The organism is Paraburkholderia sp. A1RI_3L, from assembly GCF_048957895.1.
Taxonomy (GTDB): domain Bacteria; phylum Pseudomonadota; class Gammaproteobacteria; order Burkholderiales; family Burkholderiaceae; genus Paraburkholderia; species Paraburkholderia kururiensis.
The window spans coordinates 623,079-853,764 of the sequence record NZ_JARCHA010000001.1; the positions used below are offsets into that span (position 1 = coordinate 623,079).

The 230,686-nt window shown below is 64.4% G+C and carries 197 protein-coding genes, 1 tRNA gene and 2 pseudogenes (1 of these 200 running past the window's edge); 95 read left to right on the forward strand and 105 right to left on the reverse strand.

Going from position 1 to position 230,686, the window contains the following annotated elements; genetic code table 11:
* The 4 genes from queE to PXJ20_RS03020 form a co-directional block, all read left to right on the forward strand.
* On the forward strand, nt 1-67 hold the 3' portion of the coding sequence (gene queE, locus PXJ20_RS03005; RefSeq protein WP_421030149.1) for a 7-carboxy-7-deazaguanine synthase. It extends 566 nt beyond the left edge of the window; only the last 67 of its 633 coding nucleotides appear in the window; its start codon lies beyond the left edge, outside the window; the stop codon is at nt 65-67.
* A 9-nt stretch (nt 68-76) separates the two neighbouring features.
* Nucleotides 77-520, forward strand: a complete 444-nt coding sequence (gene queD, locus PXJ20_RS03010; RefSeq protein ID WP_026120959.1) for a 6-carboxytetrahydropterin synthase QueD — start codon at nt 77-79, stop codon at nt 518-520.
* A 244-nt stretch (nt 521-764) separates the two neighbouring features.
* Nucleotides 765-1,547 carry an HpcH/HpaI aldolase family protein gene (locus PXJ20_RS03015; RefSeq protein ID WP_126878595.1) on the forward strand — a complete coding sequence of 261 codons (783 nt, stop codon included), beginning with the start codon at nt 765-767 and terminating at the stop codon, nt 1,545-1,547.
* The gene (locus PXJ20_RS03020) at nt 1,544-2,239 is read left to right on the forward strand and encodes a tetratricopeptide repeat protein (RefSeq protein ID WP_017772375.1); all 696 of its coding nucleotides are present in this window, start codon (nt 1,544-1,546) and stop codon (nt 2,237-2,239) included. The genes PXJ20_RS03015 and PXJ20_RS03020 overlap by 4 nt, the downstream gene beginning before the upstream one ends.
* A gap of 59 nt (nt 2,240-2,298) precedes the next feature.
* On the opposite strand, the gene rodA is transcribed toward PXJ20_RS03020, so the two are convergent.
* From rodA to PXJ20_RS03045, 5 genes are all read right to left on the reverse strand, one after another.
* The gene (rodA, locus tag PXJ20_RS03025; protein WP_026120960.1) at nt 2,299-3,447 is read right to left on the reverse strand and encodes a rod shape-determining protein RodA; all 1,149 of its coding nucleotides are present in this window, start codon (nt 3,445-3,447) and stop codon (nt 2,299-2,301) included.
* A 19-nt stretch (nt 3,448-3,466) separates the two neighbouring features.
* Complete coding sequence (mrdA, locus tag PXJ20_RS03030; protein WP_421030150.1) at nt 3,467-5,938, reverse strand: penicillin-binding protein 2; 2,472 nt, start codon at nt 5,936-5,938, stop codon at nt 3,467-3,469.
* Between the two features lie 58 nt (nt 5,939-5,996).
* The gene (gene mreD / locus PXJ20_RS03035) at nt 5,997-6,509 is read right to left on the reverse strand and encodes a rod shape-determining protein MreD (protein WP_017772377.1); all 513 of its coding nucleotides are present in this window, start codon (nt 6,507-6,509) and stop codon (nt 5,997-5,999) included.
* Nucleotides 6,506-7,627 carry a rod shape-determining protein MreC gene (gene mreC, locus PXJ20_RS03040; protein ID WP_413212844.1) on the reverse strand — a complete coding sequence of 374 codons (1,122 nt, stop codon included), beginning with the start codon at nt 7,625-7,627 and terminating at the stop codon, nt 6,506-6,508. The genes mreD and mreC overlap by 4 nt, the downstream gene beginning before the upstream one ends.
* Before the next feature lie 120 nt (nt 7,628-7,747).
* Entirely contained in the window at nt 7,748-8,791 is a 1,044-nt protein-coding gene (locus PXJ20_RS03045; RefSeq protein WP_017772379.1) for a rod shape-determining protein, read from the reverse strand.
* A 376-nt stretch (nt 8,792-9,167) separates the two neighbouring features.
* Between PXJ20_RS03045 and gatC the strand changes: the two genes are divergently transcribed.
* The 5 genes from gatC to PXJ20_RS03070 all read left to right on the forward strand — a co-directional run bounded on the left by gatC (nt 9,168) and on the right by PXJ20_RS03070 (nt 14,482).
* Nucleotides 9,168-9,467, forward strand: coding sequence for an Asp-tRNA(Asn)/Glu-tRNA(Gln) amidotransferase subunit GatC (gene gatC, locus PXJ20_RS03050; protein WP_017772380.1), 300 nt, complete (start codon nt 9,168-9,170; stop codon nt 9,465-9,467).
* A gap of 200 nt (nt 9,468-9,667) precedes the next feature.
* Nucleotides 9,668-11,170: an Asp-tRNA(Asn)/Glu-tRNA(Gln) amidotransferase subunit GatA gene (gatA, locus tag PXJ20_RS03055; protein ID WP_017772381.1), complete on the forward strand. Its 1,503-nt coding sequence runs from the start codon at nt 9,668-9,670 to the stop codon at nt 11,168-11,170.
* Between the two features lies 1 nt (nt 11,171).
* Nucleotides 11,172-12,656 (forward strand): Asp-tRNA(Asn)/Glu-tRNA(Gln) amidotransferase subunit GatB, encoded by a 1,485-nt coding sequence (gene gatB, locus PXJ20_RS03060; RefSeq protein ID WP_421030151.1) that lies wholly within the window; start codon nt 11,172-11,174, stop codon nt 12,654-12,656.
* A gap of 134 nt (nt 12,657-12,790) precedes the next feature.
* Nucleotides 12,791-13,630 carry a PPK2 family polyphosphate kinase gene (locus PXJ20_RS03065; RefSeq protein ID WP_017772383.1) on the forward strand — a complete coding sequence of 280 codons (840 nt, stop codon included), beginning with the start codon at nt 12,791-12,793 and terminating at the stop codon, nt 13,628-13,630.
* Nucleotides 13,631-13,696: 66 nt separating this feature from the next.
* Complete coding sequence (locus PXJ20_RS03070; RefSeq protein WP_199543016.1) at nt 13,697-14,482, forward strand: exodeoxyribonuclease III; 786 nt, start codon at nt 13,697-13,699, stop codon at nt 14,480-14,482.
* Here PXJ20_RS03070 and PXJ20_RS03075 read toward each other — a convergent pair.
* From PXJ20_RS03075 to argB, 7 genes are all read right to left on the reverse strand, one after another.
* Nucleotides 14,479-15,663: a M48 family metallopeptidase gene (locus PXJ20_RS03075; RefSeq protein WP_421030962.1), complete on the reverse strand. Its 1,185-nt coding sequence runs from the start codon at nt 15,661-15,663 to the stop codon at nt 14,479-14,481. The two genes, PXJ20_RS03070 and PXJ20_RS03075, sit on opposite strands and share 4 nt — an antisense overlap.
* Nucleotides 15,645-17,039, reverse strand: a complete 1,395-nt coding sequence (locus PXJ20_RS03080; RefSeq protein WP_413212847.1) for an AmpG family muropeptide MFS transporter — start codon at nt 17,037-17,039, stop codon at nt 15,645-15,647. Before PXJ20_RS03080 ends, PXJ20_RS03075 begins: the two co-directional genes overlap by 19 nt.
* A 75-nt stretch (nt 17,040-17,114) precedes the next feature.
* A complete protein-coding gene (gene metW / locus PXJ20_RS03085) occupies nt 17,115-17,723 on the reverse strand; it encodes a methionine biosynthesis protein MetW (RefSeq protein WP_277597141.1) in 609 nt (202 codons plus the stop codon).
* On the reverse strand, nt 17,720-18,865 hold the full coding sequence (gene metX / locus PXJ20_RS03090; protein ID WP_017772388.1) for a homoserine O-succinyltransferase MetX: 1,146 nt from the start codon (nt 18,863-18,865) through the stop codon (nt 17,720-17,722). Before metX ends, metW begins: the two co-directional genes overlap by 4 nt.
* Before the next feature lie 291 nt (nt 18,866-19,156).
* On the reverse strand, nt 19,157-19,933 hold the full coding sequence (slmA, locus tag PXJ20_RS03095) for a nucleoid occlusion factor SlmA (protein ID WP_421030152.1): 777 nt from the start codon (nt 19,931-19,933) through the stop codon (nt 19,157-19,159).
* Nucleotides 19,900-20,682, reverse strand: a complete 783-nt coding sequence (locus tag PXJ20_RS03100; RefSeq protein ID WP_421030963.1) for a pyrimidine 5'-nucleotidase — start codon at nt 20,680-20,682, stop codon at nt 19,900-19,902. The genes slmA and PXJ20_RS03100 overlap by 34 nt, the downstream gene beginning before the upstream one ends.
* A 29-nt stretch (nt 20,683-20,711) precedes the next feature.
* Complete coding sequence (argB, locus tag PXJ20_RS03105) at nt 20,712-21,611, reverse strand: acetylglutamate kinase (RefSeq protein ID WP_017772391.1); 900 nt, start codon at nt 21,609-21,611, stop codon at nt 20,712-20,714.
* Between the two features lie 341 nt (nt 21,612-21,952).
* Here argB and PXJ20_RS03110 point away from each other — a divergent pair, with 341 nt between their 5' ends.
* The 3 genes from PXJ20_RS03110 to PXJ20_RS03120 all read left to right on the forward strand — a co-directional run bounded on the left by PXJ20_RS03110 (nt 21,953) and on the right by PXJ20_RS03120 (nt 24,365).
* A complete protein-coding gene (locus PXJ20_RS03110) occupies nt 21,953-22,195 on the forward strand; it encodes a cysteine-rich CWC family protein (RefSeq protein ID WP_017772392.1) in 243 nt (80 codons plus the stop codon).
* Between the two features lie 108 nt (nt 22,196-22,303).
* Complete coding sequence (locus tag PXJ20_RS03115) at nt 22,304-23,662, forward strand: ATP-binding protein (protein WP_277597145.1); 1,359 nt, start codon at nt 22,304-22,306, stop codon at nt 23,660-23,662.
* A 160-nt stretch (nt 23,663-23,822) separates the two neighbouring features.
* Nucleotides 23,823-24,365, forward strand: coding sequence for a response regulator transcription factor (locus PXJ20_RS03120; protein ID WP_017772394.1), 543 nt, complete (start codon nt 23,823-23,825; stop codon nt 24,363-24,365).
* Between the two features lie 98 nt (nt 24,366-24,463).
* On the opposite strand, the gene hslU is transcribed toward PXJ20_RS03120, so the two are convergent.
* The 9 genes from hslU to PXJ20_RS03165 all read right to left on the reverse strand — a co-directional run bounded on the left by hslU (nt 24,464) and on the right by PXJ20_RS03165 (nt 34,140).
* Nucleotides 24,464-25,813, reverse strand: coding sequence for an ATP-dependent protease ATPase subunit HslU (hslU, locus tag PXJ20_RS03125; protein WP_017772395.1), 1,350 nt, complete (start codon nt 25,811-25,813; stop codon nt 24,464-24,466).
* Nucleotides 25,814-25,856: 43 nt separating this feature from the next.
* Nucleotides 25,857-26,393, reverse strand: coding sequence for an ATP-dependent protease subunit HslV (hslV, locus tag PXJ20_RS03130; protein ID WP_017772396.1), 537 nt, complete (start codon nt 26,391-26,393; stop codon nt 25,857-25,859).
* 386 nt (nt 26,394-26,779) lie between these two features.
* Nucleotides 26,780-27,199 (reverse strand): RNA polymerase-binding protein DksA, encoded by a 420-nt coding sequence (dksA, locus tag PXJ20_RS03135; protein ID WP_017772397.1) that lies wholly within the window; start codon nt 27,197-27,199, stop codon nt 26,780-26,782.
* A gap of 649 nt (nt 27,200-27,848) precedes the next feature.
* Complete coding sequence (locus tag PXJ20_RS03140) at nt 27,849-28,925, reverse strand: CobW family GTP-binding protein (RefSeq protein WP_017772398.1); 1,077 nt, start codon at nt 28,923-28,925, stop codon at nt 27,849-27,851.
* A 176-nt stretch (nt 28,926-29,101) separates the two neighbouring features.
* Nucleotides 29,102-30,304, reverse strand: a complete 1,203-nt coding sequence (locus PXJ20_RS03145) for a class I SAM-dependent rRNA methyltransferase (RefSeq protein ID WP_126878583.1) — start codon at nt 30,302-30,304, stop codon at nt 29,102-29,104.
* Nucleotides 30,305-30,449: 145 nt separating this feature from the next.
* Complete coding sequence (xerC, locus tag PXJ20_RS03150) at nt 30,450-31,373, reverse strand: tyrosine recombinase XerC (RefSeq protein WP_421030153.1); 924 nt, start codon at nt 31,371-31,373, stop codon at nt 30,450-30,452.
* 30 nt (nt 31,374-31,403) lie between these two features.
* Complete coding sequence (locus PXJ20_RS03155; protein WP_421030154.1) at nt 31,404-32,207, reverse strand: DUF484 family protein; 804 nt, start codon at nt 32,205-32,207, stop codon at nt 31,404-31,406.
* Nucleotides 32,208-32,339: 132 nt separating this feature from the next.
* Nucleotides 32,340-33,215 carry a diaminopimelate epimerase gene (gene dapF, locus PXJ20_RS03160; RefSeq protein ID WP_017772402.1) on the reverse strand — a complete coding sequence of 292 codons (876 nt, stop codon included), beginning with the start codon at nt 33,213-33,215 and terminating at the stop codon, nt 32,340-32,342.
* 40 nt (nt 33,216-33,255) lie between these two features.
* Complete coding sequence (locus PXJ20_RS03165; RefSeq protein ID WP_277597148.1) at nt 33,256-34,140, reverse strand: lipid A biosynthesis lauroyl acyltransferase; 885 nt, start codon at nt 34,138-34,140, stop codon at nt 33,256-33,258.
* 272 nt (nt 34,141-34,412) lie between these two features.
* On the opposite strand from PXJ20_RS03165, the gene metK reads away from it, so the two are divergent.
* Nucleotides 34,413-35,600 (forward strand): methionine adenosyltransferase, encoded by a 1,188-nt coding sequence (gene metK / locus PXJ20_RS03170; protein ID WP_017772404.1) that lies wholly within the window; start codon nt 34,413-34,415, stop codon nt 35,598-35,600.
* A gap of 149 nt (nt 35,601-35,749) precedes the next feature.
* Here metK and PXJ20_RS03175 read toward each other — a convergent pair whose 3' ends face one another.
* Nucleotides 35,750-36,127, reverse strand: a complete 378-nt coding sequence (locus PXJ20_RS03175) for a hypothetical protein (protein ID WP_126878578.1) — start codon at nt 36,125-36,127, stop codon at nt 35,750-35,752.
* Nucleotides 36,128-36,646: 519 nt separating this feature from the next.
* Here PXJ20_RS03175 and PXJ20_RS03180 point away from each other — a divergent pair.
* Complete coding sequence (locus PXJ20_RS03180) at nt 36,647-37,408, forward strand: phytanoyl-CoA dioxygenase family protein (protein WP_017772406.1); 762 nt, start codon at nt 36,647-36,649, stop codon at nt 37,406-37,408.
* 135 nt (nt 37,409-37,543) lie between these two features.
* On the opposite strand, the gene PXJ20_RS03185 is transcribed toward PXJ20_RS03180, so the two are convergent.
* Entirely contained in the window at nt 37,544-37,750 is a 207-nt protein-coding gene (locus tag PXJ20_RS03185) for a DUF3185 family protein (RefSeq protein ID WP_026120964.1), read from the reverse strand.
* A 179-nt stretch (nt 37,751-37,929) separates the two neighbouring features.
* Between PXJ20_RS03185 and mgrA the strand changes: the two genes are divergently transcribed.
* Entirely contained in the window at nt 37,930-38,973 is a 1,044-nt protein-coding gene (mgrA, locus tag PXJ20_RS03190) for an L-glyceraldehyde 3-phosphate reductase (RefSeq protein WP_421030155.1), read from the forward strand.
* Between the two features lie 259 nt (nt 38,974-39,232).
* Nucleotides 39,233-40,357, forward strand: coding sequence for a fatty acid desaturase family protein (locus PXJ20_RS03195; RefSeq protein WP_421030156.1), 1,125 nt, complete (start codon nt 39,233-39,235; stop codon nt 40,355-40,357).
* 140 nt (nt 40,358-40,497) lie between these two features.
* On the opposite strand, the gene PXJ20_RS03200 is transcribed toward PXJ20_RS03195, so the two are convergent.
* From PXJ20_RS03200 to PXJ20_RS03220, 5 genes are all read right to left on the reverse strand, one after another.
* Complete coding sequence (locus tag PXJ20_RS03200; protein WP_042299277.1) at nt 40,498-40,683, reverse strand: hypothetical protein; 186 nt, start codon at nt 40,681-40,683, stop codon at nt 40,498-40,500.
* Between the two features lie 343 nt (nt 40,684-41,026).
* A complete protein-coding gene (locus PXJ20_RS03205; RefSeq protein ID WP_421030157.1) occupies nt 41,027-42,343 on the reverse strand; it encodes an MFS transporter in 1,317 nt (438 codons plus the stop codon).
* A gap of 110 nt (nt 42,344-42,453) precedes the next feature.
* Complete coding sequence (locus PXJ20_RS03210; RefSeq protein ID WP_421030158.1) at nt 42,454-44,025, reverse strand: efflux transporter outer membrane subunit; 1,572 nt, start codon at nt 44,023-44,025, stop codon at nt 42,454-42,456.
* Complete coding sequence (locus tag PXJ20_RS03215) at nt 44,022-45,224, reverse strand: efflux RND transporter periplasmic adaptor subunit (RefSeq protein ID WP_421030159.1); 1,203 nt, start codon at nt 45,222-45,224, stop codon at nt 44,022-44,024. Before PXJ20_RS03215 ends, PXJ20_RS03210 begins: the two co-directional genes overlap by 4 nt.
* Nucleotides 45,225-45,261: 37 nt before the next feature.
* The gene (locus tag PXJ20_RS03220; RefSeq protein ID WP_421030160.1) at nt 45,262-48,444 is read right to left on the reverse strand and encodes an efflux RND transporter permease subunit; all 3,183 of its coding nucleotides are present in this window, start codon (nt 48,442-48,444) and stop codon (nt 45,262-45,264) included.
* Nucleotides 48,445-48,867: 423 nt separating this feature from the next.
* Here PXJ20_RS03220 and PXJ20_RS03225 point away from each other — a divergent pair, with 423 nt between their 5' ends.
* From PXJ20_RS03225 to PXJ20_RS03235, 3 genes are all read left to right on the forward strand, one after another.
* On the forward strand, nt 48,868-49,080 hold the full coding sequence (locus PXJ20_RS03225) for a hypothetical protein (protein WP_017772415.1): 213 nt from the start codon (nt 48,868-48,870) through the stop codon (nt 49,078-49,080).
* A gap of 88 nt (nt 49,081-49,168) precedes the next feature.
* The gene (locus tag PXJ20_RS03230; protein WP_421030161.1) at nt 49,169-50,197 is read left to right on the forward strand and encodes a serine/threonine protein kinase; all 1,029 of its coding nucleotides are present in this window, start codon (nt 49,169-49,171) and stop codon (nt 50,195-50,197) included.
* 419 nt (nt 50,198-50,616) lie between these two features.
* The gene (locus PXJ20_RS03235; protein ID WP_421030162.1) at nt 50,617-51,375 is read left to right on the forward strand and encodes a PepSY-associated TM helix domain-containing protein; all 759 of its coding nucleotides are present in this window, start codon (nt 50,617-50,619) and stop codon (nt 51,373-51,375) included.
* Between the two features lie 20 nt (nt 51,376-51,395).
* On the opposite strand, the gene PXJ20_RS03240 is transcribed toward PXJ20_RS03235, so the two are convergent.
* The 14 genes from PXJ20_RS03240 to PXJ20_RS03305 all read right to left on the reverse strand — a co-directional run bounded on the left by PXJ20_RS03240 (nt 51,396) and on the right by PXJ20_RS03305 (nt 66,351).
* Nucleotides 51,396-52,418 carry an XdhC family protein gene (locus PXJ20_RS03240; RefSeq protein WP_421030163.1) on the reverse strand — a complete coding sequence of 341 codons (1,023 nt, stop codon included), beginning with the start codon at nt 52,416-52,418 and terminating at the stop codon, nt 51,396-51,398.
* Entirely contained in the window at nt 52,391-53,017 is a 627-nt protein-coding gene (locus PXJ20_RS03245) for a CoxG family protein (protein WP_017772419.1), read from the reverse strand. The genes PXJ20_RS03240 and PXJ20_RS03245 overlap by 28 nt, the downstream gene beginning before the upstream one ends.
* Complete coding sequence (locus tag PXJ20_RS03250) at nt 53,008-54,237, reverse strand: vWA domain-containing protein (RefSeq protein WP_421030964.1); 1,230 nt, start codon at nt 54,235-54,237, stop codon at nt 53,008-53,010. The genes PXJ20_RS03245 and PXJ20_RS03250 overlap by 10 nt, the downstream gene beginning before the upstream one ends.
* 5 nt (nt 54,238-54,242) lie before the next feature.
* The gene (locus tag PXJ20_RS03255) at nt 54,243-55,130 is read right to left on the reverse strand and encodes an AAA family ATPase (RefSeq protein WP_126878568.1); all 888 of its coding nucleotides are present in this window, start codon (nt 55,128-55,130) and stop codon (nt 54,243-54,245) included.
* A 77-nt stretch (nt 55,131-55,207) separates the two neighbouring features.
* Entirely contained in the window at nt 55,208-56,011 is an 804-nt protein-coding gene (locus PXJ20_RS03260; protein ID WP_421030164.1) for an FAD binding domain-containing protein, read from the reverse strand.
* Nucleotides 56,012-56,024: 13 nt separating this feature from the next.
* Nucleotides 56,025-58,418 (reverse strand): xanthine dehydrogenase family protein molybdopterin-binding subunit, encoded by a 2,394-nt coding sequence (locus PXJ20_RS03265; RefSeq protein WP_421030165.1) that lies wholly within the window; start codon nt 58,416-58,418, stop codon nt 56,025-56,027.
* An 11-nt stretch (nt 58,419-58,429) separates the two neighbouring features.
* Complete coding sequence (locus PXJ20_RS03270; RefSeq protein ID WP_017772424.1) at nt 58,430-58,915, reverse strand: (2Fe-2S)-binding protein; 486 nt, start codon at nt 58,913-58,915, stop codon at nt 58,430-58,432.
* 443 nt (nt 58,916-59,358) lie between these two features.
* Nucleotides 59,359-60,762: an amino acid permease gene (locus PXJ20_RS03275; RefSeq protein ID WP_026120965.1), complete on the reverse strand. Its 1,404-nt coding sequence runs from the start codon at nt 60,760-60,762 to the stop codon at nt 59,359-59,361.
* 331 nt (nt 60,763-61,093) lie between these two features.
* Nucleotides 61,094-61,750 (reverse strand): response regulator transcription factor RqpR, encoded by a 657-nt coding sequence (gene rqpR / locus PXJ20_RS03280; RefSeq protein ID WP_017772426.1) that lies wholly within the window; start codon nt 61,748-61,750, stop codon nt 61,094-61,096.
* The gene (locus PXJ20_RS03285; protein ID WP_421030166.1) at nt 61,747-62,778 is read right to left on the reverse strand and encodes a sensor histidine kinase; all 1,032 of its coding nucleotides are present in this window, start codon (nt 62,776-62,778) and stop codon (nt 61,747-61,749) included. The genes rqpR and PXJ20_RS03285 overlap by 4 nt, the downstream gene beginning before the upstream one ends.
* A 472-nt stretch (nt 62,779-63,250) precedes the next feature.
* Complete coding sequence (locus PXJ20_RS03290) at nt 63,251-64,021, reverse strand: ferredoxin--NADP reductase (RefSeq protein ID WP_017772428.1); 771 nt, start codon at nt 64,019-64,021, stop codon at nt 63,251-63,253.
* A gap of 302 nt (nt 64,022-64,323) precedes the next feature.
* Entirely contained in the window at nt 64,324-64,968 is a 645-nt protein-coding gene (locus tag PXJ20_RS03295; RefSeq protein ID WP_199542929.1) for a LysE family translocator, read from the reverse strand.
* A gap of 67 nt (nt 64,969-65,035) precedes the next feature.
* Nucleotides 65,036-65,830: an endonuclease/exonuclease/phosphatase family protein gene (locus PXJ20_RS03300; protein ID WP_017772430.1), complete on the reverse strand. Its 795-nt coding sequence runs from the start codon at nt 65,828-65,830 to the stop codon at nt 65,036-65,038.
* Between the two features lie 32 nt (nt 65,831-65,862).
* Nucleotides 65,863-66,351 (reverse strand): hypothetical protein, encoded by a 489-nt coding sequence (locus PXJ20_RS03305; RefSeq protein WP_017772431.1) that lies wholly within the window; start codon nt 66,349-66,351, stop codon nt 65,863-65,865.
* Between the two features lie 380 nt (nt 66,352-66,731).
* Here PXJ20_RS03305 and PXJ20_RS03310 point away from each other — a divergent pair, with 380 nt between their 5' ends.
* The 4 genes from PXJ20_RS03310 to PXJ20_RS03325 all read left to right on the forward strand — a co-directional run bounded on the left by PXJ20_RS03310 (nt 66,732) and on the right by PXJ20_RS03325 (nt 71,362).
* A complete protein-coding gene (locus PXJ20_RS03310) occupies nt 66,732-67,715 on the forward strand; it encodes an AAA family ATPase (RefSeq protein WP_421030167.1) in 984 nt (327 codons plus the stop codon).
* A 471-nt stretch (nt 67,716-68,186) separates the two neighbouring features.
* The gene (locus PXJ20_RS03315; protein ID WP_042299697.1) at nt 68,187-69,293 is read left to right on the forward strand and encodes an NAD(P)/FAD-dependent oxidoreductase; all 1,107 of its coding nucleotides are present in this window, start codon (nt 68,187-68,189) and stop codon (nt 69,291-69,293) included.
* Between the two features lie 168 nt (nt 69,294-69,461).
* Nucleotides 69,462-69,773 (forward strand): high-potential iron-sulfur protein, encoded by a 312-nt coding sequence (locus PXJ20_RS03320; RefSeq protein ID WP_026120968.1) that lies wholly within the window; start codon nt 69,462-69,464, stop codon nt 69,771-69,773.
* 296 nt (nt 69,774-70,069) lie between these two features.
* Nucleotides 70,070-71,362, forward strand: a complete 1,293-nt coding sequence (locus PXJ20_RS03325) for an MFS transporter (protein WP_421030168.1) — start codon at nt 70,070-70,072, stop codon at nt 71,360-71,362.
* A 57-nt stretch (nt 71,363-71,419) separates the two neighbouring features.
* Here PXJ20_RS03325 and PXJ20_RS03330 read toward each other — a convergent pair whose 3' ends face one another.
* Together PXJ20_RS03330 and PXJ20_RS03335 are read right to left on the reverse strand one after the other, a co-directional pair.
* The gene (locus PXJ20_RS03330; protein ID WP_421030169.1) at nt 71,420-72,916 is read right to left on the reverse strand and encodes an amidase; all 1,497 of its coding nucleotides are present in this window, start codon (nt 72,914-72,916) and stop codon (nt 71,420-71,422) included.
* Nucleotides 72,917-72,958: 42 nt separating this feature from the next.
* Nucleotides 72,959-73,657 (reverse strand): dienelactone hydrolase family protein, encoded by a 699-nt coding sequence (locus PXJ20_RS03335; RefSeq protein ID WP_277597165.1) that lies wholly within the window; start codon nt 73,655-73,657, stop codon nt 72,959-72,961.
* A gap of 715 nt (nt 73,658-74,372) precedes the next feature.
* Between PXJ20_RS03335 and PXJ20_RS03340 the strand changes: the two genes are divergently transcribed.
* Both PXJ20_RS03340 and PXJ20_RS03345 read left to right on the forward strand, forming a co-directional pair.
* Entirely contained in the window at nt 74,373-75,518 is a 1,146-nt protein-coding gene (locus tag PXJ20_RS03340; RefSeq protein ID WP_017772438.1) for a branched-chain amino acid ABC transporter substrate-binding protein, read from the forward strand.
* A 160-nt stretch (nt 75,519-75,678) separates the two neighbouring features.
* A complete protein-coding gene (locus PXJ20_RS03345; protein WP_421030170.1) occupies nt 75,679-76,725 on the forward strand; it encodes a cupin-like domain-containing protein in 1,047 nt (348 codons plus the stop codon).
* Between the two features lie 99 nt (nt 76,726-76,824).
* Here the strand turns inward: PXJ20_RS03345 and PXJ20_RS03350 are convergent, their stop codons facing one another.
* The gene (locus tag PXJ20_RS03350; protein WP_421030171.1) at nt 76,825-78,270 is read right to left on the reverse strand and encodes a collagen-like triple helix repeat-containing protein; all 1,446 of its coding nucleotides are present in this window, start codon (nt 78,268-78,270) and stop codon (nt 76,825-76,827) included.
* Between the two features lie 330 nt (nt 78,271-78,600).
* Nucleotides 78,601-79,812: an MFS transporter gene (locus PXJ20_RS03355; protein ID WP_126878554.1), complete on the reverse strand. Its 1,212-nt coding sequence runs from the start codon at nt 79,810-79,812 to the stop codon at nt 78,601-78,603.
* A 209-nt stretch (nt 79,813-80,021) separates the two neighbouring features.
* Between PXJ20_RS03355 and PXJ20_RS03360 the strand changes: the two genes are divergently transcribed.
* A complete protein-coding gene (locus PXJ20_RS03360) occupies nt 80,022-80,687 on the forward strand; it encodes a HugZ family protein (protein WP_421030172.1) in 666 nt (221 codons plus the stop codon).
* Nucleotides 80,688-80,803: 116 nt separating this feature from the next.
* Here the strand turns inward: PXJ20_RS03360 and PXJ20_RS03365 are convergent, their stop codons facing one another.
* The gene (locus PXJ20_RS03365) at nt 80,804-81,055 is read right to left on the reverse strand and encodes a hypothetical protein (protein WP_152494924.1); all 252 of its coding nucleotides are present in this window, start codon (nt 81,053-81,055) and stop codon (nt 80,804-80,806) included.
* A 23-nt stretch (nt 81,056-81,078) separates the two neighbouring features.
* Between PXJ20_RS03365 and PXJ20_RS03370 the strand changes: the two genes are divergently transcribed.
* Nucleotides 81,079-81,375: an H-NS family nucleoid-associated regulatory protein gene (locus tag PXJ20_RS03370; RefSeq protein ID WP_017772444.1), complete on the forward strand. Its 297-nt coding sequence runs from the start codon at nt 81,079-81,081 to the stop codon at nt 81,373-81,375.
* 268 nt (nt 81,376-81,643) lie between these two features.
* On the forward strand, nt 81,644-82,924 hold the full coding sequence (locus PXJ20_RS03375) for a cation diffusion facilitator family transporter (RefSeq protein ID WP_277597169.1): 1,281 nt from the start codon (nt 81,644-81,646) through the stop codon (nt 82,922-82,924).
* 12 nt (nt 82,925-82,936) lie between these two features.
* Here the strand turns inward: PXJ20_RS03375 and PXJ20_RS03380 are convergent, their stop codons facing one another.
* The 3 genes from PXJ20_RS03380 to PXJ20_RS03390 all read right to left on the reverse strand — a co-directional run bounded on the left by PXJ20_RS03380 (nt 82,937) and on the right by PXJ20_RS03390 (nt 84,823).
* Entirely contained in the window at nt 82,937-83,395 is a 459-nt protein-coding gene (locus tag PXJ20_RS03380; RefSeq protein WP_006050474.1) for an Lrp/AsnC family transcriptional regulator, read from the reverse strand.
* Nucleotides 83,396-83,513: 118 nt separating this feature from the next.
* Nucleotides 83,514-84,170, reverse strand: coding sequence for an exonuclease (locus PXJ20_RS03385; RefSeq protein ID WP_421030173.1), 657 nt, complete (start codon nt 84,168-84,170; stop codon nt 83,514-83,516).
* A complete protein-coding gene (locus tag PXJ20_RS03390) occupies nt 84,167-84,823 on the reverse strand; it encodes an MBL fold metallo-hydrolase (protein ID WP_421030174.1) in 657 nt (218 codons plus the stop codon). Before PXJ20_RS03390 ends, PXJ20_RS03385 begins: the two co-directional genes overlap by 4 nt.
* 819 nt (nt 84,824-85,642) lie before the next feature.
* Between PXJ20_RS03390 and PXJ20_RS03395 the strand changes: the two genes are divergently transcribed.
* Nucleotides 85,643-86,251 (forward strand): septal ring lytic transglycosylase RlpA family protein, encoded by a 609-nt coding sequence (locus PXJ20_RS03395; RefSeq protein ID WP_026120972.1) that lies wholly within the window; start codon nt 85,643-85,645, stop codon nt 86,249-86,251.
* Nucleotides 86,252-86,447: 196 nt separating this feature from the next.
* Here PXJ20_RS03395 and rsmI read toward each other — a convergent pair whose 3' ends face one another.
* Complete coding sequence (gene rsmI, locus PXJ20_RS03400) at nt 86,448-87,323, reverse strand: 16S rRNA (cytidine(1402)-2'-O)-methyltransferase (RefSeq protein ID WP_421030175.1); 876 nt, start codon at nt 87,321-87,323, stop codon at nt 86,448-86,450.
* Nucleotides 87,324-87,360: 37 nt separating this feature from the next.
* On the opposite strand from rsmI, the gene PXJ20_RS03405 reads away from it, so the two are divergent.
* The 5 genes from PXJ20_RS03405 to PXJ20_RS03425 all read left to right on the forward strand — a co-directional run bounded on the left by PXJ20_RS03405 (nt 87,361) and on the right by PXJ20_RS03425 (nt 89,872).
* Nucleotides 87,361-87,795 carry a YraN family protein gene (locus tag PXJ20_RS03405; protein ID WP_421030965.1) on the forward strand — a complete coding sequence of 145 codons (435 nt, stop codon included), beginning with the start codon at nt 87,361-87,363 and terminating at the stop codon, nt 87,793-87,795.
* A 93-nt stretch (nt 87,796-87,888) separates the two neighbouring features.
* Nucleotides 87,889-88,476: an SIS domain-containing protein gene (locus tag PXJ20_RS03410; RefSeq protein ID WP_277597173.1), complete on the forward strand. Its 588-nt coding sequence runs from the start codon at nt 87,889-87,891 to the stop codon at nt 88,474-88,476.
* Nucleotides 88,477-88,496: 20 nt separating this feature from the next.
* A complete protein-coding gene (locus PXJ20_RS03415; RefSeq protein WP_026120974.1) occupies nt 88,497-89,303 on the forward strand; it encodes a BON domain-containing protein in 807 nt (268 codons plus the stop codon).
* A gap of 74 nt (nt 89,304-89,377) precedes the next feature.
* Nucleotides 89,378-89,671, forward strand: coding sequence for a c-type cytochrome (locus PXJ20_RS03420; RefSeq protein WP_421030966.1), 294 nt, complete (start codon nt 89,378-89,380; stop codon nt 89,669-89,671).
* A gap of 125 nt (nt 89,672-89,796) precedes the next feature.
* Nucleotides 89,797-89,872 (forward strand) — tRNA-Ala (locus tag PXJ20_RS03425).
* 203 nt (nt 89,873-90,075) lie between these two features.
* Here the strand turns inward: PXJ20_RS03425 and PXJ20_RS03430 are convergent.
* A complete protein-coding gene (locus PXJ20_RS03430) occupies nt 90,076-91,083 on the reverse strand; it encodes a LacI family DNA-binding transcriptional regulator (RefSeq protein WP_421030176.1) in 1,008 nt (335 codons plus the stop codon).
* A 219-nt stretch (nt 91,084-91,302) separates the two neighbouring features.
* On the opposite strand from PXJ20_RS03430, the gene ptsP reads away from it, so the two are divergent.
* The 7 genes from ptsP to PXJ20_RS03465 all read left to right on the forward strand — a co-directional run bounded on the left by ptsP (nt 91,303) and on the right by PXJ20_RS03465 (nt 103,131).
* Nucleotides 91,303-93,831 carry a phosphoenolpyruvate--protein phosphotransferase gene (ptsP, locus tag PXJ20_RS03435; protein ID WP_421030177.1) on the forward strand — a complete coding sequence of 843 codons (2,529 nt, stop codon included), beginning with the start codon at nt 91,303-91,305 and terminating at the stop codon, nt 93,829-93,831.
* Entirely contained in the window at nt 93,828-94,916 is a 1,089-nt protein-coding gene (locus PXJ20_RS03440; RefSeq protein WP_421030178.1) for a 1-phosphofructokinase family hexose kinase, read from the forward strand. Before ptsP ends, PXJ20_RS03440 begins: the two co-directional genes overlap by 4 nt.
* A 23-nt stretch (nt 94,917-94,939) precedes the next feature.
* A complete protein-coding gene (locus tag PXJ20_RS03445; RefSeq protein WP_421030179.1) occupies nt 94,940-96,769 on the forward strand; it encodes a PTS fructose-like transporter subunit IIB in 1,830 nt (609 codons plus the stop codon).
* Between the two features lie 123 nt (nt 96,770-96,892).
* Nucleotides 96,893-98,908, forward strand: coding sequence for an AI-2E family transporter (locus tag PXJ20_RS03450; RefSeq protein WP_421030180.1), 2,016 nt, complete (start codon nt 96,893-96,895; stop codon nt 98,906-98,908).
* A 256-nt stretch (nt 98,909-99,164) separates the two neighbouring features.
* Nucleotides 99,165-100,769 carry a sensor domain-containing diguanylate cyclase gene (locus PXJ20_RS03455; protein ID WP_017772499.1) on the forward strand — a complete coding sequence of 535 codons (1,605 nt, stop codon included), beginning with the start codon at nt 99,165-99,167 and terminating at the stop codon, nt 100,767-100,769.
* Nucleotides 100,770-100,937: 168 nt separating this feature from the next.
* Entirely contained in the window at nt 100,938-101,645 is a 708-nt protein-coding gene (locus PXJ20_RS03460) for a DUF2239 family protein (protein WP_421030181.1), read from the forward strand.
* Nucleotides 101,646-101,826: 181 nt separating this feature from the next.
* Entirely contained in the window at nt 101,827-103,131 is a 1,305-nt protein-coding gene (locus PXJ20_RS03465; protein ID WP_017772500.1) for a solute carrier family 23 protein, read from the forward strand.
* 143 nt (nt 103,132-103,274) lie between these two features.
* On the opposite strand, the gene PXJ20_RS03470 is transcribed toward PXJ20_RS03465, so the two are convergent.
* Nucleotides 103,275-104,945 (reverse strand): Na+/H+ antiporter, encoded by a 1,671-nt coding sequence (locus PXJ20_RS03470; RefSeq protein WP_026120981.1) that lies wholly within the window; start codon nt 104,943-104,945, stop codon nt 103,275-103,277.
* Between the two features lie 393 nt (nt 104,946-105,338).
* Between PXJ20_RS03470 and PXJ20_RS03475 the strand changes: the two genes are divergently transcribed.
* Nucleotides 105,339-106,613 (forward strand): sensor domain-containing phosphodiesterase, encoded by a 1,275-nt coding sequence (locus tag PXJ20_RS03475; protein WP_421030967.1) that lies wholly within the window; start codon nt 105,339-105,341, stop codon nt 106,611-106,613.
* Nucleotides 106,614-106,702: 89 nt separating this feature from the next.
* Here PXJ20_RS03475 and PXJ20_RS03480 read toward each other — a convergent pair whose 3' ends face one another.
* The 9 genes from PXJ20_RS03480 to PXJ20_RS03520 form a co-directional block, all read right to left on the reverse strand.
* Nucleotides 106,703-110,338, reverse strand: coding sequence for an indolepyruvate ferredoxin oxidoreductase family protein (locus PXJ20_RS03480; RefSeq protein ID WP_421030182.1), 3,636 nt, complete (start codon nt 110,336-110,338; stop codon nt 106,703-106,705).
* Nucleotides 110,339-110,615: 277 nt separating this feature from the next.
* Nucleotides 110,616-111,695: an ion channel gene (locus PXJ20_RS03485; protein ID WP_421030183.1), complete on the reverse strand. Its 1,080-nt coding sequence runs from the start codon at nt 111,693-111,695 to the stop codon at nt 110,616-110,618.
* A 133-nt stretch (nt 111,696-111,828) separates the two neighbouring features.
* On the reverse strand, nt 111,829-112,074 hold the full coding sequence (locus PXJ20_RS03490) for a hypothetical protein (RefSeq protein ID WP_017772505.1): 246 nt from the start codon (nt 112,072-112,074) through the stop codon (nt 111,829-111,831).
* Between the two features lie 157 nt (nt 112,075-112,231).
* Nucleotides 112,232-112,453: a hypothetical protein gene (locus PXJ20_RS03495; RefSeq protein WP_017772506.1), complete on the reverse strand. Its 222-nt coding sequence runs from the start codon at nt 112,451-112,453 to the stop codon at nt 112,232-112,234.
* Between the two features lie 140 nt (nt 112,454-112,593).
* Nucleotides 112,594-113,577 (reverse strand): carbohydrate kinase family protein, encoded by a 984-nt coding sequence (locus PXJ20_RS03500; RefSeq protein WP_421030184.1) that lies wholly within the window; start codon nt 113,575-113,577, stop codon nt 112,594-112,596.
* Nucleotides 113,574-115,226 carry an AGE family epimerase/isomerase gene (locus tag PXJ20_RS03505; protein WP_421030185.1) on the reverse strand — a complete coding sequence of 551 codons (1,653 nt, stop codon included), beginning with the start codon at nt 115,224-115,226 and terminating at the stop codon, nt 113,574-113,576. Before PXJ20_RS03505 ends, PXJ20_RS03500 begins: the two co-directional genes overlap by 4 nt.
* Nucleotides 115,223-116,212 carry a LacI family DNA-binding transcriptional regulator gene (locus tag PXJ20_RS03510; protein ID WP_199542872.1) on the reverse strand — a complete coding sequence of 330 codons (990 nt, stop codon included), beginning with the start codon at nt 116,210-116,212 and terminating at the stop codon, nt 115,223-115,225. The genes PXJ20_RS03505 and PXJ20_RS03510 overlap by 4 nt, the downstream gene beginning before the upstream one ends.
* Before the next feature lie 541 nt (nt 116,213-116,753).
* Nucleotides 116,754-118,685: a GGDEF domain-containing protein gene (locus PXJ20_RS03515; RefSeq protein WP_126879235.1), complete on the reverse strand. Its 1,932-nt coding sequence runs from the start codon at nt 118,683-118,685 to the stop codon at nt 116,754-116,756.
* A gap of 337 nt (nt 118,686-119,022) precedes the next feature.
* A complete protein-coding gene (locus PXJ20_RS03520; RefSeq protein WP_126879234.1) occupies nt 119,023-120,084 on the reverse strand; it encodes a bile acid:sodium symporter family protein in 1,062 nt (353 codons plus the stop codon).
* Between the two features lie 526 nt (nt 120,085-120,610).
* Here PXJ20_RS03520 and PXJ20_RS03525 point away from each other — a divergent pair.
* The 4 genes from PXJ20_RS03525 (at nt 120,611) to icmF (ending at nt 127,716) form a co-directional block, all read left to right on the forward strand.
* Nucleotides 120,611-121,069, forward strand: coding sequence for a hypothetical protein (locus PXJ20_RS03525; RefSeq protein ID WP_421030186.1), 459 nt, complete (start codon nt 120,611-120,613; stop codon nt 121,067-121,069).
* Between the two features lie 488 nt (nt 121,070-121,557).
* Nucleotides 121,558-122,634 (forward strand): porin, encoded by a 1,077-nt coding sequence (locus PXJ20_RS03530; protein WP_421030187.1) that lies wholly within the window; start codon nt 121,558-121,560, stop codon nt 122,632-122,634.
* 375 nt (nt 122,635-123,009) lie between these two features.
* Entirely contained in the window at nt 123,010-123,948 is a 939-nt protein-coding gene (locus PXJ20_RS03535) for a LysR family transcriptional regulator (protein WP_017772514.1), read from the forward strand.
* Nucleotides 123,949-124,302: 354 nt separating this feature from the next.
* Nucleotides 124,303-127,716, forward strand: a complete 3,414-nt coding sequence (gene icmF / locus PXJ20_RS03540) for a fused isobutyryl-CoA mutase/GTPase IcmF (RefSeq protein WP_421030188.1) — start codon at nt 124,303-124,305, stop codon at nt 127,714-127,716.
* A 69-nt stretch (nt 127,717-127,785) separates the two neighbouring features.
* Here the strand turns inward: icmF and PXJ20_RS03545 are convergent, their stop codons facing one another.
* Complete coding sequence (locus PXJ20_RS03545; RefSeq protein WP_421030189.1) at nt 127,786-128,745, reverse strand: NAD(P)H-dependent flavin oxidoreductase; 960 nt, start codon at nt 128,743-128,745, stop codon at nt 127,786-127,788.
* Nucleotides 128,746-129,027: 282 nt separating this feature from the next.
* Here PXJ20_RS03545 and PXJ20_RS03550 point away from each other — a divergent pair, with 282 nt between their 5' ends.
* Nucleotides 129,028-129,924, forward strand: coding sequence for an alpha/beta fold hydrolase (locus tag PXJ20_RS03550; RefSeq protein ID WP_017772517.1), 897 nt, complete (start codon nt 129,028-129,030; stop codon nt 129,922-129,924).
* A gap of 70 nt (nt 129,925-129,994) precedes the next feature.
* Here the strand turns inward: PXJ20_RS03550 and PXJ20_RS03555 are convergent, their stop codons facing one another.
* Nucleotides 129,995-130,477, reverse strand: coding sequence for an Lrp/AsnC family transcriptional regulator (locus PXJ20_RS03555; RefSeq protein ID WP_421030190.1), 483 nt, complete (start codon nt 130,475-130,477; stop codon nt 129,995-129,997).
* 120 nt (nt 130,478-130,597) lie between these two features.
* On the opposite strand from PXJ20_RS03555, the gene PXJ20_RS03560 reads away from it, so the two are divergent.
* Complete coding sequence (locus PXJ20_RS03560) at nt 130,598-131,539, forward strand: DMT family transporter (protein ID WP_421030191.1); 942 nt, start codon at nt 130,598-130,600, stop codon at nt 131,537-131,539.
* 277 nt (nt 131,540-131,816) lie between these two features.
* Here PXJ20_RS03560 and PXJ20_RS03565 read toward each other — a convergent pair whose 3' ends face one another.
* From PXJ20_RS03565 to PXJ20_RS03590, 6 genes are read right to left on the reverse strand one after another with little or no spacing between them, the layout of a single operon-like run.
* Nucleotides 131,817-132,743, reverse strand: coding sequence for an MBL fold metallo-hydrolase (locus tag PXJ20_RS03565; RefSeq protein WP_421030968.1), 927 nt, complete (start codon nt 132,741-132,743; stop codon nt 131,817-131,819).
* Nucleotides 132,744-132,783: 40 nt separating this feature from the next.
* Nucleotides 132,784-133,248, reverse strand: a complete 465-nt coding sequence (locus PXJ20_RS03570) for a MaoC family dehydratase (RefSeq protein WP_413212922.1) — start codon at nt 133,246-133,248, stop codon at nt 132,784-132,786.
* Nucleotides 133,245-133,472, reverse strand: a complete 228-nt coding sequence (locus PXJ20_RS03575; RefSeq protein WP_126879226.1) for a DUF1289 domain-containing protein — start codon at nt 133,470-133,472, stop codon at nt 133,245-133,247. The genes PXJ20_RS03570 and PXJ20_RS03575 overlap by 4 nt, the downstream gene beginning before the upstream one ends.
* Nucleotides 133,472-134,005, reverse strand: coding sequence for a YbaK/EbsC family protein (locus PXJ20_RS03580; RefSeq protein ID WP_026120985.1), 534 nt, complete (start codon nt 134,003-134,005; stop codon nt 133,472-133,474). The genes PXJ20_RS03575 and PXJ20_RS03580 overlap by 1 nt, the downstream gene beginning before the upstream one ends.
* Nucleotides 134,006-134,058: 53 nt before the next feature.
* Complete coding sequence (locus PXJ20_RS03585) at nt 134,059-134,985, reverse strand: hydroxymethylglutaryl-CoA lyase (protein WP_199542848.1); 927 nt, start codon at nt 134,983-134,985, stop codon at nt 134,059-134,061.
* Nucleotides 134,986-135,038: 53 nt separating this feature from the next.
* Nucleotides 135,039-136,004 carry a 2-hydroxyacid dehydrogenase gene (locus PXJ20_RS03590; RefSeq protein ID WP_421030192.1) on the reverse strand — a complete coding sequence of 322 codons (966 nt, stop codon included), beginning with the start codon at nt 136,002-136,004 and terminating at the stop codon, nt 135,039-135,041.
* A gap of 244 nt (nt 136,005-136,248) precedes the next feature.
* Here PXJ20_RS03590 and PXJ20_RS03595 point away from each other — a divergent pair, with 244 nt between their 5' ends.
* Nucleotides 136,249-136,887 (forward strand): RBBP9/YdeN family alpha/beta hydrolase, encoded by a 639-nt coding sequence (locus PXJ20_RS03595; protein ID WP_421030193.1) that lies wholly within the window; start codon nt 136,249-136,251, stop codon nt 136,885-136,887.
* A 39-nt stretch (nt 136,888-136,926) separates the two neighbouring features.
* Here the strand turns inward: PXJ20_RS03595 and bioB are convergent, their stop codons facing one another.
* From bioB to PXJ20_RS03655, 12 genes are all read right to left on the reverse strand, one after another.
* The gene (gene bioB, locus PXJ20_RS03600; protein WP_421030194.1) at nt 136,927-138,000 is read right to left on the reverse strand and encodes a biotin synthase BioB; all 1,074 of its coding nucleotides are present in this window, start codon (nt 137,998-138,000) and stop codon (nt 136,927-136,929) included.
* Between the two features lie 40 nt (nt 138,001-138,040).
* Nucleotides 138,041-138,787, reverse strand: coding sequence for a dethiobiotin synthase (gene bioD, locus PXJ20_RS03605; protein ID WP_421030969.1), 747 nt, complete (start codon nt 138,785-138,787; stop codon nt 138,041-138,043).
* A 17-nt stretch (nt 138,788-138,804) separates the two neighbouring features.
* On the reverse strand, nt 138,805-139,995 hold the full coding sequence (gene bioF / locus PXJ20_RS03610) for an 8-amino-7-oxononanoate synthase (protein WP_421030195.1): 1,191 nt from the start codon (nt 139,993-139,995) through the stop codon (nt 138,805-138,807).
* Complete coding sequence (gene bioA / locus PXJ20_RS03615; protein WP_421030196.1) at nt 139,995-141,341, reverse strand: adenosylmethionine--8-amino-7-oxononanoate transaminase; 1,347 nt, start codon at nt 141,339-141,341, stop codon at nt 139,995-139,997. Before bioA ends, bioF begins: the two co-directional genes overlap by 1 nt.
* A gap of 761 nt (nt 141,342-142,102) precedes the next feature.
* On the reverse strand, nt 142,103-143,500 hold the full coding sequence (locus PXJ20_RS03620; RefSeq protein ID WP_421030197.1) for a dienelactone hydrolase family protein: 1,398 nt from the start codon (nt 143,498-143,500) through the stop codon (nt 142,103-142,105).
* Nucleotides 143,501-144,083: 583 nt separating this feature from the next.
* Nucleotides 144,084-144,536: a YchJ family protein gene (locus PXJ20_RS03625; protein ID WP_421030198.1), complete on the reverse strand. Its 453-nt coding sequence runs from the start codon at nt 144,534-144,536 to the stop codon at nt 144,084-144,086.
* 31 nt (nt 144,537-144,567) lie between these two features.
* Nucleotides 144,568-145,698 carry an acyl-CoA dehydrogenase family protein gene (locus PXJ20_RS03630; protein WP_421030199.1) on the reverse strand — a complete coding sequence of 377 codons (1,131 nt, stop codon included), beginning with the start codon at nt 145,696-145,698 and terminating at the stop codon, nt 144,568-144,570.
* Nucleotides 145,699-145,749: 51 nt separating this feature from the next.
* Nucleotides 145,750-146,427, reverse strand: a complete 678-nt coding sequence (locus PXJ20_RS03635) for an SDR family oxidoreductase (protein WP_277597211.1) — start codon at nt 146,425-146,427, stop codon at nt 145,750-145,752.
* A gap of 38 nt (nt 146,428-146,465) precedes the next feature.
* On the reverse strand, nt 146,466-147,668 hold the full coding sequence (locus PXJ20_RS03640) for an acetyl-CoA C-acetyltransferase (protein ID WP_017772535.1): 1,203 nt from the start codon (nt 147,666-147,668) through the stop codon (nt 146,466-146,468).
* A complete protein-coding gene (can, locus tag PXJ20_RS03645; protein ID WP_277597213.1) occupies nt 147,661-148,431 on the reverse strand; it encodes a carbonate dehydratase in 771 nt (256 codons plus the stop codon). Before can ends, PXJ20_RS03640 begins: the two co-directional genes overlap by 8 nt.
* Before the next feature lie 85 nt (nt 148,432-148,516).
* On the reverse strand, nt 148,517-150,385 hold the full coding sequence (gene aceK, locus PXJ20_RS03650) for a bifunctional isocitrate dehydrogenase kinase/phosphatase (protein WP_277597214.1): 1,869 nt from the start codon (nt 150,383-150,385) through the stop codon (nt 148,517-148,519).
* Nucleotides 150,386-150,793: 408 nt separating this feature from the next.
* Nucleotides 150,794-151,231: a MerR family transcriptional regulator gene (locus PXJ20_RS03655; protein ID WP_413212932.1), complete on the reverse strand. Its 438-nt coding sequence runs from the start codon at nt 151,229-151,231 to the stop codon at nt 150,794-150,796.
* 265 nt (nt 151,232-151,496) lie between these two features.
* On the opposite strand from PXJ20_RS03655, the gene PXJ20_RS03660 reads away from it, so the two are divergent.
* Nucleotides 151,497-152,567 (forward strand): MBL fold metallo-hydrolase, encoded by a 1,071-nt coding sequence (locus tag PXJ20_RS03660; protein WP_199542808.1) that lies wholly within the window; start codon nt 151,497-151,499, stop codon nt 152,565-152,567.
* 140 nt (nt 152,568-152,707) lie between these two features.
* Here the strand turns inward: PXJ20_RS03660 and PXJ20_RS03665 are convergent, their stop codons facing one another.
* The 6 genes from PXJ20_RS03665 to argS form a co-directional block, all read right to left on the reverse strand.
* Nucleotides 152,708-154,300 carry an ABC transporter substrate-binding protein gene (locus PXJ20_RS03665; RefSeq protein ID WP_277597215.1) on the reverse strand — a complete coding sequence of 531 codons (1,593 nt, stop codon included), beginning with the start codon at nt 154,298-154,300 and terminating at the stop codon, nt 152,708-152,710.
* Nucleotides 154,301-154,612: 312 nt separating this feature from the next.
* Nucleotides 154,613-155,437 carry a helical backbone metal receptor gene (locus tag PXJ20_RS03670; protein ID WP_421030200.1) on the reverse strand — a complete coding sequence of 275 codons (825 nt, stop codon included), beginning with the start codon at nt 155,435-155,437 and terminating at the stop codon, nt 154,613-154,615.
* 55 nt (nt 155,438-155,492) lie between these two features.
* Complete coding sequence (locus PXJ20_RS03675; RefSeq protein ID WP_421030201.1) at nt 155,493-156,272, reverse strand: SDR family oxidoreductase; 780 nt, start codon at nt 156,270-156,272, stop codon at nt 155,493-155,495.
* A 16-nt stretch (nt 156,273-156,288) separates the two neighbouring features.
* Nucleotides 156,289-156,927 carry a thiol:disulfide interchange protein DsbA/DsbL gene (locus PXJ20_RS03680; RefSeq protein ID WP_421030202.1) on the reverse strand — a complete coding sequence of 213 codons (639 nt, stop codon included), beginning with the start codon at nt 156,925-156,927 and terminating at the stop codon, nt 156,289-156,291.
* A gap of 140 nt (nt 156,928-157,067) precedes the next feature.
* Nucleotides 157,068-157,862, reverse strand: a complete 795-nt coding sequence (locus tag PXJ20_RS03685; protein ID WP_026120987.1) for an SPOR domain-containing protein — start codon at nt 157,860-157,862, stop codon at nt 157,068-157,070.
* Nucleotides 157,863-157,951: 89 nt separating this feature from the next.
* Nucleotides 157,952-159,736, reverse strand: coding sequence for an arginine--tRNA ligase (argS, locus tag PXJ20_RS03690; RefSeq protein WP_199542788.1), 1,785 nt, complete (start codon nt 159,734-159,736; stop codon nt 157,952-157,954).
* A 464-nt stretch (nt 159,737-160,200) separates the two neighbouring features.
* Between argS and PXJ20_RS03695 the strand changes: the two genes are divergently transcribed.
* Nucleotides 160,201-160,527 (forward strand): DUF1840 domain-containing protein, encoded by a 327-nt coding sequence (locus tag PXJ20_RS03695; protein WP_017772547.1) that lies wholly within the window; start codon nt 160,201-160,203, stop codon nt 160,525-160,527.
* Nucleotides 160,528-160,635: 108 nt separating this feature from the next.
* Here PXJ20_RS03695 and PXJ20_RS03700 read toward each other — a convergent pair whose 3' ends face one another.
* The 7 genes from PXJ20_RS03700 to PXJ20_RS03730 all read right to left on the reverse strand — a co-directional run bounded on the left by PXJ20_RS03700 (nt 160,636) and on the right by PXJ20_RS03730 (nt 169,195).
* Complete coding sequence (locus tag PXJ20_RS03700) at nt 160,636-160,851, reverse strand: hypothetical protein (protein ID WP_017772548.1); 216 nt, start codon at nt 160,849-160,851, stop codon at nt 160,636-160,638.
* A gap of 178 nt (nt 160,852-161,029) precedes the next feature.
* Complete coding sequence (metH, locus tag PXJ20_RS03705) at nt 161,030-163,747, reverse strand: methionine synthase (RefSeq protein WP_277597218.1); 2,718 nt, start codon at nt 163,745-163,747, stop codon at nt 161,030-161,032.
* Nucleotides 163,748-163,795: 48 nt separating this feature from the next.
* The gene (locus tag PXJ20_RS03710) at nt 163,796-164,902 is read right to left on the reverse strand and encodes a homocysteine S-methyltransferase family protein (RefSeq protein WP_017772550.1); all 1,107 of its coding nucleotides are present in this window, start codon (nt 164,900-164,902) and stop codon (nt 163,796-163,798) included.
* A 222-nt stretch (nt 164,903-165,124) separates the two neighbouring features.
* Nucleotides 165,125-165,382 (reverse strand): DUF3567 domain-containing protein, encoded by a 258-nt coding sequence (locus tag PXJ20_RS03715; protein WP_421030203.1) that lies wholly within the window; start codon nt 165,380-165,382, stop codon nt 165,125-165,127.
* Between the two features lie 117 nt (nt 165,383-165,499).
* Complete coding sequence (locus tag PXJ20_RS03720) at nt 165,500-166,288, reverse strand: alpha/beta fold hydrolase (protein WP_421030204.1); 789 nt, start codon at nt 166,286-166,288, stop codon at nt 165,500-165,502.
* Between the two features lie 261 nt (nt 166,289-166,549).
* Nucleotides 166,550-167,962, reverse strand: a complete 1,413-nt coding sequence (locus tag PXJ20_RS03725; protein ID WP_421030205.1) for a DUF3108 domain-containing protein — start codon at nt 167,960-167,962, stop codon at nt 166,550-166,552.
* A gap of 312 nt (nt 167,963-168,274) precedes the next feature.
* The gene (locus tag PXJ20_RS03730; protein WP_277597220.1) at nt 168,275-169,195 is read right to left on the reverse strand and encodes an IclR family transcriptional regulator; all 921 of its coding nucleotides are present in this window, start codon (nt 169,193-169,195) and stop codon (nt 168,275-168,277) included.
* Between the two features lie 94 nt (nt 169,196-169,289).
* Here PXJ20_RS03730 and PXJ20_RS03735 point away from each other — a divergent pair, with 94 nt between their 5' ends.
* The 5 genes from PXJ20_RS03735 to rfaE2 all read left to right on the forward strand — a co-directional run bounded on the left by PXJ20_RS03735 (nt 169,290) and on the right by rfaE2 (nt 174,119).
* Nucleotides 169,290-170,282, forward strand: coding sequence for a fumarylacetoacetate hydrolase family protein (locus PXJ20_RS03735; RefSeq protein ID WP_126879208.1), 993 nt, complete (start codon nt 169,290-169,292; stop codon nt 170,280-170,282).
* 98 nt (nt 170,283-170,380) lie between these two features.
* Nucleotides 170,381-171,205, forward strand: a complete 825-nt coding sequence (locus tag PXJ20_RS03740; protein ID WP_421030206.1) for an enoyl-CoA hydratase/isomerase family protein — start codon at nt 170,381-170,383, stop codon at nt 171,203-171,205.
* A 171-nt stretch (nt 171,206-171,376) separates the two neighbouring features.
* Nucleotides 171,377-172,129: a PhaM family polyhydroxyalkanoate granule multifunctional regulatory protein gene (locus tag PXJ20_RS03745; RefSeq protein WP_421030207.1), complete on the forward strand. Its 753-nt coding sequence runs from the start codon at nt 171,377-171,379 to the stop codon at nt 172,127-172,129.
* A 583-nt stretch (nt 172,130-172,712) separates the two neighbouring features.
* Nucleotides 172,713-173,597 carry a ferritin-like domain-containing protein gene (locus PXJ20_RS03750; RefSeq protein WP_199542780.1) on the forward strand — a complete coding sequence of 295 codons (885 nt, stop codon included), beginning with the start codon at nt 172,713-172,715 and terminating at the stop codon, nt 173,595-173,597.
* A 39-nt stretch (nt 173,598-173,636) separates the two neighbouring features.
* Entirely contained in the window at nt 173,637-174,119 is a 483-nt protein-coding gene (gene rfaE2 / locus PXJ20_RS03755; RefSeq protein ID WP_017772560.1) for a D-glycero-beta-D-manno-heptose 1-phosphate adenylyltransferase, read from the forward strand.
* A gap of 83 nt (nt 174,120-174,202) precedes the next feature.
* Here rfaE2 and PXJ20_RS03760 read toward each other — a convergent pair whose 3' ends face one another.
* From PXJ20_RS03760 to PXJ20_RS03770, 3 genes are all read right to left on the reverse strand, one after another.
* Nucleotides 174,203-174,442, reverse strand: coding sequence for a hypothetical protein (locus tag PXJ20_RS03760; protein WP_017772561.1), 240 nt, complete (start codon nt 174,440-174,442; stop codon nt 174,203-174,205).
* A 158-nt stretch (nt 174,443-174,600) separates the two neighbouring features.
* Nucleotides 174,601-175,371, reverse strand: coding sequence for a type III pantothenate kinase (locus PXJ20_RS03765; RefSeq protein WP_421030208.1), 771 nt, complete (start codon nt 175,369-175,371; stop codon nt 174,601-174,603).
* Nucleotides 175,368-176,273 (reverse strand): biotin--[acetyl-CoA-carboxylase] ligase, encoded by a 906-nt coding sequence (locus tag PXJ20_RS03770; RefSeq protein WP_421030209.1) that lies wholly within the window; start codon nt 176,271-176,273, stop codon nt 175,368-175,370. Before PXJ20_RS03770 ends, PXJ20_RS03765 begins: the two co-directional genes overlap by 4 nt.
* Nucleotides 176,274-176,376: 103 nt before the next feature.
* Between PXJ20_RS03770 and PXJ20_RS03775 the strand changes: the two genes are divergently transcribed.
* From PXJ20_RS03775 to PXJ20_RS03810, 8 genes are all read left to right on the forward strand, one after another.
* Complete coding sequence (locus tag PXJ20_RS03775) at nt 176,377-177,510, forward strand: MlaE family ABC transporter permease (RefSeq protein ID WP_126879204.1); 1,134 nt, start codon at nt 176,377-176,379, stop codon at nt 177,508-177,510.
* Complete coding sequence (locus PXJ20_RS03780; protein WP_017772565.1) at nt 177,507-178,385, forward strand: ABC transporter ATP-binding protein; 879 nt, start codon at nt 177,507-177,509, stop codon at nt 178,383-178,385. The genes PXJ20_RS03775 and PXJ20_RS03780 overlap by 4 nt, the downstream gene beginning before the upstream one ends.
* A 70-nt stretch (nt 178,386-178,455) precedes the next feature.
* Nucleotides 178,456-179,421, forward strand: coding sequence for an MlaD family protein (locus PXJ20_RS03785; protein ID WP_017772566.1), 966 nt, complete (start codon nt 178,456-178,458; stop codon nt 179,419-179,421).
* A 167-nt stretch (nt 179,422-179,588) separates the two neighbouring features.
* On the forward strand, nt 179,589-180,158 hold the full coding sequence (locus PXJ20_RS03790; protein ID WP_051061928.1) for an ABC-type transport auxiliary lipoprotein family protein: 570 nt from the start codon (nt 179,589-179,591) through the stop codon (nt 180,156-180,158).
* Between the two features lie 226 nt (nt 180,159-180,384).
* Nucleotides 180,385-180,702 (forward strand): (2Fe-2S) ferredoxin domain-containing protein, encoded by a 318-nt coding sequence (locus PXJ20_RS03795; protein ID WP_017772568.1) that lies wholly within the window; start codon nt 180,385-180,387, stop codon nt 180,700-180,702.
* Nucleotides 180,699-181,343: an alpha/beta hydrolase gene (locus PXJ20_RS03800; RefSeq protein ID WP_421030210.1), complete on the forward strand. Its 645-nt coding sequence runs from the start codon at nt 180,699-180,701 to the stop codon at nt 181,341-181,343. The genes PXJ20_RS03795 and PXJ20_RS03800 overlap by 4 nt, the downstream gene beginning before the upstream one ends.
* A 464-nt stretch (nt 181,344-181,807) precedes the next feature.
* Nucleotides 181,808-183,037, forward strand: a complete 1,230-nt coding sequence (locus tag PXJ20_RS03805) for a D-alanyl-D-alanine carboxypeptidase family protein (RefSeq protein WP_026120994.1) — start codon at nt 181,808-181,810, stop codon at nt 183,035-183,037.
* A 162-nt stretch (nt 183,038-183,199) separates the two neighbouring features.
* Nucleotides 183,200-183,469 carry a DUF493 family protein gene (locus PXJ20_RS03810; protein WP_026120995.1) on the forward strand — a complete coding sequence of 90 codons (270 nt, stop codon included), beginning with the start codon at nt 183,200-183,202 and terminating at the stop codon, nt 183,467-183,469.
* 20 nt (nt 183,470-183,489) lie between these two features.
* On the opposite strand, the gene PXJ20_RS03815 is transcribed toward PXJ20_RS03810, so the two are convergent.
* Nucleotides 183,490-184,449 (reverse strand): transcriptional regulator GcvA, encoded by a 960-nt coding sequence (locus tag PXJ20_RS03815; protein ID WP_017772572.1) that lies wholly within the window; start codon nt 184,447-184,449, stop codon nt 183,490-183,492.
* A 100-nt stretch (nt 184,450-184,549) separates the two neighbouring features.
* On the opposite strand from PXJ20_RS03815, the gene PXJ20_RS03820 reads away from it, so the two are divergent.
* The 6 genes from PXJ20_RS03820 (at nt 184,550) to PXJ20_RS03845 (ending at nt 192,090) form a co-directional block, all read left to right on the forward strand.
* A complete protein-coding gene (locus tag PXJ20_RS03820) occupies nt 184,550-184,876 on the forward strand; it encodes a DUF2917 domain-containing protein (protein ID WP_017772573.1) in 327 nt (108 codons plus the stop codon).
* A 56-nt stretch (nt 184,877-184,932) separates the two neighbouring features.
* On the forward strand, nt 184,933-185,709 hold the full coding sequence (lipB, locus tag PXJ20_RS03825; protein ID WP_421030211.1) for a lipoyl(octanoyl) transferase LipB: 777 nt from the start codon (nt 184,933-184,935) through the stop codon (nt 185,707-185,709).
* Between the two features lie 13 nt (nt 185,710-185,722).
* Nucleotides 185,723-186,724, forward strand: coding sequence for a lipoyl synthase (lipA, locus tag PXJ20_RS03830; RefSeq protein WP_017772575.1), 1,002 nt, complete (start codon nt 185,723-185,725; stop codon nt 186,722-186,724).
* Between the two features lie 650 nt (nt 186,725-187,374).
* Nucleotides 187,375-188,658 (forward strand): dicarboxylate/amino acid:cation symporter, encoded by a 1,284-nt coding sequence (locus PXJ20_RS03835; protein ID WP_026120997.1) that lies wholly within the window; start codon nt 187,375-187,377, stop codon nt 188,656-188,658.
* A 4-nt stretch (nt 188,659-188,662) separates the two neighbouring features.
* On the forward strand, nt 188,663-190,714 hold the full coding sequence (locus PXJ20_RS03840; protein ID WP_421030212.1) for a sensor histidine kinase: 2,052 nt from the start codon (nt 188,663-188,665) through the stop codon (nt 190,712-190,714).
* Nucleotides 190,715-190,734: 20 nt separating this feature from the next.
* Complete coding sequence (locus tag PXJ20_RS03845) at nt 190,735-192,090, forward strand: sigma-54-dependent transcriptional regulator (RefSeq protein WP_026120998.1); 1,356 nt, start codon at nt 190,735-190,737, stop codon at nt 192,088-192,090.
* Between the two features lie 117 nt (nt 192,091-192,207).
* Here the strand turns inward: PXJ20_RS03845 and PXJ20_RS03850 are convergent, their stop codons facing one another.
* On the reverse strand, nt 192,208-192,732 hold the full coding sequence (locus PXJ20_RS03850) for a TlpA disulfide reductase family protein (RefSeq protein ID WP_421030213.1): 525 nt from the start codon (nt 192,730-192,732) through the stop codon (nt 192,208-192,210).
* Between the two features lie 138 nt (nt 192,733-192,870).
* On the opposite strand from PXJ20_RS03850, the gene PXJ20_RS03855 reads away from it, so the two are divergent.
* The gene (locus tag PXJ20_RS03855; protein WP_421030214.1) at nt 192,871-193,548 is read left to right on the forward strand and encodes a hypothetical protein; all 678 of its coding nucleotides are present in this window, start codon (nt 192,871-192,873) and stop codon (nt 193,546-193,548) included.
* A 341-nt stretch (nt 193,549-193,889) separates the two neighbouring features.
* Here the strand turns inward: PXJ20_RS03855 and PXJ20_RS03860 are convergent.
* Nucleotides 193,890-194,498, reverse strand: a pseudogene (locus PXJ20_RS03860) (ATP-binding protein); the annotation flags it as partial.
* A 74-nt stretch (nt 194,499-194,572) separates the two neighbouring features.
* On the opposite strand from PXJ20_RS03860, the gene PXJ20_RS03865 reads away from it, so the two are divergent.
* From PXJ20_RS03865 to PXJ20_RS03880, 4 genes are read left to right on the forward strand one after another with little or no spacing between them, the layout of a single operon-like run.
* On the forward strand, nt 194,573-195,757 hold the full coding sequence (locus PXJ20_RS03865) for a tyrosine-type recombinase/integrase (RefSeq protein WP_199542751.1): 1,185 nt from the start codon (nt 194,573-194,575) through the stop codon (nt 195,755-195,757).
* Nucleotides 195,757-197,475, forward strand: a complete 1,719-nt coding sequence (locus PXJ20_RS03870) for a hypothetical protein (RefSeq protein WP_421030215.1) — start codon at nt 195,757-195,759, stop codon at nt 197,473-197,475. The genes PXJ20_RS03865 and PXJ20_RS03870 overlap by 1 nt, the downstream gene beginning before the upstream one ends.
* 5 nt (nt 197,476-197,480) lie before the next feature.
* Entirely contained in the window at nt 197,481-199,301 is a 1,821-nt protein-coding gene (locus PXJ20_RS03875) for a hypothetical protein (RefSeq protein WP_421030216.1), read from the forward strand.
* Nucleotides 199,298-199,684, forward strand: coding sequence for a hypothetical protein (locus PXJ20_RS03880; RefSeq protein ID WP_199545412.1), 387 nt, complete (start codon nt 199,298-199,300; stop codon nt 199,682-199,684). Before PXJ20_RS03875 ends, PXJ20_RS03880 begins: the two co-directional genes overlap by 4 nt.
* Before the next feature lie 427 nt (nt 199,685-200,111).
* Here the strand turns inward: PXJ20_RS03880 and PXJ20_RS03885 are convergent, their stop codons facing one another.
* Nucleotides 200,112-200,399 carry a helix-turn-helix domain-containing protein gene (locus tag PXJ20_RS03885; RefSeq protein ID WP_199545411.1) on the reverse strand — a complete coding sequence of 96 codons (288 nt, stop codon included), beginning with the start codon at nt 200,397-200,399 and terminating at the stop codon, nt 200,112-200,114.
* A 239-nt stretch (nt 200,400-200,638) separates the two neighbouring features.
* On the opposite strand from PXJ20_RS03885, the gene PXJ20_RS03890 reads away from it, so the two are divergent.
* The 3 genes from PXJ20_RS03890 (at nt 200,639) to PXJ20_RS03900 (ending at nt 202,294) form a co-directional block, all read left to right on the forward strand.
* Nucleotides 200,639-201,100 (forward strand): hypothetical protein, encoded by a 462-nt coding sequence (locus PXJ20_RS03890; protein WP_199545212.1) that lies wholly within the window; start codon nt 200,639-200,641, stop codon nt 201,098-201,100.
* Nucleotides 201,101-201,235: 135 nt separating this feature from the next.
* Nucleotides 201,236-201,628, forward strand: coding sequence for a hypothetical protein (locus PXJ20_RS03895; RefSeq protein WP_199545211.1), 393 nt, complete (start codon nt 201,236-201,238; stop codon nt 201,626-201,628).
* A gap of 42 nt (nt 201,629-201,670) precedes the next feature.
* The gene (locus PXJ20_RS03900; protein WP_233411939.1) at nt 201,671-202,294 is read left to right on the forward strand and encodes a hypothetical protein; all 624 of its coding nucleotides are present in this window, start codon (nt 201,671-201,673) and stop codon (nt 202,292-202,294) included.
* Between the two features lie 668 nt (nt 202,295-202,962).
* On the opposite strand, the gene PXJ20_RS03905 is transcribed toward PXJ20_RS03900, so the two are convergent.
* A complete protein-coding gene (locus tag PXJ20_RS03905; protein ID WP_199545208.1) occupies nt 202,963-203,898 on the reverse strand; it encodes a LysR family transcriptional regulator in 936 nt (311 codons plus the stop codon).
* A gap of 104 nt (nt 203,899-204,002) precedes the next feature.
* Here PXJ20_RS03905 and lysA point away from each other — a divergent pair, with 104 nt between their 5' ends.
* The 10 genes and pseudogenes from lysA (at nt 204,003) to PXJ20_RS03955 (ending at nt 217,172) form a co-directional block, all read left to right on the forward strand.
* Nucleotides 204,003-205,241 carry a diaminopimelate decarboxylase gene (lysA, locus tag PXJ20_RS03910; protein ID WP_199545207.1) on the forward strand — a complete coding sequence of 413 codons (1,239 nt, stop codon included), beginning with the start codon at nt 204,003-204,005 and terminating at the stop codon, nt 205,239-205,241.
* A 138-nt stretch (nt 205,242-205,379) separates the two neighbouring features.
* A complete protein-coding gene (locus PXJ20_RS03915) occupies nt 205,380-208,340 on the forward strand; it encodes an AMP-binding protein (RefSeq protein ID WP_421030970.1) in 2,961 nt (986 codons plus the stop codon).
* 19 nt (nt 208,341-208,359) lie between these two features.
* Nucleotides 208,360-209,655 carry an aspartate aminotransferase family protein gene (locus tag PXJ20_RS03920; protein ID WP_199545205.1) on the forward strand — a complete coding sequence of 432 codons (1,296 nt, stop codon included), beginning with the start codon at nt 208,360-208,362 and terminating at the stop codon, nt 209,653-209,655.
* Nucleotides 209,656-209,683: 28 nt separating this feature from the next.
* Entirely contained in the window at nt 209,684-210,718 is a 1,035-nt protein-coding gene (locus PXJ20_RS03925) for an iron-containing redox enzyme family protein (protein WP_421030217.1), read from the forward strand.
* 50 nt (nt 210,719-210,768) lie between these two features.
* Entirely contained in the window at nt 210,769-212,052 is a 1,284-nt protein-coding gene (locus PXJ20_RS03930; protein ID WP_199545203.1) for an ATP-grasp domain-containing protein, read from the forward strand.
* 31 nt (nt 212,053-212,083) lie between these two features.
* Nucleotides 212,084-213,226, forward strand: a complete 1,143-nt coding sequence (locus tag PXJ20_RS03935) for an MFS transporter (protein WP_199545201.1) — start codon at nt 212,084-212,086, stop codon at nt 213,224-213,226.
* 110 nt (nt 213,227-213,336) lie between these two features.
* Complete coding sequence (locus tag PXJ20_RS03940; protein WP_421030218.1) at nt 213,337-213,798, forward strand: flavin reductase family protein; 462 nt, start codon at nt 213,337-213,339, stop codon at nt 213,796-213,798.
* 149 nt (nt 213,799-213,947) lie between these two features.
* A complete protein-coding gene (locus PXJ20_RS03945) occupies nt 213,948-214,715 on the forward strand; it encodes a class II aldolase/adducin family protein (protein ID WP_421057409.1) in 768 nt (255 codons plus the stop codon).
* A gap of 35 nt (nt 214,716-214,750) precedes the next feature.
* A complete protein-coding gene (locus PXJ20_RS03950; protein ID WP_199545198.1) occupies nt 214,751-216,079 on the forward strand; it encodes an LLM class flavin-dependent oxidoreductase in 1,329 nt (442 codons plus the stop codon).
* Between the two features lie 275 nt (nt 216,080-216,354).
* A pseudogene (locus tag PXJ20_RS03955) lies at nt 216,355-217,172 on the forward strand (IS5 family transposase).
* 173 nt (nt 217,173-217,345) lie between these two features.
* Here the strand turns inward: PXJ20_RS03955 and PXJ20_RS03960 are convergent.
* Both PXJ20_RS03960 and PXJ20_RS03965 read right to left on the reverse strand, forming a co-directional pair.
* Nucleotides 217,346-220,477 (reverse strand): AAA family ATPase, encoded by a 3,132-nt coding sequence (locus PXJ20_RS03960; protein ID WP_421030219.1) that lies wholly within the window; start codon nt 220,475-220,477, stop codon nt 217,346-217,348.
* The gene (locus PXJ20_RS03965; protein WP_199545310.1) at nt 220,474-222,339 is read right to left on the reverse strand and encodes a hypothetical protein; all 1,866 of its coding nucleotides are present in this window, start codon (nt 222,337-222,339) and stop codon (nt 220,474-220,476) included. The genes PXJ20_RS03960 and PXJ20_RS03965 overlap by 4 nt, the downstream gene beginning before the upstream one ends.
* A gap of 363 nt (nt 222,340-222,702) precedes the next feature.
* Here PXJ20_RS03965 and PXJ20_RS03970 point away from each other — a divergent pair, with 363 nt between their 5' ends.
* The 7 genes from PXJ20_RS03970 (at nt 222,703) to PXJ20_RS04000 (ending at nt 230,502) form a co-directional block, all read left to right on the forward strand.
* On the forward strand, nt 222,703-224,190 hold the full coding sequence (locus tag PXJ20_RS03970) for a hypothetical protein (protein ID WP_199545311.1): 1,488 nt from the start codon (nt 222,703-222,705) through the stop codon (nt 224,188-224,190).
* A gap of 308 nt (nt 224,191-224,498) precedes the next feature.
* Nucleotides 224,499-225,923 (forward strand): Shedu immune nuclease family protein, encoded by a 1,425-nt coding sequence (locus PXJ20_RS03975; RefSeq protein ID WP_199545312.1) that lies wholly within the window; start codon nt 224,499-224,501, stop codon nt 225,921-225,923.
* Nucleotides 225,924-226,168: 245 nt separating this feature from the next.
* Nucleotides 226,169-226,381, forward strand: coding sequence for a hypothetical protein (locus PXJ20_RS03980; RefSeq protein WP_199545315.1), 213 nt, complete (start codon nt 226,169-226,171; stop codon nt 226,379-226,381).
* A 423-nt stretch (nt 226,382-226,804) separates the two neighbouring features.
* Nucleotides 226,805-227,413: a hypothetical protein gene (locus PXJ20_RS03985; RefSeq protein ID WP_199545314.1), complete on the forward strand. Its 609-nt coding sequence runs from the start codon at nt 226,805-226,807 to the stop codon at nt 227,411-227,413.
* A 145-nt stretch (nt 227,414-227,558) separates the two neighbouring features.
* A complete protein-coding gene (locus PXJ20_RS03990; RefSeq protein WP_421030220.1) occupies nt 227,559-229,004 on the forward strand; it encodes an IS1182 family transposase in 1,446 nt (481 codons plus the stop codon).
* 263 nt (nt 229,005-229,267) lie between these two features.
* Nucleotides 229,268-229,717 (forward strand): GNAT family N-acetyltransferase, encoded by a 450-nt coding sequence (locus tag PXJ20_RS03995; RefSeq protein ID WP_421030221.1) that lies wholly within the window; start codon nt 229,268-229,270, stop codon nt 229,715-229,717.
* 251 nt (nt 229,718-229,968) lie between these two features.
* Nucleotides 229,969-230,502, forward strand: a complete 534-nt coding sequence (locus PXJ20_RS04000) for an RDD family protein (RefSeq protein WP_199545375.1) — start codon at nt 229,969-229,971, stop codon at nt 230,500-230,502.
* The last annotated feature ends 184 nt before the right edge of the window (nt 230,503-230,686 follow it).

Below are 230,686 nucleotides of genomic sequence, written 5' to 3' on the forward strand. Positions count from 1 at the left end.
CTGGTGCAAGCGGCATCCGCGCTGGCGGCTGTCCATGCAGACTCACAAGTACCTGAACATTCCCTGATCCGCCGTGCTGACGATTACCCGAAAACTCGAATTCGATGCGGGCCACCGCATTCCCGACCACCGCAGCCAGTGCCGCAATCTGCACGGCCATCGCTATGTGCTCGAAATCACGCTGCAGGGCGATCTGGTGGAAACGGAAGGCGCGCCGGATCGCGGCATGGTGATGGACTTCGCGGACGTGAAGGCGCTCGCGAACCAGCATCTGGTGGACCGCTGGGACCATGCATTCCTCGTCTTCGAGGGCGACACGCAGGTGCGCGGTTTCCTCGACTCGCTGCCCGGCCACAAGACCGTGGTGCTGGACCGCATTCCCACGGTCGAAAACCTCGCGGCCATCGCGTTCGACATCCTGTCGAACGTCTACGACGCCCACTACGGCGTGAATCTGCGTCTGGCGCGCGTGCGTCTCTACGAAACGCCGAATTGCTGGGCGGAAGTGACCCGCGACTAGTCAGCGCCGGCGAGCGAGGCCCACGATTCGGGCCTCCGGCGGGAGCTGACCCGCCCCGACGCGTGCCCGTTATTGTCACGGTATGATCGCTCCACAATCACATGGAGCGAGACGTGCCGGCCGCAATTTCCCAAGGCGTTCAGCCACACGCGCACACGCGCGACACGCGTCCATGCGGCGCGCGCAGCCTGGCTGAACGGCATCCGCCAGCCGGCGCCGTCGCTCTTTCGCAAGGAGCGCGGCGATGAGCACCTTCACGAATCCCCTCAAAGAGCGGCTCAAGGAGGCCGGGCCGTTGTACGGTCTGTGGCTTTCCATGGGCAGTGAAACGGCAGCCGAGGCGCTCGCGCACGCGGGCTTCGACTGGCTGCTGATCGACATGGAACACACGCCCAACGACAGCGTCGACGTGACCGCCCAGCTGCGGGCGATTGCCGCGGCACATCTGCCGAGCGAACCGGTGGTGCGCCTGCCGGCCAACGAGCCGTGGCTCGTCAAGCGCGTACTGGATGTCGGCGCGCGCACCGTGATGTTCCCGAACGTCGAATCGGCCGACCAGGCGGCGCATGCCGTTCGGCTCACGCAATATCCGTCGCAGAGCACGCCCGATGGTCTGCGCGGTGTGGCTGGCGTCGTGCGCGCGGCGGCCTATGGCATGCGGCGCGACTATCTTCAGACGGCCAACGCGCAGATCGCGACCATCGTGCAGATCGAGTCGGCGCAGGGCTTGCAAGAGGTGGAACGCATTGCGGCCACGCCGGGCGTGGACTGCGTGTTCGTCGGACCGGCGGATCTGGCTGCGAGCCTTGGCCATCTGGGCGACTCGAAGCATCCCGATGTGCAGGCCGCCATGGCGAAGGTGGTTGCGGCGGCGCGTGCCGCGGGTATCGCGGCGGGCATTTTTGCACTGGACGTGGCCAGTGCGCGTCAGTACCGCGAAGCGGGCTTCAACTTCATCGCGCTCGCTGCGGACGTCATGTGGATGTTGCGGGCAACGCGCCAGGCGTTGCAGGAGGTACGGTCATGAAAACGCGTCGGCTAATCGCTGCGCTCGCGGCGGCGGGCGGGCTCTTTATGGGTGGCCCAGCCTTGGCGCTCGCGCAGCAGCAAGGTGGCGGCAAGAGCGATCCCCAGACTGAATCGGCGGTGGCCGACTACAACGCCGGAAACGTCGGCGCGGCGCTTGCGGAATTCCGTCAGGCGGCGCAGCGCGGCAACCGGCTCGCCGAATTCAATTACGCGATGATGCTGCTCAACGGCGAGGGCACGGCCGCCAACGTCGACGAGGGCAAGAAGTGGCTGCGCAAGGCCGCGGACGCCAACATGTCGCACGCGCAGTATGTCTACGGGAAGATGTACGACGACGGCGACTTCGTCGGCCGCGATCCGGCTGAGGCGCATCAGTGGTTTCTGAAGGCGGCGCAACAGGGCCATGTGCAGGCGGAACTCGCACTCGCCAATCAGTTCCTGGACGGTCGCGGCACATCGCGCGACAACCGCCAGGCGTTCTACTGGTACAAGAAGGCCGCCGAGGGCGGCGACATGACCGCGCAATACGTGGCCGGCTCCTTTTACGAGCGCGGCGGCGACGGCGTGGCAAAGAACCTGAACGTGGCGCGCGCCTATTACGCGGCGGCTGCGGCGCAGGGCGATCCGGCGGCGCGCCTCAAGTACCAGCAGTTGAGTGCGCAGATTCAGAAGGCCGCGCCGACGCAATAAGAAATCAGCCGTGCGCTGCGTTGCGGCACCGCGCGATGGCCGCAACCGCGCAGCGCTACCTAGCTCTGCATCAGCCGTTTTTGCCGCGCGACGCTCATGATGAGTCCGATCGCGATGCCGAGTGTCGTGAGCGCGGTGCCGCCGTAGCTCATGAAGGGCAGCGGCACGCCGACCACCGGCAAGATGCCGCTCACCATGCCGATGTTGACGAACGCGTAGGTGAAGAACGCCATCGTCAGCGACCCCGCCAGCAGCCGCCCGAACAGCGTCGCGCCGTTCGCGGCGATGTAGAGCCCGCGCGCAATGAGCGCCATGTAGAGCGTGAGCAGCACGATGCCGCCCATCAGCCCGAATTCCTCGGAAAAGACGGCGAAGATGAAGTCGGTGTGCTTTTCGGGGATGAACTCCAGATGCGCCTGCGTGCCCTTGAGCCAGCCCTTGCCGAGCGGTCCGCCCGAGCCGATCGCGATCACCGCCTGAATAGTGTGAAAGCCTTTACCGAGCGGGTCTGACGTGGGATCGAGCAGCGTGCAGATGCGGTGCTTCTGGTAGTCGTGCATCAAGGGCCAGTTGACCTCGGGCTGGCAGATGCGATCCTGGAAGACCGCAATCGACCCCACAGCGATCACGCCCGCAATCAGCACGGGCACGATCAGCTTGAAGCTGAGCCCCGCGAAATAGATCACGAAAAAGCCCGCGGCGAACACGAGCACGGCGGTGCCCAGATCAGGCTGCTTGGCGATCAGCGCGACCGGCAGCCCCAGAATCACGAAGCCCACCACGTAGTCGTACCAGCGGATCACGCCCTCGCGACGCTGGAAGTACCAGGCCAGCATGAGCGGGACGGCGATCTTGAGGATCTCCGACGGCTGAATCACCACGCCGACGTTGATCCAGCGCTTCGCGCCCTTGCGCGTGAGACCGAACATCGCCACCCCGACCAGCAGCGCGATGCCCACGGTGTAAAGCGGCACGGCGAAGCGCATCAGCGTAGTGGGGGGCACATTGGCGAGCGCCCACATCAGCACGAAGGTCAACAGGATGTTGCGAAGCTGGTCTTCCACGCGGCCCGGCACGTCCAGACTCGCGCTGTACAGCGTGACGATGCCCACGCACAGCAGCAGGAAGACAGTAAGCGCGAGCGGACGGTCGAAGCCCGCGAACATCCGCTTGATGCGGTCGAGCACGGCGTGCTTGTCGATTTGCATGAACTGCATGCTGCTCTCCTTACTCGTCGATGCCGCCGGTGGCGGGCGCGGGTGGCACGACGGTGTGGTCTGCTGCGTCGCCGCCGGTCTCGCGGCCAGGCGGCGGTGCGAGTACGGCGGAGGCGGTGTCGCCTGCGCCGCGGCGCGAGGGGCGCGGTCCGGTGCGGCGCGGTGCTTCGGCCCGGGTGGCCGGGGCCTGCGTGTCTTGCGCCGACGCCGCGCCCGGGGTACTCGCCTCGCGAGGTACAACTGGGCGGGCGGTGGGCATGGCTGTCCCCGCGCGCGGCACGGCACCTGGCGACGCTGTAGCGGGTGAGGAAATAGCGGGCGACGCAACTGACGCCGTGCCGGAAGCTGTAGCCGAAGATGCGCCCAAAGCAGCGGACGACGCACCGACCGCCCCCGACGCGCCCAGCGCCTCAGACGCCGCTTTTTCCTGCGCCGTCACCGGCATCGGCAGCGCCTTGAAGCCGGGCGCGATAGCGATGGGCCCAACGGCGCCCACCGCCGACGTCGCCGTATCCCCAATCGCGGGTGCCGAGCTTTCCTGTGCCGCGGACGCCGCCGCGGCCACCTCGGCGGCTTGCATGCCGGGTTTCTTGCGGTCCACCAGGTAGTAGTCCATGACGCGGCGGGCAATCGGCGCGGCCGATTCCGCGCCCCAGCCGCCGTTTTCCACGATCAGCGCGAGCGCGATCTTCGGATGGTCCACCGGCGCGAACGCGATGAAGAGCGCGTGGTCGCGCAGCTTTTCGGAAAGCCCGTGCGCCCGGTAGTTGCTGCCCTGGAGCGAGAACACCTGCGCCGTGCCGGTCTTGCCCGCTGACTCGTACGGCGCGTTCGCGAAGACTTTGTACGCCGTGCCGGACGGATTCATCATCACGTTTTCCATGCCGCGCTTCACGACGTCGATGTCCGACTGCTTCACGTCGATGCGCCCGCTTTCGTGCGGCACGGTGAGATGCGTGTCGTGCGTGATGGGGTTTTCGATTTCCTTCACGAGGTGGGGCTTCATTACCACGCCGTTGTCGGCGAGCGTGGCGACCGCGTGCGCGAGTTGCAGGATCGTGAACGAGTTGTAGCCCTGCCCGATGCCGAGGCTGATCGTTTCACCCTCGTACCAGCGCTGCATTTCCGGCTTGCGGTACGCCTTTCTCTTCCACTCGGTGGAGGGCAGGATGCCGCGCGCTTCGCCCGGAATATCGATGCCCGTGATCTGGCCGAAGCCCCACGGCTTCATGAAGTCGGCGATCGCGTTGACCCCCAGGTCGTGCGCGACCATGTAGAAATAGGTGTCGTTCGACACCATGATCGCGCGGTTCATGTCCACCCAGCCCTGGCCGCTGCGCACGTCGTTGCGGAACGTGTGGTTGCCGAACGTGTAGTAGCCGGGATCCTGGAAGCCCCACTGCGGCGTGCGTTTGTGCAGCGTGAGCGCGGCGAGCGCCATGAACGGCTTGTACGTGGAGCCCGGCGGATAGGTGCCGTGCAGCGGACGGTTCAGGAGCGGGTGGTCCGGCGAGTTGTTGAGTTCGTCCCAGGTCTGCTGGTCGATGCCGTCCACGAAAGAGTTCGGATCGAAGCTCGGCGCCGAGACGAACGCGAGCACATCACCCGTGGAAGGCTCGATGGCCACCAGCGCGCCGCGTTTGCCCGCGAACGCTTGCTCGGCCACTTCCTGCAGCCCGATGTCGAGCGAGAGCACGAGGTTGTTGCCAGGCGTCGCCTGCGTGCGCGAGAGCGTGCGCACGGGCCGCCCGCCCGCCGTCACCTCGACTTCCTCGAAGCCTGTCAGCCCATGCAGTTCGGTTTCGTAGCTCTCTTCGACGCCGATCTTGCCGATGTAGTCCGTGCCCTTGTAGTTGTTCGCGTCAAGGCGCGGGTCGTAGTGCTCGGGGTCGCTGTTGTTCTGCTCGCTCTGGTCGTCGATGCGCTCCTGGTCGCGCTGCGAGATCCGGCCGATGTAGCCGATCACGTGCGCCGCCGTGGGGCCGAGCGGATATTGGCGGAACAGGCGCGCGCGCACTTCGACGCCCGGAAAGCGGAAGCGCTGCGCGGTGAAGCGCGCCACTTCCTCGTCGGTGAGGCGGGTGCGGATGGGCAGGCTTTCGAAGTGCTTCGAGTCTTCCAGCAGCTTCTTGAAGCGGCGCCGGTCGCGCGCGTCGATCGTGATGACGGTGGAGAGCTGGTCGATCACGTTGTCCAGCGTGTCGTTGAGCTTGGACGGTGTGATTTCGAGCGTGTACGCCGAGTAGTTCTTCGCGAGCACCACGCCGTTGCGGTCGGTGATGATGCCGCGGTTCGGCACGATGGGCGCAACCGAAATGCGGTTCTCGTCGGCCTGCAGCGAATACTTGCTGTGGTGCCAGACCTGCAGGTACAGGAACCGCAGCACGATGAGCCCGAAACAGACGAACACGAACAGGCCCGCCGCCGTCACGCGCAGGCGGAACCTGAAGAGTTGCTGCTGGGTGTCCTTGAATTCGGTCATGCGTAAACCAAAGGGCCGCGCGGGAAGAGATCGCGACCCAGAAAGCGGTGTGGCCTGCCTAGATGGGCCGCGTGTCGTCCGGGTCTACCGGACGGCGCTGCGGCATCAGCAGCAGGATGCTGGCGAGCGGCCACAGCGCGGCTTCCACGAAGCCGTCGATCAAATAGCCCCAGCCGGGAAAGGCCGCGCCCATCAACAGGCGAATGATGAATGGCACCACCTGCGCGCCAACGAGGAGCGGCATCACGGCGAGCATCTGCCAGAGCGGCGAGACCCACAGCACGCGGCGATGAATCGTGATCGCGCCGTACGAGAGCAACGTGTAGGCGAGCGCGTGCTCGCCGAGCAGGCTCGCATTGTGCACGTCCATGAGCAGGCCGAGCAGGAATGCGGTGCCCATGCCCACCTTGCGGGGCTGGTGCACGTTCCAGAACAGCAGCACGAGCGCGACGAAGTCGGGCACGCCGATCAGCTTGCCCCACGGCATCAGGTTCAGCAGGAACGCCGCGGCGAGGCTGAAGACGATGAAGTACGGATTGACCGGCTGCAGGATGTATTGGGGGCGGTTCATGGCTTGCTCCCCTGCGCCGCGCGCGGCTGGCTGGCCGCACGGGCCGTGGCCGGCTTGCCGGCGGCCGGGGCGGGTGCTTTTGCTTCGGCGGCTTTCGGTTTCGTTTCGGCAGGCGGTGCTTTTGCGTCTGCTGCCTTGCCCGTGGTGGCGGCTTTGCTGTCCGGCTTTTCGGCGCCCTTATCGGCGCCCTTGGACGCGCCCTTATCGGTACCCTTGGCGCCTTTCTTCGCCTTCGCATCTTTTGCCGCAGATGCCGGCTCGGGTTCCGCGGGACGTGGCGGCGCGTCGGTCTGATAGCGCAGCACGAGCATCTGGCGCGCGCCGCGCACGGCGGCCACCGGCACGCAGATCACGCGGGCAAACGCGGTGTCGGCCTGCTTGTCCACGCGGATCACCTTGGCGACCGGCAGCCCTGGCGGATAGACGCCGTCGAGCCCGCTCGTCACGAGTTCGTCGCCGACCACCACGTCTGCGCTGATGGGCACGAAACGCAGGTCGAGCGCGTCGCCCTTCGGCGTGCCGTAGATCACGCTGCGCAGGCCGGTGCGCAGCACCTGCACGGGCACGGCCTGGTCCTTGTCGGTGAGCAGCGAGACTTCGGATTGCAGCGGGAATACGCGGGTCACCTGGCCCACCACGCCGTCTTCGCTGACGACGGGTGCGCCGTTGTGAATGCCTTGCTGCGAGCCGCTGCCGATCACGATCTTCTGCGTGAACGGATCGGCGGTGTCGTACTGGATTTCGACCGGGATCGACTGCGTGCTGGCGTGCTGCGAAAGCTGTAGCAGCGCGCGCAGGTGCGCGTTTTCCACGCTGAGCGAGGCGGCAAGATTGGCCTCTTGCGCGAGCTTCAGATTCTTCGCGTGGAGCTGGGTGTTTTCGCTGCGTAATTGCGAACTGGTGACGGCGAGATCCGCCGCGCCCATGAAGAGGTCGCGCGGCACGAGCGCTGCGCGCTGCAGCGGATAAAGGCCCGCACCAAGAATGCCGCGCACGATTTCCAGCGTGTTGAACCGCGCGTCGGAGACGAGCAGCACGAGCGAAAGTACGACGAAAAAGATCAGCCGTACGAGAGCCGACGGGCCTTGCTTGAAGAGGGGCGGCGGACTGTATTCCATGGTCGGCGCCGGGGGCGTGAGCGGTTGGGCGTAACAGCGGCGCTGAAGTGCGCCATCAGCGGGCGGCGGCCCGGGGAACCCGGACGAGCCGCGCCGCTGGCATCAGACAGGAGCCCCGCTTCACTCGTACGAGAAGATGCTGCCGAGCTTGTCCATGCGCTCGAGGGCCATGCCCGAGCCGCGCACCACGCAGGTGAGCGGGTCTTCGGCCACGAGCACCGGCAGGCCGGTTTCTTCGGCGAGCAGCCGGTCCAGGTCGCGCAGCAGGGCGCCGCCGCCCGTCAGCATCATGCCGCGCTCGGCGATGTCCGCGCCCAGTTCGGGCGGCGTCTGTTCGAGCGCGATCTTCACCGACGACACGATCTGGTTCAGCGGATCGGTGAGCGCCTCGAGAATTTCGTTGCTGGAGATGGTGAAGCTGCGCGGAATGCCTTCCGAGAGGTTGCGGCCCTTCACTTCCATTTCCTTGACTTCGGAGCCGGGGAAGGCCGAGCCGATTTCCTTCTTGATGGCTTCGGCGGTCTGTTCGCCGATCAGCATGCCGTAGTTGCGGCGGATGTAGTTGACGATGGCTTCGTCGAACTTGTCGCCGCCCACGCGCACGGAGCCCTTGTAGACGATGCCGCCCAGCGAGATGACGCCCACTTCCGTGGTGCCGCCGCCGATGTCCACGACCATCGAGCCCGTGGCTTCCGACACCGGCAGGCCCGCGCCGATGGCAGCCGCCATCGGTTCTTCGATCAGGTAGACCTGCGAGGCGCCTGCGCCGTGAGCCGCTTCCTTGATGGCGCGGCGTTCCACCTGGGTGGAACCGCACGGCACGCAGATGATGATGCGCGGCGACGGCGAGAACATGCGCGATTCGTGGGCCGTCTTGATGAACTGCTTGATCATCTGCTCGGTCACGGTGAAGTCGGCGATCACGCCGTCTTTCATCGGCCGAATGGCTTCGATGTTGCCCGGCACCTTGCCGAGCATCTGCTTGGCTTCGCGGCCCACTGCCTGGATGGTTTTCTTGCCGTTAGGACCGCCTTCCTGGCGGATGGAGACGACCGAGGGTTCGTCGAGGACGATTCCTTTACCACGCATGTAGATGAGCGTGTTGGCAGTGCCGAGGTCAATCGCCAGATCGTTGGAGAAGTAGCTGCGCAAAAAACCGAACATTCAAAATCCTGTCTCGCTGGGGCCGTGCCTCGCATCGCAAGGGTGGAGGGCGGCAGCGGATAATTAAACAGCTTCGTGTCGGCGGATGCGCCGCCATGGGGAGCACGAAGCTGCGGGGATGTCTACCGGAGGCTTGCCCGGCTTCCTGCGATCCCGCTGCGGTGTGACGCAGGTCGTTCGGGAAAGGGCGCAGGGCGGTCCGGGTTTGGGTCGAACGCGTAATGATACCTTATAATTTTGCCTGTTTTGCAGGATAAGGACGGTACTTTTTGCTGTCGCCGGCACGTCCTTTCGGGGCCGGTTCCTGCGTCGTAAGCCACTGTCGCGGCACCATTTTTTGCGCGCGGCGACCCACTGAATCTCTTCCGGTGACCGCATGTCCCTGACCCTCAACGATGTGAAGCGTATTGCGCACCTGGCGCGGCTCGAATTACCCGATGCCGACGCCGAGCACACGCTTGCCCAGCTCAACGAATTCTTCGGCCTCGTCGAGCAGATGCAGGCGGTGGACACCACAGGCATTGCGCCGCTTGCGCACCCGATCGAGCAGATCGAAGACGTTGCGCTGCGTCTGCGCGACGACGCCGTGACCGAGACCGTGCAGCGCGACGAGTACCAGCGCGTGGCCCCGGCGGTGCAGGACGGGCTCTACCTCGTGCCGAAGGTGCTCGAGTAACCGCAAAGGCCGCGGGGCGATACCGCGGCCTTGAGCCGCAGGCACTGCGGCGCATGTGGCGACCTTGTGATCGCGTTCCGCCCGATCCGTCGCTCCGCCTCTTTGGCCTTTTTGCATTCGGGACGCAACCTGCCGGCGGGCAGGCCAGCACCCCACCGGCAGCGCCTTGATGCGCTGCCGCGCTCTCCAGGAACCACGCAATGCATGAAAAAAGCTTGACCGAACTGCGCGCCGCGCTCGCCGCGAAGGAATGTTCCGCGGTGGAGCTGGCGCAGCTGTATCTGAAGCGGATCGAAGCGCAGCAGGGCCTGAACGCCTTCGTGCAGGTCGATCCGGACCTCACGCTCGCGCAAGCGAAAGCCGCCGACGCCCGCCTTGCCGCCGGCGACGCCGGTCCGCTCACGGGTGTGCCGGTTGCCCACAAGGACGTGTTCGTGACGCGCGGCTGGCGCTCCACCGCGGGCTCGAAGATGCTCGCGAACTACGTGAGCCCGTTCGACGCCACGGTCGTGGCGCGGCTGGAACGCGCGGGCATGGTCTGCGTCGGCAAGACCAACATGGACGAGTTCGCGATGGGCTCGTCCAACGAAAACTCCGCGTTCGGTGCCGTGCACAACCCGTGGGACGTGAAGGCCGTGCCGGGCGGTTCGTCGGGCGGCTCGGCAGCGGCGGTGGCCGCGCGTCTCGCGCCGGCTGCCACCGCGACGGACACGGGCGGCTCCATCCGTCAGCCCGCGTCGTTCTCGGGCGTGACGGGCATCAAGCCGACGTATGGCCGCGTGTCGCGCTACGGCATGATCGCGTTCGCTTCGTCGCTGGACCAGGCTGGCCCGATGGCGCGCAGCGCCGCCGATTGCGCCACGCTGCTCAACGCCATGGCCGGCTTCGACGAGCGCGATTCGACGAGCCTCGTGCGCGACGACGAAGACTACACGCGCTACCTCGGCAAGGCGTGGTCTGCCGACGCCGCCGACAATGCCGCTGCGAACAAGCCGCTTACCGGCCTGCGCATCGGCCTGCCGAAGGAGTACTTCGGCGCGGGTCTTGCCGAAGACGTGCGCGCATCCGTGGACGCCGCGCTGCGCCAGTACGAGGCGCTCGGCGCAACGCTCGTGGAAGTGTCGCTGCCCAAGACCGAGCTTTCGATTCCCGTCTACTACGTGATCGCGCCGGCCGAGGCCTCCTCGAACCTGTCGCGTTTCGACGGCGTGCGCTACGGCCACCGCGCGGCCGAGTATCGCGATCTGCTCGACATGTACAAGAAGTCGCGCGCCGAAGGGTTCGGCCCCGAGGTGAAGCGCCGCATCCTCGTGGGCACCTACGTGCTCTCGCACGGCTACTACGACGCCTACTACCTCCAGGCGCAGAAGATCCGCCGCATCATCGCGCAGGACTTCCAGGAAGCGTTCCGCCAGTGCGATGTCATCATGGGGCCGGTGGCGCCTTCGGTGGCGTGGGACATCGGCGCGAAGGGCGACGACCCCGTGCAGATGTACCTCGCGGACATCTACACGCTTTCGGTGAGCCTCGCGGGCCTGCCCGGCATGAGCGTGCCCTGCGGCTTCGGCGCGGGCGCGAACGGCCAGCGTCCGGTGGGCTTGCAGATCATCGGCAACTATTTCAACGAAGCCCGGATGCTGCAGGTCGCGGACGCGTTCCAGCGCGTGACCGACTGGCATCGCAAGGCACCGGGAGGAATCTGACATGCAGTGGGAAGTGGTGATCGGCCTCGAGACGCACGCGCAGCTCTCGACCGCCTCGAAGATTTTCTCCGGCGCATCCACGCAGTTCGGCGCAGCGCCGAACACGCAGGCGTGCCCCGTCGACCTCGCGTTGCCCGGCGTGCTGCCGGTCATGAACCGCGGCGCCGTGGAACGCGCCATCCGCTTCGGTCTCGCCATCGGCGCGACGGTGGCGCCGCGCAGCATTTTCGCGCGCAAGAACTACTTTTACCCGGATCTCCCGAAGGGCTATCAGATCAGCCAGTACGAGATTCCTGTCGTGCAGGGCGGCACCGTCACGATTCAGGTGCCCGCCAACGAGAAGACCGGCGCGGCCGCTTACGAGAAGACCATCAACCTCACGCGCGCTCACCTCGAAGAGGACGCCGGCAAGTCGCTGCACGAGGACTTCGCGGGCATGACCGGCATTGACCTGAACCGCGCCGGCACGCCGCTGCTCGAAATCGTCACCGAGCCGGAAATGCGCAGCGCCGTCGAGGCCGTCGCCTACGCGAAGGCGCTGCACGCGCTCGTGATGTGGCTCGGCATCTGCGACGGCAACATGCAGGAAGGGTCGTTCCGCTGCGACGCGAACGTGTCGGTGCGGCCGGTGGGTCAGAAGGAATTCGGCACGCGCGCCGAGATCAAGAACCTCAACTCGTTCCGCTTCCTCGAAGACGCCATCAACTACGAAGTGCGCCGCCAGATCGAGCTCATCGAAGACGGCGGCACCGTGGTGCAGGAAACACGGCTCTACGACCCGGACCGGCGCGAGACGCGCTCCATGCGCAGCAAGGAAGACGCGCACGATTACCGCTATTTCCCCGACCCCGACCTGATGCCGCTCGTGATCGACGCGGCCTGGGTGGAGCGCGTGAAGGGCGAGATGCCGGAGCTGCCGGCCGGCATGCAGCGGCGCTTCGTCGAACAGTACGGCGTGACGCCGTACGACGCGGGCGTGCTCACGTCGAGCAAGGCGATGGCTGGGTACTTCGAGGCGGTGGTGGCGAAGGCGGGCGCTGGTCAGGACAAAACGCAGTCAAAGGTCGCGGCTAACTGGCTGATGGGCGAAGTGTCGTCGCAGTTGAACCGCGAAGGGCTCGATATCGGGCAGAGTCCCGTCTCCGCGGCGCAACTCGCGCTGCTGCTGCAACGCATCGCGGACGGCACGATCTCCAACAAGATCGCCAAGGAAGTGTTCCTCGCCATGTGGGACGAGAAGGCCACGGACGAAGGCGCCGCGGACCGCATCATCGAGGCGAAGGGTCTCAAGCAGATCTCGGATTCCGGCGCGCTGGAAGCGATCATCGACGAAGTGCTGGCCGCCAACCAGAAGTCGGTGGACGAGTACCGCGCGGGCAAGGACAAGGCGTTCAACGCGCTGATCGGCCAGGCGATGAAGGCGACCAAGGGCAAGGCGAATCCGCAGCAGGTCAACGAATTGCTAAAGAAGAAGCTATCCTCGTAAGCCGGCCGGCGGCGCGCCTCAACGTGCCGCAATTCGCGTCATCGCGCGCCCACGCGCATGAACCGAACGGGGCGAACCAGCGGGTTTGCCCCGGCAGGCGCGCCGCAATGCGTTTGTCTTGAGTGGAGCACTGGATGGCGAAAGCACCCGACCTCGACGATTTCCGCGTGCCGTTCTTCAGCGAAAGCAAGAAGGCGAAGAAGTTCGCGCTCGCAGATTTCGACCCGGCCGTGAAGCCGTTCTCGCGCGGATCGAAAGACGCCGACCGCGAGCGCCTCACCGAAGTCACGATGAAGCTCGACTCGCAGCAAGACCGGCTCTACGCGCAGCGTTACCAGCGCGTGCTGCTCGTGCTGCAAGGCATGGACACGAGCGGCAAAGACGGCACGATCCGCGCCGTGTTCCACGAGGTCGACCCGCTCGGCATTCGCATCGTGCCGTTCAAGGCGCCCACGCCCATCGAATCGGCGCACGACTTCCTCTGGCGCGTGCACGTCCACGCGCCCGCCGCGGGCGAGCTGGCCATCTTCAATCGCAGCCACTACGAAGACGTGCTCGTGCCCTACGTGCTGGGCCAGATCGACGACGTGGAGCGCGAACGTCGCTTTCGCCACATCCGCCAGTTCGAGTCGCTGCTGGCCGAGAGCGGCACCGCGATCATCAAATGCCTGCTGCACATTTCGAAGGAAGAGCAGCGCAAGCGCATCCAGGCGCGCATCGACGACCCCACCAAGCACTGGAAATTCGACGTCTCCGATCTCGCGGCCCGCAAGCTTTGGGACCCGTATCAGACCGCCTATGGCGAGGCGCTCGCGGCCACGTCCACCGAGATCGCGCCGTGGTACGTGATTCCCGCCGACTCGAAGACGCACCGCAACCTCATGGTGGCGGAACTGTTGCTGCGTCTGCTCGAATCGATGAACCTCGAATACCCGGCGGCGAAGGAATCGCTGAAGGGCCTGCAGGTGGAATAGGCACGATCCGCGCGCGCCGGCGCATGAGCGCGGCGCCGCGGCAACCCACTACAAAAAAGGAAAGACATGTTGCGTGTGATCACCGCCAACCTCAACGGCATTCGTTCCGCGGCGAAAAAAGGCTTCTTCGACTGGTTCGGCACCCAGGGCGCCGACGTGCTCTGCGTGCAGGAAATCAAGTGCTCGCAGGACGACATGACGCCCGAGTTCCTCGCGCCGCACGACTTCACGGGCTACTTCCAGCACGCGGTGAAAAAGGGCTACAGCGGCGCGGGGCTCTATACGCGGCATGAGCCGGACGAAGTCGTGATCGGCTTCGGCAGCAAGGAGTTCGACCCGGAAGGCCGCTACGTGGAAGCGCGCTTCGGCAAGCTCTCCATCGTGTCCGTGTACGTGCCCTCGGGTTCGAGCGGCGACGAGCGCCAGCAGGCCAAGTACCGCTTCATGGACGAGTTCATGCCGCACCTCGCGGCGCTGCGTGCGGAGCGCGAGGTGATCGTGTGCGGCGACGTGAACATCGTCCACAAGGAAATCGACATCAAGAACTGGAAGAGCAACCAGAAGAATTCGGGCTGCCTGCCTGAAGAACGCGCGTGGCTCACGAAGCTCTTCGACGACGTGGGTTACGTGGACGTGTTCCGCACGCTCGACCAGCGGCCCGAGCAGTACACGTGGTGGAGCAATCGCGGTCAGGCGTATGCGAAGAACGTGGGGTGGCGCATCGACTATCAGATCGCGACGCCCGGCATTGCCGGCAAGGCGAAGCGCACCTCGATCTTTCGCGACATCAAGTTCAGCGACCACGCACCGCTCACGGTCGACTACGACCACAAGCTCAAGGCGAAGGCTTAACGCCGCTGTTCAGCGGGCGCGCGCGGCGTGCCAGCGTAGTCGGGCAGCGCGTCCACCGTGCTGCCCACCGCTTTGGCGTAGAGCGGCAGCATATCGGTGAGCCGCTTCATGATGTCCTTGCGGCGCGCAGTCGTGTACGGATGCACGTAGATGAACCCCTGCTCGCGGTCGGCGCGCGTCGCGACAGCGAGCTTGTCCCATAGCGTGACGGCGGCGCGCGGATCGTAGCCCGCGCGCGAGGCGATGTCGGCGCCGATCACGTCGGCTTCTGTTTCGTCGGCGCTTTCGTACTTCATTTCGAGCAACTGTGTACCGATGCCGAGCGGCGCCGCGCCGAGGTCGGCAAGGCCAAACAGCTGCGGAATGCTGCCCGAGCCAAGTTGCGCGGCTTGCTGTTCGCCGAGGCGCTCGCGCGCATGTTCGCGCAGCGCGTGCGCGATCTCATGGGCCGTGAGCACGCCCAGTTCGTCGTCGTTCAGCCGCACGCGGTCCAGCATGCCGCCGTACACCACGACCTTGCCGCCCGGCAGACAGTACATGCGGACCGCCGGCGACTGGATCACCGCAACGTCCCACTTCCAGCCCTTCACGCGGTCGTTCCACTTCGAGGAGTAGGACGCGAGCCGCTCCACGATGGCGCGCACGCGCTTCACGCGCGCATCGGTGTCCGGGTACAGGCGGTTCTGGTGCTGCGCGCCGTAGACGATCTGCTGAAACTCTGCTGCAGCCTGCGCGTCGAGCATCGACGACGGAATCAGGTTGCGGAACGTGGCCATGTTCGGGCCGTAGCGCACCTCGCCCGAAGGGCTGAAGGGCGTCCCGCCTGGCGTGGAACTGGCGCTCGCGGCCGTTGCGGAAGCCGGGTTCAGCGCCGGCGCGCCGTGTGCCGTCGTGGACGCGGCGGAAGCCGGCGTAGCCGCAGGCGGATGGCCTGCTGTGTTCGATGCGGGCGCCGTAGCAGGGAGCGCGCTAGTCGCCGCGCTGGTGCCGCCGGTCGCTGTGCCGGTGCCGCTCGTGCCACCCGCGGACGCGTCGGCGGCGCGTGCTGCGGGCAATAGCCCCGTGGCCGCCAGCGCCCCCACAATCAGCAACGCGCTCAGCCGGGACGATGCCGGCGACGACGCGCCGCGTGCGCAGTCCGTTGCCACAGTGGCTCGCGGCTTCACGAGCGCAGCCTCCAGGGCGCGATGCGCACGAGCAGCAGCATGCCCGGCAGCGCAAGCGCGGTGCACGCAAGGAAGTAATCGAACCAGCCGATTTGCGCGACCACATAACCGCTCGCGGCCGACGCCAGCGTGCGCGGCACCGAGGCGAGGCTCGTGAAAAGCGCGAACTGCGTGGCCGTGTAACGCGGGTCCGTGGTGCTCGCGATATAGGCGGTGAACGCGGCCATCGTGAGGCCCGTTGCGAAGGTCTCCAGACCGAACACGAGCGCAAGCGCGACGGACCGCGGATCGAGCTGCATCTGCGAACTCGCGCCGAACACGGAGAAGAGCTTGCCCGTGAGATGACTCGCGCCCACCGTGAAGTCGTAGAGCGCAGCGAGCACGGGCGAGCCGGGGCCCACCTGGGCGAGCCAGGCGAAGCCGAGCGTGGAGACCATCTGCAACGCGCCGAAGATCCAGAGCCCGCGCCCGATGCCGATCTTCACCAGCCACACGCCGCCGATAATGCCGCCCGCAAGGCTCGCGCCGAACGCCGTGGTTTTCGCGATCACGCCGATCTGCGTGCGCGAGAAGCCGATGTCGAGAAAGAACGACGTCGAGAGCGTGGTCGCCATCGTGTCGCCGAGCTTGTAGAGAAAGATGAACGCGAGCACAAAGAGCGCGCCGCGCCAGCCGTCGCGTTCAACGAACTCGCGAAACGGCAGGATGATGGCGTCGCGCAGGTTCCTGGGCGGCGTGCCGTGCACTTCGGGCTCGCGCACCACGAGCGTCATCACCATGCCGGGCAGCATGAACGCGGCGGTGACGGCGAACACCGTGGTCCACGGCAGATGGTCGGAGAGAATCAGCGCGAGCGAGCCCGGAATCAGCGCCGCGATCTTGTACGCGTTGACGTGCACCGCGTTGCCGAGGCCCTGCTGCGTGTCAGAGAGCAACTCGCGGCGGTAGGCGTCGATCACGATGTCCTGGCTCGCGCCGAAGAACGCGACGAGCGCGGTGAGCGCGGCCACGGTCCAGATCGAATCGCGCGGCGAGACGAAGCCGAGCGCCGCAATGGCGCCCGCCACGAGAATCTGCGTGAGCAGCATCCAGCCGCGCCGACGGCCCGGCCGCCAGCCTGGTAGACGCGGCACGTAGCGGTCCATGAGCGGCGCCCACACGAACTTCCACGTGTAGGGAAACTGGATCAGCGCGAAGAGGCCGATTTCCTTGAGGTTCACGCCTTCGGAACGCAGCCACGCCTGCACGAGGTAGACCAGCGTGAAGAGCGGCAAGCCCGACGTGAAGCCGAGAAACACGCAGATCAGCATGTGCGTGTTCAGATACGCACGCCACCCGGGATGTTCTTCGTGGGCAGTGAGTGCGGGTACCTCGTGCAGCGGATTCGGCATGTGGCAGCGGTGTGGAGCGTGGGTCAGCGGATGGAGCTGGATTCGCGCCGACCGGCCCCCGTCGCGGCGGTCCGGTCAGCTTTTCCTGACGCGATAGACCGCAAGACTACCACGCCAGTTCGCGCCCCAACGCACCGTCTGGCCGCCGTGCAGCACCACGCGGTCGAGAATTTCGATGCCCACTTCCGGCGCGAGCGCCTCGAAGTCCTTGATCGTGAGCACGCGCACGTTCGGCGTGTTGTGCCACTGGTACGGCAGCGATTTCGACACCGGCATGCGGCCGCGCAGCACCGAAAGCCGGTGCGGCCAGTAGCCGAAGTTCGGGAACGACACGATGCACTCTTTGCCCACGCGCACCGTCTCGCGCAGGATCGCGGCGGTCTGGTGGATGGTCTGCAGCGTCTGCGAGAGGATCGCGAAGTCGAAGCTGGCGTCTTCGAAGAGCCGCAGGCCGTCTTCCAGGTTCTGCTGGATCACGTTGATGCCGTTCTTCGTGGAGGCGAGCACGCCGGCGTCGTTGATCTCGATGCCGTAGCCGAACACCTCGAGTTCTTCGGTGAGCAGCGAGAGCAGCGACCCGTCGCCGCAGCCGAGATCGAGCACCGTCGAGCGCGGTTCCACCCAGCGCGCGATGGCGCGGAAGTCCTCGCGCGTGGCGAGATTGTTGAATGCGGTCTGGTTCATACGCCAACCTCGGCGGCAATGCGTTCGTAATAGGCGCGCATCAGGTTGTGGTAGCGCGCGTCGTCGAGCAGGAAGGCGTCGTGGCCGTGCGGCGCGTCGATTTCGGCATACGTGACCCGGCGCTTGTGATCGAGCAGCGCCTTCACGATTTCGCGCGAGCGCGCGGGGGCGAAACGCCAGTCGGTCGTGAAGCTCGCGATGAAGTACTTTGCCTTCGTATGGGCGAGCGCAGCGGTGAGATCGCCGTCGTAGGCCTTGGCGGGGTCGAAGTAGTCGAGCGCGCGCGTAATCAGCAGGTAGGTGTTCGCGTCGAAGTATTCGGCGAACTTGTCGCCCTGGTAGCGCAGGTACGACTCCACTTCGAACTCCACGTCGAAGCTGAAGTTGTAGGCGTCGTGGGCACCTTCGGCGCGGCGCAGCGCGCGGCCGAATTTGGCGGCCATGTCGTCGTCGGAGAGGTACGTGATGTGGCCGATCATGCGTGCCACGCGCAGGCCGCGCTTGGGCTTCACGCCGTGCGCGTAGTAGTCGCCGCCGTGGAAGTCGGGGTCCGAGAGAATCGCGGAGCGCGCCACCTCGTTGAACGCGATGTTCTGCGCCGAGAGCTTGGGCGTGGACGCGACCACGATGCAATGGCCCACGCGGTCCGGGTACATCGTGCTCCACGCAAGCGCCTGCATGCCGCCGAGGCTCCCACCCATCACGGCCGCGAATTTTTCGATACCGAACGAGTCCGCCACGCGCACCTGCGCGTTGACCCAGTCTTCGACGGTGACGACAGGAAAGCGCGCCCCATACGGCCGGCCCGTGCCCGGGTCGATGCTCATGGGCCCCGTGGAGCCGAAGCACGAACCCAGGTTGTTCACGCCAATCACGAAGAAGCGGTTGGTGTCGAGCGGCTTGCCGGGGCCCACCATGTTGTCCCACCAGCCGACGTTCTTGGGGTCGTCGGCGTAGACGCCCGCGACGTGGTGGGACGCGTTGAGCGCGTGGCAGACGAGCACGGCATTGCTGCGCTCGGCGTTGAGGGTGCCGTAGGTCTCGACCATGAGGTCGTAACCGGCCAGCGAGCTACCGTTCTGCAGACGCAGCGGCTCGGCAAAATGCAGTTTTTGTGGAGCGACGATCCCGATGGATTCCATTCATTCCGCCTAGATGACAGGGCGGCTAAATGGTGTCTGCGGTGCGCGGGAGGAAGGAGAGTGCGCGGCTGACGACCTCTTTAGCCGCATTTATAGTGAACCGCTGGGACTGGCCCGGCTGGTTCGCGCGCCCGCAATCGAGTCAGCAAATCGGCGCGTGTTGGTGATGCCTTGGTGAACGCAGAGTATAGCGGAAAATGCGCGGCGGCCGGATGAAGCGCTCCGGTTGAACGCGAGGGTTCGGCGGTGCTTAGGCCTTTTGTCCATGGCCACTCACGGCCGCCCTCGACGCTACTGCAGGATGAGCCGCAACTGGGCGTCGGCCTGTTCGCCGGGCTCGCGCGCAAAGCCGCTCTTGGCGTAGCGGTGCCAGCGGCCGATCACGTAGCTCACGAGTAGACTCGCGCGCACCACCGGGTCGTAATCGGGCGGCAGCGGCACGGCGGCTGCCGCTGCCGCTGTGTTGGCGTTGCCGTCAGCCGACGCTGCGGACGTGCCGGCGTCCGTCAGCCCCACCCGCAGGCATTGCTTCACCGATGCCTCGATGCGCTCGGTCATCTGGTTCACGCGCTCGGTGAGCCGTTCGTGCTCGCCCACCAGCGCCTCGCCTGTCAGAACGCGCGTCATGCCGGGATTCTTCGCGGCGAAGTTGAGCAACATGAGCCCGATGGCACGTGCCTGGAGCACGCCGTTCGGCTCTTTCGCGACGATCTGGTTGATGAGTCCGAAGATGGTCTGCTCGATGAACTCGATCAGGCCTTCGAACATCTGGGCCTTGCTCGCGAAATGGCGATACAGCGCCGCTTCCGATACACCAATGCGCGCCGCGAGTGCCGCGGTGGTGATCTTTTCGCTCTTGGGCGACTCGAGCATGGTGGCGAGCGTTTGCAGAATGTGCACGCGACGCTCGCCGGGTTTCGGACGGCTCGCCCGCTGGGGCGCCGACGGGGCGCCTGGGTTTGCGTTGCCGTCCGCGGTTGCCGCTGAGGGTGTGAGCGGCGCGGCGGGACGCTCGACGTCGAACGGGTCTTCGTCTACGGCTGCGTCAGGTCTGGCGTTTGGCTGCATGAGTGTCGCCCCTTGAATCGCGCCCGGCCGGCGCCGGTGTGCAACGATTTTAACGAACGAATGCAGCGGTCGACATAATGCGGACGGCCAGTGCCGGGTAGCCGGGCCGGCACGCCGGGTGCGCGCGGCAGGACGGGCAGGTGCCCCGTGATCCAGACCGTGCGGATGCCGAGGCGCCGGTAGCGCTTCAAGTGGCCGCGCGTGTCTTCGACGAGCGTCGCGTCGCGCAGCGGCACGTGGGCGTCGCGCATGGCTCGCCGCAGCATGGTGGCGTCGGGCTTGGCGCGCCAGCCGTGGCGGTCGCGCATGTGTTCGATGGCAATGACGCGCTCGAAGAGCCGCTCGATGCCGAGTTCCGCAAGCACGGCGCGCGCGTAGGCTTCGGGCGCGTTGGTGAGCACCATCTTGCGCCCCGGCAGCGCGGCGACGAGGCGAGCGAGGCCGCGCTCCGCGCGCAGCATCGAACGCAGGTCCGGGAACGTGTGAACGACCTTGAGGAAATGGTGCGGATCGACCGGATGGTGGCGCGTGAGGCCGAGCAGCGTGGCGCCGTACCGCTGCGTGTAGCTCGTGCGCAGCTGGTTCGCCTCGTCATGGGTGACTTCGAGCACGTCCACGATGTACTGCGTCATCGCCCGGTTGATGGCCGGAAACACCGCATGCGAGGCCGCATGCAGCGTGTTGTCCAGATCGAAGAGCCACACCGGCGCGCCGCGCTGCGCACGAGGCCGCCGGCGTGGCGCGCGCACGAACGTGGGCACGCTTTTTCCGTGGCTGCTCAATGCGAGCGGATCATCGTGCCGAAGGGCTGCTCGGTGAGAATTTCGAGCAGCACCGAGTGCTCGATGCGGCCATCGATGATGTGCACCGAATGCACGCCGCTCTTGGCGGCATCCAGCGCGGAGGCGATCTTCGGCAGCATGCCGCCCGAAATCGTGCCGTCGGCGAAGAGGGCGTCGATCTCGCGGGCGGAGAGGTCGGTGAGCAGATTGCCGGCCTTGTCCATGACGCCCGGGATGTTGGTCATCATCACGAGCTTCTCGGCGTTCAGCACCACGGCCAGCTTGCCGGCCACGAGGTCGGCGTTGATGTTGTACGAGAGGCCGTCTTCGCCGAAGCCGATGGGCGAGATCACGGGAATGAACGCGTCGTCCTGCAGCGCCTTCACCACGGCTGGGTTGATGGCTTCCACCTCGCCTACCTGGCCGATATCGACGTACTGACCCGGATTGTCGCGGTCCGGCATCATCAGCTTGCGGGCGTGGATGAGACCGCCGTCCTTACCCGTCAGGCCCACCGCGTGGCCGCCGAAGTGGTTGATGAGCGTAACGATGTCCTGCTGCACTTCGCCGCCCAGCACCCATTCGACAACTTCCATCGTCTCTTCGTCCGTGACGCGCATGCCTTGGATGAAGGTGCCTTGCTTGCCGATCTTCTTGAGCGCCTGGTCGATCTGCGGGCCGCCGCCGTGCACGATGACCGGATTGATGCCCACCAACTTCAGCAGGATCACGTCGCGCGCGAAGCCCTGCTTGAGTCGCTCTTCCGTCATGGCGTTGCCGCCGTATTTGATGACCACGGTCTTGCCGTGATACTGGCGAATGTAGGGCAGCGCCTCGGCCAGGATTTCGGCCTTGAGAGTGGGCGGAATCTGCGAGAGGTCGGCAGGTTCGGACATGGCAGCGGGCTCGGCGTGAAACGGTGAAAGAATCGACGGCGGTGGGAGAATCAACCGCGAATTGTACAGGACTGGCGCGCTGCAGCAGGCATTTCCAGGCCGGCATTCGGGGGCTGCCGAATGGGCAGCGCTGGGCGTAACACGAGGTTTTGCCCGGGTTTTAGTGGCGCGCTTGCGCGGTGCGCAAAAGATGTCCTGGCGGCGTGCGGATGCCTGCCCGGCGGCAGCAACGGGAAGGTGCCGCATGTTGCCGGGGACGGTTGCGCACAGTCGGGCGGCGCGACTCGTGGCATCATTTCCGAACCTTCCCTTTCGACCGCCTTCTTCCACGGGAAATCGCAATGAGCCAGTCCGCATCCACCTCCAGGGAGCCGGCGAGCGTGCGGTGCCCGCGCTGCGGCCGGGCGTTCGACTGCGGCCGCCACACCGACCCGTTCGACTGCTGGTGCCGGGCCATGCCGGCTGTGCAGGCCGACCGGCTTGTCCGAGGCATGCCGTGCCTGTGCCCCGAATGCCTCGCCGACGACCTCGCCAGCGCCGAGGCGAGGCGGCCCCACGATCCGCCCGGCCCCGCGGGCGCGTGAGACACCTCCGCAAGAACGGCCGCTCGCCTGCGCCGACAATGCACAGGTATTGACGTGGACGAAATAACCAGTCCGCGCCGCCGTGCTGCTAGCGGTTAAACTCCCCGGATGCATCGAATCACCATGACCGGCCGCGTCAATCTCGGCCATCTGTTCTGGCTGCGCAGTCTCGCCATCATCGGGCAACTCTGCACGATCGCGGCCGTGCAGGTCTTCTTCGGCGTGCACCTGCCCATTCCGGCCATGCTGCTCGTGATCGGGCTCGAGGTCATTTTCAACGGGCTCACCTGGCTGCGCGTCTCGCAGGAGCGCCCGGAATCCAATCTCGAACTGTTCGGCCAGATCTGGGTGGACCTGGGCGCGCTCTCGGCGCTGCTGTTCCTCTCCGGGGGCACCACGAATCCGTTCGTCTCGCTCTATCTGCCGTCGCTTGCCATTGCCGCCGCCGTGCTGCCCTGGCACCTGATGCTGTGGCTCGCCGCGTTCGCCGTGTCCTGCTACGCGGTGCTCGGGTTCGACTCCGTGCCGCTCAACATGGACAACCCCGCGAACCTGTTCGACTACTACCGCGCGGGCATGTGGGTCAACTTCATGGTGAGCGTGGGGCTGATCGCGTGGTTCGTGGCGCGTATGTCGGGCGCGCTGCGCCAGCGCGACGCGGCGCTGGGCGACGCCCAGCAAAGGCTGTTGCGTGACGAGCGGGCTGTGGCGCTCGGCGTGCAGGCTGCCACCGTCGCGCACGAGATCGGCACGCCGCTCTCTACGATCGCCATGCTCACCGAGGAATTGCGCGACGCCGCCCGCACCGATCAAGGCCTTGCGCCCTACGCGGCCGACCTCGAACTGCTCGAAAAGCAGATGACGCTGTGCACCTCGGCGCTGGCCCGGTTGCGCAGCCGGGCGTCGTCGGGCGGCAGCCGCCAGGCGGTGAGCGAGTGGATGGGCCCGTTTGCGGAGCAGTGGCGGCTGCGCCATCCGCACGTGAAATTCGAGTTGATGGGCGAGCCGCCCGCCAGCCTCGCCGTGGACGACACGGTGGCCGTCGGCCAGATTCTGACCATCCTGCTCGACAACGCCGCGCGCGTGAGCCGCGATCACGTGACGCTGACCGCGCGCCCTGCCGGGCACGAAGATCTGGTCGAATTCGAGGTTTGTGACGCGGGCCCAGGCATCCCGCCGTCGTTGCGGGCGTCGCTCGGCACGGTGCCGGTGGATAGCACGCAGGGCGGTCACGGCGTGGGCCTGTATCTCGCGTTTTCGGCGGCGGCGCGGCTGGGCGGCTCGATCGAGCTGGCCGATGTCGCTCCCGCGGCCGCCTCGACTTCGTCGTCGGCGGCGGCTGCCGCGAGCGGCCGGGCGCCACGCGGTACGCGGGCGCTGTTGCGACTGCCCGCCACACACATCGTGGTTCCTACCCCGACCGGCGCGGACGCGGCCGGCGGCGTCGCCGGTTCTGCGGCGACATGATCCAGGTCATTTCATCGCGGCATGAAAGGCGCAGGATCAGGAACTGACCAGGCGCGGTGGCTGGTAAAGGACAAACGGCAAGGGCACCCGGCAAAGAGCAAAGAGCCGGAAAGGACCGAAGGGCCGGGCGGCCGCACCGCATAACACGGAGAAAAGACCAATGAGCGACATGAATTTCCTGGTGATCGACGACGACGAGGTGTTCTCGGGCATTCTGGCCCGCGGCCTCGCCCGGCGCGGCTTTACGGTGCAGCAGGCACACGACGGGGACGAGGCGATCCGGTTGGCGAATCAGCAGAAATTCGGCCAGATCACGGTGGACCTGCATCTCGGCAACGACTCCGGCTTGAGCCTCGTGGCGCCGCTGCGCGAGCTTCAGCCGGACGCGCGCATCCTCGTGCTGACGGGTTACGCGAGCATCGCCACCGCCGTTCAGGCAGTGAAGGACGGCGCGGACAACTACCTCGCCAAGCCGGCGAACGTGGAGACGATTCTCTCTGCGCTGCAGAGCGACGCGAGCGCGGTCCAGGCCGAAGAGGCGCTGGAACACCCCATGCCGCTTTCGGTGGCGCGGCTCGAATGGGAACACATTCAGCGCGTGCTGGCCGAGAACGGCGGCAATATCTCCGCGACGGCGCGGGCGCTCAACATGCATCGGCGCACGCTGCAGCGCAAGCTCGCGAAGCGTCCGGTGAAGCAGTGAGCGTTGGTGGCTCGAAGGCGATTGCAGAAACAAAAACGCCCGGCGCGTCAGGCGCCGGGCGTCTTCGTTTTGCTTAGGGCGCCTTGCAGGCGGCCTGGTTAGAGCACGTAGCGCGAGAGGTCTTCGTCCTGCGAGACTTCGTTCAATGCGCGGTCCACGTAAGCGGCGTCGATGGTCACGCTGGTACCCGCGTGGTTGCCGGCAGCAAACGAGATTTCCTCCAGCAGCTTTTCGATCACCGTATAGAGCCGGCGTGCACCGATGTTCTCGGTCTTCTCGTTCACGGCGTAGGCAATCTCGGCGAGGCGCCGGATGCCGTCTTCGGCGAAATCGAGTTGCACGTCTTCGGTGGCGAGGAGCGCCTGGTATTGCTTGACGAGGCTCGCGTCGGTGGCCACCAGAATGGCCTCGAAGTCCTTCACGGAAAGCGAGTCCAGCTCGACGCGAATCGGGAAGCGCCCCTGCAGTTCGGGAATCAGGTCGCTCGGCTTGGCCAGATGGAACGCGCCGCTCGCGATGAACAGGATGTGATCGGTCTTCACCATCCCGTACTTCGTGTTGATGGTGGTGCCTTCCACGAGCGGCAGCAGATCGCGCTGTACGCCCTGGCGCGACACTTCGCCGGCACCGGCTTCGTTGCGCGAGGTGATCTTGTCGATTTCGTCGAGGAACACGATGCCGTTCTGCTCGACGTTCTGCACGGCCTTCGTCTTCACCTCTTCTTCGTTGAGCATCTTGCCGGCTTCTTCGTCGGTCAGCACTTTCAGCGCCTCGCTCACCTTCAGCTTGCGGCGCGTTTTCTTGCCGCCGCCCAGGTTCGCGAACATCGAACGAATCTGCTCGGTCATGTCTTCCATGCCCGGCGGCCCCATGATGTCCATGCCGACCTGCGGCAGCTCCACGTCGAGTTCGATTTCCTTGTCGTCGAGCTGGCCTTCGCGCAGGCGCTTGCGGAAGGTCTGGCGCGTGGTGCTGTCCGAGTCGCCGTGGCTGCTGTCACTCGTGGCGCCCGAGCCGAAGCCCACGGGCCGTGCCGGCGGCAACAGAATGTCGAGGATGCGGTCTTCGGCGAGATCTTGCGCCTTCGTGCGGACCTTGCGCATTTCCGCTTCGCGCGTCTGCTTGACGGAGATTTCGATCAGGTCGCGCACGATGCTGTCGACGTCGCGGCCCACGTAGCCCACTTCGGTGAACTTCGTGGCTTCGATCTTGATGAACGGTGCGTCTGCCAGCTTCGCGAGACGGCGCGCAATTTCGGTTTTACCGACGCCGGTCGGTCCGATCATCAAAATGTTCTTGGGCGTGATTTCCTGACGCAGCGGTTCGGCTACCTGCTGCCGGCGCCAGCGATTACGCAGTGCGACGGCGACGGCTTTCTTCGCGCGCGCCTGGCCGATGATGTGCTTGTCGAGTTCCGAGACGATCTCGGCAGGGGTCATGGTGCTCATCGTGGATCTGTCCTTGGCTCGTCCGTTATGTCCGTTACGTCCGTTACTCGATGGTTTCGATGACGCGATTGTGGTTCGTGTAGATGCACATGTCGCCGGCAATCTCCAGCGACTTCTCGACGATCTCGCGCGGCGACAGGTCGGTGTTGTCCACCAGCGCACGCGCGGCCGCCTGGGCGTAGGCGCCGCCCGAGCCGATGGCGCAGATGCCGCCTTCGGGGTCCAGCACGTCGCCGTTGCCGGTGATGACGAGCGTGGTCTGCGAATCCGCAGCGATCAGCATGGCTTCGAGGCGGCGCAGCATGCGGTCGGTACGCCAGTCTTTGGCGAGTTCCACCGCAGCGCGGGTGAGATTGCCCTGATGCTTTTCGAGCTTGGCTTCGAAGCGGTCGAGCAGCGAGAACGCGTCGGCGGTGCCGCCGGCGAAGCCGACCATCACCTTGCCGTTGTAGATGCGCCGGACCTTCTTTGCCCCGCCTTTCATGACGATGTTGCCGAGGGTGACCTGGCCGTCGCCGCCAAGCGCGACCTTGTCGCCGCGCCGCACGGAAACGATCGTCGTACCGTGAAATTGCTCCATGTGCGTTCCTTGTTGCAAAAACGGGTGGAGGCGGCAGCGGCAAGCGCTGCCGCCGGAATCCGGAAGCGGACGGCGCGCATGCAGCGGCGCGCCGGTACACGCGTATTCGGTCTATTTTAGGGCGCGCCCGCGCATATCAAGGGTAGGCGAGGCGGGATGCCTGGCTTGCATCACGCGACGCCTCGGGTCGGCTATTAAGTGCCATATGCCAGGACGGGGCGGCAGTGGGGCAGGTCGGCGTCAGCGAAGGAGCGTGCGGGAGACAAGTGCTCGACGCGAGAGATAAGCGGCACCCCAAAGAAAAAGGCGCACGGCAAGCCGTGCGCCTCGTCATGAAGCTCATCTCTGCGCGCGGGTCTGACTGAGGCCAGGCCGCGCCGCAGCAATCAATCGCCGAACAGCTTCTGGCGCAGCTCGCGCCGCTCCTGCGCTTCGAGCGAGAGCGTGGCCGTGGGCCGTGCGAGCAGACGCGGAATGCCGATCGGCTCGCCGGTTTCTTCGCACCAGCCGTATTCGCCGGATTCGATACGCGCAAGCGACTGCTGCACCTTCTTCAGCAGCTTGCGTTCGCGGTCGCGCGTGCGCAGCTCCAGCGCATGCTCTTCTTCGATGGTCGCGCGGTCGGCCGGGTCCGGCACGATCACGGTTTCGCGAAGATTCTCGGTTGTCTGGCCCGCATTGCGGAGAATTTCCGCCTGCAGCTGTTCAAGCCGGTTCTTGAAGAAAGCGAGCTGATCGTCGTTCATGTAATCCTTGTCGCTCATCTTCAGGATTTCGGCTTCGGTCAAGAGTCGTTTCGTCGTCATCTGGCTTGCTTCTTCAATGTGAGGCAAAACTGTTACACATGTTGCCCGCACTTTCGTGTTACCCGCAATGGCTTTCATGGCGCTCAACGAGTGCCGGCGAACACGGACGACAGGCTCTTTGTCGTGACGCCGAAGCGCCGATGCGGGGCCGAACTCCTCTGGAAACCGATCTACAGATGCTCCTGAGGCATTTTTCGTACCGGCGAGCGCCCTTTAGCGCCATTCGCCGGCTGGCCATCGGCATGCTCCGGATAAGGTTTCCCGGTGCCGTACTTGCCGTTTCTTACCCGTTGCTGCGCACGGTTGCGCGTCGTTGCGTCTACCGTCGAGGTGTTTGCCTCGCTTGCTCCTCGGGTACCTCTTCAGGCACCCACCTTCGGCGCACGCTTCACAACCGGGCCAAGGTTCTCATTCTCTAGTGGGCACGTATTGTAACTGAATCACAATCTGCCGCTGCAAGCAGGGAAACCCGCGTAGCCGCACCCGCAATCCCGAAAATATAACCCGGCAACTGCGAAAAAGCGACGATTCGCGTTTGTGCTTCCATAACGGAGTCGGCCCGCATTTCTGAATGCGGGCCGACCCTTACTGGACCCCTACGCAAGGCCTCGCGGCCCACGCGAATCCACTGCTGCTCTCTGGCTGGCGCTCAGGCGAGACAGGCGTCGAGGCCGTCGGTAATCAGGTCTTGCGGCAGCTCGATACCGATGAACACCATCTTGTTCGTCTTCTTCTCCGCCGGCAGCCACTTCGAGGCGAGGTCGCTGCCCATCATCTGGTGCACGCCCTGGAACACGACCTTGCGGTCTACGCCCTTCATGTACAACACGCCCTTGTAGCGCAGCAGACGTTCGCCGTAGATCTGCAGGATGCCGCCGAGGAAGTCTTCCAGTCGGTTCGGATCGAACGGCCGGTCGCTACGGTAGACGAACGACTTGATCTTGTCGTCGTGATGCGCGTGATGGTGGTGATGGCCGTGGTCGTGGCCTTCGTGATTGCAGTGGCCGTGATCGTGGTCGCAATCGGCGTGGTCATGATCGTGGTGCTCGTGGTCATGAGCATGATCGTGCTCGTCTTCGGCGAGGAAGTCCGGATCGATCTCGAGCTTCGCGTTCAGGTTGAAGCCGCGCAGGTCGAACACTTCCTTGATGTCCGCTTCGCCGAAATTGACGACACGAATGGACGCCTTCGGATTCATGTGGACGAGCCGGTGGCGCAGGTCAGTCAGCGCGTTTTCGTCGACGAGGTCGGACTTCGTGATGAAAAGGCGATCGGCGAAACCCACCTGACGCTGCACGACTTCGTGTTCGTCGAGCTGGTGGTTCGCGTGCTTCGCGTCCACGAGCGTGATGATGGCGTCGAGCAGAAATTCGTCGGCGATCTCGTTATCCATGAAGAACGTCTGCGCCACGGGGCCTGGATTGGCGAGGCCCGTGGTCTCGATCACGACGCGGTCGAAGTCGAGCTTGCCGTCGCGCTTCTTCGCCGCCAGATCGCCCAGCACGCGCGCGAGGTCGCCGCGAATCGTGCAGCAGATGCAGCCGTTGCTCATCTGGATGATCTGCTCGTTCGAGTCCTGCACGAGGATGTCGTTGTCGATGTTCTCCTCGCCGAACTCGTTTTCCACCACGGCGATCTTCATGCCGTGCTTCTCGTTCAGGATGCGCTTGAGCAGCGTGGTTTTGCCGCTGCCCAGAAAGCCGGTGAGGATGGTAACGGGAATCATGCTGGTCGCCTGTCAATGCGTGAATCGTGAATTAGGGTGGCCCGGGCGCCGTGGCACGGGCAATCGAATTGGCTATTGAAACATATCTGCCTCCCAACCGCTTGCGGCGACCGGGCGCGTTGGCCGTACGGACGAGGCCGCCGCCAGCGCAAAAACAGCCTCCTAAATGGGGCCGCTCAGGCGATTTGCAACAGCAGTCCCTTCAGGTACTCGCCTTCCGGAAAGGCCGTGAGCAGCGGGTGATCGACGCCCGCGCCGAGCCGCTTGAGGATGCGCGCGTCCACGCGCGCGTCGGCGGCCGCGCCGGCAACGATCTTCTGGAACAGTTCCGAGTCGATTGCGCCCGAGCACGAGTAGGTGAACAGCAGGCCGCCCGGCCGCAGCAGCTTGAAGCCGCTGAGGTTGATGTCCTTGTACGCGCGTGCCGCCCGATCGACGTGCTCGCGCGACGGCGCGAACTTCGGCGGATCGAGCACGATCAGGTCGAAGCGCTGGCCGTCGTCGTAGAGGCTGCGCAGCGTGCGGAACGCGTCGGCATCGAGCCACGTGGCGCGCGCCGCGTCGAAGCCGTTCGCCGTGACGTTCTGCTGGGCAAGCGCGAGCGCTTCGCCCGACGAATCGATGGACACCACGCGCGCCGCGCCGCCCTTGAGCGCCGCGAGCGAAAAGCCGCCCGTGTAGCAGAAGCAGTTCAGCACGTCGCGGCCTTGCGCGAAGGTCTGCACGAGCGCGCGGTTGTCGCGCTGGTCGATGTAGAAGCCGGTCTTGTGGCCGTTGCGCACATCCACGTGGTAGCGCACGCCGTTTTCGGTGACGACGAGCGTCTCGGGCGGTGCGTCGCCCGCCAGCACGCCGGTTGTCTGCTCGAGCCCTTCCTTCTCGCGGATCGACACGTCCGAGCGCTCGTAGACGTTCGGGCAACCGGTCGCGCCCACGAGCGCCGCCACGATCGCGTCCTTCCAGGCTTCGACGCCCGCCGCCATGAACTGGCAGACGAGCTGGCCGCGCGCCTCGGCGTCGTCGGCGGTGTAGTAGTCGACGATCAGGCCGGGCAGGCCGTCCGCTTCGCCGAAGATCAGGCGCACCGCGCCCGTGTCGCGCACCATCTGCTGGCGGTGCGCCAGCGCGCGCTGCACGCGGCGCTTGAAGAAGGCGTGATCGATGGGTTCGGCTTCGTCGAAGCTCCACACGCGGGCGCGGATCTGCGACTGCGCGCTCCAGGCGGCGCGCGCGAGGAACCGGCCATCGTGCGCTCGCACGATGACGGTGGCGCCGGAAGCCGGCTTGCCGTCGACCCGGTCGATCGCATTCGCGTAGACCCACGGGTGGCGGCGCAGCAGCGACTTCTCTTTCGACGGTTTGAGCGTAACGGTATTCATGACGGATTCGGTTGGGTGATACAGGAGGCGCTAAAGGGCGGCAATAGGCGGCAATAGCGCGGTTACGCGAAGCGGCGGCGACGCACAGCGTGGGCATCGCGCCGCTGACACGGCGGCAGCGCAGCGATGCCGAGGGCCTCAGGCGTCAGTCGCGTTTCTTTGCCCGCGGATGGGCCTGATCGTAGACGCGCGCGAGATGCTGGAAATCGAGCGACGTATAGACCTGGGTGGCGGTGATGCTCGCGTGTCCCAGCAGTTCCTGGACCGCGCGCAGATCGCCGCTCGACTGGAGCACGTGCGTGGCGAACGAGTGGCGCAGCACGTGCGGATGCACGTTGGCCGGAATGCCCGCGGCAATGGCGGCGCGCTTCACGCGCTCGCGCACCACGTTGGGCGACATCCGGTGGCCGCGCACCGAGAGGAACAGCGGCTGCGGGTCGGCCTTCACGAATTCGTGACGCACGGCGAGCCAGGCGTTGAGCGCGTCGAGCGCCTTGCGGCCCACGGGCACCACGCGACGCCGGTTGCCCTTGCCGAGCACTTCCACTTCGGCGGCGTCGAGCTTGAGCCAGCCTGCGGATTCGTGGCCGTCCGCCTTCGCGTACGTCACGTCGAGACCCACCAGCTCCGCGAGCCGCAACCCCGACGAGTAGAACAGTTCGAGCATGGCGTGGTCGCGCAGGCCTTCGGCAGTGCCGGGCGACGGCGCGTCCATCAGCGCGTTGGCGTCGTCGACGGAAAGCGCCTTCGGCAAGGTCTTCGCCCGCTTCGGCGCGCGCACCGTGGCGACCGGATTGGCGGGCAGTTCCACGTGCCCCGCGTACCAGCGGTAGAACGCGCGCCAGGCCGAAAGCCGGTGCGCGATGGAGCGCGCCGACAAGCCGCCCGCATGGGCGCGGGCCACGGCGCCGCGGATGTCCGTGGCCGTCAGGCTTTCCAGCGGCCGGCCGTTCGCCAGCCTCTTCAGTTCGTCGAGTTCGTGCGTGTAGCCGCGCAGCGTGTGCGCCGACAGCCGCCGCTCGTGCTCGAGGCTCGACAGGTAGGTGGCGGTGGGGTCGGTGGCGTTCACGTGACTGGAGGAAGCTGGATCAGATTGGGTTCAGCGCGGCAGCAGGCGCGTCAGCGCGGCGCTCGCGAGGGCCCCGATCTGCGAAAGGAAGTCCGTCGCCATGCCTTCGTGGAAGCGGCGCGGATCGGGCGAGCCCATCACGAGCAAGCCGAACGCCGGCGCCGCGGCGTCGGCCTGCGGGTCGCGCAGCGCGAGAATGGCGATCGATTCGATGCCGGTGCTGGTGCCGGTGCCCGATGACGCGGCCACGGCCGCATCGTTGCCGGCCGCTTCGGCGTGCGCCGAGCCGGCATTGGTCAAAGGCGAAGCCGTCACTGAAGCGGAGCCGGACGCAGCCGCCGCCGTGGACGCCGCCGACGCCGCGAGCCACTGCGCCGCCTCGAAACCGGTGTTCGCGCCGCAGTACGGCGCCGCGAGGCTGTTGGCGAAGATCCGCACTTCCTCGCCGGTGTGGCGGGCGAAATCGGCCTGTGCGTACTGCTCGGCGACGTCCCACACGCGCAGCGCGGCCTGCGGCACGTCGAACACGTCGCGCAGATTGTCGGCGATGGTGCGCGGCAGCGCGTACGGGTCGCGCTCCGAAATCACGCGCGTGGTCCAGCGGTGGAACTTCGCGGCGATGCTGTCGTTCTCGTGGCCGTAGCGCAGCAGCTCGGCAAGGCGCCGTTCGAGCAGCTTGTTCTTGTCGCGCAGCATTTCCATCTGCCGCTCCTGCAGCGACACCGCGGCTTTGCCGTGCGGATTGCCGAGCCGGATCGTGGCCAGCAGTTCGGCGTGCTCGGTGAAGAAATCGGGATTGGCGAGCAGATAGTCGGCGACTTCGCGATCGTTCATGGTCTGGGCTTGGGAGAGGCGCGGCGGGCCGCGCGTCGGTCAATCGGTTGAATGAGTGGTTCGGATGCCGCCGCGCTTGCGCGCGGCGCCTGTCGTCTGCTTGCCGCCGGCATTTGCACCTTGCACGGCAGCTTATTCGGGCAGCGTGTCCAGGTCCAGTTCGCCTTCGAAAACGGTCGTCGCCGGTCCGGCCATGAAGAGCGGCGCGGTTTCGTCACGCGCGCCGTCCCACGAAATCGTCAGCACGCCGCCGTGTGTGTGCACCGTCACCGGCGTGTCGAGCAGCCCGCGCCGGATGCCGGCTGCCACCGCCGCGCAGGCCCCCGTGCCGCAGGCGAGCGTTTCGCCGGCGCCGCGCTCGTAGACGCGCAGGCGAATCTCGCGGCGCGACACGATCTGCATGAAGCCTGCGTTCACTTTCTGCGCGAAGCGCGCGTGCCGCTCGATTACGGGGCCGTCTTCGCCAACCGGGAACGCTTCGACGTCGTCCACCACCTGCACGGCATGCGGATTGCCCATCGACACCGCCGACACCCACCGCACCGTACCGTTCACCTCGAGTGGCCAGAGCGTGTCGTGGCCTTCGCGGCGGCCGTCCAGCCCGTTCGTGTCGAACGGCAGGCGGGCGGGCTCGAACACGGGCGTGCCCATGTCCACGACCACTTCGCCGTTTTCCTGCACGGTGAGGGCGATCACGCCGTTCTGCACCTGGACGCGGATGCTGGTTGCGTCCGTGAGCTTGCGTTCGCGCACGAAGCGCACGAAGCAGCGCGCGCCGTTGCCGCAATGCTCGACCTCGCCGCCGTCGCAATTGAAGATGCGGTATCTGAAATCGACGCCTTCGATCGTGGGTTTTTCCACCAACAGCAGCTGGTCGGCGCCTACGCCGAAGTGCCGGTCGGCGAGCGCGCGCACGCGCGCCGGGCTCAGCGAGAGCGGCTGCGTGTAGCCGTCCAGCACGACGAAGTCGTTGCCTGCGCCGTGCATTTTGGTGAATTTCAGTTTCATCCCGCTATTGTAAGCGACGTGCCGGGCCGCCCCACGCCGCTCAATACACGCTCGGCTCGCCCGGCGGCCGCGTCTTGAAGCGCTTGTGAACCCAGTAGTACTGCTCGGGAATGCGCGGAATCTGCTCTTCGAGGAACGCGTTCATGCGGCGCGCGTCCGCGTCGTCGTCGCCGGTGGGGTAGTGGTCCCACGGCTTGAAGATCTTGAGCTTGTAGCCCTTGTAGTGGGGTAGCACTTCGCCGATGAACGGCACCACCTGCGCGTGTCCCACCTTGGCAAGGCGGCCCACTGCCGTGAGCGTGCAGGTGGGCACGCCGAAGAACGGCACGAACGTCGAGTTGCGCGCGCCGTAGTCCATGTCGGCGCCGAGCATCACGGGTTTGCGCTCGCGCAGCCAGCGCAGCACGATGCGCGCGCTGTCGGCGCGGCTCGCCATGTCGGCGTCGAAACGGGCGCGCGCGGCCTTCGCCACTTCTTCGAGCAGCGGGTTCGACATGGGCTGATAGAGTGACCCGCAGCGCCGGTGCAGCGAATAGTTCAGGAAGATCGAACCCGCTTCGATACCGACGAAGTGGAAGCCAAGAAAGAGCGTGGGCGGCAGGTCGGGGTCGCTCAGGTCCACTTCGCTTTCCACCTGAATGAGCTTTTCGAGCTTCTTCGCCGAGCCGAACCACTGGACGCTGCGTTCCAGATAGCTGCGAATGGCATGCCGAAAATGCTTGCCCGCCACTTCCTCACGACGCTCGTCGCTCCATTCGGGAAAGCAGAGCTTGAGGTTGATGTGGACGATGCGCTTGCGGCGGCTGGGAATCTGGTAGAGGAGCCAGCCGAGGCCGTCGCCCAGACGCGCGACGAAACCGTATGGCAGGATCGCGAACAGCTTGAGGAGGCCGATGCCGAAATGGGTGCCGAGGCGGCCTAGCATGCGCGGGCTCCGGGCCGCGCCTCGAACCCGGCGCACTTCAGAAAGACGGAGAAAAGGTCGTAATACAGCACGCGTGGTTACTCAGCGACAAATCAGGGAAGCCGCTATAATACGGGCTTCGCCGAGTTAATAGACAACTTGCGGGGCGAAACAGGCACGCGCGACAAACGCCGCGCCTGGCAGCAAATCCGCTAAAGCGTCGCCGCTTCAGGCTCCCGAAGCTGGCTACGTGAAGATCAACCGTAACCAAGGAATTACAAGGAGTCTGCAACGTGTCAAACGACTTCCTCTTTACGTCTGAATCCGTTTCCGAAGGTCACCCGGACAAGGTCGCTGACCAGATCTCGGACGCCATTCTCGACGCCATCCTGACGCAGGACAAATATTCGCGGGTTGCAGCGGAAACGCTGTGCAACACGGGCCTCGTGGTGCTCGCCGGTGAAATCACCACGACGGCGAACGTCGATTACATCCAGATTGCGCGCGACACCATCAAGCGCATCGGCTACGACAACACCGACTACGGCATCGACTACCGCGGCTGCGCGGTGCTCGTCGCCTACGACAAGCAGTCGCCGGACATCGCCCAGGGCGTGGACCGCGCGCACGACAACAACCTCGACCAGGGCGCTGGCGACCAGGGCCTGATGTTCGGCTACGCGTGCGACGAAACGCCCGAACTGATGCCGCTGCCCATCCACCTGTCGCACCGCCTCGTGGAGCGCCAGGCCAACCTGCGCCGCGACGGCCGCCTGCCCTGGCTGCGTCCGGACGCGAAGTCGCAGGTCACGGTTCGCTACGTCGACAACAAGCCGTATGCGATCGACACCGTCGTGCTTTCCACGCAGCATGCGCCGGATATCGAACTGTCCACGCTGCGTGAGGCGGTGATCGAAGAGGTCATCAAGCCCACGCTGCCGGCCGACCTCGTGAAGGGCGACATCAAGTTCCTCGTGAACCCGACTGGCCGCTTCGTGATTGGCGGCCCGCAGGGCGACTGCGGTCTCACCGGCCGCAAGATCATCGTCGATACGTACGGCGGCGCAGCGCCCCACGGCGGCGGCGCGTTCTCGGGCAAAGACCCGTCGAAGGTGGACCGCTCGGCCGCGTACGCGGGTCGCTACGTTGCGAAGAACATCGTTGCCGCAGGCCTCGCATCGCGCTGCCTGATCCAGGTGTCGTACGCGATCGGCGTGGCGCAGCCCACCTCGGTGATGGTGAACACGTTCGGCACGGGCCGCGTGTCGGATGCAACCATCACGCAGCTCGTGCGCGAGCATTTCGACCTGCGTCCGAAGGGCATCATCCAGATGCTCGACCTGCTGCGTCCGGTCTATGAGAAGACGGCTGCGTATGGCCACTTCGGTCGCGAAGAGCCGGAGTTCTCGTGGGAGGCAACGGACAAGGCGCTGGCGCTCGCCGAAGCAGCGGGCACGGAGCCGGCTGTCGCGACCGCTTGAGCGGATAAAACCGCGTGGCGAAAGCCGCGTGGTGCATGAAGCAGTGAAGAGCCCCGTCCGGCGTCGAGCCGGGCGGGGTTTTTTCTTTGGGCCTTTGTCTTGCGGTGCCGGTTTTAACGGCTTCGTTTTTTCACGGAGCGCAGTGGCCGCTATCGCGCTGCAAAGGCGAACCAGCCGTCGCTCGCGGCGGCCATGCGGCGCGGGCGACGGCTGTAACTACCGCTCGCGGCGTGTTGGGACGACGAGTGCGACGGACGCGGTGCGCTCAGCGAGCGCAGCGGCGTGTCCGGTCGATAGAGCAGCGTGCGCAGCGAGAAGTGGCGAGCGCCGGTGCGTACGCGCAGCACGGAAAAGAACGAATTGAACCAGGCGCGCATGCTGTCCACGGGACGCGTTTCGCGCAGTTGTCCCGCGAGGGCCCGGGTGCGCGCGGAGTGGTGTCGCAGGGCGCGCATCACGTGACGGCGTGCGGGACGCGCGGCCTTCAGGGCCGCACGTTTGATGCGAGTGCTTAAGAAGGTATGCATGGTTTCAGCAAAATCGGACTTCGAAGTGCGCATCGCACGGTGCCGCGAAACGAGCAGCAAGCATGCCAATGAAAGCGCCGGTCGCGGCGCAGCACGATTCGAATAAACGGGGAAAGGTCCGCAGGCGCGGAACGCAGAGCGTGTAGTGAGCGCGGGCGGTCCACGGGACGCGGCGCAGGCGAATGAACGGTACGGCGGCAACGACTGACATGCGCGCAGGCTACACGCGAATCATGACCGTCGAAAGTCGGTGTTATCCCGGTTTGGACCGCACGTCGCACAGCGAGCGTGCGCGTTTTTGACGCAGACGATCGCGCCCTTTGCGGCCTGCCGGTGCGCCGGCCGCCCTGGTGCTGTGCGGCGCGCCACGCAGCAGTGGCGCGCGTCGGCTAGACCTCGGTCCGGCCCCTTGCGTACGTTTTACAATCGCGACATGACTCGTTGCCGCGGCGTTGCTCACTGAGTCGCTGCAACGGGCGCGTCGAGTCGAACCCAATAAACCGAAACAGCGGAAGTCCCATGTCAGCCCATTCGAAGAAGGAACAGGTGCAAGTGCTGCGCGAGCGCGGCTTCGTCGTAGTTCCGGGTCTCGTTTCGCCTGAACGTTGCGCGGAACTGAAGAGCATTGCGGAACAGCAGTTGATCGAAGCGGCCGCGCCGCTCGAATTCGAGGCCGACCTGCGCTACCCCGGCGCGCCGGACTCGCGCGAATCGCCCGGTGGTCACACCGTGCGGCGTCTGCTCGACGCGTACGGACGTCATCCGCGTTTTGCCGAGTGGGCCACGGCGCCCGAAATTCGCGGCTGGATGGAGCTTTACTTCGGCGAAGAGCCGGTGCTGTCCCGTGCGCATCACAACTGCATGATGACGAAGCACCCGGCCTACGGCAGCCTGACCGGCTGGCATCGCGACGTGCGCTACTGGTCGTTCGAGCGCGACGATCTGGTGTCGGTGTGGCTCGCGCTCGGGCAAGAGACGGTCGACAACGGCGGGCTCTGGTTCGTGCCCGGTTCGCACAGCGCGACGTTCACGTCCGATCGCTTCGACGAGGCGAAATTCTTCCGCTCGGACCTGCCCGAGAACCAGGCGTTGATCCAGACCGCGATCTCGCCGCCGCTCTCGGCGGGCGACGTCGTGTTTTTCCACTGCAACACGCTGCACTCGGCGGGCAAGAATCTCACGGACCGGGTGAAGTTTTCGCTCGTCTTCACCTATCACGGCGCGAGCAACGTGCCGTTGCCGGGCACGCGTTCGGCGTCGAAGCCCGAAGTGCCGTTCTGATGTTTCGTTGCGGTTTTTCGGTGTGAAGTGCGGGGCGGATAGCGCCGCTCCTCGCGAGGCCGTACCGGTAGACATGCGCCGCGCAAGACCTCCGCGCGGCGCTTCCCTAGGCGCTTGCCGGTAGCGCCCGCCCGCCTAGCGCTTCCTGCCCGACGAAGCCAGGCCCGTCAGTCCGGCCAGCAGCGCCACGGCGCCGCCTGCAATCAGAAAGATCGTCTTGTTGGTCGGCGCACCCGTAAAGAGGCGCGACATGTCGTTGCTCAGTGAGTGAAACGACTGTCCCCCGAAATACAGCAGCACGACGCCGCCGACGATTAACGCGATCGAAATCGCTTTTGCCATATGGGATCCCTCGATGGTGAACGCGTGATGAATGCACGATGAATGCGTCGCCGCAGTGTAGGCGAGGCGCGTGGCGGCGTCCACGGTCGTCCCGCTATGTGGGCGTCTGCACGGCGAGTAGCGATTGGCTAACATAGCTGTCCGCGTTTTTACTCCCCCGTCTTTCAAGGACCCTGGCAATGGCCTACGAAGCAGCTTCAGAACGCTATTCGGACATGCAGTACCGCGTATGCGGCAAGTCGGGACTCAAACTGCCGGCGCTCTCGCTCGGTCTGTGGCACAACTTCGGCGACACCACGCCCATTTCGACGCAGCGCGACATCCTGCGCACCGCTTTCGATCTCGGTATCACGCACTTCGATCTGGCGAATAACTACGGCCCGCCGTACGGCAGCGCGGAAACCAATTTCGGCCGCATCTTCAAGGACGACTTCCGGCCCTATCGCGACGAGTTGCTGATCTCGTCGAAGGCCGGCTGGGACATGTGGCCCGGTCCGTACGGCCAGGGCGGCGGCTCGCGCAAGTACGTGCTGGCAAGCCTCGATCAGAGCCTTGCTCGCATGGGCCTCGATTATGTGGACATCTTCTATTCGCATCGCTTCGACGCGGATACGCCGCTCGGGGAAACCGCCGGCGCACTCGCCACGGCGGTGCAGCAAGGCAAGGCGCTGTACGTGGGCATCTCGTCGTACTCGGCGGCGAAGACCCGCGAAATGGCGAAGCTGCTGGCCGAACACAAGGTGCCGCTGCTGATCCATCAACCGGCCTACAACCTGCTGAACCGTTGGGTCGAGCACGAACTGCTCGATACGCTCGACACGCTCGGCGTGGGCAGCATCGCGTTCACGCCGCTGGCTCAGGGGCTGCTCACCAACAAGTATCTGCACGGCGTGCCGCAGGACGCACGCGTGAACCGTCCGGGCGGCGGCTCGCTGCAGCAGAGCCATCTCAACGAGGCGAACCTCGAACACGTGCGCAAGCTCAACGACATCGCACAACGCCGCGGCCAGAGCCTCGCGCAGATGGCGATTGCGTGGACGCTGCGCGGCGGGCGCGTGACGTCGGCGCTGATCGGTGCGAGCCGCGCCGAGCAAGTGCGCGAGAACGTCGCGGCGCTAAAGAACATCGAGTTCTCGAAAGAGGAGCTCGCGGAAATCGACCGTTACGCGGTAGAGGGCGGCGTGAATCTGTGGGAGAAGCCGTCAACCGATCAGCACGTCTGACGAAATTCGACGCGCCGTACCGGATGCGTATGCCGTGCCGGTCTGATGCGTTCGTAATGCACACGAAGAAAGCCGCCGCAAGGCGGCTTTTTCAATGGAGTTCAAGTGAGCGGCAGATGCGCCGCGGCGGTCCGCGCGAGGGAACTCTTACCCTGTCTCTTACCACCCGTTACGATGCGAGCCGCGCCGCTCTCCCGCTTCTTCTCGCTGTCATAAGCCGCTGCTAAGTTCGCCCGCAGCCGACAACCGAGGAGAAACGATGGACCTCCGTGCCGCCGCATCCGCGACGGGCCGCGAGCGGCCGCCTGTGCCACGCGCGGCGATCGACGTCCGCACGAATGCCGCACTCGCCACGCTGGTGATGCTTGCCGCCGCCGTGCAACTCATCGGACTGCCATGCGCGCTGCGCATCTGGGGACCCGCCGCGCTGATCGCCGTCGTGCCCGCGATGGTGCCCGTCATCCTCTTGACGCCCATGCACTGGGGCCTTGTTCACGAGGGCATTCACGGTCAGTTGACGAAGCGCCGCGGTCTCAACGAATGGCTGGCGCGCACGCTCTCCATCGCGCTTGCGCTGCCGTTCGACACCGTTCGCTTCGGTCACCTGATGCATCACCGCTTCACGCGTGAGCCTTACGACCGTCCCGACGTCCACGAAACCGGCGCGCCCCGCTGGCGCACCTGGCTTGCGTATTACGTGCGGCTGTTCGGCGGGCTCTACGTGGGCGAGCTCGTGGTGCCGCTGCTGGCCTTCCTGCCGCGCAAACTTTCGCGCACTGTCGTGCTGAGCGCGGTAGGCGAGGAAGGACCGGTCGGTCCCGAGGTGCAACGGCTCTTCGGCAACTTTGCCGCCGACCCGGCGCGGCGCTATCGCATGCGGCGCGACTGGCTGCTGTCGCTGGCCCTCTACGGCGCGTCGTTCTGGCTGTATGGCGTGTGGTGGCCGGTGCTTGCCGCGACGATGTATCTGCGCGGCCTCTGGCTTTCGCTTGCCGACAACCTGCCGCACTACGGCGTGGGGCTGGGCGAGCCGGGGCGCGCCCGCAATTTCCGCGTGCCCGGCGGTTGGCCGGTGCTGCTGATGAACCATCACCTGCATCAGTGGCACCACCGCTACCCGACGCTGCCGTGGACGGCGCTGCCCGCTGTGGCCCGCGCATCCGGACACGATGCGTCCGACGCACACGCAAGCGGCGCAGTTGGGGAAAACGCGGTGGAAGTGACGACGGAGGACGCAGTGAAAGCCGGCGCACGGAACCAATCGATCCATACCGACAACGCCGACACGCCCTATTTCCGCGCGGCGCTGCGCCAGCTACGTGGACCGCGGGGCGCACGCGTCCAGCTGGGCGTCGGTCCCGACCTGGCCGATGCGGAGCCATAACCCGCCGAGCCAGCAGCAACAGTCGCTACCGCCGCTACAGCAGTAAGCATCGGTAACGATCAGGCGAACTTACCGTCGAGGCGCCGCAACTGCGCGGTCGACCAAACAACCGTGCAACGGCGCCGCGTCACCACGCGCCGCTACACGAGCGCAGGCAGCCCTTCGACGAGCACGATCGCGAACAGGACGCCAAGCAACGCACCGATCACCCGCAGCGCGTTGTGCCTCAACTGCGTGGCGCACGGCACGGCACCCAGAAAGAGGGCACCGGCAAGCGCCATCGGGATAAGCAGGATGAAGTCGCTGATCGTGAAGTAGTGCGTCATGCTCGTCTCCTTATCGTGTACTGGCAGCGGTGCTGCGGGCGCGTCTTCTGCGACGCGTCTGCTATTTCTCGTCCGGGCGGCCCGGCTGCCTGAATTCAGTATAGGAGACCGTAGGAACTGCGCTCGCGTGGAGCGGGGTGCCTGGCCGAGCAACGCGCGGCACCCGGAGCCCGCTGCGACGGGCCTCTTGGGGCACGTCGGCGTGCGCTGCGCGGCGTTTTGACCGTGTAGTACACACTTACGGGCGCCTTTCGTTTGATGCGATGCGAGTGGGGAAGTGAGGGCCAAAGCGAACGCACACGCGGCGAAACCGCGGCGTCAACCCAGGCCGCTGCCGCAGCCGCTACGCGGCCCCCACGCGCTCCCGTCCGCGCAACCACGTCGCGGCCACCATGCCCACCACGAGCAGCACGCCCACCAGCGCCGCGACGCCGTTCCAGCCGTAGGCTGTCCAGAACCGTCCGCCGTACGAGCCCACAATGCTCGAGCCCAGGTAGTACGTGAGCAGATAAAGCGCGGCGGCGTGGCCCTTGGCCTCTTTCGCGAGCCGCCCCACCCAGCCGCTCGCCACGGCGTGGCCCGCGAAGAAGCCGAACGTCACGCATGCAATGCCGGCCACGATCGCCGCGAGCGGATGCAGCATGGTGAGCAGCAGACCGGCAATCATGATGGCGATGCAGGCGATCAGCACCCGTCCGCGGCCGAAGCGGTCCGCCATGCGGCCCGACAACGGCGACGCGATCACGCCTGTCAGATAGACCACGAAGATCGCGCCGATGGTGGTCTGGTTGAGCCGGTACGGCGGCGCGATGAGCCGGTAGCCGATGTAGTTGTAGAGCGTGACGAAGCTGCCCATCAGCACGAACGCCATGAAGAACAGCACGGGCAGACCCGGGCGCGCGAAGTGCTTCACGAGCGCGCTGCGGTGATGCGCGATGCCAAGCCCGCGGCGCGGCACGAAATGGCGCGACGGCGGGAGCAGCGAACGGAACGCGAGCGTCGAGAGAATGCCGAGCACGCCGATCGTCCCCACGGCCGCACGCCAGCCGAGCAGGTCCGCGACGATGCCCGTAATGACGCGTCCCGCCATGCCGCCAATCGCCGTGCCGCCCACGTAGAGCCCCATCGCGAGGCCCAGCCCGTTCGGGTTCACTTCTTCGGCAAGGTATGCCATGGCGACGGCGGGCACCCCGCCCAGCGCCAGCCCTTCGAGCGCACGCAGCACGAGCAGTTGATGCCACTGCGGCACGAACGCCACCGCGAGCGTGAGCACGGACGACGCCGTCAGCGACGCGGTCATGAGCCGATGGCGGCTCCATCCTTCGGAAACGAAGCCGGCCACGAACACGGCGAACGCAAGCGTCGCCGTGGAGAGCGAGAGCGCGAGGCTGCTTTGGGCGGGGCTTACGTCGAACGCCGTGGAGAACGCGGGCAGCAGTGGCTGCACGCAGTAGAGCAGCGAGAACGTGGCGTATCCCGCGAACAGCAGCGCGAGGCTCGCGTGCCAGTAAGCACGCGTGCCGCGTTCGAGGAAGGGCTGCGCGGAGCCGGAGGTCGAGTCAACGGCGGCACGTGGATGTGGCGATGAAGCGCCCGAAGCGAACGAAGAAGACGAAGCAGACGAAGCAGCGCGGTGGTCGGATTCCGGCGGGGCGGTCACAGCGGAAGCATCCAGAAGACAAACGAAGGCCCAACCATACACCGATCACGCGGATGCGTCCGTCTGCCCCGCAGCCGTTGCGCGAAGCGGCGGGAGTCGCGCGTTGCCCGTTACCCTTGCCTCGGCGCGCCGCTATCGCCGGTCTTGTGGGCCTTGCCCGCCTTGTCGGGATGCAGCAACTGGTCGCCCGTCGGCAGCGACGACGCTTCCCAGCCGCCGCCTAGCGCCTTGATGAGCGCCACGCTCGCGGCCATCCGGCGGCGCGCAATTGCTACCGCCTCGCGCTCGTTGGTGAGCGCCGTGGTCTGGGCGACCACCACGTCGAGATACGTGATCGCGCCGGCCGCGTAGCGGTTCGAGACGATCGTGAGTGTGCGTTCGGCTGCAGTCACGGCTTCGTCCTGCGCCTGCGCTTCTTCTTCCAGCACGCGCAGCGCCGCGAGGTTGTCTTCCACCTGGCCGAATGCGGTGAGCACCGTTTGCCGATACTGCGCGACGCTTTCGTCGTACTGCGCCAGGGCCTCTTCCTTCACCGCCGCGCGGCTGCCGAAGTCGAGGATCGTGCCCGCGAGCGTGGGCCCGAGCGACCAGAAGCGCGCGGGCGCGACAAGCCACTGGCTGTAGTCCGTGGCTTCCAGGCCGCCCGTCACCGCGAGAATCAGGTTCGGGAAGAATGCCGCCGTGGCCACGCCCACCTGCGCGTTGGCGCTCACCACGCGCCGCTCGGCTGCTGCGATGTCGGGGCGCCGTTCGAGCAGCGCCGACGGCACGCCGGCAGGCGCCACGACCGGCACCGCCGCGAGTGGTGCGACCGGCAGCGAGAACGCAGACGGCGACTCGCCCGCCAGTATCGCGATGGCGTGTTCGAGCTGCGCGCGCTGCACGCCGAGATCGATCGCCTGGGCCTGGGTGGTGCGCAACTGCGTCTGCGCCTGGCCCACATCGGCGTCGGTGGCGATGCCGCCCGCGTAGCGGTGCTGCGTGAGTTCGAGCGACTGACGGTAGGCCTTGATGGTGTCGTCGAGCAACTGGCGTTCGCGGTCGAGCCCGCGCAGTTCGAAGTAGTCCGTGGCGAGTTCGGCCTGGATGGAAAGCAGCAGGCCTTGCATGTCGGCGGCGCTGGCCTGCGCGTTCGCGCTCGCGCTTTCCACGCTGCGCGACACGCGGCCCCAGAGGTCGGGCTCCCACGACGCGTCTGCCTGCACGACGTAGTCGTTGAGCGCCATGCCCGCCGTCGATTTGAACCGCACGTTCTTCGAGGTGCGCGTGCGTGCGTAGTCGCCGCCTGCGGTGATCACCGGGAAGAACGCCGCGCGCTGCTGGGCGACGTTGGCGCGTGCCGCGCGAAAGTGCGCTTCGGCGGCTTTGAGATCCTGGTTCGCGGCGGCGGCCTTCGCTTCGAGGACATCGAGTTGCGGGTCGCGGTAGACCTGCCACCATGCTCCGCGCGGCAGCGCGTCGGCAGGCTGCGCGGGTTGCCAACCGGTGCCTTCGAGTTCCTTGTAGCTGGCGGCGGTCGTGGCGGTTGGGCGCACGTAGTCGGGGCCCAGCGTGCAGGCGGCGAGCGTGGCGGCGAGAACGACGGCGAGCGCCGCGCGCGCAGCAGTTCGATCACGTTGACGAGTCACCGTGTGCCGCTCGCGGCCACGCCCGTCTGCCCGGCGAACACGCTGCGGCTTCATTGCGCCGCCTTTGTGACATGTGTGGCATGCGCTGCGACGATGTGCACCGGCGCGCCATCCACGATCGAATCCTGCGGATTCACGATGACCTGTTCGTCGCCGCTGAGCCCTGACGCAATCGCGACGCGCGTGCCGAAGTCCGTACCGAGCGTGACCGTGACGAGCTTTACGTGCTGACCATGCTGGCCGTTATCGACGGTGGCCACTTTCACGCCGTCCGGCCGGAACAGCAGCGCGTTGCCCGGCACCGTGAGCGGCGCGGCGCCTGCGCCGAGCGTGAAATGCACCTGTGCGTAGGCGCCGGGCAGCACCTCGCCGCTCGCGTTGTCCACGTCGACTTCGACGAGCATCGTGCGCTGCTGCGGATCCACGGCGCCCGCGGTGCGCACCACCTTGCCCGGATAGTGCTTCGACGCGGTTTCGGTCAACGTGAGAAAAGCGTTCTCGCCGGGCTTGATCTGCAGCGCGTAGGCCTGCGGCACGTTGACGTAGACGCGCAACCTGTCCGCCTGCGCGACGTGGAATAGCTCCTTCGCGGGGCCGCCCGAACTGCCCGCGTCGATCAGCGCGCCCACGTCCACGTTACGCGCCGTCACGATGCCGTCGAACGGCGACAGCACCTTCTGGAACGACTGCAGTTTTTCGAGCCGCGCCACGTTGAAACGCGCGGCGTCGAGCGAGCCTTTCTTCGCGAGCATGTCGCCCACTTTCTCGTCGGTCTCCTGCTTCGAGACAGACTTCGTTTGCAGCATGCCCATCCATCGGTCGGCCGTGCTCTTCGCGAGCGCGTAGTTGGCCTGGGCGTTCGCGAGGTCCGCGCGGGCGGCGCGCAACTGGTCGTCCACTTCGGGCGTATCGATCTCGGCAAGCAGTTGCCCCGCCTTCACATGCGCGCCAAGGTCCGCGTACCACTTCTTGAGGTAGCCGTTCGTGCGCGCGTAGACCGGCGTATCGAGAAACGCCTGCACGTTGCCGGGCAGCACGAGATCGAGCCCCGCCGAAGACTTCTGCGGATGCACCACCTCCACGCTCAACCGGCTTGCATGCACGGCTTCGCGTTCCAGCGCGGCCTGTGCGTCGCGGCGCGACCAGATACCTTGCGCGGCGAGCGCGAGCACCACCAGCACAGCAACCACCACACCCCAGCGCACGCGGCGTGGAGGCGGGGTGCCCGAACTGTCAGCGCGGTTGCGTTCCATCCAGACTCCGAATCGAAAGAAATGAATCAGGCGAGGTTCAGGGTTTGTTCACCACGTGCGCGGCGGCGCGGCTGCGCCGCTCGCTCAGCCGCCGGTAAATCAGCGAGAACACCACCGGCACGAACACGAGCGTGGCGATGGTCCCCACCGCCAGCCCGCCGATCACGGCGCGGCCCAGCGGCGCGTTCTGCTCGCCGCCTTCGCCGAGGCCAATCGCCATGGGCACCATGCCGATCACCATCGCAAGCGCGGTCATCAACACCGGGCGAAAGCGCGTGAAGCCCGCTTCGATGGCGGCGCGCGTCGCATCGCCGTGTTCGCGCAACTGTTCGCGCGCAAAGTTCACCACCAGAATCGAATTCGCCGTCGCGATGCCGATACACATGATGGCGCCCGTGAGCGCCGGAATGGAGAGCGTGGTGTGCGTGAGGAACAGCATCCAGACGATGCCCGCCAGCGCGCCAGGCAGCGCCGTGATGATGATGAACGGATCGAGCCACGACTGGAAGTTCACCACGATGAGCAGATACACGAGCACGATCGCGAAGACGAGCCCTGCAAAAAGGCCCGAAAACGAGTCGTTCATCGTTTGCACCTGGCCGCGCAGCACCACCGTCGACGTGTGCGGCAGTTCGGACTTCGCTTCGCCGATGATCTTCGCGACGTCGTCGGAGACCGCGCCCAGGTCGCGGCCGTCGGCGCCGGCGTAGATGTCGATCGTCGTTTGCGCGTTGTAGTGCGTGAGCACCGCGTTGCCCGCTTCGCGGCGCATGGTGGCGAGCGAGCCCAGCACGTTGCTGCGTCCGTTCGCGGTGAGCGGAATGTTTTCGAGCGACTGCAGCGAGTTGATGGTGTATTGCGGCGCCTCGGTGATCACGTTGTAGCTCACGCCGTTCATCGGATTGAGCCAGAACGTGGGCGTGGTCTGCTGGCTGCCCGATAGCGTGATGAGCAGGTCGCTCGCCACGTCGCGCTGCGTGAAGCCGGCTTGCTGCGCGCGCGTGCGATCCACGTCGATGAAGATGCGCGGCAGGTCCGCAGGCTGCTGGATGCGCGCATCGACGAGGCCCGGCACGGTGCGCAACCGGTTCAGCAGGCGCGCGGCGAAGGCACGATTCGCGGCCACCTCGCGGCCCACGATCTGGATGTCGATGGGTGACGGCATGCCGAAGTTGAGCGTCTGGCTCACGATGTCGGCGGGAAGGAAGGCGAACTGCACGCCGGGGAACTCGTCGTTGAGCGTGCGGCGCAGCGTGCGGATGTAGGGTTCGGTCGGGTGATGGCCGGGCGCGAGCGAGATCAGCACATCCGCGTCCGAGGTGCCGATCACGCCCGTGTTGCTGTACGAGAGATTGATGCCCGAGATCGGCAGCCCGATGTTGTCGATGATCGAATGAAGCTCACGTGCGGGGATCAGCGAACGGATGCGGGTATCCACCAGATCGGTGAGCACCGCTGTTTCCTCCACGCGCGTGCCGGTCTTCGCGCGCAGATGCAGCGCGATCGTGCCGGCATCCACCTGCGGGAAGAAGTCGCGGCCCAGAAACGGCATGAGCAGCAGCGAGGCGCCGCAGCACGCAAGAAACACGATCACGAAGATGCCGGGCCGCGCCACGCGTGCGGTGAGAAACGTGCGGTAGCGTTCGCGCAGCGCGTCGAAGCCACGCTCGAACGCGAGATGCGTGCGTACGAACGGATTGCGTGTGGCGCGTGCGGCAGGATGCAGGTCGGCGGGCTTGTGGTGATTGCGCAGCAGATACTTCGCGAGCGTGGGCACGAGCGTGCGCGAGAAGAAGTACGACGCGAGCATCGCGAACACCACGGCTTCGGCGAGCGGAATGAACAGGTAGTGCGCGACGCCTGTGAGCAGAAACATCGGCACGAACACGATGCAGATGGAAAGCGTGGAGACGAGCGTGGGAATGGCGATCTGCTGCGCGCCGTCCAGGATCGCCTGCTCCAGATTCTTGCCTTGCTCGAGTTGCTGGCTCACGTTTTCGATGGCGACGGTCGCGTCGTCCACCAGAATGCCTACGGCGAGCGCAAGGCCGCCCAGCGTCATGATGTTGATGGTCTCGCCCAGGGCTGCGAGCGCGATCACGGAGGTGATCATCGAAAGCGGTATGGAGACGGCGATGATCAGCGTGGCGCGCCAGTTGCCCAGAAAGAGCAGGATCATGAGCGCGGTGAGGCACGCGGCGATCAACGCCTCGCGCAGCACGCCCTGCACGGAAGCGCGCACGAACAGCGACTGGTCCGCAACAGGATCGATGGAGAGCGACGCCGGCACCAGATTGTGCAGCACGGGCATCATGTTCTTGATGCGGTCCACGATGTCGAGCGTGGACGTGTTGCCGCTCTTGTTGATGGTGAGCAGCGACGCGCGCTGGCCGTTCACGCGCACGATGTTGGTTTGCGGCTGGAAGCCGTCGCGCACGTGCGCCACGTCGCGGATATAGACCGTGCCGTTCGCCGTGGTCCGCACCGGAATCGCGTTGAGGCCCGCCAGCGTGGCGGGGCTCGCGTTCATTTCCACCGAATACTCGGTAGAACCGATCTTTGCCGTGCCCGTGGGCAGGATCAGGTTTTGCGCACTGATCGCATTGACCACGTCCATGGGCGAAAGGTTGTGCTCCTGCAGCTTGCGCGAGTCGATGTCGACCATGATTTGCCGCTGCTTGCCGCCGTAGGGCAATGGAGCGGACGCGCCCGGTACCGTGGCGAGCTGCGTTTTAAGGAAGTTGTTGCCGAAATCGAAAAGCTCCTGCTCCGTGAGCGCCGGCGATGAAAGCGCAAGCCGCAGAATGGGCACCGTCGAGGCGTTGTAGCGCAGGATGAACGGCGGCGTGATGCCGGGCGGCAGTGAACGCAACTGCGTTTGCGAAAGGGCGGTGACTTCGGCCAACGCTTCCTGAATGTTCGCGTGCGGCTGGAAGAAGATCTTCACGACCGCGATGCCGTTGAGCGAAGTGGATTCCACATGCTCGATATCGTTCACAGCCACCGAGAGCCCGCGTTCGTAGTTGAGCACGATGCGCTTTTCCATCTCGTCGGCGGGCAGGCCGTTGTACGTCCAGATCACCGAAAGCACCGGGATGTCGATGTTCGGAAAGATGTCGACAGGTGTGCGCAGAATGGTGAGCGGCCCGACGATCATCAGCAGCAGGGCGAGCACGACGAACGTGTAGGGGCGCCTTAGCGCGAGTCGGACGATCCACATGGACGAGGGCGTTGTGTGCGGTGAAGCGTGGCTTGCATGACCGCGCGGCCGTTTTGCCTGCAACGTGCAATACACCTTTGCGCGGCGACGGCTTCGAGATGCGCGGCGTGACTGTAGCGCGTATTGATGGCGTTAAGCGTAGTTTTGAGGGGCGGCCGCGGCAAGGGGTATGATCCGTCGGTTTACCAAGCGTTACAGTTAGCGTTCCGTAAGTCGAAATACCCGAAATAGCGGGGTTTCGTCGCTATTTAAGCCCTTTACGGGAAGCGAAAAAACAGCAACCATGACGCTTGACCGGCCACGCGGATCGCGCAGGCAAGGCAGCCGGGTGCGCGCGCAACGTTCTGCGAGGCGGCGTTTTTTGTCACCACATTGACCGGCGTTTCATACGTGTGAAGCCGGCATCGAGAACGGGGAAACATCATGCAAGTCGGTTCTATTGTCCGCTCCGTCCATATCGCCGTGCCAGCAGGTGCGCGCGGCATCGTCATGCGCATTCTCGGCGACATGGCCATGGTGACCTGGTACGCCGGCGAGCCCGGCGCGTCGCTGCAACTCAACACCGAGCCGTTCTTTCTGGAAGACCTGATCGATACGGGCGAATTCGTGCGTCCCACGGGCGTGCAGGTGCACTGAGCGAAGCGCTTATCCCTGCTCGCCGCGCGCACACACGGCACCCGTCTTTCGTCGCCCGCCTGCGTGCACTCAGGTGCACAATGCGGGGATGAACGACGACATCTCCTCCCCGAACGAGGGCGCGAGCGACGAGGCGCCCTACGCCCGGCTCACGCCCGAATGCGTGCTCGACGCGCTGGACGGCGTGCTCTCCACGGTCGGCCTGCGCACCGACGGCCGCATGCTGGCGCTCAACAGCTACGAGAACCGCGTCTATCAGATTGGCGTGGAAGACGGCCCGCCTGTCATCGCGAAGTTCTACCGGCCGAATCGTTGGTCCGACGAAGCGATACTCGAAGAACACGCGTTCGTGGCCGAACTCGCAGATCGCGAAATTCCCGCCGTGCCCGCGCGTTCCTTCAGCGGACGCACGCTGCACACCTTCGACGGTTTCCGCTTCGCTGTATTCGAACGTCGCGGCGGCCGCGCGCCGGATCTCGACCGACGCGAAACGCTCGAATGGCTGGGCCGTTTCATCGGACGCATTCACGCGGTGGGCGGCACGCAGGAATACCGGGCGCGTCCGTCGCTGGATATTCGGACGTACGGCTACGACTCGCGCGACTTCCTCGTTTCACACGGCTTCATCCCCGCGAACGTGCGCGACGCGTGGGACGCGGCAGTCGCGCTCGCGCTGGAAGGCGTGGAGCACGCGTTCGAGCGCGCCGGGGCATACCGGCGCATCCGGCTGCATGGCGACTGCCATCCGAGCAACGTGCTGTGGACCGACGACGGTCCGCATTTCGTGGACTTCGACGACAGCCGCATGGGCCCCGCCGTCCAGGACCTGTGGATGCTGTTGCCTGGCGATCGCAGCGGCGCCTCGGGTGCGCTCACGGATCTCCTCGCGGGCTACGAAGACTTCCGCGAGTTCGATCAGCGCGAGCTGCATCTGATCGAAGCGCTGCGCACGCTGCGGCTGATTCACTACTCCGCGTGGCTCGCACGGCGCTGGCACGACCCGGCGTTCCCCGTGGCATTCCCGTGGTTCAACACGCAGCGCTACTGGGAAGAGCGCATCCTCGAAATGCGCGAACAGATTGGCGCGATGCAGGAAGGGCCGCTCTGGCCGGTCTGAGGCCTCTGAAATTCGCGCTTCATCCCGCTGTCCCGCTGTCTATTTCACCTCGCACGCCGCCTCGCATTCCAGCCGCGGCGTGCCGTCATTCGCGCAATCCGCCGACACGTAACGAGCCGAAACACCCGCCGGTTGAGAAATCGGTTGGCCCGTGTAATGATAGCGATTCTCAATTGAAAGGCGCCGCCAGCCTTCGTCACGTCTCTCCTCTGTGACCGCCAGCCAGCCTGCAACCGACGACCGACGGCCGTTCCTGTCGACCGTGCCGGTGGCTGCGCGACTGGGTCCTTGATCCGCCGTGCCGTCCGGTACGGTGGCTTCCTGTCTCGAACCCTCGTCTGCGGCTCCATGCCGCGAGAAACGCGTGGGCGGTCGCCACTATTCTTTGAATCCCGTTGTGCCTGCGCATGGAGCTTGATTTGAACGCGCCTGAATCTATCGATGTCCTCTCTCCCACGCCGGCCCCGCCGAACACGGCCAAACCGGCCGCCGCCGCAACGCTGCAGAGCACGAGCGGCCTCACACGCATCGGCGACGTTGAAGAGGTGGTGCGCCGCCAGCGTTCGCGGCGCGCGAACTTCATCAAATGGCTGCGCAACGTGCACGGCTGGATCGGACTGTGGGGCGCCGTGATCGGACTGATGTTCGGCGTGACGGGCTTTCTGCTCAACCATCGCGGCGGCCCGCTGAAGATATCGACGGGCGAGCCGAGCGTCGAGCAGGTGCAGGTCGCGCTGCCCGACACGCCGCCTCGCTCGCCGCAGGAAATGATGCGCTGGCTTCAGCGTGAACTGAAGATCGAGGGCAAGCCTGGCCGCGTTCGTCGCGAGCCCGCCCACCCTGTGGCCTGGGGCGATCAGCGGACCGTGCAGCCGGAGTTCTGGCAAATGACCCTCGCGGCACCCGGCCACAGCGTGCAGGCCGAGTACTGGGTGGGCAACGGCTACGTCTCGGTGAAGAACACGAGCAACACGTTCTTCGCGACGCTCACGAACCTGCATCGCGGCGTGGGCGTCTCGATGGGCTGGGTGCTGCTCATGGACACCATCGCAGGTTCGCTGATCCTGCTCTCGCTCACGGGCGTGCTGCTCTGGACCGAACTGCACAAGAAACGCACCGTCGGCGTGGTGCTGGTGCTGGGTTCAGTGGCCGCGGCGCTCACGGCCGGGTTGATGTGACGTGATGCGAGGCCGCAGCGCTACACCCTGCACGCCGCGCCCGCATTCGCGGCAATCTCGCGCGCAGCCTTCGCGCCTTCCACCTGCAACAGCGTAGGCAGCGAGACGCCGTTCTTCGCGGCTGTCACCTCGGCGAGAATCGACACCGCAATTTCCGGCGGCGTGCGGCTGCCGATGTAGATGCCCACCGGACCATGCAGCCGCGCAAGCTGCGTTTCGCTCAGATCGAATTCCTTCAGGCGCTCACGCCGCGCCGCGTTGTTGCGGCGCGAGCCGAGCGCGCCGACGTAGAACGCCGGTGTCTTGAGCGCTTCCATCAACGCGAGGTCGTCCAGCTTCGGGTCGTGCGTGAGCGCAATCACCGCGCAGCGCTCGTCGAGCTTCATGTCGAGCACGGTGTCGTCGGGCATCGTGCGGACGATCTTCGTGCCCGGCACGTCCCACACGTCGGTGTATTCCTCGCGCGGGTCGCACACGGTCACCTGGTAGTCGAGGCCCACCGCGATCTGGCAGAGATAGCGCGAAAGCTGCCCCGCGCCGATCACGAGCATGCGGTAGCGCGGCCCGTGAATGGTGAGCAGGCGCGCGTCGTCGAAATCCACGCCGTCGGTGGCGAGTGCGGGGCCGAGCGTCGCCTTGCCCGTGGCCATATCGAGCGTGCGCGCCACGAGCCGCCCTTCCTCCACGGCCTGGCATAGCTCGCCGATGCCGCTCGCTTTCGTGAGCGGCTCCAGCACGAGCTGGATCGTGCCGCCGCATGGCAGCCCGAAGCGATGCGCCTCTTCGGCGGTGATGCCGTACTTCACCGTCTCCGGATGCGTCTGCTCGATGCCGAGCTTGCGCACACGGTCGATCAGATCGTCTTCGATGCAGCCGCCCGACACCGAGCCCACCACGAGCCCGTCGTCGCGCACCGCGAGCATTGCGCCTTCGGGCCTCGGCGACGAGCCCCATGTCTTCACCACCGTGACGAGCAGCGCGCGATGTCCTTCTTCAAGCCAGCGTGCGCTGGATTTCAGGACCTCGAGATCCACGCTTTCCATGACTTTTTCCTCTTCGTTTCGCCGGTATCCGCTTCTGCCTGCGTCTGGGCGCCGGCCGCGCCTTCGAGCGATTCCGCCTCGGTTTCCGTGGCGCCGCTCGCGGTTTGCAGGGTGCCTTCCTGGTCGGCAGCGCCGTCCGTGACCTCGGACGCTGCCGGGCCGCCCACGTGTTCGCTGAAGCGCTTGAAGAACTCGCCCGCGATCTTGCGCGCCGCGCCGTCCACGAGCCGCGAGCCGATCTGCGCGAGCTTGCCGCCCACCTGCGCGTGCGCCGTGTATGAGAGCTTCGTTGCGGCGTCGCCTTCGGGTTCGAGCGTCACCTGCGCGCTGCCCTTGCCGAAGCCCGCCACGCCACCCTGACCTTCGAACACGATGGTGTAGGCACGCGGCGCGTCGATGTCGGTGAGCAGCATGCGTCCCTTGAAGTGCGCCTTCACGGGCCCGACGTGCGCCTGCATCGTGAGTGCGTATGCATTCTCGCCGTCGGGCTCGATGCTTTCGCAGCCGGGAATGGATTGGCGCAGGATGGCCGTGTCGTTGAGCGCTTCCCATGCGCGCTGCTGCGGTACCGGCAACGTGTAGCTTTCGGTCAGTTGCATTGCGTCGCTCCTCCGGTTGTTTTCGTGCGCGATGTCTGCGCCTGGGACCACGTTTCGCCGAGGCTGCGGGCAAACGCCTCAAGACTTTCGAGATTATGGATCGGATGGCAGGAATCGACATGGGGCGCGATCGCCTGCACGCCGCGCGCCGTCGGCGAGAAATCGCGATAGCGCAGCAGCGGATTGAGCCACACCACGCGATGCGCGAAGCGATGCAACCGCGCCATCTCGGCTTCGAGCACGTCGATGGCTTCGTAGTCGAGGCCGTCCGTGACGAGCAGCACCGTGGCCCGGCCCGCGAGCACGCGCCGGGCCCACCGTCGATTGAACTCCGCGAGCGCGGCGCCGATGCGCGTGCCGCCCGACCAGTCCGACACCTGCGCCGTGAGCGCGGCGATGGCCACGTCGGGATCGCGTTCGCGCAGCGCGCGCGTGGCGTGCGTGAGCCGCGTGCCGAACAGGAACACCTGAAGCCGCTCGCGCGACTGCAGAAGCGCGTGGCAGAAATAGAGCACCGCGCGCGAGTAGCTGCTCATCGAGCCGGAGATGTCGAGCAGCAGCACGAGCGGCGGCTTGCGCTGCACGACGGCGCGGTACTTCCAGACCGTCCAGTCGCCGCCCGCGCGCACAGCGTGGCGGGCGCTTGCGCGCAGATCGGCGTGGCTGCCGCGCGACGCGGCCTTGAGCCGCCGCGTCGGCTCGGTGGCAAGCGGCAGACGATGGCCGCGAATCAGATGCCGCAGCGCGCGCCATTCGTCGGCGGAGAGCGTGTCGAAATCGCGCTGGCGCAGACGTTCCTCGGCGCTGAACGTCACCTGCGCGTGCAGTTCGTGGCGCTCCTGCTCGCCAGGCGGCGGGTTGGCGCCCGCAGGCGGACGGCGTGCGGCGAGTGCGTCGGCGAGACGGTTGTTGCGCTTCGGCGGCGGCATGGCGCCTTGCACCTTCGGCAGCAGCAGCGCGCGCAGCTTGCCTTCCCAGTCGGGGTCGCGCCAGAAGAGATCGAACGCGGCGCCGAACAGTTCGCGTTCGTCGGGTGCCGAGACCAGCAGCGCCGCCAGCGCGGCACGCACGTCGTCGCGGCGTCCGATGTCGATCCAGCGCAGGGCGTCGAGCGCGTCCACGGCGTGGGCCGGCGACATCGGCAGGCCCGCCGCGCGCAGCACGCGCACGAAGTGCACGACGTTGCGCGCGATGGGTGTCATCGGCGACATCGGAGGCATCGCCGTCACGGGCTCATGGCGAGGCATTGCGCGATCTGCTGCGCGTCGAGCCGCGCGAGGTCGTCCTGATACTTGAGCAGCACGCCGAGCGTGTCCTGCACGGACTGCGGATCGAGCTCCGTCACGCTGAGCGCTGACAGCGCGCGACACCAGTCGATGGTCTCCGCGATGCCCGGTGCCTTGAAGAGGTCCATGCCGCGCAACTGATGCACGAAATCGACGGCGCGGCGCTGCAAATCCGCCGACGTCTGCGGCGCACGCGCCGCCACGATGGCCAGTTCGCGCTCGCGGTCCGGGTAGCCTATCCATTGATAGAGACAGCGGCGCTTGAGCGCGTCGTGCACTTCGCGCGTGCGGTTCGACGTCATCACGACGAGCGGCGGCTGTTCCGCGCGCACGGTGCCGTACTCGGGAATGGACACCTGGAAGTCGGAGAGCAGTTCCAGCAGGAACGCCTCGAAGGGTTCGTCGGCGCGGTCGATTTCGTCGATGAGCAGCACGCGCCGCGCGCCCGGGTGATGCTCGTCGGGCAGCAACGCTTGCAGCAGCGGGCGTTTGAGCAGGAATTCGCCGCGGTACAGCGTGTCGTTGTCGGGCCGTTCGCCCGCGGCTTCGGCGAGGCGCAGCGCCATGATCTGGCGCGGGTAGTCCCATTCGTAGAGCGCGCTCGCGGTGTCGAGCCCTTCGTAGCATTGCAGCCGCAAGAGCGTCGTGCCGAGCATGCCCGCCGCGGCCTTCGCGAGTTCCGTTTTGCCGACGCCCGGCTCGCCTTCGAGGAAGAGCGGCCGCTCCATGCGCAGCGCGAGATAGAGCGCGATGGCGAGTTCGCGGCTCGCCAGATAGCCTTGCGCCGCGAGCTGCGCGAGGGTGTCGTCGATTGAGGCGGGCTGCATGGTGCTCCTGGCGGGTGCTCGTTCGTTGCCGCCGCGGGTCCACACTGAACCCGCAGCGGCTCCACCGACGCGAGCGGCTACCCGTTGGCTCGCGCGACCGCGCGCGCGGCGAGCACCGGAATCAGATGCGCGCGGTACTCGGCGCTGCCGTGCAGGTCGTTGTTGAGCTCGTCGGCGGATACCGTCACGGCGCGTGCGGCTTTGGGCGTGAAGTTGGCGGCGAGCGCGGCTTCCAGGTCGGTGGCGCGGAACACCGAAGGCGCCGCGCCCGTCACCGCGACGCGCACCCCGCCCGCCGATTTCGCCACGAACACGCCCACCAGCGCGAAGTGCGACGCCGGGTTGAAGAACTTCTCGTAGGCGGCACGCTCGGGCACCGGAAATTCGACGGCGGTGATCAGCTCGTCGGTGTGGAGCGCGGTTTCGTACATGCCGAGGAAGAAGTCGTCGGCGGTGATGCGGCGGCGGTCCGTGACCACGGTGGCGCCGAGCGCGACGAGCCCGGCCGGGTAGTCGGCGGCGGGATCGTTGTTCGCAATCGATCCGCCGATGGTGCCGAGCGCTCGCACCTGGCGGTCGCCGATGTTGCCCGCCAGGGCCGCGAGGGCCGGCAGCACGCGCCGTATCTCCGCGTTCGCGGCGACGTCCGCGTGACACACGGCTGCGCCGACGGTCACGGTCTTCGCGTCGGCGCGAAGCTCCTTGAGCGCCGGAATGCGCGTCACGTCGATGAGCGCGGCGGGCTGTGCGAGCCGCAGGCGCATGGTGGGCAGCAGGCTCTGGCCGCCCGCGAGGAACTTCGCCTCGCTGTTGCCGGAGAGCGCGGCGACCGCAGCCTTCGCATCGGCAGCGCGCTGATAGTCGAACGAATACGAGTACATGTCGTCTTCTCCCTCAGCTGTGGGTCGCCGGACTTTGCGCCGCGCGGATCGCCGACCACACGCGGTGCGGCGTGGCGGGCATCTGGATGTCCTTCACGCCGAGCGGCGCGAGGGCGTCGACAATCGCGTTGATGATGGCCGGCGGCGAGCCGATGGCGCCCGCTTCGCCGCAGCCCTTCACGCCGAGCGGGTTGTGCGTGCACGGCGTGCCCTTGGCCGTTTCCACGTTGAACGAGGGCAGGTCGGAGGCGCGCGGCATCGCGTAGTCCATGTACGAGCCGGAAAGCAGCTGGCCGGTTTCGGTGTCGTAGACGCAGCGTTCCAGCAGCGCCTGGCCGATGCCCTGGCCCAGCCCGCCATGCACCTGGCCTTCGACGATCATCGGGTTGATGACGTTGCCGAAGTCGTCCACGGCGGTGAAGCGGTCGATGCGCGTCTCGCCCGTGTCCGGGTCCACTTCCAACTCGCAGACGTAGGCGCCCGAGGGATAGGTGAAGTTGGTCGGATCGTAGAAGGCGCTTTCGTCGAGACCCGGTTCCAGCGTTTCGAGCGGATAGTTGTGCGGCACGTAGGCGGCGAGCGAGATGTCGGTGAAGGTCTTCGTGCGGTCGGTGCCGCTCACGCGGAACACGCCGTCACGAAACTCGATGTCTTCCGCCGACGCTTCCAGCAGGTGCGCCGCGATCTTCTTCGCCTTCGCCTCGATCTTGTCGAGCGCCTTCATGATGGCCGAGCCGCCCACCGCGATGGAGCGCGAGCCGTACGTGCCCATGCCGAACGGAATGCGGCCGGTGTCGCCGTGCACGATCTCGATGTTGTCGATGGGCACGCCGAGGCGGTCGGAGACCACCTGCGCGAAGGTCGTTTCGTGGCCCTGGCCGTGGCTGTGCGAGCCGGTGAACACGGTGACGGAGCCCGTCGGATGCACGCGGATTTCGCCCGCCTCGAAGAGACCGGCGCGTGCACCGAGCGCGCCCGCGATGTTCGACGGCGCGAGCCCGCAGGCCTCGATGTAGCACGAGTAGCCGAGCCCGCGCAGCTTGCCACTCTGCTTCGACGCGTCGCGGCGGGCCGCGAAGCCTGCGACGTCCGCGAGTTCGAGCGCGCGGCCAAGGCACGCTTCGTAGTCGCCGGTGTCGTAGGTGAGCCCGACGGGCGTGGCGTACGGGAACGCGCGGATGAAGTTGCGGCGGCGCAGTTCGGCCGGATCGATCTTCATCTCGTGCGCCGCGGTTTCGACAAGGCGCTCCACCACGTAGGTCGCTTCGGGGCGGCCCGCGCCGCGATAGGCGTCCACGGGCACGGTGTTGGTGAACACCGCTTTCACTTCGGCATAGATGGCCGGCGTGGTGTACTGGCCCGCCAGCAGCGTGGCGTAGAGGATGGTCGGCACGCTGGAGGCGAACGTCGAAAGGTACGCGCCCATGTTCGCCGTGGTGTGCACGCGCATGGCGAGGAACTTGCCGTTGGCGTCCAGCGCGAGTTCGGCCTTCGTCACGTGGTCGCGACCGTGGGCGTCGGAGATAAAGGACTCGGAGCGCTCGGCCGTCCACTTCACGGGCCGGCGAATTTTCTTCGAGGCCCAGGTGAGCGCGACGTCCTCGGCGTAGAGAAAGATCTTCGAGCCGAAGCCGCCGCCCACGTCAGGCGCCACCACGCGCACTTTCGATTCGGGCAGTGAGAGCACGAACGCCGCCATCAGCAAGCGCTCGACGTGCGGGTTCTGGTTCGCCACGTAGACCGTGTAGCTGTCGTCCTGCGGCGAATAGCTCGCGTTGACGGCGCGCGGCTCGATGGCGTTCGGGATCAGCCGGTTATTGACGATTTCCAGCGTGGTGACGTGCGCGGCGCCGGCGAACGCGGCATCCGTCGCGGCCTTGTCGCCGTGGCCCCACGTGTAGCAGGTGTTGTCGGGCACGTCGTCGTGCACGAGCGGCTGGCCCGGGTCCGCCGCATGGGCCGTGTCGATCACGGCGGGCAGCATGTCGTACTCGACCTCGATGGTCTCGGCGGCGTCCTTCGCTTCTTTCACCGATTCCGCGATCACGAGCGCGACCTGGTCGCCCACGTGCAGCGCCTTCGTATGCGCGATCACGGGATGCGGCGGCTCGTGCATGGGCGAGCCGTCGATGCTGTGAATCAGCCAGCCGCACGGCAGGCCGCCCACGTTTTCCGCGGCGAGGTCCGCGCCGGTGAATACGGCGATCACGCCGGGCATGCTCTTCGCGGCGTCCGTGTTCACGCTCTGGATCGTGGCGTGCGCGTAAGGCGAGCGCACGAATACGGCGTATGCCTGCTGCGGCAGCACGATGTCGTCGGTGTACTGGCCGCTGCCGGTGAGGAAGCGATAGTCTTCCTTGCGCTTCACGGAGGCGCCGATCATCCGTTGCTGTTCGGGTGCGTTCATGGCGGGCTCCTTCACGCGCGCGGCGCATCCGCCTTCATGGCGGCGGCACCTTCCAGCACGGCTTTCACGATGTTGTGATAACCCGTGCAGCGGCACAGGTTGCCGTCCAGCTGACGGCGCACATCGGCTTCGGTGAGATCGGGATTCTGGGCAACCAGGGCCGCCGCGCTCATCACCATGCCCGGTGTGCAGAACCCGCACTGCAGGCCATGGCATTCGCGAAACGCGGCCTGCATGGGATGCAGCGTGCCGTTGGCCGCGAGCCCTTCGATGGTGGTGATGTCGGCGCCTTCGGCCTGCACGGCGAGCATGTTGCACGCCTTCACGGCGCGGCCGTTCAGATGGACGGTACAGGCGCCGCATTGAGCGGTGTCGCAGCCGATGTGGGTGCCGGTCAGGCGCAGCTTGTCGCGTAGAAACTGGACCAGCAGCGTATGAGGCTCGACCTCGGCGGTCACGGGCGCGCCGTTGACCGTCAGGCGGATACTGATCGCCATCGCTTGTCTCCTATGGGGGTAGAGACCTGCCTGGGCCCGCATTCACCTTCACTGCACTGCCATATCGCCCGGCTGCCGCTTGTGTGGCCTGCGGCACACCTGCATAGAGGGTCCGACTGGGGTCCGGCTGGTTTGTGCTTTTACGGTGTTGCTCGCGGTGTTGCCGCAGTGTTGCTACGGATATCGCCTTCAGTGCCGCCCGGGAAGTAAAGCACAAATTCGGCCTTTGTGCTGCGCGGGTTTTACCGCTTGAGCGGTGCGTGCAGCCGGGTTGCCGGCCGCACGAAGGCCGATACATGCACGTGCATGGACGCAAAAAAAGGCACATCCGTTGCGGGATGTGCCGTTGGGTGTGCCATTGGATGTGCGCGGCGGCAAAGGCTGGCCGCGCGATATCGGAGTGAGTGGACAGCGCTGCGTGCGCCTCGCTCCGTGTGCTTCGGTCAGTGCGCTTCGGTGGTATGCGCAAGACGCGAGTGATGACGCGAATAGCCGAAGTACACCACCATCCCGATCACGAGCCACACGAGGAACGCGGTCCACGTGACGGGCTGCAGATTCACCATCAGGAAGAGGCACGACGCCACCGCCAGCACCGGCACCACCGGCACGCCGGGGCAGCGGAAGGCGCGGGGCAGATCGGGGTGCGTCTTGCGCAGCACCAGCACGGCGATGGAGACCATCGAAAAAGCCGCGAGCGTGCCGATGTTGATCAGCTCGGCCAGCACGTTGAGCGGCACGAGCGCGCCAATCAGGCCAAAGAAGATGCCGACGAGCCACGTGGTGAGGAACGGCGTCGCAAAGCGCGGATGCACGCGCGAGAGCGCGGCGGGCAGCAGGCCGTCGCGCGACATGGCGAAGATGACGCGGGTCTGGCCGTAGCTCATCACGAGAATCACGGTGAGCATGCCGAGCACGGCGCCGAGATCGATGAAGCCCGCTACCCAGGTCTCACCGACCACCTGCAGCGCGTACGAAACCGGGTGCGAAATGTCGGCGAACTTCGCAGACGGCACGATGCCCGTTACGACCGCCGCCACCGCCACGTAGAGCACGGCGCAGACGGCGAGCGACGAGATGATGCCCACGGGCAGGTCGCGCTTCGGGTTCTTCACTTCCTCGGCCGCGGACGAGACGGAATCGAAGCCGATGAACGCGAAGAACATGACGGCCGCGGCACCGAACACGCCGTGCCAGCCGTTCGGCATGAACGGCGTCCAGTTGGCCGGCGTGACGTGGAACACGCCGACCGCGATGACGAGCAGCACGACGGTCACCTTGATCGCCACCATGATGTTGTTGATGCGCGTGGATTCGCGCACGCCTACAGAGAGCAGCGCGGTGATCGCCATCATCACGAGGAAGGCGGGCAGGTTGAAGAGCGTGGTGACGCCCTTTACCGCGCCGGGCGCGGCGGTGAGCGCCGTGGGCAGCGCAATGCCGAAGCCCGAAAGCAGCGATTGCAGGTAGCCGGACCAGCCCACCGAGACCGCGGAGGTCGCGAGCCCGTACTCGAGCATCAGGTCCCAGCCGATCACCCAGGCCGCAAGCTCGCCGAGCGTCGCGTACGAATAGGTGTAGATGGAGCCGGCGACGGGAATCGTGGATGCGAACTCGGCGTAGGCGAGCGCGGCGAAGCAGCAGGCAATGGCGGCGATCACGAAGGAGACCATCAGTGCGGGGCCGGCCTGGACCGCGCCGGTGCCGGTCAGCACGAAGATGCCCGTGCCGATGATGGCGCCGATGCCGAGAAACGTGAGGTCAAGGGCGCCGAGGGCCTTCTTGAGGCCAGCGCCTTGCGCGCTGGCCAACATGTGTTCGACGTTTTTCCTGCGAAAGAGGGACATTGTCCGGGGGCTCCTGTGATGCCTGCCATGCCTCCCGCACCGTCCAGCGTCCGGTGCGGAAGTACGCCAATAGTGCGTTTCCGGATGAGCGGAAACGACGGTGAAACCTTAAAGGGAAACTAAGGGGAAACCCGCAATTTTAGCCGATGTGAAAAGGCCGCCTTATAGGGCGCGGCGCCCGGGCCGGATGGGATCGAGTGAAAGTTGCCCCATGTTGGGGCGGCGAGAGCGCGAAGTCCGCGTCGCGGCAGGCGGGCGGAGCGGGCTTTTGCTTATTGGGGCAAATTGCCGCAATGAAGGCGCGGCGGCATGAGAAATCGGTCCCGCAGCCTCAGCCCGTCATTGCCGGGTTCAGGTCGATGAGGCGGTTGCTCATCACGTAGAACGTGAGTTCGGCGTTGTTGCTGAGCTTCATCTTTTCCAGCAGCCGCGTGCGGTAGACGCTCACCGTCTTGACCGACAGCGACAGGGCTTCGGCAATGTCGGTGAGGCGCTTGCCCGAGGCCAGCATGCAGAGCGTCTGGTACTCGCGGTCCGAGAGCTTTTCGTGCGGAAGCTGCTCGCCGTCGAACGAGACGTAGTCGGCCAGCGCTTCGGCCATCGCCGGGCTCACGTACTTGCGGCCCGCGGCGACCTGCTGGATGGCCGAGATCATCTGCGCGGCATCCACGGTCTTGGAGAGATAGCCTGCCGCGCCCGCCTTGAGCGCCCGCACGGCGTACTGGTCTTCGCGATACATCGAGAACATCAGCACCGGCATGCGCGGCGCCTTGCGCTTGATCCGTTTCAGCACCTCGACGCCGTTCGTGTCGGGCAGGGAAATGTCGAGCAGGATCACGTCGTAGACCTGCTTGCCGATGGCGGCGAGCGCGTCCGCACCGGTTTCGGCCTCGGACACTTCGCGCGCCACGCGGCGGTCCAGCAGCAACTGGCGTACGCCTTGGCGCACCACGGCGTGATCGTCCACAAGCAGGATGCGCAGGCTCATGGCAGGACCTTCGCTCGCCGAACGGGCTGAACCGCTTGGGCTGCTGGAGCCGGTTCAACCGATTGATGGGCGCCGGCTTGCGCGGGGACAGCGCCCATCAATGCGTCCCAGGCGAAGCGGGCACGCAGGCGGGTGCCGTGCCCCGTGCGGCCGACGCTGGCATTGACGCCGGCGCTGGCGTCGGTGCGAGGGCGCTTCGCGACGATCTGCAGCTTGCCGCCGAAGGCTTCGCAGCGCACCCGCATGCCGCCGACGCCGAAATGGCCGTCGAGCCCCGCGTCGTCGTCACGGTCGGCCGCCGAGCGGCAGCGCCGGGCGGCGCGCCGGGAGAGGCCGACGCCATCGTCGCTGACGATCAGCGTGAGATAGCGGCGGCTGGTTTCGATCTGGACGTCGGCGCCGGTGGCGTGTGCGTGGCGCGCCACGTTAGTGAGCGCTTCCTGTGCGACCCGGAAGACGGCCAGCGCAGAGGCCGGCGGAAGACGCGTGAGGCGCACGTCGGCGGCGCAGACGAAGCTGGTGCGAAGGCCGGTGCGCTGGGCGAAGCCGCCCGTCCATTGAGACAGTGCGCGCACGATGCCGGCGTCCAGCTGCGGCGCGTGAAGGCCCGCGAGCGCCTGCCGTACGGCATCGCCCGTTGCGTCAAGCGACCGGCGCACGAGGGCGAGCGCTTCCAGCGCGGCTTGCGGCACGTCGTTGGGAAGGCGGGTTTCGAGACTGGCGAGGGCGAAATGGGTGGCCGTGAGTTCGGCACCCACACTGTCGTGCAGTTCGCGCGCGAGCTGGCGGCGCGTGGCTTCGCCCACGGTAGCCAGTTCGGCCGCGAGCGCGTTCACGCGGGCCCGCAGGCGGGCGAGTTCGGACGCGCTACTGGGCTGTAGCGGCGCGGAGGCGGCCACGGACACGGCGAGCGAAGGCGGATCGGTCCGGGCGGGCGTACGTGTGTCTGCCGCCAGCGTGCCGCGGGCCGCACGCCTTGGGCGGGCGGGCGCGCTGCCGCTGATCGGTATGACGGTCGACGTATCCATGACTCTCCCTTGAGGAAGCGGTTCAGCCAGACGGTTTGCGTCGATTGACGAAGGCGCCGGAATGCATGTCGCGCTACGGCGCGGAACCAGAAAATTACCACGGCCGGGCGTAACGAAATTTACATTCAGTAACAACGCGGCGTGCAGTTCAGACGACCCCCGGGCACGCCCTGGCTGCGCCGCGATGATAGCTTAAAAAAATGTAAAAAGCAGTCCAGACAAGGCTTGGCGAGCGGTTTTTATACGACAGTCTGAGGTACGTCGACCCAATCCTTGTAGGAAGAATCCCGACATGAAAGGTAAAGGACAGGTGAGGAATTTGTAACGGCCAGACGCCTCTGTAGCGCGGCTATGTCGTGTCGACTCGCGTTTCTTCCAGACGAAAAAAAACCGGAGCCCAAGGCTCCGGTTTCGAGCACCCGCCGCTATCGAGCGGCAAGGCGTCATCTATTTGCATACCGCAGGAAGCGGCTCAGCCCACGAACGCTTTTTCCACCACGTAGTGGCCCGGGTCGTTGTTGCTGCCTTCCTTGAAGCCGAGGCCATCCAGCAGCTCGCGCGTGTCGCGCAGCATGTGCGGGCTGCCGCACAGCATGACGCGGTCGTTTTCCAGCGAGAACGACGGCACGTTCAGGTCTTCGAACAGCTTCTTCGTCTCGATGAGTTCGGTGATGCGGCCGCGGTTCTCGAACGTCTCGCGCGTGACCGTCGGGTAATAGACCAGCTTTTCGCGCACGACGTCGCCCAGGTACTCGTGGTTGCGCAGGTCTTCGGTGATGAATTCCTTGTACGCCAGCTCGTCCACGAAACGGCACGTGTGCGTGAGCACCACCTTTTCGTAGCGGTCGTACACGTCAGGGTCTTTGATGATCGACATGAACGGCGCGAGCCCCGTGCCCGTGGAAAGCAGCCACAGCGTCTTGCCGGGCAGCAGGTTGTCGGCCATGAGCGTGCCGGTGGGCTTCTTGCCGATCAGCACCGAATCGCCCACCTTCAAGTGTTGCAGGCGCGAAGTGAGGGGGCCGTCCTGAACCTTGATGCTCAGGAATTCCAGGTGCTCTTCGTAGTTCGCGCTCGCCATGCTGTAGGCGCGGATCAGCGGCTTGCCATCGACTTCGAGGCCCACCATCGTGAACTGGCCGTTCTCGAAACGCAGGCCCGGGTCGCGCGTGCAGGTGAAGGTGAAGAGCGTGTCGGTCCAGTGATGGACGGAAAGAACGGTTTGCGTGGTCAGATTGCTCATGGTTCCAGGATGTGCAAAACAAGGGCCGCGGCGGCGGGCGCCAGCTGGCAGGCAAAGGCTGTGTGTGCTGCGCGAACCCGGTCCGGGAACGATGCGCAATCGGCTATTTTACCGCGCCTCGTGAGGGCGGGCGCCGCAGCGGCGGAACGCGGGACGGGTGTGGGGGTATGGCTCGCGCGCGGATGGACGCGCGGCCCGGCAGACGATTTTCACGAAATGATACCAAACCGCTCCTGCGCCGCAGCATTGACCCTGCTGCGAGAGGAGGTGTTGGGCGGTGCCCGCCAACGTGTTCAACGCCCTCAGCGGTCTGCGGCGAGCTTCACGCCCAGCCCGACGAGCGCGGCGCCGCACAGCGCATCCACGGGGCGGCGCAGGCGCCGGTAGCCGCGCTGCGTGCGCTCGGCTGCGAACATGAAGGCCACGCTGCTATACCAGCCGGCCGAGAGCGCCGAAATCAGCACGAGCACCACGCCGTAGAACCACAGCGGCGGATGCGGCGGGAACATCGCTGCAAATACGCTCGTCCAGAAGACGCACGACTTGGGGTTCGTCAGGCACGTAACGAGGCCGGTGCGCCAGGCGCGGAAATATGCGCGACGATTGGCCGCGGGCGGTATCTCGGTGGACGGCATGGTCTGCACGTCATCGTCGCGCCGCGCGCCGGAGCGAACCAGCTTGATGCCGAAGTAGACGAGATACAGCGCCCCGGCGATGCGGATGCCCCCATAAAGCCAGTCGATCTTTTGCAGCACCGCGGCTACGCCGAGCATGGCGAGCGCCGCCCAGATCGTGGAGGCCGTGCCCACACCCAGCGCCGATGCGGCGCCGAGGCCCCGCCGTCCGGCAAGCGAGAGCTGCGTGATCATGAAGAAGTTCGGGCCCGGGCTTGCCGCGGCGAACAGATAGACGACGGCGATTTGCAGCAGGATCGGCAGGTAGTGCATGGCGTGACCGGTGGACGCAGAACCAGAGCGACTAGGGCGAAGCGCCGATTCTAGCGTCCTGCTGCGCTCAGTCCAGCCGCAGTTTCGCGATGTACGGCAGATGATCGGAAAGCCACGACGTTTCAGCGGCGGGCTGGATCAGCTCGACCGGCTTCAAGCCGCGCACGAACATCTTGTCGAGCGCGAGCGCCGGTGAGAACGCCGGGAACGTGCGCGCCGGTTCGCCGAGCAGCGTTGCGACTTCGGAGAGGCCATGATCGGCGAAGAGCGGCACCGAGTCGTTGCGCCAGTCGTTGAAGTCGCCGGCCAGCACGAGCGGTCCTTCGGGCGCTTCGCGTGCAATCCAGTGGGCGATCCAGTGCATCTGGCGCAGCCGGGCCTGGCGCGTGAGCGCAAGGTGCGCGCACAGCAGCGTGACCGAGTGCCCGCCAAACGTGGCCCGCGCGACGAGCAGCCCGCGCCGCTCGAAACGGTGGGCGGAGATGTCCCAGCGTCCGCCGGGATCGAGCGGATGCGGCGAGAGAATTGCGTTGCCGTGCCGCCATGACGGTTTGAAGACGTTGGGCCCCAGCGCGATTTCGAGATCGAGCGCTTGCGCGAGTTCGGTGGCCTGGCAATGCCAGACGTCGTCGGCGGCGTCCGCCATGCGTTCGCCGAATCCCGCCGAAAGCACCGGCTGCGGCATGCGCCGCGCCATGGCTTCCTGGAGAAAGTAGGCGTCCGCATGAACGGACTGCACCCAGCGCTGCATGGCCTGCCACGCCGTGAAGCCGAGCGGCGAGCGGCCCTTGTGCAGGTTCCAGCTCACCGCGACGAAGTCCTTGCCTTGAGCCGCGCCGGGCAGGTGTTCGGGGTTTCGCATGCCGATGGTGTCCGTGTGGTTCGTTGTTGCTCTCACGGCTGGTTCACGAGGCTTGCCCGCACGCGGTATTCGAGCGCCGGGTCTTTCGGAAGGATTTGCCAGGTCGCCCATTGCCCGGCCGGCACGCGCAGGCCCGGATGACTCGCCGCCACCTGGCGCGGCTGCGGCGGCAGCGCGCACCCTTCGGCCGTGCGTTGAGGGGTGTCTTCCTCGAGCACTTCCTGGGCGTCGATGGCGAGCGTCACTTCGTTCGCATTCGCGTCGACGGGCGAGACCGTGAGCGTGCGGGCGAGGTCGATGCTGCCTGCCGGCTGCTGCTTGCAGCCGACGTCATGGGTAACCACGTGATGATGCGTGTCGGTGCGCGCCTGGCCCACCGTCGTAGTGGCCTGGAAGGTGTCGATCTGCTGGCCGTCGCGCACGACCTGCAACTCCCATTGCACGGCCTGCTGCGCATCCGCGAGCAGCGGGGCGCCCAGTAAGGCGCCAAGCAGCAGGGCGGCGACGCTCGTTTTCCACATGATTCTTCTGGCTCCGTGCGCGGACCTGCGTGTTCGTCGCAGACGTTTTATACGTCTGGCTGTTCCGCCAATCCGCCTCCATTCGCAATCAACCATCTTACGCCCGATCCGCGCAGCGCCCCACGAGGCCGCCCGCAGGCGGCTGCGGCTGAATGCCGTGCGAGCGAGACGAACCGATCGAGCATCGGGCCTTGGTGTGACAGCGCATCGGCTGAATGGGTTCAGCAACACACCATTGCCCGCAGCGCGTACGCAATCCGCGGACCCTGTTAGCAGCACAGCCGCGCGGCTGCTGGCTTGCACGCCAATATTGCATGGCTACACTGAACTGGAACGATGCTTGCGTAGGCCGTAAAACGGAAAGCAGAACGGGGTGAAACATGACGACGGCGGTGATCAAACAGGAAATTGCGGTGGCGTCGTTCAGCAAGGTCTACGACCTGGATCATGTCGAGACCGCGCTGAACGATCTCGGGGAGAGCGCGAACGACGCGCTGCGCACCACGTACGAAAAGATGCTCAAGATCGGCAATCTGCGTTTCTGCGTGAAGCCGAACCGCATGCCTTCCATAGACGACCTGATCGGTGCGCTGCCCAACTTCGCCGATCCGCTCGACGACGTGCGGCGGCAAGTGGCGCTGTGCCTCGAAACGGACGACCGGCTCGAACTGATGCCCATTCTCTTGCTGGGCGACCCGGGCATCGGCAAGACGCATTTCGCGAAGCAGCTCGCCCGGCTGCTCGGCACGTCATATCACTACGTCGCGATGAGTTCGCTCACGGCGGGGTGGATTCTTTCGGGCGCGTCGTCGCAGTGGAAGAACGCGAAGCCGGGCAAGGTGTTCGATGCGCTCGTGCACGGCAGCTACGCCAACCCCGTGATCGCCGTGGACGAGATCGACAAGGCGAGCGGTGATTCGCAATACGACCCGCTGGGCGCGCTCTACGCGCTGCTGGAGCACGACACGGCGCAAACCTTCATCGACGAATTCGCCGAGGTGCCGATCAACGCGGGCCACGTGATCTGGATTGCGACGGCCAACGACGAGCGCGCGATTCCCGAGCCGATTCTCAACCGCATGAACGTCTACGAGATCGCGCCGCCCGATCGCGACGGCGCGCGGCGCATCGCGCAGTCCATCTACGACGAAATCCGCAGCGCGCACAGTTGGGGCGAGCGCTTCCCGGCCGTGCTGGGCGACGATCCGCTCGACGCGCTCGCGAAAGCGTCGCCGCGCGAGATGCGCCGGGCCATTCTCAACGCGTTCGGCACGGCACGCATCGACGGTCGGCACGAGGTTCAGGCGAGGGACGTGCGGCTCGATTACGGCTCACGGCGCAAATCCATCGGGTTTCAGGCCTAGCGATTGGCCGCCGCCGGACGTGATGCTCCATGGTGGTCCGATCGCGTTTTTGCGTAAAAACACCCCGCTTCACCGTAAAAAAGCCGCCCGAGGGCGGCTTTTTGCTTGCTTATGCCGGATCGTTCCCGAAAATGACGGGAATCGTATGCGTATTGTTGTTTTCTCAACAACGATGGCGTCGGCGCGGCGTCACAATGTTCCTCGAGCGCCTTGGGAGGCGGGCTTTCTTCGGGAAATCCCGGATGCCGTACGCGTGCCGCGCCATGGCCGTCGGCGCGTTTCGAGGCGAATCTGGCGGGCCGTCGGCGCCTGCGGCACCGTCGTACAATTTTGACGATGCCGGCGCCAGCGGTGGAGACGGCCGGACGGCGAACGCCATCGGCAGGGCGGCGCGAAGCACTCAACGAAAACACGAACGAAGGCATGATGTGGGACTCGCAGTCGCACCTTGCCTCCAAGTGGACGTGGGACATGGATCAGATCGAATGTGTGGTGATCGGCGCGGGCGTGGTCGGGCTGGCGATAGCCCGGGCGCTTGCGGCGCGGGGCCGCGAAGTGATCGTGCTCGAGGCGGCCGAAGCGATCGGCGTGGGCACCAGTTCGCGCAACAGCGAAGTGATTCACGCGGGCCTCTACTATCCGCGCGGCTCGCTCAAGGCGGCCTTGTGCGTGCGCGGCCGCGAAATGCTTTACGACTACTGCGCGGGGCACGGCGTGCCGCACCAGCGCTGCGGCAAGCTGCTCGTGGCGACGGCGCGCAATCAGGTGCCGCAGTTGGAAAGCATCCTTGCGCGCGGCAAGGAGAACGGCGTGTTCGACCTCGTGCGCATCAGCGGCGCCGAGGCCACGGCGCTCGAACCGGCGCTCGAATGCGTGGACGCGGTGTTCTCCCCGCAGACCGGCATCGTGGACAGCCATCAACTGATGCTCGCCTTGCAAGGCGACGCCGAGCACGACGGCGCCGTATTCGCGTTTCATGCGCCGGTGCAGGAAATCGAGGCGGCCAACGGACGCTTCGTCGTGCGGGTGGGCGGCAACGAACCCACGGAGATTGGCTGCGCGTGCGTGATCAACAGCGCGGGGCTGCACGCGAATGGGCTGGCCCGACGCATCCGCGGGCTCGACGCCCGCCAGGTGCCGCCGCTTTATCTCGCGCGCGGGAACTACTTCAGCATCTCGGGACGGGCGCCGTTCAGCCGGCTCATCTATCCCATGCCGAACGAAGCGGGGCTGGGCGTGCATCTCACGCTGGACCTTGGCGGACAGGCGCGCTTCGGTCCGGACGTGGAGTGGGTGGACAGCATCAACTACGACGTCGATCCGCGCCGTGCCGAGTCGTTCTACGCGCAGATCCGCGCGTATTGGCCAGGGCTGCCCGACGGCGCATTGCAGCCGGCTTACGCCGGCATTCGGCCGAAGCTCTCCGGCCCGGGCGAGCCCGCGGCGGACTTCATGATCCAGGGCCCGGCCGCTCACGGCGTGCGTGGGCTCGTGAACCTGTTCGGTATCGAGTCGCCGGGGCTCACCGCGTCGCTGGCCATTGCCCAGCGCGTCTGCGAGGTGGTTGGCCGCGCTTGAACCGGCGGCTGCGGCATGTATCTGCGGTGCGCCTGCGACGCACGGTTGCTTATCTCCATCATTCGGGACATTACGCGAGGCGGCTTCGTTGTTATGCTTGTCACGCGCCGTCGTCAGAACGGCGAGCAGGTGAGCCTTACCTGTCCCAATGACCTGGAGTGACTCCCCATGAAATCGTCCCGTCGTACTTTCCTTATCACTAGCATTGGTGTTGCATCTTCGTTGGCGTTGTCCCGTCAGGCGTTTGCCGACGCGCCGAAGGTGTCCGAATCCGATCCCACGGCTGTTGCGCTCGGCTACAAGAACGACGCGGCGCAGGTCGACAAGGCCAAGTACGCGAAGTACGCGGCCGGCCAGCAGTGCAACAACTGCCAGTTCTTCCAGGGCAAGCCGACTGATGCATGGGCGCCGTGTCCGATGTTCGGCGGCAAGCAGGTATCCGGTAAGGGCTGGTGCAGCGCATATACGAAGAAGGCCTGAACGCCGCGCGCTTCACATGCTGCGCCGAGGTCTGTTCGATGCGGCGCAGCATGACAAGGCATGGCCGGAAGCGATTTGAAATGCGGGGCGCCGCGCTCACCATCGCCGCCGTCCCGTCCCGCCGTCTCCCCTTGTCGTCCTCGTCGTCCTTATGCGGCGGCATGCAAGATGCTTCAAACGCAGCTTGAAATCACCTTGACCGGTCTTTACACTCGCAGGGCATCGGCGAAGGCCGGTACGCAGCTATCGAGGGCTGCATAACGACATACCCCCCCTCGTGAAGGCCGGAGAACCGGATGGCACCAGCGTCGAGAAGCTTGAACACACGGGCAGTCGCGGCCGCCGTGATCGGCAATGCGCTCGAGTGGTATGACTTCACCGTGTACGGCTTTCTCAACGTCGTCATCGCGCAGCTGTTCTTTCCCGCCAGCAGCGAATACGCGTCGCTGCTTCTCACCACGGCAACGTTCGGCGTCGCGTTCGTGATGCGCCCCGTGGGCGGCATCGTGCTCGGTCTCTATGCCGACCGCGCGGGCCGCAAGGCCGCCCTCTCGCTCGTGATTCTGCTCATGACGCTCGGCATCCTGCTGCTCGCCATCGCACCGCCGTATTCGGCCATCGGCGTGGGCGCGCCGCTCATGATCGTGGTGGGCCGCATGCTGCAAGGCTTCTCGGCGGGCGGTGAGTTCGGCAGTTCGACTGCGTTGCTGATCGAAGCCGCACCGTTCTCGAAACGTGGTCTCTACGGCAGCTGGCAGATGGCGAGCCAGGCCGGCGCGTTGCTGCTGGGTGCCCTCGTAGGCGCGACGATCGCGCACGGCCTGCCGCCCGAGGCGCTTAAAGCATGGGGCTGGCGCGTGCCGTTCATCCTTGGGCTTTTGATCGGCCCTATCGGTTTCTACATTCGCCGACACCTCGCGGACTCCGAAGCATTCCTTCACGCGAAGCAGACCGCGCGGCGTGCCACCTTGCGCGAGGTCTTCGCGAGCCACAGCCGCGACGTGCTGTGCGGACTCGGCGCCGTCATCGCGCTTACGGTGACGGTTTATGTGCTCATCAGTTACCTGCCCACCTTCGCGGTGCGCGAGCTGAAGCTCTCGTACGCGGAGTCGTTCCACGCGGTGATTGCGGGCAACATCGTGCTCATGGCGCTCTCGCCCGTGATGGGCGCGTGGTCCGACCGCATCGGCCGCAAGGGGCTCTCGCTGTGGTCGCTCGTCGTCACGTTCGTATTGATGTATCCGCTCTTCTCGTGGCTTGCCGCGGCGCCTACTGTGTCGAAGCTGGTGCTCGTGCAGACGCTGCTTTCGATCACGCTCTCCGGCTACTACGGACCATTCGGCGCGCTGATTGCCGAGCTGTTTCCCGCTAACGTGCGCTCCACCAGTCTCTCGCTTGCCTACAACTTTGCCGTGATGTTGTTCGGCGGCTTCGGCCCGTTCATCGTGACGTGGTTGATCCAGACATTCGATTCGCCGCTTGCGCCCACGTGGTATGTGATGGGTGGCCTCGCGGTGTCCATTGTTGCGGTGGCCTGCGTGCCCGCACAGCGTCATGCCGATCTCGACGCGCGGCGCAAGCCGGCGTGACCGGGCGTCGTCAGCTATGAGCGCGAGTCGGCGCGCTGCCGCTTCGCACGCACACGTTCAGCTGCGCGCGTGCATCAACGGCGGCCGGCGATCGAACCAGGGCCGCGCCGCTTCGAGTTGCGCGGCGAGCCGGAACAGCGTGGCGTCGTCGCCTTCCCGCGCGGCGAATTGCACCCCGATGGGCAGACCACGCGCGTTCCAGTAAAGCGGCACCGACATCGCCGGCTGACCGGTGAGATTGAACAACTCGGTGCAGCCCGCCCACGCGAATGCCTTGGCCGATGCTTCGGCGAGCAGGCGTTTCATGAGCGGCTCGACGGGCATGGCCGTGACCGCGCGCATCTGGATGCGCTCCATCTGCGTGGGTCGCATCTCGCCGATCTTGATGGGCGCTGACGCGAGCGTCGCGCACAGAATCACGTCGTAGCGCGTGAAGAGATCCGCCACCTTTGCGCTCACGCGGCGCTGTGTTTCGAGCGCGCCCGGCAGCGCGCCTTCACCGAGCTTGCGGCCTACGTGTGCCATCGCCCATGTCGCAATTTCGAAGTCGGTGCGGCGGGGCTTGCGGCCCGAGAGGCGATCCGCGTGCAGCACGAATTCGTCGGCGACCACGGACCACAGCATCAGAAACGCGTGAGCGACAGAGGCGAAGTCGATGTCGGGTTCAACGGGATCGACATGATGACCGAGCGATTCGACGAGCCTGGCGGCGTCGTCCAGCGCAGCGCGCGCATCGGCGGAGAGCGACGGCGCGAGCATGGGATGCGAGATCAGCGCGATATGCAGCGGCTTGCACGGCTCGCGCGTGGCCGCGAGCAGCGTGCCGGGTGCGCCGGGCGGCAGTGCGGGGTTGCCGGTCACAAGGTCGAGCAGCAGGGCGCTGTCGCGCACGCTGCGCGAGATGGCGTGATCCACACCAAGCTCGCCTGGCGGCGGCGCCTCGATGCGCGGTGCCTGGCGCGAACGCGAGGGCTTCAGTCCGAAGAGTCCGCAGCATGAAGCGGGAATACGGATCGAGCCGCCGCCATCGGATGCATGCGCAACCGGCACGACGCCGGCTGCCACGGCCGCCGCGGCACCGCCGCTCGATCCGCCCGGCGTGTGATCGAGGTTCCACGGATTGCGGCACGGACCAAACAGTTCGGGCTCCGTATAAGGCATTTGCCCGAGTTCAGAAGTACTCGTCTTCGCGAAAATGTTGAGCCCCGCCTGGCGAAAGCGCGCGACCACCGGCGCGTCTTGCGTGGGCACGAAGTAGCGATAGTGACGGCTGCCCATCGACATCGGCAGGCCCGCTACCGGCGCGCCCAGATCCTTGACCAGAAAAGGCACGCCCGCGAGCGGCCCTTCGGCGAGGCCCTGTGTGCCATCACCGTTGCTGAGCGCGCGCTTGCGGGCCGTCTCGTAGTCTTTGAGCACGATCGCGTTGATGGCCGTATTCACCGCTTCCACACGCGAGATCGCCGCGTCCAGCAGTTCGCGCGCGCTGACTTCGCGACGCTTCACGAGATCGGCAAGGCCGATTGCATCGTGGGCAAGGTAGTCGGACTCCATCGATCGGTTTCTCGCGTGCAGGGGTGATGGCGTGGAAGGCGCTTACATGCGCTCGCCGAGGAACGTCAGCGTGCGGCCATGCGCGAGCGCTGCGGCGTGCTGGTTGTACGACGCGCGCTCCGTGCAGTTGAAGCCGTGCTCGGCGCCGGGGTACAGGTGGAACTCCACGTTGTCGCGACCCGTGAAGCGCTCCTTCACCTGCCCCACGGCCTCGAGCGGAATGGAGTGATCGTGCTCGGCATAGTGGAACAGCATGGGCACCTTGATGTTCGGCGCTTCTTCCAGGCGGTTCTGGATGCCGCCGCCGTAGTACGACACCGCGGCATCCAGCGTGCCCTGGGCAGCGGCGAGATAAGCGAGGCGTCCGCCGAAGCAGTAGCCGATGGCGGCCACCTTGCCCGTCACCTCGGGCATGGCGCGCAACGCGGTCGCGGCTGCGCCGATGTCGGCGACGGCGAGATCGACGTTGGTCTTTTGCAGCAGTTCGATGCCGCGGTCGCGGTCCGCGCCCACGTAGGCCAGTTCCACACGCGGCTGCGTACGCCAGAAAATGTCCGGGGCGAGCGCGACGTAGCCGTCCTGCGCGTATTGTTCGGCGACGTCGCGAATATGGCCGTTGACGCCAAAGATTTCCTGAACGATGACGATGCCCGGGCCCTTGCCCGTCTTCGGCAGCGCCAGGTAGCCTTCGAAGCTTTCATTGCCGGTGGGGATGTCGATCCAGCGGGACGTAATGCTCACAGCGTTCTCCTTCAAGACGGTAACGGAGCGAGACGCCGCGATGCTTCCCGCCGCACACCGAAAGCGCTGCAAAGCCTGGCGAGGCCTTGCAAGGCACGGCTGGGCGCGACGCGGCGAATCGAACCAGGAAGTCAATATGGAGAGTCAGTTTGCCATAGGGGTGGACGGCGCTGCAGCAAGCCGCGCAGCGTGTCTCAAGATACGTCCTGCTGCACGTGGCGGTCTTGGCCGGTGGGCGATGGTTGGGTGATCGGCGGCAGCACGCTTACGATGCTTATTCGAACCATTAACGGTTATTAACCGCCATCACTTTAGTGCGGATGGACAAAACGTCACATTGGCGGACACGCACATTGAGCCAGCCTTGCGCAAACCTTTGCGAAGCCCTGCTCGCATGGCCAGGCCGGGGTATCCGCAGAGCCGCATGGGTGGCCGTTTTACAGGCACTGCAGTGCTTACATCGCATCTCGCGGTTCGGTTGACAGGACAAACGCTATTGGTAGTGTCACCACTTACCCAAAAAAATCCCCTAAATTAATTTGATCGCCTACACTTGCGCGCAAGTATGATTGGCCGCCTGTCACAAACCGGCGAATGTCATGCTAGCCAGGTGCATGAACGATGCATCCTGCGTGGTCGTCCCCAATAGAGCGACACGTGAAGGGAGCGGGGCACAGGGCGATTACGTAATTTGGGACCGAAACTGGAGACTTACATGAACATCAAGATTCAAAAGCTGTTGCCGATCAGCGCGGCCGCCATGCTGTTTGCGTCGATCGCAACGACCGCGGCAGCTGACCAGGTCGTGAAGATCGGTCACGTCGCTCCGCTGACGGGCGGCATTGCTCACCTCGGGAAAGACAACGAGAACGGCGCGCGTCTCGCGGTCGAAGAAATCAATGCCAAGGGTCTGACGATCGGCGGCCAGAAGGTCACGCTGGAACTCGACGCCCAGGACGACGCGGCTGACCCGCGTACGGCTACCCAGGTTGCCCAGAAGCTCGTCGACGACAAGGTCGTGGCGGTGGTCGGTCACCTGAACTCGGGTACCTCGATCCCGGCATCGAAGATCTATAGCGACGCGGGCATCGTCCAGATCTCGCCGTCGGCAACGAACCCCGCCTACACGCAGCAAGGCTTCAAGACCACGTACCGCGTGGTGGCTACGGACGCTCAGCAAGGCCCGGCACTCGCGAACTATGCCGCGAAGGGCCTGAAGGTGAAGAGCGTCGCGATCGTCGACGACTCCACGGCTTATGGCCAGGGTCTGGCGAACGAATTCGAGAAGACCGCGAAGGCACTGGGCCTGAAGGTCGTGTCGCACGACGCGACGAACGACAAGGCCGTGGACTTCCGCGCGATTCTGACGAAGATCAAGGGTGAGAACCCGGACGCGATCATGTACGGCGGCATGGACGCCACCGGCGGCCCGTTCGCCAAGCAGGCGAAGCAGCTGGGCCTGCGCGCGAAGGTGCTCGCGGGTGACGGCGTGTGTACCGACAAGCTGTCGGACCTGGCTGGCGACGCAACCGACAACGTCGTGTGCTCGGAAGCCGGTATGGCGCTCGAGAAGATGGCAGGCGGCGCAGCGTTCCAGGCGAAGTATCAGAAGCGCTTCGGCCAGCCGATCCAGATCTACGCTCCGTTCACGTATGACGCGGTGTACATCATCGTCGACGCAATGAAGCGCGCGAACTCGACGGACCCGGCGAAGATCCTCGCCGCCATGCCGAGCACCGACTACAAGGGCGTGATTGGCGAAACCACGTTCGACTCGAAGGGCGACCTCAAGCACGGCGTGATCTCGCTGTACAACTACAAGGGCGGCAAGAAGACCCTGCTCGACGTCGTGAAGATGTAATGTCGCGGGCTGCACCGGGTGGCGCTTCGCGCTCACCGGTGCGGTTCATGTCGACAACGACAGGCTGAACGAGGCACGCGTGCATCATGCACGCGTGCCTTTTGTTTTGGTGGCTTGCACGCGAGGCGGATGCATCGATAACAAGCTGGAGGAGAGGGCCATGAGCCGTTCGTTCGATGACGACTGGCGCCGCTGGATTGCCGAAAACCTGTTGCTCGACGTGCCGCCGGAAACGCTTGCTGTGGCGCTCGCGTCGCATGGCTTCGCGCCGGCGGACGCCACGCACGAAGTGGACGCGGCGCTTGCGAGCCCGTATCTGCAGGGCGGCGCGCGGCTTCGTAATCGTTTGCGCAAGCGTGACTGGATGCTCTCGGTGTATCGCACGCTCGCGCGCATGCGTGCCGCGCCGCAGACGAACGCGGGCGCAGCCGACGCCGGTGTGAGCGCAACAGCAGTAGAGCGACGCGAACGGCTCTCGCGCGACGAATTCTTCGAGTCGTATTACTGCCAGAACCGGCCTGTGCTGATCGACGGCATGCTGGACGCGTGGCCCGCGCTTCGCAAATGGGGCTACGACTATTTCCGCACGCGTTGCGGCGACGCCGAGGTGGAAGTGCAGTTCGGCCGCGAATCGGATGAGAACTACGAGATCAACCAGCCGAAGCACAAGCGGCTCATGCGCTTTCGCGACTACGTGGATCTCGTGGAGCAAAGCGGCGCCACCAACGATTTCTACATGACGGCGAACAACACGTCGCGCAACCGCGCGGCGCTCGCGACGCTGTGGGACGACGTTCCGCCCATCGACACCTACCTCGATGCAAGCTCGCCGGACAAAGGCTTCTTCTGGTTCGGCCCGGCCGGCACGAAGACGCCGTTCCACCACGACCTCACCAACAATTTCATGGCCCAGGTGATGGGCCGCAAGCTTGTCCGTCTGGTGCCGCTCGCCGATACGCCGTTCATGTACAACCATTTCCACTGCTTCTCGCAGGTGGACGGCAGTGCGATCGATACCGAACGCTTTCCGGCGATGAAGAACGCGCAGGTGGTGGAGTGCACGCTCGGGCCTGGCGAGCTGCTGTTTCTGCCGATCGGATGGTGGCATTACGTGGAAGGGCTCGACGTGTCCGTGACCATGACGTTCACCAACTTCCTGTGCCACAACGACTTCGCGAGCGCGTACGGCACTTATCACGAGCTTTGAGGCGGGCGGCCCGCGCCCAGACGTCAAAACGAGCGCGGAAATGAAAAAGCGGACCGGTTGCCCGGTCCGCTTTCCTCCCTGACGCTTTGGCTGCCGTCGTTATTTTTTCGCTGCGAGAGCGGGCACGGCAGCGGGCGCGCCCGAGCCGACGCCCGAGGTTGCGCCGCCGAGCGCACCCGTGAGCGCACCCGTGAGTGCGCCCACGAGGCTCGTGACCGGCGCGAGGAGATTGCCGCTGCCCGTCGCGCCGGCACCTGCGCCGCCGCCAATCGACACACCGCTGCCGGACGACCCGCCCGAGCTTCCCGAGCCGCTGCCTGGCCTTGTGACCGTGACGCCACCTCCCACACCCGCGCTGATGTTGAGCGGCGCGCCGAGCGCACCCGTCAGCGACGAGACGAGCGAGGTGATCGGTGCGAGCGGGTTGCCGCTGCCGGTTCCGCCTGTTCCACCCGTTCCACCTGTTCCGCCCGGCAGGGCGCCGGTGAGAGAGCTTACGAGATCCGTGATGGGCGCAAGCGGATTGCTGCCTGTCGTGCCGCCGGCGGTGAAGAGCGTGCCTGCTGTCGTTACCGTGTCGCCGGTCTTGGTCAGCACGTTGCCGAGGCTCGGACCCACGGGATTGCTGGTCGCACTCCCGACCTGCGTGCCGGCGCTGTCGAGCCCGTGACCGAGCGTCGCGAGCAAGCCATAAAGCGGGGCGCCCAGACCTGTGGTGTCGCCTACTGCCTGGGTCGTTTGGCCGAGTGCGGTCGTGATCGGCGTGATGATCGTGCTCACAGACTGCGTGACCTGCTGAACCGGACCGCCCGCCACGGTGGTACCCAACTGCGTGCCGACACTGCTCACCGCGTTGCCGACTTGCGAGACGGCGCCGCCGAGCGGCGTCGTGAGCGGACTCAGCGGTGCCGCAGGCTCCGTGCCCAGACTGTTGACCAGTTGGCCCGTGCTGTTGACGGCCTGGCCGACGTCATAGATCAGGTTGCCGCTGCTCGCGAGCGAGGTGCCGAGCGGATCGGTCGAGTTGCCGAGCTGGCCGAGACCGTTGCCCACACCCTGACCCACCGCCGTGACGCCGTTGCCCAGGTTCGATACCGCGTTGCCGAGCGCGCCGGTCGTGCCTGAGCCGGCGCCGGGAATGGGCGTGAGGCCGATCTGGTTGCCAATCGTCGACACGGCTTGACCGGTCGACGTCACTACGTTGCTGGCGGCTTTGACGACCTGGCCGAGGAGGTTGTTGGTCGTTGGTGTTGGTGTTGGTGTTGGTGTTGGCGTCGGAGTTGGCGTTGGCGTTGGCGTTGGCGTCGGAGTTGGAGTTGGAGTCGGAGTCGGAGTCGGAGTCGGAGTCGGCGTACCACTCCCTCCGCCCGAGCCCGACCCTGATCCACCGCTTGCCCCGCCTCCCAGTCCCGCCCCGCCTCCCGCGCCGGTGCTGCCGGAAATCGCCGGCTTCGCGGGCGTATCGAGTGTGGTGCCGCAGCCTGTCAGTGCGACCATCGACGACACGCACAACGCGATCGCCGTCAGTTTGAACGTCTGATTCATTTTTTTGCCCCCCGTATCGGAATTCGCGGGAGACAGACTGCAAGCGCTATGCCATCTGGAGCGGCCGATCGCCGCGAGCGCACAGGTCCAGCAAAATCAAGCCCCACGCGGTTTGAAACGAAGCGCAGGCAAAAGAGGCGCACCGTCGTGTGGGGCGGAACATCGGTGCGAGGTGGGCCGATGTAACGTAACGCGCGATGCGCTCGGCATAGCCCGCCGGCGCGTCAACGGGACGTCCCGCCTGCGCTGAATCGTCGGCTACAAGCGGGGGAAAAGCGGCGTGAGAAAAACGGCGTGAAGAAAAGCGCGTGAAGAAAAACGCGCCGCCGCTCACACCTTGAGCCGCCGCAGAACCCGCGGCGCGACGGCGGCCACGAGCGCCGCGCATAGCGCCACCACGGAAAGCCCGATCGAAAGGTTCGTGATCTGCGCGACCCCGCCAATTACCACCGGCCCCAGCAGCAAACCGAAATAGGCGAGTCCGGCGACGTGTGCGAGACCCTCCGCCGCATGGATGCCATTCACCCGTGTCGACGCCGCGAACAGGACAGGCATCATGTTCGCGAGACCGAGGCCCATGAGCGTGAAGCCTGTCATCGCCGTGACCGGATAAGGCAGCAGCAGCGCACCGACCATTCCGACACAGGCGAGCGAGGCGCTCGCCATCACGAGTTGCGGTGCGCCGAAGCGGGCGCGCACGGCATCGCCGGCGAAGCGCGCCGCCGCCATGCCGCCCGAGAACGCCGCATACGCCGCGCTTGCGACGGCCGGGCTCGACACCACGACGTCCCGCATGTAGACCGTGGCCCAGTCGTACATGGCGCCTTCGGCAACGAGCGCGATCAGGGCGATTGCGCCGAGCATCCACAGCGCCGGCGAACGCCAGCGGTTCGCGCGCGGCGTCGCCGAATCGGGATGCTCGGCGTGCGGCACGTGAGGCAGCACCGCGGGACACGCGGCAATCAGCACGAGCGTCACGATCGCTGAGGCGAGCGCGAGGTGCAGCGCCGGCGCCATGCCGTGCGCGAGCAGCGCGCCGCCCACGGCGGCGCCTGCCATGCCGCCCACGCTGAACATGCCGTGCAGCGACGACATGATGGGCCGGCCCATCGTCTTTTCCACGGCACTGGCTTCGGCGTTCATGGCGACGTCGAGCGTTGCCATGCCCACGCCGAATCCCGCGAGCACCGGCAGCAACAGCCAATACGTCGGCACGACGAGAATGAGCGCGCCGCACACGGCCATGGCGAGACCGCCCGCAAGACAGGCGCGCCGCGTGCCGACGCGCGCGATCCACGACGCGTTGGTCGCCATCGCGGCGATCGATCCGCCCGCCACGGCAAAAAGCGCATACGACAGATGCGCCGGGTCCAGATGAAAGCGGTCGCGCACGGTCGGCACGTGGACGCCCCAGGACGCGTACATCATCCCGGCAATGAAAAACAGTGCCATGGTCGCAATGCGAGCCCGATTACGCGCGGCGGCAGGAAGATTGCGATGCGCGGCAGGCAAGGCGGCGAAATCGGGTGATTGATCGGACACGGGAAAGATCTGGGAAAAGAAAAGGGAAAGCGGATCGAAAGCAGGACGATTCTAGCGAAGCTTTATTTCCCTGACGGCTGTGGGTGGAATGGCAACTGGTCGACCGATGTCATCTGCGTTCCCGCAAATGGCCGGTTCCCAACATGCATAATTCCGATAACGGCGGACCGGCGTTATTGGACCGCAGACAGTTCCACGAGGACGCGAACTTGAACATTCCCGCTCACGCTCCGTTGCATCTGCTGCATCAGGTGAATATCGGCACACTGGCTACCCATGCACGGCAGCCGCAAGGGTACCCCTATCCGACGGTTTTGCCGTTTGCACCGGATTCACGCCATCGTCCCACCATACTCGTGAGCGGTCTGGCCGAGCATACCCGCAACCTGCATGCCGATCCGCGCGCCGGTTTTCTCGTGGCGCACGCGGTGGACGGCGACGTGCTCGAAGGGCAGCGCGCCACGCTGCTCGGTGTGTTCGAGCCCGTCGAGCCGGCGCCGGCACTCGTGGCGCGCTACCTGCGCTATCACCCGGCCGCTGAACGCTATCTTGCGCTCGGCGATTTCACGTTCTGGGTGATGAACATCGAGCGGCTGCGTTATATCGGCGGATTCGGCGCGATGGGCTGGCTGGACGGAAGCGAACTCGATGCGCTCGCGCCGCTCGCCCCTGAAGACGAAGCGGCACTCATCCATTTCTTCGACCATCATCCGCGGCGCGCCGCGAACCTCGAACTGATGGGCGTCGACCGTTACGGGGCGGACCTGCGGATCGACGGCACCCGTACGCGCTTCGTCTTCGACGCGCCCAGGATGGATTCGACATCCTTGCATGGGGCGCTTGCCGACTGCGTGGAGCGCCACGCCATGTCCTGAGTTGCCGCTGCTTTGCCGCCGACCTTACCAATAAAGTAGGACTTTTTTCCGGCGCGGCATGACCATTTCGCCGCGAAACTCTCGCGCGATGAAATGTTTTTTTGTGAAGCTTGCATTTAATTATCACGAACGGCAATTCGTCCGATATTTTTTTGTAGATCAACGAAGTTTTTCGGGAAAATACGAAATTGCATCCCGCGAAAGCCGTTGCTACGGAACGGGAAACCCCCGGCAGTTGGTGAAAGAAAAATTAATAATAATGAGGCTCGGCATCTTTTCTGTTCTTTCCATTTTGTGTTAATCTCGCCTGCAAATTCCGAGGCATGATAACCTTCAAACGGCAAACCCGGCACAAGACTGGAAGCCATTTATCCAAACCACAAGGGAACCTATGTCTTCCTACAAGGAACTACTCGCGCAGCGAGAGAAGCTGGAAAAGCAGATCGAAGAAGCCAAAGCGCGCGAATATGCGGAAGTGCTCAACGAGATCAAGCAGAAAATGGCCGACTACGGCATTACGCTGGCTGAACTCGGCGGCGGCCGCGGTAAGCAGGCCAAGGCGGCAAGCCGTTCACGCGCAAGCGTAGCGCCGAAGTATCGCGACCCGGAAAGCGGTAGCACGTGGTCGGGTCGTGGCAAGCCGCCGCGCTGGATTGCGGGCCAAGATCGCGAAAAGTTCCTTATCTAGTAGTAAAACGGCCGCTCTTCACAGAGCGCGTCCCGTCTAAAGAAAGCCGCGCGCTCTGTTTAGGGCGCGCGGCTTTTCTATTTATGTTTCGGGACTGCATATTGCGACGTTCACGAAACCGGAACTGCCTGGAATGCGAATGCGTCGTGTTTGTATAACCAACTGATTCCAAAGGGGAAATTTAGGCTCTTCAACGGAATTTCACGATGACGCCGGTACAATGGCGCCACACGTCGAAATAAACCGGTCTCACGCTTCCCATCGCATCATGCCCAACGCCGCAACCGTCCAAATCGCGGAAAAGCAGGACGTCGCCCGCAAAAGTACGCTGGTTAGCGTCGCCCTCAACTCGGTCCTCGTGGTCCTGCAGATTGCCGTGGGCCTGTTCGCGCATTCCCAGGCGCTGGTCGCCGACGGCGTTCACTCACTTGCCGATCTCATCTCCGATTTTGTTGTGCTGGTCGCGAACCGCCATAGCGGCGCACAGCCCGATGCCGACCACAACTACGGACACAGCCGCTACGAGACCGTCGCGTCGCTGTTTCTCGGGGCGCTGCTGATCGCGGTGGGTGTCGGCATGCTGTGGCGCGCCGGCACCCGGCTCGCGAACCTCGATGAAATTCCGCCCGTGCACCTGGTCGCGCTCGCCGTAGCGGTGCTCGTGCTCGTTTCGAAGGAAGCGCTTTTCCGCTACATGCTGCGCGAAGCCCAACGCGTGCGTTCGGCCATGCTCGTGGCCAATGCGTGGCACGCGCGCTCGGACGCGGCGTCGTCGCTCGTCGTGGCGATCGGCATTGTGGGCAGCGTGGCCGGCGTGCGGCTGCTCGATCCGATTGCGGCCGCCATCGTCGGTTTCATGGTGGCGCGCATGGGTTGGACGTTCGGCTGGGACGCGCTGCAGGATCTCTCGGACCGCGCACTCGACGAAACCGCCACGGAGGACATCCGCAAACTGCTGCTCGCCACGCCAGGCGTGCGCGACGTGCACGAGCTGCGCACGCGCAAGATGGGCGATTCCGCGCTGGTGGATGCGCACATCCTGGTGGATCCGCTGATCTCGGTTTCTGAGGGGCACTACATCGCCGAGTCGGCCCGCGCGCGCGTGCTCACCGACCCGCGCGTGATTGATGCGCTCATTCACGTCGATCCCGAAAACGACGCTGTGGCGCGGCCGCCCGTGAACTTGCCGCCCCGCGAGCAGGTGCTCGCCCACCTGAACGAGGCGCTCGGCGAACAGGGCGCGAAGGCCGGCGCGGTGAATCTGCACTACCTGAGCACGGGGCTCGACGTCGAAGTCACGTTACAGCGCGATGTCCGCGAGCATGACCCGGCCGACGCGAGGTTCATCGAGCGGCTCGATCTGGATGCATTGCGGCGCCGGCTGGGAGCACGCAGGCTCGACGTGCGTCTGTCCATGCAAGCCACGGCGACGGCTACCGGCAGCGCCGGCGCAGCAGCCGACGCCCGACGGCAAGACGCCGACGAAGGCCGAAAGCCGGTTCAATCTTCGGCTGAGAAGAAGGAGTCTGTGCCGCACGGCACGCGCTGAAGCGCGACGCCGTCACAACGGCAGTTGCGTATCGAACTTGATTTCCCGCAGCACGACGCTCGTGCGGACCTGGGCGACCGCTGGAATCTTGAAGATGCGTTCGTGGAGGAAGGTGTCGTAGGCCTTGATGTCGGGCGCCACGATTTTCAGGATGTAATCGGACTCGCCTGTGGTGCTGTAGCACTCGGTCACTTCGGGGCAGGTGGCGATTTCCCGCTCGAACTGTTCGACGCCGCCTTCCGTATGGCGCGTCAGATGAATATGCGCGAGCGCGCAGACGTGCAGGCCGAGTTTCTCGCGATCGAGCAGCGCGGTGTAACGCTGGATCACGCCCGACTGTTCCATGTCCTTGATGCGCCGCCAGCAGGGCGTGCTCGAGAGGCCCACCTGGTCCGAAATTTCCTGGACCGATCGGCGCGCATCGAGCTGAAGCAGGCGCAGGATTTTTTGAGAGAACGTATCGAGTGTCAACTGCGCCTCCGTTTGCGTCGCCGTGTCCCTGCATGTTAGAGGCGGGAAAAACGAAACGCAATCAAGGCGACCGCTGGTGAGCGAGATTTGCCTGGATTGGGCGCCGGCACTCGGCGTTTTATTCTGTCGTGCCAGACTCCGTGGGCGCCGCGGGGCGGTCAATCTTTCCGCTTGCGTCCGCTTTGCCGCCCATTTCGGGCGCTTCGGGCACGGCGCCGCGGCGCAATTCGGCGAGCATGTTGCAGAAGAGCGCGCCTTGCTCGATAGCGTCGTCCAGCGCGACGTGCGTGTGCGGATGATCGTCGAACCAGTGCTTCGGGAAGCGCGGCTTGATGCACTTGCGATACGGCAGCCCGGTCATGGCGAACGCGAGCGTTTTGATGTCGAGCGCCGACCACGAGAACGGGCAGCGGCCCGCGAAACGCATCATGTACCAGAACATGAAGGTGAAATCGAAGCCCGCCGGCATGGCCACGAACACCGGCTTGCCCGGCAACGCCTCGACCCATTCCACATAGGCCGCGAGGGCCTCTTCCGGCTTGCGCAGGTTCGTGCGGCACGCGGCCCACGCTTCGGGCTGCGTTTCCCACCACGCGGCCTGCACAGGGTGCGGCGCCGCGCCCTCCAGCAACTCCAGATTGGCGGAGAACGTGGCGACGAGGCGCTTGTCCGCGGTGTAGGCGGCCGAGGCGAAGCTCAGCATCGAATGAGGCCCCGGGATGGGCCCGTCCGCTTCCACGTCCGTGCTGACGTAGATTTCCTCTGTGCTGCTCATTGGGCCACCCCGCCCATCGCGCGGTCCGCCACATACGGATTCGTGCGCCGCTCTTCGCCGAACGTCGAGACAGGACCGTGGCCGGGCACGAACGTGACATCGTCGCCGAGCGGCCAGAGCTTCTCGCGGATGGAACGGATCAGGTCGGCGTGGTTGCCGCGGGGAAAATCCGTGCGACCAATTGATCCTGCGAACAGCACGTCGCCCACGATGGCGACACGATGCTTGCGGCTGAAAAACACCACGTGCCCCGGCGTGTGTCCTGGGCAGTGATAGACCTCGAGCGTTTCGTCGCCGAACTGCACGGTATCGCCGTCGTGAAGCCAGCGGTTCGGCTCAAAAGCCTGTGCCGCGGGGAAGCCGAAACGCGTGCTCTGGTCGGGCAGCTTCTCGATCCAGAAACGCTCGTCTTCGTGCGGCCCTTCGATCGGCACGCCGTAGTGATCGGCAAGCGTCTTCGCGCCCGCGCAGTGGTCGATGTGGCCGTGCGTGAGCAGCACCTTTTCGACCGTGACCTGCTGGCGCTCGACTTCGCGCTGGATGACATCCAGGTCGCCGCCCGGGTCCACCACGGCGGCGCGCCCCGTGGCTTCGCAGACAAGCAGCGAGCAGTTCTGCTGGAACGGGGTGACAGGGATCAGCGTGACTTTCATAGCGAACGTGGGAAGAGGCGTGGCCTATACGAACGATTCAGGAACGTGGCCGCAAAGATTCGGATTGTACCGGGGGCGACTGTCTGCCGCCTGGGCCGTATGTGTGAGCGGGGGGAGAGTTGGCCATCAGGCCAGGAGTGTCGGCGAGTACTGCCGCGCAGGGCTGAGGACCGGTCATTGCGCACTTCCAGTAAGCCTTACGCACTCGCGTGCCGAAGGCGGTTACGGGCGGTTACAGAGCGCGGTGCAGCAATGGGTCGGGCGAATTCAATAGTAAAGAAATGTGACGTTTTTTGACCCGCGGGGATGACACCGAATCGTTTTGGGTATAATGCGGCCCATTACGCACGGAAGCCGTGCGCTCTCGTCGCGATGTGGACCCTTTTGAAAGGGCTTCCAGATCGCTGTCAAGCAAGTGCTGTCGCCGCGATTCTGCATCAACGCGATTAGCAAATCCGGCATCGACTTCGTTCGTTGCCACACGTCTTGTCCAGCCAGGCGCCGCGCGCCTGACAACGGCCTAGCTGCCGTGACGCTGGATGGGGCCTACGTCGCCGTTCCTGCGTGCCGCCGGTTGCGGGTGCGCCAGAGCGCTGTTCATTCGCGCTCGATGGCGACGTTTGGTGTCTGGTCAGGCTGCCGGGGACAGGTTGTGCCAGACGTGGAAGATAACTGAGCGGTTCGCGGCGAATACGCTGCATCCGGGCTTCGACGCGCTCTCGTCATGCGCGAGCGTCTTGTCGTGCCTGTGGCCGCCGAAGCCGCATCCAGCCATGTGTCCAACGCGTGGCGCGGCTTCGCACTAGTGATGGCAAATTTATGAAATCTGGACGATCTCGACAGTTCGGGAGTCTTGTCGCCTTTGCGATTCTGACCGGCTGTGCGATGCCTCCGGGCCCGGCAACTCAGGCGAACAACGGTACGCCGGTTCGCACCGACGCCCGCAACGGCACGCAATCCACGGCGCCGCAGAGCTTTGGCGCAGCGTTCGACCACAACATTGCGGCGTCCGACGCCAGCGCCGGCAAGAGCTCGCTCGCGGACGCCGAGCCGCTGACGGACGGTCCCAACGTCTCCAACTTCCGGCAGACGGGACGCGCGTCGTGGTACGGCCGCTTCTTCCATGGCCGCCGTACGGCGAGCGGCGAACGCTACGACATGCACGCGCTGACCGCCGCGCACCGCACGTTGCCGCTCGGGTCGTATGTGCGTGTGAGCCTGCCGGGGACGTCGAAGTTTGTGGTGGTGAAGATCAACGACCGCGGTCCGTACATGCGCGGCCGTGTGATCGATCTCTCCTTCGCGGCGGCGAAGGTACTCGGCGTTCAGAACGCAGGCACGGCGCGCGTGCAGATCGAAGGGCTTACGCAGCAGGAAGCCCGGGAAGCTCGCGCCGAGATGCTCGCGGAAAACGCGCCTAACCGCTAATCCTTTCACGCCGGACGGCGATTGCCGACGACAGACGGGCCGCTTGTGCGGCCCGCTTCTTTTTCGCTGCGGCTCGATTCAACCTGTGTTGTTGCTCATTGGGCGCCACGTTTTGCGACGGCGGGTGTTGTTGGTGATGTCCGCTAGAGCACGTTCCGCACGCGCCTCGGGCCCAAAGCTGCCTCGCCGCGCGCCGCTAACCTTCCTTGAGTTCCAGCGCTCGCGCATACAGATCGTTGCGCGATGCCCCTGTGAGCGCCGCGGCCACCTTCGCCGCACCTTTCACCGGCAGTTCTTCCAGCAGCGTACGCAATAGCGCGTCATGATCCGCTGCTCCGCCTGAAGGCTGCGCGGGCGCCCCTTCCACCACCAGAACGAATTCGCCGCGCTGCCGGTTCGGATCGGCAGCGAGCCACGCTGGCCCTTCGGCCAGGGTGCAGCAGTGAACGGCCTCATGTAACTTGGTCAACTCACGGGCGATCAGCAGCCTGCGCTCGCCCCCGAATGCATCGGCGAGTGCCTGGACGGTTTCGACCACACGGTGCGGCGCCTCGTAGAACACCATCGCGTGTGGGTGCGACGCGAGCGATTGCAGCGCAGAGGTCCGTTGCTTCGCCTTGGTCGGCAGGAAGCCGAGAAACGTGAACGTTCCAGCCCAGTCGCCTGCCACCGAAAGCGCTGTGGCGAGTGCGCTCGCGCCCGGCAGCGGTACCACGGCAAAGCCGGCCGCACGTACTGCGTCGACCAGCTTGGCGCCGGGGTCTGAAATGCCTGGCGTGCCCGCGTCGGAGACGTACGCCACACGCTCGCCCGCGCGCAGGTGTTCGATAACGCGCTGCGCGGCCTCGCGCTCGTTGTGCTCATGCACAGCAAGCAGCGGCTTCGAGATGCCATAGCGGGAAAGCAACTGCCCCGTGTTGCGCGTGTCTTCGGCGGCGATGCGGTCTACGAGTCCGAGCACGTGTAGCGCGCGCAGTGTGATGTCGGCCGTGTTGCCGATGGGCGTGGCCACCACGTACAGCGCGGCGGCGGGGTACTGCTGTGCTTGTGCGAGTTCGGAGAGAGGGATCATGAGTCAGAACACGCAGGCGAAGGGAACGAGGCCGACATTGTGCCATGCAGGGCATCAGCCACAGACCGCGCGCGCCGGCGAGAACGCGGGCCGCGACGACAACTTTTCGCGCAGGCATGAGTCGAAGAAGCTCGGTGCCACGTTCGAAACGCTTGCCCTCGATTTCCTGCGCCGCCAGCGACTGCGCTTCGTCGCACGCAACGTGACGTGCCGCGGCGGGGAAATCGATCTGGTGATGCGCGAGCCGGACGGCACGCTGGTGTTTGTCGAAGTGCGGGCGCGGGCATCGCGCCGGTATGGCGGCGCGGCGGCGAGCATCGGCTGGCAGAAGCGGCAGCGCATCGTGCATGCTGCACAGTTTTTTCTGGCGTCGCGGCAAGGCGCGACGTCGTGCTGCCGGTTCGACGTCGTGGCGTTCGAGGCAGGACACCTGATCTGGATACGCGACGCGTTTCGTGCAGATGGCACCTGAAAACGGCGCTTTTCGCGGGCCCGAGTGCGATAAACTTGCGGACGCCTACGCGGCAAGTTCCCGCGACACCACGCAGTACCAGATAGAAACTCGATGTCAGTCGAACGTATTCAACAACTCTTTCGCGACAGCGCCGCTGTTCAACTCGAGGCACTGGAGGCGCTGGCCATGCCGATCGCCGCGGCCGTCGACACGATCTTCGCCGCGCTCGCGAATGGCAACAAGATCATCGCGTGCGGCGACGGCGGATCGTCGGCGCAGGCGCGGTACTTCGCTGCCAGCTTGATCGACCGCTTCGAACGCGAGCGTCCGGGCCTGCCCGCAGTCGCGCTTTCCACCGACGCAAGCGCGCTCGCCACGATGGCGACCGAAGAGGCGCTGAACCAGCTCTTCGCGAAACAGTTGCGCGTACTCGGCCAGCCCGGCGACGTGCTGCTCGCGATCACGACGTCCGACGAGCCGGCCACCGTGCTCGCCGCCATCGAGGACGCGCACGAGCGCGAGATGATCGTCGTTGTGCTTACGGGCAGCGGCGGCGCGAAGGTCGTGGAAGCGCTCGCAGACACCGACATTCACATTGGCGTGCCGTCCGCGCGGGTCGCACGCGTGCACGAAGTTCACTTGCTGACCATTCATTGTCTGTGCGACGGCATCGACGCGATGCTGCTTGGCGAAGACTGACATTCGAGGAGAAGTAGTTGATGAGCGGACACCGCATCAGGAATACGTTGGCGAGAACCACTCTCGCGATCGGGCTTGCCACGGCGCTGGCGGCCGGTTTGCAAGGCTGCGTGCTCGCGCTCGCAGGTGCCGCGGGCGGCGGCGCGCTGGTTGCAACCGATCGGCGCACAGTCGGCACGCAAACCGAAGACCGCGAGATTCAGGTGAAGGCACTCTCGCAACTGAGCAACAACCTGCCGCAGGACTCGCACATCAACGTGGCCGTGTTCAATCGCCGCGTGCTGATTACGGGTGAGGTGCCCGACGATGCGTCGAAGCAGAAGGCCGAGACCATCGTGCGAGGCATCAACAACGTCAATTCGGTTGTCAACGAACTGGCGGTGCAGCCGGCCAGTTCGTTCTCGTCGCGCTCGAACGACGCTTACCTGGAAGGACGCGTGAAGACAGCGCTGATCGCAGAGAAGTACATCTCCGCGAACAACTTCAAGGTGGTGAGCGAGCGCGGCATCGTCTACCTGATGGGGCTCGTCACGCAGGAAGAGGGTGGCATTGCGGCCGCCGCGACGAGCCAGGTGCCGGGCGTCGTGCAGGTGGTGAAGGTGTACCAGTACATCCAGCCGCAGGAGGCTGCGGCACTGAACGCGGCAGCGTCCCAGTCCGGTGCCAGCGCGCCGGGTGCGGCGAGTGCCCCGGCAACCTCGAGCGATGCAACCACGGGTGCCGTGCCGGATTCGTCCGTGAGTGCCCGGCCGCTCGACCAGCAAGCACCTGCACCGGTGACGAATTCGTCCCCCGCTCAACCCGGGACTGTGACGGCGCCGAAATGATGGGCGTCGCTGGTATGGGTTCGTGGAAACGCTTGGCTGGACTGTTGGGCGCAGGCGTAGTGCTCGGTTTATCGATGACGGTGACCGCTGCCCGTGCAGCCGACACGCCGGCGGGGCTCGTGGTGGCGCGTAGCAACGCGTGCATGGGTTGCCACGCTGTGGACCGCAAACTGGTGGGGCCATCGTTCCAGCAGATCGCAGCGAAATACAAGGGCGACGCCGCGGCGTCGGCAAAGCTGGCGCAGAAGGTCAAGGACGGAGGCTCCGGCGTGTGGGGCGCCATTCCGATGCCTTCGCATCCGCGCATGAGCGACGCGGACATTCGGACGGTGGTGGCGTGGGTGTTGGCGGGGGCGCCGGAGAAGTGAGGGTCGTCTGGATGTTTGGTGGTGGCCCGTGGTTTCTCCGCCGCTTGTTTTGGGGATCGCGTGCTACGCGTGGCCGCAGCGCTTGGCAAACCGCTAATCGCTTGTGCTAGAATCGCAGCTTCGTTGGGGCGGTAGCTCAGCTGGGAGAGCGTCGCGTTCGCAATGCGAAGGTCGGGAGTTCGATCCTCCTCCGCTCCACCAACAGACATTCCAGGCAGTTCCGAAGTATTCCGCAAACCCCGCGTGCCATAAGGCTCGCGGGGTTTTTGTTTCAGGCGACGTGCTTTACGACATCAATCGACGTCTGGGACGCATGGAGTCTTTAAAGACCGACTACGTCGCCGACCACCGCCTTCCAATCGGCATCACGAAAACAGCGCCCCAGCGGCCAGCGCACAAAGCCCTTACGCGCCCCCGACGCGCTTCCCCCCCGTCGACCCCCTCACCACCAACTCCCCCGGCAACACCAACGTCCGCGCCGACATCTCGGGTTCCGCCAACCGCTGCGTCAACAGCTGCATCGCGTTCTTCCCAATCTCATACACCGGCTGCGCGATAACGGTGACACCAGGCGTCACGAGGTCGGTCCACGCATCGTTATCAAACCCCGCGAGCGCCACGTCGTCCGGCACGCGCGCCCCGTGCTCGCGCAGTGCCCGGTAAGCCCCGAGCAGCAACAGCCCGTTACTCGCGACGATGGCATCCGGCCGCTCGTCTGACTCTGCCGCAAGCCACGCCGTCACCCGCGCGTGCGCCGCCTCGGGATGCGGATCGACGAATTCCGCCGCGGCCAAAAGGCCATGCCGCTGCAGTGCCTCGACGAACCCCGCGTGCCGCTCGCGTCCCGTCGTGCTCGCGTTGCCGAATAGTCCCGCGCAGCGCTTATAGCCGCGCTCCACCAGGTGTTCGGCGAGTCGCGTCGCGGCGTCGCGGTTGTCGAGCGTCACGGCGTCGGTCACGCCCGCCGGGCCTGCGCGGTCGATCATCACTACCGGGAACGCGTACGCGCGCGCGTCGAACCGGCGTGCCGCCTCGTAGGTCGGGGAGTAGATCACGCCCGTTACGCGCTCGCTTTCCATGAGCCGCAGGTACATGGCCTCCTTTTCCGGGTTCTCGTCGGTGTTGCAGAGAATCACGCGCATGCCCTGCGCGTACGCGGCGTCTTCCACCGCGCGGCTCACTTCGGTGAAAAACGGGTTGCGCACGTCGGAGACGATGAGGCCGATCGTCGCGGTGTCGCCCGAGCGCAGGCGCTGTGCGGCGGCGTTGGGCCGATAGTCGAGCTGCTCGATGACCTCGAGCACGCGCCGGCGCACGCTGTCGCGCACCGGGCCGTTGTTCGAAAGCACGCGCGAGACGGTCGTCACCGACACGCCCGCTGCCTCCGCCACATCCTTGATTCTTGGCGCCATGGAATGAAATCGATTTCTTGATGAATCGGCGTATACCCTGGTCTCGCGGTATCCGTTCGCGCATCTTGCAGTGCCGCGCCCCGCTGGGACGGGCGACGCGCGCCTATTCTATCGGGCCTCCGCGCAACTTTCATCTTTGCCAGCGACTACGCGCCGTCTTGACGCGGAAAGTGGTATCGATTCCAATAGCGCACATTCCACGACCAACCAGGAGACGCGATGTGGCCGCTGCTTACTGCGGAACTCGTCCGGCTAGGTGCCGGGCCGGGTTCGAAACACGATGCGATCCGTGAGGCGGGCGCGCTGCTCGTCGCGGCGGGCGTCATCGAGCCGGGCTACGTCGATAGTCTGCAAGGGCGCGAGCAGGTATCGAACACGTACCTCGGCAGCGGCGTGGCGATTCCGCACGGCCTCCAGGAAGACCGCCATCTGATTCGCCGCACGGGCGTCGCCGTGCTCCAGGTGCCGGAGGGCGTCGAATGGCAGGGCGGCGAGCGTGCGCGGCTCATCGTCGCAATCGCCGCACAGTCGGACGAGCACATTGCGCTGCTGCAGCGTCTTACGCGTCTGATCGGCGACCCGGCGCAGCTCGAACGGCTGCTGACGGCGCGCGATCCGCAGATCGTGGTCGATGCGTTGAACGGCGTTTCGCTCACTGCAACGAGCGGCAGCGCAACGCCCGCAGCAACAACGCCAGCCGACTACGACCACCACCTCGACCTGATCCTCGACTACCCGCACGGTCTGCATGCCCGCCCCGCGAGCGCGTGGGTTGCCACGGCGAAGCGCTATCAGTCCGCGCTTCGTGTGCGCAACGGCAGCGTGGCGGCCGATCCGAAAAACCTCGTGAGCCTGCTGCAACTGGGCGCCACGGCGCAGGCGCGGCTGGTTCTCTCGGCGCAGGGCGGCGACGCGGCCGAAGCGCTCGCCGCGCTCAAGCGCACCATCGAGTCGCTGGCCGCGGAAGAGCACGAGCGGGCCGCGGCTGCGCGCTCGCGTCGCGAGGCCGCGCAGCCGGCGTTGTTCACGCCCGAAGATCCGGCCACGGTGGTCGAAGGCGTGGGCGCGGGGCCCGGCTTCGTCGCGGGTCCGGTGCGGGTAGTGCGCCACGCGCGGCTCGACATTGAAGATCGTCCGGGCGATGTGCTCGACGCCTCGCGTCGTCTCGAAAAAGCGCTGACCGACACGGCCGCTGAACTCGATGCGCTCGCGCGCGAAACGACGACGCGGCTCGGCGCAGCCGAAGGCGAGATCTTCGCGGCCCAGCGCGAACTGCTGAACGACGCCGATCTGCTCGGCGATGCCGCGCGTCTTACCATCGAGGGCCACGGCGTCGAGTGGTCATGGCATCGCGCGGCGGAGTCGCGTGCGGCGCAACTCGCTGCGCTTCCCGACCCGCTGCTCGCGGCGCGCGCAACCGACTTGCGCGACGTCGCGCGTCGCGTGCTCAAGCATCTGGACGAAAACACGGCGAATCTGCACGCAGCAACGAACGTAGCAGCAACACCCGCCATCCTCATTGCCGAAGACCTCACGCCCTCAGACACCGCGCAGCTCGACCCCGCCGTCACGCTCGGCTTTTGCACGGTGAGCGGCGGCCCAACCTCGCACACGGCGATCCTGGCCCGCACGCTCGGCGTGCCGGCGGCGGTGGCGTGCGGCGCGAAGTTGCTCGACATCGCCGACGGCGCACACGCTGTGCTCGACGGCAACGCGGGCCGGCTGTACGTCGGTGTGTCGGCGCGCGACGCCGAGCGTGCCCGTCAAACCGCGCTGCGTCTTGCCGAAGAGCGCGCCCGCACGGCGGCCAATCGCGCGCTGCCGGCCACGACGCTCGACGGCCACGCCTTCGAGATCGGCGCCAACATTACGCGCCCGAGCCAGGTGGCCGACGCGCTCGCCCATGGCGCGGACGGCATCGGGCTGATGCGCACGGAGTTCCTGTTCCTCGAACGTCACGACGCGCCGAGCGAAGACGAGCAGTACGCGTGCTATCGCCAGATGGTGCAGGCAAGCGGCGGACGGCGGCTCATCATCCGCACGCTGGACATCGGCGGCGACAAGCAGGTGCCGTATCTGAACCTGCCGCACGAGACGAACCCGTTCCTCGGCGTGCGCGGTGTGCGTCTGTGTCTGCGCCGGCCCGATCTCTTCGTGCCGCAGTTGCGCGCGCTCTACCGCGCAGCGAAGGAAGGTCCGCTGTGGATCATGTTCCCGATGGTCTCCACGCTCGACGAGGCGCACGCCGCGATTGCGCTCGCCGAGACCGTGCGCGCCGAACTCGATGCGCCGAAGTTGCCGCTCGGCATCATGGTGGAGACGCCATCGGCCGCTGCGCTCGCGGACCACTTCGCGCAGGCCGTCGATTTCTTTTCGATCGGCACCAACGATCTCACGCAATACGTGCTCGCCATCGATCGTGAGCATCCCGAACTGGCGCGCAACGCCGAGAGCCTGCATCCCGCCGTGCTGCGCATGATCCGGCAGACGGTGGAGGGCGCGCGGCGTCATCGCAAGTGGGTGGGCGTGTGCGGCGGACTTGCGGGCGACCCGCTCGGCGCGGCGATTCTCGCGGGCCTCGGCGTGGACGAGCTCTCGATGAGCCCGCGCGACATCGCTGCCGTGAAGGCGCGTCTGCGCGGCGAGCGGCTCGATTCGATGCAGGCGCTTGCAGAGCGCGCGCTGGAATGCGGCGACGTCGATGCCGTACGCGCGCTCGATGCGGCCGACGTGAGGGTCGCGGCATGAACACCGTCATCACCGTCACGCTGAATCCGGCGCTCGACCAGACCGTGCGCGTCGCGAACCTGACGCCGGGCGACGTGAACCGCGCGGAGTCGCTCGAATTCAACGCGGGCGGCAAGGGCGTGAACGTGGCGGGCTGTCTCGCTGACTACGGCGTGGCGACCATCGTCACGGGCCTGCTCGGCGCGGAAGACAGCGCAGCGTTCGACACGCTCTTTGCCGCCAAGCGCATCGACGATCGCTTCGTGCGTGTGCCGGGCCGCACGCGCATCAACGTGAAGCTCGTGGATACCGCGCGCCACGAAACCACCGACATCAACCTCGCCACCACGCCGCCCGCGCCCGCCTGCGTCGACGCGCTCGAGAGGCGCATCGCCGAACTCGCGCGGCCGGGCCGGTGGTGCGTGCTCGCTGGGAGCCTGCCGCCTGGCGTCGATCCATCGTTCTACCGTCGCATGACGCGCGTGCTGCACGACGCGGGCGTCCACGTGGCGCTGGACACGAGCGGCGCACCGCTTACTGAAGCCCTCGCCGCCACTGACACGCGCGATTTGCCCGACCTCGTGAAGCCGAACCAGGCGGAACTCGAAGCGCTGCTGGGCCGCGCGCTCGATGACGACGAAGCCATCATTGCCGCCGCCTGCGAACTCGTGGCGCGCGGCATCCGTTACGTGGTGGTGTCGCTGGGTGGCCGCGGGGCGATTGGCGTGATGGCGAGCCAGCCGTCGGCTGGGCTGCCTGTTGTATCGCGTGTTGTGCCGCGTGTCGTGCCGCCGCAGTCGGGCGCAACGGACGCGGCATCGCGCGCCGCGCCGCCCGTTTTCCAGATCTTCCGCGCGACACCGCCGCGTGTTCCTGTCGCGAGCACCGTGGGCGCGGGCGACGCGTTCGTCGCCGGACTTATCGCGAGCCTGATCGAAGCGCGCACCTGGGACGACGCCGGCCGCCAGGCCACGGCGTTCGCCGCCGCGAAGCTCGCGCGCGTGGGACCGCATCTGCCCGATCACGCGATGCTGGCCACGCTCGCCGCGCGCGTCGAAGTCAAAACATTCACGCTGTCCGCTGCGGACGGCGTCGTTCAGCCATGAGCCGCGAGGCCGGAGACACTGCAATGGAAAAAATCATCGGACTCGTGGCGGCGCCCGGACAGAGCGCTGCACCCACGTTCGCCGCGCAGGCGCTGAGCCGCGCGGCTGAGGCTCGCGGCGTGACGCTCGCCGTCGAAACGCGCAGCGCGCTCGGCGTGCAGACGCCGCTGTCCGCGGAAACGATTCGTGCCGCGAGCGGCGTGCTGATCGCAGCAGACGACCCCGCCGCCGTGGACGAAACGCCGTTCGCGGGCAAGACGATCGAACGCGTGACAATCGACGAAGCGATTCGCGACGCGCAAGCGGTGATCGCGCGCGCGGCGGCCGGTGCATCGCGGGCCGCGTCGTCGCTGGCGCCGCGCCAGGCAGACGACGCCGCAAAACCGGTCGCTGAATCCACCGGCGTGCGGCCTTTGAAAATCGTCGCCATTACCTCGTGCCCCACGGGCATCGCTCACACCTTCATGGCCGCCGAGGGCCTCGCGCAAGGCGCGAAGGCGCTCGGTCACACCATCCACGTCGAGACGCAGGGCTCGGTCGGCGCGCAGAACAAGCTCACCGACGCGCAGATTGCCGAAGCCGATCTCGTCGTGATCGCCGCCGACACCCAGGTCGACAAGAGCCGTTTCAAGGGCAAGCGGCTCTACGAAACCGGCACGAAGGGCGCCATCGGCAAGGGCGCTGCGCTAATCGAAAGCGCGATCGCGCAGGCGCGAGTCGAAGGCGGCGGCACGGCGGGCCATTCCCCAGCAAGCGGCGCGGCGCTCGCCGATCAGGTCGCAGCGGCCAAGCAGGCGCGTTCGGCGAAGGCGTCCGGTCCCTATCGACACCTCATGACGGGCGTCTCGTACATGCTGCCGTTCGTCGTGGCGGGCGGGCTGCTGATCGCGCTCTCGTTCGCGCTGGGCGGCATCTACGCGTTCGACGACGCGCACAAAGGCACGCTCGCGTGGTCGCTGTTCCAGATCGGCGCGAAGTCGGCCTTCGCGCTCATCGTGCCGGTGCTCTCGGGCTACATCGCGTACTCCATCGCGGACCGGCCGGGCGTCGCGCCCGGCATGGTGGGCGGCATGCTGGCGGCCAGCCTCAGCGCGGGGTTCCTGGGCGGCATCGTGTCGGGCTTTCTGGCGGGCTACACGGCGCTGCTCATCAACCGGCACCTGAAGCTGCACCGCAACCTGGAAGGGCTCAAGCCGGTGCTCATCATTCCGTTGTTTTCCACGCTGATCGTCGGACTGCTGATGATCTACGTGGTGGGCTCGCCGGTGGCCGCCGCGCTGCACGCGCTGGAAGGCTGGCTGCGCTCCATGCAGGCTGGCAGCGCCGTGGTGCTCGGCCTGATTCTGGGCGGCATGATGGCCGTGGACATGGGCGGTCCCGTGAACAAGGCGGCCTACGCGTTCAGCGCCGGGCTGATTGCGAGCCACGTCTACACGCCAATGGCCGCGACGATGGCGGCCGGCATGACGCCGCCGCTCGGCATTGCGCTCGCCACGTGGCAGTTCCGCGGCCGCTTCGGCGAGGAAGAGCGCGAAGCGGGCAAGGCGGCGGCCGTGCTCGGCATCGCGTTCATCACCGAAGGCGCAATTCCGTTCGCGGCGCGTGACCCGATGCGCGTGATTCCTTCGTGCATCGCGGGCTCCGCCGTGGCGGGCGCGATTTCGATGGCAGCCGGTGTCGAACTCAAGGTGCCGCACGGCGGTGTGTTCGTGCTGCCCATTCCGAACGCCGTCACGCACCTCGGCGTCTACGCGTTGGCGATCGTCGCGGGCACGCTCGTGACGGCGCTCGCGGTGGGCCTGTTGAAGCGTGCGCCGCAGAACGGGAGCAAGCCGCAAGCCGCGGCTGCCTGAGCCTCCGGGTCTGGTTTTTCGCCAAGGCGCCGTGACGGGCGCCTGAGTCTTCATCCGGTTGTATCCTCTTGGCTCAGCAAACGGCGCCGCCCCGAAGGCGCCGCGCAACCGGATCGTCATCCCATGAAATTCCCCTTGCCGCCTCAAGGGCAGCCGAATCGCGTCTACCCTCGCGGCGCGCCGCCGGGCCTCTATGGGCCGGTTTCGGTGCTGGCCGGCGCCGCTGTCGTCTCCGGTCTCTATCTGGGCCGGGCCGTGCTCATTCCGATCACGCTCTCGGTGCTGCTCAGCTTCCTGCTCGCGCCGCTCGTCAACATGCTGCGGCGTGTGCGGCTGGGACAGTTCGCGTCGATTCTCGTCGCCGTGTTCTTCGCGCTCGCGGCGCTGCTCGGCGTGGGCACGCTGATCGGCGCTCAGGTGGTTCAGCTCGCGGCAGATCTGCCGCAGTACCAGGTTGCCATCGAACGCAAGATTGAAACCGTGCAGGAGAAAACGGTGCGCCGCGCGGACGTGCTCGCGAGCAAGGCCGCGTCCACGCTGCAACGCCTCGCGCCGTCGCGGCCCAGCCCGCCGCAGGGCTTCGGCAACCGCGTGGCGAGGACAGCGTCGGGCAACCCGATTCCGGTCGAGGTCCACGAGCCGGTGCCCACGCCCATGCAGCTCGTGCGGCGCGCGTTTTCGCCCGTGGTGGCGCCGCTGGAAACCACGTTCATCGTGCTCGTGGTGACGATCTTCATCCTGTTGCAGCGTGAGGATCTGCGCGACCGCCTCATCAGCCTGTTCGGTTCGCGCGACCTGCATCGCACCACCACCGCCATCGACGACGCCGCGCGCCGCCTGAGCCGCTATTTCGTCACGCAATTGGGGCTCAACCTCAGCGTGGGTGCGGTGCTCACCATCGGCCTTGCGGCCATCGGCGTGCCGGGTGCGCTGCTGTTCGGCGTGATTGCCGCGTTCCTGCGCTTCGTGCCGTACATCGGCATCTGGATTGCCGCGGCGCTTGCCACGTGCCTCGCCGCCGCCATCCAGCCGCAATGGACGATGGCGGTCTGGACGCTGATCCTCTTCATCGTCGTGGATGTGGTCGCGGGCCAGGTAGCCGAGCCGCTGCTCTACAGCCGCGGCTCCGGTCTCTCGCCGCTCGCGGTGGTGGTGGCTGCGATCTTCTGGAGCTGGCTCTGGGGACCCATTGGCCTCGTGCTCTCCACGCCGCTCACGCTGTGCATCGTCACGCTGGGCCGCTACACGCACCGCCTCAATTTCCTCACCGTGCTGCTGGGCGACCAGCCCGCGCTCACGCCGGCGCAGAGCTTCTATCAACGGCTGCTCGCCGACGAAGCGCACGACGCCATCGTGCAGGCCGGGCGGCTGCTGCACGATATGTCCGTGGTGGACTATTACGACCAGGTGGCGCTGGAAGGTCTGCAACTCGCGCGCAACGACGCGCTGCGCGGCGTGCTCACGTCTGAACAATTGGCGCGCGTGAACGAAACGCTGATCGACATCGTGGAGAACCTCGAAACGGTGGAGGGCGCGCCGGACCCGCTCACCTCGGGGCAGAACGGCCGTGCGCCGGTGGCGGAGGGGCGCGAGCGAGAACCGGCCGCGGCGGCAAGCCAGACGGGCCAGGCCGACCACACAGACGCCAATGCAGACGCCAATGCAGACGCCGATGCAGACGCCAACACCACACAACTTGCAGAAGGCGTCTCGGTGCTCTGCATCTCCGGACGCGGCGCCTTCGACGAGGTGGCCGCCGCCATCACGATGCAACTGCTCGCGCGGCTCAAGATTCCCTGCACGGCGGCGCGCTACGAGCAGTTCCGCTATCCGCGGGCCGACGCGCCGGAGATCAAGGTCGCGCCGGTGGTCTGCATCGTGTCGCTCGATGCCGCCGACTGGCCGCCGTACCTGCGCAACCTGCTGCGGCGCCTGCGTAGCCAGCAGGCGCCTGCGGCCATCGTGGTGGGCTTCGGCAAACGGCCGGACGACGCGGCGGGCGTCGAGACGGCCGAGTCCACCGACGCGCTGCACGAGGCAACGACGTTCCGTGCGCTCGTGGAGCAATGCCGGGCGGCGGCTCTCGCGGCGAGTGCGTCCGCACCGGAGCGGGCCTGGATCGGCGACAGGGCGCGCTAGCAGGGCGGCGGCAGATCCGCCCGGCAGCGCACGTGCCCGGGCGTGCCGAAGCGGGCCGAAGCGGGTTGCAGCATGTTGAAGCGTGCCCCGGCGCGCCCAAACGTGCAGACAACCCCGGAGACCTTCCTCAGTTCACCAGATTGAATTCGCCGGCAAGCGGGTAGGCTCTCTCTGGGCGTGCTCGCGGCGTGCGCCTGCTCGACATCCGGCCGCGCCGAACCCTGTCCCGCTCCGTACATACCTTGCGCCGTCCCTCATGCTGAAACGTCTGATCCGCCTGTTGCGCCATCCCGCCTCCGTCGTCTGGGTGAGTCTCGTGCTCGCCACGACGATCAGCGCGGTCGCGGTCTGGGCGGCCGTCGAGATGCAGCACGACGCAATGCGCCGCGCCAATGAGACGGCGCAGAACGTCTCGCTGCTGATCGAGCGCGACACCGCGCGCAACCTCGAACTCTACGACCTGTCGCTGAAGGCCGTTATCGACGGCCTTCACGCGCCCGGCGTGATGAAGCTCGCGCCGCGGATGCGTCAGCTCGTGCTGTTCGACAGCTCTGCGATGGCGCAGGACATGGGCTCGCTGTTCGTGATCGACGTGCACGGCAACGTGGTGGCAGATTCGCGCGCCGTGCCGCCGCGCCGCGTGAACATTGCGGATCGCGACTATTTCAAGGTGCACCGCGATTCGCCGAACGTGGGGCTCTACGTGAGCCGGCCGTTCAAGCCGCGGCTCACCGCGGGCGACATGAGCATCGCGTTGAGCCGCCGCCTCTCGAATCCGGACGGCAGCTTCGCGGGCATCGTGGTGGGCACGATGCGGCTCTCCTATTTCCGGCGGCTTTTCGAAGGCACGAACCTGGGCGAGCGCGGTTCCATCACGCTGATGCTTACGGACGGCACCGTGCTCATGCGCCGTCCGCTGCGGGCCTGGATGGTGGGCGTCAACCTGTCCGGTTCGGACAACTTCAACGCTTTCCAGGCCGCGCCGGAAGGCCGGTTCTTTGCGCCATCGGCCGTGGACGGCGTGGAGCGCTGGTACGTCTATCGCCGCATCAACGGCTTTCCGCTGATTCTGAGCGTGGGGCAGTCAACGGCGGACATCGACGCCGAATGGCGGCGGCGCGCATGGATCATCGGCTTCTTGACCGTCTTGCTCGACGTGGCGATCGTGGCGCTTGCCGTGCTGTTCTCGCAGCAACTGCGCCGGCGCATCGCGATGGAAGACCGGCTGCGCGTGCTGGTTCGCACCGACGGGCTCACCGGCATCAACAACCGCCGTGCCTTCGACGAGCGCGCGAACAGCGAGTGGCGGCGCGCGAAACGCAGCGGCCGGCCGCTTTCGGCGCTGATCTTCGACATCGATTACTTCAAGACCTACAACGACCGCTACGGCCACGCGGCGGGCGACGACGCGCTCACTGCGGTGGCCGGCTGTCTTGCGTCGTACGCGCGGCGTCCCGGCGACTGCGCGGCGCGCTATGGCGGCGAGGAATTCGCGGTGCTGCTCGCGGAGACGCACGAACGCGACGCCATGCGGCTCGCGCAGCAGATTCGCGCAGCCGTGGAGGCGCTCAAGCTGCGGCACGCCAGCAACCCGCTTGGCGTGCTGACGGTGAGCATCGGCGTGGCAGGCACCGACGAGCACGCGTTCGGCACCCTGCCCGAACTCCTGGAAGCGGCCGACGCGGCGTTGTATCGAGCCAAGGCGGAAGGGCGCAACTGCGTGCGCTCGCCTGAGGCGCCGGAAGGGGGAACTGACGGAGCGTCTGAAAGGGCGCCCCGGGTCGCGGTGGCAAACGCAAGAGAGACGGCAAGCGCGGTGAGGAAGGACCAGCGCGACCCGCACGTGGAGTCGCTGTCTTAGCCGCAGGTTTTCACGCCGTATCACGCCGTATCACGTCGTATCACGTCGTATCACGTCGTACCGCGCACGCTTCGCCGCACATCAAAATTTAACCCGGGTGATATTGCAAAGTTAATTTATACCCGGATATAATTTGCCGCTGATGACTACCCCTCAAGGAGCTTCGGCATGAGCAGCACGGCGAGTTGTACGGCGTTCGAAGGCACCCGGCGCATTGCGGGCGGCGCGCCCCGGCAGGTTGCGGCGGCGGTCCGGCAATGGCTCGACAGCACGGGGGCGGACGCGGCGCACGCCGACAGCCGCTCGCCGCTGCTGATCTTCGACGACAGTTCCGGGCGACAGGTGGAGTTCGACCTGCGTGGCACAGTGGCGGAGGTTGAAGCACGGTTCGACGCGCAGAGCGCGGCGTCCGGCAGTGCGGCGCGGGCAGACGAAGCTCCGCCTAGCGCAGGCACGGCCCGATCCGCCCGACCCGCCCAATCCGCCCAATCCGACACCCCGCAAGCCGATACCTCACCCGCCAGCACCACCCCGCGTGGCCGTGGCCGGCCAAAGCTCGGCGTGATCGCTCGCGAGGTCACACTGTTGCCGCGTCATTGGGAATGGCTCAATGGCCAGCCGGGCGGCGCGTCGGTGGCGCTGCGCCGCCTCGTGGAGGCCGCCCGCGCGGCGAACGGCAACAAAGACCGTGTCCGCGCCGCGCAGGAGGCGGCCTGGCACTTCATGACCGCGCTGGCCGGCGACCTGGCAGGCTACGAGGAGGCCACCCGCGCGCTTTACGCGAGCGACGCCGCCCGCTTCAACGCCCTCCTGGCCGACTGGCCCGCCGACGTGCGCGACTACGCCGCAACGCTCGCCGCCCCGGCGTTCGAGTGATTGCCTTGCCAGCACTATTCCCTCTTCGTACACTCGCGCGTAATTTGCCTGGGGCGCGCCCACGCGGGGCGGCCCACGCGGGGCGCCTCACGTTTGCGCAGCGCACGTCGTGAAGCGAAGCCGCGGCAAGAGCAAGACCCTCCACGTCCAACCATAACGCCCCAAGAGGAGAACCATCGCGATGTCCGATTCCTACTTCCCGCGCTGGCGCACCCAGCCCGGCGCCGCGCACCGTGTGGTCGCCACCGACGAACGGCTGCCCTGGCCGCAGATGCTCGCCATGGGCGTGCAGCACGTGGTCGCCATGTTCGGCGCCACGGTGCTCGCGCCGCTGCTGATGGGCTTCGATCCGAACCTCTGCATCTTCATGTCGGGCATCGGCACGCTGATTTTCTTCGTGATCGTGGGCGGGCGGGTGCCGAGCTATCTCGGGTCGAGCTTCGCGTTCATCGGTCTCGTGATTGCCGTGACGGGCTATAGCGGCCACGGACCGAATCCGAACATCCCGCTCGCGCTGGGCGGCATCGTGGCGTGCGGCGTGGTGTACGCGGTGATCGGGCTCATCGTTTCCGTGGTGGGCACGAAATGGATCGAGACGCTGATGCCGCCTGTGGTGACGGGCGCGATCGTCGCCGTGATCGGGCTCAACCTCGCGCCCATTGCGGTGAAGGGCGTGAGCGGTTCGTCGTTCGATTCGTGGATGGCGCTTGTCACCGTGCTGTGCGTGGGCGGCGTGGCCGTGTTTGCGCGCGGCATGCTGCAACGGCTGCTGATTCTGGTGGGGCTGATCATCGCTTACGTGATCTATGCCGTCGTCACGAACGGCTTGGGCATGGGCAAGCCGATCGACTTCGCCGTGGTGGCCAACGCCGCCTGGTTCGGCATGCCGCACTTCGCGGCGCCCGTGTTCGATGCGCACGCCATCACGCTGCTTGCGCCCATCGCCGTGATCTTGGTGGCCGAGAACCTGGGCCACATCAAGGCCGTAAGCGCGATGACGGGGCAGAACCTGGACCGCTACATCGGCCGCGCGTTCATCGGCGATGGACTGGCTACCGTGGTGTCGGGCTTCGCGGGCGGCACGGGCGTGACCACCTACGCCGAAAACATCGGCGTGATGGCGGTGACGAAGATCTACTCGACGCTCGTGTTCGTGGTGGCCGCCGTGATCGCGCTCGTGCTCGGCTTCTCGCCGAAGTTCGGCGCCGTGATCCAGACCATTCCAGGCCCGGTGCTGGGCGGCGTTTCGATCGTGGTGTTCGGGCTGATCGCGGTGACGGGCGCGCGCATCTGGGTGGTCAACAAGGTGGACTTCTCGGACAACCGCAATCTGATCGTCGCGGCCGTAACGCTCGTGCTGGGCGCGGGGGACTTCTCTTTGAAGCTCGGCAACTTCGGCCTGGGCGGCATTGGCACCGCGACGTTCGGCGCCATCATTCTCTACGCGCTGCTGCGCAGGAAGCCCGCGCAGCAGGCGGCGGTTTAAGGCGTTGGGCCTAAGGTTCTCCGGGTTTAAGGCTCTGGGCCTAAGGCGCTGAATTAAACCGTTCTTTCCGGATTCGTGCGGCACGGGCGCCGCACGAATCTCTTCAATGAGCCTTCATCTCGCAACGGGCACGTCCGCCGTTCTCACTCGTGCCCGCGTCCCCGCGAAGTCAGCGCCGTCTCCGACCAGTCGACTTCGCGCATCAGCTTGTTCAGCGTCTCGTCGTTGATCTTCTGTTCGTTGCGCTGCGCGAGCAGCGCCGCGCGTTCGGCGCGCATCGCGGCAAGCCGCATCTGCAATTCCAGCGCCTCCGCGCGCCGCGCTTCGGCGCGCTTGCCTACGTCGTCGTCGCCGAGTGTCGCAAGGCGCCGTCGATAAATATCCATCACGCGGGCGGCGACATCGGTGGCAGAGGCGGCCTCAGCTTCGTCCAGATCGGCGCAGACTTTTTCGTGCTGCTGGTCCACCGCGCGAATGGCGGCCTGTGCGGCGAGCGTGCGCGCTGCGCGTTCTTCAGCGGCGTGCGGGTCGCGGCCGCGCAACGTCACGCCGCGCAATAGCAGCGGCAACGCCACCACGGCGACGATCAGCGACACGAGAATCACGCCCGATGCGATGAAGATCGCCGTATCGCGCCCCGGCAAGGGCTGCCCGCTGGATAGCGCGACGGGCAGCGAAAGCGCGCCTGCTAGCGTAATCGCGCCGCGCACGCCGGCAAAAGTGGTGATCGCCACGGTGCGCAGCCCCGGCACGGCGTTCGTCACGCCGTGCTTCGCCGCGCCGCGGCTCGCGAACCAGCGCAGCAGCCAGACCCACACGAAACGGATTGCGTAGAGCGCGGCGAGCACCGCGGCCACGTAGCCGATCAATTGCCAGAACTGCGCGCGGCCCGCGTGATGCGCGTCCACGAGCGCCTTGCCGATGATGAGCGGGAACTCGAGCCCGAGCAGCGTGAACACCATGCCGTTGAACACGAATTCGAGCATCGTCCACGTGCTCGCGCCGCGCACGCGCGCCGAGACGGGGCCGCGGTGGGCGAAGTCCGTGGAATTCATCGTCATGCCGGCCGACACGGCGGCGAGCACGCCGGACCACCCGAAGTGCTCCGCGAGCAGATAGGAGGCGAACGGCACGAGCATGGTCATGATGACGCCGGGCGCGGGGTCACCGTCCGCGGACAGCGCGAAGAAGCGCGCAAACGCGAACGCGAAGACCCAGCCGATGGCGATGCCCACGGCAAGCCCGCCCGCCGCGATCACGAGAAAGCTCAGCGACGCCTCGTGCAGCGAGAACACGCCCGTGAGCGCGGCCGCTACGGCAAACTTCAGCGCGACGAGGCCCGACGCGTCGTTCATCAACGCCTCGCCTTCCAGAATGTGCATGAGCTGCGCGGGAATGCGGCCCTTGCCGGCGATGGCCGAGAGCGCGACCGCGTCCGTTGGCGAGAGCACGGCGGCGAGTGCGAACGCGACCGGCAGCGAAATGGCCGGCACCAGTGCGTGAATGAAATACCCGACCGCGAGCACCGTGGCGAACACGAGCCCGAGCGCGAGCATGAGAATCGCGCGCCGTTGCATGAAGAATTCGCGCTTCGGAATGCGCCAGCCGTCGCCGAACAGCAGCGGCGGCACGAACAGCAGCATGAAGATTTCGGGATCGAAGGTGACGTCCACATGCAACCGGGGCCACGCGAGTACGGCGCCGAGAGCGATCTGCACGAGCGGCAGGGGAAGCTTGAGAGGCAACACGCGGACGAGGGCGCCGGAGAGCGCGACCGCGAGTAGAAGAATCAGGACGACAAAGACGGTTTCCATCGTTTGTGTGCGCGAGGACACCGAAGTGCCGTTGTTCTTGTGCGCAGCATGAGTCAACGAGGCTGAAGTGTAGCCTGGGGCCGTGACGCCTCGCCCCGTGGGCGGACGCGTCAGCGCGCCACGCCTCGCGTGCAGCAAACGCTTGAAATGCCGCTCGAAACGAAACATGGAGCGCACTTGCCGATGCACCAGCCGCGTGCACGCGTGCCCGCTCGCGACGCACACGCCGTGCCCCCGGTGCAGCCGCCTATGCGGCGTTCATCGGAACGCGGGCCGCAGTGCGCATGGACCTTGCTTTACTCGTACCTGACGACGTACATCGCGAGACCGCACGCCATCGTCGGCGCGAAAGCCGCGCCCGCACCGGCGACGAGGCTCGCACGAGAGGAACGCATGACCATCGAGCAACAGGAACGAACCTTCGCCGTGCCGCACGGCTTCGAGCTGAGCATGGCATCCGGCATGCAGCGCTATGCCGCGCAGCACGGCGACTGGACGTTGACGAGCGTATTTCAACCCGTATTCAGCCTCTCGCACATGCGGGCGGTGGGCTACGAAGGCTTGCTGCGCGCCCACGACGGCCTCGACCGGCCCGTGGCGCCCGTGGACGTATTCGGGGCCGCCGCGCGCCTGGGCGAGGTGTTGCAGGTGGACCGGCTCGCCCAGGCGCTGCATCTGGAGAACTTCAGGCTGCTCGGCGCGCAGCGCGAGTGGCTGTTCCTCAACGTGCATCCGGGCACGCTCACGGAGCCGTATCACGCCGCGGCGCTGCTCGCCAACCTGCGGCGGCTCGACATCCCGCCGCGCCGCATCGTGCTCGAAGTGCTCGAGCAAAGTACGGACGACATCGAACGCCTCGCCGAGTCCGTGCAGGAGTTTCGCGAGCGCGGCTTTTTGATCGCGCTCGACGACTTCGGCGCCGGTCATTCGAACCTGGAACGCGTGTGGCAGTTGAACCCGGACCTCGTGAAGATCGACCGCATCATGCTGCTGCATGCGTCGCTGCGGCGAGACATGGCGGCTATCCTGCATGGGCTTGTCTCGCTGCTGCACGAGGCGGGCAAGCTCGTGCTGATCGAAGGTGTGGAGACGGAGCACGAGGCGCAACTGGCGCTCGCCTGCGAGGCCGACTTCGTGCAGGGCTTCTTCTTCGCGCGGCCGCATCCGGGGCTTGCCGACGCATCGCTCGCGGCCACGGTGATCGGCGACGTGACGGAGCGCTACCGCCTGCAGATCGAAGCGCGCGAGCGGCGCACGGCAAGCCGGCTCGCGCCGTACCTGCGCGCTTTTGAGCGAGCGGCCGAACGGCTGGGCGCGGGTGAGCCGCTCGAAGAAGTGTGCTGGAACTTCCTTGCACTCGACGACGCGGCGCGCTGCTTCCTGCTCGACTCGCACGGCCGCCAGGCCGGCAGCAACGTGGTGCTGCGCGTGGACCGCGCGCAGCACGAGACGCGTTTCTTGCCGCTCTCCGACGCGCAGGGCGCCAACTGGCTGCGCCGCCCTTACTTCCGCGCGGCGATCAGCGAGCCAGGCCGCGTGCACGTGACGAAGCCGTATCTCTCGATCAACGAGGCCATTCCGTGCGTGACGCTTTCCGTGGCCGTGCAGGTGGGTGAACGTCTGGGCGTGCTGTGCGGCGACATCGACTGGAAAGACGATACGCTCTAGCCGCAGCCCGCAGCCCGCAGCCCGCAGCCCGCAGCCCGCAGCCCGCAGCCCGCAGCCCGCAGCGCGGCGATTGACGTTGGCGCTTCAGGTCACTTCGCCACCACGACCGGAATGCCGCGCAGCGTGCCCGCGCCCTTCGCTTGATGGAGTGCGCGCTGCACGTGCTCGCCGGTGGCCGCTTCGATGCCGAGGCGTGCCGCCAGTTCGCGTTCGCTGCGCTTCACGCCCGCGAGGTTGGCGAGCTTCACGTGCCCGTAGCCGCGCACGCGTGCGTGCAGGGCCGCGAGTTTTGCGATGTCCTCTGAACGGACGTTGGCGTGGGCGTTGGCGTTGCTCGCGGCCAGCATCGCGAGCGCGCGCTGCATCGTGGCTTCGTAATCGTCGGCGAGTTCGCGTTCCATGCGGCGCTCCAGCGTGCGGCCGAACGGATCGAGCGCGGTGCCGCGCAACCGGCGACCCTTCGCGAGCAGCCCGAGCACCGGCCACAGCCACGCGCCGAACTGCATCTTGCGCGGTGCGGTTTCATGGCCGGCTTGCTTTCCATGAGTGAGAACCGGCGGCGCCAGGTTGAACTTCACGCGAAAGTCGCGGCCCGCCACGCCTTCGAACTGCGCTTCCAATGCTTCTCGAAACGCCGCCTGCGTGTGAAGGCGCGCGACCTCGTATTCGTCCTTCACCGCGAGCAGCCGGTAGAACGTGGTGGCCACCGCGCGGCTCACGGCCTGATCCGTCGTGCGGTCCGCGGCGCGTGCAGCATCCACGAGCGCGCGATAACGCTGAACGTACCGCGTGCCGCCGTAGGCTGCGAGGCGCGCTTCGCGGTCCGCGACGATTTCGTCGAGCGTTTCCACGCGCGACTCCGCCTTCACGACGTGACGCGCCTGCCAGAGCGCTTCCAGCGCAGCCGGGTCCACGGCGGCGAGACGGCCAATCGAGAACGCCAATTGGTTCGCCTGCACGGCGACGTTGTTGAGTTCGATGGCCCGCATGAGCGCCGCGAACGAAACCGGCACGAGCCCCAACTGCCAGGCGAAGCCCAGCATCAGAATGTTTGCGCCGATGGTGTCGCCGAGAAAGCGGCTCGCGAGTGCCTGCGCGTCGCAGGCGTCGAGCCGGCCGTTGCCTGCCGCGTGACGCATCTTCGCGAGCAGCGCGTCGGCGTGCAGGTTCGCGTCGGGGTTCTGCACGAACGACGCGTTCGGAATGGCGTGCGTGTTGACGACGATGCGCGTGCGGTCGTGGCGCACCGTCTGCAATGCGTCGGCGCTGGCGCCCACCACCATGTCGCAGGCGAGCAGCACGTCGGCCTGCTGCGTGTCGATGCGCACCTGGTTCAGCCACTCGTCGCGCGCGGCGAAGCGCACGAACGAGAGCACCGAGCCGCCCTTCTGCGCAAAGCCCATGAAGTCCAGCACCGATGCACTCTTGCCCTCCAGATGCGCAGCCATGCTGATGAGCGCGCCCACCGTCACCACGCCGGTGCCGCCCACGCCGGTTACGAGGATGTCGTAGGGCGCGGCGTCGAGCTTCGTTGCCGGGACGGGTAGCGCGTTCACGCGGGCGGCGAGCGCGTCCACGTCGAATGCGACGCCCGCGGCCTTCTTCAGCTTGCCGCCTTCGATCGTCACGAAGCTCGGGCAAAAGCCGTTCACGCAGGAATAGTCTTTGTTGCACGACGACTGGTCGATGCGGCGCTTGCGGCCCAGCACCGTTTCCACCGGCTCCACGGATAGGCAGTTCGACTGCACGCCGCAATCGCCGCAGCCTTCGCAGACTTCCTCGTTGATGAAAAGGCGCCGGTCGGGATCGGGGAATTCGCCTTTCTTGCGACGGCGGCGTTTTTCGGCGGCGCAGGTCTGGTCGTAGATCAGCACTGTCACGCCGCTCGTGTCGCGCAATTCGCGCTGCACGGCGTCCATTTCGCTGCGATGGTGGAACGTCGTGCCCTTCGGAAAGAGGCCGTGATGGCCGTCGTACTTCTCGGGCTCGTCGCTCACCACGACGAAGCGCGACACGCCTTCGGCTTCCACCTGGCGCGCGATCTGCGGCACGGAGATGCTGCCGTCCACGGGCTGGCCGCCTGTCATGGCCACGGCGTCGTTGTAGAGAATCTTGTAGGTGATGTTCGCCTTCGCCGCCACGGCCTGGCGAATCGCGAGAATGCCCGAATGGAAGTAGGTGCCGTCGCCCAGGTTCTGAAACACGTGGCGCGTGTTCGTGAACATGGAATGCGAGGCCCAGTCCACGCCTTCGCCGCCCATCTGGATCAAGCCCGTGGTGTCGCGGTCCATCCACGAGGCCATGAAATGGCAGCCGATGCCGGCCTGCGCCACCGATCCCTCGGGCACCTTCGTCGACGTGTTGTGCGGGCAGCCCGAGCAGAAGTACGGCGTGCGCTTCACGCCGTCGGCTTCGTTGGAGAGAATCTGCGGCGCGACGAGATCCACCACGCGGTCGCGCCGGTCCAGCGCGGGTTTGTGCCGCGCGAGCCAGTCCGCGAACACGGGCAGGATGCGCGAGGGACGCAGCTCGCCCAGCGCCGAAAGCAGCGGCGCGCTGTCGGCAGCGTGCTTGCCGAGCACACGCGGGCGAGCGCCGGCGTCGCGGTTGTAGAGATAGTCCTTGATCTGCTGCTCGACCACGGGGCCTTTTTCTTCGATCACGAGCACGTCGGTCAGACCCGACACGAACGCGTCGATGCGCGAGAGTTCGAGCGGGAACGAAAGGCCCACCTTGTAGATGCGCACGCCAGCGGCGTCCAGATCGCTCACGGTGAGGTCGAGCCGGCGCAGCGCTTCCATGAGGTCGAGATGCGCCTTGCCGCACGTCACGATGCCCACGTTCGCGTGCGGGCTGGGCGCGATCCAGCGGTCGATGCTGTTCGTGCGCGCGAAGTGGCGCACGGCGTCGAGCTTCGCGGCGAGCCGCGCTTCGATGGCGAGGCTCGGCAGGTCGGGCCAGCGGTTGTGCAGGCCGCCTGCGGGAGGCTCGAAGCCGGCGGGCGCGGGCCAGTGCGTGTGTAGCGCGTCGAGGTCCACCGTGGAGCCCGATTCGACCGTCTCCGAGATCGCCTTGAAGCCCACCCACGCGCCCGAGAAGCGCGAGAGCGCCCAGCCGTACAGGCCGAATTCGAGCATGTCCGCGATGTTCGAGGGATTCACGACGGGCATGTGCCACGCCATCATCGCGAAGTCGCTCTGATGCGGCATGGACGACGACACGCAGCCGTGGTCGTCGCCCGCCACCACGAGCACGCCGCCGTGCGGCGACGAACCGTAGGCGTTGCCGTGCTTGAGCGCGTCGCCCGCGCGGTCCACGCCGGGGCCCTTGCCGTACCACATGGCGAACACGCCATCGACGTTGCGCTCCGGGTCGCCTTCCACGCGCTGCGTGCCGAGCACGGCGGTGCCGCCCAGTTCCTCGTTGATGGCGGGCAAAAAGCGCACGCCTGCGCCGTCCAGCAGCTTCTTCGCCTTCCACAGCTGCTGGTCCACCATGCCGAGCGGCGAGCCGCGATAGCCGCTGATGAAGCCCGCAGTGTTCAGGCCTGCGGCGCGGTCCAGCGCTGCCTGCATGAGCGCGAGCCGCACGAGCGCCTGCGTGCCGGTCAGGAAGATGCGGCCGCGCGTGGCGGCGAGGTTGTCGGTCAGGCGGTAGTCGGCAAGCGGCGTGGGCGGCTCGGGCGAGTTCGGCGGCAGGCTCTCGTCGGGCAGACGGGCGGTCATGAAGCGTCTCCTTGTTATGCGAGTCGCGCGCTGTGACCAATGGCCGCACCGCGCGAGAAGAGACCTTATTTTTTCGCGCCGATTGAGGAATGTTTTTGCTATCTCGGCGGGCTGTGCGTGCAATGTCGCAACGAGTCGGACGATTGCACCGCGATTTGAGAGGGATTTGCCGCAGGGCGGTGGTAATGCGGTCAGGCGCTGCGCCGGGTGCTGCCGGCGGTGCTGCGGTCGGTGACCAATTTGGTGGCCGGTTCGGCGCTGCTGCCGTTACCGTTGGTCAAGCCTGATCGGCAGGCGCCAGTTCGTGCGCCTCGAGTGGCACGACGTCGTGGAATCGCGAGTAGTCGATATGGCTGACGCCATCCACTTCCGTTATCAGGTCCACATAGCGATGGTCCCAGCGAATATCGCGGGCTTCCCACGAATGACGCGCCTGCATGGTCTGGGAGGTGGACTCGTCCGAGCCTTCGATCATGATGAGCAGCGATGCGCTCTGGCGCACGAGCGATTCGGCGGTTTCGCCGTAGAGCGGGCTCGTTTCGTCGATCACGTGCATCAGGTTCCAGCCCAGCAGGAAGATGGGATGCTGGTCGCGGATCAGCTTGAGATCGTGGATGCGTCGCAGCGTGTAGCCCTCGGGCATGGTTTCGCGACGCATGAGCCGCAGCTTCGCGCTGGCTTCGGCGATCACGTTCTGGCGTGCGTTGGCGGCGCGCACCATGAGCGTGGTGCGGCCTTCCAGCTGCCGCACGATGGCGTAGCGCGTGAACATGATCTTCGCGCGCGGCCGCGAAAAGCGCGCGAACACGAGCCCCGTGGCGAGCGCGATGCCCGACATGCCACAGAAGATTTCCAGCGTGGCGACGACGTGCGCGTAGACCGTCGCCGGATGCATGTCGCCGTAGCCCACGGTGGCGAGTGTTTCCACGCTGAAGAAAAACGCACCGGCGAACCCGGCAGGATTCTGGTTCGCAATGCCCACACCGTTCAACTCATAGAGCACGGCGAAACCGGTGTTGAGCAGCAGGAAGAGCGCCGCGAGCGCGCCGAAGAACATCGGCCAACTGACGGTGAGCGCGCTGTGATAGAGGTCCTGCCAGAAGGGCAGCGGCATGCCGTGCGCGATGATCACGCGCGAGCCGAATGCCACGCGCCGGCCGTCGCGCCAGCGCTTCGCGGGGCGCGTGCTGGCCGCGTGGGCGTCCTCTTCACCGGGCGTGACGGGGCAGGGCTCGTTGTCGGCTTCGCTGCGGATTTCGCTGCGGCCGTTGTTGCTGCCGTTGCCACTGCGGCCGCTGTTGCCGCTATGGTTGCCGCTCTCGTCGGGACGGGCCTCGCCGCACGTGTCGTCTGCCATTGCGTTCGCTGAGGGATGAAAACGCGGATGAGCGTAGCACGGCGGCGGCCCGTGCTACCTGGATCGTGTGCCAGCGGCGTGGTCGCGCCGGGCCTCCGGTCCGGCGGCCCGGCCTCGATGAAACGTCACCGCGTCAAGGAAACACGCGCGGTTTCGGAATGCCGGCGCCGTGCTCGATGTCGGCCACCGCCTGGCGATGCGCGAATTCGACCGCCTCGCCCGCGTCGGCATAGCCGTTGTCGCCGCCCACCGTGGTCCACGGCTGCACGGCCTTGTCCTGATGGCGGATTTCGTACTCCGCGTCCCAGCGCGCGCCTTGCAGTTCGATGGGACGGACGTGGATGGCGTAGACGCCATAGAGAAAGAGCTGATCGGCCATGATCGCCTCCAGCGGTTGGATGCCTGCCTGGGTCGCCTGGGTAGGCCCCGGGTTCGGCACCTGAGTCGGCACCTGGGTCGGTACGCGAGCGGGTACCTGAGTCGGCACCCGGGTTGGACACCTGAATCAGGCACCCGACCCGGGCCCACGAGCGGCCCTACAGTTCGAGCTCGCCGAGAATGCGATGCGCGAGCGCCTTGGCTTCTTCCAGCGCCTCGTTGGCCGTGGCGGAAGTTGTCTCGACTTCGTAGAGCACGTTTTCCGGTTCCTCGCCGTCGTCGCGCGCGAGCGAGACCACGCCCTGGTAGTGCCCGCTGTTCGCGGGACGGACGGTGGCCGTGGCCGTGTAGATCCCTTTGGTGTAGGTGACGTCTTCCATGATGCGGCTCCGGCTGGAAGGAACTTTTATCCTAGCACGCCGATTCGAGGCTTACCGCCAGCGTGCACGCGTGGCGACGCCTCGCAGGCGGCGTGCCTGGCATCCTTCCTGAGCGCTGCCGTCGGGCCGCAGCGCCGGTTTCAGCGCTCCAGCAGCGACACCACTTCATCGAGCGACGGCGAATGCGCGCCCTTGTGCCGGCACGCGGCCGCGCCCGCCGCGAGGGCGAACGCGAGGTGCTCGGGCCACGAGCGTTGCGGAGCCGTCATGAGGCTGAACAGCAGGCCGCCGATAGAAGCATCGCCCGCGCCTACCGTATCCGCCACTTCGACGCGCGGCGGGCTGGCTTCGAACGTCGTGCCGGCTGCTGTGCCTTCGGTGCCTTGCGCGCCGGGCACGAACAGCGTCGCCTTCTCCGCTCCACGCGTGACGAGCAGCGTGGCCGCGGGGTTCATCTCGCGCAGCGTCGCGATGGCGGCGGCTTCGTCTTCGGTCTTGAAGAGCAGCCGCAGGTCTTCGTCCGACACCTTGATGAGGTCCGCGAGCGCGGCCATTCTGCGCAGCGTCGGCTCGTAGCCGTGCTCCATGAGGTTGCGGTAGTTCGGGTCGAAGCTGATCTTCACACCGCGTGCGTGCAGTTGCGCCGCGAGCGTGGCGAGCGTTTCGCCGAGCGGCTGGCGCACGAGGCTGATGCAGCCGAAGTGCGCCCACTTCACCTGCGCCATCCAGCCCTCGGGCAGACGCGCGGGGTCGAAGGCGAGGTCAGCGCTGTTCTCGCCCATGAAGAAATACGCGGGCGGATGCGTGCGATGCACGATGGCGAGCAGCGGCGGCCGCTCCACGCGCTGCATGAAACGCATGTCGAGACCCGCGACGACGCTCGCGTTCCAGAGTTCGTCGGAGAAGCAGTCGGTGCCGAGCGAGCCCGCGCACGCCGTGGGCAGGCCGAGCCGCGCGACGGCGCGCGCCACGTTCCAGCCCGCGCCGCCGGGACGCGAGAGCCAGTGCGATTCGTGGTCTTCGCCGGTGCGCACGAGGTCGGTGAGGATGTCGCCCGCGGATACGAAGACGGGCAGGCCCGCTGCGGTGCCTTGCGGCGCGTGGGTAGGTGCCGGAGTGTTCATCGTGCAGATCCTGTGCGACGGGGCGCCGGGTGCGCCGCGCGCGTGCGGGCCGCTGCGCGGCTGGCGCCGTTCTTGTTTGCGCGCGGGGTTTCGTCTTTCTTCGCTTTGCTGCGGGCCGGGTTTTCCGAAGCGACGTGGGTACCTGGTTTCGAGCCGACTTTCGAGGTGCTGCCCGAAGTCCGTTGCGGCTTGGCGCGCAGTGCGGAGGCGCCCTTGCCGTTATGTTTGCCGTTGCGCTTTCCGTTACCTGCGGCTGCGCCTTTGCCCGTGGCGGCAGCGGCACGGCCGTTGGCCTCGTTCGCGCCGCCTGCCGCGTCCGCCGCCATGGCTGTGCCGTCCGGCAGCGCGTTCAGCACCTCGTAGCACGCGCCCATCGTGTGATAGTCGGTCTTGCCGGCCGGGCTCTTCTCGTCGCTGTATTTGCGGTTGTCGCAGGTGAGGATGCGGTACCACGCGCCATAGCGATGGTCGACGAAGTGCGTCCAGCTATAGCGCCAGATCTCGTCGTACCAGTCCCAGAAGCGTTCGTTGCCCGTGCGCTTCGCGAGCAGCGCGGCGGCCGCGAAGGTCTCCGCCTGCACCCAGAAATACTTGTCGTGATCGCAGACCGTGCCGTCCGGGCCGAAGCCGTAATAGAGGCCGCCGTGGTTGTCGTCCCAGGCGTGCGCCATGGCGGCGTCGAAGAGTTCGATGGCACGCGGCGCGAGCCACGGCAGCGGACGGTGCCGCTCGAGAATCAGCAGCAGCTTCGCCCACTCGGTTTGGTGCCCCGGCTGGAAGCCCCAGGGGCGGAAGATGTTCGAACTGTCTTCCTCGTTGTAATGCCAGTCCACGGACCAGTCCGCGTGAAAGTGCTCCCACACGAGCCCGTGCGAGAGCTTGGCCTGACGCAGCGTGATGTTCGACGCCACGCGTTCGGCGCGGTCCAGATAGACGAGGTGGCCGGTGGCTTCGTACGCGGTGAGCAGCGCCTCGGTGGTGTGCATGTTCGCGTTCTGGCCGCGGTAGCTCGACACGCGCCAGTCGGGCGTGGCTTCGTCGGCGTAGAGGCCGGCCGCGCCGTCCCAGAAGCGGCGCTCCATGAGCTCGAAGGTGGCGCCGATCATCGGCCGCGCTTCTTCGATACCCGCCATCGCCGCGTGCGCGCACGCGAGCAGCACGAAGGCGAGGCCATAACAGTGGCGTGTGCCGTCCAGCGTGCGCCGGCGGCCGTCGCGCCACTCGATTTCCCAGTCGTAGCCTTCGTGCTGCGCGTCCCAATGCGCGTCGCGCAGAAAGTGCAGGCCGTGGCGCGCGTAGTCGAGGTAGAGCGGGTCGCCGAACTGGCGGTACGCCATCGCGTAGTTGAAGACGAAACGGCAACTGCTCACGAGGTGCCGCGAGCTCGCGTTGTAGACCGAGCCGTCGTCGCGGAAATAGTGGAAGAAGCCGCCGCTTTCGTCGAACACGTTCGGCGCGTAGAAGCGCAGCGTGTCTTCGACGTGCGAGAGCAGGAAGCGGCGGTCGCGAAAGCTTTCGACGGGCGGCACGCCGGCCGGCGTGGTTGCGGCTGCCGTGGCCGCCGCTGCGGGGGCGAGCGGAGCGTGCGGCGCGCGAGCGGCAGCGGCCCGCTTCGTGGCGCCCGTGCCGGGCGATCGTGGTTGCGTCATGGCTGTCTCCCCAAGGTGCTGGCGCGGGTTATCAGTTGAACGGGCAGGCGGATTTCGGTCTCGCCGGGGGTGTCTTCGAGCAGCAGTGCCACGCCTCGGCGCCCGAGCGCTTCCTTGTCTACGGCCACTGTGGTGAGCGGCGGACTGGCGTGCGCGGCGCCCGGAATGTCGTCGAAGCCGACGATGGCGATGTCCTCAGGCACCCGCAGTCCGTTGGCGAGGCACACGCGCATGGCGGCGAGCGCGGCAGCGTCGTTGTAGGCGAACACGGCGTCGGGCCGCGCGGACGCCGGTGCGTCGAGCAGCCGACGCATGGCGAGCGCGGCGCCGGCGTCGGGGTCGAGCCCGGCGTCGATGTTCACTTCAAGCGACGGATCGAACAGCAGCCCCGCCTCGAAGAACGCGCGCCGGTAGCCGAGCGCGCGCTGCGCGATGCTGAAGTGCGCGAGCGACCCGCCGATGAACGCAATGCGCTTGTGACCCTGCTGGAACAGATGGCGCATGGCGAGCCCGGCGCCGGCGGCGTTGTCGAGATTCACCGAGCGCAGCCCGGGCGCCCAGAGATCGATCAACACGAGCGGGCGTTGCATGGCGGTGAGGGTGGCGAGCGTTTCGGGTTCAACGAAACCGGCTACCGCGATGGCGTCCGGCGCGTGCAGACGGAGTTGCTGCACGACGTCTTCGGTGGGGCCGGCGGTGAGCAGCGACGGCACGATGCCGCGTTCGCGGCACGCGTCTTCCACGCCGTGCAGCACGTGCGAGAAGAACGGGCTCGCAGCGAAGTTGTTGTGCTGACGATGCAGCAGAAAGGTGAGCCGGCGAATGCGTGGACGCAACTGCGCGGCGTCGTAGCCGAGACTGCGCGCGACCTCGATCACGCGGGTGCGCGTGGCGTCGGAGAGGCCGGGCTGGTTCTTCAGCGCTCGCGAAACGGTGCCGATCGACACGCTGGCCGCGCGAGCGACATCGCGGATGGTTGTCCCCATGGGTTCGTGGCGGCAGCGCGAGAGGCTTGACCGCGGGCGTTTTGAGTTCGGACGATTGTATAGTAAAAGCCCGCCTGAGAAGCCTTGTTTAGCCGTGTGAGATACGCGTAAATACCCGTAGAAAAAGGGATGAAAGCTGTTTATTTTTGTTTAGTAAAAATCGCTAAACAGGGGCGGCGCGGGCGAAGGGGGAAGGCACTGACGGTTCAGCGACGAGCAGCCCCAACCGGGCTGACCGGGCTGGTCAGGTGGGGCGTGATGAGGCTGGAGGAGGGCGCTTAGGCGGGGAGGCGTTTAGGCAGGAAGGCGTTTAGCCAGGAAGGCGTGCCAGTCTGGACCAGACCGGCTTGGATGGGCAGGCCTTCCGTTGCTCGGGTCGCCACGGCATGACGACCTTCAGCTTGAGGCGCCCGCTCAGCCGCGCGCCGCAGCGTCGGCGTATCTGGCCGGATCACATGGCGGCCAAGCGGGCAGGCGAGCTTGACGGCTTACGGGCGGCGCGCGCCGACACCAGGAGCGTTGCGCGAACCGCCCGCCTCCTTCACCGCGCCGTCGAATCGGCGCAAGACGCCCGCGCGGTGCTGCGCGACGCGGCGTGCGAACTCCCCGTCTCCGCCTTGCCCCGTCCGCCGCCTTCGGCAGCATGCGGCGTCTCGGGGCGCCCGCGCAGCTGTGCCGCGCTCTCGCCCGCATCCACCAGCACGAAGCCCGAGGACTCGTGCTTCGCCCGGCGTTTCGCGAGCGCGGCCACCGACGCGATCTCGTCGCTGCTGTACTTCGCGCCGCCGCCCGACTCGATGCGCACGCCGCCAATCGCCATCGTGACGAAGCCGAAGAAGGTCGGGTTGCCGCGCCGGTCCTCGCCGTGGATGCCGCCCGCCAGGCGGTCGGCCGGCGCGTAGAAGCGTTGCGCGCCTTCGTTGAAGAGGCGGATGGCGCGCATTGCGCGGTCGTGCCAGTCGTCGCTCTGGAACAGGATCAGGAAATCGTCGCCGCCCACGTGGCCGAGGAAGTCGCGCGTCGGGTCGCACACGTCCGCCAGCACGGCGGCGGCGAACTTCAGCACCTCGTCGCCTTGCCAGTAGCCGTACTGGTCGTTGAACGGCTTGAAGTGGTTCAGATCGACGTAGCACGCGTAGAAGCCCGCGTCGTGGCTCAACAGCCGCTCGATGTGCGAACTGATGGGAATGTTGCCAGGCAGGAAGGTGAGCGGATTCGCGTAGCGCGCCGCTTCGATGCGCACCTCCGTGACCGCGCGCACGAGGTTCTCGCCGGTGCCGAGGCCCGCGTAGCGGCCGTTGTCGGTGATCACGAAGCCGTCTGCCAGGTAGCGCTGGTCGTCGCTTGCGAGGAGCTTGGCCATCTGCTCGACCGTCATCGACTTTTCGATCACCACAGGCGACGCGTTCGCAAACTGCAGGCACGGCTTCTTGCCGAACAGCTCGCGGTGATACGGCAGCGCGTAGCGGTCCATGAAGGCGCGGCGGTTGATGAGCGCGATGGGCACGTCGTGTTCCACCACGGCCACGGCGTGCAGGTCGGGCAGGCGGTTGAAGAGTTCGAGCACGTCGTTGTTGGTGGCCTGGCGCGGCACGGCGGGCGCCTGCACCAGCATCCGTGCCGAGGCCATGCTGCCCGAGGGCGACGCCGGCGCGTTGCGCGTGGTCTCGGGAAACACCGCGATATGCCCGGCGCCGATCGCGTTGCGCGCCTCTTCGGCCACCGCCAGCGCCGGTCGCGTGGCCGGGCGGCCGAAGAAATAGCCCTGGCCGCAGCCAATGCCCATGTCGCGCAGCACGATCAGATCCGCTTCGTTTTCGATGCCTTCGGCCACGAGGCGCGCCCCGCTCGCGTTCGCGAAGTGCTGCATGGCGCGCACGGCTTCGAACTTGAGCGGATCGCTCGCAATTTCGTGGATGAAGAAGCGGTCGATCTTCACCACGTCCGGCTGCAGGCGCACCCACAGGTTCATGCTCGCGTTCGCGGTGCCGTAGTCGTCCAGCGCGAACTGCGCGCCCATGGCGCGCAGCGACGCCACCACGGGCAGGAAGTCGCTCAGGTCGGCAATCGCGCTCTGTTCCGTGAGTTCGATCACGACGCGGTTCGTATCGAGCCCTCGCTGACGCAGCAGCGCAAAGGCCGGCTCGCCGGTTTCCATCAACTGACGGATAGCGCCCGCGCTGAAGTTGAGGAACAGCTTGCCTTCGCAGGCGAACTGCGCGAAGGCCTCGATGCAGGTGAGGGCGGCGGCCTGCTCGAGCGCCATCGTGCGGCCCTCCGCGGCGGCCTGCGCGAAGAGCCGGAACGGCGATTCCAGCGGCGTGCCGGCCGGCCCGCGAATCAAACCTTCATAGCCGACGATGGAGCCGCCGTCGAAGTCGATGATCGGCTGGAACACGGCGGACAGCTCGCGCCGCGCGATCAGGTCTTCGATGCACGGTGCAACGGGTTGCGATGGCGCGCGAGGTGACATGGACGGACAGCCGGGGCTAGCGATGGTCGCCTTAACGGCTGCCTGAGGCGGGAATTGAATGAATTTTTAGTGACGTACTGCACCGGGGTGGTGCCGGGTAGCGGCGCCGCCTTTATGCGCAACGCATTGCGGGTCTGCCGTTTTTTTTGCGGCGGGGCCGTGTGGTTCCGGTGGCGGCTCGCATGACGCGGTGCCTGGCCATCCGGCCAGGCAGACGCGCGGCGGCATTTTGCGTGGAATAGCGGGAAGCCGTGCAGGGCGGCCGGCGGCCACCCACAGCCAAGGGGGCCCGCCCGGGACTTACCCCGGAATCACGTCAAGGAACGCCATGAATGCCTTATTTGCTGCTGGAAGTCGCTTCGCGACGGCCCATCGTCGCGGGATCGCGCGCAGGCCGGGGAACGGCACGCGATTCGTCGCCCGCTTGGGTTTCCATCCGGCGCGCGCCCCAGCGCTGCGCGAGCGCCGCGCACACCATCAGCTGGATCTGGTGGAACAACATGAGCGGCAGCACCACCGCCCCCACGGCGTTGGAGGCGAAGATCACCTTCGCCATTGGCACCCCAGCCGCGAGGCTCTTCTTCGACCCGCAAAAGATGATCGTGATCTGGTCCGGTCGCGAGAAGCCAAGCCGCTTGCTCGTGAACATCGTGATGGCGAGTGCAAGGGCGAGCAGCACCGCGTTCACCACCACGAGGCCGGCCAGCGCGCCCACCGAAAGGTGGTGCCAAAGGCCTTCGTTCACTGCCTCGCTGAAGGCGCCGTACACCACGAGCAGGATCGAGCCTTGATCGACGAACTTGAGCACGCCGCGGTTGCGCTCGATCCAGTCGCCAATCACGGGCCGGAGCACTTGCCCGGCCAGAAACGGCACCAGCAGTTGCAGCACGATGTTGCCCACCGTGTGCCACGCCGAAGTACCGCCCGCCGCCTGGTTGGTGACGAGCAGGCTCACCAGCGCCGGGGTGACGAAGATGCCGATCAGGCTGGAAGCCGAGGCGCTGCACACGGCGGCCGGCACGTTGCCTTTGGCAATCGACGTGAACGCAATGGAAGACTGGACGGTGGACGGCAGCGTGCAGAGAAACAGGACGCCGGCATACAGCGCAGGCGTGACAAGTGGCGAAAGGAGCGGCTTAAGCGCGACGCCGAGGAGCGGGAACAGGACGAAAGTGCTCGCGAGTACGAGCAGATGCAGGCGCCAGTGCGTGGCACCCGCCACGATCGCTTCGCGCGATAGCTTGGCGCCGTGCAGGAAAAACAGCAGCCCCACGGCAATGTTGGTGAGCCAGTTGAACGGCACCGAGGCTTCGCCGTGCACGGGCAGAAGACTCGCAAGAATCACCGTGCCGACGAGGCATAGCGTGAAATTGTCTGGGAGGAATTTTGGACGGGCCATCGGGAATCTCGGAGCGCGAGAGCGTAGGAACGGCTGCCGCGGGCGCGCATTGCGGCAATGCAATATCGAAATGGAAGTATCTATTGTCGGCGCGTTTCGATTAAAAAAGCAAATTCATTTGCCGAATTCATTAATGAAGTTATTGCATGGAACGTGCCCGTGTCGGAGTCATAGGAGGGCGTGAAACGTGACGTGTTTTTGCAACTGTGGGCGGCACTTTGGCGTAAGTCCGGGATCCGCGAGAGGGCGTCAAATCACGCGCAAAAAGGGCGCGGAAGGCGCAAAAACCGTGCAGTAACACGTGGTTACAACCCTGCCCGGGGCATAACACTTTTTGGCTCGACACCTCTTACGCCCGACCCATAAATTACTGCTCAAAGGTCGCGAGGCGCGCCCGGCGGAAACAGTTACTCACCGTGCATAGCGCCTCGAACAGGTCCGACGCACCCGGTACGCGGCCGCGGGAAGGATGGTCGGGCAGGGCAGGCAACACATGTACGCAGGGCTGGCAAGAACGGGACGATGGATGGCAGGCGCGCTGCTCGCCGCCGCGGTCGCGTTCGCGCACGCCAGGCCCGAAGGCGGCGGTCCGCCGCACGGTTCGCACGGGTTCCAAGGCGGCGGCGTCAGTGCCCGCATTGCCGCCGCACCCCACGGCGGCGCTCGCGAAGGTCGCCAGGGTCACGCGGCGCGGGCGCACGCCGGCCGCTATGGCAATCCGGGCGGCACGCCGTTGCGCGTCGCCGCCGGGCCCGATGTCTACCGGCCGGGCAATGGCGGCAACGCCCCGTACCCCGGCGCCATCACGCCGATCAGCACCGAAGCTCGACCCGTGCCTCACCCGCCCGCCAATTCCCCCGTGCGCGCGGGCTCTATCCGCGAAGACGTCGCCCGTTACAACGAGGAGCGCAGCACGTACCGGCCGCTTCCTCGCCAGGCAGAAGAAGGGCTGCGTCAGCCGATGTCCTCGCCGTATCGCAACTAGCGAACTTTCGTCGTTAGCTGCCGTTCCCCTGCCGTTCTCCCCGCGCTTGTCCAGGTCGCGCGGGACCTGACGCGTCCTTACCACACTTTTTTGAAAATTCCCTGCGCCGGAATGTCTGGCGCAATCCAATCCCTGACAATTCGGCGCCGGATGTGGTGCGGCCGTATCCGTCGCCAGTGAGCATGTGCCGCCCTTCGCCGCGCCTTGCCTGGAAAGGATTCTCGCGGCCACCCATACATGGCGCATTGCCGCGTAGTCACAAGCGTCAACGGTCTAGCAGCAAGGGACACACCAAAACTAATCAAGCACGTATACCGGCAATAAGCCCCGATATTTTTGTCCACAAAAATGGTCCGCAAAGATGGTCCCGCCCGCATCTGGCCCGACGCCTCCAACGGACCCACAACAAACGGCTTGCGCGAGCAACCCGCCGCCCAGCCGTACAGCCTTTCGGCCTTTCAGGCCCTTTGACAAAGACAGGAGATTCTATGAAGACAACCGTCAGCCGTGCGCTGAACACTACGCTCAAGATGAGCGCCGTCGCCGCGTTGCTGGCCTGCGCATCGTCGGCATTCGCGCAATCGAGCGTGCAGCTTTACGGCCAGGTCGACGAATGGGTCGGCGCCACGAAATTTCCCGGCAGTCAGCGCGCCTGGAATGTGTCCGGCGGCGGCATGTCGACGTCCTACTGGGGCCTGAAGGGCGCTGAGGACCTGGGTGGCGGTTACAAGGCGATCTTCACGCTGGAAAGCTTCTTCCGCGCGCAGAACGGCCAGTACGGCCGCTTCCAGGGCGACACGTTCTTTGCCCGCAACTCGTACGTCGGCATCGAGTCGCCTTACGGCACCGTCACGGCGGGCCGTCTCACGACGCACCTGTTCGTCTCGACGATTCTGTTCAACCCGTTCATCGACTCGTACACCTTCTCGCCGATGGTGTATCACGTGTTCCTCGGCCTCGGCACGTTCCCCACCTACACGACGGACCAGGGCGTAATAGGCGACTCCGGCTGGAACAACGCCGTGCAGTACGCGACGCCGGACTTCAACGGTCTTTCGGGCGCCGCCATGTACGCGCTCGGCAACAGCGCCGACCACAACGGTTCGAAGAAATGGAGCGGCCAGGTGCTTTACTTCCACGGTCCGTTCGCTGCGACCGCGGTCTATCAGTACGTGAATTTCAACGACAGCCCCACCGACCTGAACAGCCTCGTCACCGGCCTGAAGAGTCAGAGCGTGGCGCAGCTCGGCCTGTCGTACGACCTCAAGTACGTGAAGCTGTTCGGCCAGTACATGTACACGAAGAACGACCAGAACGTCGGCAGCTGGCACGTGAACACGGCGCAGGGCGGCGTGAGCGCGCCGCTCGGCACGGGCACGGCCATGGCGTCGTACGCGTACTCGCGCGACGGCGGCGGCCTCGACCAGACGCGCCAGACGTGGGCCGTAGGCTACGACTATCCGCTGTCGAAGCGCACCGACGTGTACGCCGCCTACATGTACGACCACATCAGCAACCAGTCGTCGGGGGATACCTTCGGCGTCGGCATGCGCGCGAAGTTCTGACCGCGGCGGCAGGCGGGGGCGACGCGTCGGCCGGGCCGGGCGGCAGGACAACCCGGCGGGTCGACGCAGCGCCTGCCGCTCTATGCGCTGCGCGACGGTTTCGCGCTCGCGCCTCCGACTCCTGCGTCCGCTACTACGAAGTTCGCCCCCCAATTCGCGGTACCCCATTCGCGCGGCCCATCGCGGTTCGCGTGCATGGGGGCTTCTTCTTTCACCACGCTGCTCCTGCACGTTGCGCCTTTCTGCCGACGTCGGCGCTCTTCGCGCGTCGGCCTACGCCGCTCAACATGAGCGCCCCGCCTTACCCTTTTGCTCACTTCCATTTGATAAAACGCGCACAATGGCGCCGATTGATTCTTCCGGTGAGTGATTGCGATGGATACCCTCGTCAGCATGAAAGTGTTCCGCCACGTCGTGGAGACGGGCAGCTTCGTCGGCGCGGCCGCGCGGGCCGAGATGTCGCCGGCGATGGCGAGCAAGCACGTCATGCATCTGGAGCAGCAGCTTGGCGCGCGGCTACTGAACCGCACCACGCGGCGCGTTGCGCCCACCGAAGCGGGACGCGAGTATTACGAGCGGCTCTCGCAAGCGCTCGGTGAAATCGAGGAAGCGGCGCAGGCGGTCAGCGCCGCGAGCGTGGTGCCGCAAGGACGACTGCGTGTGACGTGTCTCTCGGCGTTCGGCCTGCGCCACATCATGAGCGCGGCCGCCGACTACGCCGCGCAGTACCCGAAGGTCACCGTCGATATCCAGTTGTCGGACCGCGTCGTCGAGCTGATCGACGAAGGTTTCGACGTGGCCGTGCGGGCATCGCCATCCGGCCTGAAGTCGTCTTCGCTGATCGCGCGGCAGATTGCGACCGCACACATCCTGCTCTGTGCGTCGCCCGACTATCTGGCGCGGCACGGCACGCCGAAGACGCTCGACGACCTCACGCGCCACAACTTCATCCATTACGCGGACGTGTCGGCGCAGGAACTCACGCTCTCGTCGATGGCGGGCGGCTCGCGCGTGCGGCTGGCGGGCAACATGGTGGTCAATCATCTGGAAGCGCAGCGCGTGGTGACGCTGCACGGTGCGGGCGTCGCGCTGCTGGGCACCGAGGTGATCGGCGACGACATCGCCGCTGGCCGCCTCGTGCCGATTCTGGTCGACGTCGCGCCGCCGCGCGAGCTGCCCATCCACGTGGTGTATGCGAGCCGCCGCTACCTGTCGGCGAAGGTGCGCTCCTTCGTCGACTTCATGGCCCAGCGCTTCGCCGGGCAAGGGCTGTGGCCGACGCTCGAACAGATTCGCGCCGCCGCGGCGAGTTGAGAAGGGGCGGCGAAAGCGCATCCGTTTTCGCGAAGGCAGCGGCCAAGGGGCCCGGCAAAGGGGCGACCGGCAGAGGGGCGACCGGCAGAGGGGCGACCGGCAGAGGGGCGACCGGCAGAGGGGCGACCGGCAGAGGGCCGGCAACGGGGCGACCGGCAAAGGGGCCAAAGGGGGGGGGGCGGCAAAAGAGCCCGGCAAAGGAGCCCGGCAGAGGGGCCGGCAAAGGGGCCGGCAACGGGGCCGTCGGAAGCGGGAAAGCCAGCCGGAAAAGCCGGATCGCAACGCCAAGGCTGACCATGTCGTTTGTCTATACTGGGCAGACAACCCGAACCCGTAGGACGACCCGGGGGAGACATGACCGACCTTTCCACGCCGCAGCGCGCCGGCGGCCACAAGCCGCTGCGCTCGCCGCTTCCGGTTCGCCGTTTGCGCTTCGTGACGGCCGCCGCGCTGTTCGACGGCCACGACGCGTCCATCAACATCATGCGCCGCATCCTTCAGGCGAGCGGCGTCGAGGTCATTCACCTCGGCCATAACCGTTCGGTGGACGACGTCGCTACCGCCGCGCTCGAAGAAGACGCCGACGCCGTGGCCGTATCGAGCTACCAGGGCGGGCACGTCGAATACTTCCGCTATCTCGTCGACCTGCTGCGCGAACGCGGCGGCGAACGCATCAAGGTGTTCGGCGGCGGGGGCGGCGTGATCGTGCCCGAGGAAATCGCCGGGCTGGAACGCTATGGCGTGGCGCGCATCTACTCGCCTCAGGACGGCCAGCGGCTTGGCCTGCAAGGCATGATCGACGACATGATTGCGCGCTGTGGTCAGGCCGTGATGTCGCGCGATGATCCTGCTGCGGACTCACGCGACGATGCCGCGAGCCCGCACGGCGCCGCGCAGAGCCTACGGGCCGACACCCTCGCTTTACCGGCCGACCCCACGCCGGTTTTCCATCAACTCGCCGTGCTCATTTCCGCGCTCGAAACCGGCCAGGCCGGCGTGCCGCTGCGTGCCGAACTGGCTGCGCGTGCGGCCGCGCGGCGCGTGCCCGTGCTCGGCGTGACGGGCACGGGTGGCGCGGGCAAATCGTCGCTCACGGACGAAATCGTGCGGCGCTTCCGGCTCGACTTCGACGACGCACTCGCCATCGCCGTGCTCGCCGTGGACCCGTCGCGCCGCAAGTCCGGCGGCGCGCTGCTGGGCGACCGCATCCGCATGAACGCGATCGGCAACTGGGGGCACGGCGCGCGCGTGTTCATGCGCTCGCTCGCCACGCGCGAAGCGTCGAGCGAAATTTCGGATGTGCTGCCCGACGCCATCGCTGCCTGCAAGGCCGCGGGCTTCGATCTGGTCATCGTGGAGACCTCCGGCATTGGCCAGGGCGACGCGGCCATCGTGCCGCTCGCCGATCAGTCGCTCTACGTCATGACGCCCGAATTCGGCGCGGCGAGCCAGCTTGAAAAGATCGACATGCTCGACTTCGCCGACGTGGTCGCCATCAACAAGTTCGACCGCCGCGGCGCGGCCGACGCATTGCGCGACGTCGCCAAGCAGGTGCAGCGCAACCGCGGCTTCACGGCGGCGCCCGATGCGATGCCCGTGTTCGGCACAGTGGCGTCGCGTTTCAACGACGACGGCGTGACGGCGCTCTATCAGCACATCGCGCGCGCACTGCGTGAACACGGACTGCGCGAGGGCGGCGGCACGCTGCCGGCGCTCGACGGCCAGCGTCATTCGAGCGGCCTGCACGCCATCGTGCTGCCCGCGCGCGTGCGGTATTTGAGCGAAATTGCCGAGACGGTGCGCGCGTATCGGCAGCGCGTCGTCGCGCAGTCGCAACTGGCGCGTGAACGCTGGCAGCTGACGGAGACGCGCCGCATGTTGGCGTCGAGCGGAAGCGTCGAGGCCAACGTCACGAACGCGCGCGATACAACAGCGACCGCCACGACAGGCGAACAAATCGATGCGCTTATCGCCGAACGCGAAGCACAACTCGGCGAGCGCGAAAAGGCGCTGCTCGACGCGTGGCCGCAAACCGTGGCGGCGTACTCGGGCGAAGAACACGTCGTGAAAGTACGCGATCGCGAGATTCGCACGGCGCTCACCGTCACGACGCTCTCCGGCACGACGATGCGCAAGATTTCGCTGCCGAAATTCGCGGACCCCGGCGAGACGCTGCGTTGGTTGATGCTCGAAAACCTGCCCGGCCATTTTCCATTCACGGGCGGCGTGTTTGCGTTCAAGCGCGAAAACGAAGACCCCACGCGCATGTTCGCGGGCGAGGGCGACCCGATGCGCACGAACCGCCGCTTCAAGCTGCTCGCCGAGGGCATGCCCGCGAAGCGCCTGTCCACGGCGTTCGACTCGGTCACGCTCTACGGCGAAGAGCCCGACGAGCGGCCCGACATCTACGGCAAGATCGGCAACTCGGGCGTCTCGGTGGCGACGCTCGACGACATGAACGCGCTCTACGACGGCTTCGATCTGTGCGCGCCGGACACATCGGTTTCGATGACCATCAACGGCCCCGCGCCCGCCATTCTCGCCATGTTCTTCAACGTGGCCATCGAGCAGCAGATCGAACGGCTGCGTGCGCGCACAGCAACCGAAGGCCGCGAACCGACGGGCGAAGAAATCGACGCGGCACGCCGGCACGCGTTGCACAACGTGCGCGGCACTGTGCAAGCCGATATCCTCAAGGAAGACCAAGGGCAGAACACCTGCATCTTCTCGACGGAATTCAGCCTCAAGGTGATGGGCGACATCCAGGCCTGGTTCGTCGATCAAGGCGTGCGCAACTTCTATTCGGTCTCGATCTCCGGGTATCACATCGCCGAGGCCGGCGCGAACCCCATCTCGCAACTTGCCTATACGCTCGCGAATGGCTTCACGTACGTGGAGGCGTATCTCGCGCGCGGCATGCACATCGATGCCTTCGCGCCAAATCTCTCGTTCTTCTTCTCGAACGGCATGGACCCCGAGTACACCGTGCTCGGCCGCGTGGCACGCCGCATCTGGGCGCTCGCGATGCGCGAGCGTTACGGCGCGAACGAGCGCAGCCAGAAGCTCAAGTATCACGTGCAGACCTCGGGGCGCAGCCTGCACGCGCAGGAAATCGACTTCAACGATATCCGCACCACGTTGCAGGCGCTCATCGCGATCTACGACAACTGCAACTCGCTGCACACGAACGCATTCGACGAAGCCATCACCACGCCCACGGAAGAATCCGTGCGGCGAGCGCTCGCCATCCAGCTCATCATCAATCGCGAATGGGGGCTCGCGAAGAGCCAGAACCCGAACCAGGGCAGCTTCGTGATCGAGGAACTGACGGACCTCGTGGAGGCCGCGGTGCTCGCGGAGTTCGACCGCCTCACCGAGCGCGGCGGCGTGCTGGGCGCCATGGAGACCGGTTATCAGCGCGGACGCATTCAGGACGAGTCGCTGCTTTACGAGCATCGCAAGCACGACGGGTCGTATCCGATTGTGGGCGTGAACACGTTCGTGAATCCGCATGCGCACGAGGCGCCGGCCACGCTCACACTCGCGCGCTCGACGGAAGACGAGAAGCGCAGCCAGCTCGTGCGGCTGCGCAGCTTCCAGGCACGTCATCGCGACGACGCACAGCCCGCGCTGGCACGCCTCAAGCAGGCTGTCATGGACGACGCGAACGTATTCGAGGTGCTGATGGACGCGGTGCGCGTCTGCTCGCTCGGGCAGATCACGCACGCGCTATTCGAGGTGGGCGGGCAGTATCGGCGGAATATGTGAGGACGCGAACGCGCCCGGTTATGAGCGGGCGACGCTGACGGGCAGCGTCAGTGTCAACGCAACGCAAACTCAGCGCGCAATGCCCAGCCGCGCCTTCGTCTCGTCGTATTCCTTCTTGAGTCGTGCGACGAGTTCGGCCACCGTGGGAACGTCGTCCATCAGGCCCACGCCCTGGCCTGCGCCCCAGATGTCTTTCCACGCCTTCGCCTTGTCGCTGCCGAAGTTCATGCGCGACTTGTCCGACTCGGGCAGCGCGTCCGGATCGAGCCCGGCGTTCACGATGCTTTCGCGGATGTAGTTGCCGTGCACGCCGGTGAAGAGGTTCGTGTAGATGATGTCCGCCGCATTCGCCTTGATGATGGCGCGCTTGTAGTCGTCCACCGCGTGCGCTTCCTGCGTCGCGATGAAGCGCGTGCCCATGTAGGCGAGGTCCGCACCCATCGCCTGCGCCGCGAGAATCGAGCCGCCGTTCGCGATGGCGCCCGAAAGCACGATGGGCCCGTCGAACACGCGGCGCACTTCACCGACGAGCGCGAACGGCGACATCGTGCCCGCATGCCCGCCGGCACCCGCGGCAACCAGAATGAGACCGTCCACGCCGGCTTCGAGCGCTTTGCTCGCGTGCCGCATGTTGATCACGTCGTGCAGCACGATGCCGCCGTAGCTGTGCACGGCGTCCACGATTTCCTTGGCCGGCGCCCGCAGGCTCGTAATGAAGATGGGCACCTTGTGCTCCACGCACACGCGAATGTCCTGCTCGAGCCGCACATTCGACTGATGCACGATCTGGTTCACGGCAACGGGACCGATCACGGCGTCGGGGTGCGCGGCCTTGTGCGCCGCGAGCTGCCGCTGGATCTGCGTGAGCCATTCGTCGAGCAATTCCGCGGGCCGCGCATTGAGCGCGGGAAACGAGCCGACGATGCCAGCCTTGCATTGCGCGAGCACGAGTTCGGGATAGCTGACAATGAACATCGGCGAAGCGACGACAGGCAGCGCAAGGTTTTGCAGGACGGCGGGCAAGGCCATGGCGAGAGTCTCCTGAGTGACGGCCGCGTGAGAGTGGCAAGCGGCTCGACGATATGAGTGTAGCGGTGAAGCAGAGCGGTGCAGGGTGCACCGCGTGTCCCATCATGTGGGTTGTTTTGGAGAACGATCGTTCGATTATAGGCGATGCATCTGCCTTGCACGACGGGCCTCGTACTGGAAGGAGTGTTCGGGTTCTACGGATTGCGTGCGCCATCCCACCTCGAAGGTACCCATCCGCGTTCTACAATTCGCGAACCAGACCAACAACGACAAGAGACGACTATGTCCTTCGAGGCGTTCACACCCTTTCACGTGACGACTGCGACAAGCGGTGTCGATATTTTCGGGGTGAAGGGCGGGGCAGGTCCGCCCTTGCTGCTGCTTCACGGCCATCCGCAAACGCACATGATCTGGCATCGGTGCGTAGCTGCGCTGGCGCGGCACTTCACGGTGATTGCCACCGATCTGCGCGGCTATGGCGCGTCGGCCAAGCCCGCGAGCGACGAACGGCACACGCCGTACTCGAAACGCGCGATGGCCGCCGACCAGGTCGAGGTGATGCGTCACTTCGGCTTCGAGCGTTTTCTCGTCTGCGCCCACGACCGCGGTGCACGGGTGGCGCACCGCATGGCGCTCGATCATCCCGGCGCCGTGGAGCGGCTGATGCTGCTCGACATCGCGCCCACGCTCGCCATGTACGAGGCCACCGACCGCACCTTCGCCACGCTCTACTTCCACTGGTTCTTCCTGATCCAGCCCGAGCCGTTGCCGGAGACGCTCATCGGCGCGAATCCCGATGTCTACGTGGAGCGCGTGATGGGTGGCCGCCATGCGGGTCTCGCGCCGTTCGCGCCGCAGGCGCTGGACGCGTACCGCAGCGCGCTGCGCCAGCCCGGCGCCGTGCATGCGATGTGCGAGGACTACCGCGCCTCCGCGACCATCGACCTGGAACACGATCGCGCCGACATCGAACGCGGCAACAAGGTGGCGTGTCCACTGCGCGTGCTGTGGGGCGAGAAGGGCGTGGTGGGCCGCTGCTTCGATCCACTCGAAGAATGGCGCAAGGTGGCCCGCGACGTGAGCGGCCGCGCGCTGCCATGCGGTCACTACATTCCAGAAGAGGCGGCGGAGCCGCTGGTCGACGAGATGCTTTCCTTCTTCGAGGCGCTGGACCGCTGACGCGTCCTTGGGGGCCAGGCATTAGCGTGAACAGGCCCTGGCGCTCACCTACGACACGCGCGTTGCTCAATCACGGCAACGGCGGCAGCCGCCTTGCCACGGGCGTGGACTTCACGATGGCCGTGCTCGTTTCGGCGCGCTCGGTCACCTTCGCGAGAATCTCGTCGAGCTGATCGATGGAGTGCAAATAGAGCCGCGCGATGAAGCAGTCGTCGCCGGTGACCTTGTCGCATTCCACGAACTCGGGAATCCGCCGGATCACTTCTTCCAACAGGTGCAGCTGTCCCGGCAGCGGCTTCACGCGCACGATGGCCTGCAAGGTGTAGCCCAGCGCGCGAGGATTGAGGCTCACCGTGAAACCTTCGATCACGCCCTGCGCTTCGAGCCGCCGCAGACGTTCGGTGGTGCTCGGCGCCGAAAGTCCGATGCGGCGCGCGAGTTCGCTCACGGGCTGACGCGCGTCCTCGGCGAGGGCGGCGATGAGTGTGCGATCCGTTTCGTCCAGCGTGACGGGCGCCGGACGTGCGGCAGGCGATGCAAGGCGTTTATTCATGATGGCCTTCGATTCATAGGCGAACGGGCATTCAAGCCTCAATTTCAGCATATCTCTCGCGAGCCCGACTCTCTACACTGAATCGCAACTTCGTGTTGTCGACAAAGGAGAGTGACTGGCATGGCTTCAAGCGAAATCCGCCGCGGCGCCGCCGAGATGACCGTTGCGATGCTGATGTCGGGATCGATCGGCTGGCTCGTGGTGTCGTCGCAGCAATCCGCGCTCAACGTCGTGTTTCTACGCTGCGTGTTCGGCAGCGCCACACTCGCATTGATTTGCGCCGCGCTGGGGCTGTTGAAACGCTCGCTGCTGTCATGGCGCGTCGTCGGGCTCGCGATGCTTGGCGCCATCGCCATCGTGCTCAACTGGATTCTGCTGTTCGCTGCGTATTCGCGTGCGTCGATCTCGATGGCCACGGCCGTCTACAACACGCAGCCGTTCATGCTCGTGGCGCTCGGCGCGGTCGTGTTTCGTGAACGCATTACCACGTCCACAGTAGTGTGGCTGCTGGTGGCGTTCGTGGGTCTCGTCTTCGTCGTGAAGGTGGAACCCGCTGTGCTCGCCGTGCCGGGGCAATACCTGCAAGGCGTTGCGCTCGCGGTGGGCGCAGCGTTCCTCTACGCGGTGTCGTCGATCATCACGAAGCACTTGAAGGGCACGCCGCCGCATCTCATCGCACTCGTGCAACTCGCGTTCGGCGCGGTGGCGCTGGCGCCGCTCGCGCGCTTCGACGCGATGCCGGTGACGGCAGTGCATTGGGCCCAGCTCGTCACGCTCGGCGTGGTGAACACCGGCGTGATGTACGTGCTGCTCTACGGCGCCATCCAGAAGCTGCCCACGGCGATGACGGGTGCGTTGTCGTTCATTTATCCCGTGGTCGCCATCGTGGTGGACCGCGTGGCGTTCGGGCAGCGCCTCGCATGGATTCAACTGGTAGGCGCGGTGCTGATTCTGCTCGCGGCGGCGGGTGTGAATCTGGGCTGGCGCGTGGTGCCGCAGCGGCGCGGGCGTCGGCGTGAAGCGGAGTCTGCTGCCTGCAATGCGTCTGTAGGCCGCCGTTAAGCCTGCGTCAAAATTCTGTAGGGAAATCACCGATGCGGGGCCCAAGGGGCGCCGGTATGATGCGTGGGACGCTGATCACGTCGAAAATTGCGCCGTTCGCTGTCCGCTGAAAGTGTTCACTTTAGGGCTTGCGAGCGGCTTTCTTTTTGATGCGGCGGCTAGATGGTTTCGATGGCCGCTCTCACCGTTCCCGCTTTTTTCTCGCTTCACTCCCCCCTTCCGGCCTGCCTGATTGCGCACTTGATTGCCCGCGCGCTCATTTGCGCGCGTTGAGGCTTCATACCGACGCGTGCGGTGCCGTGATGCGTTCGCCCTCCACCAACAGCGCACCGCTTTTCGCGAGATCTTCGAGCACGTTGCGCATGAGCACGGGCCACGCGTTGCGCGGTGCGAGCATGGCGGCTGCTGCGCCGACGATCTGCGCGTCGTCGAGCATCTCGAGCAGTGCCGCAAACGTCGCTTCCCGCAGTTCGAGCAGCTTGAACACGGTCAGCACTTTCAGTGCGTTTTTTGCGTTGCGCGTGGGATCGGCCCGCAGCCAGGCCAGACGCGAAAACGCGCGGTCCAGCGCCTCGTGCACGTTCGCGAACGGCGCGCCGTGTCCCGGCACCACCACGGCAACGTCCAGCTTCGCAATGGCTTCGAGCACGGCCTGCTGCTCGGCAAAGCCTTCGTTGCTTTCGCCGTGCTCATGGGTTTCACCACCCAGCGCCGGAAAAATCACGCCGAAGCCGTTCTCCCATAGCGCGTCTGCGCTGATCAGTACGCGTTCGCTCGCGCAGTAAAGCATGACCGAATGCGGATCGTGACCCGGCGCGCCGAGCACCTCCCACCGCAGGCCGCCCAGCACGAGCGCGGTACCGGGCGCGAAGGTGCCCGTGAAAGCGAAGCGCTCGCAGGTCTGCGCGGTGCCGCGGAAGGTCAGACGGTGTTCGTCCCAGGCACTGACTGCTTCGGCTTCGGCGGTGGGAATCAGCGTGTCGCAGGTCCATTCGGCTTGCAGCCGCGCGTTGCCGCCGCAATGGTCCGAATGCAGATGCGTGTTCACGATGAGATCGAGCGGACGTGCGCCCAGCGCGTGCCGCACGAGTTCGACGGTCTGTGCCGCATGCGTCGCGTAACCCGTATCGACGATAGCGGTGCACGCGTCGTCCACGAACAGCACATTGTTGGACGAGAGCCAGCCGCGTTCGAAGACGCGCATGGAAGCGGGCAGGCGCGGCGTGATGGTGTTCAAGAGCGCCTCACGCAGCGGTGGCGATAGAAGCCGATGTCGCCGGCTTCGGCATCACGAGAATCGTCGCCTTGCCCACGACGACGGTTTCGCCGCGCTGGTTCGCGACGCTGCCTTCCAGTTGCACGAGGTCGCCGTTGAGGCTGGGCTTCCACCAGGCGTCGCGCACGCGCCACGTCATGACGAGCGTGTCGCCTTCATGCGCGGCGCGCTTGAGCTTGACGTCGAACTCGAGGCCGAGCGGCTGTGCGTACTGCGAGAAGTGCGTCGCGAGCAGCGCCATGAAGTGCGCCGTGGGCTGCGTGCCCGATGCGATGAGCCCGCCGAAGCGGCTTTGCGCGGCGTACGCGTCGTCGTGATGCAACGGGTTGCGGTCGTCCACGAGCGTGGCGAACGACTTGATCGACTCCGCGCTGAGCGCGAGCGTGCACGTGCACGTTTCGCCAATGGTCACGACACGCGGCGGCGCGTTCATGGCGAGCCGACGAGTTGCGCGTGGCGCCGCTCGATGGCGTCCCACACGGCGCGTTTCGCGGCATCGTCGAGCGACGACCAGCCGGCGATTTCGTCGATGGTGCGCAGGCACCCTTCGCACCATCCGGTGGCCGCGCTCATCTTGCAGACGTTGATGCACGGCGACGGCACGGGCGTGCGGTCCTGCGCACGCAGCGGCAGCGTGTGGTCTTGCGATGCGCTCATCAGGACGCGTCGCGCAGCGCGACGTCCACGACAGGCGCGCCGGTCAACGCGATCAGTTCGTCGGGCGAGAGGTTGAACACCGCGTGCGGATGCCCCGCCGCGGCCCACAGGCTTGCGAGTTCGAGCAGGTCCGCGTCGATCAGTGTGACGGGCGGCACGGCGTGCCCGATCGGACAGACGCCGCCAATCGCGTAGCCCGTTTTCTCGCGCACGAACTTCGCGTCCGCACGCCCCACGGCACCCACGTGCGCCGCCACCTTCTTTTCGTCCACGCGATTCGCACCGCTCGCGATGACGAGCACCGGCGCGTCGTCTTCCACGCGGCGAAACAGGATCGACTTCGCGATCTGCGCGACCGAGCAGCCGAGTCCCGCCGCCGCTTCCGCCGAGGTCTTGCCGGTCTCGGGCAGCATGACCACGGGCTTCGCGTGACCGCGCTCGCGCAGCAGCAGCGCGACGCGCCGCGCGGAGTCGGGCAGGGCGTCGAGGTTGTTCTGGTTCTCTTGGGTATCGGGTGCGATGTTTTCCGTCATGTCGGTGTTTCCGTTCGTGTTCATGTGCAGCGGTCTTCGGGCGAGCTTCGCGGTTACACGCAACGGGCCGCAGCGTCGCGCGCTTTCGCGAGCAGTGCCTTGCCGGCACGCGAAACGTTCGCGCGGCCAATGGCCGTCGAGATGAAATCGCCCGCAGCCACCACCTGATCGAGGTCGATGCCGGTGCGAATGCCGAGGCCGTTCATGAGGTACAGCACGTCTTCGGTCGCGACGTTCCCCGTGGCGCCCTTCGCGTACGGGCAGCCGCCCAGGCCCGCCACGGACGCGTGAAAGATCTCGATGCCTTCCAGCAGCGCCGCGTAGATGTTGGCGAGCGCCTGGCCATACGTATCGTGAAAGTGGCCCGACAGTCGTTCGCGCGCAAACACCTTCGTCACGGCCTCATAGACCTCGCGCGTGCGCTTCGGCGTGCCGACGCCGATGGTGTCCGCAATGTCGATCTCGTCGCAGCCCAATGCCGCGAAGCGCTCCACTACGTCCACCACGGAGGCCACCGGCACCTCGCCCTGATACGGGCAACCGAGCGCGCACGACACGCTGCCGCGCAGCCGCATGCCGTGCGCCTTGGCGGCGTGCGCAACCGGCGCGAAGCGCTCGATGCTCTCGGCAATGCTGCAGTTGATGTTCTTCTGCGAGAACGCTTCGCTCGCGGCGCCGAAGATGACGATCTCGTCGGCGTTCGCGACCTGTGCGCCTTCGAAGCCGCGCATGTTCGGCGTGAGTACCGAATAGATCGCGCCCGCGCGGCGCTCGATGCCGGCCATCACTTCCGCGCCGTCGGCCATCTGCGGCACCCATTTCGGCGAGACGAACGACGCGGCCTCGATGTTCGGAAAGCCCGCCGCCGAAAGCCGGTTGATGAGTTCGATCTTGATCGCGGTGGGCACGAAGTCCTTCTCGTTCTGCAAGCCGTCGCGCGGCCCCACCTCAACAATCTTCACTGCTGCTGGCAATGCCATGTGTGTCTCCTGCGGTTGTTCTGCTGCCGGTGTGGTGTCTCTGGCGGCCAGCCTCAATAGCCGCGCTCGCGCTCCACGATGCCGCTGATCGGCTCCCCGCGCGCGAGCGACGCGATCTTGTGCGCCACCTGTTCGATGCTTTCGTCGCGCAGCGTCTGCGCCGCGCTGTGCGGCGTGATGGTGATGCGCGGCTCGCGCCAGAACGGATGATCGGCGGGCAACGGCTCTTCGCGAAATACGTCGAGCGTGGCCGCCGCGATCTGGCCGTGCGCGAGCGCATCGATCAGATCGTGTTCAACCAGATGTCCGCCGCGCGCCACGTTCACGAGATACGCGCCGCGCGCGAGCTTCGAAAACGTGCGCGCGTTCATGACGTCGGCGGTGTCCGGCGTGTGCGGCAGCAAATTCACGAGTACCTTCACGCCATCGAGAAACGCGTCGAACGCCGCGCCATGCAGTTCGCCCGACGAGCACGCAATACCCTCGATCTGTTTCGCGTTGCGGCTGAAGCCGCGCACCGGCAGGCCGAGCGCGGCCAGCGCCTGCGCCACCTGGGTGCCCAGCACGCCGAGTCCCATCACGCCCACCGTGAACGTGGCGCGCGGATGCGGTTCCAGCACCTTCCAGCGGCGCGCCTGCTGAAGCTGTTCGTACTCGTCGAAGCGGCGCAGGTAGCGCAGCACGGCATGCGCGATGTACTCGACCATCTGCTGGCCCATGCCCGTGTCTTCCAGCCGCACGAGCAGCGCCTCGCGCGGCAGCGTGCCGGGGAATTCGCGTTCGAGCCCGAGTATCGCGTCCACGCCCGCGCCCAGGTTGAAGATGGCGCGCAAGTCGTGGCGCCCCGCGAAAAGCTCGCGCGGCGGACGCCATACCACGGCATAGTCGGCACTCGCCTGGTCGCCGGGTTGCCACTCGCGCAACTCCGCTTGCGGCAGCGCCTGTTGCAGACCGCGCAGCCAGGCGTCGTTGTCTGAGGTGTCGTGGTTCGAGTGCGGCTGATAGAACAGGATCTTCATCGAATGCGCGTGGGCTTTAGAAGGCTCAGGAAGGCACGAGCGGGCGGGCAGAACGCCTGCATGTAAGCGGCGGCGGCCATGCGGAAGCGTCCATTCTACTTTTTCGACCGACGTTGCGCCCGCGCGCAGCAAGACGTTCACGCCGAAGCGGCGCGATGGAAAAAACAAAGCAAAAAAAATTGGTTCGGCGCGGCGACGGTGCAGGCCACAATCCGTTCACAGATTCCGGAAGCGAGGAAAAATCATGCTTTCGTGCAGCAAATCGGTGTGGCCGCCGCGACTCGTGACGGTGCCGGGCCTTCATGGCAGCGAGGGTGCGCACTGGCAGACCTGGCTCGAGCGTCAGTTTCCGCGCGCGTTGCGCGTGGAGCAGGCGGACTGGGATGCGCCCAATCTCGCAGCGTGGGGCGAGGCGCTACGCGCGCTGCTGGCACGTGAGCGCGGGCCGTTCGTGCTGGCCGCGCACAGCTTCGGCTGCCTCGCGACCGCTCACGCGTTGCTGCAGGGCAGTTGCGCCGCGGATGTGGCGGGCGTGCTGCTCGTCGCGCCCGCGAGTCCGGAGAAATTTCGTTTTGCGGGCGCCTTCGAGCCGCGGCGGCTGCCGGTGCCGTCCATCCTGATCGGCAGCGAGACGGACCCGTGGATGCCCGCCGCCGGTGCCCTCGCGCTTGCGCAGCACCTGGGCAGCGCATTCGTGAACCTGGGCGACGCGGGGCACATCAACACGGCCGCGGGCTTCGGGCCGTGGCCGCGTGCAAAGCACTTCGTCGATACGCTGATTCACTGCGCGGCCCCGCGCCGGTTTCGCGAAGGGGCGGGTGAAAACACGGCTGAAAACGCGGGTGAAGACCCGGTGACGGAGGATGCGCACGCGTTCGTGTAGCGGCGCCGCTGTCCTCAAAGCATCAACGTAGGCGTTCGATCAGCCGTGGCGGCAACCTTCGTGCTCATGCGCGTGCTTGTGCTCGTCCGCGGGCAGCGCGTTCGCCGTCTCCGCACGAATGCCGAGCCGCGCGAGCAGTTTGCGGTCCGCTTCGGCCTGCGGGTTGCCGGTGGTGAGCAACTGATCACCGTAGAAAATCGAGTTCGCGCCCGCGAGGAAGCACAGCGCTTGCAACGCGTCGTCCATCTGCTCGCGGCCCGCCGAGAGGCGCACCATCGCGCGCGGCATCGTGATGCGCGCCACGGCAATGGTGCGCACGAATTCGAACGGGTCCAGTGCTTCCGTGCCCGTGAGCGGCGTGCCGTCCACCTGCACGAGATTGTTGATGGGCACCGATTCCGGATACGGGTCCATGTTCGCGAGCTGCGCGATGAGCCCCGCGCGTTCACGCCGCGATTCGCCCATGCCCACGATGCCGCCGCAGCACACGTTGATGCCCGCGTCGCGCACGCGTTCGAGCGTGGCGAGCCGGTCTTCGTAGGTGCGCGTGGAGATGATCTGCCCGTAGAACTCCGGCGAGGTGTCGAGGTTGTGGTTGTAGTAGTCGAGCCCCGCATCGCGCAGCGACTGCGCCTGGTGCGCTTCGAGCATGCCGAGCGTCACGCACGTTTCGAGCCCCATCGCCTTCACGCCGCGAATCATGTCTTTGATCGGCTCCAGATGCCGGTCTTTCGGATTGCGCCACGCGGCGCCCATGCAGAAACGCGTCGCGCCGTTCTCCTTCGCCACGCGCGCGGCGGCCAGCACGGCGTCCACTTCCATCAACTTCTCGGCCTTGACGCCCGTTTCGTAGTGCGCCGACTGCGGGCAGTACGCGCAGTCCTCCTCGCAGCCGCCCGTCTTGATGGAGAGCAGCGTGGAGAGTTGCACGGCATTCGCGTCGAAGTGCTCGCGATGCACTTGCTGCGCGCGGAACAGCAGGTCGTTGAACGGCAGATCGTAGAGCGCGACCACGTCGGCGACTTTCCAGCGGGCGCTGGTGGCGTTCGTCGTGGTGGCCTGCACGGTGGCCGTTGTTTGCACGTTTGAGGTTTCGATGGAAGTGGAGGGCATGTCGTGAGTCCTTCGTGTCCAGGTTTGTCTTGAGCGTGTTCTATTGCGTGTTGAGCGGCGAGCGACGCGATGTGTCGAGCGCGCAGAGCGTTTGCAGCAGCGATGCCGTGTCGAGGCAATCCGCCGCGGCATCGGCCGACGGATTCGCGAGATGCGGTACCACGCCGACGAGCGGCGCGTCGTGCTCGCGGCCCAGCCGTTCGCGCAGCGCGTCGATGTTTTCGTCGGCGAACGTCATGGCGGGATCGACGCGATTGGCCACCCAGCCCGCGAGACGCAACCCGCGGGCGGCGATGGCCTCCGCAGTGAGCAGCGCGTGACTGATGCAGCCCAGCCGCATGCCCACCACGAGCAGCACGGGCAAGCCGAGCATGCGGGCGAGGTCGGCGGTGTCGCAGGTGTCCGTGAGCGGCACGCGAAAGCCGCCCACGCCTTCCACCACCACGACGTCGGCGCGCTGCATGGCCTCGGCATGACAGGCCACGATGCTCGCCGGGTCCAGCGTCACGCGTTCGAGCGCGGCGGCAATGTGCGGCGCGGCCGGTTCTTTCAGCAGATACGGCGTGCGAATGTCGGGCGGCAACAGCACGCTCGCGGCGGCGTCGAGTTGATCGGCGTCTTCGTTGTGCCAGACGCCGTCACGCTCGAATGCGCCGGCCGCGATGGGCTTCATCGCCGCGGCGCGCAGACCCGCGCGCGAGAAGCCGCGCAGCAAAGCGGCAGAAACCAGCGTCTTGCCGATTTCCGTATCCGTGCCGGTTACAAAAAGCGAGCGCGGTTGCGTGATGTTCGAAAACGTCGCGCTCATGATGCGGTCTCCGCCTTGCTGAGGCGAAGCAGCGCGGCCTCGAGCCGGTCCAGGTCGCCATGCGAATGGCCTGCCGAAAGCGAGATGCGCAAACGCGACGTGCCGGCCGGCACGGTGGGCGGCCGGATGGCGGGCACCCAGAGCCCTTCGCGGTCGAGCGCCGCGGCCATGTCGAGCGTGGCGTCGTTCGCGCCGATGATGAGCGGCTGAACGGCGGTGTGCGAATCCACAGGCAGCCAGCAGGTTTCTTTGAGCAGCGCACGCGTGCGTTCGATCAGTGCGTGCAGATGCGCGCGCCGTTCGTCGCCTTCGTCGCCCGCGATGATCTTGAGGCTGGCCGACACCGCGTGCGCCACGGCAGGCGCGGACGCCGTCGTGAAGATGTAGGGCCGCGCGCGTTGCACGAGCCATTCGATCACCGTTGTGTGCGCGGCGACGAACGCGCCGGACACGCCGGCCGCCTTGCCAAGCGTGCCCACGAAAACGAGATGCGGCGAGCGCAACGCGGCCTGCGCGACGGCGCCGCGTCCTTGCGGGCCGAGCACACCGAAGCCGTGGGCGTCGTCCACGACGAGCCATGCGCCGTGGTGCTCGGCCAGCGCGAGCAGCGGCGCGAGCGGCGCTACGTCGCCGTCCATGCTGAACACGGAGTCGGTGACGATGAGCTTCGTTTGGGCATCCGAAGCGTCGAGCATCGCGCTCAGCGCTTCGACGTCGGCGTGCGGATAGATCTGCACGTCGGCACGCGAAAGCCGTGCGCCGTCGATGAGCGACGCGTGATTCAGTGCGTCCGAAAAGAGCGTCGTGCCGCGGCCCGCGAGCGCGGTGAGCACGGCGAGGTTCGCCATGTAGCCGGTGCTGAAGTAGAGCGCGCGCGGTGCGTCGACGAAGCCGCCCGCGAATGCCGCCAGGTTGTCTTCGAGTTGCGCATGCGCACGCGAATGGCCGCCCAGCAGATGCGAGCCGCCGCTGCCCGCGCCGTAGCGCTGCGCGCCTTCGGCGATGGCGGCCACGAGTTGCGGATGTGCTGCGAGCCCGAGGTAATCGTTGCTCGCGAAGCCGATCATGTCGCGGCCGTCCACGATCATGTGCGCGGCGCACGGCGAGTCGATGGTGCGGCGGCGGCGCGTGAGGCCGCGTGCGGCGAGGTCGGCGAGAGCCTGTTCGAGCGAGTCGAGCAACTGCATCAGTGCGCCTCCTTCAGCGTGGCGTCGAAAGTATCGAGCGTGCGTTCGGCGAGCAGCGCCTGTTCGTTTGCGTCGAGCACGTAGGGCGGCATCAGGTACACCGTCGTGCCGATGGGGCGCAGCAGCAGTTCGCGCTGCAACGCGTGCTGGAAGAAGCGGCGCGAGAAGGTCTTCGCCTGTTGGGCATCGTCGATGACGGCATCGAACGCGAAGAGCGTGCCGCACTGACGGAAGTGGCGCACGCGCGCATGCGTGGCCAGCGGCGCAAGCGCCTCGCGCAGATGCGCCGACTTGCGCGCGTTCGTGGCGAGCACGTCGTCGCTGGCGAAGAGATCCAGCGTGGCGAGCGCCGCGCGGCACGCGAGCGGATTGCCCGTGTACGAATGCGAGTGCAGGAAGCCGCGCGCCGTGTCGTCGTCGTAGAACGCGGCGTAGATGTCGTCGCGCGACAGCACGAGCGAGAGCGGCAGATACCCGCCGCTGATGCCCTTCGAAAGACACAGGAAGTCCGGCCAGATGCCCGCCTGCTCGCAGGCGAAGAAGGTGCCGGTGCGTCCGCATCCAACGGCGATTTCGTCGGCGATCAGGTGAACGCCGTACTGGTCGCACAGCGCGCGCAGGCCGGCGAGATACGAGACGTCGTGCATCGCCATGCCGGCCGCGCACTGCACGAGTGGTTCGACGATCAACGCCGCGATCTGCGCGCTCTTCGCTTCGAACAGTGCGCGCACGTCCGCAAGGGCGCGGCGCGCGGCGTCGGCGGCGCTTTCGCCGTCGCGCGCAAGACGCGCATCGGGCGACGCCACCACGTGCGCGTGGCGAATGAGCGGATCGTAGGCGTCCTTGAAGAGCGGCACGTCCGTCACGCCGAGCGCGCCGATGGTCTCGCCGTGATAGCCGTTCGCCACGCAGACGAACTCGCGCTTGTTGCTGAAGCCGCGATTGCGCCAGGCGTGGAAGCTCATCTTCAACGCGATCTCGACAGCGGATGCGCCGTCCGACGCGAAGAACGCGTGGCCCAGCGTGTGGTGCGTGAGCGCGGCGAGGCGCTCGGCCAGCTCCACGGCGGGCTCGTGCGTGCAGCCCGCGAGCATGACGTGTTCGAGCGTATCGAGCTGCGCTTTGAGCGCCGCGTTGATGCGCGGGTTCGCGTGACCGAACAGGTTGACCCACCACGAACTGACGGCGTCGAGATAGCGGTGGCCGTCGCGGTCGTAGAGCCACGCGCCCTTCGCGTGCGAGACGGCGACGAGCGGCAGCCGCTCGTGATGCTTCATCTGCGTACACGGGTGCCACACGGCGCGCAGGCTGCGGGCCACCCAGTCTTCGGTTGCCAGGTTGTTCAAGGCTCACTACTCCGGCGCATGGACGCAGCGGACGGTGCGCGAAGCGCGGCACGCTGCGTCGTCATGCGAATGTTTCGGGACTTCGGATCGGATCGCGTGGCGCTCGTGCGTTCGCGTCGCGCGAAGGCTGCCGGCAATGTGCGGTGCGGCGCGCATGGGTTGGGCGCGAAGTGCATCGAAGGCACGTTTCGCAGCGTCGCCATGCGGCTCGCCAGGACGGCAGCGGCGTCGAGATTAGCGCGTAACGAGCCGCAATGCACTACCGCGAAAATAGGCCCGGAAGCCTTGCTGGGCGGGCGTTCGAGGCAGTTCGGAACAGCACGGAACGGTTCGGGACAGAAGGCTCGAAATGGCCGTAGATGACGACGGCAAAGTGAGCTACCCCTTGTGCAAAAAATCGTGTGGAGCGTGGACGAAATGCGGGTTTTCGGTGGGACGTCCAAGGCTTTTCGCGAAATGCGACGCGCGGAGCGCGCTACGCGGGCAACGAGCCGCAACGACCGGAAGCGCGTGGGGAAGTGCGGCGAGTGGAGGTTGGAAGCGGCGGGGCGCTGGGAACGCAGCAAGTGCCGATCGCGCAGCACGGCACGAGAGACGCAACGCAATCAGCGAAGAAGGCTCGTGCGAGCCGACCGCCGGCGCCGCCGTGAGAGAGAACCGCGAGAGAGAACCGCGAGAGAGAACCGCGAGAGAGAACCGCGAGAGAGAACCGTGAGAGAGAACCGCGAGAGAGAACCGCGAGAGAAAGGCCCGCCGAAGGATCAGCGGCTCGCGATGGCCGGCGTTTCGCCCGCGGTGACCGCGGTATCGCGCGCCGTGACGTTGCGATCGTCACGCTGGCCGGCATCCTCGGTGTCCGCGGATGCTTGCGCCGTGGCATGGCCGTCGTCCTTCCACACCACCGAGTCGTTGACCGCGTAGAGGCGGCACGCGCCCGCGCCTTCCTTCTGGCAGTTCGCGATTGCCACGGCCATCGGGTTGTCGCCGCCTTCGGCCCACGACCAGGCGCCGTTCTCGGAGACCGCAAACGCGCGGCTCGGATACTGCTTGAGGAAGTTGCGATACCCCGCGCGGCCTGCTTCGTCGAGGAACGGCACGGCGTTCACGGCGTCGAGGGCGGCGAAGTCAGTCGGCCTGGGCTGCGCCGGATCGGACACGCGATATTCCACCGCCGTGGGCATGCCGATGCGCCGCAGGAACGTGTCGACGGCCGGCCACCAGACATGCACGCCATCGCGGTCGCCTACGAGGCGATGGGCGTCGTTCTTGTAGGAGCCGAAATCGATGAGCCGGGCTTCGACGTCCGGCCCCGTCGCACCGCCCGTCTGCGCCTGCGTGTACGCGCTGTACATGCGCGTGACGAGCGTGGCGGGCCACACCGAATCGTTGTCGCCGTAGAGCCACAGCGAAGGCACCTGGGTCTTTGCGCCGTACGCGCCGAACGCGTGCGTGAGGTTGTCCTGCCAGCCGGTGCAGGCGTCCTGACGCAGGCCGCCCGAGAAGTTGATGAGGCCGCGCACGCCGGCTTTCGCTTCGGTGCCGTAGGCGATGGTGGCGAGCCCGCCGTGCGACGTGCCCGCCACGACGATGTGCTGGGCGTCCACGTACGGCTGCTTCGTCATGTAGTCGATGGTCGCGGCCACGTCGGCAGCCTGGCCGAGGCCATTGCGTTCCACGTCGCAGCCGTCCTGCTCGTAGGTGCCGCCCGAGCCCGCAAAGCCGCGGCGATTCGGCGCTACCACCACGTAGCCGCGGCGCACGAATTCGCGCGCGAGCGACATCGGCTCGCTGCGAGCCTGGCCGCGCGGGTCGCCGGGAATCTTGCCGTGGTTGAAGACGATCATCGGGAACGGGCCCGGACCGTCGGGACGATAGATCGTGGTTTCGAGCGTCACGCTGCCCGTTGCGTCGGCCGGAATGCGGATGATCTGCTCGTTGAGGCGCGCGCCGACGCGCGGCTCGCTGCCGTAGTCGAAACTGAGGCTGGGCACGCGGGCGCTGGCGAGCGGGCCGGGCGCGAGGATGGCAGCAGACGTGGCAGCGGAGCTGGCAGAGTTCGCGACAGAGACGGGCGCGTCAAACGTGCCCGCGTGCACGTTCGATACCGTGCCCACGGCGCAGACCGCTGCCCATCCGGCGAGAATCTTTTTGAAATCCATCCGCTGCATTCAGCTACCCGAACCCGCTTTTAAGCTCTGCTTTTAAGCCCTTGAGGCCGCCCACCGTCCGTTTTGCGGACACAGCGAGATTCCCGCGCATGTGCGCTTTCGCACACACGGCAGCCGAACCCGCCAAGGGGAGAAAAACGGCCGGGCATTTCTTCATGGATCTTCCCGAAACCACGCCGAAATGCCGCTCAACAGGCACGCGCCCAGACCTTCATTCGCCACCGGCCGCCGACGCGCTCGCTGGAGCGCCGACCGGGGCAAGCCAACAGAACCAAAACGTCAGCTTTACGAATGAAATCCGATAGTTGGGAGTCGCTTGAACCGACCCCACAACCCCGCGGAACCTGGAAATGATCCTCGCACGACAAATTACCTTTGTGCAATTCGGGGGTAACCCGCGCACGCGTGGCGACAAGGCTTGCGGAAAATGGGGCTGCGGCGCAGAACCGCGCCGGGCCGTGTTTTACTGGCCGGGCGCTCGAAATCGGTAAGAGACTCGGGAAAAAATGCGTGAGGGGCGGTAATAAGCGCCGTATGCAAAGTGCGACAGGGCCGTTTCAATCAGCCGTCCACCTCACCCCTCCCGTACGTCTCCGTCCACATACCGCCATCGTCCATCGGCGCCGCGCAGGAAGCGGCTCGTCTCGTGCAGCCTGTGGGCGCGGCCGCCCACTTTGTAGCGGGCGACGAATTCGACCTCGGCATGGGTTTCGTCGATGGGCGTATGGCGCTTGATGGCAAGGCCCAGCCAGCGCGGGGCGTCCGGCGCGTTCGGGTCGACGTCGAGATCGGCGGGGCAGGTCTCTTGCGCCCATGTGTCGCGCAGATACGCCGACTCGCCCAGCACGTACGCCGTGTACCGCGAGCGCATAAGTTCCAGCGCGCGGGGCGCCACGGTGGCGCCGTCGATGAAGCGCCCGCAGCAGTCCGCGTAACGCGGCGGCCGGGCGCCGCTTTTCTGGTCGGGCGCGGCGCCGCCGCAGGGGCAGTCCGTCGGACGGGCGCTGGCGTGGGGTGCTGAAGTCATCGGATGAGGCGTGGCGGGAGGGAATCGCGAGTCAAGCGAGCCCGCGCGCGATCAGTATCTTCTGGATATCGCTCGTGCCCTCGTAAATCTGGCACACGCGCACGTCACGGTAGATGCGCTCCACCGGAAAATCGCTGAGGTAGCCGTAGCCGCCGTGAATCTGCAAGGCCGCCGAGCAGATGCGCTCCGCGGCTTCGGAGGCGAACAGCTTCGCCATCGCCGCTTCCGTGAGACAGGGCTGGCCGGCGTCCTTCAACGCTGCGGCGTGCCAGACGAGCTGCCGGGCCGCTTCGAGCTGCGTGGCCATGTCCGAGAGCCGGAACTGCACGGCCTGGTGCGCGAAAAGCGGCTCGCCGAAGCTCTCGCGCTCCTTCGCGTAAGCGAGCGCCGCTTCGAACGCCGCGCGGGCCATGCCCACACTCTGCGCCGCGATGCCGATGCGTCCGCCTTCCAGCCCCGAAAGCGCGATGCGATAGCCCTCGCCCTCGGCGCCGATCAAATTCGCCGCCGGTACGCGGCAGTCGTCGAAAACGATCTGCGCCGTGTCCGACGAATGCTGGCCCAGCTTGTCTTCAAGCCGCGCCACGACGTAGCCGGGCGTGTCGGTGGGCACGATGAACGCGCTGATGCCGCGCTTGCCGGCGGACTTGTCGGTGACCGCCATCACGATCGCGACCTGGCCGTTCTTGCCGCTCGTGATGAACTGCTTCACGCCGTTCACCACGTAGCTGTCGCCGTCGCGCGTGGCGGTGGTGCGTAGCGCGGAGGCGTCCGAGCCCGCCTGCGGCTCGGTCAGGCAGAACGCGCCCAGCATGTCGCCGCGCGCGAGCGGCGTGAGCCAGTCGCGCTTCTGGTCGTCGTTGCCGTAAGCGAGCAGGATGCTGCACACGGGGCAGTTGTTGACCGAAATGGCCGTGGATGTGCCGCCGTCGCCGGCCGCGATTTCCTCGAGCATGACGGCGAGCGCCAATGCGTCGAGGCCGGCGCCGCCGTAGGCGGGCGGCACCATCACGCCGTAGGCGCCCAGTTGCGCCAGCTGGCGATGCACCTGCGCGGGAAAGACGCGCTCGCGGTCCCACGCGGCCGCGTGTGGCGCCACTTCCTCGCGCACGAAGGCGCGCACCGCGTCGCGGACCATCAGATGATCCTCGTCGAGCAGCATGTCGGGGTGTCTCCGTTTTTGGTGAAGTTTTTGCGATGGGTCCTGTGCGCGCTACCAGTCCAGTTCCGTGCCGTCGTACTGGAAGAAGCGTCCGTTGAAGACGTCGCGCTCTACGGCGGCTTCGGCCAGCACTTCGCGCAGGCCGTTCACGCTGTGCTGCACGTCGATGGCGGCCTCGGTGCCGCCCATGTCCGTGCGCACCCAGCCCGGATGCAGCGCCACGCACGTTGCGCGGCGGGTCTGCAGCGACGCCACCTTGAGGGCGTCGTTCACGGCCGCCTTGCTCGCGCGATAGAGCCAGCCCGTCGTGCCGCCTGCGCCCGCAATGCTGCCCATGCGGCTCGAGAGCACCGCGAGCACGCCGTGCGCCTCTTCGACGAGCGGCAGCAGAATCGGCATTAACTGCATTGGGCCGCGGACGTTGGTGGCCATCACGTAGTCGAAGTCTTCCGCCGTGAAGGTCTCGACGCCTTCGGTGCGCGGCCCGTACACGCCGGAGACGATCAACGCGACGTCGAGCCGTTCGCCGTCGAGCTTCCAGCCGAGCGCCGCAATCTGCTCGGGCTCGGTGATGTCGAGCGGGAAGGTCTGCGCGCCCATCTCGCCGAGTTCGGCGAGGGACGCTTCGTCGCGCGCCGTGGCCAGCACGCGCCAGCCGGACTTGCGGTACTGCCGCACTAACTCGCGGCCAATGCCGCGCGATGCGCCAACCACGAGCGCTGTCCTCATGCTGTCACCTCCGTGTCTGCGTACGGGTTCGCTTGCACTCACACGAGTTCGATGCCCATGGCCGTGGCCTCGCCACCGCCGATGCACAGGCTTGCCACCCCACGCTTCAACCCATGCTGACGCAGCGCGCCGATCAGCGTGACGACGATGCGCGCGCCCGAGGCGCCGATAGGATGCCCCAGCGCACACGCGCCGCCGTTGATGTTCACCTTGTCGTGCGGCAGCCCGTGCTCCTTCATGGCGGCCATCGTGACCACGGCGAAGGCCTCGTTGATCTCGTAGAGATCGACGTCGCCCGCGTGCCAGCCGTTTTTGTCGAAGAGACGCCGGATGGCGCCCACCGGCGCCGTGGTGAACTTCGCGGGTTCCTGCGCGAAGGTCGTGTGGCCCACCACGCGCGCGAGCGGCGAGAGACCGAGGCGCGCGGCCGTCGATGCCCGCATCATGACGAGCGCGGCTGCACCGTCCGAAATGGACGACGAGTTCGCCGCCGTCACCGTGCCGGTCTTGCTGAACGCGGGCTTGAGGCTCGCAATCTTCTCGATGTTGGCCTTGAACGGCTGTTCATCGCGTTCCACCCGCACTTCGCCCTTGCGGCTTTCCACCGTGACCGGCGCGATCTCCCACGCGAAGGAGCCGTCTTCGTTCGCACGCTTCGCGCGCTTCAACGATTCGATGGCGAACGCGTCCTGCTGCTCGCGCGAAAAGTCGAACGACGCCGCGCATTCCTCAGCGAACGTGCCCATCAGGCGGCCTTTCTCGTATGCGTCTTCAAGGCCGTCGTAGAACATGTGATCGATCACCTGGCCGTGGCCCATGCGCATGCCGGCGCGCGCCTTCGGCAGCAGGTACGGCGCGTTGGTCATGCTCTCCATGCCGCCTGCCACGATCACCTGAGCCGATTCGGCGAGCAGCATGTCGTGCGCGAACATGGCCGCGCGCATGCCCGAGCCGCACATCTTGTTGACCGTCGTGCAGCCCGCCGACAGCGGCAGGCCCGCGCCCAGCGACGCCTGGCGCGCCGGCGCCTGGCCCTGGCCCGCCGGCAGCACGCAGCCCATGATCACTTCATCGACGTGCTCCGGCTTGAGGCCGGCGCGCTCGACGGCTGCCGCAATCGCCGCGGACCCGAGCTGCGGCGCGGTGAGCGCGGCGAACTCGCCCTGGAACGCCGCCATCGGCGTGCGCGCGGCCGCCACGATGACGACCGGATCGCGTGTTGTCCCGTTCATTTCACTCATGTTTGAGCTCCTTGATAACGCCTTGTACGACGGCGGGTACGTCGCCGAGCTTCGCGGCATCGGCGGCCACCACGTCGTTGTCGGTTTCGTGGGCGTGGCTGGTCGTGGCGCCGCTCACGCAGCGCTGATACGTGTCTTCGAGCTGATCGGCCGACGAGATCGTCATGCCGAGGTTGCGCACGCGGCCGTCATGCACGCCGTAGGCCCAACCGTGAACGGTGAGCGACTGGCCGCGCGCCCACGCGTCGTTGACGATGGTGGTGCGGCAAACGTTGAGCACCTGCTCGATGGTGTTGAGTTCCACGAGCCGCCGGTGGCGCGCTTCGCCGATGGGCCATTCTTCGAGCAGCGCGGCGTGCTTGGCGCGCACGTCCTGCACGTGATGCAGCCAGTTGTCCGCGAGGCCCACGCGCCGGCCGTGCAGCGCCGCGCCCACGCCCGAGCAGCCGTAGTGGCCCACCACCATGATGTGCTTGACCTTCAGCAGGTCGACGGCGAACTGGATCACCGAAAGACAGTTGAGGTCCGAGTGCACCACCACGTTGGCGATGTTGCGGTGGACGAACACCTCGCCCGGCGGCAGGCCGATGATCTGGTTGGCGGGCACCCGCGAATCGGAACAGCCGATCCACAGATACTCGGGCGCCTGCTGGTCGGCGAGGCGCGAGAAGTATTGCGGGTCGGCGGCGAGCTTCGAGGCAACCCACTTCCGGTTGTTGTCGAACAGGTGTGAGAGCGGATGGTCTGGAGAAGTCGTGCTCATGATGACTCGATTGGTGTTTCGGGGCCGCGGGGGCGGCCCACCGGTTGAGGCTGAAAGAAGGTGGCGTAGAGCGCGCGCATGGCGGTCATGCCACCTTCACGGCGGCTTCGTCGGCTGTGTTGGCCGTGGCCGCTGCGGGCTGCGTGGGCAGGTTCGATGCCTGACCCACGTGGCCCCCGGCGCCGACGAAGCGCTCGGGATAACGTACGCAGAAGCGGATGCTCTGGTCGTACGGGAAAAAGTCGGGCAACTCGCCCTTCAGCAGATGATCCTTGTGCCTTTGCCAGAGTTCGGGCGTGAAGAAGTCGGCGTGGTGCGCGAGGAAGTATTGCCGCACGCGCGTGTCGCCCAGCAGGAACGTGCCGTAGGTTTCCGGGAAGATGTCGTGCGGGCCGACGGCGTACCACGGCTCGCCGGAGAGTTCGTCTTCCTCGTTGCGCGGAGCGGGCACGGCGCGCACGTTGCAGTCGGTGAGGTACTCGATCTCGTCGTAGTCGTAGAACACCACGCGGCCGTGGCGCGTCACGCCGAAGTTCTTGTAGAGCATGTCGCCCGGGAAAATGTTCGCCTGCATCAGCTCTTTCACCGCATCGCCGTATTCCTTCACCGCGTGTTCCACCTGCTCGTCGGTACCGTTTTGCAGGTAGATATTGAGCGGCACCATGCGGCGCTCGATGTAGACGTGGCGGATCACGAGGTTGTCGCCCTCGTACTCGATCATCGAGGGCGCGTAGGTTTCCAGTTCCTTGATGAGCGCGTCGTCGAGGCGCGACACCGGCAGCGCGACGCTCGAATATTCGAGCGTGTCGGCCATGCGGCCCAGCCGGTCGTGACGCTTCACCAGCTGGTACTTCGCGACGATCTGCTCGCGCGTGGTCTCTTTGGGCGGCGGGAACGCGTCCTTGATGAGCTTGAACACGTATGGGAACGACGGCAGCGTGAACACCAGCATCACGAGGCCCTTGATGCCGGGCGCGACGATGAACTGGTCGCTCGAATGCGAGAGGTGATGCAGCAGGTCGCGGTAGAACAGGTTCTTGCCCTGCTTCTGCAGACCCACCGATGTATAGATTTCCGCCTTCGGCTTGCCCGGCATGATGGTGCGCAGGAACTCGACGTAGGCCGAGGGCACTTCCATGTCCACGAGGAAGTACGAGTGCGAGAAGCTGAAGATGATGAGCAGCTGCTCACGCTTGAGCAGCACGGTATCGAGCGTGAGCACGCCGGGCTTCGCGTGGCGGATGGGCACGGCGAACGGCAGCATGACTTCGCCGTTGATGATGCGCCCGATGATGTAGGCCGCCTTGTTGCGGAAGAACAGCGACGAGAGCACGTGAATCTGGAAGTTCGCGGCTTCTTCGAATTCGCCGAACGCGTCGTGAATGGCCTGCATCAGGCAGCCGACGTCGCGCGTGAGGTCTTCGAACGGCGGCTCCAGCTGGAAGTTCGTGACGACGCGCTCGAGCGTGGCGGCGAGCCCGTCCTTGCCGGGATAGTAGGCGCGGTAGGTGGGCTTCGCGGCGGGCTCGTCGTTCTCGATGTACTCCGTCGAGATGGCGGGCCGCACGAAAATGAAGTCGTTGTTGAAATACGAGCGGTGCAGGATCTTGCAGCAGACCGAATTGAAGAAGGTCTCGGCGCACTCGGGCTGCTGGTGGCGCGTGAGCAGGCCGATGTAGTGGAGCTTGATCTGCTGCCAGACTTCGTCGTCGATGTTCTCGGCGTCGTATTCGTCTTCGAGCAACTCGACGCATTCTTCCACGCGCTCGTCATACGACGTGATGCGCTCGCGCGCGAGACGCTGCAGGCCATGCCAGTCGCCGGCTTCGAACAGCTCTTTTGCACGGATGGCTGCGTCGCGGAAGATCCGGTAGTGCCGATCGAAGCCTTCGAGCATGGTTTGCGCGAGGTCGAAACCGATCTGCGACGACAGCAGTTTGGGAAAGTGATTCATGTCGACCGTGCATGTTCCATGTCGTGAGGACACACGGGATTGTATCGTCCGCGAGTGTCTGGGCTGTTCGCGGCCTTTCGTTTTGGCCGCTTTTGCGCGCTTCGTTCTGCGCGCACCTGGCCGGCCGTGGCGGCTTCTTTCGGCCATCGCGCGCGATCGTGATGGCATCGTGCGCGAACGGCGCGGCACGCGCCAGTGCTGACTACCCTGTAACCGAGCGCTCGTGGCGGCGTGGGCTGGGGCCTGTGCCGAGGTGCGCCGCCCACCCGTCTGCTTGCCGCTGTTTCCTCGTCTCGCTCCCTGGTGGCGGGCCTTGGGTGCCTGTTGGTTTGCTGCTATCTCCTGTCGGTGCCTTGCGCTCGCAGGCGCGCGGTTTTCCAGTTCGGGTTCGTTCCTGGGGCAGCGGGTTCAGCGGGTCTCGCCCGAGGACGTAGCGGCTTCCGTGCCGCGTTCGCCTTTGTGCCGGTTGCCTTCCAGCAGCGTCCGCGCCTGCGTTTCGTACTGCGCGAGGTCTTCGAGCGTCGCGTTCAGGTCTTCGCGTTGCCGTTCGAGCACCTCGCGATGGCGCACCACCGTGGCGAGAAACGCCTGGAGCTGGGGAAGGGTGTCGGTCGGCGATTCGTAGAGGTCGAGCAGATCGCGAATTTCCGAGAGCGTGAAGCCAAGTCGCTTGCCGCGCAGCGTCAGCTTGAGGCGCGTGCGATCGCGTCCCGAATAGACGCGCCGCAGACCGCTCGCCCCCTCGCGGCTGGGCGAGAGCAGACCTTGGTCCTCGTAGAACCGGATGGCGCGGGGTGTGACGTCGAATTCGCGGGCAAGCTCGGTGATCGTGTACTGGGTGGTCATGGCTCGGAAGTCGTCGGACCGGCGCGGCACGTTGGGCGGCTGGGTAGCACTGGGTAGCCGCCGGGTAGCCGCCGGGTAGCGGCCGGCACGTGGGTCCAAATGAACGATAGAATCGACGTTTACGTTATCGTCAACTTGAGACTTGCGCAACCTGGCGCGAGGTTGCCGAACGAGCCGGCAACCAGGCCGGTAAGCAAGCCGGCGACCAGGCCGGCAACCAGGCCGATCGACGCAGCCAGGCAGGAAAAAGGAGAAGAGACCCGCGATGAATGCACTCGAACACCAGCTCAACTATCCCTTTGCGGACACGCTGCCCGAGCCCGGCAGTGTGTTCGAAGTCGCGCCGGGCGTGTTCTGGCTGCGCATGCCGCTGCCGTTCGCGCTCGATCACATCAATCTTTGGCTGTTGCGCGATGAAATCGACGGACAGCGTGGCTGGACGGTGATCGACTGCGGCATCGCGTCGGACACGATCAAGGCGCACTGGGAAAGCGTGTTCGATAGCGTGCTGGAGGGTTTGCCGGTGTTGCGCGTGCTCGTCACGCACTGCCACCCGGACCATCTCGGGCTCGCACACTGGCTGTGCAACGGCGGCGAGCGCGAGCGCTGGAACGTGCGGCTGTGGATCACCTTGGGCGAATACATGCTGGGCCGCGTGATGGGTGCAGGGGACGGCTCGAATGCGGGCGGCGAGGGCGCCGCGCGGCACTTCGCGCGCCATGGCCTCGCCGACGAGGCATCACTGGAAAAACTGCGCAGTCGTCGCAGCTACTACTCGAGCCTCGTGCCGGCTATTCCGAGCCAATATCGGCGGCTGCGCGAGGCCGACGAAGTGCGCATTGGCGGACGTAGCTGGCGCGTGGTGACGGGCTTCGGCCATTCGCCCGAGCATTGCGCGCTGCATTGTGAAGAGGCGGGCGTGCTGATTTCCGGCGACATGGTGCTGCCGCGCATTTCCACCAACGTTTCGGTGTTCGACATCGAGCCCGAAGGAAACCCGCTCGCGCTGTATCTCGAGTCGCTGGGCCGTTACGAGCCCATGCCGGCGGACACGCTCGTGCTGCCCTCGCACGGCAAGCCGTTCCGTGGACTGCACACGCGTATTGGCCAATTGCGGGCGCACCACGACGCGCGGCTTGCCGAAGTGCGCGAGGCCTGTGAAAAGGCGCCGTGCAGCGCGGCCGACATCGTGCCGCTGATGTTCAAGCGCGAGCTGGACATTCACCAGATGACCTTCGCGATGGGCGAAGCGCTCGCGCACTTGCATCTGCTGTGGCTGGCGGGCGAACTCAAGCGCGAGCAGGGCGACGACGGGGTGATCCGCTTCGCGGCTTGAAGTCAGCCTGGATTCCGCTTGGGTCCAGCTTGGGTCCAGCTTGTATCGGGCTTGAGGCTGACGCTGGCCCGGGCCGGGCGGCTCCCATCCCGACCCAGCTCTGGCAGCTCCGTCCCGACGCTGCCAGGGCCGTGTGAGCGTTACTGCACCACCACGTTCCCGAAGTTCTGCCGCCCGAACGGGCTGACCTGATAGCCGCTGACGTTCGCCCGCGTAATCGCCGCAGCCGTGGGATAGCCGAGCGGAATCCACAACGCCTCGTCGTGGATGATCTTTTGCGCGGCCTCGTAGGCCTTGGTCCGCTTGCCGAGGTCCGCTGTCGTCTTGCCTTCGGCGATCAGCTTGTCGAGTTGCGGGTCGCAGTAACGCGCGAAGTTGATGCCCGACTTCACGGCATTGCAGCTGAAGAGCGGCGACAGATAGTTGTCGGGGTCGCCGTTGTCGCCGGCCCAGCCCATGAAGAGGGTGTCGTGCTGCCCCTGCTTCGCTTCCTTGATCAGCTCGCCCCATTCGATCACCTTCACGTCCGCTTTCACGCCGATCTTCGCGAAGTCGGCCTGCAACAGTTCCGCGCCGGCTTTCGGATTCGGGTTCAGCACGCTACCGGTTGGCCGGACCCAGATCGTGGTCGAGAAACCGTTCGGCAGACCGGCCTCCGCGAGCAGCTGTTTGGCCTTGGCGATGTCGTGCGGATACGGCTGGATGCCCTTGTCGTAGCTCCACGTGTTGGGCGGCCACGGGTTCGCGGCGGGTATCGCGGTGTTGTCGAAGACGACTTTGAGATAAGTGGCGCGATCGAAGGCGAGGTTCAGCGCCTGGCGAACCTTCTGGTTGTCGAGCGGCTTCTTCTCGGTGTTCAGCGCGACGAAGGCGGTCATGAAGGCGGGCGTCTGCACGACCTTCAGTGACTTTTCGTTCTTCGCGTCGGCAACGTCCTGAGGCTTCGGGGAGAGTGCGATCTGGCATTCGCCGGCCTTGACCTTCTGCGCGCGCACCGCGGCGTCAGGCGTGATGGCGTAAATCAGGCGGTCGATCTTCGGCTTCGGCCCCCAGTACGTGGGGTTCACCTCATAGCGGATCAGCGCGTCTTTCGTGTAGCTCTTCAGCACGAACGGCCCGGTGCCGATCGGCTTCGCGTTGAGGTCCGTCTGCTTGCCGGCCTTGAGCAGCTGGTCGGCATATTCGGCCGAATAGATCGACGCGAAGCCCATCGTCAGGATGGGCAGGAACGTGGCGTTCGGTTCGTTGAGTTCGAACTTCACCGTGCTGTCGTCCACCTTGGATACCGACTTGATCAGCTTCGTGAGGCCCATCGACTGTGCGTGCGGAAAGCCGCTCGGGCCCGTCACCTTGTGCCACGGGTTGCTGTCGTCGAGCATGCGGGTGAACGTGAAGACGACGTCGTCGGCATTGAGCGGACGGTTGGGCTTGAAGTAGTCCGTGGTCTGGAACTGCACGTTCGGGCGCAGATGGAACGTGTAGGTGAGGCCGTCGTCGCTGACTTCCCACTTGTCGGCGAGCGCCGGCACGACCTTCTTCGCGGCCTCGTCGTATGAGACGAGCGGGTTGAAGATCACGTCGGCCGAGGCGTTCGTCGTAACGAGCGAGTTGAACTGGACGACGTCGAAACCGTCCGGGCTCGACTCCGTGCACACCGTGAGCGGTTTGGCCAGTGCCAGCGCTGGCAGAGCCACGAGCAGGGGCAGCAAGGCGGCGGGCAGTCTGAGGCGCATAGGTTCTCCCATAACAGTCGTGGTCAGGCAGTTCGTCTGGTTCATGGCGCAAGCGAAGCATCGCACGTTCGGGCCGGCCACGCCTGCGCGGGCAGCCTGCGATGCAGCGCCTGGCTGGTGCAGCAGCCTGTCTGCGGATTCAAGCGATTCCAGCCCGGCAAGCTTATCGAAGGGATATTGCGGCGACAACCCGTCCAATCGGCATATGGTTATGCGCGGCGGTCGGGCGCAAGCTACGAACTGCGCGAGGGTTTGCGGAAAGCAAAACCCAGCGGCGCGCGGGTCCACTGAGCGTGAGGAAGCGAGCTTGTGTCAGGCCGAGGCGAAGTTCATCAGATACTCGATGCCCGCGATTGCCCGCGAGCCGTACCACGAGACGAATTCGCCATCGATCAACCCAACACGCTTGCCGGCGAGCCTTGGGTCGCGGCGCAAGGCATCTGCGTGGGCCAAGGTGAAGCGGTAGGGCTCGCTCGACAGCAGCACGCGGTCTACGTCTGCGAGCCAGGGCGCGTCGAAATCGAAGGTCGGATAGCGTGCGGCACCAGCGGCGCCGCCATACCTCACGGGCTGTGTCTGCCAGTTCACGAGCCCGAGCATGGCGGCGATGTAGGTGTCGCGCGCTACGGTCATCCACGGCTCGCGCCAGATGGCGTAGAGCACGTGCTGTTCCGGCCATGCGTGTGCCGCCACTGCATCGAGCCGCGCCTGCAGCGCCACGCAGAGCGTTTCGGCTTCTCGCTCGCGATCGAAGATGGCGCCAAGCAACCGGTACAGCGTGAGATTGTCGTGCGGCGCGAGCGGATGCGTGACGACGACGTGCGGCACGAAGCGGCGCAGTTCATCCACCGTGTGCGCTTCGTTTTCGTCGATGTTGACGATGACGTGCGTGGGCCGCAACGCGCGAACGGCGTCGATCTTGACGGCTTTCGTGCCGCCGACCTTCGGCACGTGGTGCACGCGCTCGCGCGGGTGAATGCAGAAGCCCGTGCGTCCGACGATCTGTGCGTCGAGCGAAAGCGCAAACAGCAATTCGGTGATGCTGGGAACGAGGGAGACGATGCGGGCACCGGGGCCGGCGCGGCCGTGTTCGGCACCGGCTGCGTCAACCGTGGCACCGCTGACGCCTGCCTGCATGCTAGCCGCGAGCGCCGACACAGGAGGGCCGGCCGTTGCTGGCGAGCCCATGCGCCTATTCGCCCGCGTCGCCCGCGCGTGGTTTGCGCGGCGCCTTTTCGAAGACGCGATCGTAGATCGCGCGCGGCAGCCCGTGCAGCAGCGCGGCCGCCACGCGCATCTGCCACGGGAACACGGCGAAGCGCGTTTTGCGGGCGACGGCGTCCGCGACCTTCGCCGCGAAACGGTCCACGTCCATGAGGAACGGCATGCGATAGGGGTTGCGCGCCGTCATCGGCGTGCGGATGTAGCCGGGCGCAATGGTGACGACGGCCACGCCATGCGGGCGCATCTCCACGCGCAGCGCTTCGAGGTATTTGAGCGCCGCCGCCTTGGACGCGCTGTAGGCCCCCGAGCCAGGCAAGCCGCGTACGCCTGCCACGCTGGCAATGCCGACCAGCGTACCGTGCCTCGCGGCCACCATGGCGGCCGCGAATGGCTCGAAGGTGGCGACCATGCCGTAGTAGTTAACGTCCATGACGTCGCGGAACGTCTTGAGGTCGCCGTGGCCGGTGATCGCGCCGCGGCTCACGCCTGCGTTGGCGATGACCACGTCGGGACAGCCGTAGTCGGCCATGAATCGCTGCGCGGCGCTGGCGAGCGCAGCCTCGTCGCGCACGTCGACGGCGTAAATGGCGATGGGGTGGGACGGGTGCGCCTGGCGGAAGCTGGCGAGTGCGTCGCCACGACGGGCGACGAGGCCGAGAGTCGCGCCGCGCCGCGCATATTCGGCGGCAAGCGCGAGGCCAATGCCGCTCGAAGCGCCGGTGATGAAAACCTTGAGAGGTGGGCTCATGCCGGCGCTTCGGCGCTTACATCTTCTTGGCGCGAATCTGGCCGATCAGGTAGTCCAGCACCTGGAGCGTGCCGGGCAGGCTGTTCGTCATCGCGGGGCCGGTCTCGTACTTGCCTTGCACGGCAAGCGTCGGTACGCCGTCGATGTTGTAGTCCGCGATCATCTTCTTGTCGCGTTGCAGAGCGCTTTGCGTGGAGAACGAGTTGTAGGCGTCCATGAACTTCTTCGGATCCACACCGTTCTTCGCGAGGAACTTCGCCTGGTCTTCGGGCTTGAGCAGGTAGTCGCGGTTCACGTGGATCTCGTTGAAGACCTTCGGCGTGAGCTGCGGTTCGACGCCCAGCGCGTCCAGCGCGTGGTAGAGCTTCGAATGCGGCAGGAAGTCGTCGCGGAACGCCACCGGCACACGCTTGAACACCACGTCCGGACCTTGCTTCTTGACCCACGCTTCCAGGTACGGCTCGAACTCGTTGCAGTGCGGGCAGCCGTACCAGAAGAATTCGGTGACCTCGATCTTGCCGGCCGGTACGTCCACCGGCTGCGGCGTCTTCAGGACGCTGTAGTCCGTGTCGGCGACCGGCGCGGCGGGGCTCGCCTGCGCGCCGACGGCGACGATCGAAAGAGAAAGAAACAGTGCGCTAAAGAGTTTTTTCATTTCCTTGTGACCCACGTTGGCATGTGTTGGCACGCGTTAGTGCTCAGGGGGCGCTCAGGGTGCGTTCGCTGCGCGCCGCCCGTGCAGTACTCAGACCGGTGCCGACCGCGCCGGGTTCAGCGGCCGGCGCATCGAAAGCGTTACTGTTTCGTGAAACGGATGACGGCCGTGTCGATTCCCGCGTCGGACAACCGCTGGCGCGTGGTGTTCATGTCGTCGAACTTCGAAAACGGCCCGATGCGCACCCGGTAATACGTGATGCCGCCCGCGTCGCGCTGCGTGACCTTCGATTCGAAACCCTGGAACGCGAGGCGCGCGCGCTGCTGCTCGGCGTCGGCGGCGGTCTTGTAGGCGCCCACCTGGAGGAAATAGCCGGTGTTCGCGTCCCCTGCGGCGGGCGCGGCGCCCTGCTGGGCGGGCGAGGCCGGAGCGGGCTTCGGCGTTACCGCGGGAGCCTTGGGCGGCGGATTGTTCGCCAGCTGTGCGGTGTTGCCGGCCGGTTTCTGTGCGGGCTGGGCGGCGTTGTTGTCGGTGGCGGGCTTCGGCGGCACGGCGACGCCGTTGTTGGCGGCAGCCGGCGCGCTGGACGGCGGCACTTCGACGATCTGCGGTTCCTCCAGCATGCCGGACTGCGACTGGCTCGTGCTCTGGCCCGGCGCCGTGTTGGGCGGCGCGGGTTGTGCGGCCTGCGGCACCGGCTGGCCGGGGGTCTTGCCCTGCAGCGAGCGGTTCGGATCGTACTGCTGCGCGCCGCTTGCGCCCGTATCGGAAGCCGCCGGCGGCGCCACCTTCGCGACGAACGGCGAGGGCGCGCGCGTGATGTAGAGCGCCACCACCACCGCGATCGCGAGGCCGACAATCAGGCCCAGCACGATACCGAGAAACGTTCCCCCGGTCTGTTTCGACTGACTTGTAGTGCGGCGTGGTTTGGCCATCGTTTGAATCACCTGCGAACAAAAGAATCCTGGGAGGGCCGCCGTTCGTCGCGGCGGCCACGTGTTGCCACTTGTGTGACGTCGGGAACTTACATGCGCTCGGGTGCCGAGACGCCGATCATGGCGAGGCCGTTGGCAAGCACCTGGCGTGTGGCCGCGAGCAGGGCGATGCGCGCATCGCGCTCCTTCGCGTCGTCGACGAGAACGCGTTCGGCATTGTAGAACGAGTGAAACTCCGCGGCGAGTTCGCGCAGGTAGAAGGCCACCGCGTGCGGCGCGAGTTCGTCGGCGGCGTGCGTGAGCATGTCGGGATACTCGGCGAGTTTGGCCACGAGCGCGAGCGCGCGTTCGCTCGCGAGCGGCGTGAGGTCGATATTCGGCAGCGCCGATTCGTCGCCGTTGTGGCGCGACTTCCACTCGTTGAGCACCGACGAGATCCGCGCGTGCGCGTACTGCACGTAATAGACGGGGTTCTCGTCGTTCTGCTTCAGCGCGAGGTCGATGTCGAACACGAATTCCGTGTCGGCCTTGCGCGAGATCAGGAAGAAGCGCACGGCGTCGCGGCCGCGGCGGATGGTGGCCTCGTCGAGCAGATCGGGCGCCGTTTCCGAGCCCGGTGTCGCGCCGCCCGACCATTCGATCAGATCGCGCACGGTCACGTAGCTGCCCGCGCGCTTCGAAATCTTCACTTCCTGACCGTCGCGCATGACGGTGACCATCTTGTGCAGCACGTAGTCGGGGTAGCCCTTCGGAATGCCGACGCCGAGCCCCTGCAGGCCCGCGCGCACGCGTGCGATGGTGCCGTGATGGTCCGAGCCCTGAATGTTGATGACCTTCGTGAAGCCGCGCTCCCACTTGGTCACGTGATAGGCGACGTCGGGCACGAAGTAGGTGTAGGTGCCGTCGGACTTGCGCATCACGCGGTCCTTGTCGTCGCCGTAGTCGGTGGTGCGCAGCCACAGCGCGCCGTCCTGCTCGTAGGTCTCGCCGGTCTTGATCAGCGCCTCGACGGTCTTTTCCACGCGACCTTCGGTGTAGAGCGACGACTCCAGGTAGTACTGGTCGAACTTCACGCCGAACGCCTGGAGGTCCATGTCCTGCTCGTGGCGCAGATAGGCCACGGCGAAGCGGCGGATCGCGTCGAGGTCTTCGACGTCGCCTGTGCCCTTAACCGGCTCGCCGTCCTTGGCCGAGACGGTTTCGCCCGCCATGAAGTCGCGCGCGATCTCCGCGATGTACTCACCGTTGTAGGCCGCTTCGGGCCAGCCCGCGTCGCCGGGCTTCAAGCCGCGGGCACGCGCCTGCGTGGAGACGGCGAGATTCTGGATCTGCACGCCGGCATCGTTGTAGTAGAACTCGCGATGCACGGCGTAGCCCTGCGAGGCCAGCACGTTCGAAATGGCGTCGCCGAGCGCGGCCTGGCGACCGTGTCCCACGTGCAGCGGACCCGTGGGGTTCGCCGACACGAACTCGACCAGCACGCGCTTGCCGGCTTCGCGCTGCGCGCGGCCGTAGGCGTCGCGTTCGGTGAACACCGCGCCGATCACGGCGCGCTTCGCATCCGCGGTGAGACGCAGGTTGATGAAGCCAGGGCCTGCCACTTCGGCGTGTTCGACAAGACCCTTCGCGGCGGCGCTTGCCACGATGGCATCGACGATCTGCTGGGCAAGTTGTCGCGGATTCGCGCGCAGCGGCTTGGCCAGTTGCATGGCGACGTTGCAGGCCACGTCGCCGTGGGCAGCCACCTTCGGGCGTTCAAGGGCGATGGCGGGTGCGACGAACGCGGCGTCTGCCGTGCCTTGAGTTGCGTCGGCCACTTTCTTGACCGCGTCGGCGAACAGCGTTTCGAGAGTCTGTTTTTGTGCGGGCAGCATGCTTGTTGCAGGTCCTATGCGGGTAATCGGCTGCGGCCGGCGTTGCGTGGCCGGGCCGTCACGAATGGGTGGAAAGCGGGCGCTGCGGCGCTCGCGCGGGACGCGGACAACTGCGCGCCGTTGTCTGAGCGGCGGGCTGTCCAGGCAACTGCCTGAGCGATCGCCCAAGCGGTTGCATGAGCCCTGCGAGCGAAGGCGCTTCAGGCCGACTCGCCGTGCAGCATGCAGACCTGCGTGCCGACGAGGGTGAGCCGTATGCTGCCTATGCTCCGGGCGTCCGGCAACGCTTGCGTGCTGCACGGCGGCCGTTCGGTTTTCCGTTCAGAGGGATTTTAGCAGGTGCTAATATGTCCAATACGACGCCCGCGACGAGCTGCAGAGGGGCATCTCGCCGTTGCATGATACCGGCCGATGCCGCTTGCGCGGGCCGCACGAGGTTCAACAAAATGAGAAGGGGAGCAGTCATGCTGATTACTTTCAAATGCCATGCGTCGCCGGATGTCACGATGCTGGAAAATCTGGCGCAGTACCTGCTCGGCATTATCGGCAAACGGCTCGACAAGCAAGGCGTGATCACGCACGATCAGCTCGAACCGGCCATCACGAAGCTTGAAGCGGCCATCGCCACGGACAAGCGCGAGCGTGCCGAGCACGACGGACATTTCCACGAGGGCGAAGACGGTCACGAGCCGCACGAGATTCCCATCGGGCTTGCGCAGCGTGCGTATCCGTTCCTCGACATGCTGCGAGCCGCGCACAAGGAGCAATCCGATATCGTCTGGGGCATTTGACGCAGCCCACGTGAAAAGAGCCCGCTCCATCGAGCGGGCTCTTTTGCAATGTGACGCTATGACGCTAGCGTTACGTTGTGCGGCTTCAGGCTTGCGCGGGCTCAACCGTTACTGGCTGGCGGCAGGCGCAGCCGGCTCCGCGGTTGCGGCAGCCGAAGCGCCATGCTTCATCTTTTTCTTCTTCGGCTTCTTCACGTGTTTCTGGCGCGGCGGCGAATAGCTGCTCACCGCGCTCGCTTCGCCCGGCGTCGCCTGCTGGGCGAAGGCCGGCAGGCTCCCGCCTGCGAGCGCAAGCGCAGTCAACATCAGCGTCAGCTTCTTCATACGATTTTTCTCCGTTGACGGTTGCATGGATGGCCGACGCGTTGGCGGTTCGTTGTGTCCTGAGCGCGCGGCGAAGATGTACTGCGCAACCAGTCTACAAAGCCGAAATTTTTGCGACCGCAAATATTCAGGCTTTCGTGAGCGATATGCGGAGCCCGCGCGCTTCACGTCAACAGACCTACAGCAGCGGCGCCAGCGCGCGGCTTGCGTCTTGCTTCGAAAGCGACATGCGCCGGGCGTAGTCCTCGAGCTGGTCTTCGCCGATCTTGCCCACCGAGAAGTACGTGCTGTCCGGATGCGCGATGTAGAAGCCCGACACGCTGGCCGCAGGCAGCATCGCGAGCGACTCGGTCACGCTCATGCCCACTTCTTCCGCCTGAAGGAATGCGAACATGTCGCGCTTCACGAGGTGGTCCGGGCAAGCGGGGTAGCCGGGCGCGGGGCGGATGCCGCGGTACTTCTCGGCGACCAGGTCGTCGTTCGCAAGCGACTCGTCCGCGGCGTAGCCCCACAAGTCGCGCCGCACGCGGGCGTGCATCGCTTCGGCGAACGCTTCGGCGAAGCGGTCCGCGAGCGCCTTCAGCATGATGGCGCTGTAGTCATCGTGATCGGCGACGAACTGCGCTTCCTTCTTGTCCACGCCAATGCCGGCTGTCACGGCAAAGAGTCCGATGTAGTCGGCCACGCCGGAGTCTTTGGGCGCGATGAAGTCGGCGAGCGACCGGTTCGGGCGCTGCACGCCGTCCACCACAGGCCGCACGCTCTGCTGGCGCAGGTTGCGCCACGTGAGTGCGACTTCGGAGCGCGACTCGTCGGTGTAGATCTCGATGTCGTCGTCGTTCACGGTGTTCGCCGGCAGCAGTGCGATTACGCCGTTCGCCGTGAGCCAGCGGCCCTGGATCAGCCGCGCGAGCATCGACTTCGCGTCCGAGAACACCTTGCGCGCCGACTCCCCCACGATCTCGTCATTCAGGATGTCCGGATAGCGGCCCGCGAGATCCCAGGTCTGGAAGAACGGCCCCCAGTCGATGTACTCGGCCAGTTCGTTGAGGTCGTAGTTGCGGAACACGCGCCGGCCGAGGAACTTCGGCTTCACCGGCTGGTAATGCGCCCAGTCGATCTTCGTCTTGTTCGCGCGCGCCTCGGCGAGCGTGACGAGCGGCTGCGCCTTCTTGTTCGCGTGCTGGGTGCGGATGCGTTCGTAGTCAGCCTTCAGATCGTCGAGGTACTTCGCGGCGCCTTCGTCCGAAAGCAGGTTCGACGCGACCGACACCGAGCGCGACGCGTCCGGCACGTACACCACGGGCCCTTCGTAGTTGGGCGCGATCTTCACGGCGGTATGCACGCGCGAAGTCGTGGCACCGCCGATCAGCAGCGGAATCTTCTTCACGCGGAAATAGTCGTCGCGCTGCATTTCCGAAGCGACGTAGGCCATTTCCTCGAGGCTCGGCGTGATGAGCCCCGAGAGTCCGACGATGTCCGCACCTTCCACCTTCGCCTTCGCGAGGATCTCGTTGCAGGGCACCATCACGCCCATGTTGACCACTTCGAAGTTGTTGCACTGGAGCACGACGGAGACGATGTTCTTGCCGATGTCGTGCACGTCGCCCTTCACTGTGGCGATCACGATCTTGCCTTTCGCGCGCACATCGCCGCCCGCTTCGGCAAGCTTCTTCTTTTCTTCCTCGATGAACGGGATCAGGTGCGCCACCGCCTGCTTCATCACGCGCGCCGACTTCACCACCTGCGGCAGGAACATCTTGCCCTGCCCGAAGAGGTCGCCCACGATGTTCATGCCGTCCATGAGCGGGCCTTCGATCACGTTGATCGGTCGCCCGCCCGCCTCGGCGATCTTCACGCGCGCTTCCTCGGTGTCTTCCACGATGAAATTCGTGATGCCGAGCACGAGCGCGTGCGCGAGGCGCTTCTCGACCGGCTGGTTGCGCCACTCGAGGTTCTCTTCCTTCTTCGCGGCGCCGGCCTTGAAACGGTCGGCGATTTCGAGCAGGCGGTCGGTCGCATCGGGCCGGCGGTTCAGCACGACGTCTTCCACGCGCTCGCGCAACTCGGTGTCGAGGTCTTCGTACACACCGAGCTGGCCCGCGTTGACGATGCCCATGTCCATGCCGGCCTTGATGGCGTAGTAGAGGAACACGGTGTGAATGGCTTCGCGCACGGGGTCGTTGCCGCGGAACGAGAACGACACGTTCGACACGCCGCCGCTCACCTTCGCGTACGGCAGGTTCTGCTTGATCCAGCGCGTGGCTTCGATGAAATCCACGGCGTAGTTGTTGTGCTCTTCAATGCCCGTGGCGATGGCGAAGATGTTCGGGTCGAAGATGATGTCTTCGGGCGGAAAGCCCACTTCGTTCACGAGCACTTCGTACGAGCGGCGGCAGATCTGCGTCTTGCGCTCGAACGTGTCGGCCTGGCCTTTTTCGTCGAAGGCCATCACCACGGCCGCTGCGCCGTAGCGGCGAATCAGCTTGGCGTGATGGCGGAACGCCTCCTCGCCTTCCTTCAGCGAGATCGAATTCACGATGGCCTTGCCCTGCACGCATTGCAAACCCGCTTCGATCACGTCCCACTTCGACGAGTCGATCATGATGGGCACCCGCGCGATGTCGGGCTCCGACGCGATGAGGTTCAGAAAGCGCACCATGGCCGCTTTCGAATCGAGCATCGCTTCGTCCATGTTGATGTCGATGACCTGCGCGCCGTTTTCGACCTGCTGGCGCGCCACCGCGAGCGCTTCATCGAACTGGCCGTTCAGGATCATGCGGGCGAAGGCTTTGGAGCCCGTCACGTTGGTGCGCTCGCCCACGTTGATGAAGAGCGTGCCGGACGTGACGTTGAACGGCTCGAGGCCGGAGAGGCGCAGGGTGTGATCGGTCATGGCGTGAAGGTGTCTCGTGGGTGGCGTCTTGTCAGGTAGCGCGTGGAATCACGCCGCGTCGCGATATTGGCCCGGCCAGCGGCGCGGCTTCACGTCGGCGAGCGCCTTGGCGATGGCGGCGATGTGCTCGGGGGTCGTGCCACAGCAGCCGCCCGCGATGTTGACGAGGCCCGCCTGCGCGAATTCCTTGAGGAGCCCCGACGTGTCGGCCGGCGTTTCGTCGAAGCCCGTATCGCTCATCGGATTGGGCAGGCCCGCGTTCGGGTAGCACGACACGTAGGTGTCGCAGAGCTTCGAGAGTTCGGCGATGTACGGACGCATCAGCGCCGCGCCCAGCGCGCAGTTGAGGCCGAACGTGAGCGGCCGCGCGTGACGCAGCGAGTTCCAGAAGGCTTCCACCGTCTGGCCGGAGAGGATGCGGCCCGAGGCGTCTGTGACGGTGCCCGAGATCATGATGGGCAGGCGCTCGCCGGTGTCGTCGAACAGCTGGTCGAGTGCGAAGAGCGCTGCTTTGGCGTTCAGCGTGTCGAAGATCGTTTCCACGAGGAACAGATCGACGCCGCCGTCCAGCAGCGCCTGCGCCTGCTCGTAGTACGCGGTGCGCAGTTCTTCGAAGGTGACGTTGCGCGCGCCGGGGTCGTTGACGTCGGGCGAGATGCTCGCTGTCTTCGGCGTCGGTCCGATTGCGCCCGCGACGAAGCGCGGCTTGTCGGGCGTCGAGTACTTGTCGCAGGCCGCGCGCGCCAGTTTCGCCGACGCGAGGTTCATTTCGGCGGCGAGGTCTTCCATGCCGTAATCGGCCTGGGCGACCTTCGTTGCGCCAAACGTATTGGTTTCGATGATGTCCGCGCCCGCGGCCAGATACTGCTCGTGAATCTCGCTGATGATGGCCGGCTGCGTGATCGACAGCAGTTCGTTGTTGCCCTTGATGTCGCGCGGATAGTCTTTGAAGCGTTCGCCGCGATAGGCTGCTTCGTCGAGCTTGTAGCGCTGGATCATGGTGCCCATCGCGCCATCGAGAATCAGGATGCGCGACGCGAGCAGGGCGGGCAGGGCCGCGCCGCGCGTGTACGGTGCGTCCTGGCGGGCCACGGCGGCAGGGCGGGTTGCGGCGTTCGTGGCTGCATTCGAAGCGGCAGAAGCGGGCTGGTTCATGGCGGACTCGGAGTCGGAATCGGGCGTTCGAAGGCGCATTTTCGCGCGGACATTGCGCGCGAACTTCGGGAAACTAGAGATTGTAGCGGCAGCCGCGGCGGCTTGCCGCACAGCGGCGGCCAAGGCCCGGCAAGCGCTGGAAAAAGGAAACCCCCATCCGCGCACAGGCGGATGGGGGTTTCCGGGGCGGTCGCACGCCGTGCCGGCGCGTACGGTGTCTTGTCAGTGCAGGATGACGGGCTGCAGCATCAGGCTGTCGAACTGGCCGAGGTATTCGTCGACTTCGTCCAGCGACGGTTCGCCTTCAATCAGCTTCTGCACGTGCTCGCGAAACTGTGCCGCCATTTCGCCGTCGATGAAGATTTCGCGCCGCGCGTTCTTGTCGACGATCTCATAGCCGCCTGCCTTCATGGCGAGGTGACCGTCCTGCGGCGGAAACTCGACGACGCAATAGTTAGGGCTGTTGTAGATCATTTGCATGGCGACACTCCTCTTTCTGTGCTCCTGGCGTTTTTGCCTCACCCCGTAAGTGGAGCGCCCGCTGTGCAATTCAAGGGGAGGCCCAGACTGCCGCGTAAAAATTTCCACTTCTGAATCTTAGACCCTTGTCTCAAGAAACGTTTCCAGCAAGGCTGCAAATCGGTGGGATTGCTCGATGGGCGCGAGATGGGCCGCTTCCAGCACCTCGAAACGTGCGCCCGGGATCGCGCCTGCCATGGCTTGCGTTGCCGCAGGCGGCGTGCCCGGGTCATAGCGGCCCGCCACAGCGAGCGTCGGGATGCGGATGTCGCCCAGTCGCGCGTGCACGTCGAAGTCGCGCAACGCTTCGCAGGCGAAGGCGTAGCTTTGCGCAGACGTTTGCGTCATGACCTCGCGTATCTGCTCGACGACTTCCGGGTGCGCCCGCCGGAAGTCCGCCGTGAGCCACCGTTCGAGCGTCGCGGGCACGAGCCCCGCGACGCCTTCGCGGCGCACCGTGGCGGCGCGTTCGTCCCACAGCGCGCGGTTTTCGGGCGGGGTGCGGCTTAGCGTGTCCGCAAGCGTCAGTGTTTCGACCTTCGACGGGTAATCGAGCGCGAAGTGCTGAGCCGTCATGCCGCCCAGCGAGAGGCCGACCAGGTGCGTGGACGGGGCGCCGAGCGCATCGAGCAGCGCGGCCAGGTCGGCGGCGAGATCCGCGACGCTGAAGGGCTCGTCTGGCACCGCCGATGCGCCGTGCCCGCGCAGGTCGTAGCGCAGCACGGTGTAGTCGTCGCGAAAATAGCCGGCGAGTTGATCCCACACCGAGAGGTCGCCGCCCAGTTGATGCACGAACGTGATCCATGGGCCGCCGCCTTCGTTGTCCAGCACGTAGCGCGTTTCTATGCCGTTGATCGTCACTTGCATGCTTTGCTCCGTCACGTATGAACGATGAAAGGAACCGCCTGTGAACGCCATTATCGTGGCGACGCGTGAAGCGTGCTGGGCCGCTCGAATGCTCCGCCGGCCGGGCTTCAGTGTGGTGCGAGGGGTTCTGGCGCGAGAAGGTTCCTCGCGCGTTCGAGGGATTGCTCGGTCTGGCACATGACTCGCGGCGCGTTGCGTTGAGCGGGCGGAAGAGGCGGGTGACAGTGCGCGTTGAGGATGCTGGTTGCGCGAGTGTGTCGCTCAGGGTTTTGCGCTGCTATTCGTGATGGCTGGCGATATGGGCGACGGCGGAGCGGTCGGCGCAGGCTGCGTGGCTTGCGCGGGGTCAGGCGGCAACGCGTTCTGTGCCGCTGCCGGCTGCCCAGCGTCGGGCTGGGACTGGCTCGAGGTTGCGCCGGGCGACGTGCCCTCGTCGTCCGGTTGTGCCGACGCTCCTGCCGGTGTATCGGCCGTGCTGCCTGCCCCGCCCGTTGGGGTTGCATCCACGGACGGCGCCTTCGCGTTGCCATGCCACACCAACTCGATTTCGCTGCCGTTCGGCTCGGTCTGCATGAGCCGCGCGGGCAGCCAGCCCAGCGACGGCGCAAGCCACACGTCGATTCGCCGCCGATCGCCCTCATGGCGCGGCAGGCGCATGAAGTGCCGCGCGGTCACGAAGCCCTGCGCCGTGCGGATGGTCTCGTCTCCGATCGTTTCGATAGGCCAGGTTTCGCCGCTGTCGTTGTCGGCTACGTAGAACTCGCGGGTGACACCGGGCTTGTAGGCGTCGGGGTCACCGCGCACGAGGCTTGCCAGCTGCATCACCATGCTGAAGCGGTCCTGCGCGCCGTCCGGCAACGCCAGCGAGTTGGGCGTGCGCGTAAAGACGATCTGCTTCTGTTCGCGGTTGAAGACGGTGACGTCTTCGGGCCGGCGGCCGCGCTGCTCGATGTATTGGTCCGGCGCGAGTCCGAACGCGTCCACGTGGCCGTGGCTCGTCCAGCGAAACGTGCCGACGAACGGCAGCGGCACGGCAATCACCATTTCGTAGTGTTGGCCGTCGCTCGTCCAGTGCAGGGTGCCGGTCTGGTTGCGCACGCCGTTGTAGAAGGTGTCGTACTGAAGGTCGCCCGAGGGCGGCACAGAGAACTTCACGCCGCTCGATGCCGCCGCGCCGGTGCCCTGCGCGCCGTTGGCTGCCGCACCGGATCCGGCGCCCGCGTTTATGCCGGCGCCTGCCGCGGACGCGGATGCCACAGCGGGAGACGATGCGGCTTCGGGCGCTGTGGCTGTTTCTGGCGCCTTCTCCGCGGCCGAGGCTGTTCGCCGCGCCGGCTGTGCACTCTGTGGGCGGACGGCGGTAAGCACATGCTCGCTTCGTCGATGCTGCGTTGCCTGGGCCTTCGCCGGCGCGGCGGGTGCAGCTCCCTTCGCCGTGGAGCCCGCCGGAGTCTGCTCCACGCGCTCGGGTTTGAGCAGTTGCACCTGCACCGGTACGCGCTGCGTTTCCGGCGCAATGAACGTATCGCGGTTACGTTCCACCCATTGCGCGGCGATCCAGTGCAGCGCGCTCACAACGGCAAGCGCCGCCAGCCAGCGCCACGGACGACGCGCGCGGGCGCGGGCGGTGGCAGTGAGAGAGGCGGAGCCTTGAGCGACGGATGGGGACGACATCGAAACGGTCTGTGGCTGCGGGTGCGAAAAACGTAAAAGTGGCGAACTTGCTGCAGGTGGACGGTGTGGCAATGAGCGAGCCGCAGCGCAACGTACCGGCGCGATGGGCGGCTGCGCTCGCGGATACGTTCTGGCCCGGCTGGCCGATCACGAGGGAATTCCCGGGGTAGTGATCCCGTCCGGCGGAAAACCGTTCGACCGCGACGCCGCGAGCCGTGTTCCCCCGGACGATGCCGCCGCATGTGAGCCGAATCCGGTACCGCGGCCGCTACAGCTGGCTATTCGTCACATCAGGCCCTCGTGCCGCTCACGCTACGCTCTCGCCGTCGGACTATATCCGAGCTCGTATGAAATCTTCTGTGCGCACTCGCGCAGCGCCGTGTACACCGCACCGTTCCAGCCGATGTCGAACGACCCTTCGTGGCCTAGCGCGATCAGCCCGAGCGCAAGGTCGCCGGCCGAGTCGAACACGGGCGTGCAGAACGCGTGGATGGTCGGCAGCAGCATGCCTTCCACTCGCGCGCCTTCATGTGCGCGTACTTCGGCGAGCACCCGTTCGACGTCTTCCGGCGTGCGCGGCGCGCCGGCATGCGACGAATGCCGCGCGTCGGCCAGTTCGCGCGCGATCATCGCCTCGGTCTTGCTGCGCGGCAGGTACGCGGCGAACAGCAGACCGGTGGCGGAGCTGAGCAACGGCATCACGTCGCCGAGCTTGAGCGCCGCTTTGGCCGGATGGGTCGACTCCATCCAGTGCACGACGGTCGGCCCCTGGTTGCCCCACACTGCGATGCCTACCGTGATGTCCAGCGCGTCCCGCAGTTCGGCGAGGGCAAGTCGCGCAAGCTTCACGCCGTCCACGCGCGCGAGCCTCGCGAGTCCCAGTTGCAGCGCGAAGCCGCCCAGCTCGTAGCGTCCGGAGAGCGGGTCCTGCGCTACCACGCCCAGACGCTGAAAGCTCACGAGGTAGCGATGTGCCTTGGCCGGGCTCATGCCCGCGCGCTGCGCGAGGTCGCGCAGCATCATGGCGCGCGGTTCGCGCGTGAGCACGTCGAGCAGGCGGAAGCCGACTTCGATGGACTGAATGCCGGAGCGCAGCTTTTCTTCGCCGGGCTCGGCGCTCTCTTCGCCGGCGAGGTCCGCGGCGTCCAGTTCGTGGGCCGACTCGTCGCGGGCAGTGTCGTCAGGAGATACGGCAGACATGCGAAGCTTGCCGGAGCGGGCAGGTGATGTCATCTAGCTTGATGGAATAGGCCGCGAGGCCAGGTGGGGCGGACCGGTTCACCATCGTAGAATACATTCCTTCTATCGTCATCCCAATTGCCCGCCTATGAAACTCGCCACGCTGAAGGACGGCACCCGCGACGGCCAGCTGATCGTCGTCTCTCGCGACCTGCAAACCGCCGCGATTGCCGACGCGATAGCGCCCACGCTGCAGCGCGCGCTCGACGACTGGGCCTTCTACGCGCCGCAGTTGCGTGACCTGTACGACCAGCTCAACCATGGCCGCGCGCGCCATTCCTTCGCGTTCAACGCGAAAGACTGCATGGCGCCGCTGCCGCGCGCCTTCCAGTGGGCAGACGGTTCGGCCTACGTGAATCACGTCGAACTCGTACGCCGTGCGCGCGGCGCCGAAATGCCGCCGGAGTTCTGGACCGATCCGCTAATGTACCAGGGCGGCAGCGACGATTTCATCGGCCCCACTGACGACATCGTGTGCGCATCGGAGTCCTATGGCATCGACTTCGAAGCCGAGGTCGCGGTGATCACGTCCGACGTGCCGATGGGCGCGACGCCCGAGCAGGCGCTCAAGGGCGTGCGGCTCGTTACGCTTGCCAACGACGTGTCGCTGCGCAACCTGATTCCCGCCGAACTCGCGAAGGGCTTCGGCTTTTTCCAGAGCAAGCCGGCCACGGCGTTTGCGCCTCTCGCCGTCACGCCTGACGAACTGGGCGAGCACTGGCGCGAGGGGCGCCTGCATCGGCCGATGATCGTCCACTGGAACGGCCGCAAGGTGGGGCAGCCCGACGCCGGCACCGACATGGTGTTTCATTTCGGGCAACTGATCGCACACGCGGCGAAGACGCGCAACGTGCGCGCCGGGTCCATCGTCGGCTCGGGCACGGTATCGAACAAGGACGCGAAGCGCGGCTACTGCTGCATCGCCGAGAAGCGGTGCCTGGAAACCATCGAGCACGGCGCGCCCAGCACCGAATTCATGAAGTTCGGCGACAGCGTGAAGATCGAAATGTTCGACGAAGCGGGCAAGTCGATTTTCGGCGCGATCGATCAGGCCGTGGCGCCGCTCGACGGCGCGGCCTGAGCGTTGCCGGCGCGCGGCGCGCCGCGGTTTCGGCATAGTTGTGTGCCGTGTGGATGCTCACGGTGCGACACACGGATAAAACCAGCGAGGAGACAGCCATGAACGATCCGTTCTACGCCAACTATCACGCGCTGCAAGTGAGGCGCCACGCGCATGGCATCGTCGAAGTCGTGATGAGCGGCGCGGGAGCGAACCGCAGCGCGCTCGCCACTGCGGACGCGCAGATGCACCGCGAACTCGCCGACATCTGGCGCGACATCGACCGCGATCCCGATGCGCGCGTTGCGCTGATTCGCGGCGAAGGCAAGGGCTTTTCGGCGGGCGGCGACCTGCAACTCGTGGAAGACATGGCCACGCATTTCGACGTGCGGGCGCGCGTGTGGCGCGAGGCTCGTGACCTCGTCTACAACGTGATTAATTGCAGTAAGCCCGTCGTGTCGGCCATGCATGGGCCGGCAGTCGGTGCCGGTCTGGTGGCCGGATTGCTCGCCGATATTTCGATCGCGTCGAAGACGGCACGCATCATCGACGGACACACCCGGCTCGGCGTGGCGGCAGGCGACCATGCGGCCATCGTCTGGCCGCTTTTGTGCGGCATGGCGAAGGCGAAGTACTACCTGCTGCTCTGCGAACCGGTGAGCGGCGAGGAAGCGGAGCGCATCGGGCTCGTGTCGCTCGCCGTGGACGAGAACGACCTTGTGCCGAAGGCGTTCGAGGTGGCAAGGCGCCTTGCGGATGGGTCACAGACCGCCATCCGCTGGACGAAGTACGCGCTCAATAACTGGCTGCGCTCAGCGGGGCCGGCATTCGATACGTCGCTCGCGCTCGAGTTCATGGGCTTCTCCGGGCCCGACGTGCGCGAAGGCGTTCAGTCGTTGCGCGAGCGGCGTCCGCCGGATTTCCCGGGCGGTGATCCGTTCTGACCGAGCCTCGCGTGACCGTGTTCTGACGTTGCACGCGGGTCGTTCACGGCGGTGCTCAGGGCTAACCCCGTTCGTTGCGGCGCGGGACGGCGCTGTATGATCGGAGCAATATCGACACGCCGCACGCTACATGAGATCCGCCGCGTTCAACCCCCACGTGAGGAGACACGCATGACCGACCAGCCAGGTTCCATCCCGCCCTTCCCGGGTTTCCCCGGCTTTCCTCCGGCGGAGATGCTCGACCGGATGTGGGACATGATGCGTCTCACGCCCTTCGGCAGCGCTTTCCCGGGCATGCAGCCCGGTGCCGCGCAAGGGTTGGGCCCCTCGCTCTCGATGATGTCCGACATGCTTGCGCCGCTCACGAGCGTCGAAGAACTCGACAAGCGCATTACCGACATGCGCGCCGTCGAGCAGTGGCTGAAGCTGAACCTCAACATGCTGCAATCGGCCATCCAGGCGCTCGAAGTGCAGCGCGCGACACTCGCTACGTTGCGTGCGTTCGGCGCATTTGCGCAGTCGCAGATGACCGAGCCCGCCAGTCCCAAGCCCACGGACGAGGGACCGCGCGGCCGCGCCGCAGCAGGCGACGCACCGCCGCGCGAAGCGGGCGTCGCGTCCGAAGACGCAGAAAGCGCTGAAGGGTCGGGAGACGCCCAGCAAGCCGCGCCGCCTACATTCGACCCCACTGCCTGGTGGAATCTACTGCAGTCCCAGTTCAACCAGCTCGCGCAGTTCGCGGTGGCGCAACCGGCTGGAGCGGGCACGGCGAGCGGGAGCGACGGCGGCTCCGGTAGCGCTGCGGCTGGCGCCGAGCCGGGGGCGAAGCACACAGCCACGAAACGGCCGTCGCAGACGAAGGGTTCGACCGCTGCCGGCGCAGGGCGCACAGCGAAGAAGTCGTCGTCGAACAAGCCGGAATGACGTTTGCCGATGTTCGCCGTGAGGCGGGCGGGGCGTCGTCCGCCATGCCGCGTGGGTCGGGCAACACGTTGCGCGGCGCCCGGACAGGCGCGCCGTTTGCTCACGCGTGGTCATCGACGTTTACTTGATGCGTTATTGAGATACGTCAAGGTTTATCTGCGTATATGTGCGGAAATGCAGCGCCTGGCTCATAGTAGTGCGCGTTTTTCGGGCCCGAAGGGCTGGGAGGGGCCGGCGTGCTATCATGCCGAACGCTTTGCGGCCCGCTGGCGCAAGCCGGAACGGCTGTTCCGGTGGCCGGCGCAAGGGCCGGTCCGGGTGGCAGCGTCCGCCCGGCAACGCGGTGCACTGGCACCGCTCGCGGCACGGATTGAAGGAACGGGCCCGTCCCTACCCACGGCCGTCATGCCGCACAACATTCCGGTAATCGCACGCACACGGAGAACCGCGGGCACTTCGTCGCCCGACGGAGATTCTGGGTGCCCGATTACCGCGTAAAATTAAATGCTTCGCTCGACAGCGCAGAGGTGCGCGGGCGCGGCACGAAGTCAAAAGTCGTCAAGCGCTGAACAGGGGCGGGACTATGAACACGATGCTTTATCCGGAACTTTACAAATCGCTCGAATCGGTCCGATGGGACATGGAGAAGGACATTCCGTGGGACAAGTTCGACGCATCGCTCCTCACCGACGAGCAGGCCCGTACGATCAAGATGAATGCGATCACCGAGTGGTCTGCATTGCCGGCAACGGAGATGTTCCTGCGCGATAACCATCACGACAGCGATTTCTCGGCCTTCATGAGCGTGTGGTTCTTCGAGGAGCAGAAGCATTCGCTGGTGCTGATGGAATACCTGCGTCGCTTCAAGCCGGAACTCGTGCCGACCGAGGAAGAACTGCACGCGGTGCGCTTCGAGTTCGACCCGGCGCCGCCGCTCGAAACCCTGATGCTGCACTTCTGCGGCGAAATTCGCCTCAATCACTGGTATCGGCGCGCTGCCGAATGGCACACCGAGCCGGTCATCAAGCACATCTACGAAACCATCTCGCGCGACGAAGCCCGCCACGGCGGCGCCTATCTGCGTTACATGAAGAAGGCGCTCACCAACTGCGGCGATGTGGCGCGCGCCGCGTTCGCGAAGATCGGCGTGCTGATGGCTTCGGCGCGTCGCACCGAGAAGCCGCTGCACCCCACGAACCTGCACGTCAATCAGTCGCTGTTCCCGCGCGACACGGTGCAGTCGCGCCTGCCTGACCCGGAATGGCTCGAGCGCTGGCTCGACGAGCAGATTCGCTTCGACGATGGTTGGGAGAAGAAGGTTGTCGAACGTATCCTGCACAACCTCTCGATTCTCTTCGAGCGCACATTCAACACGGCGCAGGAACTGAACCGCTATCGCAAGGAAGTGACGGTGCGGCTGCAGGCTTCGGGCCAGGATCCGTCCGCGCACCACCAGCAGCCGGCCTGACGCGCCGGCCTGACGCGATTACGCAACGCTGGCTGCCCAATGACCGCTGCCTTCGAACGCAAGATCGTCACGCGTGAGGCGCTCGCTGAGCGCCGCGCGTCGCTGCCCGGCCCCGTCGTGTTCACGAACGGGGTCTTCGATATCCTCCATCGCGGTCACGTCACCTATCTTGCCGACGCGAAGGCGCTGGGCGCGTGCCTGATCGTCGGCGTGAACAGCGATGCCTCGGTGCGCATGCTGGGCAAGGGCGACGACCGCCCCATCAACGCCGAAGACGACCGCATGGCGCTGCTTGCGGCGCTCGAAAGCGTGGACTGGGTGGTTCGCTTCGACGAGCGCACGCCGGTTTCGCTCATCGAAGCGTTGCGTCCTGACGTGCTCGTGAAGGGCGGCGATTACGACATGGACGTGTTGCCCGAATCGGCGCTCGTTCGTGGCTGGGGCGGGCGGGCGCTCGCCATTCCTTTCGAGCATGATCGCTCGACCACGAAGCTCCTGAAGAAGGTGCGCAGCCTCGGCTGATGAGACGACGAAGCCGCCGTAGAAACGGCGGCTTGAGTCTTGCGTCGCTCGGTTGCCGGTGCGCGCCAACGAACCGCGCGCGACTACTGCGTCAACTCCGAACTCTTTACCGCGGGCATCGGCACCGGGCCGCCGACAATCGTCGCGTCCGCCGATTCCGCCGGCGATATGGGCCGCACCTTCAGCCAGTCGGGATGGACCTCACGGTTCAGATGACCGGGCTCGCGTGGACCGGAGGCCGGCGTCGGCCCGAATGCCCCGCTGATCGCCGCAAACGCGAGCAGGTTCGCGAGCAAAAGAATGGCGATGAGCCATCGCAGCATCGTCGTTTCTCCTTAAAGACGGCTTCGTTCCTTATTCGCCGATTTCCTGGCAATTTCCCGGCAACGTCCCACCGAGTACAAGCAGGACCTCAGCCAAATCCGGGGCAACTTTGAAGCACCCAGGCCTGGCACACCACCCACCTGTCAGCCTCGCCCCATCAGCCGCACTCGGCGGCAATTAACGCGAGCCCGGCCAGCACCAGCGTGTCGTGGCGAGTATGCGGCACCTTGAGCGCCGCTGTCACTTCGCCGGCCGCTCCGCCGCCCAGCACGAGGCGCACCGGCACCTGCCATTCGTCTTGCAGTTCGGCCCACATCCGCTCGATCAGTGCGGCCTGCGCGAGCGCGCAGCCTGCGCTGATGGAACGGTGAGTGTCCGTGGCGAAGAACGGTTCGGGCCGGGCCGTCGATGTCAGCAGGTCGCGCGCTTCGTCGGCCTCGATGGTGGGCAGGTGCGCGGTCCGCTCTCCGAGCGAGCGCATCATCAGCGACCACCCCGGCGCAATCAATCCGCCCACAAACGTGCCGTCCGCACGGAGCGCTTCGAGCGTGGTGGCCGTGCCGAACGTCGCGATCAGCAGATGCTCGCCGGGAAAGGCGGCGTGTGCGCCGATCAGCCCGGCCCAGCGGTCGCTGCCCAGCGCGCCGGGCGCAGCGTAGCGGTTCGTCACGCCGCACTGGTGCGCGGTTGCGCGAATCGTCGTGCGAGGCAAGCCCGGCCATCGTGCGTCGAGCCATGTGTCGATGCGTTCGGCCACCGCATCGCCCGCAACGTTTGAAATCCAGGCGCTCGCCGGTGGCGGCAGGCCTGCCCAGTCAGGCTCGTCGGACGACGAACCCGCATACGCGTGTGCACCGCCGACGTCGGCCATTGCCCACTTGAGCCGGCTGTTGCCGGCGTCAATGAGCAGGAACGGCGCGCCGCTCATGCGCGGCCCTCCGTGAGCCGCAGCGAGACGTCTCCGGTCGCGATGGCGCGTCGTCCGGTGGGCGTATCGAGCAGCAGTTGGCCGCGTTCGTCCACGCCCGTCGCCACGCCGCGTGCCGCTTCCACGCCTTGTTCGATCAGCATGACTTCGCGGCCTGCATAGGCGTGGCACGCGTTCCAGCGCGGCTGGAACGGGGCGAATCCGCTTGCGGCAAAGCGCAGCAACGCCGGTTCGAGCGCGTTGAGTTCGGCGGCGAGCGTATCCGTGAGATTGGCGTTCGGCAGCGCCCGCGCAAGCGCCGTCGGCGTGGCGCCGCGCACCTGGGCCGGTGCGCCGGCGTTCAGTTCGCCCACCTTTGCCGCGAGTTCGTCCGCGCCCTTCACGTTGGTGCCGATGCCGATCACGACCGCGCTGGCGTCTTCCGTGCTCCACGCGGTTTCAATCAGGATGCCTGCGAGTTTGTCGCCTTCGAGCAGCACGTCGTTGGGCCACTTCAGCGCGATCTGCCCGGGACCGGCAACGGGCAGCGAGCGAAGTCCGTCTACGAGCGCCACCCCAATGGCGAGGCTCAAGCCCGCCAGCCCTTCGAGCGGTCGCGGCATTACGCACGCAATGGAAAACAGCAGTGCGTTGCCCGGCTCGGCGTACCAGGGCCGGCCACGGCGGCCGCGGCCGGCTGTCTGCAAATAAGCGACGCGCACGATGGGCCGCGCGAGCGCGCCCGCGTCGCGTGGCAGCGCCTTCAGGCGGGCCATGAGGTCGGCGTTGGTGGAGCCGGTTTCCTCGACGATTTCGAGCGGCCAGTCGAGCGCGGCGGGCCCGAACAGCGTGACGGCGCGATCGCGGTCGATGCGCCAGTCGTCGGCCGAACCGGCTGCGGAGGGAGAAGGGGGAACGTTCATGGCCCGTATTGTAGCGACGGCATGGGCTGTACATGTCGCAGCCGCCAAACGGGGAGCGTTCGTTACAATGCTGCTGTCTTCATTCCGGCGGATCCAGCGACCCTTGAATTACGACACGCCACCCGGCCTCGAGATCGCGGCCGGCACCCAGGGCAAGATCGTCCGGCTGTCCGGGCAATGGACGGCGCTCGCGCTCGCGCGCGACCGGGCCCGCGGCGGGGTGACCATGCGGTTGCGCAAGCTGGCCGCCGAGCCGGTGGATCACTGGGATCTGTCGCACATCGAACACATGGACCACGTGGGCGGTCAGGCGCTCTGGCATATCTGGGGCCGCCGCTTTCCGCACGAACTGGTGGCGCTTACCGATACGCAGCGCGAAATATTCGACCGCATCGTGCTGCTCGACGCCGCCCGCGAGCCGCCGGAACCGGTGGTGCGGTTCGATCCGTTCACGCGCCTCGGCTTCGCCATCTTCACGTTCCTCGAGCATCTCTATGGCGGCCTCGTGATGCTGGGCCGCGTGGTGCTCGATCTGTTCTCGATTGCACGCAATCCGAGGATCACGCCGTGGACCGAGATCTCAGCGAACGTTTACAACGCCGGCACGAGGGCGCTGCCCATCACCGCGCTCGTGGCGTTCCTGATCGGCATCGTGCTTTCGTACCTCTCGGCGCAGCAACTGCGCATCTTCGGTGCGAACCAGTACATCGTGAACATTCTCGGGCTCTCGGTGATTCGCGAGCTGGGTCCTGTGCTTTCCGCGATTCTCGTCGCGGGCCGGTCGGGTTCCGCGATCACGGCGCAGATCGGCGTGATGCGCGTGACCGAGGAACTGGACGCCATGCGCGTGATGGGCATTCCGCACGGGCTGCGCCTGATCCTGCCGCGCGTGGTGGCGCTCGGTATCGCGATGCCGCTGCTCGTCATGTGGACGAACATCATCGCGCTCTTCGGTGGGGCGCTTGCCGCGAAGCTCGTGCTCGGCATCGACCTCTCGTATTTCGCGCGTTCGCTGCCCGGCGTGGTGCCCATTGCGAACCTCTGGATCGGCCTTGGCAAAGGCGTGGCGTTCGGCATGCTGATCGCGCTCGTGGGCTGCCACTTCGGCTTCAGGATCAAGGCGAACTCGCAGAGCCTGGGCGAAGGCACGACGACGTCCGTCGTGAGTTCGATCACGATCGTGATTCTTGCTGACGCCGTGTTCGCGATCATGTTCCAGAACGTGGGGTTGGGATGAGTACGCCGCTCAAGGAAGCCGTGCGCGGCCGACCGCTGCCCGCCATCGCCGAAACGGTGATCGAGGTGCGCGACCTCACCAAGCGCTATGGGCGCAACATCGTTCACCAGCATCTGGATTTCGACGTGCGCCGCGGCGAGATCGTGGCGGTGGTGGGCGGCTCCGGGTCGGGCAAGACCACGCTCGTGCGGCAGATTCTCGGGCTCGAGCGGCAGTCGTCCGGCACCATCAAGGTCTTCGGCGAAGATACGTCGACGCTCGACGAGAATACCGCCCTCATGATGCGCAGCCGGATGGGCATGCTGTTCCAGCACGGCGCGCTGTTTTCGTCGCTCAACGTGTTCGACAACGTCGCGCAGCCGCTGCGCGAGCTCGGCAAGATCCCGGACGAACTGCTGCGCGACATCGTGATGCTCAAGCTCGAAATGGTGGGGCTGCCGTGCAAGCACGCATCGAAGATGCCTGCGGCGCTTTCGGGCGGCATGGTCAAGCGCGTGGGGATCGCGCGCGCCATCGCGCTCGAACCCGAAATGCTGTTTCTCGACGAACCCACCGCGGGGCTCGATCCTCAGGCCTCCGACGAATTCGTGGAACTGATCAGCACGCTGCATCGGGCGCTCGGCCTCACCGTCGTGATGGTGACGCACGACCTGGACACCATGGTCGCGCTGTCCACGCGCGTGGCCGTGCTGGCGGACCGCAAGGTGCTGGTGGCGGCGCCGGTGGAAGAGGCGGCGGGCGTCGATCATCCGTTTATCCGCGAGTATTTTCTGGGCCTGCGCGGACGCCGCGCACTACAGGCGCTGCCGCCCGACCGGCGCGCGAAGCTGCCGCCGGCGGCGCTCGAGCCGGCGCCGGCCGAAATTCACCTATGAGCGCGGGAGGACGGCAGGCGGCTCAGCGCCCGAATGCCGCCATTTCCGGTGTGAACGAGGGAACCTGACGATGGAAAACAAATCCCACGCCTTCTGGGCCGGGCTCTTCACGGTGGCGCTGCTGCTCGCAATCGGCGCGGCGGCGTTCTTCTTCAACGTCGATCGAACCGTGCGCGTGCCTTACGACCTCATCGCGCGCACCAACGTGACGGGGCTCTACACCGACGCGGCCGTGCGCTATCGCGGCCTCGACGTGGGCAAGGTGCAGTCCATCCATTTCGACCGGCAGCATCCGGGGCAGATCGTGATCCGCATTCTCGTCGACAAGAACGCGCCCATTACGCAGTCCACCTTCGGCAGCCTGGGGCTGCAGGGCGTGACGGGCATTGCCTTCGTGCAACTCGACGATACCGGCGCGAATCCGGCGCCGCTCGAATCGTCGCCGAAGCAGATCGCGCAGATTCCCATGCATCCGGGGCTGTTCGACCAGTTGCAGCAACGCGGCGACGTGCTCATGCGTCAGCTCGAACGTGTCGCAACCGACGTGGACAACATGCTCTCCGAGGAGACCCGCCGACAACTGATGGCCACGGCCGCGAGCCTGCAGCACGCGGCGGACGGCGTCACGACGCTCACGCAGCAGATGGCGCCCGCCGCAGGCAAGCTCTCGGGCACGTTGACGACGCTCGACACGACGCTGGCCTCCACGAACCAGCTGATTTCGAGTATCAACCGTCCCGACGGGCCGTTCGAGACGAATCTCAACAAGGTGGGCACGGCGGCGCAGCAGGCGGGTGACGCGCTGACGTCCGTGGATGCTTCGCTGCAGGAGCTTTCGTCGCGCGTGGGGTACGACACGCTGCCGCGCGTGAACTCGCTCGCCGACGACGTGCGCTCGGCCGTGCGTTCGGTGGATAGCGCCGCGGAGACGTTCAACGCGAACCCGCGCAGCGTGCTGTTCGGCGGCGCGCCGCATGCGGCGCCCGGTCCCGGCGAAGCGGGTTTCGCGTGGCCGGCGGCGCACGCGAACCGCTGAGGTGCCACGGAAGGCGCGACCGATGGCGTCACGGCGCGCAAGCACAACAATCGAAGGGAAAGAACATGCCACATGCAATTGAACGGGTCGCCACGGGGCGGCAGCAGCCAGGCGGCCTGAAGCGGCTGGCAGGCCGGAAGGGCGGCCTCGCCGCAGGCACCGCAGCCATGCTTTGCCTGCTGCTTGCCGCGTGTGCCGGCAATTCCGCCGTGCTCTCGGACATCCGCTACGACTTCGGTCCCGCGCCCGCGGCGCCGGCATCGGGCACGCTGCCCGCGGTGAAGGTGCTCGACGTGGGCGCGCCCTCGACCATCGACAACGACAGCCTGCTCTATCGCTTGAGCTACGCGAACGCGCAGCGCACGGGCGCCTACGCCGACACGCACTGGACCATGTCGCCCGCGCGGCTTCTCACGCAACGGCTGCGCAACACGCTCTCGTCGCACGGCACGGTGCTGACGGGCGGCGACGGTGTGCGTGCGCCCGTGCTCAAGGTGGAGCTCGAGCAGTTCGAGCAGGTTTTCGACAGCCAGACCGAGAGTTCAGGCGTGGTCACCGCGCGGGCCACGCTCTTTCAGGCGGGCAAGGTGTTGAGTCAGCGCACCTTCATCGCCCGCGCACCGGCCAGTTCGCCGGACGCATCGGGCGGCGCCCGCGCACTCGCGGCGGCAAGCGACGACCTCGTCGCGCAGATCGGCGCCTGGCTTGGCGTGCAGGCATTGCTCGCAAACCAGTGAGCGCGCGCGGCGCGGTCGAGGCAGGCGGGGCGTCCGGTCGGTCGCTATAATCGGCCGGTCGTGGTTCAGTCATCAGCCGGGCAAGCGCCTTCGCTTGCAACAGCCTTCGCGCCGTGCCGCTAAGCCCAAGCCTCTGTGCCTCTGGGCAAGGCACGCGCCGTGCGGCCGACGACGAACACCAGCCGCCTTCTCCGCGAATTTTTCCGCCATCTTTCCACGATAAGCCATGGATTCCTTCTACCAGTACCACGTCTTCTTTTGCCTGAATCAGCGCGAGCCCGGTGCGGACCGACCGAGCTGCGGCAACTGCAATGCGCAGGCCATGCAGGAGCATGCTAAAAAGCGCGTGAAGCAACTGGGGCTCGCCGGACCCGGCAAGGTGCGCATCAACAAGGCCGGCTGCCTCGATCGCTGCGAGGAAGGGCCCACCGTTGTCATCTATCCGGAAGGCACCTGGTATACGTACGTCGACGAAAGCGACATCGACGAGATCGTCGAATCGCATCTTCAGCACGGCAAGGTGGTCGAGCGCCTCAAGATATGAACGTCCACACGCAGAAGTATCTGATCGACGGGCCCGTCGGCAAGATCGAAGTCGCGCTCGATCTGCCCGACCAAACCCGCGAGAACGGCGCCGCGCCGCGTGGCATGGCGCTCGTCGCGCATCCGCACCCGCTTTTCGGCGGCACGATGGACAACAAGGTCGCGCAGACGCTTGCGCGTACGCTCGTGCAACTCGGCTACATCACGTATCGCTCGAATTTTCGCGGCGTGGGGCAGACTGCGGGTGAGCACGACAACGGCATCGGCGAACAGGACGATCTGCTCGCGGTACTCGACCACATGCGCGCGCAGCCCGGCCATGCCGCTCTGCCGCTCGTGCTGGCCGGCTTCTCGTTCGGCACGTTCGTGCTTTCGCATGTTGCGAAGCGCGTGATGGAGGCGGGCGGCACGATCGAGCGGATGGTGTTCGTCGGGACGGCGGCAAGCCGCTGGGAAGTGGCGCCTGTGCCGGAAAACACGCTCGTCATTCACGGCGAACTCGACGACACGGTGCCGATTCTGTCCGTCTTCGAATGGGCGCGGCCGCAGGAGCTACCCATCGTCGTCATTCCGGGCGCAGAGCATTTTCTGCATCGCAAGCTGCATGTTCTCAAGCGCATCATCGTGGACGCGTGGCGATAGGGCAGCACCGCGAGGCGCGTTACGCGTCTCGCGTGTAATCGTCGCGTAACCTCCATCGCGGGTATCGTGCACGCGACGCATTTTGCGAAAACCTTCATACAGGTACGCGTAAAACACGAAATCCTCACCCGCTCGGCGCGGTGCCGCACGAAGCGGCGCGTATAATGAGCGCTCTTTTTTGGGCGCTGCGCCGTGCGTTTTGCGGGTCGGGCGTCGCTTGCGGACATGCTGCACGCCGCGCGAACCGTTCGCGCCACGGCGAGTCCAACGAGCGCCGCGAAGCCGACCTCATCCGCCTTGTCTCGCTGCTCCGTGTGCATCCGGTCGTATCCGTTTGCATCACGTGAAGCCAGCAGAGCGTGCCGCACAGCGTCCGCCCTCCGGCTCATCCCAAATGCGTGCCGTATCGCGCGAAGCCCGTGCGATACGGCACGCACAGCCCAAATCAAAGCTGAAACGATCCTATGCGTCTCGTCACTTCCGGTACTTCCCCTCTGGTTGCTTCCCCGTCTTTCGCTCACCGTTCCGTTGCCCGCGCAGTCGCGCTCGGCGTGCTGCTGCCGGCAACGCTCGTTGCGGCATCGGCTGCCTTTGCACAGGTGCCGCCGCCCGCGGTGAACGCGCGTTCGTGGGTGCTCATTGATGCCACCGCGAACCAGGTGCTCGCGTCGGGCAATCCCGACGAGCGCGTGGAGCCGGCTTCGCTCACGAAGCTGATGACGGCCTATCTCGTCTTCGAAGCATTGCAGACGAAGAAGATCACGATGGAGCAGACCGTCATGCCGAGCGAGGCCGTGCGCCGCGTTCGCAACGACGAGTCGCGCATGTTCATCGAGGCGAACAAGCCGGTGACGGTGCACGACCTCGTGTACGGCATGATCGTGCAGTCGGGCAACGACGCCGCCATCGCGCTCGCGGAACTCGTGGGCGGCAGCGAGTCGCAGTTCGTCAACATGATGAACACCGAGGCGCAGCGCCTCGGTATGACCCATACGCACTTCGCCGACGTGAACGGCATGCCCGATCCGCAGCATTACACGACGGCAGGCGACCTCGCCGTGCTCTCCACGCGCCTGATCCGCGACTTCCCCGACTACTACAGCATCTTTTCGGTGAAGGAGTTCACGTACAACAAGATCAAGCAGCCGAACCGCAACCGGCTGCTGTGGATCGACCCGACCGTGGACGGCCTCAAGACCGGCCACACGCAGGCGGCGGGCTACTGCCTGATCGCCACGGCGAAGCGTCCGCTGCCCGGCGTCAGCGATGCGTCGCGCCGTCTCGTCACGGTGATGATGGGCGAGCAGAAGGAGCACGACCGCGTGCAGGACAGCCTGAAGATGCTGAACTACGGCTACACCGCGTATGACACGGTGCGCCTGTACAAGGCGAATCAGGCCGTCGCCACGCCGCGCGTCTACAAGGGCGCGGCCGACACCGTGCAGGTGGGCGTGAAGACCGATCAGTACATCACGGTGCCAAAGGGCGCGGCCGACAAGGCGAAGCCGCAGATCGAGATCGCAAGCCCGCTGATCGCGCCGATCGCGGACGGCCAGAAGGTTGGCACCGCGAAGCTCGTCGCGGACGGCAAGACGCTCACCGAATTCCCGGTGGTCGCGCTGAAGGCGGTGCCGCAGGCGGGCGTCGTCGGCCGCGTGTGGGATTCGCTGATGCTGATGTTCAACAAGAAGTAAGCGCAATGGCGCGGGTTCCCCTTCGGCGGCGGCGTCTGCGAAGTGGCCCCCGTCTGTGCGGGTATGCGGCGCTCTCTGCCGCATGCCCGTCCGCGAGGCAAGGCGCACAACACGCACCAGGCGCACAATGAGCCCTTCGCCGCGGCGCTCGAGGAGTAAGGCATGAGTCCGATGAACGAATCGCTATTCGAATTTCCCTGCGATTTTCCGATCAAGGTGATGGGCAAGTCACACCCGGAATTCGCCGAAACCATTGTTGCCGTGATCCGCAAGTTCGACAGCGGGTTCGACGCGTCGCGCGTGGAAGTGCGTCCGTCGAGCGGCGGCAACTACACGGGCCTCACCGTGACGGTGCGCGCGGTGAGCCGCGAGCACCTGGACGACATCTACCTTGCCCTCACCGGGCACCCGATGGTGAAGGTCGTCCTGTAAGTCAAATTCCTTCGATTCCGCTACCTCTCGTCTGCGGGCAGGGCCTCACGCGCGCGCTGTGAGCTTTCCTCGCATGCTCGCTGGAACAGCAGCTTGAAGCTCGCCACCTCTTCGAAAATCCAGTTCCGGAATGCCTGCACACGCTCGGTCTGCAACATGTGCGGCGGGCAGATGAAGTAGTAGCTCCAGGGGCTGGGGCCATCGATCTCGAACAGCCGCACCAGTCGCCCCGCCGCGATCTCGTGCATCGCGAGCGAGCGGCGCACGAGCGCGATGCCCTGGCCGTCCATGGCGGCCTGCAGCAGGTTCGACGAATCCTGGTACAGCACGCCGCGTTTGGGCTCGGGGACATCGTCGAGCCCGGCGGCGTCGAACCATGGGCGCCAGAGTTCGTCGTCGGAGCGCAGCAGCGCGAGCTTAGTCATCTCCCGCGGGTTCCTGGGTAGCTTGCCGCCGTTGAACTGCGGCGAGCATGCCGGAAAGAAGATCTCCTCCAGCAGCAGTTCAGCGTGCAGGCCGGGGTAGCGGCCGTAGCCGAAGCGGATCGCGGCGTCCACGTCGTCGCGTGCAAAGTCGGTGAGTGCGTTCGTGGAAAGCAGTTCCAGATCCCATTTCGGGTGCGCCTCGATGAAGCGGCCGATGCGCGGCGTCACCCAGCGCGCGGCAAACGAGGTCAGCATCGAGACGACCAGCCGGCGCTCGCGGTCGCCTGCGCGAATCTCGCGCGTGGCATCGAGCAGGGCGGCCAGCGCAGCGCGCACCTGGGTCGCGTAGCGCCGGCCCGTATCGGTGAGCCGCACGCGCTTGCCGTCGCGGGCGAACAGCGTGACGCCGAGGTCGGCTTCCAGCGCGCGAATCTGGTGGCTCACGGCGCCGTGCGTGACGAACAACTCGTCGGCGGCGCGGGAGAAGCTCTCGTGCCGCGCCGCGGCCTCGAATGCCTTGATCGCGTTCAATACGGGTAACTCGCGCAGGTCCATCGCAATTTTTCTCACATACCGGTGAAAAATGATCGTTTTGCCCAATCCCTTGCGGCATCTACGATTCTAGCCATCAAGACGATTTTTGGCGGAGCGGATCATGCGAGAAATTTCCTCAAACATCACGTTCGAAATCCACGCTGGCGAGACGGTGCCCATGAAGGTCGCCAACAGCACGCGGCTAACCGTGCACGGCGGCCCGGTCTGGGTCACGCGCAGCGACGACGTGGAGGATTACTGGCTCGAACCTGGCCATACGCTGCGGCTGCGGCGCGGCGAACGGCTGTGGCTCAGCGTGGAAGGGGCGCCGGCCGCACGTGTGGCGTTTGCCATTCCGGCGCGGCCGTCGGAGCGGCTCATCGACTGGGCGGCCCGTGCCGCGCAACGGCTCGGCGTGCGCGTGGGCGACGGCTGGCGCACGGTGTGAGCGCCGCCGGGCGATGTCCGGCGGCGGGGGCGGGATTTCGGTAAACTGCGCACATCATGTGTGCCACGCCGGTTTCCCTGTCCCCTTTTCCCTCAGACGATTGCGCGCCCGCTGCGGAAGCGGCCACGGCGCCTTGCGCTTCGGACGCGATTCCCCTCGTGCTGCGTTGGCGTGGCACGGAACCCTACCAGGCGAGCTTCGATGCGATGCGTGCTTTCACCGAAGCGCGCACGCCCGGCACGCCCGACGAAATCTGGCTCGTCGAACATCCGCCCGTCTTTACCCTCGGCCAGGCCGGTAACCCGAGCCATCTGCTCGTTGCCGACAGCGGCATTCCCCTTGTGAAGATCGACCGCGGCGGGCAGATCACTTACCACGGCCCCGGCCAGGTCGTCGCCTATTTGCTGCTCGACCTGCGCCGCCGCAAGCTCATGGTGCGCGACCTCGTCACGCGTATCGAGCAGGCCGTGATCGATACACTCGCGTCGTATAATCTCGCGGGCGAACGCAAGGCCGGCGCGCCCGGCATCTACGTTGCGCCCGGCCCCGCAGCCGGCGTTCATGTCGGCGCCAAGATCGGGGCACTCGGGCTGAAAATCCGCAACGGCTGCAGCTATCACGGCGTGAGCCTCAATGTGAACATGGATCTGCGGCCGTTTCTCGCCATCAATCCCTGTGGCTATGCAGGGCTCGAGACGGTCGACATGGCGACGCTCGGCGTCGCCGCGAGCTGGAACGACGTGGCGGCCACGCTCGCCCGAAGTCTCACTGCAAACCTCGACGGCACGCGCGCGGCCGTCGCCCAACCGCAGGCCGGTGCCGCCACCGCCTGACTGGATCGAACGAATGACTGACGCTACCGCGAACCTCGCTGGCACGCCGGCTCCCGACGCTGCCGCTCCCGCGCCCTACGACGCCACTGCGAAACAGAAGGCGCAGGCGAAGACCGCGCGCATTCCGATCAAGGTCGTGCCGATCGAAAAGCTGAAGAAGCCGGAGTGGATTCGCGTGAAAGCGGCCACCGGCAGTTCGCGCTTCTACGAGATCAAGCAGATTCTGCGCGAGCACAACCTGCACACCGTGTGCGAGGAAGCGAGCTGTCCGAACATCGGCGAGTGCTTCGGCAAGGGCACGGCGACGTTCATGATCATGGGCGACAAGTGCACGCGCCGCTGCCCGTTCTGCGACGTGGGCCACGGCCGTCCCGATCCGCTCGATCCCGAGGAACCGGCGAATCTGGCACGCACGATTGCGGCGCTCAAGCTCAAGTACGTGGTGATTACGAGCGTGGACCGCGACGACCTGCGGGACGGCGGCGCTGGCCATTTCGTGGAGTGCATCCGTGAAGTGCGCGCGCAGTCGCCGGAAACGCGCATCGAGATTCTCACGCCGGACTTCCGTGGCCGCCTCGACCGTGCGCTCTCCATCCTCAATGCCGCGCCGCCCGACGTAATGAATCACAACCTCGAAACGGTGCCGCGTCTCTACAAGGAAGCGCGGCCGGGCTCGGACTACGCACATTCGCTCAAGCTACTGAAGGACTTCAAGGCGCTGCATCCCGATGTCGCGACGAAGTCGGGCTTGATGGTTGGGCTGGGCGAGACCGAAGAGGAAATCCTTCAGGTGATGCGCGACCTGCGCGCACACGACGTCGACATGCTGACGATCGGCCAGTATCTGCAGCCTTCGGAGCACCACCTGCCGGTGCGGGCATACGTGCATCCCGACACGTTCAAGATGTATGAAGAAGAGGCCTACAAGATGGGTTTCACGCATGCCGCCGTGGGCGCGATGGTGCGCTCGAGCTATCACGCAGATCTGCAGGCGCACGGCGCGGGCGTGGTTTGATTCATCGCCGCGGTGTCTGCTCTGTGGGGTCCGACGCTTGGCTTGAGAGCGTACGCGGAGGCGCTACCCGTTCCTGCACGGGGTTTTGACAATAGTTGACTTTGGGCGCCCGTCTGCGCGCTTAAGATTGATCTGTGGGTGCCGTAACTGACCGTTTTCGGTGCCCACAGGCCTGCAAGGGTCTCCGACTTCTCTTTCGCATGCCTTCCCGCCACCGGGAAGGCATTTTTTTGGCCGCTTGTTTTTCCGCGCGGCCAAGTCGCTGTTCTTCCCCTTGTTTCCTCTGTTGTGCGCCCGGCGTGTGTGCAGTCGTGCGCTCACATGCTGCGACGTCTGGAAAGTCGGACAGCTCGCGTCCAGGTTTCCGGAAACCCGGACGAACGGTGGCGGGGGATTGGAAAAATCTCAAATAAATCAAGGCGGTAAAGGCGTTACGCAACTGGCATCGCCCTTGCAATGAAGACGCGCGGCCGCAACGGCCTCATTACTAAAGCAAGGAGACAATCGATGCTCAAAACCCCTTCCCGGTACTTCTGAACCCGTCGTCTTGTCGCGGCTTGCCCGCTGCATCCCGACGAGGTTTTCATGCGCCCGTACGCGACGCGGCGGCCGGCCACCGGCTCCCATGTGCAGCAACACCAGCAGGAACCATCGTGAAGAAACCCATTTATAAAGTGCTCTACGTCCAGGTGATCGCCGCGATCGTCATCGGCATCGTTCTTGGACATTACTCGCCGGCGCTCGCCATCGACATGAAGCCGCTCGGCGACGCGTTCATCAAGCTCATCAAGATGGTGATCGGGCCGATCATTTTCTGTACGGTCGTGACCGGCATCGCCGGCATGCAGGACATGAAGAAGGTTGGCCGCGTGGGCGGCAAGGCGCTGCTGTACTTCGAGATCGTTTCGACGTTCGCGCTTCTCATCGGCCTCATCGCCACGCACGTGCTCAAGCCGGGCGTCGGCTTCAACGTGGATCCGGCGACGCTGGACGGCAAGGCAGTCGCCTCCTTCGCGGCAAAGGCCCATGGCCAGAGCACGGTCGACTTCCTGATGCACATCATTCCCGACACGTTCTTCTCGGCGTTCGCCCAAGGTGAAATCCTGCAGATCCTGCTGATCGCGCTGCTGTTCGGCAGCGTGCTGGCGACGCTCGGCGAGCGCGGCCGTGTGGTGACGGACTTCATCGAAGGCATTTCGAACATCCTGTTCGGCGTGGTGCGCATCGTCACGAAGCTCGCGCCCATCGGCGCGTTCGGCGCGATGGCTTTCACTATCGGCAAGTACGGCCTGGGTTCGCTGCTGCCGCTCCTGAAGCTGATCGGTACCTTCTATCTGACGGCGGCGGTCTTCGTGATCGTGGTGCTCGGCATCATCGCGCGCGCAGTCGGCTTCAACATCTTCCGCTTCGTCAGCTACATCAAGGAAGAACTGTTGATCGTGCTGGGCACGAGCTCGTCGGAAGCGGCGCTGCCGCAGCTGATGCAGAAACTCGAAAAGCTCGGCTGCTCGCGCTCCGTGGTGGGTCTCGTCGTGCCGACCGGCTACTCGTTCAACCTGGATGGCACCAACATCTACATGACGATGGCCGTGCTCTTCATCGCGCAGGCCACCAACACGGATCTCACGCTCACGCAACAGCTCACGCTGCTCGCCGTGACGATGCTCACGTCCAAGGGCGCGAGCGGTGTGACGGGCGCTGGCTTCATCACGCTCGCCGCGACGCTCGCCGTGGTGCCCACCATTCCGCTTTCGGGCATGGTGCTGATTCTCGGCATCGACCGCTTCATGAGCGAATGCCGTGCGCTGACGAACATCATCGGCAACGGCGTGGCGACGGTGGTGGTGTCGGCGTGGGAAAAAGAGCTGGACCGCTCGAAACTGCGTGCCGGCCTCTCGGGCGAAGTGGCCGTCAGCGAGACCGCCGGAGCCTGATGCGATGCATGACGCGGCGCCGTGCCGGATGGCCGCGGCGCCCGCGCAGCACGCTTCGGGCGGCGTGTCCGGATATGCCACAATGGGCGGGTATCACCCTCTGGAATCCGCTGCCGTGACGCGCCGCCTGCTGATCCTCTTCGCGCTTCTCGCCGGGCTCGCCGCAGCGTGCGCGCTCACGTGGACGGTTGCGTGGCAGCACGGCATCGACAACCTGCGGCGCAACGCTGCCGTGCGCGGCGATCGCCTTACCAGCGCGCTCAAGAGCACGCTGGAGCGCTACGAATCGCTGCCGTATCTGGTGGCCGGCCATCCCGCCGTGCAGGAGGCGCTCGTCACGCCGAACCCCGGACCCGCGCTCGTCGCGCGCGCGAACCACTACCTCGAGGCTGTGAACCGCCACGCGCGGGCCACCACCACCTACATCATTCGCGCGGACGGCCTCTGCGTGGCCGCCAGCAACTGGCAGCAGCCGGACAGCTTCGCCGGCGTGGAATATCGCTTCCGGCCGTATTTCATCGATGCAATCAAAGGCGGCGTGGGCCGCTTCTTCGGCATCGGTACGATCTCGCATGATCCGGGGTACTACATTTCGCAGCCGGTGCTGCGCGATGGCCGTATCGTGGGCGTCGCTGTCGTCAAGCTGAATCTCGAATGGTTTCCGGGCACGGATGTGTCCGAGCCACTCTTCGTCACCGACGACCACGGCGTGATCTTCCTGTCCTCGGTTCCGACGTGGAAATACCATACCGTGCGGCCGCTCTCGGGCGCCGTGGCCGATTCGATCTATCAGACCCGCCAGTACGCACAGCAGGACATCACGCCGCTGCCGGTCACCGTGCAGCAGGTGCTCGAAGGCGATGCGCGCATCGTGCGCGTAGGTGGCGGACGCGGCGCCGTCCGCTACCTCGCCACGCGTCGGGCCGTGGGCGAGCCGGACTGGCATCTGGTCACGATGTCGCCGGTCGATGCCGTCGACGCCGACGCCCGCAATGCCACCGTCGTGACTGGCTTCGGCTATGTGTCGCTGTGTCTGCTCGCGTTCTATTGGCGCATGCGCCGCGCGCGCGTGCGCGAGGTGATGCGCAGCCGCGCGCTGCTGCAAAAGGCGTATGCGGAGCTCAACGAACGCGTGGCAGAGCGCACCGTCGACCTCTCGCAGGCCAACGAACAGCTCAAGAAAGAAGTCTCGGAGCGCACGCGTGCCGAGCAGGAATTGCGTGCCGCGCACGACGAACTCGTGCAGGCCAGCAAGCTCGCCGCGCTTGGCCAGATGGCCGCCGGCATCACGCACGAACTCAACCAGCCGCTCGCGGCGCTGCGCACTTTCTCGGACAACACGCGCCTGCTGCTCGAACGCGGTGATTACGGTTCGGCTCGCGAGAATCTGTTCGCGATCGCGTCGCTCACCGAACGCATGGGCAAGATCACGAATCAGCTGAAGCTGTTCGTCGGGCGGGCGCGGCCGCGCAGCGCGCGGGCGCCGGTGGCGAGGGCGCTGCGCAATGCGTTGTCCGTTTTGCAGAAACGGCTCGAACAGGTGGAGCTGGACGTGAGGCTGATCGAGGCCCCCGAGGCCGACGCTGAGGCTGGCGCGGGCGCGGGCACCGCCGCGCCGGTTCGCCGCCCGTTCGACCTCAATGCCGAAGGCGTCGACGAAAGCGTTTCGCTCGTTGCTCAATGCGACGACCTGCGCCTCGAGCAGGTGCTGATCAATCTGATTGGCAACGCGCTGGACGCGGTGGCGGGCATGCCGCACCCGCGCATCGAGGTATGCATCGACGCAAGCCAGCCCGAGACGGTCGCGCTCTCCGTGCGCGACAACGGCCCGGGCATTCCGGAAGACGTGCTGCCGCGCCTCTTCGAGCCGTTCTTCACGACCAAGGAGATGGGGCAAGGGCTGGGACTCGGCCTTGCGATTTCTTCGTCGATTGCTCGCGACTCCGGCGGCTCGCTCACTGCACAAAACGCGACGGACGGCCCCGGCGGCGCGCTCTTCGTGCTCACGCTGCCGCGCGCCGCCGTGCCGAAGCCCGCGCTCACGGCGAGCTCATGAATCAGGATGGCGAACGAATCATGGTGAAAGAAGGTTTGCAGGTGCTCTATATCGAGGACGACGAGCTCGTGCGCCGCGCTGGCATGCAAAGCCTGCAACTGGCGGGCTTCGACGTGGTCGGCTATGCGTCTGCGGAAGAGGCGATGGGCGCGATCAGCGCGGATTTTTCCGGCGCGATCGTGAGCGACATCCGGCTACCCGGAGCAAGCGGGCTCGACCTGCTCGCCCATTGCCATGAGCGCGCGCCCGACGTGCCCGTGATTCTCGTCACCGGTCACGGCGACATTTCAATGGCCGTGCAGGCGATGCGCGACGGCGCGTACGACTTCATCGAAAAGCCGTTTCCTTCGGAACGGTTGACCGAGACGGTGCGCCGCGCGCTGGAGCGGCGCAACCTGATGCTCGAAAACCTGGCGCTGCGCCGCGAACTGGCGGGGCAGAACGCCGTGGCGCCGCGCATCATCGGTCGTAGTCCGGCCATGGAGCAAGTGCGCCGGCTCATTGCCAACGTCGCGCCGACGGACGCATCCGTGCTCATCAACGGCGACACGGGCGCGGGCAAGGAACTCGTCGCGCGCAGCCTGCACGAGATGTCGCCGCGCAAGGACAAGCCCTTCATCGCCGTGAATTGCGGCGCGCTGCCCGAGCCGATGTTCGAATCGGAGATGTTCGGCTACGAGCCCGGCGCCTTCACGGGCGCCGCCAAACGGCGCATCGGCAAGCTCGAGCACGCATCGGGCGGCACGCTGTTTCTCGACGAGATCGAGAGCATGCCGCTTTCGCTTCAAGTGAAACTCTTGCGCGTGTTGCAGGACGGCGTGCTGGAGCGGCTCGGCTCGAACCAGTCGATTCGCGTGAATCTGCGCGTGGTGGCGGCGGCCAAGGGCGACATGCTGGAGCTGGTGGCCGCCGGCACCTTCCGTCGCGACCTGCTGTACCGCCTCAACGTGGTGACGATTTCGCTGCCGCCCCTTGCGGAACGTCGCGAAGATATCGTGCCGCTCTTCGAGCACTTCCTGCTGGAAGCCGCCGTGCGCTACGAGCGGCCCGCGCCCATTCTGACCGAGCGCCAGCGTCTCGCGCTGATGCAGCGCGACTGGCCGGGCAACGTGCGCGAAGTGCGCAACGCCGCGGAGCGCTACGTGCTGGGCGTGAGCGAGGATTCATTCGCCGCGTCGGGCGGCGAGGCCGACGCGCTGTCGCTCAAGGAGCGAGTAGAGCAGTTCGAGCGCGCGGTGATTGCCGATGCGCTCGCGCAGTGCGGCGGCGCGGTAGCGGCTGCGGCGGACCGCTTGCAACTCGGCAAGGCAACGCTCTACGAGAAGATCAAGCGATACGGGCTGGCGGCTCGTGCGGAAACCGAGCGCGGCGGGTGACCGAAAACGAAAACGCCGACCTGAGGGGCGGCATTTTCGTTAAAGCGTTTTGTTCGTCTTTGATTGCGGAGCGGCAGCGTTCTGTCGCAAGCCGCCGCATGCAGACGCCTCGGCGTCTCAGGTACTCAGCGCTTGTTGCAGCAGTTGGTCGAGTTCCGCGAACTGCGGTTCGCCGACATAGCGCTTCAGGATCTTGCCGTTGCGGTCGATTACGAACGTGGTCGGTGTGAGTTGCACGTTACCGAACTGCCTGGCGGCGGAGCCGTCGTCGAGCGCTACCTTGAACGGCAGCTTGCGCGTTTCGGCGTAGTTGGCGACGTACATCGGCGCGTCGTAGTTCATCGCCACGGCAACGAATTCCAGTCCCTGGCTCTTGAAGCGGTTGTACGTCTGGACCATCTGCGGCATTTCGTGCATGCACGTCGTGCAGCTCGTCGCCCAGAAATTCACGAGATAGACCTTGCCCTTCAGTTCGGACGTGGAGACCTTCTGGCCGGACAGCAGCGTAAAGGTTGCGTCGGGTGCGTGCTGCTGGCCGTTGAAGGCGAAATAGCCTGCAACGGCAATAGCGCCCGCGACAACCGCCGCCGCGATGTACCGCACCGGGCTGGAGCGACGAGTGGAAACAGATGATTGACTCATGGATGGAACCTCGGTTCGCCGCGATCCGGCGCTCAACGCGATTAACCTGCTTATTCTAGCGGCAATCGGCGGCTGCGGCAGAATGCCGAGCGGCGACGGATAATGCCATTCCGGTTTCCCGTACCTTTTATGCGTCTCATGTTCCGTACCGTATTTCTCTTTGCTTTCCGGCTGTTTTCATCCCGCTTCCCTCTGTCGCAAACGAAATTGTGTCCGACCGGCGCGAAACACGGCGCGTTGCCGACTGGCCGCAACTTCCGCCTGGCAGCGCGCGCCACACTGGAACAGTTCCTGCGGCTGGCGTGTGGCGGGCTGGCTGCGAGCGCGCTGCTGGCATGCACGCCCACCTACGACTGGCGCACGGTGATGAACAACGACAGCGGCTACACGGTGGACTTGCCGGCCCGGCCGGGTACCGATGACCGTCGCGTCGACATCGACGGTACGCCCTTGCAGATGCACATGCAGACCGCCGAGGCCGATCACGTCGTCTTCGCGGTCGGCACCCTCACTTTGCCGAGCGGCGACCCGCAGCTACAGCAGAAGGTGCTCGACTTCCTGCGCGACGGGATGGCCCGCAACGTGGGCGCAGAGCCGAGCGGCCGGGCGGTGCAGATTCCGCTTGCAGCAGGCGGCGCCGTGCCGGGCTTCGAAATGACCTTGAGCGGGAAAGCCGGGCCGAAGCAGGAGCCGCGAATGATTCATGTACGGCTGGTGGCTAAGGGAACGCACGTGTACCAGGCGGCGGTGATCGCCAGCAAGGAGCCGGCGCCGGAACAGATCGATCAGTTTTTCGGGTCGTTCAAGCTGTACTGATCACTAAACGCGGCGCCGAAGTCCGTATGAAGATGCGGTAGACCAATATGTTAAATGAAGGTTCCTTGGCAGCTTTGTACGCTAATGCACGGATTTCACGAGGATTTTTCCGTGTTCCGGACTGGATGTGGATAACTCTGTTGAGAACTCGGCCGAAATTCGCTGAAAGGCCCGTCCCGTGGGCTTTCTGTCAGTTTGCAAGCAAATCGGGGCGTGGACGAAAATCCAATAGAATCAATGAGTTTCGTCGCGCCGTTCGATGAATTGCCGGAAATCTTGTTCCGCGTCGGCCACTAGTCATATTTGTGCATAAGTCAAGTCTTGACACGCGCTTTTTGCCTTCATACGGATAGCGCGGTGCGCCGGTACTGGATGGCTTCGGCGACGTGCGCGGCAGTAAGCCGATTGGCACCGGCCAGATCGCCAATCGTGCGCGCGACCTTCAACACGCGGTAGTACGCCCGCGCCGACCAGCCAAAGCGCTCGCCCGCTTCCCGCAACAGCGCTTCGCCGTCCGCGTCCGTTTCGCACACCTCGTCTACCTCCCGCCCCGCCAGTTCGCGATTGGTCTTCCCCTGTCGAGCCAACTGGCGCTCGCGTGCAGCGCGGACGCGCACGGCAATCGCGCCGCTCGGCTCGCCTGGCGCGGCGGCGCGGCCAGCAAGTTCGGCCGCGCTGAGGGCGGGAATCTCGATCTGGATGTCGATGCGGTCCAGAAGCGGCCCCGAGAGCTTGCGCATGTAGCGCGCGGCGCCGTCCGGCGTGCAGCGGCACCGGCCGCCCGGATCGCCGCGCCAGCCGCAGGGGCAAGGATTCATGGCCGCCACGAGCTGACAGGCGGCGGGGAAATCTGCCTGCAGCGCGGCGCGCGAGATCGTGATGCGGCCGGCTTCGAGCGGCTCGCGCAGTGTCTCCAGCACGTGACGATCGAATTCGGGCATTAGGTCGAGGTGCGTGTCTGTACGGGCATACGCGGGGCGCTCGGGTGGTATAAGTGAGCTGAGCCGTGCCTTAAGGATCTTCAATGCTGCAATCAATTGGAATCCGACCCCGAAATGACTTTGGCTCGGTAACTGCACTGGGCCAGTTACTCATGTCGGATCAATTACTCATGCCGTACCAAATCGACGTGAGCGATGCGGTGCTGTTTGATGTCCCCTTGGTTGTGGTGTTGTTCGAGGATACTGACTACACCGTCGCATGGCTACCTTCTCTTTTCCTGGCCGAGACGGCGCTCTTTTCGCACAGCGTGACCGGAGACACTGTCAGAACATATAGCGAAGGGTTGCTGGCTTGGTGCAGGTATCTTGTCGACCATTCGTGCAGGGTGGAAGACGCAACCGAGATCCATTTTAAGCAGTTTAGGAATCTTCTAACCCATGAACTTACTGCCCGAGGAAACAGGAAACGAAGCAGCGCCACAATCGCACTGACACTTCGCATTGTGGCGATTTTCTACGAATGGGGAGAGCAGCAGGAGCTGTTCCACAGTTCTTTAGGGAAATGGATTGCGGACAACAAAGCGCTCGTTCGAACCCAATATAGCGACAGCGATGTCTATCGGCGACGCGGTCGTATTGGCATCCCACTAGTCACAAACAAGCTACCTGTCGCGTTACCTACGGAAAAGGTCTCGAAGCTTGTTGCGTCGGTGCCGAACCCCTACTCTCTCGCGTTTAAATGGGCTGTTTGCACCGGGATTCGACGCTTTGAACTTTGCCAGCTTTCCGTGGAGCAGATAGTCGAAGCGCGAGAGTCAATCGGTCGCCAGGACGTTCTCGGCAAATTAACTATTCGTCGAAAAGGCGACAAGAATTTAAATCTTTATGTGCCACGCGGTTTGCTCGACGAAACTTGGTGGTATATCCAGGTGGAGCGGGGAGAACCCATACGCCCCGATGACACTCACGTCTTTTTGAAAAACGGATCGCCCCTTTCGCGCGAGACTCTCTCCAGTGCATACTCACGGGCTGCGATGGAGGCCAACTGCGCGTCCACGCTTCATCACCTTCGACACACCTTTGCCATAACGGCGTTTGACGTTCTTTCCGAAAAAGCGGCGCAAGGCGTAAGAATCAATCCCCTTAAAGTTCTTCAGATTCTGCTCGGCCATGCATCAATGAAAACTGCCGAAATCTATCTCCAGGCCACTCAGGTTCGGAGCGATTCTGTGCGATCGGCGCTCGATTACCTGTACGGAGCAACCTGATGCGTGGACGTGTTGTGGAAAATGCCGAGCAAATCGAGCTCGCGCTGAAGGATTCAGCCGGCGAGCATTATGGTTGCTTAAATTTCGCAGAGCTCGGACTTGACTTCAGGCTAGCGACTGGCATGAAAAGCGCGTTCGAATTGGAGTATGGGCATACTCGCCCGGATTCGCAGATAACCGCCTTCGCGCAACTCCGCAAGTTCGCAACGTTTCTTTCGAGCACCGAGATCCACCGGACCCTACCTTTACCATCGGACGTGTTGAACCGATTTCGCACGTGGCTCGCCGAGCAACATTTGGCGAATGCCAGCCGTGCATCTACGCTAAATGTCGCAATCCGATTAACCTCTTCTCTGCACAGAAATTTTACCGGCCTGGTCGCCAAATCTCTCGCCGAAGACATCCTCTCGTTTCCTCGCAAGCGTGAAACGGAACCGGAGCATTTGAGCGAAGATGAAATAAAAGCAATATTGAGTATATGCAGGGAAGAGATTGATCAAATTGAAAGTCGACTAGCAAATCGGGTATTCATCCAATCCAACGGCCGATGGGTCTATCCCGGAAATAACGATCTGATTCGTGAGCTTCTGGAGTTGGGCGGAGGTGTCTTGCCTCGCCGCTCTGAGATGAAAAGCAGTCTATGGAGAGGAGTCGTTGAAAGTGGTGGAATAAGAGCGTTATATAGATCGCTTTGGATTACGTCATCCGACCTTGTGCCCTTCTATTTGCTGATATTGATACAGTCGGCTGGGAATCCGGACTCGATAAGAAATATGCATCGAACCTGCATTTCGGCGCATCCTCTTCGGGATGATCTTGAATGGCTTGAATGGTTTAAGCCTCGCGCCGACTCAATGCAGAGAGCCGAATTCCCGGTCAAATTGCGCTGGAGTGCAACAGGCGTGGCTCGACGTTTGATCACTCTAACCGAGAACTTACAACCGCGGACTCGGCGTCGTGATGCCGACCATCTTTTCTTGGCCATGACGGTCGATCGCAGGGCGGTCACTCCGGACCGTAGCTTTATGTTCTTGCTACTTGACGCGTTTCGAGCGAAACATCAGATTTCCGACTTCACTCCTAAGATGTTCCGCGCCACAAATGCCGAACTTCACCGCCGCGTCGCTGCGCGTCAACTGGCAACGGGCGAATTGATGTCGGCACAGGCCAGCGCGGACGGACTGCAAAGCGCGCAGGTCGTCTTAAACCACAAGGACAAAGACACGTCGCTCAAGTACGTGGATCTCGACAATGTGAAGGACAATTGGAACGCGACCATAAACCGTGCTCAGCAAGAGATCGAAGGCGAGTCGAATACCAGAAGGGCCGGCAAGCAGCCCAATCGAAAAGATATTCCGCCGAACGTCGAGGCTCATCAGACTCTCTTCGGATTTTCGTGCAAATCGCCTTTCGAGGGCATTGCGCCGGGAACGAGAGCTGGCGAACTTTGTGACAACTTCCTACATTGTGCGGGTTGTCCTGGCTCACTTGTCCCGCTCGACAACGTGTCTGTTATAGCCAAACTTATAACGGCCATGAGCGCTCTGACGCAGGCGGAGGAGAAGGCCACCACCGAAGGCTGGAAAGCTCGATTTGACGCTATCTATCAACCAACCTTACGGACGATTCAGCAGGAGCTATTGCCTCGCGTCCCCGAGACGATACTAAAAAAGGCGGCTGCGATAGCTGACGCGTTTCCTGTTCCGTTTCTGGAGTAGCGACCATGTATCCACACAAGAATCTGGTATCGAAAAACAAGGATGTGTGGACAATTCCACAGACAGAATTGTACGTAAAGCGAGAGCTTAAATTGTACTGGGGCAAACTCGCGTTGGCGGACGACGCGACGAGGCATCAACGTCAATATCTGACGCGAAGCTTGAAACAGTTCATGTCCGCTTATATGGATTTACTCGGTGCTCGGTACGGTGGTATTAGCGGAGCGACGGTTCTCGGAGTCTGGGGGCGCATTAACGTAGTGGTCTCCTGGATGACGGAGCGCCAGATATGGCGTCTAAGCCAGTTGACACGAGACGACATGATCGAGTTCTTGCGATCACCCGGCCAACGAACCAATACCGCGCGATCCGCTGGAACGATCAAATCCTACGTGGCGTTGTTTAACACACTATGGCAACTCAGGGAAAAATACACGGCCCCATTGAGAATAAATCCGTGGGGGCTCGGCAAAGAACGGTCGGTCCGGGGTGCTGCGACACGAAGCGATCCATGGAAGCCAGCTCCCGATGCGTTGGCGCTTCCACTGATCGACGATGCTCTAGCATGGCTTGATCAGTATGGTGAATTCACCGTGGAGCTTGCTTCTCGTATCTGGAAGTTACGCAATCGACAACTAGGGAAATCGCATGGAGTTCGTCGCCGGGCCGCAGAGAAAGAGTATCACTCGATATCCCAACTCCCCACTTTTCAGCAAATGGTGTTTGCCCTTAAGGCGGAGCACAATAGAACTGGATCGGTGGTCAGAAAGGCTATCACCACAACTCAGGATGCCGTGCTCGTTACCATTCTTTTTCTGGTTGGCCCGAGAATCAGCGAAGTCTTCTCCCTTAAGGCGGATTGCCTAGCGGCGCAACAGTTGAATAACGGAACTGATGCTTATTTTATCCAAGGAGTTGCGGCAAAGAAGCATGCGATTGTCAGGCAGTGGATCGTGCCGGAGTCGGTACGACGTGGAATCGAATTGCTGATACGTCTCCATGATCAGCAAAGAATCTGCGTCGGATTCAAATATCTTTTCATAGCCGGAAATGGCATCGTTGACGGCGTTGGGAGGAAGACCAGACGTGTGCCAGCAAACTCGGGGCCGCGCATGATCAAACGCTTCGCAGGAGGGGCGTTTAGAGCGAAAAAATGGCCAGCGACACACAGACTCCATCCACATGCCGCCCGAAAGACATTCGCTAGCATGGTTATGCGCCGCGACAAACATGCTTTGGGCGCACTCGCGAATCATTTGGGACACTTGAGAGACATGATTACAGCGGGCAGTTACGGGGGTGGCGACCTCGAACTCTCACAGATCATGCGGGAAGAGGACCGAAAGGACCTTGTGGATGGTCTTACTGATCTACTGATGAGTTCGGAAGTAGCTGGGCCGGCTGCTCCCGCCCTTGCGGCCGCACGTGCGAGTGTGGGCGATCCAAAGACCTTCCGAGGAAAGAGAGTTCTCGAGGCAATGGTCGAGGATATGATCTCGAAAGGGGTAGTGCTGGCGCCTTGTTATTGGGGATACTGCGTGTACTCACGAATGCACTCGGCTTGCCGCGGTGATGACTTCGGGCCCAATCCCATCGAACGATGTGCCGACGTCTGCGCACGTTGCAGGAATTTTTGTGTCACGCAAAAGCATAGACCATTTTGGGAGCAGCGCCACGCGAGAGACGAACTGTTCCTCAAGTCGCCAAATCTTTCTGAACAAACGATACTAGTGGTACAGCGACGACTTGCCCGATCGGCGTCTGTATTAGCATCGTTGAATAACCAGGCGGTGACGGAATCCGCGGATAAGGAGCGGCGAGCATGAATTCAACTGTTGTTGAGCTAAGACAATCTGTAATCGAGCGGTTGAGGACCGCAATTGACTTCCTTGTCCGAGAGTACCCAGGCACACAAATTTCTGTTTCACGTGTTTGTCAGGTGGCGAAAGTAAATCGCGGCAATGTTTATGTCTCTCACCCGGAGATTATCCAAGAGATCCTCGCGCACAGGAAGTCTGCGCGCTGTCAGAACTCCGGGTCACCAAAACGAGAGTTGCAGAGAGAGCTTAGCAAACGAGTCTCTACACTGAATCTCGAAAAAAAGGCGCTTTTATATGCATTGCTGGAGCAGAAACTTAAGATCCGCGAACTAGAACAGATCATTTCTGATAAGGACAGAGCATTGAGTCGAAAACAAAAGGAGCGGTAGGAAAAAGGGTATCCGTATTTCGTGGTTGATGCCGACGGTCTTTGCTGCGTTGCGGAAATCTGGCGCGCTAACTGTGCGTTGCTCGGTGAACGCATTTCAACCCGAATCGGACCACCGCGCGGATGGGACATCGACGGCCGCTTCTCCTGGCAGCGGCCATTTGACCGGCCGGATGGAATCCACGGGGCACAAGCTCCGCGGCGGATCGTCTAGTTATCCAAAATAGCCGATCCTCGAGACAATCATCAGCAGGTTCACGATCTGCGCGAAATGGTTGTCCGACAGCCGTTAAAGACCGTCATGCCGATCGCGTGCCGAGCAGCGCCCCAGCTATGCAGGGCAGAATGGCCGGGCCGAACGCGGTCTTGTCGGAGGAATGTCGCCGCCCTCAGCCACGTGTGTATCACAATCACACGCAGCTTTACTGTCACTTCTCTCCAAAGATTTCCAGCAGTTGTGTGCGCAGACCATTCGTCACCCGATCGATATCTTTCTGAGTGAATCGGTCCATGTAGGCAACGGTCAACAATGTAAGCGGGTGGATTCCAAGCACTCCCGCTAACTTCTCGATCTTTCCAAGTGTGGGCGACTTCAGGCCCCGTTCGATCGTGCTTATGTACGTCCGACTGGAGATGAGCCCAAAATCCTCCTGCGTGACATTGACTATTTCGCGAAGTCGCTTCAGTGCGGTGCCGAACTCGGCCTCGGAGCGCATGCAAGTCCTCCCATAAAGGACTTGATGTACTCATTTCGAACACTAAAGAACTACAATCTATAGTGTTCATTTGTTACCATCAACGATTTTTCATCTGGAACGTACGCGCGCATAGCACGATTGCAGGAGGTCGCATAGAGGGGGCGTCTCGTTGGGGCGCTGGCCGTGGGAACGGACGACGAGTGAATTACGAAACAGGAACTCGACAGGATGTCAGTAAGTTACCTCAAGGAAGATGGATGTTAGTGACGGATGCGACTTGGGCCGAACGTGAGGCGTTCAATCCGCAACTTGCGACGCCCTACCAGGCGTGGGCCTGCGTCAGGTGGACGGACGAGCACCTGAATTTTCTCGTGACCGCATCGCCCAAGCGACGGGGTGACTCCTCGCTGCCGACTGGATGGCTATTGGCTGGTCCCGAAGTATTGCTCGAGGCGGTTTCAGAATGCGAGCGAGATAGCTTTCTCGTCTATGTACTGGATCGCGCGGCTGACGGTATCAGCCTCCACTTGTACCAAGTTGCCGGCATCTGGCGGGAGCGCGAAACAAAAGCAGGCGACGAACCCTGGAGATGGTATTCAACCAGTCATGGTGAGCTGAGGCCGTGCACACGAAATCGGCGCGATCTCGCATCTCCCCCAGCACTGGTTAATGAGCGGCGCTTTGATACTGTCGCTTTCGCTGCCGACGGGCAGGTTTGACGCGTTCAGCCCTTATTAAAGCTGCGAACGGCCGTCTTGATTGCCCCCATATCACTGCGATACGACAGTCACTTGCTGCAGCCTCTTACACCCATAGAAACCTAGAACTCGCTTTTTGTGAAGTCGGTGCGCCGCATGACCATCAACTCTCCAGCCATTCCTGACGATTTTCCTCGGGCGCCTGCGCCGGGCGCTGTCGGTGGGTACCAACCGAAAGTCCTGCTCCGTCGGGTGGGTGATCGGCTTATCTCAGGGCCGACCGATGAAGACCTATTCACGCGATACGACGCGTGTGAAGATCTTGTCCAACAGCTTGTGTCCTACGCCCGCCGGAAGCGTGGCGAAAATCAATCGCAATCGCTGTTTGATATCCTTTCTAGGATCGAAACCGACGTAACCCGTAAAGTTTCCTCGGGACAGTGGGACATTTCGTCGGCTGAGGTGGCCTGGGTCATCAAGCGCGTTCGCGAACTGCTGGCAGAAGAACTGCAGGATGATGGTCTCCCCGGAATGATAGGCTGTATGTGATGAAGTGAGGACGCCATGATCCGAGTCCATGACCAACCGAATATGGATATCCCGACCGAGGGTCTAGTGCTCAACCTACGCCTGCCGGTCGGCACCGATCCGGCCATCGTACCTTCCCTCAAGCGAGGTCTGGAGGATCTGGTGGAGGCCCTTCTGACGAAAAGGCCTTTCGAGGAAGCCGTTTTCAAGCGGGCGGACGATCTTGCTGCCGCGATCACAGGCCTGACGGGGCCGGTCGCGCCCCTGATCGAGGAGCGCATTCGGCGTCGGGAGACCATGCGCGCGGTCTTGGCGCGAGGCGACTGGCTCACGGCGGAGCAGATCAATGCGCTTCAGATCATGCCGCCCGCCGACACGGGGCAGCCCGCCAGCGACTGGAAGCGCCACGGCCGCATATTTGGCGTATCCGTCGGCGGCCAGGAATACTTCGCCGGCTACCAGTTCGATACCATGTGCGAGCCGTTGCCGGTCATTGAGGAGATCCTCGATGCACTTGGCCCGGTTGCCGATTCATGGAAAATCGCCGCCTGGTTCCATTCCCAGAACGGATGGATTATGGGTACCGGCGAGCGTCAGGGCCAGCCCATCGCCCCGATGGATGCGCTAGACCGACGTGACAGCATCGTTAATGCTGCGAGGCGCATCGCCGGGACATACATTGCCTGACAGGGCCGGCATATATGGCGTATGACCAGTCCTTCCACTTTCTACATTGGAGTGCAGACCAGTCCGAAACAGTACGCTTTGATTAGCGGGGCGGAGTAGGCGCGACAAGGGTCGCCGCTGGCAGCAGTGTCGTCGGGGACCTGTGGCGATACACGAGCGTGCACCGAACGATGGATTTTCGTCAGCTCGCCGCTCAGGGGCGGTCAAAATTCCGGATAAAGTGCGCCTCCGGTCGTCGGCGCCGGCGCCTTCTCCGGTCCAGAAATACAAACCACCGCTCGGGGACGGCCGATTTCGTCTTGGCGCGTGGTCTACCGGTTACCACAACCGGCGGAAGGGACGCAGAGCGACGTGGAGCGGTTAAAATGCACTCCGCTTTGGGGCAGATTTCCTGTCAGGGCTACGGTCGGACGGTGGCCGGCAGCAACGCTGGACGTTCTCGATCGTCTTGGGTTTAGCCATGGCCTAAAGGTCCATGTGAAGCCGTGGAGCGCAAGCGCCACACCCTCTCAAGACCGTTGAGCGTGAAACGCTGGCGGGCAAACCCAGAAGGACAGTTCCCCTCGTTAGCTTTGTGTTCTGTGCTTCTCCCGCATGAATTCCCGAAACTGCATGGGATGGTATGTACCGCCTCTCACGACTTTCAAGAATGCTCTGTGTGTGGCGTCTCATACAGTTTCCCCGCGCGAGCCGAGTTTTGCGTCTAGTATGGATTGAATCACCTCTGCTTCGCGTTGAACCGCGAGGCTGAATGCGGCGACGGCAGGATTCAAGGGGCGATGAATCGGCTTTACCAGGCTCACGCGAAAGGTATAGGTATCTCGCAGCGGGCGGATATGAAGTTCATTGCCTTCGAAATCGAGCGCAGTAAGTGGATTGACGATTCCCACACCCACGCCTTTGCGCACAAGACCGCACAACGATACCGCTGAGGGCGTTTCCACGACGATACGCCGCTCGATACCCTTTGCAGCGCAGTCGCTATCCAACTGGATCCGGTATGGGTCGGTCGGTGACAAACTGATGAACGATTGCTGTGCCAGGTCTTCGAGTTCGATGAATTGGCGAGCAAGCAGGGGATGGCCTGCCGGTAAGACGCAGACCTCATTGACCTCCAGAAGTCGCGTAAGGCTCGTACCTGCCGGGGCGCTATCGTGCTCCGTTAGCCCGATGTCATACAGCTGACCGGTAAGCCACTCCTCGAGAACGGGGGATTCTTGGGTGGAAATTGAAACACCTGCTCCGGGATGCGCCACCGCAAAGCGTCGGCACGCACCCGGAAGCAACGAATGCGCAAACGCAGGTAAAGCCAGCACCGATAGGCGGCCTCCCTGAAACTCGCGAAGCGAAGCCGCAGTTGCGTTGATGCGCTCGATTCCCACGTATGAGCGCTTGATCTCGTCGAACAACGTCAGTCCAGGAAGAGACGGCCTCAATCGCCCTTGTACCCTCTCGAATAGTTCGAGACCGATCACTTGCTCCAGACGAGCAAGTTCGCGGCTGACTGTCGGCTGTGACGTGAACAGCATCTCGGCAGCCTTAGTCACACTTCCTGCTGCCATGAGCGCACGAAATATCTCTATTTGGCGATATGTAATTCGCATATCTATATCAGGGATGAATGAGAGAACGAATATTAAGTATTTTACCGAGAGGCTCGATTACTTCACGATGAACCCGTAGATACACTCGAACTTGTGAACGAAACGTGCGCATACCACCGGATCAAATTGTCGAGCTTGCCGAGAAATACGGAACCCCTTTGTGGATTTACGATGCCGCGTCGATCAGAAAACGCATGGTATCTCTTCGCTCGTTCGATGAAATTCGCTACGCGCAAAAAGCCTGTTCCAATATTCACATCCTTAAGCTGATTCGTGAAGAAGGTGGATTGCTTGACGCTGTATCGCTCGGGGAACTGCACCGTGGCATCGCGGCAGGCTATCCAACCAGTGGGCACAGGGACCCCATCGTTTTCACATCGGATGTCATCGACTGGCCGACCCTCTCGCTGGTACTCAAGCGCAACATTACCGTGAATGCTGGCTCAATCGATATGGTCGAAAGAGTCGGTAAGCACTCTCGCGGTCATAAGATCTGGCTGCGTATCAACCCCGGATTCGGTCATGGACATAGCCGGAAAACCAATACGGGAGGGGATCACAGCAAGCATGGAATATGGTTTGAAAGGGTTGACGAGGCTATCCGGTTGGCTCGCGAATACGATCTCCAGATCGAAGGCCTGCATATGCACATCGGCTCTGGCTCCGACTACCAGCATCTCGAGCAGGTTTGCGAGGCGATGGTTAGCGTGGTCAGGGAAACCGATCTGGATATTCGGGCGATTTCGGCCGGCGGTGGACTACCCGTTCCCTACAACGAAAGTGACGACGAATTGGATGTCGAGAAATATTTCGCATTATGGGATCGAGCGAGGAAAGAAATCTCGGATCACGTTGGCCATCCGGTACGCATAGAAATCGAACCCGGAAGATTTCTGGTAGCTCAAGCAGGATTGCTGGTGGCCGAAATCCATTCGCTGAAAAACACGCCGAGCCACCGGTTTGCGATTATCGACGCGGGCTTCAACGATCTGATGCGGCCCTCGTTTTACGGAAGTTTTCATCGTATGTCGTTGATCCCCCGCGAGGGCGTAGCACTAGGAGACCGGACACTGGAGCATGTGGTTGTTGCAGGTCCGCTGTGTGAGGCGGGAGACGTGTTCACCCAGCTTGCCAACGGCGAGCTAACAGCGCGGCAATTGCCTGCTCCCACGATCGGTGATCTCTTGTGCTTTCACGACGTCGGAGCATACGGCGCCGCAATGTCGTCCAACTACAACAGCCGACCGCTCGCGCCGGAGATTTTAATCGACGAAGGAGAGGCTCACCTGATTCGTAGAAGACAGACCATGGAGGATCTGATCACCCTCGAGAGGGATGTGTAGCCATCGATTACATACTCATTCACTTTTGTAATTTTTAGTAAGGAATACGAATCGATATGTTGATGGCATGAACAACTCCCGCGAGTTCGGCATTCAATTTCGATAGGACCGACAGGAAGCTACATGATTGGACACGATATGCAAAATCGCCCGGTATGCGACGAGGAAAGCGTGCTAAGCCTCATAGGCGCATCGGCTATTCGCTTTTCGCATGAAACGGCTGTGCGCTCGGGATGTCACTCAATGTCATACACCGAACTGCTTTCCTGCGCGCTTGCGAATGCTGACGTGTTCCGAAAGCGAGGCCTGCTTCCTGGACAATACGTCCTTTGCAATATTGATCGAGGAATAGAGTTGCCAGTGGCGTGGCTCACGTCCCTGCTGGTCGGAACAGTCCTAGTGCCAGTCGATACGAAGTGGCCCGATTCGCGTCTCGCGCATGCACTTAGTCTGACCGGCGCAGCGGCAATCATGCACGCCGACGACGCGCTGCCGACTACCTTCTCGGAGACGCTACCCCTGCGTGTCGATTTAGGCCTTCGGTCATCGCTCGGATTCGACGTAATACCTCGTGCGCCGATTAACCGGCAAATCTATGGTTTCTTCACGTCGGGAAGCACCGGCCAGCCGAAATGCGCATTGAATCACCACGCCGGTATCATCAATCGTTTGCGCTATATGACGAAGCGGTTCGGTGAGCGTCATATCGTGCTACAGAATAGCTCGCACGTATTCGACTCGTCGATCTGGCAGATTCTCTGGCCGCTGACGAATGGTGGGATGCTCGTTATTCCGGAAATGCGCCGGCCAACTGACGTCGACTACATCACCGAGCAAATCGAAACCTATAGCGTGTCGATGACCGACTTCGTTCCGTCCATCATACGGTTCGTTGCACAGGCGTTGCAGCGTGAGACTCTGTCTGCAGAACGACTGCAGTCTCTTCGATACGTGTTGGTTGGGGGAGAAGAAATGGACGGCATGGTTGCTGCGTCGTTGCTCGAGCGGCTCCCCCGTACGCGACTGATCAACACCTATGGCCATACGGAAGCGTCGATTGGCATGGTTTTTCACGAGATCACCCGCGATGACAGGCAACTGGTTCCGCTCGGTTTGCCCATAGACCATACCTTTGTCCGCATCTGCAACGATGCACTGGAACCTTGTGCGACAAACGAAGTGGGAGAGATCGTTGTCGGCGGCGTATGCGTGGGAGATGGTTACCTCGGACAACCAGAGCTAACGGCAGCCACATTCATTGCCAACCCATTTCCCGACATTCCAGGAAAACGTGTCTATCGTAGTGGGGATCTTGGCGCGATAGGACCGGATGGCCTGCTCCGCTATCACGGCAGACGCGACAGCCAGATCAAGATCCGTGGTGTGCGCATCGAGTTGGGTGAACTTGAGGCGGTTGTGAGCGAACTGTTTTGCAGCTCTGTCGAGGCCGTCGCAACGGCATTCGAAACCTTGACCGGCGATCGAATCATCGGACTCGGCTATCGATCCGACGATGACGTCTCCGCGGACACATTGCGAGAGGCGCTCCGTTGTCGATTACCTTTGACGCATATTCCGAAGGCCTACCTCAAATTAGAGGCCATTCCTCTGACACAGAATGGAAAGGCTGACCGCAAACGCATCGCCTCACTACTGCGGGAAATGGTTATCGACGGGCAGGCAGAAGAGCAAACGCTATGCGCCAAGCTCCAAGCCGCGTTTCGACGATTCCTGTTCAATGTTTCGGTCGAACCGGATACCGACTTTTTCGCGAGCGGTGGGGACTCGCTCGACGCGATTAATCTGATCGACTACCTCTATGGCGAGGTCGGGGTGTCAGTCGAGATTGCTTCACTGTATGGAAATCCGACACCGGCCCGGCTGGCCAACTATTTGGAGGGTAGCGGGTCCGATAAATCGCCCGCGGACGATATCGTATGGTTGCCTGACTATGCCGCAACCCGGCCATTCCGCACTTCACAGTTCGGCCGGCCGACCCATATTCTGATGACTGGTGCGACCGGATTCGTCGGTATTCACCTGCTGCGAAGCCTGCTGACCGAGACGAATGCCTTCGTCAGCGTCGTCGTCCGCGGACGGGACGATGCAGAAGCAACACGGCATCTTTCGGAATCGGCTGGCGCTGCACGGTTATCGTTGCGAGCATTTACCGACCGGGTCGCGGTAATACGCGGGGATCTCGCTCAGCCACGTCTCGGAGTAGACAAAGACGTCTGGGAGCGGCTGTATGACACCGTGGACACGGTCCTTCACGCCGGCGCAAACGTCAATTTTCTATCCAGATATGCTCATCTGTCACCGTCGAACGTTGAGGCTACGCGTCAGCTCATCGACTTCTGTTCAATGGGAAGACCCAAAGCGTTTCATTACGTTTCGTCCCTGGTTGCAAAGAAGGCCGATCACCTCGAACCACAGAATCCGGATCGCCAAATCACATTACGCGATCTCTCGGCACTCGGCTGCGACGGCTATGCGATGACGAAGATCGCGAGTGAGCGATTGCTGTATGGTGCCGCGCGCGCAGGGCTACCACTGCGCATCTACCGACTTGACGATGTCTTGCCGTCCCTTCGAAGCGGTTGTGTCAACAGGCGTTCATTCATCCATTTGCTTTTTAGAAACTGCGCCACTCATGATATTGCACCCGTCGGATTGGGAAACATTACCGCCATCTTCGTCGATGACGTGGCTGCGCTCATGACTAGTGCCGTCTACCGGCCCGCCATTACGCAGGAACCGGGCAAACCGGCAAATCCGCGCATGACGCTCGAGATAAGCAGCCACGCAGTAATCGACAGTCAGCAACTCCTCGGTGCGATGGCTGACATGATGGGAAAAATCCTCGTTACCACCGACTACATAGCGTTTCTCGAAACCATCGCCCGACGTGCCGACGGGGAGTCGCGACTGTTGCATGAAATTCTCCTGGAGCGAATTCCCGGTGAGGTATTCCGCAAGGAAAGTCATGTGCAGCATGCGGTGTGGGATGGCGATTATCACGCCCTCGCCGACGCGCTGTTAGGAACTTCCGTTCAACGCATATGCAGGAGCGAATTCAATGCAGAGTCCGTGCAATAACAGCATGCAGTCGACAGCCTTGTCGACGCTTATCTTCCAGCGTGGACAGATGCTACTTCCCGGCGGGGTGAGTTCACCGGGACGGGCATTTTCTGACGTCGGCGGACAACCACTTGTCATACGAAGCGGTGACGGCAAGTTCCTAGACGATGTCGACGGTAATCGCTATATCGATTTCGTTTGCGGTCTCGGCCCGATGATTCTTGGGCACGGCCATCCAGTGGTCACCGAAGCCATTTCGAGTGCATTCCAGCATGGCGCAGTATTCGCTATGCCCACGGAGGCAGAATACCAGCTGGCCGAGACGATCCTCAGCACCAGCGATTATTTGGAGCGCATTCGCTTCACCTGCTCAGGAACTGAAGCGACGATGACCGCGACTCGCGTCGCGCGTGCGGCTACTGGCCGGTCCGGGATCCTCAAGTTCAAGGGTGGCTATCACGGCCATTCCGATGTACTCCTATCCGGCGGTACGAAGCGGAAGATTGCACAGGAAGACGGTGAGGCGGTCCCGGAACCACACATCGAATCGTCCGTGCGCGCCAATACACACATCGCCAACTACAACGACGTCGAGTCCGTCGAAAAGATCCTGTCTCAATCCCCGAACGAAATTGCTGCCATCATCGTCGAACCGGTGCCGTCGAACATGGGTGTGATTCCCCCTTCGGAGAATTTCCTACACGAACTACGGCGGCTCGCGGATCGATCGGGGACGATTCTGATTTTCGATGAGGTCGTGTCTGGATTCAGGCACCGCTATGGGCCGGTCGCCGATGCCTTTGGAGTACGTCCGGACCTGATCACATTCGGGAAGATCATCGGTGGCGGACTTCCGGTGGGCGCCGTAGGCGGACGCGAGGATCTGCTTTCTTTGCTTGTCTCTCGAGGCAGCGTGTTTCAGGGCGGAACGTTCGCAGGTAACCCGGTCACGATGCTTGCGGGGCTTGCCCAACTGGACGTGATGCGCAGAGACAACGTGATCGATAAAGTTACCGCATTGGGCGAAAGACTAGCTGCTCGTTTGCAGCATGCGTTCAGCGAGCGCGAACTGCCGTATTCTTCCCAGCACTTCGGTTCACTCGTCACACCGATCCTTGTTCCCCGTCAGAAAGTCCTTCGCAACTACGCGGAGGTCGAGTTGCAAGACAAACCCCTTTTCGCGCACATTCATCGCCAGCTTCTCGCGCGAGGTATCGCACTCCCGCCGACGATCGAAGAGCCGATTTTTGTATCCGCGTGCCACTCGGAGCGGGATATAGACGACCTCGCTGAAGCATACGCAGACGCAGCGGTGTCACATTTCAAACGATGACGATTCAATCAACTTTTAAGGGATAAAGATGGAAGCTGCTCGTTTTTTCGATGACATCGTTTCGTATTTCGATCTTAGTGCCGCGGAATTCGACGACAAAGTTGATGAAATCATGATAAACGCGGGCGGTTGGCCCGCTGTGGAGCAGATGCTGAGCTGGGCGTATTTGAATCGCGATGAAAAAGTGCTTCAAAGCGCGCATCTAGCGCTCAATAAAATCTACGCACTGGTGACGTTGGTTCGCGAAGCCGGAGTTGAGTCACCGGAAGGGTCCGCTGTGTTCGCCCGCATTCGGTTCATGCTGGAGCGCCACTTCCTCAGCTATCTGGAGCACGAAGCCGGGGCGATGTTGCCGCCGGACATTCCCGACAAAAATTTCGAGGCATGGTTACAGAACTTCATCGCGCGTCATCCCGCAGCCGAACACCACACTTATACGAAGTATCTCGCGGACGAGGCTGACCTCACTGATATCCGATACTACCTGGTTCAGGAATCGGCCATAGACGCGAACACGGACGATTTCCTCGCCGCGCTTCAGATTGGCGCCCCGAATCCTTCGAAGCTCGAAATCGCGGCGAACTACTGGGACGAAATGGGCGAAGGCGACCACAACCTATTGCATTCCGATCTGTTCAAAAAAGCGCTGAGCAGCTTCAGCATCTCGCACGACGAGACGGTTGACGCATTTACGCTGGAGGCGCTCGTGTGTGGGAATCTGCAGACGATGCTGTCGATGCGACGCGAGCTGTTCCATATGGGCGTCGGCTACTTTGCCGCGACCGAGCAACTCGTCCCGGAGCGCTTCAAGGCGCTGAAGAAGGGCTGGGAACGCGTTGGACTGACGAACGAAGGTGCCGAATATCACCTGCTCCACATCGAAGTCGATAGCCATCATACGCAGCGATGGTATCGGAACGTGGTTGCGCCCCTTGGCCGCCAATCGGCGATTTCTCGATTGCATATGCTCAAGGGCGCGCTCTTCCGCCTGTATACGTCGAATGCCTATCTTAATGCTCTGGCTCGCAAGTTCGCGAGTCGGGCGGAGGCGATGGTGAACTGAATGCCGAGCGCCTTACGCTCACTGACACTTCTCTGTCAACGGATGATCTGATGAAACACTTTGAGCCCGCCAATTCCGCTGCGGTCCATCGTTACGCCCTTATCGTCGATCCGCTCTCCTCAGGTAGATACTATCTCGACGAGTTCCGCAAACACGGGGTCGAATGCATTGGATTCTTGTCCAGCAAGACAATTCCTGCGCATCTGGTATCGGGGGTTCACGATCTTCCGTTGGCGAAGCTGTTCGATGACAAGAACGAACTGTTGCGATGGCTTTCGGGTAGAGGCGAAGTGATCGCGGTCGTAGCGGGCTTCGAGACCGCGATCGAAGCTACTGATGGTCTCGCAGCAGAATTGGGTGTTACGGGAAACGATGTTGCAACCTCTCACACACGCCGTTACAAGGACGAGATGCAAACGGCACTCAAGGACGCAGGCGTTCGCGGAATTCACACACGGGTCATCTCGACCGAGGCGGAAAAGCTCGATGAAATCGCAACGAGAAGTGAATTTCCGTGCGTCGTAAAACCTGTAGGTTCGGCCGGATCTGAAGGTGTGACACTGGTGCGATCGGGAGAGGAACTAGCCGAGGCACTGGATCGATCTGTGCTAGGCAGTACAAATGAACTTGGACTAGTGAACGACCGGTTTATCCTGCAGCCTTATGTATCGGGAACCGAGTACGTCGTTGATCTTGTCGCTTTTGGAGACCGATACCACGTTGCTGCAGTGGGACGGTACGCAAAGGTCCGCGCCAATGGTGGTGACTTCGTCTACCTCGCATACGAAGTACTTAATCCGGAAAATGATGAATGGGAAACGTTGACGAATTACGCCAAGAAAGCCGCCGCCGCTTTGAACGTATCGGTCGGGCCTCTCCATATGGAAATCATCGTTTCGCAACAGGGGCCGGTCTTGGTGGAAGCCGGAGCTCGTCTGCACGGCGGTGTTTCCGTTAGCCTATTCAAGGAGTGCTACGACTTGAACCTGCTGGCGACTGCGGTTCGAAGCTACATGAATCTGGCCGCACCCGAGCGAGGCACCCGATTAATCAAGCATGGCAAGGTTGTCGCTTTGGTATCGTCCCGCGAAGGAGAACGGCCGATACTCGACCACTACTTTAACGAATGTGCTGAGTTGCAGTCGTACAAGGGCCACAAGTGCTTCATTAGCGCCGATGGCCCATTGCGGAAAACAATCGACCTGACCACGTGCCCGGCGGTGGTTTGGCTCGCGCACCACGATCCTTCTGTGATTACAGCCGACGAGACACGCATCCGGAGCATCTTCGAACCGGTGTTCGGGCGACTTGAGACGTCGCCGAATGTCGGTTGATCATAACGCGTAGTACAAAGGGAGCGTTGCCGTGGGATCCCTACGGTTCATCATACTGGTCTTTTGCGCAGCGATGGTTGGCCTGACCTTGAGTTTCGCCAATCCCGTCATTTCAATGCGCGCGCTCGATGCAGGATACTCCGTCGTCTTTATCGGGGCTTCCGCCACGCTATCGGGCATCGGCAGTATCGTCCTCGCCTTCATGCTACCGACGATCGTATCCCGCTGCGGCCTGCGGTGGATACTGCCGATATCGTTGGCTTTAGGGGCCGTCGCATTCATTTCGGTCGGTATGGCACCCGGAATCGTAACTCAGACAATGGCGCGTTTCGTGTTCAATGCAGCGATTGTTGCAGTGTTCGTGATTTGCGAATACCAGATTCTAAGTCTCGTCTCTGATGGCGATGCGGGCCGCGCAGCCGGCATCTATGCGGGCACCATGTCTATCGGCTATATGGTCGGCCCGCTCATGATCGACCTGACTGGTCATAGTGGTACCGCGCCATTGGTTCTGGTTGCCAGCTGTCTTCTTATAGGCGTGAGCTTGTCCCTGATGCACGGCGAGGGATCGCGGATATCCACCCCAACGACTAGAAGTGTCATTTCGTGCCTGGTCAACCGTCCTGTGTCGGCTATGGCATCACTCGCCTTCGGCACGATCGAAATCTCGATGTTCACGGTTTTCCCCGTTTACGGAGAGCGTATAGGCATGTCCCCCCAGTTGACGGCGCTGTGCTTGTCGGCGACTGCCTTGGGTGGGGCGGCTGCACAGTTTCCAATCGGCGTCGCCGCAGATCGTATTGGACGTATCTCCATGTTAGCGCTGCTGGGTCTGGCGGGTGTCGTAGTGACACTATTGATTCCTGCTGTCACCGCCTCCGCGATAACTCTCTTGGTGCTGATGACCCTCTGGGGCGGTGTGGCTAACGGCATGTATACCGTCGGTCTGTCGTTGGTTTCGGTGTCTGTCCACGAGGAGCAAGGGCTGAGCGAGAACGCCGCATTCGTCGGGGCCTATCATGCCGGCTTCTTGATCGGCCCTCTGACGGCGAGCGCCGCACTAAGCCTTTTTGGAAGCAGTGGCTTCATTGGATTTGTTACTAGCATATTCGCGCTTTCCTTGCTTCTAACGAGACGCTCGTCCAAGGCAGCACGGGTGAACGGACTGGAATAGAAAGTCCGCTGACTAACAATCTCCGCATGACAAGATCCCAGGAGCGCAAAATGGATTGCACGGGAGTTATTCAGTACCCTCCAGTGAATGAATCTACGTTTAGAAATGCGATGTCAAAACTGGTCGGTTCCGTACACATCGTGACGAGCACCGGACTCAGCGGCGATGTGGGAATGACGGCCACTGCAGTATGTCCCATCTCGCTCGTACCGCCTACGCTCCTTGTGTGCTTGAATCAGCGCTCACGCACGCATGATGTCGCGATAGCGAGCGGAGTGCTCTCGGTCAACGTACTATCCGACGATCAAAAAATCCTTGCTGAACAGTTCGGCATTGTGTCTGGTGGCGATATGTCCGCGCGATTTGCTAGCGCCTGTTGGTCTCGCAGATCGACTGGCGCCCCGTTACTCGATAACTGTGCGGTTGCGCTCGATTGTCGCGTCGATAGCGCTCATCAAGTCGGAACGCATAGCGTGCTCTTCTGCACAGTCGTCGACGTTACTACCTATGAAAAAGATGGCGTGCTGCTGTACGGCGCTCGACGATATGCAAGATATGGTTTGACAAGGTAGGAGCGCAAGTATATCCGTGCTGTATGGTCGGCGAAGATATCGGTATTTCACGACGCAAGGGAGAACGGGCATGATCACCGTTAGCAACTCATCGCTGCAAAGAATGGGCGGAGAATGACGCGACGAACAAGAGAATGGATAGCATAGAAATGAATCCGGATAACGTCCTCAAAACATTAATGTGCACAGCTGATTCTACAGATGAGCGTCGGCGCAGAAAAAAACTCCTGATCGCGACGTTGCGGGTGATTGCGAAGCACGGACATGGTGACGGTGTTGCAGGACACGTCAGCGTCAGGGATGCAGTTCTAACAGACTGCATGTGGATGAATCCATTCGGCGCATCTTTCTACTCGATTGATGAGGACGATCTCATCCTGCTCGCGTCAGACGGCAGAGTCTTGGAAGGAAACGGCGAATGCCAAGCGTCGACGGCGGCGCTGCATTCGGAAATCCAGCGAAGCCGTCCGGACGTGACGGCCATCGCCCACGCTCACACGGTATTTGCCACAGCTCTGTCGGCGACGCGCACGCTGCTCAAGCCGATTTCGATCGACGCCTGTGTCTTCCGCAACGAGCAGATGCTGTTCGACGAGTTTCGACACGGAGAAGACGCGCGCAGCGCCGCAATCCGGTTCGCGAGCGAATTGGGGCATCGTTCTGTCGGTGTCTGGCGCGCACATGGAATCTGGTCGGTCGGGATCACGCTCGAGGCGGCGCTCTGGAAGTTGCTCGCCTACGAGAGGGCTTGCCAAATCCAGGTGTATTCGTCGCTGATCGGACCGACCGAAGACATACCGGCCGAACTGGCCGGTATTCCTGAGGATATTGAAATGCTGGCGCATTTGAGCGGAAAGTCCCTCTACGACTCGATTCGAGAAAGGGCGCAAGATGCACAAAACTTAATTTACCGTTAAGGCGATCTGTGAACTCAAAACATAATGGAAGAACGATGATCATTGGTGCGTTTCTCTCCGGAACCGGAACGCACCCCGGAAGCTGGCGCTTGCCGGACGTCGATGCCAATGCTTCACGGAATTTCGAAACATATCGGCGCATCGTTACCGACCTAGAGAAATCCGGCGTGACGTTGGCGTTTTTGAACGATATCGTCGCCATTACAGACTTGGATGCGCGTGTCATTGCGCACGATTCAGATACGATGCGATGGGATCCGATTGTGTTGCTCGCTGCGCTAAGCGCGTCGACCTCGCGAATTGGCTTGGTTGCCACCGCCAATACCAGCTATAACCATCCATATAATCTGGCCCGCAGCTTTGCTTCGCTGGATCAGATCAGTCAGGGGCGTATTGGCTGGAACCTCGTCACATCCGTCGGCGGCGGCGAGAATTTCGGTCTCGATGAACATATGGAACACGCGTCACGATACGAGCGTGCGGAGGAGTTCATAGACGTCGTCAGGCGCCTATGGGATAGTTGGGATGATGGAGCGTTTGTCCAGGACAAGGAACGTGGTGTTTGGTTGCAGCCTGAAAAGTTGAACGTCACGGAATATTCGGGCAAGCATTTCCGGGTGAAGGGGCCACTCATCAGTGCGCGTCCTGTTCAGGGTCATCCGGTTATCGCGCAGGCTGGTGCGTCGGAACCTGGCAAGCGGCTCGCCGCCAGAACGGCAGAGCTGGTGTTTACCGCCGCGCGGACTATAGAGGAAGCGCGCCGATTCTCGAACGACTTGCGCAGTACCGCGAGGGAGTTTGGGCGTTCTCCGGATTCGATGAAGATTCTGCCGGGTGTGACTGTGTTCCTCGGCGAGACGAAAGAGGCTGCGCAGGCATACTTCGACAGTCTCCACGCGCTTGCCAATCCGTACGCGGCCCTGAAAGCGCTGTCGGCGTATGTCAATATTGGTGTCGATCTGCACCTCATGTCGCTGGACGATCGCATCGTCATACCGGACATCGTCCCGGAAACCAATGTTCACAAGAGCCGTCAAAAGTTGGTAATCGATATGGTTCGGCGCGAGCGTCCAACGGTTAGGCAGCTCTACAAGCAGCTTGCGGCGGCGGGCGGGCATCGTGTGATCATCGGCACGCCGGACGACGTGTGCGATGCGCTGGAGGAATGGTTTCGCGCTGACGTGGCAGACGGATTCAATTTCCTGTTACCCGATATCGGGAAAAGCGTGGACGATTTGACCCAGCTGCTGATGCCGGCGTTGCGTGCACGAGGCCTCGTTCCGAGTGGATATGCGGGTGCGACATTACGCGACCACCTCGGATTGCTGCGTCCAGTTGCGCATGCGTCGACGTGCGAGGTTTGAAATCTCAAAATACGTAGCGCGGCGCGATGTAACAAAAGCGTCACCCTCCGAGCCATTCGACGGCTTTAAGATATGCTGCCACAGATCACCTCTTCCGCCTATCGTGAAAACACCCGCCAATCCGTAATTCAGCATGCGCCGGCCCGCACTTCGTATGAAGCGACGAGCATATCGAAGTTTAAGTACTAAGAGACGGAATCAAAAAGACCCGTTGGGGGCTGTTAACCTTTTCGGCAAGCTGCTAACCTTGGCCACCTGAACAACTGGAACCAAGGATGGGCGCGCCGATTGTTGATGACGAACTGTGGACACTGATCGAGCCATTGCTGCCTTCGCCCAAACCCCGGCGCAAGAAGTATCCAGGCCGGTTGCCGGTTTCGAACCGAGCTGCACTGAACGGCATCCTGTTCGTGCTCAAGACCGGTATCCGCTGGCGCGACCTGTCGACCAGATTGGGATTTGGATCGGGTTCAACCTGCTGGCGACGGTTGCGCGACTGGCAGAAAGCCGGCGTGTGGAAGCGATTGCACGAGCTACTGCTGGCGAAGTTACGCGAGGCAGGCGAACTCGATTTCTCACGAGCAGCCGTCGACTCTTCACCTGTGCGAGCTGTTGGGGCGGGCGAAAAACTGGTCCGAACCCCACGGATCGCGCGCGACCAGGTTCCAAGCACCACATCCTCGTAGACGCCAATGGCGTTCCTGTCAGCGTGATCCTCACTGGCGCGAATCGCAACGATGTCCCCTAGCTGCTGCCGCTGCTTGACTCCATTCCACCGATTCGCGGCGTACGTGGTCGGCCGCTTCAGAAGCCAAAGGTCATCTACGCAGACCGTGGCTATGACTCTGAGGCACATCGCCAGAAACTTCGCGAGCGAGGCATCAAGCCGGTGATCGCCAAGCGCCGGACAGAACACGGCAGTGGCCTGGGCAAATTCCGCTGGGTTGTCGAACGTACTCATGCTTGGCTTCACAACTTCCGTCGTCTTCGCATTCGCTTCGAACGTCGGGCCGACATTCACGAAGCACTTCTCAAATTCGGTTGCTCCCTCGTCTGCTGGAACATCTTCAGACGGACGGAGCAGCCTTTTTGAATCCGTCTCTAAGGATTCTAATGCGACAAGCGCCGACTAGAAGATGGAAAGACGCTGGAACTCAACAAAAAGCTGCACCTGCTCAGCACACGGTTAAGGACAGCGGGCGAGCTCGATGCTCACCCACGTGTAATTAATGTTTACCCGATGTTCTCGAGGCCCATCATAGGCCGTCACCCTCCGCTGGACTCCGTGCCTCGAGCCGGCTCGATAATCTGAAACTCGCTTCCGAGAAACCCGAACTTGTGCGCAAATAAGCCTGCTATTCTCTCGTCCGCTGTAGCAAAGAAAAGTTGCCGGTTAGACTTCAGGACTAGGTTCCTCAGATAGTCAAGAAACGACAATGCATTCAGGTCATCAATGTGCGAGATGGGGTCGTCCAGTAGGATGACCTTCGGGCCACTCTCGACTTGTGCGTTCATAGCCAGAAACATCGACAGTGCATACGCTGCTCGCTGGCCAGTGCTCACTTCATTCAAATCTACCGGTACATTGCTTTCCTTCCTCATTAAGGGGGCGCTGGCATCAGCGGTAATCTTGTACTCTGCTGGCGAATGAATCCGACTGAAGATGCTGTCTGCCGCCTTATGGGCCGCCGCGACGACAGCTGCCGTTGCAGCATCGAGAGAGTGATTCTCGACGATGTCATCGAGAACTGCCTGTGCTTTGCCTAACCTATCCAGTGCGTCTTTCGTACGAGTCAAACGCTGGTCCAACTGGTTGGCCTGTTCTCTCAAGGACTTCAGCGAAGTATCGGACTGCGAGTCTTTCTCTATTGCCGCCAATACCACCTTTGCCCTCAGCACGGCTGCGCCCAAAGAGCCGAGCAGGGTACGGAGGTCCGTTGACGCTTGAACGCTAATATACCGCCGCGCGGCGTCAACAACGGTGATGACGCGCTCTAGGTTGCTCAACCGATTTTGTACCAACACAATCCCCGCTGACAGCGTAGGTGGAGGGGAGATAGAAAGAAGTGTCAGTTGCAGCGAAAATTCATCCGTGTCACGACGAAGCTCATCTTCAATGCGCGAAAATTGCTCGGAAAGCTGCTTGGAGACAGCGTCTATTTGCCGCCGTGCGTCCGTCACATCGGTCGAATTTGTAGGTGTGGGTACGTCCGGATCGAGTGGTGCGCAGAGCTCTCGTATGCGGTCAAGTGTCAGGCCGGCCCGCGAGTAGCCCTCGATTCTGGCAAGTGCTTCTCGCCTCAAGTCGGCTAGCTCCCTTTGCCGAGTTGCCAAGTCGGCCGCGGCATGTAGCGCGACGCCGACACTGGTTGCCATCTGTCCATCTAAGGCACCGGTCGCAAACTTCGCCACCTGCTCTAACCAGCTTCCGTCTCTTCGCAGACGCTCCATCTGAGCTTTGCGTTTATCTACTTCTCGCCGAAGCTCCGAAGTTTCGACCTCGGACCGAGTAGAAGCCTGTTCTTCGAGATGACGGAAGAGTTCACCGGGTTCAAACTCCGTACCGCATACCGGACAGTCTCGGTCCGAATGACGATGCTCGACAATCTTGTAGACCAGATTGCGCAGCTGTGCCATGGCCGCCTGAAGCTGCGTCTGCGTCGCAGTTTGCTCCGCAACTTGCCGCTGCATTTGGGAAATCTCGGCATCAAAGGTATCGAGCGCTGACTTCACCCCGCCGACTGCCTCTGACAAAGACTGCGTACCCCAATCGGTCTCCCAGCCGTCTGGAGCCTCGAGAGTTGGCAGCAGCGAGAATTGCCTCGCGTTCCGCGACAATTCTTCGTCGAAGGCCTTAAGTCGCTCAGAAAGCCGCTGAAGGTCGTCTACGGCCTCTACCTCGAAAGAAGCAAGCGCCGCTTTACGCGAGGCAATGAGCCGGCTGATGTCCGACAGCTTTTTTAGATTTTGTTCATTCTCTTTTTTCCGACTGGCGAGCTCATTGAGCTTCTCTAAACTCTGCCGTAGTTTTTCCGCATGGTTGGCGGCTGTCGCATCTGTCAGGACACCGTCCACCCAGTCTAGTTGCAGCACAACGCCGAACTGTGACGCCAAGTCGGTCAGTGTATCGAGGAGCTGTGCTGAGACGTCCTGCTTATCTTGCGGAAGAGTAGTCCAACCAATTCGCCGAAGGTCTTTTGCAAAAACCGAAAATTCGGCGTCTGCTTCACGCGGCGCATTTTCAAGAATTTTGATTTGCGCTGCATTGGCCCTCTGATCCGCTCGCACGACCTCACCCTCGGCGCGCTTGCCGCGCAATTCTTCGGAGACGGCCCGCCGAACATTTTCGATGCGCCTCCACATAAGATTGGCTTCGGGGCCACTCAGTAGGTCCGCAAGAATCTCGGCATTGCTACCTTCGGATGCTTTACCCGCTTTGAGAAGCGACAACTCCGCCGCGGCGTCAGTGTTCAAAAAGTTGAAACGGGCAAATTGATTGGGAAGGTTGTTCTGGCGGCTCGTGTCATCGTTTCCGTACCAGAGGCGCTGCCGGGTTTTGAAGTCCGACATATGCTGCGAGCCCGACGTCTTGACTTCCTGTCCAGACTTCAGGAGACCCACCACGCTGGAATGCGAACCGGCGTCAGAGCGTCGATTTGCCCCGCAGAAGAGAAACTCAATGCCTTCCAGAAATGAAGTCTTTCCAACGCCGTTCGGCCCAAAGAGCAGGTTGACCTTACTCAGTCCGTCGAAGTGTCTGCTTCGCGGAAGCTGCCGAAATCCGCTCAAGTTGATGCTAACAAGGTCGGCTGAGACCAACTGACGGCTTGCTACGACGCCAGACTCTTTTCTTTGACGAGTTGAGCGCTTGGCGGTACCGGACGTTATGCCTCTGACGACGTCTGCTATGGGACGGTCCGCATCTGCGACGTCATTCAGACCTGCGGCACTTAGCTTGTTCGTCCAGACTTCGACCACATCAGTCGTTGAGACTGAATCGTCCGACCCTGCGATGGAGTCGAGTTCGTTCAGTATCCGGTCAAATTCGTCCTCGAAAACCACGTACTTGCGCGCATAGCTTCGGTCCGCTTCCAGTTGCCGTTTGACGGCAAAAAAGGTCGCGTCGTCGGTAGCCCGACGTGCAACTACAAAATATAGGTAGTTGTTCCAGCGGAGGTCGAGGGACGCGCTTTCGTCAAAATACTGCGGGCCAACGATATCGTCGAGGTATTCGTTCAGCTTCCCAACTGTCGACGGAATCTCGTTGTTAAGGTCGAAAACGTAACTCGCGAAGACATCCTTGCCTCGCAGACGAACGCCACGAAGGATACCGGGGGCAATCTCCGCCACATTGGATAGCCGCTGACCGATGCTTTCTCGCGCATCGTGCAAATTCATGGTTGTGCTCCAGGCTGTTCACCAACAATACGACTGAATGACGGAACGCCGATGTCCACAGGTGACTGGCCTGCTGGGGAGGTAAAGGATGAACTGCGAACGCTAACGTATGGCTTTGAGCCAGTCGCGGTGCTGTAGAGTATGCAGAGCCGTTCCGCTTTCGTTGCGTAGTGTTGCCGTCGGAAGGTCAACTCCTGTTCGGCTGAGAGCAGGCGCTCAGGCTCCGGAGGAGGTCCTGCCAATGTTTTTCGGACACGCTGGTCCAGACGTTCCATCTGTGCCATATCGCCAACCAAAGCAACGTGCACAACAGTAGCGAGGGTCCCGTCGGTTGCGACGACATTTCGCCCCGGATACTTCTGGGACCAAGCAAAACGGAAACCACTGCGCAAGGCTTCAACGCCGGCGGGCCACTCGTAGGCGCTACCGCGCAGTTCTGCGATGGCCCGGATTGAGCCGAGTCGCTCCGACCGGAATTTCACCGCCTCGGGGGCCGGGTCCTGCGTGACTGTCACTCTGCGCACAATCTCCTGTTCGCACAACATCATCGAGTCAATGCGAGGGGCCAGGTACCAGTTCTCCTTCGGCCCGATTTCTCCAGCAGCGATCGCCATTGCGCGCTCCACTGACACCGGGCCTTCCCGATAGAGCGCACGGACATCTTCAAGGTCGACGCCTCCACCACTCGCTCCGGCTAGGAGCGCTTCAAATCCGTCGTTGGGACGTTCTTCTGGCCTGGTCGGCTCAGACCATGCACCGGCGTCTGCCGACCAGAAAAGAGTCTTGAGAACTTTTGGGCCGGAACGTGTTGACCGTGGCTTGAGTATCGCGTGGTGGAAGACCTTTGTAGTCTGAAAGAGGAAAACTCGAGGCTGATAGTCGAACTGAAGCGCGTGCACCCTAATCGGTTCGTGCCGCGTGTAATACACCCCATGAACGTGATTCTCCATAATCCGTGCATCGGATACGTCAAATTCCGCAGGCAACAGGTACCAGGCGGAACCGCCGATGTTGTTCCATTCGTGCTCGTTCTGACCGTTCTGGTCGACTGAGGTAATCTTCTCCGCCCAGTTAAGACATATGAGCTCCGTACGGCCGCCATACGCAAACAGCTCTTGCCTGTATTTTTTATAAGTCAGATGACGGGGACTATTATTGAGCTGGACATGCAACAGCAGCAGGCCATCGTAGTGCCTGCTAATCAAATCATCTTTGAATCCGAACACGTCCGAGCAAATCAGCGTCATTAGTCTCACTTCCTCCGGCGCGCGACCGAAGAGGTAGACGTTCTGGCCCGGCAGCATTCCGGTTGCCTCCGTGTTTCCCGGGTCCCCGGATGGCTCTGTCTTGTACTGAACCAGTAACACCAATCTGTCGGAAGCGTCGTCGCCGGAGCCTGTTAGGAATACGTAAACAAGCGGATTTCGATACTGTTGCGTTGTCCGTGGCTTAGGCGAGATATCGTCATCGAGGATGACGGCCTTGTCGCCGAGTCGTTCGCGGTGTCGGTCTAGGCAGCCAAGCGGCAGGCTCTCGCAGCCGAGGACCCAAAGCTTGCCCGGTTGGGGCTTGAGGCCCGCCTCAAGACTCTCGAGCAGCGCGTCCCAAGGTACGCTGTACTCCGGGGCAATGACCAAGTCAGGCTGGCTTTCCATTGCTGCGACGCACTCAAAAAGACCCCTCATTTGACATTTTGCATCTGCCGAATCCACATGTCCGATTGAGTTGTCCGCGATGCGAATGCGTCCACGAGGCTGAACAGTCAATACCGTATAAAGGCCGTCATCCGCCTGTAAGGCGTTCAGTTTCGGATGAACCAGCCCAGCATCTTCAAGCTTCTTCCCGACAAAAACGATTTCCACTGTCCTCCCCCTCGAAGCGCCTCTCTCATACGGCAAAGCACTGTTCCGGTGGCGCGCACGGACACTTATGATAAGCGAGACGCTTCGCTAACGTTCAATCCGAATGTGAGGCTCGCAGCTTATATGTCCAGTGCAACTGGCTGTCGCCCGGCCGTCTCTGGCGGTACCATCTCAACAACTTGATGTATTCATTTTGCATAATCTCCGACCCGGGCGAGCTATTGCGCGCTCCGACGTGCTCTGCCTCATCCTCTCGAGTATGCGGCCGGTGGCGCCCGGATGTTTGCGAATTTCGCTTTATTCAATTGAGCGATTTGAGGGCGTCTGCTAGGCTTGATGTCGCTTACCGAAACTAAATAACGTATGCCGCGTGATAACTTCAACAAGCCCGTTGTCGAGGAACTAGCTCGTCGCGTTGCCTTCACATGCTCGAATCCAGACTGCCGGAATCAAACGGTTGGCCCGAAAAGCATCCCTGAAGGTTTCGTTACTACAGGCGAAGCCGCCCACATCACAGCGGCAGCACCGGGCGGCCCGCGATACGACGCTGCGCTGACGTCAGCGGAACGGTCTTCATTCAAAAACGGTATCTGGCTTTGTCGCAATTGTGCCGCGCTCATCGACCGGGACGTCGACGGCTATCCCGTCGAAAAGCTGATGCAATGGAAAAAAACGGCCGAAGCGCGAGCTCTGTTAGGCATCAACAAGCCGCAGGCTATAAGCGATGCGGTGATGTCCCCGAGAATAGGCACTGCTATATCGGTGCGGGATGCCCTCTCATGCGCGGGTGCAACAATGACCGCCATTGCGAAGTCGCTCGAAGAGTTGGACCCGCGGTTTAGGGTGAGCGTTGAGCACGACGGCTCCGGCTCTTCGTTTACGTTCGAACCGGTCAACGGTCCGGTGAATGTCTCGATGACTCTTCATCACAGTGCCAAGACTCGGCAGCTTATGAGGCGGTTTTTTGAATACGGACAGTCCGTGACCCTTGAAGGCGATGGCATCACGTTCCGCGGGACGCCTTTGCTTGAAAGTCTGAATGGAGAAACGCGACACGTTTCCGTCTCCAATCCTTCCGGCCGTCATGCGGTTTTGCGGCTATCGGTCGGGTCCAAAAGGAAGGGTGAATTCGAGTTTCTTGACCAGAATCCGACGACGCTGACCTCGGGACGCAAAGGTTTTTCGTGCGAAGCGCAGCTATTCGGCGGCCACCTAGCGCTATCAGTGACCTCGGACGGCCAACGCTTCCACGTGCGCGTAACACCAAATTACGAGCGCTGGGTTGGACGGGGAATAAAGGTACTCCCCTATTTTGACCAACTATGGAAGCTGAACAATGTCATTCGTCAGGGCCGAGAGATTGACATTGTAGTCGAGGTCGATGGCCAAAGACTTGCGGCAGGTCGTGGCAAACTGCCGAAGGATTCGTCCGGCTATGGTCTATTGGACTTCGTTGAGGAAATGCGCCTGATTTTGCAACGTTCGGCAATCGACATTGCTCTGCCGCCGAAACCCGAAATCTCTGCGGACGATATTGAGCGCGTGCATGGTCTGGCAGGTTTTCGACACACCTCTGCAGGAAGCACCATGACCGCAACAGTCGAGCCTCAGACCGAACACGAAGTCGAATCGCTTCAGAAGTCAATCGCTGTGGGCCGCCCCACGACGATGCGTCTAACTCAACTACTTGGAGTTCATGCTTTTGGCGGACTACTGTCAGAGAAACAAATTGCCATCGACATCTCCGATGTCGTGATGACGGCTCGGCGCAAGAACATCAAGATTGGCCAAGCAGTGCCGATTAAGTTCCGAGCGACGCGGGAGAGCAAGGTCACTTATGTCGTCTCGTGAGAGGGAGTAGACCGATGGCGTTACATCTCGCGACCAGTGGAAATCCCCAGACGACGCGCCAGAGCGGGTAGGTAGCGCGCTAATGGCAGTGCCGTATCGATGACGCGAGTCTCGAGTGAAGACGTTGTGACGTCGCAGCCAAATAGGACGATTCGTTAACAAAGACTAGACGGAAAAGAAGAATGGCAAGAAGGCGATATGGAGCCGCGTTTAACGCGACCGAAGAGCAGGGGACGGAGCTCGTGCTCCAGAAACGGGACCAACGTAACTGGGAACTTAGGTACAGGCCAGCACCGAGGGCCATCGAGATGGCGCAACGGTGGAATATCGAATTCGTTCCTCCTCAAGATACGATTTTGCTCGCGATTGGCAATGTCGAAGAAGAGACCATCACAACATTTCCGTTGAATACCAATGCGGCGAGCTCTTATTTCCTGAAACCAAAATATGACCGACTGCGGGCCATCCAATTTGTTGGTTTTCGATCTACCTTCGAATGGCCCGGTTACGGAAACGAATATTCGGACGATGATAGTTTCGACAATGCGGACGACAGCGACGGCGAGGAGGACAGCATGGACGAAGTCACTAGTGCCGACGTCGATTTGTCTTGGCCGCGGGACGTAGATGACGTCAAGGAATTTTTTCGGGATCTTCCGTCGGGCTTTGTCAGGGACCCGTGTTTCGGTCTCGGGTTGAACTATGACCTTCGTTTCATCACGGATACGGTTGAACGGATTAAAGGCATGGATACGCTCAGTATATTCAAGGGGCGTGGCGATTCGCCTACGCTCAACGGTTCCACGTATTCGATTTCAGCCCGGTCGCTCGATGAAGTCCGCAAAGCTATCAACAGAACTCACGAAGCTGCTCTCAATTTCGCTAACTCGGAGAAATCTGCTTATGCGAACAATTCGCTGCTTCACGCGCTGGATGGTAGCAAATACCCGTTGATGAACCCAGCGTATCGGAAGGACTCAATTGTTCGCGCGCTTGGCTCGGCACCCCGAGAGGGCGTTCAATTGTCTGCTGCGGACCAGCAAGTAGTCGTGGCAACTATGAAGAGCCACGCAAGGCAACTTAGCAGGTCCAAAACGCAGGAGATGATGGAGCTATCGAACGAAATCGAGCTAGTAACACTGGAGGTTCTGGTTCAACGCCTGAAGGATATGCTTGATAAGCGGAAGAATGAGCATGACTGGCAGCGGTTCTTCAACGATAATCCATTCATTCTGAGGCTTGCGTTCGGATTCCCGGTATTAAAAATGGGCGACCAGTTCTCCGTGGGTGGACGCAAGTTCGATGGGACAGGAGACAAGATTGCTGACTTCGCTGTGAAAGCGGTCGCGACGGGAAATCTCGGCTTGATTGAAATCAAGACGCCGCACACGGAATTGCTCTCAAAGAAAGTTGCGTATCGGCGCGACGTGTTCGCGCCGTCGTGGGACCTTTCTGGGGCGGTGAGTCAAGTTCTTGATCAAGCAAATCACCTCAATAGGAATCTTGCCAGTCTTAAGGAAAATTCCGAGGACTATTCCGTAGAGGCGTTTGCGATTAATGCGGTAGTCATCGCGGGTCGAAGTCCTGCGGAGCGGGCAGAACGCAAATCGTTCGAGTTTTATCGAAATAGCCTGCGGTCCGTTGTCATCCTCACCTTCGACGAACTGGTGCAAAAACTGGAACAGTTGCTACAGGCACTCCGACCGACCAGTGAGACACACGCCACACATTGAGTTCGGCATTCCGCGGCGGCAATGAGGCTGCCTCCGGCTTTCCGACTTGAGGATAAGTCGGGAAATTAGAGCGTCAAGCAGTATGACCGGCGGTCAGCGACAACTATCCGGTGCCCAAGGAGCAAGCGAAGCGCGCTGGCTGCCAACGAGCAGGGAAGACTGTTGACACTCTCTCCGGGAATCTGCATGCCTCCAACGGTGGGTATCCGTGGACGGTGGTGCGAGTAAGCCGGCGGGCCGAATACATGAAATCCTTTGAGCAAGCGAGCGTGCACGGGGAAATCCGCCCGCTGGCAAAGTTCCTTGCGGCCATGAACGGCCAGTCGACGTCGGCGCCGAAATTGCCGACAATCTACGCCTTCGGCATCGTATCGTGCCAATTCTTATTGGTTGCGGTTCAACAACAACCGCCCGCGTCCGGGGAGGTGAAGGAGCTATGGAAGCGAGTTTTCGCCTGATAGTGCTACAGGCCGAGGCTGACCTGCGAGCACTCTCTCGGCAACACGTGAAAGATTGCATCGTAACGGCACTTGAACCAAACCAGAGATGGTTTCTGATTCAAACAAAGACAGACGCGGAGCGTGATCTGCTGGCCGGAAACGAAACACTCTTGAAGGAGTTTAAGGACGTGTTTCGAGTCCGCGGATGCTCTGATGCTCTCGTCGATGGCCTCGCGTTTACTTTTGAGTCGCAGGAAACTGTTGACCGGCAATATGCCGGCAGCTGGTATTGGGCATTAAAGTAGCTGGTAGGATCGATGCCTGCCGCCGGCGCGTCGTAAGCGGCGAGGCGGTATCGTCGGTCGGGGCGCGGCCGGAAGCGGACAGCCGACTTCAGCTTCTCTATCGTTGACAATCAGCGCTTTGTAGTGGCAGCTTTTGATGAAATTGATTTTCCAGGTCTGCATTCGACAAGTAGAACACATGGACAAGAGCGCGCAGAATCGATTTCCGAATATCACACATGGAGACCGTTTTTCTCGGATGCATCTTTATGTTTGGCTGGCTTTCGGCGCACTGATATACTGCTCCGACCAGCTAGACAGGTGGCTGAATCTTTCGTATTTTTTGATACCAGTAATTCTCTTGCCAGCCTTGGTAGTTGCCATCGTTTGGCTCGTTGGTTTTGCCAGGAATTTGTGGGATCGGCGCTGGAGGTCGCTCGTTTCAGTTGTCCTCGCTCCGGTGGTAACTGTCACGATCTTTGGCTCATTACTGAGGCTGCGAATCGATCCTGACTGGATTCATTTTCAACTCACGCGAGCAACGTATTTACGACTGGTGCATGAGAGTGAGGGAGCCTCGCCAAAACACCGTCAATGGGATTGGGGCGATACCGGAGCGGTAACCGGACCGAACATTTTCCATACACTTGTCTTTGACGAGGCGGATAAACCACTTTCAGGAAATCCTCCAGCTGACGAACAGGGCCCGTCTATTTCCGTGCGTCCTATGGGGCACCATTTTTTCCTGGTCACGGAGGTCTTCTGAGGGCACCACGCCAGACACACGCTCGCGCGAAGTGCGCGAAACGAATGACCGCTTCCAGGTATGCGGAATGTCCGCTTTGGGTCCAGCCTGTGTGAAAACGCATTGATCTCCTAAACTGAATCAACGCACGGAGATCGGGTGACTCATGAAGCGATTCGTTGAAGGCGATGACCGCAAGCAGGTCGCACTACTTCCCGAATGCGTCGATGACTATATCGGACACGACAACCCGGTGAGAATCATCGACGTTTTCGTCGACGAACTGGACCTTGCGGAGCTCGGTTTCAGCGGCGCCACTCCAGCGCTCACGGGTCGCCCGTCCTACCACCCGGGCGTGATGCTCAAGGTCTATATCTACGGGTATCTGAACCGGGTACCCTCCAGCCGGCGTCTTGAGCGCGAATGCCAGCGTAACGTCGAGATGATGTGGCTGACAGGTCGTCTGGCGCCGGACTTCAAGACGATTGCAGATTTTCGACGCGCCAACGGTGCGGCCATTCGCAATGTATGCCGGCGTTTCGTCGAAGTGTGCCGGCGACTGAAGCTGCTGTCCGGTGACATGGTGGCGATTGATGGCAGCAAGTTCAAGGCGGTGAACAACCGTGACAGGAACTACACTGCGGGCAAGATCGACAGGCGTCAGCAGCAGATTGAGGAAAGCATTCAGCGCTATCTCGATGCGATTGAAACCGCTGACCGGATCAGTCCGACAGGTTTCGATGTGAAGACCATGCACCTGTACGAGAAGATTGTCCGCCTGCGGCAGCAGATGCGTGAACTCGCGCAGATAAAAAAGCAGCTGAAGAAGCAACGGGACAGGCAGCTGTCGCTTACTGATCCCGACGCACGCTCCATGGCAACCAGTGGCAAAGGCTCGGGCATGGTGGGATACAACGTGCAGGCTGTCGTGGATGCCAAGCATCACCTGATCGTCGAACACGACGTAACCAATATCGGAAACGATCACGGACAACTCAGCAGGATGGCAATGTCGGCGAGCAAGGCGATGGGCAAACCGACTCTGAAGGTGTTGGCTGACCGGGGCTACTTCAGCGGTCCGGAGATCCGCGAGTGCGAGATGGCCGGCATCAAGGCGTATGTCCCCAAACCTCTCACGTCGGCATCCAGGAAGAAAGGCCTGTTTACGAAACGGGACTTCATCTACATCGCTAAAGGCGATGTCTATCGGTGCCCTGCCGGCGAGCGCGCGATTCATCGATTCACGACGGTTGAGCATGACATGAATCTGCGGGTGTACTGGCCCAGCGCCTGTCCTCAATGCCATCTCAAGGAGCGATGTTCGCCCGCCGACTATCGCCGCATCCGACGATGGGAGCATGAACATATCCTGGAAGCCATGCAGCGCCGGCTGGACCGGAAACCTGATGCAATGACCATCCGCAGAAGTACCGTCGAGCACGTCTTCGGCACACTCAAGTACTGGATGGGTTACACGCACTTCCTGACCCGAACGCTTGGGCGGGTGAGCACCGAAATGAGCCTCCAGGTGCTGGCCTACAACCTCAAGCGCGTCATGAATATACTTGGGGTTGAGCGGATGGCGAAGGCCATGGGGATGGCAGGAAGCTGAGGCTCGGAAGAGCCTTTTTATGATCAGCGATGCCGGCACGACCGTCAGGCTACAAAGCCCGGTCGACCACGACAAAGTCGCGAACCTCAACGCGCAAAATTGGTTTCCACACGACCTGGGTCGGTTTATGCCTTTTGCATCCAACGCACGGCAGAATAGATCGCCGTGCACGGGCATAGGACTCTGGTCGGCCAACATGAGACCGTCGACAGCGTTGGCAAGATCGCCAACAATCGACCTCCGCAAAGCAAGATACTCGACGAATGGAACCTGAAATCACCTTGCGAGATGCGTCCGCCGCAGACGAGCCTTTTCTGCTGCGACTTCGAAAGCTAACGATGACCGAGCACCTTCTAAATGCCGGCGTTCCAACCGACGACGAGACTCACATGCAGCGGGTCAGGTCCAACTTTGAAGACGCAAAGGTGATTCAAGCTGGCAAAGACGATATCGGCCTTCTCAAGCTCAGCCGCGCTGATGCGGAATGGCACGTGCATCAGCTACAAATCATTCCCGATTATCAGGGTCGCGGGGTTGGGAACGCCGTCTTGCGCCGCGTGTTGGCGGAAGCGGAGCGTGCGAATGTAGCCGTCTCGTTGAGCGTTATCCACGGCAATCCCGCTCGCCGCCTCTACGAGCGACTTGGCTTCGCATGCGTCGGGGAGACGTCCAGGGATCTGAAAATGCGTTGGCGTCCAGCGACGATTGCGTGATGTTGTGGTGAAGACGCGACGCATGCACACGCACGCCTCTTCCAACGAGCGCTCGACGCATGAGGCAGGGAGCGGCTAGTTTCAGCCGCTCGACGGACGACCTCACTTCGAGTAAAAAGTACAAGCCGAACCGTCCCGGGCGTTGTGGCGATCGAAGTTCCTTAGTGGGTTGTATTATCACGACATGCTATGCAGAATCGTTGGGTGAGTAAGTAAAGATTGCGAAAATTGTGAGTACATAAGGGAGGTATATGACATACGCGGGATTTTGGCGTCGGTTCGGTGCATATTGGGCTGACTTCGTTGTCTTGATACCGTTGATGGCCATTGGCTACTATGGCTCGCAATATTCTCGCTTATTTCAGCTTTACTGGCTGCTTCCTGGGACGGTATTTGGGATTTGGTTTAATGTTTATTTGGTAACCCGCTACGGCGGCACACCCGGCAAGCTTTTCCTTCACACGAAGATTGTCATGACCGATGGCTCACCTGTCACCCGACGAGCAGCCTTCTATCGCTATTCAGTGCTACTGCTTCTTTCTCTCGCATCGTCCATAGCCATGTGTTATGCATCACTAGGCGTAACGAGCGAACAATATTTCTCATTAAATTACACGCAACGTAGCATCGCTCTGGTTGCACACGCACCAAACTGGTATAAGGCCGTGAGCATTGCATTACAAATCTGGATTTGGAGCGAATTTATTACCCTGCTCTTCAATAAAAAGCGCAGAGCCATACATGATTTCATCGCGGGAACAGTAGTCATCAAAGCCGAGCCATGAGGCGCTGTGTGAAAATTACACGTGGGCATCGAACTTCTGAATGAGTCGGGCGACTGTTGCCCCAGAGCGTGCTCGCAATGTCAGGCCCCCTTGCTCTGCAGCGTGACAGGGATGCAGACTGACATAGATGATGCAGCAGGCTTCCACTCCTTCACGGCGTCGGGCCAGGGCTGGCCACTTTCGG

Bases quoted from the DNA above. Each gene is read 5' to 3' on its own strand.
- PXJ20_RS03750 (WP_199542780.1), top strand. From the start codon at position 172,713: ATGAACACGATGCTTTATCCGGAACTTTACAAATCGCTCGAATCGGTC.
- PXJ20_RS03410 (WP_277597173.1), top strand. From the start codon at position 87,889: ATGTCAGTCGAACGTATTCAACAACTCTTTCGCGACAGCGCCGCTGTT.
- PXJ20_RS04000 (WP_199545375.1), top strand. From the start codon at position 229,969: ATGACATACGCGGGATTTTGGCGTCGGTTCGGTGCATATTGGGCTGAC.
- PXJ20_RS03200 (WP_042299277.1), bottom strand. From the start codon at position 40,683: ATGACGCACTACTTCACGATCAGCGACTTCATCCTGCTTATCCCGATG.
- PXJ20_RS03620 (WP_421030197.1), bottom strand. From the start codon at position 143,500: ATGGATTTCAAAAAGATTCTCGCCGGATGGGCAGCGGTCTGCGCCGTG.
- PXJ20_RS03510 (WP_199542872.1), bottom strand. From the start codon at position 116,212: ATGGGGACAACCATCCGCGATGTCGCTCGCGCGGCCAGCGTGTCGATC.
- PXJ20_RS03710 (WP_017772550.1), bottom strand. From the start codon at position 164,902: ATGAACCAGCCCGCTTCTGCCGCTTCGAATGCAGCCACGAACGCCGCA.
- PXJ20_RS03455 (WP_017772499.1), top strand. From the start codon at position 99,165: ATGCTGAAACGTCTGATCCGCCTGTTGCGCCATCCCGCCTCCGTCGTC.
- hslV (WP_017772396.1), bottom strand. From the start codon at position 26,393: ATGGAGCAATTTCACGGTACGACGATCGTTTCCGTGCGGCGCGGCGAC.
- slmA (WP_421030152.1), bottom strand. From the start codon at position 19,933: ATGCAGCCAAACGCCAGACCTGACGCAGCCGTAGACGAAGACCCGTTC.
- PXJ20_RS03945 (WP_421057409.1), top strand. From the start codon at position 213,948: ATGAATCCGGATAACGTCCTCAAAACATTAATGTGCACAGCTGATTCT.
- PXJ20_RS03350 (WP_421030171.1), bottom strand. From the start codon at position 78,270: ATGAATCAGACGTTCAAACTGACGGCGATCGCGTTGTGCGTGTCGTCG.
- PXJ20_RS03980 (WP_199545315.1), top strand. From the start codon at position 226,169: ATGAAATCCTTTGAGCAAGCGAGCGTGCACGGGGAAATCCGCCCGCTG.
- PXJ20_RS03895 (WP_199545211.1), top strand. From the start codon at position 201,236: ATGACCATCAACTCTCCAGCCATTCCTGACGATTTTCCTCGGGCGCCT.
- PXJ20_RS03590 (WP_421030192.1), bottom strand. From the start codon at position 136,004: ATGAAGATCCTGTTCTATCAGCCGCACTCGAACCACGACACCTCAGAC.
- PXJ20_RS03500 (WP_421030184.1), bottom strand. From the start codon at position 113,577: ATGAACACTCCGGCACCTACCCACGCGCCGCAAGGCACCGCAGCGGGC.
- PXJ20_RS03220 (WP_421030160.1), bottom strand. From the start codon at position 48,444: ATGTGGATCGTCCGACTCGCGCTAAGGCGCCCCTACACGTTCGTCGTG.
- PXJ20_RS03925 (WP_421030217.1), top strand. From the start codon at position 209,684: ATGGAAGCTGCTCGTTTTTTCGATGACATCGTTTCGTATTTCGATCTT.
- PXJ20_RS03390 (WP_421030174.1), bottom strand. From the start codon at position 84,823: ATGAAAGTCACGCTGATCCCTGTCACCCCGTTCCAGCAGAACTGCTCG.
- PXJ20_RS03785 (WP_017772566.1), top strand. From the start codon at position 178,456: ATGGAAAACAAATCCCACGCCTTCTGGGCCGGGCTCTTCACGGTGGCG.
- metH (WP_277597218.1), bottom strand. From the start codon at position 163,747: ATGACCGATCACACCCTGCGCCTCTCCGGCCTCGAGCCGTTCAACGTC.
- PXJ20_RS03870 (WP_421030215.1), top strand. From the start codon at position 195,757: ATGCGTGGACGTGTTGTGGAAAATGCCGAGCAAATCGAGCTCGCGCTG.
- PXJ20_RS03145 (WP_126878583.1), bottom strand. From the start codon at position 30,304: ATGAATACCGTTACGCTCAAACCGTCGAAAGAGAAGTCGCTGCTGCGC.
- can (WP_277597213.1), bottom strand. From the start codon at position 148,431: ATGAGCACGACTTCTCCAGACCATCCGCTCTCACACCTGTTCGACAAC.
- gatA (WP_017772381.1), top strand. From the start codon at position 9,668: ATGCATGAAAAAAGCTTGACCGAACTGCGCGCCGCGCTCGCCGCGAAG.
- PXJ20_RS03865 (WP_199542751.1), top strand. From the start codon at position 194,573: ATGCTGCAATCAATTGGAATCCGACCCCGAAATGACTTTGGCTCGGTA.
- PXJ20_RS03680 (WP_421030202.1), bottom strand. From the start codon at position 156,927: ATGAAAAAACTCTTTAGCGCACTGTTTCTTTCTCTTTCGATCGTCGCC.
- PXJ20_RS03340 (WP_017772438.1), top strand. From the start codon at position 74,373: ATGAACATCAAGATTCAAAAGCTGTTGCCGATCAGCGCGGCCGCCATG.
- PXJ20_RS03300 (WP_017772430.1), bottom strand. From the start codon at position 65,830: ATGCGAAACCCCGAACACCTGCCCGGCGCGGCTCAAGGCAAGGACTTC.
- PXJ20_RS03265 (WP_421030165.1), bottom strand. From the start codon at position 58,418: ATGAACGCACCCGAACAGCAACGGATGATCGGCGCCTCCGTGAAGCGC.
- PXJ20_RS03975 (WP_199545312.1), top strand. From the start codon at position 224,499: ATGGCGCAACGGTGGAATATCGAATTCGTTCCTCCTCAAGATACGATT.
- PXJ20_RS03115 (WP_277597145.1), top strand. From the start codon at position 22,304: ATGCATCGAATCACCATGACCGGCCGCGTCAATCTCGGCCATCTGTTC.
- PXJ20_RS03395 (WP_026120972.1), top strand. From the start codon at position 85,643: ATGAAATCTGGACGATCTCGACAGTTCGGGAGTCTTGTCGCCTTTGCG.
- ptsP (WP_421030177.1), top strand. From the start codon at position 91,303: ATGTGGCCGCTGCTTACTGCGGAACTCGTCCGGCTAGGTGCCGGGCCG.
- PXJ20_RS03970 (WP_199545311.1), top strand. From the start codon at position 222,703: ATGCCGCGTGATAACTTCAACAAGCCCGTTGTCGAGGAACTAGCTCGT.
- PXJ20_RS03995 (WP_421030221.1), top strand. From the start codon at position 229,268: ATGGAACCTGAAATCACCTTGCGAGATGCGTCCGCCGCAGACGAGCCT.
- PXJ20_RS03740 (WP_421030206.1), top strand. From the start codon at position 170,381: ATGAACGATCCGTTCTACGCCAACTATCACGCGCTGCAAGTGAGGCGC.
- PXJ20_RS03505 (WP_421030185.1), bottom strand. From the start codon at position 115,226: ATGACGCAACCACGATCGCCCGGCACGGGCGCCACGAAGCGGGCCGCT.
- bioB (WP_421030194.1), bottom strand. From the start codon at position 138,000: ATGCCCTCCACTTCCATCGAAACCTCAAACGTGCAAACAACGGCCACC.
- PXJ20_RS03370 (WP_017772444.1), top strand. From the start codon at position 81,079: ATGTCTTCCTACAAGGAACTACTCGCGCAGCGAGAGAAGCTGGAAAAG.
- PXJ20_RS03260 (WP_421030164.1), bottom strand. From the start codon at position 56,011: ATGTACTCGTATTCGTTCGACTATCAGCGCGCTGCCGATGCGAAGGCT.
- PXJ20_RS03840 (WP_421030212.1), top strand. From the start codon at position 188,663: ATGCATGACGCGGCGCCGTGCCGGATGGCCGCGGCGCCCGCGCAGCAC.
- PXJ20_RS03495 (WP_017772506.1), bottom strand. From the start codon at position 112,453: ATGGAAGACGTCACCTACACCAAAGGGATCTACACGGCCACGGCCACC.
- PXJ20_RS03430 (WP_421030176.1), bottom strand. From the start codon at position 91,083: ATGGCGCCAAGAATCAAGGATGTGGCGGAGGCAGCGGGCGTGTCGGTG.
- PXJ20_RS03415 (WP_026120974.1), top strand. From the start codon at position 88,497: ATGAGCGGACACCGCATCAGGAATACGTTGGCGAGAACCACTCTCGCG.
- rfaE2 (WP_017772560.1), top strand. From the start codon at position 173,637: ATGACCGCTGCCTTCGAACGCAAGATCGTCACGCGTGAGGCGCTCGCT.
- PXJ20_RS03290 (WP_017772428.1), bottom strand. From the start codon at position 64,021: ATGAGCAATCTGACCACGCAAACCGTTCTTTCCGTCCATCACTGGACC.
- PXJ20_RS03990 (WP_421030220.1), top strand. From the start codon at position 227,559: ATGAAGCGATTCGTTGAAGGCGATGACCGCAAGCAGGTCGCACTACTT.
- PXJ20_RS03460 (WP_421030181.1), top strand. From the start codon at position 100,938: ATGAGCAGCACGGCGAGTTGTACGGCGTTCGAAGGCACCCGGCGCATT.
- PXJ20_RS03375 (WP_277597169.1), top strand. From the start codon at position 81,644: ATGCCCAACGCCGCAACCGTCCAAATCGCGGAAAAGCAGGACGTCGCC.
- PXJ20_RS03800 (WP_421030210.1), top strand. From the start codon at position 180,699: ATGAACGTCCACACGCAGAAGTATCTGATCGACGGGCCCGTCGGCAAG.
- PXJ20_RS03210 (WP_421030158.1), bottom strand. From the start codon at position 44,025: ATGAAGCCGCAGCGTGTTCGCCGGGCAGACGGGCGTGGCCGCGAGCGG.
- PXJ20_RS03345 (WP_421030170.1), top strand. From the start codon at position 75,679: ATGAGCCGTTCGTTCGATGACGACTGGCGCCGCTGGATTGCCGAAAAC.
- mrdA (WP_421030150.1), bottom strand. From the start codon at position 5,938: ATGACCGAATTCAAGGACACCCAGCAGCAACTCTTCAGGTTCCGCCTG.
- PXJ20_RS03630 (WP_421030199.1), bottom strand. From the start codon at position 145,698: ATGCTGCTCGACGAGGATCATCTGATGGTCCGCGACGCGGTGCGCGCC.
- PXJ20_RS03885 (WP_199545411.1), bottom strand. From the start codon at position 200,399: ATGCGCTCCGAGGCCGAGTTCGGCACCGCACTGAAGCGACTTCGCGAA.
- PXJ20_RS03790 (WP_051061928.1), top strand. From the start codon at position 179,589: ATGCTTTGCCTGCTGCTTGCCGCGTGTGCCGGCAATTCCGCCGTGCTC.
- PXJ20_RS03805 (WP_026120994.1), top strand. From the start codon at position 181,808: ATGCGTCTCGTCACTTCCGGTACTTCCCCTCTGGTTGCTTCCCCGTCT.
- hslU (WP_017772395.1), bottom strand. From the start codon at position 25,813: ATGAGCACCATGACCCCTGCCGAGATCGTCTCGGAACTCGACAAGCAC.
- PXJ20_RS03515 (WP_126879235.1), bottom strand. From the start codon at position 118,685: ATGTCACCTCGCGCGCCATCGCAACCCGTTGCACCGTGCATCGAAGAC.
- lipB (WP_421030211.1), top strand. From the start codon at position 184,933: ATGTGTGCCACGCCGGTTTCCCTGTCCCCTTTTCCCTCAGACGATTGC.
- lipA (WP_017772575.1), top strand. From the start codon at position 185,723: ATGACTGACGCTACCGCGAACCTCGCTGGCACGCCGGCTCCCGACGCT.
- PXJ20_RS03720 (WP_421030204.1), bottom strand. From the start codon at position 166,288: ATGCAAGTGACGATCAACGGCATAGAAACGCGCTACGTGCTGGACAAC.
- PXJ20_RS03665 (WP_277597215.1), bottom strand. From the start codon at position 154,300: ATGCGCCTCAGACTGCCCGCCGCCTTGCTGCCCCTGCTCGTGGCTCTG.
- dksA (WP_017772397.1), bottom strand. From the start codon at position 27,199: ATGACGACGAAACGACTCTTGACCGAAGCCGAAATCCTGAAGATGAGC.
- PXJ20_RS03255 (WP_126878568.1), bottom strand. From the start codon at position 55,130: ATGCAGCCCGCCTCAATCGACGACACCCTCGCGCAGCTCGCGGCGCAA.
- PXJ20_RS03765 (WP_421030208.1), bottom strand. From the start codon at position 175,371: ATGAGCGGCGCGCCGTTCCTGCTCATTGACGCCGGCAACAGCCGGCTC.
- PXJ20_RS03535 (WP_017772514.1), top strand. From the start codon at position 123,010: ATGGATACCCTCGTCAGCATGAAAGTGTTCCGCCACGTCGTGGAGACG.
- PXJ20_RS03715 (WP_421030203.1), bottom strand. From the start codon at position 165,382: ATGCAAATGATCTACAACAGCCCTAACTATTGCGTCGTCGAGTTTCCG.
- PXJ20_RS03490 (WP_017772505.1), bottom strand. From the start codon at position 112,074: ATGGCCGATCAGCTCTTTCTCTATGGCGTCTACGCCATCCACGTCCGT.
- PXJ20_RS03655 (WP_413212932.1), bottom strand. From the start codon at position 151,231: ATGACCACCCAGTACACGATCACCGAGCTTGCCCGCGAATTCGACGTC.
- PXJ20_RS03760 (WP_017772561.1), bottom strand. From the start codon at position 174,442: ATGCTGCGATGGCTCATCGCCATTCTTTTGCTCGCGAACCTGCTCGCG.
- PXJ20_RS03310 (WP_421030167.1), top strand. From the start codon at position 66,732: ATGACGACGGCGGTGATCAAACAGGAAATTGCGGTGGCGTCGTTCAGC.
- PXJ20_RS03530 (WP_421030187.1), top strand. From the start codon at position 121,558: ATGAAGACAACCGTCAGCCGTGCGCTGAACACTACGCTCAAGATGAGC.
- rodA (WP_026120960.1), bottom strand. From the start codon at position 3,447: ATGCAAATCGACAAGCACGCCGTGCTCGACCGCATCAAGCGGATGTTC.
- PXJ20_RS03585 (WP_199542848.1), bottom strand. From the start codon at position 134,985: ATGGCATTGCCAGCAGCAGTGAAGATTGTTGAGGTGGGGCCGCGCGAC.
- PXJ20_RS03320 (WP_026120968.1), top strand. From the start codon at position 69,462: ATGAAATCGTCCCGTCGTACTTTCCTTATCACTAGCATTGGTGTTGCA.
- icmF (WP_421030188.1), top strand. From the start codon at position 124,303: ATGACCGACCTTTCCACGCCGCAGCGCGCCGGCGGCCACAAGCCGCTG.
- PXJ20_RS03660 (WP_199542808.1), top strand. From the start codon at position 151,497: ATGAATGCACTCGAACACCAGCTCAACTATCCCTTTGCGGACACGCTG.
- mreD (WP_017772377.1), bottom strand. From the start codon at position 6,509: ATGAACCGCCCCCAATACATCCTGCAGCCGGTCAATCCGTACTTCATC.
- PXJ20_RS03385 (WP_421030173.1), bottom strand. From the start codon at position 84,170: ATGAGCAGCACAGAGGAAATCTACGTCAGCACGGACGTGGAAGCGGAC.
- PXJ20_RS03445 (WP_421030179.1), top strand. From the start codon at position 94,940: ATGGAAAAAATCATCGGACTCGTGGCGGCGCCCGGACAGAGCGCTGCA.
- PXJ20_RS03875 (WP_421030216.1), top strand. From the start codon at position 197,481: ATGTATCCACACAAGAATCTGGTATCGAAAAACAAGGATGTGTGGACA.
- PXJ20_RS03315 (WP_042299697.1), top strand. From the start codon at position 68,187: ATGGATCAGATCGAATGTGTGGTGATCGGCGCGGGCGTGGTCGGGCTG.
- PXJ20_RS03525 (WP_421030186.1), top strand. From the start codon at position 120,611: ATGGCAGGCGCGCTGCTCGCCGCCGCGGTCGCGTTCGCGCACGCCAGG.
- PXJ20_RS03570 (WP_413212922.1), bottom strand. From the start codon at position 133,248: ATGAACGCGCCGCCGCGTGTCGTGACCATTGGCGAAACGTGCACGTGC.
- PXJ20_RS03155 (WP_421030154.1), bottom strand. From the start codon at position 32,207: ATGAACGATCGCGAAGTCGCCGACTATCTGCTCGCCAATCCCGATTTC.
- PXJ20_RS03120 (WP_017772394.1), top strand. From the start codon at position 23,823: ATGAGCGACATGAATTTCCTGGTGATCGACGACGACGAGGTGTTCTCG.
- PXJ20_RS03330 (WP_421030169.1), bottom strand. From the start codon at position 72,916: ATGGAGTCCGACTACCTTGCCCACGATGCAATCGGCCTTGCCGATCTC.
- metW (WP_277597141.1), bottom strand. From the start codon at position 17,723: ATGAACCAGACCGCATTCAACAATCTCGCCACGCGCGAGGACTTCCGC.
- PXJ20_RS03950 (WP_199545198.1), top strand. From the start codon at position 214,751: ATGATCATTGGTGCGTTTCTCTCCGGAACCGGAACGCACCCCGGAAGC.
- PXJ20_RS03900 (WP_233411939.1), top strand. From the start codon at position 201,671: ATGGATATCCCGACCGAGGGTCTAGTGCTCAACCTACGCCTGCCGGTC.
- PXJ20_RS03940 (WP_421030218.1), top strand. From the start codon at position 213,337: ATGTCAAAACTGGTCGGTTCCGTACACATCGTGACGAGCACCGGACTC.
- PXJ20_RS03635 (WP_277597211.1), bottom strand. From the start codon at position 146,427: ATGAGGACAGCGCTCGTGGTTGGCGCATCGCGCGGCATTGGCCGCGAG.
- PXJ20_RS03110 (WP_017772392.1), top strand. From the start codon at position 21,953: ATGAGCCAGTCCGCATCCACCTCCAGGGAGCCGGCGAGCGTGCGGTGC.
- PXJ20_RS03015 (WP_126878595.1), top strand. From the start codon at position 765: ATGAGCACCTTCACGAATCCCCTCAAAGAGCGGCTCAAGGAGGCCGGG.
- gatB (WP_421030151.1), top strand. From the start codon at position 11,172: ATGCAGTGGGAAGTGGTGATCGGCCTCGAGACGCACGCGCAGCTCTCG.
- argS (WP_199542788.1), bottom strand. From the start codon at position 159,736: ATGCTGCCCGCACAAAAACAGACTCTCGAAACGCTGTTCGCCGACGCG.
- PXJ20_RS03640 (WP_017772535.1), bottom strand. From the start codon at position 147,668: ATGAGTGAAATGAACGGGACAACACGCGATCCGGTCGTCATCGTGGCG.
- PXJ20_RS03930 (WP_199545203.1), top strand. From the start codon at position 210,769: ATGAAACACTTTGAGCCCGCCAATTCCGCTGCGGTCCATCGTTACGCC.
- PXJ20_RS03420 (WP_421030966.1), top strand. From the start codon at position 89,378: ATGACGGTGACCGCTGCCCGTGCAGCCGACACGCCGGCGGGGCTCGTG.
- PXJ20_RS03850 (WP_421030213.1), bottom strand. From the start codon at position 192,732: ATGAGTCAATCATCTGTTTCCACTCGTCGCTCCAGCCCGGTGCGGTAC.
- PXJ20_RS03245 (WP_017772419.1), bottom strand. From the start codon at position 53,017: ATGCAACTGACCGAAAGCTACACGTTGCCGGTACCGCAGCAGCGCGCA.
- PXJ20_RS03730 (WP_277597220.1), bottom strand. From the start codon at position 169,195: ATGACATCACCTGCCCGCTCCGGCAAGCTTCGCATGTCTGCCGTATCT.
- PXJ20_RS03565 (WP_421030968.1), bottom strand. From the start codon at position 132,743: ATGCGCGTCTTCGAACGCGGCTGGCTCTCGTCCAACAATGTGCTGTTC.
- PXJ20_RS03180 (WP_017772406.1), top strand. From the start codon at position 36,647: ATGTCAGCCCATTCGAAGAAGGAACAGGTGCAAGTGCTGCGCGAGCGC.
- PXJ20_RS03810 (WP_026120995.1), top strand. From the start codon at position 183,200: ATGAGTCCGATGAACGAATCGCTATTCGAATTTCCCTGCGATTTTCCG.
- PXJ20_RS03575 (WP_126879226.1), bottom strand. From the start codon at position 133,472: ATGAGCGCATCGCAAGACCACACGCTGCCGCTGCGTGCGCAGGACCGC.
- PXJ20_RS03270 (WP_017772424.1), bottom strand. From the start codon at position 58,915: ATGGCGATCAGTATCCGCCTGACGGTCAACGGCGCGCCCGTGACCGCC.
- PXJ20_RS03185 (WP_026120964.1), bottom strand. From the start codon at position 37,750: ATGGCAAAAGCGATTTCGATCGCGTTAATCGTCGGCGGCGTCGTGCTG.
- PXJ20_RS03275 (WP_026120965.1), bottom strand. From the start codon at position 60,762: ATGTCCCTCTTTCGCAGGAAAAACGTCGAACACATGTTGGCCAGCGCG.
- PXJ20_RS03915 (WP_421030970.1), top strand. From the start codon at position 205,380: ATGCAAAATCGCCCGGTATGCGACGAGGAAAGCGTGCTAAGCCTCATA.
- PXJ20_RS03080 (WP_413212847.1), bottom strand. From the start codon at position 17,039: ATGCCGAATCCGCTGCACGAGGTACCCGCACTCACTGCCCACGAAGAA.
- PXJ20_RS03175 (WP_126878578.1), bottom strand. From the start codon at position 36,127: ATGCATACCTTCTTAAGCACTCGCATCAAACGTGCGGCCCTGAAGGCC.
- PXJ20_RS03855 (WP_421030214.1), top strand. From the start codon at position 192,871: ATGTTCCGTACCGTATTTCTCTTTGCTTTCCGGCTGTTTTCATCCCGC.
- PXJ20_RS03845 (WP_026120998.1), top strand. From the start codon at position 190,735: ATGGTGAAAGAAGGTTTGCAGGTGCTCTATATCGAGGACGACGAGCTC.
- PXJ20_RS03595 (WP_421030193.1), top strand. From the start codon at position 136,249: ATGCTTTCGTGCAGCAAATCGGTGTGGCCGCCGCGACTCGTGACGGTG.
- PXJ20_RS03475 (WP_421030967.1), top strand. From the start codon at position 105,339: ATGACCATCGAGCAACAGGAACGAACCTTCGCCGTGCCGCACGGCTTC.
- PXJ20_RS03325 (WP_421030168.1), top strand. From the start codon at position 70,070: ATGGCACCAGCGTCGAGAAGCTTGAACACACGGGCAGTCGCGGCCGCC.
- PXJ20_RS03520 (WP_126879234.1), bottom strand. From the start codon at position 120,084: ATGGCCCGTCCAAAATTCCTCCCAGACAATTTCACGCTATGCCTCGTC.
- PXJ20_RS03450 (WP_421030180.1), top strand. From the start codon at position 96,893: ATGAAATTCCCCTTGCCGCCTCAAGGGCAGCCGAATCGCGTCTACCCT.
- aceK (WP_277597214.1), bottom strand. From the start codon at position 150,385: ATGAATCACTTTCCCAAACTGCTGTCGTCGCAGATCGGTTTCGACCTC.
- PXJ20_RS03985 (WP_199545314.1), top strand. From the start codon at position 226,805: ATGAAATTGATTTTCCAGGTCTGCATTCGACAAGTAGAACACATGGAC.
- PXJ20_RS03735 (WP_126879208.1), top strand. From the start codon at position 169,290: ATGAAACTCGCCACGCTGAAGGACGGCACCCGCGACGGCCAGCTGATC.
- PXJ20_RS03230 (WP_421030161.1), top strand. From the start codon at position 49,169: ATGAACGACGACATCTCCTCCCCGAACGAGGGCGCGAGCGACGAGGCG.
- PXJ20_RS03555 (WP_421030190.1), bottom strand. From the start codon at position 130,477: ATGAATAAACGCCTTGCATCGCCTGCCGCACGTCCGGCGCCCGTCACG.
- PXJ20_RS03215 (WP_421030159.1), bottom strand. From the start codon at position 45,224: ATGGAACGCAACCGCGCTGACAGTTCGGGCACCCCGCCTCCACGCCGC.
- PXJ20_RS03020 (WP_017772375.1), top strand. From the start codon at position 1,544: ATGAAAACGCGTCGGCTAATCGCTGCGCTCGCGGCGGCGGGCGGGCTC.
- PXJ20_RS03560 (WP_421030191.1), top strand. From the start codon at position 130,598: ATGGCTTCAAGCGAAATCCGCCGCGGCGCCGCCGAGATGACCGTTGCG.
- PXJ20_RS03695 (WP_017772547.1), top strand. From the start codon at position 160,201: ATGCTGATTACTTTCAAATGCCATGCGTCGCCGGATGTCACGATGCTG.
- PXJ20_RS03770 (WP_421030209.1), bottom strand. From the start codon at position 176,273: ATGAACGTTCCCCCTTCTCCCTCCGCAGCCGGTTCGGCCGACGACTGG.
- PXJ20_RS03465 (WP_017772500.1), top strand. From the start codon at position 101,827: ATGTCCGATTCCTACTTCCCGCGCTGGCGCACCCAGCCCGGCGCCGCG.
- PXJ20_RS03470 (WP_026120981.1), bottom strand. From the start codon at position 104,945: ATGGAAACCGTCTTTGTCGTCCTGATTCTTCTACTCGCGGTCGCGCTC.
- PXJ20_RS03890 (WP_199545212.1), top strand. From the start codon at position 200,639: ATGTTAGTGACGGATGCGACTTGGGCCGAACGTGAGGCGTTCAATCCG.
- PXJ20_RS03675 (WP_421030201.1), bottom strand. From the start codon at position 156,272: ATGAGCCCACCTCTCAAGGTTTTCATCACCGGCGCTTCGAGCGGCATT.
- PXJ20_RS03960 (WP_421030219.1), bottom strand. From the start codon at position 220,477: ATGAATTTGCACGATGCGCGAGAAAGCATCGGTCAGCGGCTATCCAAT.
- PXJ20_RS03725 (WP_421030205.1), bottom strand. From the start codon at position 167,962: ATGTCGTCCCCATCCGTCGCTCAAGGCTCCGCCTCTCTCACTGCCACC.
- PXJ20_RS03485 (WP_421030183.1), bottom strand. From the start codon at position 111,695: ATGGCAGACGACACGTGCGGCGAGGCCCGTCCCGACGAGAGCGGCAAC.
- PXJ20_RS03225 (WP_017772415.1), top strand. From the start codon at position 48,868: ATGCAAGTCGGTTCTATTGTCCGCTCCGTCCATATCGCCGTGCCAGCA.
- PXJ20_RS03880 (WP_199545412.1), top strand. From the start codon at position 199,298: ATGAATTCAACTGTTGTTGAGCTAAGACAATCTGTAATCGAGCGGTTG.
- PXJ20_RS03250 (WP_421030964.1), bottom strand. From the start codon at position 54,237: ATGCCTCCGATGTCGCCGATGACACCCATCGCGCGCAACGTCGTGCAC.
- argB (WP_017772391.1), bottom strand. From the start codon at position 21,611: ATGTCCGAACCTGCCGACCTCTCGCAGATTCCGCCCACTCTCAAGGCC.
- PXJ20_RS03240 (WP_421030163.1), bottom strand. From the start codon at position 52,418: ATGGAAAGCGTGGATCTCGAGGTCCTGAAATCCAGCGCACGCTGGCTT.
- PXJ20_RS03045 (WP_017772379.1), bottom strand. From the start codon at position 8,791: ATGTTCGGTTTTTTGCGCAGCTACTTCTCCAACGATCTGGCGATTGAC.
- PXJ20_RS03580 (WP_026120985.1), bottom strand. From the start codon at position 134,005: ATGACGGAAAACATCGCACCCGATACCCAAGAGAACCAGAACAACCTC.
- PXJ20_RS03070 (WP_199543016.1), top strand. From the start codon at position 13,697: ATGTTGCGTGTGATCACCGCCAACCTCAACGGCATTCGTTCCGCGGCG.
- PXJ20_RS03305 (WP_017772431.1), bottom strand. From the start codon at position 66,351: ATGTGGAAAACGAGCGTCGCCGCCCTGCTGCTTGGCGCCTTACTGGGC.
- metX (WP_017772388.1), bottom strand. From the start codon at position 18,865: ATGGAATCCATCGGGATCGTCGCTCCACAAAAACTGCATTTTGCCGAG.
- PXJ20_RS03195 (WP_421030156.1), top strand. From the start codon at position 39,233: ATGGACCTCCGTGCCGCCGCATCCGCGACGGGCCGCGAGCGGCCGCCT.
- PXJ20_RS03440 (WP_421030178.1), top strand. From the start codon at position 93,828: ATGAACACCGTCATCACCGTCACGCTGAATCCGGCGCTCGACCAGACC.
- PXJ20_RS03815 (WP_017772572.1), bottom strand. From the start codon at position 184,449: ATGGACCTGCGCGAGTTACCCGTATTGAACGCGATCAAGGCATTCGAG.
- mgrA (WP_421030155.1), top strand. From the start codon at position 37,930: ATGGCCTACGAAGCAGCTTCAGAACGCTATTCGGACATGCAGTACCGC.
- PXJ20_RS03065 (WP_017772383.1), top strand. From the start codon at position 12,791: ATGGCGAAAGCACCCGACCTCGACGATTTCCGCGTGCCGTTCTTCAGC.
- dapF (WP_017772402.1), bottom strand. From the start codon at position 33,215: ATGAAACTGAAATTCACCAAAATGCACGGCGCAGGCAACGACTTCGTC.
- PXJ20_RS03685 (WP_026120987.1), bottom strand. From the start codon at position 157,862: ATGGCCAAACCACGCCGCACTACAAGTCAGTCGAAACAGACCGGGGGA.
- rqpR (WP_017772426.1), bottom strand. From the start codon at position 61,750: ATGAGCCTGCGCATCCTGCTTGTGGACGATCACGCCGTGGTGCGCCAA.
- PXJ20_RS03780 (WP_017772565.1), top strand. From the start codon at position 177,507: ATGAGTACGCCGCTCAAGGAAGCCGTGCGCGGCCGACCGCTGCCCGCC.
- PXJ20_RS03625 (WP_421030198.1), bottom strand. From the start codon at position 144,536: ATGACTTCAGCACCCCACGCCAGCGCCCGTCCGACGGACTGCCCCTGC.
- PXJ20_RS03905 (WP_199545208.1), bottom strand. From the start codon at position 203,898: ATGCGAATTACATATCGCCAAATAGAGATATTTCGTGCGCTCATGGCA.
- PXJ20_RS03700 (WP_017772548.1), bottom strand. From the start codon at position 160,851: ATGAAGAAGCTGACGCTGATGTTGACTGCGCTTGCGCTCGCAGGCGGG.
- PXJ20_RS03745 (WP_421030207.1), top strand. From the start codon at position 171,377: ATGACCGACCAGCCAGGTTCCATCCCGCCCTTCCCGGGTTTCCCCGGC.
- PXJ20_RS03795 (WP_017772568.1), top strand. From the start codon at position 180,385: ATGGATTCCTTCTACCAGTACCACGTCTTCTTTTGCCTGAATCAGCGC.
- PXJ20_RS03550 (WP_017772517.1), top strand. From the start codon at position 129,028: ATGTCCTTCGAGGCGTTCACACCCTTTCACGTGACGACTGCGACAAGC.
- rsmI (WP_421030175.1), bottom strand. From the start codon at position 87,323: ATGATCCCTCTCTCCGAACTCGCACAAGCACAGCAGTACCCCGCCGCC.
- PXJ20_RS03480 (WP_421030182.1), bottom strand. From the start codon at position 110,338: ATGACCGCCCGTCTGCCCGACGAGAGCCTGCCGCCGAACTCGCCCGAG.
- PXJ20_RS03295 (WP_199542929.1), bottom strand. From the start codon at position 64,968: ATGCACTACCTGCCGATCCTGCTGCAAATCGCCGTCGTCTATCTGTTC.
- PXJ20_RS03365 (WP_152494924.1), bottom strand. From the start codon at position 81,055: ATGGCTTCCAGTCTTGTGCCGGGTTTGCCGTTTGAAGGTTATCATGCC.
- PXJ20_RS03820 (WP_017772573.1), top strand. From the start codon at position 184,550: ATGCGAGAAATTTCCTCAAACATCACGTTCGAAATCCACGCTGGCGAG.
- mreC (WP_413212844.1), bottom strand. From the start codon at position 7,627: ATGGAATACAGTCCGCCGCCCCTCTTCAAGCAAGGCCCGTCGGCTCTC.
- PXJ20_RS03545 (WP_421030189.1), bottom strand. From the start codon at position 128,745: ATGGCCTTGCCCGCCGTCCTGCAAAACCTTGCGCTGCCTGTCGTCGCT.
- bioF (WP_421030195.1), bottom strand. From the start codon at position 139,995: ATGCAGTTGCTCGACTCGCTCGAACAGGCTCTCGCCGACCTCGCCGCA.
- PXJ20_RS03670 (WP_421030200.1), bottom strand. From the start codon at position 155,437: ATGCAGGCAGGCGTCAGCGGTGCCACGGTTGACGCAGCCGGTGCCGAA.
- PXJ20_RS03165 (WP_277597148.1), bottom strand. From the start codon at position 34,140: ATGCTAGGCCGCCTCGGCACCCATTTCGGCATCGGCCTCCTCAAGCTG.
- PXJ20_RS03140 (WP_017772398.1), bottom strand. From the start codon at position 28,925: ATGATTCCCGTTACCATCCTCACCGGCTTTCTGGGCAGCGGCAAAACC.
- PXJ20_RS03285 (WP_421030166.1), bottom strand. From the start codon at position 62,778: ATGGATACGTCGACCGTCATACCGATCAGCGGCAGCGCGCCCGCCCGC.
- gatC (WP_017772380.1), top strand. From the start codon at position 9,168: ATGTCCCTGACCCTCAACGATGTGAAGCGTATTGCGCACCTGGCGCGG.